205 protein-coding genes, 6 tRNA genes and 3 pseudogenes (1 of these 214 only partly in view) are annotated in these 199184 nt (G+C 70.5%); 87 read left to right on the top strand and 127 right to left on the bottom strand.

Going from position 1 to position 199184, the window contains the following annotated elements:
- Both ACQUST_RS13075 and ACQUST_RS13070 read left to right on the top strand, forming a co-directional pair.
- Nucleotides 1-374 (top strand): annotated as a pseudogene (locus ACQUST_RS13075) (cytochrome bc complex cytochrome b subunit); the annotation flags it as partial.
- Nucleotides 375-601: 227 nt separating this feature from the next.
- On the top strand, nucleotides 602-1759 hold the full coding sequence (locus ACQUST_RS13070) for an ATP-binding protein (RefSeq protein WP_435129331.1): 1158 nt from the start codon (nucleotides 602-604) through the stop codon (nucleotides 1757-1759).
- A gap of 68 nt (nucleotides 1760-1827) precedes the next feature.
- Here ACQUST_RS13070 and ACQUST_RS13065 read toward each other — a convergent pair whose 3' ends face one another.
- Nucleotides 1828-2175, bottom strand: a complete 348-nt coding sequence (locus ACQUST_RS13065) for a hypothetical protein (protein ID WP_435129329.1) — start codon at nucleotides 2173-2175, stop codon at nucleotides 1828-1830.
- 272 nt (nucleotides 2176-2447) lie between these two features.
- On the opposite strand from ACQUST_RS13065, the gene ACQUST_RS13060 reads away from it, so the two are divergent.
- Nucleotides 2448-2849, top strand: coding sequence for a DUF2267 domain-containing protein (locus ACQUST_RS13060; protein ID WP_435129326.1), 402 nt, complete (start codon nucleotides 2448-2450; stop codon nucleotides 2847-2849).
- Nucleotides 2850-2982: 133 nt separating this feature from the next.
- On the opposite strand, the gene ACQUST_RS13055 is transcribed toward ACQUST_RS13060, so the two are convergent.
- From ACQUST_RS13055 to ACQUST_RS13030, 6 genes are all read right to left on the bottom strand, one after another.
- Nucleotides 2983-3057 (bottom strand) — tRNA-Glu (locus tag ACQUST_RS13055).
- Nucleotides 3058-3206: 149 nt separating this feature from the next.
- A complete protein-coding gene (locus ACQUST_RS13050; RefSeq protein WP_435129323.1) occupies nucleotides 3207-4640 on the bottom strand; it encodes a hypothetical protein in 1434 nt (477 codons plus the stop codon).
- Nucleotides 4637-5434, bottom strand: a complete 798-nt coding sequence (locus ACQUST_RS13045) for an ABC transporter ATP-binding protein (RefSeq protein ID WP_435129320.1) — start codon at nucleotides 5432-5434, stop codon at nucleotides 4637-4639. Before ACQUST_RS13045 ends, ACQUST_RS13050 begins: the two co-directional genes overlap by 4 nt.
- A gap of 78 nt (nucleotides 5435-5512) precedes the next feature.
- Entirely contained in the window at nucleotides 5513-6661 is a 1149-nt protein-coding gene (locus tag ACQUST_RS13040; protein WP_435129317.1) for an amidohydrolase family protein, read from the bottom strand.
- A gap of 102 nt (nucleotides 6662-6763) precedes the next feature.
- Nucleotides 6764-7093 carry a hypothetical protein gene (locus tag ACQUST_RS13035; RefSeq protein ID WP_435129314.1) on the bottom strand — a complete coding sequence of 110 codons (330 nt, stop codon included), beginning with the start codon at nucleotides 7091-7093 and terminating at the stop codon, nucleotides 6764-6766.
- 126 nt (nucleotides 7094-7219) lie between these two features.
- A complete protein-coding gene (locus ACQUST_RS13030; protein WP_435129311.1) occupies nucleotides 7220-8536 on the bottom strand; it encodes an ABC transporter substrate-binding protein in 1317 nt (438 codons plus the stop codon).
- A gap of 218 nt (nucleotides 8537-8754) precedes the next feature.
- Between ACQUST_RS13030 and udk the strand changes: the two genes are divergently transcribed.
- Entirely contained in the window at nucleotides 8755-9447 is a 693-nt protein-coding gene (gene udk, locus ACQUST_RS13025) for a uridine kinase (protein ID WP_435129308.1), read from the top strand.
- 78 nt (nucleotides 9448-9525) lie between these two features.
- Here udk and ACQUST_RS13020 read toward each other — a convergent pair whose 3' ends face one another.
- Nucleotides 9526-9855 (bottom strand): DUF5785 family protein, encoded by a 330-nt coding sequence (locus ACQUST_RS13020; RefSeq protein WP_435129305.1) that lies wholly within the window; start codon nucleotides 9853-9855, stop codon nucleotides 9526-9528.
- Between the two features lie 87 nt (nucleotides 9856-9942).
- Between ACQUST_RS13020 and ACQUST_RS13015 the strand changes: the two genes are divergently transcribed.
- Complete coding sequence (locus ACQUST_RS13015) at nucleotides 9943-10713, top strand: helix-turn-helix domain-containing protein (RefSeq protein WP_435129302.1); 771 nt, start codon at nucleotides 9943-9945, stop codon at nucleotides 10711-10713.
- Nucleotides 10714-11043: 330 nt separating this feature from the next.
- Here ACQUST_RS13015 and ACQUST_RS13010 read toward each other — a convergent pair whose 3' ends face one another.
- Both ACQUST_RS13010 and ACQUST_RS13005 read right to left on the bottom strand, forming a co-directional pair.
- Nucleotides 11044-11466 carry a DUF3054 domain-containing protein gene (locus tag ACQUST_RS13010; protein ID WP_435129299.1) on the bottom strand — a complete coding sequence of 141 codons (423 nt, stop codon included), beginning with the start codon at nucleotides 11464-11466 and terminating at the stop codon, nucleotides 11044-11046.
- Between the two features lie 90 nt (nucleotides 11467-11556).
- A complete protein-coding gene (locus tag ACQUST_RS13005) occupies nucleotides 11557-12159 on the bottom strand; it encodes a class I SAM-dependent methyltransferase (RefSeq protein WP_435129296.1) in 603 nt (200 codons plus the stop codon).
- 66 nt (nucleotides 12160-12225) lie between these two features.
- Here ACQUST_RS13005 and ACQUST_RS13000 point away from each other — a divergent pair, with 66 nt between their 5' ends.
- The 7 genes from ACQUST_RS13000 (at nucleotide 12226) to ACQUST_RS12970 (ending at nucleotide 15966) form a co-directional block, all read left to right on the top strand.
- Nucleotides 12226-12858 carry a GNAT family N-acetyltransferase gene (locus tag ACQUST_RS13000; protein WP_435129293.1) on the top strand — a complete coding sequence of 211 codons (633 nt, stop codon included), beginning with the start codon at nucleotides 12226-12228 and terminating at the stop codon, nucleotides 12856-12858.
- A 51-nt stretch (nucleotides 12859-12909) separates the two neighbouring features.
- Nucleotides 12910-13887: a flap endonuclease-1 gene (fen, locus tag ACQUST_RS12995; RefSeq protein ID WP_435129290.1), complete on the top strand. Its 978-nt coding sequence runs from the start codon at nucleotides 12910-12912 to the stop codon at nucleotides 13885-13887.
- A gap of 63 nt (nucleotides 13888-13950) precedes the next feature.
- Nucleotides 13951-14025 (top strand) — tRNA-Glu (locus ACQUST_RS12990).
- Nucleotides 14026-14103: 78 nt separating this feature from the next.
- Nucleotides 14104-14271 carry a hypothetical protein gene (locus ACQUST_RS12985; protein WP_435129287.1) on the top strand — a complete coding sequence of 56 codons (168 nt, stop codon included), beginning with the start codon at nucleotides 14104-14106 and terminating at the stop codon, nucleotides 14269-14271.
- A 31-nt stretch (nucleotides 14272-14302) separates the two neighbouring features.
- Nucleotides 14303-14722, top strand: coding sequence for a disulfide bond formation protein B (locus ACQUST_RS12980; RefSeq protein ID WP_435129284.1), 420 nt, complete (start codon nucleotides 14303-14305; stop codon nucleotides 14720-14722).
- Between the two features lie 50 nt (nucleotides 14723-14772).
- The gene (locus ACQUST_RS12975) at nucleotides 14773-15171 is read left to right on the top strand and encodes a DUF5820 family protein (protein ID WP_435129281.1); all 399 of its coding nucleotides are present in this window, start codon (nucleotides 14773-14775) and stop codon (nucleotides 15169-15171) included.
- 342 nt (nucleotides 15172-15513) lie between these two features.
- A complete protein-coding gene (locus ACQUST_RS12970) occupies nucleotides 15514-15966 on the top strand; it encodes a UPF0179 family protein (protein WP_435129278.1) in 453 nt (150 codons plus the stop codon).
- A 43-nt stretch (nucleotides 15967-16009) separates the two neighbouring features.
- Here ACQUST_RS12970 and ACQUST_RS12965 read toward each other — a convergent pair whose 3' ends face one another.
- Nucleotides 16010-16690, bottom strand: a complete 681-nt coding sequence (locus tag ACQUST_RS12965; protein WP_435129275.1) for a hypothetical protein — start codon at nucleotides 16688-16690, stop codon at nucleotides 16010-16012.
- Nucleotides 16691-16817: 127 nt separating this feature from the next.
- Here ACQUST_RS12965 and ACQUST_RS12960 point away from each other — a divergent pair, with 127 nt between their 5' ends.
- Entirely contained in the window at nucleotides 16818-19562 is a 2745-nt protein-coding gene (locus ACQUST_RS12960; RefSeq protein WP_435129271.1) for an AAA domain-containing protein, read from the top strand.
- Here ACQUST_RS12960 and ACQUST_RS12955 read toward each other — a convergent pair.
- From ACQUST_RS12955 to ACQUST_RS12945, 3 genes are all read right to left on the bottom strand, one after another.
- The gene (locus tag ACQUST_RS12955; protein ID WP_435129268.1) at nucleotides 19559-21355 is read right to left on the bottom strand and encodes a PH domain-containing protein; all 1797 of its coding nucleotides are present in this window, start codon (nucleotides 21353-21355) and stop codon (nucleotides 19559-19561) included. The genes ACQUST_RS12960 and ACQUST_RS12955 overlap by 4 nt on opposite strands.
- Nucleotides 21352-21819 (bottom strand): PH domain-containing protein, encoded by a 468-nt coding sequence (locus tag ACQUST_RS12950; RefSeq protein WP_435129265.1) that lies wholly within the window; start codon nucleotides 21817-21819, stop codon nucleotides 21352-21354. Before ACQUST_RS12950 ends, ACQUST_RS12955 begins: the two co-directional genes overlap by 4 nt.
- A 126-nt stretch (nucleotides 21820-21945) precedes the next feature.
- The gene (locus ACQUST_RS12945) at nucleotides 21946-24720 is read right to left on the bottom strand and encodes an ATP-dependent helicase (protein ID WP_435129262.1); all 2775 of its coding nucleotides are present in this window, start codon (nucleotides 24718-24720) and stop codon (nucleotides 21946-21948) included.
- A 102-nt stretch (nucleotides 24721-24822) separates the two neighbouring features.
- Between ACQUST_RS12945 and ACQUST_RS12940 the strand changes: the two genes are divergently transcribed.
- Both ACQUST_RS12940 and ACQUST_RS12935 read left to right on the top strand, forming a co-directional pair.
- Complete coding sequence (locus ACQUST_RS12940; RefSeq protein WP_435129259.1) at nucleotides 24823-25668, top strand: MBL fold metallo-hydrolase; 846 nt, start codon at nucleotides 24823-24825, stop codon at nucleotides 25666-25668.
- 2 nt (nucleotides 25669-25670) lie between these two features.
- Nucleotides 25671-26588, top strand: a complete 918-nt coding sequence (locus ACQUST_RS12935; RefSeq protein WP_435129256.1) for a DMT family transporter — start codon at nucleotides 25671-25673, stop codon at nucleotides 26586-26588.
- A gap of 19 nt (nucleotides 26589-26607) precedes the next feature.
- On the opposite strand, the gene ACQUST_RS12930 is transcribed toward ACQUST_RS12935, so the two are convergent.
- Complete coding sequence (locus tag ACQUST_RS12930) at nucleotides 26608-27354, bottom strand: isopentenyl phosphate kinase (RefSeq protein WP_435129253.1); 747 nt, start codon at nucleotides 27352-27354, stop codon at nucleotides 26608-26610.
- Nucleotide 27355: 1 nt separating this feature from the next.
- Nucleotides 27356-28366 carry a mevalonate kinase gene (gene mvk / locus ACQUST_RS12925; RefSeq protein WP_435129250.1) on the bottom strand — a complete coding sequence of 337 codons (1011 nt, stop codon included), beginning with the start codon at nucleotides 28364-28366 and terminating at the stop codon, nucleotides 27356-27358.
- 553 nt (nucleotides 28367-28919) lie between these two features.
- Between mvk and ACQUST_RS12920 the strand changes: the two genes are divergently transcribed.
- Nucleotides 28920-29267 carry a hypothetical protein gene (locus ACQUST_RS12920; RefSeq protein WP_435129247.1) on the top strand — a complete coding sequence of 116 codons (348 nt, stop codon included), beginning with the start codon at nucleotides 28920-28922 and terminating at the stop codon, nucleotides 29265-29267.
- Nucleotides 29268-29416: 149 nt separating this feature from the next.
- Here ACQUST_RS12920 and rpsB read toward each other — a convergent pair whose 3' ends face one another.
- The 15 genes from rpsB to ACQUST_RS12845 form a co-directional block, all read right to left on the bottom strand.
- Nucleotides 29417-30205 (bottom strand): 30S ribosomal protein S2, encoded by a 789-nt coding sequence (rpsB, locus tag ACQUST_RS12915; protein ID WP_435129244.1) that lies wholly within the window; start codon nucleotides 30203-30205, stop codon nucleotides 29417-29419.
- Nucleotides 30202-31413 (bottom strand): phosphopyruvate hydratase, encoded by a 1212-nt coding sequence (eno, locus tag ACQUST_RS12910; RefSeq protein WP_435129241.1) that lies wholly within the window; start codon nucleotides 31411-31413, stop codon nucleotides 30202-30204. Before eno ends, rpsB begins: the two co-directional genes overlap by 4 nt.
- On the bottom strand, nucleotides 31410-31592 hold the full coding sequence (locus ACQUST_RS12905; RefSeq protein WP_435129238.1) for a DNA-directed RNA polymerase subunit K: 183 nt from the start codon (nucleotides 31590-31592) through the stop codon (nucleotides 31410-31412). The genes eno and ACQUST_RS12905 overlap by 4 nt, the downstream gene beginning before the upstream one ends.
- A complete protein-coding gene (locus ACQUST_RS12900; protein WP_222607868.1) occupies nucleotides 31592-31786 on the bottom strand; it encodes a DNA-directed RNA polymerase subunit N in 195 nt (64 codons plus the stop codon). Before ACQUST_RS12900 ends, ACQUST_RS12905 begins: the two co-directional genes overlap by 1 nt.
- 12 nt (nucleotides 31787-31798) lie before the next feature.
- The gene (locus tag ACQUST_RS12895; protein ID WP_435129235.1) at nucleotides 31799-32197 is read right to left on the bottom strand and encodes a 30S ribosomal protein S9; all 399 of its coding nucleotides are present in this window, start codon (nucleotides 32195-32197) and stop codon (nucleotides 31799-31801) included.
- Nucleotides 32191-32628 (bottom strand): 50S ribosomal protein L13, encoded by a 438-nt coding sequence (locus tag ACQUST_RS12890; RefSeq protein WP_435129232.1) that lies wholly within the window; start codon nucleotides 32626-32628, stop codon nucleotides 32191-32193. Before ACQUST_RS12890 ends, ACQUST_RS12895 begins: the two co-directional genes overlap by 7 nt.
- Entirely contained in the window at nucleotides 32625-32981 is a 357-nt protein-coding gene (locus ACQUST_RS12885) for a 50S ribosomal protein L18e (protein ID WP_435129229.1), read from the bottom strand. Before ACQUST_RS12885 ends, ACQUST_RS12890 begins: the two co-directional genes overlap by 4 nt.
- Nucleotides 32982-33046: 65 nt before the next feature.
- A tRNA-Leu gene (locus ACQUST_RS12880) sits at nucleotides 33047-33131 on the bottom strand.
- A 139-nt stretch (nucleotides 33132-33270) separates the two neighbouring features.
- Nucleotides 33271-34023 (bottom strand): DNA-directed RNA polymerase subunit D, encoded by a 753-nt coding sequence (locus ACQUST_RS12875; protein ID WP_435129226.1) that lies wholly within the window; start codon nucleotides 34021-34023, stop codon nucleotides 33271-33273.
- 3 nt (nucleotides 34024-34026) lie between these two features.
- Entirely contained in the window at nucleotides 34027-34431 is a 405-nt protein-coding gene (locus tag ACQUST_RS12870; protein ID WP_435129223.1) for a 30S ribosomal protein S11, read from the bottom strand.
- A complete protein-coding gene (locus tag ACQUST_RS12865) occupies nucleotides 34432-34956 on the bottom strand; it encodes a 30S ribosomal protein S4 (RefSeq protein WP_435129220.1) in 525 nt (174 codons plus the stop codon).
- The gene (locus tag ACQUST_RS12860; protein WP_435129217.1) at nucleotides 34953-35471 is read right to left on the bottom strand and encodes a 30S ribosomal protein S13; all 519 of its coding nucleotides are present in this window, start codon (nucleotides 35469-35471) and stop codon (nucleotides 34953-34955) included. Before ACQUST_RS12860 ends, ACQUST_RS12865 begins: the two co-directional genes overlap by 4 nt.
- Nucleotides 35472-35491: 20 nt before the next feature.
- A tRNA-Ser gene (locus tag ACQUST_RS12855) sits at nucleotides 35492-35575 on the bottom strand.
- A gap of 325 nt (nucleotides 35576-35900) precedes the next feature.
- Complete coding sequence (locus ACQUST_RS12850; protein WP_435129214.1) at nucleotides 35901-37373, bottom strand: CoA-acylating methylmalonate-semialdehyde dehydrogenase; 1473 nt, start codon at nucleotides 37371-37373, stop codon at nucleotides 35901-35903.
- Between the two features lie 187 nt (nucleotides 37374-37560).
- Nucleotides 37561-39399, bottom strand: coding sequence for a glutamate--tRNA ligase (locus ACQUST_RS12845; protein WP_435129361.1), 1839 nt, complete (start codon nucleotides 39397-39399; stop codon nucleotides 37561-37563).
- Nucleotides 39400-39641: 242 nt separating this feature from the next.
- On the opposite strand from ACQUST_RS12845, the gene ACQUST_RS12840 reads away from it, so the two are divergent.
- Entirely contained in the window at nucleotides 39642-40088 is a 447-nt protein-coding gene (locus ACQUST_RS12840; RefSeq protein WP_435129211.1) for a MaoC family dehydratase, read from the top strand.
- On the opposite strand, the gene ACQUST_RS12835 is transcribed toward ACQUST_RS12840, so the two are convergent.
- The gene (locus ACQUST_RS12835; RefSeq protein WP_435129208.1) at nucleotides 40089-40817 is read right to left on the bottom strand and encodes an RNA methyltransferase; all 729 of its coding nucleotides are present in this window, start codon (nucleotides 40815-40817) and stop codon (nucleotides 40089-40091) included.
- Nucleotides 40814-41401 (bottom strand): hypothetical protein, encoded by a 588-nt coding sequence (locus tag ACQUST_RS12830; RefSeq protein WP_435129205.1) that lies wholly within the window; start codon nucleotides 41399-41401, stop codon nucleotides 40814-40816. The genes ACQUST_RS12835 and ACQUST_RS12830 overlap by 4 nt, the downstream gene beginning before the upstream one ends.
- A 139-nt stretch (nucleotides 41402-41540) precedes the next feature.
- Between ACQUST_RS12830 and ACQUST_RS12825 the strand changes: the two genes are divergently transcribed.
- The 3 genes from ACQUST_RS12825 to ACQUST_RS12815 all read left to right on the top strand — a co-directional run bounded on the left by ACQUST_RS12825 (nucleotide 41541) and on the right by ACQUST_RS12815 (nucleotide 44255).
- The gene (locus ACQUST_RS12825) at nucleotides 41541-42698 is read left to right on the top strand and encodes a dihydropteroate synthase (RefSeq protein ID WP_435129201.1); all 1158 of its coding nucleotides are present in this window, start codon (nucleotides 41541-41543) and stop codon (nucleotides 42696-42698) included.
- Between the two features lie 147 nt (nucleotides 42699-42845).
- The gene (locus ACQUST_RS12820; RefSeq protein WP_435129199.1) at nucleotides 42846-43526 is read left to right on the top strand and encodes a 6-hydroxymethylpterin diphosphokinase MptE-like protein; all 681 of its coding nucleotides are present in this window, start codon (nucleotides 42846-42848) and stop codon (nucleotides 43524-43526) included.
- Between the two features lie 105 nt (nucleotides 43527-43631).
- On the top strand, nucleotides 43632-44255 hold the full coding sequence (locus ACQUST_RS12815) for a proteasome subunit beta (RefSeq protein WP_435129196.1): 624 nt from the start codon (nucleotides 43632-43634) through the stop codon (nucleotides 44253-44255).
- On the opposite strand, the gene ACQUST_RS12810 is transcribed toward ACQUST_RS12815, so the two are convergent.
- Nucleotides 44225-45271 (bottom strand): DUF7351 domain-containing protein, encoded by a 1047-nt coding sequence (locus tag ACQUST_RS12810; protein ID WP_435129193.1) that lies wholly within the window; start codon nucleotides 45269-45271, stop codon nucleotides 44225-44227. The genes ACQUST_RS12815 and ACQUST_RS12810 overlap by 31 nt on opposite strands.
- Nucleotides 45268-46266 carry a TIGR04024 family LLM class F420-dependent oxidoreductase gene (locus ACQUST_RS12805; RefSeq protein ID WP_435129190.1) on the bottom strand — a complete coding sequence of 333 codons (999 nt, stop codon included), beginning with the start codon at nucleotides 46264-46266 and terminating at the stop codon, nucleotides 45268-45270. The genes ACQUST_RS12810 and ACQUST_RS12805 overlap by 4 nt, the downstream gene beginning before the upstream one ends.
- Before the next feature lie 129 nt (nucleotides 46267-46395).
- Here ACQUST_RS12805 and ACQUST_RS12800 point away from each other — a divergent pair, with 129 nt between their 5' ends.
- From ACQUST_RS12800 to ACQUST_RS12790, 3 genes are all read left to right on the top strand, one after another.
- Nucleotides 46396-47973 carry a cryptochrome/photolyase family protein gene (locus ACQUST_RS12800; RefSeq protein ID WP_435129187.1) on the top strand — a complete coding sequence of 526 codons (1578 nt, stop codon included), beginning with the start codon at nucleotides 46396-46398 and terminating at the stop codon, nucleotides 47971-47973.
- Nucleotides 47974-48029: 56 nt separating this feature from the next.
- Entirely contained in the window at nucleotides 48030-48773 is a 744-nt protein-coding gene (locus ACQUST_RS12795) for a sporulation protein (RefSeq protein ID WP_435129185.1), read from the top strand.
- Nucleotides 48774-48868: 95 nt separating this feature from the next.
- Complete coding sequence (locus tag ACQUST_RS12790; RefSeq protein WP_435129182.1) at nucleotides 48869-49474, top strand: DJ-1/PfpI family protein; 606 nt, start codon at nucleotides 48869-48871, stop codon at nucleotides 49472-49474.
- A 27-nt stretch (nucleotides 49475-49501) separates the two neighbouring features.
- On the opposite strand, the gene ACQUST_RS12785 is transcribed toward ACQUST_RS12790, so the two are convergent.
- The 5 genes from ACQUST_RS12785 to ACQUST_RS12765 form a co-directional block, all read right to left on the bottom strand.
- Nucleotides 49502-50365 carry an ATPase gene (locus ACQUST_RS12785; RefSeq protein ID WP_435129179.1) on the bottom strand — a complete coding sequence of 288 codons (864 nt, stop codon included), beginning with the start codon at nucleotides 50363-50365 and terminating at the stop codon, nucleotides 49502-49504.
- Nucleotides 50362-50712 carry a DUF5827 family protein gene (locus ACQUST_RS12780; RefSeq protein WP_435129177.1) on the bottom strand — a complete coding sequence of 117 codons (351 nt, stop codon included), beginning with the start codon at nucleotides 50710-50712 and terminating at the stop codon, nucleotides 50362-50364. The genes ACQUST_RS12785 and ACQUST_RS12780 overlap by 4 nt, the downstream gene beginning before the upstream one ends.
- 108 nt (nucleotides 50713-50820) lie before the next feature.
- Nucleotides 50821-51282, bottom strand: a complete 462-nt coding sequence (locus ACQUST_RS12775; RefSeq protein ID WP_435129174.1) for a cupin domain-containing protein — start codon at nucleotides 51280-51282, stop codon at nucleotides 50821-50823.
- Between the two features lie 154 nt (nucleotides 51283-51436).
- Complete coding sequence (gene sod, locus ACQUST_RS12770; RefSeq protein ID WP_435124777.1) at nucleotides 51437-52039, bottom strand: superoxide dismutase; 603 nt, start codon at nucleotides 52037-52039, stop codon at nucleotides 51437-51439.
- Nucleotides 52040-52135: 96 nt separating this feature from the next.
- On the bottom strand, nucleotides 52136-52759 hold the full coding sequence (locus tag ACQUST_RS12765) for an MBL fold metallo-hydrolase (protein WP_435129171.1): 624 nt from the start codon (nucleotides 52757-52759) through the stop codon (nucleotides 52136-52138).
- A gap of 128 nt (nucleotides 52760-52887) precedes the next feature.
- Here ACQUST_RS12765 and thyA point away from each other — a divergent pair, with 128 nt between their 5' ends.
- Together thyA and ACQUST_RS12755 are read left to right on the top strand one after the other, a co-directional pair.
- Nucleotides 52888-53889 carry a thymidylate synthase gene (gene thyA, locus ACQUST_RS12760; protein WP_435129168.1) on the top strand — a complete coding sequence of 334 codons (1002 nt, stop codon included), beginning with the start codon at nucleotides 52888-52890 and terminating at the stop codon, nucleotides 53887-53889.
- A gap of 2 nt (nucleotides 53890-53891) precedes the next feature.
- The gene (locus ACQUST_RS12755) at nucleotides 53892-54380 is read left to right on the top strand and encodes a dihydrofolate reductase (RefSeq protein WP_435129166.1); all 489 of its coding nucleotides are present in this window, start codon (nucleotides 53892-53894) and stop codon (nucleotides 54378-54380) included.
- A gap of 48 nt (nucleotides 54381-54428) precedes the next feature.
- On the opposite strand, the gene ACQUST_RS12750 is transcribed toward ACQUST_RS12755, so the two are convergent.
- The gene (locus ACQUST_RS12750) at nucleotides 54429-54755 is read right to left on the bottom strand and encodes a hypothetical protein (protein ID WP_435129164.1); all 327 of its coding nucleotides are present in this window, start codon (nucleotides 54753-54755) and stop codon (nucleotides 54429-54431) included.
- A gap of 168 nt (nucleotides 54756-54923) precedes the next feature.
- Here ACQUST_RS12750 and ACQUST_RS12745 point away from each other — a divergent pair.
- The 3 genes and pseudogenes from ACQUST_RS12745 to ACQUST_RS12735 form a co-directional block, all read left to right on the top strand.
- A pseudogene (locus ACQUST_RS12745) lies at nucleotides 54924-55109 on the top strand (HVO_2922 family protein); the annotation flags it as partial.
- A 125-nt stretch (nucleotides 55110-55234) separates the two neighbouring features.
- Nucleotides 55235-55981: an archaeal proteasome endopeptidase complex subunit alpha gene (gene psmA / locus ACQUST_RS12740; RefSeq protein ID WP_435129162.1), complete on the top strand. Its 747-nt coding sequence runs from the start codon at nucleotides 55235-55237 to the stop codon at nucleotides 55979-55981.
- A gap of 254 nt (nucleotides 55982-56235) precedes the next feature.
- Nucleotides 56236-57045 (top strand): MOSC domain-containing protein, encoded by an 810-nt coding sequence (locus ACQUST_RS12735; protein WP_435129159.1) that lies wholly within the window; start codon nucleotides 56236-56238, stop codon nucleotides 57043-57045.
- Nucleotides 57046-57049: 4 nt separating this feature from the next.
- On the opposite strand, the gene ACQUST_RS12730 is transcribed toward ACQUST_RS12735, so the two are convergent.
- From ACQUST_RS12730 to ACQUST_RS12710, 5 genes are read right to left on the bottom strand one after another with little or no spacing between them, the layout of a single operon-like run.
- A complete protein-coding gene (locus ACQUST_RS12730; RefSeq protein ID WP_435129157.1) occupies nucleotides 57050-57325 on the bottom strand; it encodes a hypothetical protein in 276 nt (91 codons plus the stop codon).
- A gap of 1 nt (nucleotide 57326) precedes the next feature.
- Nucleotides 57327-57599 (bottom strand): BolA family protein, encoded by a 273-nt coding sequence (locus ACQUST_RS12725; RefSeq protein ID WP_435129358.1) that lies wholly within the window; start codon nucleotides 57597-57599, stop codon nucleotides 57327-57329.
- Nucleotides 57600-57652: 53 nt separating this feature from the next.
- Nucleotides 57653-58285, bottom strand: a complete 633-nt coding sequence (locus tag ACQUST_RS12720; RefSeq protein ID WP_435129155.1) for a DUF7504 family protein — start codon at nucleotides 58283-58285, stop codon at nucleotides 57653-57655.
- Nucleotides 58275-58616, bottom strand: coding sequence for a hypothetical protein (locus ACQUST_RS12715; protein ID WP_435129152.1), 342 nt, complete (start codon nucleotides 58614-58616; stop codon nucleotides 58275-58277). Before ACQUST_RS12715 ends, ACQUST_RS12720 begins: the two co-directional genes overlap by 11 nt.
- A complete protein-coding gene (locus ACQUST_RS12710; protein WP_435129150.1) occupies nucleotides 58613-58897 on the bottom strand; it encodes a hypothetical protein in 285 nt (94 codons plus the stop codon). Before ACQUST_RS12710 ends, ACQUST_RS12715 begins: the two co-directional genes overlap by 4 nt.
- Nucleotides 58898-59039: 142 nt before the next feature.
- On the opposite strand from ACQUST_RS12710, the gene dgoD reads away from it, so the two are divergent.
- Both dgoD and ACQUST_RS12700 read left to right on the top strand, forming a co-directional pair.
- A complete protein-coding gene (gene dgoD / locus ACQUST_RS12705) occupies nucleotides 59040-60188 on the top strand; it encodes a galactonate dehydratase (protein WP_435129147.1) in 1149 nt (382 codons plus the stop codon).
- A gap of 217 nt (nucleotides 60189-60405) precedes the next feature.
- Nucleotides 60406-60669 carry a hypothetical protein gene (locus ACQUST_RS12700; protein WP_435129145.1) on the top strand — a complete coding sequence of 88 codons (264 nt, stop codon included), beginning with the start codon at nucleotides 60406-60408 and terminating at the stop codon, nucleotides 60667-60669.
- A 96-nt stretch (nucleotides 60670-60765) separates the two neighbouring features.
- Here ACQUST_RS12700 and ACQUST_RS12695 read toward each other — a convergent pair whose 3' ends face one another.
- Nucleotides 60766-62739: a 3-hydroxyacyl-CoA dehydrogenase/enoyl-CoA hydratase family protein gene (locus tag ACQUST_RS12695; RefSeq protein WP_435129142.1), complete on the bottom strand. Its 1974-nt coding sequence runs from the start codon at nucleotides 62737-62739 to the stop codon at nucleotides 60766-60768.
- Between the two features lie 198 nt (nucleotides 62740-62937).
- On the opposite strand from ACQUST_RS12695, the gene ACQUST_RS12690 reads away from it, so the two are divergent.
- Complete coding sequence (locus ACQUST_RS12690) at nucleotides 62938-63516, top strand: DNA-3-methyladenine glycosylase family protein (protein WP_435129140.1); 579 nt, start codon at nucleotides 62938-62940, stop codon at nucleotides 63514-63516.
- Nucleotides 63517-63599: 83 nt separating this feature from the next.
- Here ACQUST_RS12690 and ACQUST_RS12685 read toward each other — a convergent pair whose 3' ends face one another.
- From ACQUST_RS12685 to ACQUST_RS12670, 4 genes are all read right to left on the bottom strand, one after another.
- The gene (locus tag ACQUST_RS12685; protein WP_435129137.1) at nucleotides 63600-64193 is read right to left on the bottom strand and encodes an archaellin/type IV pilin N-terminal domain-containing protein; all 594 of its coding nucleotides are present in this window, start codon (nucleotides 64191-64193) and stop codon (nucleotides 63600-63602) included.
- A gap of 228 nt (nucleotides 64194-64421) precedes the next feature.
- Nucleotides 64422-64622, bottom strand: a complete 201-nt coding sequence (locus ACQUST_RS12680) for a DUF5786 family protein (RefSeq protein ID WP_435129134.1) — start codon at nucleotides 64620-64622, stop codon at nucleotides 64422-64424.
- A gap of 64 nt (nucleotides 64623-64686) precedes the next feature.
- Nucleotides 64687-65349, bottom strand: coding sequence for a DUF4396 domain-containing protein (locus ACQUST_RS12675; RefSeq protein WP_435129132.1), 663 nt, complete (start codon nucleotides 65347-65349; stop codon nucleotides 64687-64689).
- 81 nt (nucleotides 65350-65430) lie between these two features.
- Nucleotides 65431-66786 (bottom strand): RimK family alpha-L-glutamate ligase, encoded by a 1356-nt coding sequence (locus ACQUST_RS12670; protein ID WP_435129129.1) that lies wholly within the window; start codon nucleotides 66784-66786, stop codon nucleotides 65431-65433.
- A gap of 161 nt (nucleotides 66787-66947) precedes the next feature.
- On the opposite strand from ACQUST_RS12670, the gene ACQUST_RS12665 reads away from it, so the two are divergent.
- The 6 genes from ACQUST_RS12665 to ACQUST_RS12640 all read left to right on the top strand — a co-directional run bounded on the left by ACQUST_RS12665 (nucleotide 66948) and on the right by ACQUST_RS12640 (nucleotide 72224).
- Entirely contained in the window at nucleotides 66948-67973 is a 1026-nt protein-coding gene (locus ACQUST_RS12665) for a succinylglutamate desuccinylase/aspartoacylase family protein (RefSeq protein WP_435129126.1), read from the top strand.
- Nucleotides 67974-68127: 154 nt separating this feature from the next.
- On the top strand, nucleotides 68128-68550 hold the full coding sequence (gene sdhC / locus ACQUST_RS12660) for a succinate dehydrogenase, cytochrome b556 subunit (RefSeq protein WP_435129124.1): 423 nt from the start codon (nucleotides 68128-68130) through the stop codon (nucleotides 68548-68550).
- Nucleotide 68551: 1 nt separating this feature from the next.
- Entirely contained in the window at nucleotides 68552-68923 is a 372-nt protein-coding gene (locus ACQUST_RS12655; RefSeq protein WP_435129121.1) for a succinate dehydrogenase, read from the top strand.
- Nucleotides 68924-68926: 3 nt separating this feature from the next.
- Nucleotides 68927-69811 carry a succinate dehydrogenase iron-sulfur subunit gene (gene sdhB / locus ACQUST_RS12650; RefSeq protein WP_435129118.1) on the top strand — a complete coding sequence of 295 codons (885 nt, stop codon included), beginning with the start codon at nucleotides 68927-68929 and terminating at the stop codon, nucleotides 69809-69811.
- Nucleotides 69812-69881: 70 nt separating this feature from the next.
- Nucleotides 69882-71723, top strand: a complete 1842-nt coding sequence (locus tag ACQUST_RS12645; RefSeq protein WP_435129116.1) for an FAD-binding protein — start codon at nucleotides 69882-69884, stop codon at nucleotides 71721-71723.
- A 243-nt stretch (nucleotides 71724-71966) separates the two neighbouring features.
- Nucleotides 71967-72224 carry a TrmB family transcriptional regulator gene (locus ACQUST_RS12640; protein ID WP_435129113.1) on the top strand — a complete coding sequence of 86 codons (258 nt, stop codon included), beginning with the start codon at nucleotides 71967-71969 and terminating at the stop codon, nucleotides 72222-72224.
- A 77-nt stretch (nucleotides 72225-72301) separates the two neighbouring features.
- Here ACQUST_RS12640 and ACQUST_RS12635 read toward each other — a convergent pair whose 3' ends face one another.
- The 4 genes from ACQUST_RS12635 to ACQUST_RS12620 form a co-directional block, all read right to left on the bottom strand.
- Entirely contained in the window at nucleotides 72302-73078 is a 777-nt protein-coding gene (locus ACQUST_RS12635; protein WP_435129110.1) for an ABC transporter ATP-binding protein, read from the bottom strand.
- The gene (locus ACQUST_RS12630) at nucleotides 73075-73923 is read right to left on the bottom strand and encodes an ABC transporter ATP-binding protein (RefSeq protein WP_435129107.1); all 849 of its coding nucleotides are present in this window, start codon (nucleotides 73921-73923) and stop codon (nucleotides 73075-73077) included. The genes ACQUST_RS12635 and ACQUST_RS12630 overlap by 4 nt, the downstream gene beginning before the upstream one ends.
- The gene (locus tag ACQUST_RS12625) at nucleotides 73920-75350 is read right to left on the bottom strand and encodes a branched-chain amino acid ABC transporter permease (RefSeq protein ID WP_435129355.1); all 1431 of its coding nucleotides are present in this window, start codon (nucleotides 75348-75350) and stop codon (nucleotides 73920-73922) included. The genes ACQUST_RS12630 and ACQUST_RS12625 overlap by 4 nt, the downstream gene beginning before the upstream one ends.
- A gap of 269 nt (nucleotides 75351-75619) precedes the next feature.
- Entirely contained in the window at nucleotides 75620-76726 is a 1107-nt protein-coding gene (locus ACQUST_RS12620; protein ID WP_435129104.1) for a branched-chain amino acid ABC transporter permease, read from the bottom strand.
- A 156-nt stretch (nucleotides 76727-76882) separates the two neighbouring features.
- Here ACQUST_RS12620 and ACQUST_RS12615 point away from each other — a divergent pair, with 156 nt between their 5' ends.
- The 8 genes from ACQUST_RS12615 (at nucleotide 76883) to ACQUST_RS12580 (ending at nucleotide 80321) form a co-directional block, all read left to right on the top strand.
- Entirely contained in the window at nucleotides 76883-77500 is a 618-nt protein-coding gene (locus ACQUST_RS12615) for a GNAT family N-acetyltransferase (RefSeq protein WP_435129101.1), read from the top strand.
- Between the two features lie 26 nt (nucleotides 77501-77526).
- Nucleotides 77527-77600 (top strand) — tRNA-Thr (locus ACQUST_RS12610).
- A 59-nt stretch (nucleotides 77601-77659) separates the two neighbouring features.
- Complete coding sequence (locus ACQUST_RS12605) at nucleotides 77660-77899, top strand: hypothetical protein (protein ID WP_435129098.1); 240 nt, start codon at nucleotides 77660-77662, stop codon at nucleotides 77897-77899.
- Between the two features lie 280 nt (nucleotides 77900-78179).
- Complete coding sequence (locus tag ACQUST_RS12600) at nucleotides 78180-78677, top strand: transcription elongation protein SprT (protein WP_435129095.1); 498 nt, start codon at nucleotides 78180-78182, stop codon at nucleotides 78675-78677.
- Nucleotides 78678-78763: 86 nt separating this feature from the next.
- A complete protein-coding gene (locus ACQUST_RS12595) occupies nucleotides 78764-79012 on the top strand; it encodes a hypothetical protein (protein ID WP_435129092.1) in 249 nt (82 codons plus the stop codon).
- A complete protein-coding gene (locus ACQUST_RS12590) occupies nucleotides 79009-79425 on the top strand; it encodes a CHY zinc finger protein (RefSeq protein WP_435129089.1) in 417 nt (138 codons plus the stop codon). Before ACQUST_RS12595 ends, ACQUST_RS12590 begins: the two co-directional genes overlap by 4 nt.
- Nucleotides 79426-79503: 78 nt before the next feature.
- A complete protein-coding gene (gene msrA, locus ACQUST_RS12585) occupies nucleotides 79504-80061 on the top strand; it encodes a peptide-methionine (S)-S-oxide reductase MsrA (protein ID WP_435129086.1) in 558 nt (185 codons plus the stop codon).
- A 104-nt stretch (nucleotides 80062-80165) separates the two neighbouring features.
- The gene (locus tag ACQUST_RS12580; protein ID WP_435129083.1) at nucleotides 80166-80321 is read left to right on the top strand and encodes a DUF7563 family protein; all 156 of its coding nucleotides are present in this window, start codon (nucleotides 80166-80168) and stop codon (nucleotides 80319-80321) included.
- An 84-nt stretch (nucleotides 80322-80405) separates the two neighbouring features.
- Here ACQUST_RS12580 and ACQUST_RS12575 read toward each other — a convergent pair whose 3' ends face one another.
- The 5 genes from ACQUST_RS12575 to ACQUST_RS12555 form a co-directional block, all read right to left on the bottom strand.
- Nucleotides 80406-81536, bottom strand: coding sequence for an ABC transporter ATP-binding protein (locus ACQUST_RS12575; protein ID WP_435129080.1), 1131 nt, complete (start codon nucleotides 81534-81536; stop codon nucleotides 80406-80408).
- A gap of 2 nt (nucleotides 81537-81538) precedes the next feature.
- Nucleotides 81539-82450 carry a carbohydrate ABC transporter permease gene (locus tag ACQUST_RS12570; protein WP_435129077.1) on the bottom strand — a complete coding sequence of 304 codons (912 nt, stop codon included), beginning with the start codon at nucleotides 82448-82450 and terminating at the stop codon, nucleotides 81539-81541.
- The gene (locus ACQUST_RS12565; protein WP_435129074.1) at nucleotides 82447-83445 is read right to left on the bottom strand and encodes a carbohydrate ABC transporter permease; all 999 of its coding nucleotides are present in this window, start codon (nucleotides 83443-83445) and stop codon (nucleotides 82447-82449) included. The genes ACQUST_RS12570 and ACQUST_RS12565 overlap by 4 nt, the downstream gene beginning before the upstream one ends.
- Before the next feature lie 22 nt (nucleotides 83446-83467).
- A complete protein-coding gene (locus ACQUST_RS12560) occupies nucleotides 83468-84751 on the bottom strand; it encodes an ABC transporter substrate-binding protein (RefSeq protein WP_435129071.1) in 1284 nt (427 codons plus the stop codon).
- A gap of 221 nt (nucleotides 84752-84972) precedes the next feature.
- Nucleotides 84973-87315 carry a DEAD/DEAH box helicase gene (locus tag ACQUST_RS12555; protein WP_435129068.1) on the bottom strand — a complete coding sequence of 781 codons (2343 nt, stop codon included), beginning with the start codon at nucleotides 87313-87315 and terminating at the stop codon, nucleotides 84973-84975.
- A gap of 139 nt (nucleotides 87316-87454) precedes the next feature.
- Here ACQUST_RS12555 and ACQUST_RS12550 point away from each other — a divergent pair, with 139 nt between their 5' ends.
- The 7 genes from ACQUST_RS12550 to ACQUST_RS12520 all read left to right on the top strand — a co-directional run bounded on the left by ACQUST_RS12550 (nucleotide 87455) and on the right by ACQUST_RS12520 (nucleotide 97275).
- Nucleotides 87455-88747 carry a DUF7405 family protein gene (locus ACQUST_RS12550; RefSeq protein WP_435129065.1) on the top strand — a complete coding sequence of 431 codons (1293 nt, stop codon included), beginning with the start codon at nucleotides 87455-87457 and terminating at the stop codon, nucleotides 88745-88747.
- A 76-nt stretch (nucleotides 88748-88823) separates the two neighbouring features.
- On the top strand, nucleotides 88824-89945 hold the full coding sequence (locus ACQUST_RS12545) for an iron transporter (RefSeq protein ID WP_435129062.1): 1122 nt from the start codon (nucleotides 88824-88826) through the stop codon (nucleotides 89943-89945).
- A 122-nt stretch (nucleotides 89946-90067) separates the two neighbouring features.
- Complete coding sequence (locus ACQUST_RS12540) at nucleotides 90068-91189, top strand: hypothetical protein (RefSeq protein WP_435129059.1); 1122 nt, start codon at nucleotides 90068-90070, stop codon at nucleotides 91187-91189.
- A gap of 56 nt (nucleotides 91190-91245) precedes the next feature.
- A complete protein-coding gene (locus ACQUST_RS12535) occupies nucleotides 91246-92271 on the top strand; it encodes a hypothetical protein (RefSeq protein WP_435129056.1) in 1026 nt (341 codons plus the stop codon).
- Nucleotides 92272-92277: 6 nt separating this feature from the next.
- Nucleotides 92278-92913, top strand: coding sequence for a hypothetical protein (locus ACQUST_RS12530; protein WP_435129053.1), 636 nt, complete (start codon nucleotides 92278-92280; stop codon nucleotides 92911-92913).
- Complete coding sequence (locus tag ACQUST_RS12525) at nucleotides 92910-94517, top strand: ATP-binding protein (RefSeq protein ID WP_435129050.1); 1608 nt, start codon at nucleotides 92910-92912, stop codon at nucleotides 94515-94517. Before ACQUST_RS12530 ends, ACQUST_RS12525 begins: the two co-directional genes overlap by 4 nt.
- Before the next feature lies 1 nt (nucleotide 94518).
- A complete protein-coding gene (locus tag ACQUST_RS12520; protein WP_435129047.1) occupies nucleotides 94519-97275 on the top strand; it encodes a hypothetical protein in 2757 nt (918 codons plus the stop codon).
- Nucleotides 97276-97542: 267 nt separating this feature from the next.
- Here ACQUST_RS12520 and ACQUST_RS12515 read toward each other — a convergent pair whose 3' ends face one another.
- From ACQUST_RS12515 to ACQUST_RS12460, 12 genes are all read right to left on the bottom strand, one after another.
- Nucleotides 97543-100278: a hypothetical protein gene (locus tag ACQUST_RS12515; RefSeq protein WP_435129045.1), complete on the bottom strand. Its 2736-nt coding sequence runs from the start codon at nucleotides 100276-100278 to the stop codon at nucleotides 97543-97545.
- Entirely contained in the window at nucleotides 100275-101285 is a 1011-nt protein-coding gene (locus ACQUST_RS12510) for a hypothetical protein (protein WP_435129042.1), read from the bottom strand. The genes ACQUST_RS12515 and ACQUST_RS12510 overlap by 4 nt, the downstream gene beginning before the upstream one ends.
- A 1-nt stretch (nucleotide 101286) precedes the next feature.
- Nucleotides 101287-104253 carry a carboxypeptidase regulatory-like domain-containing protein gene (locus ACQUST_RS12505; RefSeq protein ID WP_435129039.1) on the bottom strand — a complete coding sequence of 989 codons (2967 nt, stop codon included), beginning with the start codon at nucleotides 104251-104253 and terminating at the stop codon, nucleotides 101287-101289.
- 7 nt (nucleotides 104254-104260) lie between these two features.
- Entirely contained in the window at nucleotides 104261-105472 is a 1212-nt protein-coding gene (locus tag ACQUST_RS12500) for a hypothetical protein (protein ID WP_435129036.1), read from the bottom strand.
- Nucleotides 105472-107556 (bottom strand): hypothetical protein, encoded by a 2085-nt coding sequence (locus ACQUST_RS12495; protein ID WP_435129033.1) that lies wholly within the window; start codon nucleotides 107554-107556, stop codon nucleotides 105472-105474. The genes ACQUST_RS12500 and ACQUST_RS12495 overlap by 1 nt, the downstream gene beginning before the upstream one ends.
- Nucleotides 107553-108554, bottom strand: a complete 1002-nt coding sequence (locus ACQUST_RS12490) for a hypothetical protein (protein ID WP_435129030.1) — start codon at nucleotides 108552-108554, stop codon at nucleotides 107553-107555. Before ACQUST_RS12490 ends, ACQUST_RS12495 begins: the two co-directional genes overlap by 4 nt.
- 31 nt (nucleotides 108555-108585) lie before the next feature.
- Nucleotides 108586-108840 (bottom strand): hypothetical protein, encoded by a 255-nt coding sequence (locus tag ACQUST_RS12485; RefSeq protein WP_435129027.1) that lies wholly within the window; start codon nucleotides 108838-108840, stop codon nucleotides 108586-108588.
- Nucleotides 108841-108881: 41 nt separating this feature from the next.
- The gene (locus tag ACQUST_RS12480; RefSeq protein WP_435129024.1) at nucleotides 108882-110045 is read right to left on the bottom strand and encodes a cell division protein FtsZ; all 1164 of its coding nucleotides are present in this window, start codon (nucleotides 110043-110045) and stop codon (nucleotides 108882-108884) included.
- An 81-nt stretch (nucleotides 110046-110126) separates the two neighbouring features.
- The gene (locus ACQUST_RS12475) at nucleotides 110127-111647 is read right to left on the bottom strand and encodes a hypothetical protein (protein WP_435129021.1); all 1521 of its coding nucleotides are present in this window, start codon (nucleotides 111645-111647) and stop codon (nucleotides 110127-110129) included.
- A gap of 2 nt (nucleotides 111648-111649) precedes the next feature.
- Nucleotides 111650-113305: a cell division protein FtsZ gene (locus tag ACQUST_RS12470; RefSeq protein WP_435129018.1), complete on the bottom strand. Its 1656-nt coding sequence runs from the start codon at nucleotides 113303-113305 to the stop codon at nucleotides 111650-111652.
- A gap of 26 nt (nucleotides 113306-113331) precedes the next feature.
- Nucleotides 113332-115287, bottom strand: coding sequence for a hypothetical protein (locus tag ACQUST_RS12465; protein ID WP_435129015.1), 1956 nt, complete (start codon nucleotides 115285-115287; stop codon nucleotides 113332-113334).
- Between the two features lie 201 nt (nucleotides 115288-115488).
- Nucleotides 115489-116145, bottom strand: coding sequence for a class I SAM-dependent methyltransferase (locus tag ACQUST_RS12460; RefSeq protein WP_435129012.1), 657 nt, complete (start codon nucleotides 116143-116145; stop codon nucleotides 115489-115491).
- A 337-nt stretch (nucleotides 116146-116482) separates the two neighbouring features.
- Between ACQUST_RS12460 and ACQUST_RS12455 the strand changes: the two genes are divergently transcribed.
- From ACQUST_RS12455 to ACQUST_RS12435, 5 genes are all read left to right on the top strand, one after another.
- A complete protein-coding gene (locus ACQUST_RS12455) occupies nucleotides 116483-118249 on the top strand; it encodes a nitrite/sulfite reductase (RefSeq protein ID WP_435129009.1) in 1767 nt (588 codons plus the stop codon).
- Nucleotides 118242-118472 (top strand): hypothetical protein, encoded by a 231-nt coding sequence (locus tag ACQUST_RS12450; RefSeq protein ID WP_435129006.1) that lies wholly within the window; start codon nucleotides 118242-118244, stop codon nucleotides 118470-118472. The genes ACQUST_RS12455 and ACQUST_RS12450 overlap by 8 nt, the downstream gene beginning before the upstream one ends.
- Nucleotides 118469-120685, top strand: coding sequence for an assimilatory nitrate reductase NasA (nasA, locus tag ACQUST_RS12445; RefSeq protein ID WP_435129003.1), 2217 nt, complete (start codon nucleotides 118469-118471; stop codon nucleotides 120683-120685). Before ACQUST_RS12450 ends, nasA begins: the two co-directional genes overlap by 4 nt.
- A gap of 600 nt (nucleotides 120686-121285) precedes the next feature.
- Nucleotides 121286-121705 (top strand): hypothetical protein, encoded by a 420-nt coding sequence (locus tag ACQUST_RS12440; protein ID WP_435129000.1) that lies wholly within the window; start codon nucleotides 121286-121288, stop codon nucleotides 121703-121705.
- Between the two features lie 69 nt (nucleotides 121706-121774).
- Nucleotides 121775-122983 carry a pyridoxal phosphate-dependent aminotransferase gene (locus ACQUST_RS12435; protein WP_435128997.1) on the top strand — a complete coding sequence of 403 codons (1209 nt, stop codon included), beginning with the start codon at nucleotides 121775-121777 and terminating at the stop codon, nucleotides 122981-122983.
- Between the two features lie 45 nt (nucleotides 122984-123028).
- On the opposite strand, the gene ACQUST_RS12430 is transcribed toward ACQUST_RS12435, so the two are convergent.
- A complete protein-coding gene (locus ACQUST_RS12430) occupies nucleotides 123029-123247 on the bottom strand; it encodes a hypothetical protein (protein ID WP_435128994.1) in 219 nt (72 codons plus the stop codon).
- A 214-nt stretch (nucleotides 123248-123461) separates the two neighbouring features.
- Entirely contained in the window at nucleotides 123462-124766 is a 1305-nt protein-coding gene (aceB, locus tag ACQUST_RS12425; protein ID WP_435128991.1) for a malate synthase AceB, read from the bottom strand.
- 207 nt (nucleotides 124767-124973) lie between these two features.
- On the opposite strand from aceB, the gene ACQUST_RS12420 reads away from it, so the two are divergent.
- Nucleotides 124974-128063: an FAD-binding and (Fe-S)-binding domain-containing protein gene (locus ACQUST_RS12420; protein ID WP_435128988.1), complete on the top strand. Its 3090-nt coding sequence runs from the start codon at nucleotides 124974-124976 to the stop codon at nucleotides 128061-128063.
- Between the two features lie 15 nt (nucleotides 128064-128078).
- Here the strand turns inward: ACQUST_RS12420 and ACQUST_RS12415 are convergent, their stop codons facing one another.
- The 4 genes from ACQUST_RS12415 to moaA form a co-directional block, all read right to left on the bottom strand.
- Nucleotides 128079-128972 carry an aldo/keto reductase gene (locus tag ACQUST_RS12415; RefSeq protein ID WP_435128985.1) on the bottom strand — a complete coding sequence of 298 codons (894 nt, stop codon included), beginning with the start codon at nucleotides 128970-128972 and terminating at the stop codon, nucleotides 128079-128081.
- 195 nt (nucleotides 128973-129167) lie between these two features.
- Nucleotides 129168-130208 (bottom strand): aspartate-semialdehyde dehydrogenase, encoded by a 1041-nt coding sequence (gene asd / locus ACQUST_RS12410; protein WP_435128982.1) that lies wholly within the window; start codon nucleotides 130206-130208, stop codon nucleotides 129168-129170.
- Nucleotides 130209-130469: 261 nt separating this feature from the next.
- Nucleotides 130470-131636 carry a cystathionine gamma-synthase gene (locus ACQUST_RS12405; protein WP_435128979.1) on the bottom strand — a complete coding sequence of 389 codons (1167 nt, stop codon included), beginning with the start codon at nucleotides 131634-131636 and terminating at the stop codon, nucleotides 130470-130472.
- Nucleotides 131637-131750: 114 nt separating this feature from the next.
- Complete coding sequence (moaA, locus tag ACQUST_RS12400; RefSeq protein ID WP_435128976.1) at nucleotides 131751-132719, bottom strand: GTP 3',8-cyclase MoaA; 969 nt, start codon at nucleotides 132717-132719, stop codon at nucleotides 131751-131753.
- A gap of 178 nt (nucleotides 132720-132897) precedes the next feature.
- Between moaA and ACQUST_RS12395 the strand changes: the two genes are divergently transcribed.
- Nucleotides 132898-133977: a P-loop NTPase gene (locus tag ACQUST_RS12395; RefSeq protein WP_435128973.1), complete on the top strand. Its 1080-nt coding sequence runs from the start codon at nucleotides 132898-132900 to the stop codon at nucleotides 133975-133977.
- A 41-nt stretch (nucleotides 133978-134018) separates the two neighbouring features.
- Here ACQUST_RS12395 and ACQUST_RS12390 read toward each other — a convergent pair whose 3' ends face one another.
- Nucleotides 134019-134399, bottom strand: coding sequence for a hypothetical protein (locus tag ACQUST_RS12390; RefSeq protein ID WP_435128970.1), 381 nt, complete (start codon nucleotides 134397-134399; stop codon nucleotides 134019-134021).
- Between the two features lie 142 nt (nucleotides 134400-134541).
- Between ACQUST_RS12390 and ACQUST_RS12385 the strand changes: the two genes are divergently transcribed.
- The gene (locus ACQUST_RS12385) at nucleotides 134542-134934 is read left to right on the top strand and encodes a hypothetical protein (RefSeq protein ID WP_435128967.1); all 393 of its coding nucleotides are present in this window, start codon (nucleotides 134542-134544) and stop codon (nucleotides 134932-134934) included.
- Between the two features lie 377 nt (nucleotides 134935-135311).
- Here ACQUST_RS12385 and ACQUST_RS12380 read toward each other — a convergent pair whose 3' ends face one another.
- Nucleotides 135312-137570 carry a CDC48 family AAA ATPase gene (locus ACQUST_RS12380; RefSeq protein ID WP_435128964.1) on the bottom strand — a complete coding sequence of 753 codons (2259 nt, stop codon included), beginning with the start codon at nucleotides 137568-137570 and terminating at the stop codon, nucleotides 135312-135314.
- Complete coding sequence (locus ACQUST_RS12375) at nucleotides 137567-137815, bottom strand: DUF7127 family protein (RefSeq protein WP_435128961.1); 249 nt, start codon at nucleotides 137813-137815, stop codon at nucleotides 137567-137569. Before ACQUST_RS12375 ends, ACQUST_RS12380 begins: the two co-directional genes overlap by 4 nt.
- Before the next feature lie 154 nt (nucleotides 137816-137969).
- On the opposite strand from ACQUST_RS12375, the gene ACQUST_RS12370 reads away from it, so the two are divergent.
- Nucleotides 137970-138740 (top strand): alpha/beta fold hydrolase, encoded by a 771-nt coding sequence (locus ACQUST_RS12370; protein WP_435128958.1) that lies wholly within the window; start codon nucleotides 137970-137972, stop codon nucleotides 138738-138740.
- Nucleotides 138741-138949: 209 nt separating this feature from the next.
- Here the strand turns inward: ACQUST_RS12370 and panB are convergent, their stop codons facing one another.
- Nucleotides 138950-139759, bottom strand: coding sequence for a 3-methyl-2-oxobutanoate hydroxymethyltransferase (gene panB / locus ACQUST_RS12365; RefSeq protein ID WP_435128956.1), 810 nt, complete (start codon nucleotides 139757-139759; stop codon nucleotides 138950-138952).
- A 91-nt stretch (nucleotides 139760-139850) separates the two neighbouring features.
- Here panB and ACQUST_RS12360 point away from each other — a divergent pair, with 91 nt between their 5' ends.
- Nucleotides 139851-140081, top strand: coding sequence for a DUF5822 domain-containing protein (locus tag ACQUST_RS12360; RefSeq protein ID WP_435128953.1), 231 nt, complete (start codon nucleotides 139851-139853; stop codon nucleotides 140079-140081).
- A gap of 27 nt (nucleotides 140082-140108) precedes the next feature.
- Here the strand turns inward: ACQUST_RS12360 and ACQUST_RS12355 are convergent, their stop codons facing one another.
- Entirely contained in the window at nucleotides 140109-140666 is a 558-nt protein-coding gene (locus ACQUST_RS12355; protein ID WP_435128950.1) for an HAD family hydrolase, read from the bottom strand.
- Nucleotides 140667-140791: 125 nt separating this feature from the next.
- Nucleotides 140792-141958: an acyl-CoA dehydrogenase family protein gene (locus ACQUST_RS12350; protein WP_435128947.1), complete on the bottom strand. Its 1167-nt coding sequence runs from the start codon at nucleotides 141956-141958 to the stop codon at nucleotides 140792-140794.
- Between the two features lie 178 nt (nucleotides 141959-142136).
- Here ACQUST_RS12350 and ACQUST_RS12345 point away from each other — a divergent pair, with 178 nt between their 5' ends.
- Entirely contained in the window at nucleotides 142137-142382 is a 246-nt protein-coding gene (locus ACQUST_RS12345; RefSeq protein ID WP_435128944.1) for a hypothetical protein, read from the top strand.
- Between the two features lie 30 nt (nucleotides 142383-142412).
- On the opposite strand, the gene ACQUST_RS12340 is transcribed toward ACQUST_RS12345, so the two are convergent.
- The gene (locus ACQUST_RS12340) at nucleotides 142413-143705 is read right to left on the bottom strand and encodes an alanine--tRNA ligase-related protein (protein ID WP_435128941.1); all 1293 of its coding nucleotides are present in this window, start codon (nucleotides 143703-143705) and stop codon (nucleotides 142413-142415) included.
- 99 nt (nucleotides 143706-143804) lie between these two features.
- Nucleotides 143805-144356 carry a helix-turn-helix domain-containing protein gene (locus ACQUST_RS12335; RefSeq protein WP_435128938.1) on the bottom strand — a complete coding sequence of 184 codons (552 nt, stop codon included), beginning with the start codon at nucleotides 144354-144356 and terminating at the stop codon, nucleotides 143805-143807.
- Nucleotides 144357-144520: 164 nt separating this feature from the next.
- Between ACQUST_RS12335 and ACQUST_RS12330 the strand changes: the two genes are divergently transcribed.
- From ACQUST_RS12330 to ACQUST_RS12320, 3 genes are read left to right on the top strand one after another with little or no spacing between them, the layout of a single operon-like run.
- Nucleotides 144521-144715 carry a hypothetical protein gene (locus ACQUST_RS12330; RefSeq protein ID WP_435128935.1) on the top strand — a complete coding sequence of 65 codons (195 nt, stop codon included), beginning with the start codon at nucleotides 144521-144523 and terminating at the stop codon, nucleotides 144713-144715.
- Nucleotide 144716: 1 nt separating this feature from the next.
- The gene (locus ACQUST_RS12325) at nucleotides 144717-145550 is read left to right on the top strand and encodes a 3-keto-5-aminohexanoate cleavage protein (protein ID WP_435128932.1); all 834 of its coding nucleotides are present in this window, start codon (nucleotides 144717-144719) and stop codon (nucleotides 145548-145550) included.
- Between the two features lie 51 nt (nucleotides 145551-145601).
- Nucleotides 145602-147005, top strand: a complete 1404-nt coding sequence (locus ACQUST_RS12320; RefSeq protein WP_435128929.1) for an amidase — start codon at nucleotides 145602-145604, stop codon at nucleotides 147003-147005.
- A gap of 27 nt (nucleotides 147006-147032) precedes the next feature.
- On the opposite strand, the gene ACQUST_RS12315 is transcribed toward ACQUST_RS12320, so the two are convergent.
- Together ACQUST_RS12315 and tmcA are read right to left on the bottom strand one after the other, a co-directional pair.
- The gene (locus ACQUST_RS12315; protein WP_435128926.1) at nucleotides 147033-147530 is read right to left on the bottom strand and encodes a DUF456 domain-containing protein; all 498 of its coding nucleotides are present in this window, start codon (nucleotides 147528-147530) and stop codon (nucleotides 147033-147035) included.
- A gap of 100 nt (nucleotides 147531-147630) precedes the next feature.
- Nucleotides 147631-150036: a tRNA(Met) cytidine acetyltransferase TmcA gene (gene tmcA, locus ACQUST_RS12310; protein WP_435128923.1), complete on the bottom strand. Its 2406-nt coding sequence runs from the start codon at nucleotides 150034-150036 to the stop codon at nucleotides 147631-147633.
- Between the two features lie 154 nt (nucleotides 150037-150190).
- On the opposite strand from tmcA, the gene ACQUST_RS12305 reads away from it, so the two are divergent.
- From ACQUST_RS12305 to ACQUST_RS12255, 11 genes and pseudogenes are all read left to right on the top strand, one after another.
- Entirely contained in the window at nucleotides 150191-150901 is a 711-nt protein-coding gene (locus tag ACQUST_RS12305; protein ID WP_435128920.1) for a cyclase family protein, read from the top strand.
- 225 nt (nucleotides 150902-151126) lie between these two features.
- Entirely contained in the window at nucleotides 151127-151489 is a 363-nt protein-coding gene (gene rpl7ae / locus ACQUST_RS12300) for a 50S ribosomal protein L7Ae (RefSeq protein WP_435128917.1), read from the top strand.
- Between the two features lie 6 nt (nucleotides 151490-151495).
- Nucleotides 151496-151720: a 30S ribosomal protein S28e gene (locus ACQUST_RS12295; RefSeq protein WP_435128914.1), complete on the top strand. Its 225-nt coding sequence runs from the start codon at nucleotides 151496-151498 to the stop codon at nucleotides 151718-151720.
- A pseudogene (locus tag ACQUST_RS12290) lies at nucleotides 151721-151882 on the top strand (50S ribosomal protein L24e); the annotation flags it as partial.
- A gap of 11 nt (nucleotides 151883-151893) precedes the next feature.
- Nucleotides 151894-152376 carry a nucleoside-diphosphate kinase gene (gene ndk / locus ACQUST_RS12285; RefSeq protein ID WP_435128912.1) on the top strand — a complete coding sequence of 161 codons (483 nt, stop codon included), beginning with the start codon at nucleotides 151894-151896 and terminating at the stop codon, nucleotides 152374-152376.
- Between the two features lie 187 nt (nucleotides 152377-152563).
- A complete protein-coding gene (gene cofD / locus ACQUST_RS12280) occupies nucleotides 152564-153556 on the top strand; it encodes a 2-phospho-L-lactate transferase (RefSeq protein ID WP_435128909.1) in 993 nt (330 codons plus the stop codon).
- The gene (locus ACQUST_RS12275) at nucleotides 153553-154365 is read left to right on the top strand and encodes a tRNA-dihydrouridine synthase (RefSeq protein WP_435128906.1); all 813 of its coding nucleotides are present in this window, start codon (nucleotides 153553-153555) and stop codon (nucleotides 154363-154365) included. The genes cofD and ACQUST_RS12275 overlap by 4 nt, the downstream gene beginning before the upstream one ends.
- Nucleotides 154362-155240 (top strand): triphosphoribosyl-dephospho-CoA synthase, encoded by an 879-nt coding sequence (locus ACQUST_RS12270; RefSeq protein ID WP_435128903.1) that lies wholly within the window; start codon nucleotides 154362-154364, stop codon nucleotides 155238-155240. Before ACQUST_RS12275 ends, ACQUST_RS12270 begins: the two co-directional genes overlap by 4 nt.
- Before the next feature lie 2 nt (nucleotides 155241-155242).
- Nucleotides 155243-155926 carry a DUF447 domain-containing protein gene (locus ACQUST_RS12265; protein ID WP_435128900.1) on the top strand — a complete coding sequence of 228 codons (684 nt, stop codon included), beginning with the start codon at nucleotides 155243-155245 and terminating at the stop codon, nucleotides 155924-155926.
- A 94-nt stretch (nucleotides 155927-156020) separates the two neighbouring features.
- Nucleotides 156021-156215 (top strand): 30S ribosomal protein S17e, encoded by a 195-nt coding sequence (locus tag ACQUST_RS12260; protein ID WP_435128897.1) that lies wholly within the window; start codon nucleotides 156021-156023, stop codon nucleotides 156213-156215.
- Between the two features lie 156 nt (nucleotides 156216-156371).
- On the top strand, nucleotides 156372-157478 hold the full coding sequence (locus ACQUST_RS12255) for a DUF63 family protein (protein ID WP_435128894.1): 1107 nt from the start codon (nucleotides 156372-156374) through the stop codon (nucleotides 157476-157478).
- Nucleotides 157479-157563: 85 nt separating this feature from the next.
- Here the strand turns inward: ACQUST_RS12255 and ACQUST_RS12250 are convergent, their stop codons facing one another.
- The 19 genes from ACQUST_RS12250 to ACQUST_RS12160 all read right to left on the bottom strand — a co-directional run bounded on the left by ACQUST_RS12250 (nucleotide 157564) and on the right by ACQUST_RS12160 (nucleotide 175714).
- A complete protein-coding gene (locus ACQUST_RS12250) occupies nucleotides 157564-157896 on the bottom strand; it encodes a DMT family transporter (protein WP_435128891.1) in 333 nt (110 codons plus the stop codon).
- Nucleotides 157897-158047: 151 nt separating this feature from the next.
- On the bottom strand, nucleotides 158048-159892 hold the full coding sequence (locus tag ACQUST_RS12245) for an acetyl-CoA carboxylase biotin carboxylase subunit (RefSeq protein ID WP_435128888.1): 1845 nt from the start codon (nucleotides 159890-159892) through the stop codon (nucleotides 158048-158050).
- Nucleotides 159893-159997: 105 nt separating this feature from the next.
- Nucleotides 159998-160375 (bottom strand): hypothetical protein, encoded by a 378-nt coding sequence (locus tag ACQUST_RS12240; RefSeq protein ID WP_435128885.1) that lies wholly within the window; start codon nucleotides 160373-160375, stop codon nucleotides 159998-160000.
- Nucleotides 160375-161919 (bottom strand): acyl-CoA carboxylase subunit beta, encoded by a 1545-nt coding sequence (locus ACQUST_RS12235; RefSeq protein ID WP_435128882.1) that lies wholly within the window; start codon nucleotides 161917-161919, stop codon nucleotides 160375-160377. Before ACQUST_RS12235 ends, ACQUST_RS12240 begins: the two co-directional genes overlap by 1 nt.
- A 142-nt stretch (nucleotides 161920-162061) precedes the next feature.
- Nucleotides 162062-162940 (bottom strand): carbohydrate kinase family protein, encoded by an 879-nt coding sequence (locus ACQUST_RS12230; protein WP_435129352.1) that lies wholly within the window; start codon nucleotides 162938-162940, stop codon nucleotides 162062-162064.
- Complete coding sequence (locus tag ACQUST_RS12225) at nucleotides 162937-163899, bottom strand: ribose 1,5-bisphosphate isomerase (protein ID WP_435128879.1); 963 nt, start codon at nucleotides 163897-163899, stop codon at nucleotides 162937-162939. Before ACQUST_RS12225 ends, ACQUST_RS12230 begins: the two co-directional genes overlap by 4 nt.
- Before the next feature lie 84 nt (nucleotides 163900-163983).
- Nucleotides 163984-165066 carry a methionine synthase gene (locus ACQUST_RS12220; RefSeq protein WP_435128876.1) on the bottom strand — a complete coding sequence of 361 codons (1083 nt, stop codon included), beginning with the start codon at nucleotides 165064-165066 and terminating at the stop codon, nucleotides 163984-163986.
- Complete coding sequence (locus tag ACQUST_RS12215; RefSeq protein WP_435128873.1) at nucleotides 165063-166079, bottom strand: 5-methyltetrahydropteroyltriglutamate--homocysteine methyltransferase; 1017 nt, start codon at nucleotides 166077-166079, stop codon at nucleotides 165063-165065. The genes ACQUST_RS12220 and ACQUST_RS12215 overlap by 4 nt, the downstream gene beginning before the upstream one ends.
- A 59-nt stretch (nucleotides 166080-166138) precedes the next feature.
- Nucleotides 166139-166804: a HemK2/MTQ2 family protein methyltransferase gene (locus ACQUST_RS12210; RefSeq protein ID WP_435128870.1), complete on the bottom strand. Its 666-nt coding sequence runs from the start codon at nucleotides 166802-166804 to the stop codon at nucleotides 166139-166141.
- Entirely contained in the window at nucleotides 166794-168044 is a 1251-nt protein-coding gene (locus tag ACQUST_RS12205) for a mechanosensitive ion channel family protein (protein ID WP_435128867.1), read from the bottom strand. The genes ACQUST_RS12210 and ACQUST_RS12205 overlap by 11 nt, the downstream gene beginning before the upstream one ends.
- On the bottom strand, nucleotides 168044-168910 hold the full coding sequence (locus ACQUST_RS12200) for a 16S ribosomal RNA methyltransferase A (protein WP_435128864.1): 867 nt from the start codon (nucleotides 168908-168910) through the stop codon (nucleotides 168044-168046). Before ACQUST_RS12200 ends, ACQUST_RS12205 begins: the two co-directional genes overlap by 1 nt.
- Before the next feature lie 131 nt (nucleotides 168911-169041).
- Nucleotides 169042-169707, bottom strand: coding sequence for a DUF655 domain-containing protein (locus ACQUST_RS12195; protein WP_435128861.1), 666 nt, complete (start codon nucleotides 169705-169707; stop codon nucleotides 169042-169044).
- Between the two features lie 46 nt (nucleotides 169708-169753).
- Nucleotides 169754-170110: an RNA polymerase Rpb4 family protein gene (locus ACQUST_RS12190; protein WP_435128859.1), complete on the bottom strand. Its 357-nt coding sequence runs from the start codon at nucleotides 170108-170110 to the stop codon at nucleotides 169754-169756.
- Nucleotides 170111-170404: a 50S ribosomal protein L21e gene (locus ACQUST_RS12185; protein ID WP_435128856.1), complete on the bottom strand. Its 294-nt coding sequence runs from the start codon at nucleotides 170402-170404 to the stop codon at nucleotides 170111-170113. It abuts the gene before it with no gap.
- An 83-nt stretch (nucleotides 170405-170487) separates the two neighbouring features.
- Nucleotides 170488-171558 (bottom strand): amidohydrolase family protein, encoded by a 1071-nt coding sequence (locus ACQUST_RS12180; protein ID WP_435128853.1) that lies wholly within the window; start codon nucleotides 171556-171558, stop codon nucleotides 170488-170490.
- A complete protein-coding gene (locus ACQUST_RS12175; protein ID WP_435128850.1) occupies nucleotides 171555-172802 on the bottom strand; it encodes an HD domain-containing protein in 1248 nt (415 codons plus the stop codon). Before ACQUST_RS12175 ends, ACQUST_RS12180 begins: the two co-directional genes overlap by 4 nt.
- A 275-nt stretch (nucleotides 172803-173077) precedes the next feature.
- Nucleotides 173078-174253, bottom strand: coding sequence for an HD domain-containing protein (locus tag ACQUST_RS12170; protein ID WP_435128847.1), 1176 nt, complete (start codon nucleotides 174251-174253; stop codon nucleotides 173078-173080).
- A 99-nt stretch (nucleotides 174254-174352) separates the two neighbouring features.
- On the bottom strand, nucleotides 174353-174802 hold the full coding sequence (locus ACQUST_RS12165; protein WP_435128844.1) for an Lrp/AsnC family transcriptional regulator: 450 nt from the start codon (nucleotides 174800-174802) through the stop codon (nucleotides 174353-174355).
- Nucleotides 174803-174901: 99 nt separating this feature from the next.
- Nucleotides 174902-175714: an inositol monophosphatase family protein gene (locus tag ACQUST_RS12160; RefSeq protein WP_435128841.1), complete on the bottom strand. Its 813-nt coding sequence runs from the start codon at nucleotides 175712-175714 to the stop codon at nucleotides 174902-174904.
- 144 nt (nucleotides 175715-175858) lie between these two features.
- Here ACQUST_RS12160 and ACQUST_RS12155 point away from each other — a divergent pair, with 144 nt between their 5' ends.
- Nucleotides 175859-176110, top strand: coding sequence for a hypothetical protein (locus tag ACQUST_RS12155; RefSeq protein ID WP_435128838.1), 252 nt, complete (start codon nucleotides 175859-175861; stop codon nucleotides 176108-176110).
- Nucleotides 176111-176293: 183 nt separating this feature from the next.
- Here ACQUST_RS12155 and ACQUST_RS12150 read toward each other — a convergent pair.
- Together ACQUST_RS12150 and ACQUST_RS12145 are read right to left on the bottom strand one after the other, a co-directional pair.
- Nucleotides 176294-176377, bottom strand: a tRNA-Leu gene (locus ACQUST_RS12150).
- Between the two features lie 114 nt (nucleotides 176378-176491).
- Entirely contained in the window at nucleotides 176492-176776 is a 285-nt protein-coding gene (locus ACQUST_RS12145) for a hypothetical protein (RefSeq protein ID WP_435128835.1), read from the bottom strand.
- A 120-nt stretch (nucleotides 176777-176896) separates the two neighbouring features.
- On the opposite strand from ACQUST_RS12145, the gene ACQUST_RS12140 reads away from it, so the two are divergent.
- Nucleotides 176897-177379, top strand: coding sequence for a DUF309 domain-containing protein (locus tag ACQUST_RS12140; RefSeq protein ID WP_435128832.1), 483 nt, complete (start codon nucleotides 176897-176899; stop codon nucleotides 177377-177379).
- Between the two features lie 139 nt (nucleotides 177380-177518).
- Nucleotides 177519-178352, top strand: a complete 834-nt coding sequence (locus ACQUST_RS12135) for a succinylglutamate desuccinylase (protein ID WP_435128829.1) — start codon at nucleotides 177519-177521, stop codon at nucleotides 178350-178352.
- A gap of 39 nt (nucleotides 178353-178391) precedes the next feature.
- On the opposite strand, the gene ACQUST_RS12130 is transcribed toward ACQUST_RS12135, so the two are convergent.
- Complete coding sequence (locus tag ACQUST_RS12130) at nucleotides 178392-178685, bottom strand: hypothetical protein (protein ID WP_435128826.1); 294 nt, start codon at nucleotides 178683-178685, stop codon at nucleotides 178392-178394.
- Nucleotides 178686-178799: 114 nt separating this feature from the next.
- On the opposite strand from ACQUST_RS12130, the gene ACQUST_RS12125 reads away from it, so the two are divergent.
- Nucleotides 178800-179870 carry a M42 family peptidase gene (locus tag ACQUST_RS12125; RefSeq protein WP_435128823.1) on the top strand — a complete coding sequence of 357 codons (1071 nt, stop codon included), beginning with the start codon at nucleotides 178800-178802 and terminating at the stop codon, nucleotides 179868-179870.
- A 129-nt stretch (nucleotides 179871-179999) separates the two neighbouring features.
- Here the strand turns inward: ACQUST_RS12125 and trmB are convergent, their stop codons facing one another.
- A complete protein-coding gene (gene trmB, locus ACQUST_RS12120) occupies nucleotides 180000-181037 on the bottom strand; it encodes an HTH-type sugar sensing transcriptional regulator TrmB (RefSeq protein WP_435128820.1) in 1038 nt (345 codons plus the stop codon).
- A 101-nt stretch (nucleotides 181038-181138) separates the two neighbouring features.
- On the bottom strand, nucleotides 181139-181888 hold the full coding sequence (locus ACQUST_RS12115) for a proteasome assembly chaperone family protein (protein ID WP_435128817.1): 750 nt from the start codon (nucleotides 181886-181888) through the stop codon (nucleotides 181139-181141).
- A gap of 104 nt (nucleotides 181889-181992) precedes the next feature.
- On the opposite strand from ACQUST_RS12115, the gene ACQUST_RS12110 reads away from it, so the two are divergent.
- On the top strand, nucleotides 181993-183084 hold the full coding sequence (locus ACQUST_RS12110) for a mechanosensitive ion channel family protein (protein WP_435128814.1): 1092 nt from the start codon (nucleotides 181993-181995) through the stop codon (nucleotides 183082-183084).
- 146 nt (nucleotides 183085-183230) lie between these two features.
- Here the strand turns inward: ACQUST_RS12110 and ACQUST_RS12105 are convergent, their stop codons facing one another.
- The 7 genes from ACQUST_RS12105 to ACQUST_RS12075 form a co-directional block, all read right to left on the bottom strand.
- On the bottom strand, nucleotides 183231-183431 hold the full coding sequence (locus ACQUST_RS12105) for a dodecin (protein ID WP_435128811.1): 201 nt from the start codon (nucleotides 183429-183431) through the stop codon (nucleotides 183231-183233).
- Nucleotides 183432-183476: 45 nt separating this feature from the next.
- Complete coding sequence (locus tag ACQUST_RS12100; RefSeq protein WP_435128808.1) at nucleotides 183477-184142, bottom strand: hypothetical protein; 666 nt, start codon at nucleotides 184140-184142, stop codon at nucleotides 183477-183479.
- Nucleotides 184139-184777 (bottom strand): hypothetical protein, encoded by a 639-nt coding sequence (locus ACQUST_RS12095; protein WP_435128805.1) that lies wholly within the window; start codon nucleotides 184775-184777, stop codon nucleotides 184139-184141. Before ACQUST_RS12095 ends, ACQUST_RS12100 begins: the two co-directional genes overlap by 4 nt.
- Before the next feature lie 46 nt (nucleotides 184778-184823).
- Nucleotides 184824-185837, bottom strand: coding sequence for a metal-dependent hydrolase (locus ACQUST_RS12090; RefSeq protein WP_435128803.1), 1014 nt, complete (start codon nucleotides 185835-185837; stop codon nucleotides 184824-184826).
- A gap of 96 nt (nucleotides 185838-185933) precedes the next feature.
- The gene (locus ACQUST_RS12085) at nucleotides 185934-186551 is read right to left on the bottom strand and encodes a mechanosensitive ion channel domain-containing protein (RefSeq protein ID WP_435128800.1); all 618 of its coding nucleotides are present in this window, start codon (nucleotides 186549-186551) and stop codon (nucleotides 185934-185936) included.
- 119 nt (nucleotides 186552-186670) lie between these two features.
- A complete protein-coding gene (locus ACQUST_RS12080) occupies nucleotides 186671-186913 on the bottom strand; it encodes a DUF5816 domain-containing protein (RefSeq protein WP_435128797.1) in 243 nt (80 codons plus the stop codon).
- A 120-nt stretch (nucleotides 186914-187033) separates the two neighbouring features.
- On the bottom strand, nucleotides 187034-187957 hold the full coding sequence (locus ACQUST_RS12075; protein ID WP_435128794.1) for a DMT family transporter: 924 nt from the start codon (nucleotides 187955-187957) through the stop codon (nucleotides 187034-187036).
- Between the two features lie 213 nt (nucleotides 187958-188170).
- Here ACQUST_RS12075 and ACQUST_RS12070 point away from each other — a divergent pair, with 213 nt between their 5' ends.
- Nucleotides 188171-188686, top strand: coding sequence for an Lrp/AsnC family transcriptional regulator (locus ACQUST_RS12070; protein WP_435128791.1), 516 nt, complete (start codon nucleotides 188171-188173; stop codon nucleotides 188684-188686).
- A gap of 77 nt (nucleotides 188687-188763) precedes the next feature.
- Here ACQUST_RS12070 and ACQUST_RS12065 read toward each other — a convergent pair whose 3' ends face one another.
- A complete protein-coding gene (locus tag ACQUST_RS12065; RefSeq protein ID WP_435128788.1) occupies nucleotides 188764-189132 on the bottom strand; it encodes a HesB/IscA family protein in 369 nt (122 codons plus the stop codon).
- A gap of 185 nt (nucleotides 189133-189317) precedes the next feature.
- Here ACQUST_RS12065 and ACQUST_RS12060 point away from each other — a divergent pair, with 185 nt between their 5' ends.
- The gene (locus ACQUST_RS12060) at nucleotides 189318-189545 is read left to right on the top strand and encodes a hypothetical protein (protein ID WP_435128785.1); all 228 of its coding nucleotides are present in this window, start codon (nucleotides 189318-189320) and stop codon (nucleotides 189543-189545) included.
- A gap of 161 nt (nucleotides 189546-189706) precedes the next feature.
- Here ACQUST_RS12060 and hisD read toward each other — a convergent pair whose 3' ends face one another.
- Nucleotides 189707-190978, bottom strand: coding sequence for a histidinol dehydrogenase (gene hisD, locus ACQUST_RS12055; RefSeq protein WP_435129349.1), 1272 nt, complete (start codon nucleotides 190976-190978; stop codon nucleotides 189707-189709).
- Between the two features lie 90 nt (nucleotides 190979-191068).
- Here hisD and ACQUST_RS12050 point away from each other — a divergent pair, with 90 nt between their 5' ends.
- A complete protein-coding gene (locus tag ACQUST_RS12050; protein WP_435128782.1) occupies nucleotides 191069-192073 on the top strand; it encodes a hypothetical protein in 1005 nt (334 codons plus the stop codon).
- A 40-nt stretch (nucleotides 192074-192113) separates the two neighbouring features.
- Here ACQUST_RS12050 and ACQUST_RS12045 read toward each other — a convergent pair whose 3' ends face one another.
- Both ACQUST_RS12045 and ACQUST_RS12040 read right to left on the bottom strand, forming a co-directional pair.
- Complete coding sequence (locus tag ACQUST_RS12045) at nucleotides 192114-192536, bottom strand: CBS domain-containing protein (RefSeq protein ID WP_435128779.1); 423 nt, start codon at nucleotides 192534-192536, stop codon at nucleotides 192114-192116.
- 96 nt (nucleotides 192537-192632) lie between these two features.
- The gene (locus tag ACQUST_RS12040; protein WP_435128776.1) at nucleotides 192633-193067 is read right to left on the bottom strand and encodes an RDD family protein; all 435 of its coding nucleotides are present in this window, start codon (nucleotides 193065-193067) and stop codon (nucleotides 192633-192635) included.
- 334 nt (nucleotides 193068-193401) lie between these two features.
- On the opposite strand from ACQUST_RS12040, the gene ACQUST_RS12035 reads away from it, so the two are divergent.
- A complete protein-coding gene (locus ACQUST_RS12035) occupies nucleotides 193402-194544 on the top strand; it encodes a glycosyltransferase family 2 protein (protein WP_435128773.1) in 1143 nt (380 codons plus the stop codon).
- Between the two features lie 34 nt (nucleotides 194545-194578).
- Here the strand turns inward: ACQUST_RS12035 and ACQUST_RS12030 are convergent, their stop codons facing one another.
- Together ACQUST_RS12030 and ACQUST_RS12025 are read right to left on the bottom strand one after the other, a co-directional pair.
- A complete protein-coding gene (locus ACQUST_RS12030; protein WP_435128770.1) occupies nucleotides 194579-195496 on the bottom strand; it encodes an NAD(P)/FAD-dependent oxidoreductase in 918 nt (305 codons plus the stop codon).
- Complete coding sequence (locus ACQUST_RS12025; protein WP_435128767.1) at nucleotides 195493-196728, bottom strand: ABC transporter substrate-binding protein; 1236 nt, start codon at nucleotides 196726-196728, stop codon at nucleotides 195493-195495. The genes ACQUST_RS12030 and ACQUST_RS12025 overlap by 4 nt, the downstream gene beginning before the upstream one ends.
- A gap of 104 nt (nucleotides 196729-196832) precedes the next feature.
- On the opposite strand from ACQUST_RS12025, the gene ACQUST_RS12020 reads away from it, so the two are divergent.
- A complete protein-coding gene (locus ACQUST_RS12020) occupies nucleotides 196833-197564 on the top strand; it encodes a sugar phosphate isomerase/epimerase family protein (RefSeq protein WP_435128764.1) in 732 nt (243 codons plus the stop codon).
- 53 nt (nucleotides 197565-197617) lie between these two features.
- Here ACQUST_RS12020 and ACQUST_RS12015 read toward each other — a convergent pair whose 3' ends face one another.
- Nucleotides 197618-198724: a Gfo/Idh/MocA family protein gene (locus ACQUST_RS12015; protein ID WP_435128761.1), complete on the bottom strand. Its 1107-nt coding sequence runs from the start codon at nucleotides 198722-198724 to the stop codon at nucleotides 197618-197620.
- A protein-coding gene (locus tag ACQUST_RS12010; protein ID WP_435128758.1) for a sugar phosphate isomerase/epimerase family protein crosses the window boundary here: on the bottom strand, nucleotides 198721-199184 show its end. Its footprint extends 502 nt past the window's final position; the window shows 464 of its 966 coding nt (coding positions 503-966); its start codon lies beyond the right edge, outside the window; its stop codon occupies nucleotides 198721-198723. Before ACQUST_RS12010 ends, ACQUST_RS12015 begins: the two co-directional genes overlap by 4 nt.

Below are 199184 nucleotides of genomic sequence, written 5' to 3'. Positions count from 1 at the left end.
GCCCGCTCAACCCCGAACTCGCCATCCTCGGCGGGAAGAAGCTGATGGCGGACCGCACGTTCGGCGTCCTCGCGAACCTCGTCGTCGTCGGCGCCATCGCCGTCGTCCCGTTCGTGAACAAGGGGAGCGCGCGCCGCCCCGTCGAGCAGCCGTTCTGGGCCGCCGTCGGCGTCGCGGGCGTCACGTTCGCCTTCACGCTGAGCGTCTACTCCGCGAAGAACCTCGTGCCGATGGACGTCCACCTGCTGTTCGACCTGACGTTCCTCGTGCCGCCGATCGCCGGCTGCGTCGCGTACGCGGCGCTGAAGACGATGCGCGAAGGCTACATGTACGACCTCAACCGGCGATACTACCGGCTGCGCCCGCCGAAGTAGTCCGGTACGTTCGGATTCGGCAGGTGCGGACTCGACTGCCCGTCGGTGGCTCCCCGGTGGGCACGCACCGTCGTCGTGGACGACGGAGTACGAGTGGCTGCAGACCGAAGCCGAATCGACGCGCGACGGTGTTTCGTCCCCGGAGACACCCGAACGAGTCGAGGGCCACTCCCGAACTGTCAGGAATACGCAGAACGGTTATGCCAGTCACCCCGTAAGCCGGAGCCATGACGGACAGCCGGTGGCTCCCGGACCCGGGGACGGTCATGGTCACTGTGGGCGTGGCGCTCGCGTTCGCGGCCGCCGTCCACCACTGGCGCGAGGTGCTCGCCTTACACCGGAGCGTCGGGCCGCTCGCCGCCGTGCTTCTGACCGCCGCTCTCGCGCTCGGCGTCGTCTACGCCGGGCGCCGGCTGTCGGCGTCCGACCTGTCGACGGACCAGCGGTGGCGCGTCTGCGCGTGGAGTCTCGGCGGGAGCGCCGTGTTCTTCGTCGTCATCGGTTCGACGCTGCTCATCCGGGTGTTCGAGGGGCGCGTCGTCACCGAACCGGAGTTCCCGCTACTCGTTTCGACGGCCGCGGGCGCGCTCGCCGGGTGTCTCGCCGGATACAACAACGTGTTAGCCTGGCAGGAAGCCGAACGGGCGGAGACCGCCAGCGAGCAGTTGGCCGACGTGAACCGGGAGCTGGAGGCGTCGAACGAGCGGCTCGAACGGTTCGCGTACGCGCTCTCGCACGACCTGCAGGAGCCGCTGCGGATGGTGTCGAGCTACCTCGAACTGCTCGACCGCCGCTACGGCGACGAACTCGACGACGACGCGCGGGAGTTCATCGACTACGCGGTCGACGGCGCGGACCGGATGCAGACGATGGTGACGAGCCTCCTGGAGTACGCCCGCGTCACCGCCGACGAGGAGCCGCTGGAACCGACCGACGCCGACGCGGTGCTCGACGGGGTGCTCGACGACCTCCGCCTGCGGACCGAGGAGACCGACGCCGAAATCACGTCGGACGACCTCCCGACCGTGAAGGCGGACGCCGAGCAGCTCGCGCAGGTGTTCAGGAACCTCGTGTCGAACGCCATCCGGCACAGCGGCGACGACCCGCCGCGGATTCAGGTCGGCGCGGAGCGAGCCGGGGACCGGTGGGAGTTCTCGGTCAGCGACGACGGCGTCGGTATTCCGCCGGAACACCACGACCGAATCTTCGAACTGTTCGAGCAGGTCGACGCCGGCGACGCGGAGTCCGGGACGGCGGGGATGGGGCTCGCGCTGTGCCAGCGCGTCGTCGAGCGCCACGGCGGCGAACTCGACGTCGAGTCGACGCCCGGGGAGGGCGCGACGTTCTCGTTCACGCTCCCCGCGGTCGACGCCGACGGCGACTGAGTCACCCCTCGACGGCTCTGGGGACGGACGGCCGAGCGGGACGGCAGCGGTCAGCGGCCGACGGCGGGCTAACGGAGCGCGACGGCGAGGTGGAACCACCACCCCGAAATCCACGTCAGGACGAGCGGGGCGAACGGCGCCGAGAGCCACGTCGCCGCGAACAGGTCGACGACGCCGATGGTGAGCAGCGTGTACGAGACGGCGTGATTCATGATCTGCGCGACTCCGCGGACGTCCGAGCGCTTCGTCTGGTACGTCACCACCAGCAGATTCAGCGGCTTCAGCGGCTCGCCGTCGGTCGGTATCGCGCCGTCGAAGTCGAGCAGCCACGGCATCGCGACGTGCACGGCACCCAGCACGACGGTGAACAGTCCGGCGACGGCGAAGCCGACCGACAGCGCGAGCGGAGGGGTCACGGGTGTCCGCAGGTCACCCGGAGCGGTCTTGAATGGCGCGGGTGACCGAGGCTGCCCGGCGGGTGTCGCCCACTTCGGCGGCCGTCGGCGACGAATCGGCGACAGCGCTTTTCAGGGACGCGGGAGTGGGCCGAGGTGACGCGATGCCCGCTGGGCATCGACCTGTGGACGACGACGAGCGACTGACGACGCGACCGGCCGCGGCCGAGCCAGCCGGCCGGTTCCGCGACGACCGTACAGCGCAGCAGACACGACCGAACTCCCCCGAAACAATGGACTACAGCGAATTCACCGGCGAAGTACAGCACCGAATCGACGTCGGAACGCAGGCGCAGGCGGTCAAGACGACCCGCGCAGTGCTCTCGTCCCTCGGCGAGCGCGTGCAGACGGACGAGGCGGCGGACCTGGCGGGGCCGCTCCCGATGGAGATCGACCGGTTCCTGACGGAGGCGGACTCCGGCCAGCGGTTCGGCTACGACGAGTTCGTGAACCGGGTCGCCGACCGCGCTGACGTCGAGGAGTCAGAGGCCGCCTACCGCGCGAAGGCGGTGACGGCGCTCGTCGCCGACCTCGACCCGGCAGGCGAAATCGAGGACGTCGAAGACGGCCTGCCCGACGAGTTCCAGGACCTCTTCGAGTTCACGTCGCTGGACGAAGACGAGACGCCCTGGTAGGGCGGCCCGCAGCCACCGTTTCGCCGCACCGGTTCTCGCGAACACGCTTTTGCCGTCGGCCGTCGCTACCCGGTCAGTCGTCCGTTCGTCGAAACCGACGGGTTCGCGAGTAGTCGAGTAGCGTCGGAAGAAGTGCTCCGGCAGGGATTCGAACCCTGGTCATCACCGTGAGAGGGTGATATGATTGGCCGGACTACACCACCAGAGCGTGCGTCGCACGTCCGTCGTGCGCATTCACGGGTAGGCGACTGCGGATTAAAACGGTGTCGTTTCGGAATCGCCGTGCGGCGTGTTGGCGAGGCGGGAAACCGCGGGTGACCGTCGGGGCGACCGCGGGGGGAGTGACGACTCAGAGCGTCAGCCGGCGGCGTAGTGGCGCGTCCACCGACGGGCGGCGTACTCGGAGAGCCACGCCCCGACGCCGCCGGCGACGACGCCCACGACCGCGACGGCGCCGAGCAGCGCCGACGACCGGCCGGCGGCGACGGCGAACCCGGCGAGCAGCACCGGGACGAGCGGCACCGCGACGCCGACGAAGAACGCGGCGAACCGCGCCGGGTCGAACAGGAACGCGTTCGGGTCGAAGCCGGCGAGCGCCACCGTCAGGCCGAAGAAGTACAGCGACAGGCCCGCCGCGAGCACCGCGCCGACGGCGGCGTCGAGGAGCGCCGTCCCGGTCGCGGCCACGGCGACGGCGTAGCCGGCCAGCGCGACCGGACCGCCGACCGCGAGGAACGCCGTGCGTTTCGCGCGGAACAGCGCGGCCACCGACACCGGGTACGCGAGGTACGACTCGACGTCGTCGAACTGGGTGAGCCAGTTGTACGACGTGAACGCCGACAGGCCGACGATGCCGCCGTAGAAGACGCCCGGCGCCGGGCGCAGCCCGGTGATGACCGCCGAGAGCGCCGCGAGGCCGGCGGCGACGCCGAGCAGAATCCCGACGGAGACCACGGGCTTCCAGAGGCCGCCGGTGCTGCGAGCGACGTCCAGCACCGACTTGGCGACGAGCCCCTGCGGGTCCGGGAGGCGGCGCTGCAGCGGCCGGAACCGGTCGTCGGCGGTCCGCGCCGGCGGCCGATACGTCGGGTCGTAGACGGCGAGCGCGGCGGCGCCGACGACGAGCGCGGCGACCGCGAGCGAGACCGCCGCCGGAACCCCGGCTCGAATCGGAACCGCGACGGCGACGACCGCGGGCAGCAGCCCGGCTCGCCACGCTGCGACTCCGGCGAGCCCTGCGGCGGCGGCGAGCCACCGGCCGCGGACGCCGCGCGTGAGGAGCGCGACGCCGCTGAACGACGACGCCAGCCCGGCCGAGAACGTCAGCGTCAACGACAGCCACAGCGCCGGCAGCGTCGACGCGGCCAGCCCCCCGGCGGCGACGAGCGGCGCGAACCCGAGCGCCATCGGCGCGAGAAACAGGCCGGCGTAGTACAGTTCGTCCTTCAGCAGGAACAGCCCGAGGAGGCGCCGGCGCGACACCGGCAGCACCCGTGCGGACGACAGCAGCAGCGTCACGTCGCCGAGGACGTGCTCCAGCATGTCGGTGCCGACGAGCCCGGCGGTCCCGGTGTACGCGCCGAAGCCGAGCACCAGCAGGTGCACCGAGACGACGAGCGTCGCCGCGTCGGTGCCGCCGAACGCCGCGCCGCCGACCGCCAGCGCCGTGAGCGCGGCGACGACGACCGGGAACGGCGCGAACCGTCGGCCGCCGAACAGTTCGGCGTGCAGCCGCCACTCCTCGCGGACCAGTTCGCGGAACACCGGCCACGTCCCGCTGCCGCGGCTCATGGGTCGCCGCCGCGGTCGCCTCCCGCGGCCGTCCGTTCGGCGCCCGCACCGCCGAGGTCGGGGACGTCGCGGGCGTCGGCGGCGCCGACGCGGTCGAGGAACACGTCGAGCAGCGAGTCGGCCGTGAACGCCTCGTCGGCCGCCGAGCGCTCGGCGACGACGCGGCCGTCGGCGACGATGCCGACGCGGTCGCAGACGTCCGCGGCGACCTCAATGTTGTGCGTCGAGACGAACACGGCGTTGCCGGCGTCGGCGTACTCGACCAGCGCCGACTTCACGGTCTCCTGAACGATCGGGTCGAGGTTCGCGAGCGGCTCGTCGATGACGACCAGCGCCGGCTCGTGGAGGAACGCCTGCGTCAGCATCACCTTCTGCTGTTGGCCCCGCGAGAGGTCGGTGTGGAGCGTGTCCAGCTTCCCGGTGAACCCGAGCCGCACGGCCCACTCCGCGGCGCGCGACTCGACCGCGTCGTCGTCGAGGCCGCGGACGCGGCCGACGAACCCGAAGTACTCGCGCGGCGTCAGGAAACTCGGCGGGGACTCCTGCTCGGGGAGCACGCCGACGCGCCGACGCACCTCGACCGGCTCGGCCGCCGGGTCGACGCCGAGCACCGACGCGGACCCGTCGTCCGGTTTCGTCTGCCCCGTCAGGACCCGTATCGTCGTCGTCTTCCCCGCGCCGTTCGGCCCGAGAAAGCCGTAGCACTCGCCGCGCTCGACGGAGACTGAGAGGCCGTCGAGCGCGCGGAGCTCCCCGTACGTCTTCACGAGGCCGTCCGCCGAAATCGCCGTCATGCCGCACGGTTCGTCGACGCCGCGGTAAAGCGTTCGGGCGGGACAAACGAAACTGCTCGGAGCGTCGAGTTCGGCCGGTCAGACGACCTGGTCGCCGCCGCTGAACACGTGGACCGGGTCCTGCCAGGCGGCGGCGTCGCTCAGCGGGTCGTCGTCGAGCACGACGAGGTCCGCCCGGTAGCCGTCTGCGACGCGGCCGACGTCGTCGAGCCCGCAGAGGTCGGCGGCGTTCACGGTCGCCGCCTCGAGCGCCTCCCGCTCGCTCATGCCGCCTTCGACCATGTACTCCATCTCGTCCGGGATGTTCTCGAAGTGGTTGAACGGCGTGCCGGCGTCCGTCCCCATCGCCACCGAGACGCCCTCGGCGGCGGTGTGGTCGAACGACGAGTCGAACGACTCGGCGGCGTCCCGCGCCTTCGCCATCGTCGACTCCGGAATGCCCGCGTCGGGGTTCTCGACGATGTTGCGGAGCGCGGCGGCGGTCGGCACCCAGTACGTCCCGGCGTCGGCCATCGCGGCGGCCGCCTCACGGTCCATGAACGTCCCGTGTTCGATGCTGGAGATGCCGGCCTCGACGGCGTTCAACAGGCCCTCTTTCCCGTGGGCGTGCGCCGCCGTCGGGACGCCCTTGGCAGCCGCGGCGTCGACGAGCGCCTCGATCTCCTCGCGAGTGAGTTCGGGCGCGCCGGTGACGGCGCCCTCGGTGAGCACGCCGCCCGTGGCCATGCACTTGACGACGTCGGCGCCGCGTTTCAGCTGTTCGCGGACCGCCTTCCGGACCTCGTCGGGGCCGTCGGCTTCCCGGCCGAACCAGTGGCCGTGCCCGCCGGTCATCACGACGTTCTCGCAGGCGGCGAGCACCCGCGGCCCCGGGATGCGGCCGTCTTCGACCGCGGCGGCGGCGTCGAGCGCCATCGACTCCGGGCCGCCGAGGTCGCGGACCGTGGTGACGCCGGCTTCGACCGCCGCGCGGAGGTTCTCCGCCGCGATGTAGGCGTGGTCGTAGCGCGACTCCGACTGCGCGGTGGCGACGTCCGGCCGGCCGTCCATCATCAGGTGGACGTGCGTGTCGACGAGCCCCGGCGCGACGAACTGCCCGGTGACGTCGGTTTCGGTGTCTCCGCGGCCGACGTCGCCGACCGCGACGATTTCGCCGGCTTCGATTGCGACGTCGGCCTCGCGGGCGCCGTCGGCGTCGACTACCGTTCCGTTTCGAAGGACGTGCATAGCCGATGCTGGTGGAGCGGCGGCGTAAAGGTCCGGGTCCCGGCGGCCCGGGCAGCACACCGGCCGCGACGCGGCCGGGCCTGAGAGACAGATATCTCTCCGTCACTCGGCCGTGAGTCGGCCGCTACGACTCCCGACCAGATACGCCGCTACCGCCGACGCGGCGACTGCGAACCCGGCGACGAGGTGGACGACCACGAGTTCGAGCGGCGACGAGACGACCGGCGACGGCTTGAGCAGCCGGAGGTACGCCCGGACGAGCGCGTCGCCGAACAGGTGCTTCGCGGCGAACCCTGAGACGGATACCGCTCCGACGCCGACGCCCACCGCGAGCGCGGCGCGCGCGGACGCACCGCTGGCCGCGTGAAGCGCCACCGCGAGCGCGACGACGGGGGCGACGAGGACGACGAAGAGGAGGTCCAGCGCAGTCACGCCTGTCGGTCTGTCGACTCGACGCATAACTCCGCCGAGTCCGTGCGGCGTCGCGGAGCGGGCGCTGCGGGTTCGGTCGGGCAGAAAAAGCGGAAGCGGGGCGTCGACTCCGGCGGCGCGGCGGCGTTACTTGCTGAAGTTGACGGTGTCGAGGGTTTCGATGTTGCCCTCGACGTCCGTGTTGAACTTGAAGTACGAGTACGTCACCGCCTTCATGTCGCCGTTCTGGTCGAAGTCCACCGCGGACGAGGCGCCCTGGTAGAAGACGGAGTCGCCGTTCGCGGCGGCGCGGAGGCCCTCCGGCAGGTTCGCCGGCGTGACCTTCAGGCCGTCGTTCGGGTTCGCGACTTTCCGCATGTTGTCACGGACCGCCGCGCCGTCGTTCGCGCCGGCCTTCGCGTTCGCCAGCAGACACACCGCGGAGGCGTCGTACGCGTGGGAGTTGAACACGCCGGGTGCCCGGCCGTACTCCTCCTGGTACAGCGTGTTGAAGGCGTCGACGCCCGGCCCGGACGCCTCCGGCGCGGTGCCGTAGACGTTCGACATGTCGTTGCCGACCTCGCCCGGCAGCGAGGAGTCCTTCAGGCCGTCGGTCACCATGATGTCGGTCTGGTCGCTGTAGTCCGCGTAGTAGTCGCGGAAGATCTGGATGCCCGACGCCGGGTAGCCGATGACGACGAGCATGTCCGGCGAGTCGCTCATCGCAGACGACAGCTCCGACGTGTAGCTCGACTTCTCCTTCGTGAACGCCACCTGCGTCTGGACGGAGCCGCCGTGGTTGTTCTCGAAGGAGGTGGCGAACGAGTCCGCGAGCGCCTGGCCGTAGTCGTTGTTGACGTACATGACCGACGCCGAGGAGTTGCCGAGGTTCTCGGAGGCGACCTGCGCCATCACCTGCCCCTGCAGCGCGTCCGACGGCGCCGTCCGGAAGATGAAGCCGTTGTCCTGGAGGTCCGTCACCGCCGGCGACGTCGACGACGGCGAGCAACCCACCATCTGGTTCGGGATGAGCACCTGCTGGGTCACCTGCAGGTTCACGCCCGACGACGCCGGCCCGGTGACGGACGGGTAGCCGGCGCTGGCGAGCGCGTTCGCCGCCTGAATCCCGGCCTGCGGGTCGGTCTGGGTGTCCTCGACGGTCTGGTCGAACTTCACCGGCATGTCGCCGGCCGCCCGGAGCTGTTTCACCGGGAGCGTGCCGCCGTCGCGGATGAGTTTCCCGAGCGACGCGAGGTCGCCGGTGATCGGCATCAGCACGGAGTGCTTGATGGTCCGCTTCGATTCGCTCGGTTCGTCCGTCGCCGTCGACGTCCCCTCGCCGGAGCCGTCGTCGGTCGGGGTCGAGCCGCCCCCGCTGTCCTGGGTGATGCAGCCTGCGAGTCCGATGGCGCTGACGCCGCCGACGCCCTTCAGGACGTCGCGACGCTGAATTTCACGTGCCATGTGGTACGGGTTAGCGTACCCGGTCTTAAACCTCACCACTGCATCTACTCTTGCGGCGTCCCCGCGACGCACGTGGCCCCGGGCGCCGCCGACTGCGATGCTGCGGCTGGCTGCGTCGCCGTGATGTTGCGGTCGCGTCGCGGTAGAGGGTAGACGTGTCGCGGTCGCGGACGCGGTCCGATGCGCTGATAGGCGCGGAGCGCGGCAGCTACGAGCAGATGACGTATCCCTCGTTCGTCGTCGGCATCGCCGGTGGGACCGGCGCGGGCAAGACGACGGTGTCGCGGCTCATCACCGAGAACGTGGAGGACTCGGTGACCCGTATCCCGCTGGACAACTACTACAAGGACCTCTCGCATCTCGACTTGGAGGAGCGCCAGCAGGTGAACTACGACCACCCCGACGCGTTCGAGTGGGAGCTGCTCCGCGAACACCTCGAAGCGCTGCTGTCGGGCCAGCGCGTCGAGATGCCGCAGTACGACTTCGAGATTCACAACCGGAAGGAGGAGACGACGCCGGTCGACCCGACCGACGTCATCGTCGTCGAGGGGATTCTGGCGCTGTACGACGACGAGATCAACGACATGCTGGACCTGCGGCTGTACGTCGAGACGGACGCCGACGTCCGCATCCTTCGGCGCATCGAACGCGACGTCGTCGACCGCGGCCGCGACCTCGAAGGCGTCATCGACCAGTACCTCTCCACGGTGAAGCCGATGCACGAGCAGTTCATCGAGCCGACGAAGAAGCACGCAGACCTCATCATCCCGGAGGGCGCGAACTCGATGGCGGTGAACCTCCTCGAAGAGAAACTGCAGAACGAAGTGAACGGCGACGGCGCCCGGACGTGGGAGCGCTCGGAACTCGAACAGCGAATCACCGAGAACCGCCGCAGCGACGCGGAGAACTAGCCGGCGCTGTCGACTCTCAGTACCTCGAACGGCTGATGACGGTCAGCCGAACAGTCCTCGTTCGCGAAACCGCGCCGGTCAGCCGCGCGTCCGCGTGAACTGGTCCGCTCCCTCGTAGGTCCACATGTCGTGGTTCCGCATCGCGGTGCCGACGCGCTTGTGGAACGCGACGATGTCGTCGAACTCCTCGTCGTCGTCGATGTGCTGGAAGATGTCGTCGACGGAGACGACGGTGTCGCTGTCCAGTCGCACCGGGTGGTCGCCGAACTCCTCGCGGTAGTCGCCCGCACGCAGCGGGAAGTCGTCCTCCTCGTCCACCTTCTTCACGAGGACTGCGTGTCCGTACTTCCGGCGGCCCTCGCTACCCTCCTCCCCGTCGGGGTCGTGCGGCCAGTCTCGGCTGCTCATCTGTGTCCCCGGGTTGTGAGGGCGGTCTGTTAGCCGTTTCGCTCTGCGGCCGCCACGCTTTCCGGTCGCTCCCCTGTCTGTCCGTCCATGGCGGTGTTCCTCGACTGTCGGCTGCCCGGCGGCGGCCTCCTGTTCCCTGACGGCCACCCGCCGCCGGGCGACGTCAGGGAGGTGACGCTCACGCTGGACCCGGTCGTTCCGGCCGCCCAGCCGCTGCCGCCGTACGCCTCCGTCGCCGCAGACGGGGGCCCTGCGGCCGCCGAGGCAGTCACCGACGCGCTCGACTCGCTGCTCCCCGCCGCGCGAGTCAGTCCGGTCGACGCGGACAGCGACGGCACGACGCTGTATCGGTTCGACTGGACCGGAGATGCGGACGCCGAGCGCGACGCGGATTCGGAGGCGGTGGCGAAGCCGGACGCGGACACAGACGCGGATGGAGACACGGACGCCGCTCGGATCGCGGAGCGCCCCGTGCTTTCGGCGCTCGCCGAGACCAACGCGGCGGTGCTGGAGGCGACGCTCGACGACTGGACGTGGTCGCTGCGCGTCCGGTTCGACGGCCCCGACGACGCCCAGCGGTTCCAGGAGTCCGCCGCCGACCGCGACGCCTCGCTGTCGGTCGAGAAGCTCGTCACGCGGGAGCGGCGGTCCGACGACGAGGTCGTCTCGTCGAAGCAGTGGGCGACGCTGCGGGAGGCGTACAGCCGCGGGTACTTCGAGACGCCGCGCGGCTGCGCGCTCCGGGACCTCGCCGACGAGTTCGACGTGTCGACACAGGCGGTCTCACAGCGGCTCCGGCGCGGCGTCGGGAACCTCGTCGTCGAACACCACGAACGGCGTCAGGGGCCGGACTCCTGACCGGGGACTTACGGGTCCTCGACCGGTCCGGGAAAAACGAGTTGACGCTCGAAGGCGGTCGCTTACCCGGATGCCGCCGGTTGATTCAGGCGCCGGCGGACGAGCAACGAGTCCGCCGGAAGCCCGCGACGCGGCGGCCCACTGACGTCGGTCGACGCAGCGGACGGTCCCCGGCCACAGGGGGCCCGTCGCTGCCCGGCTCGGGTCGACCCGGCATTCCGGGTCGCCGCCCCACAGTACCGCGGGCGCTTTTCGGCGGCGCTCCCCGACGCGGCATCTCGATGAACAGTCAGACCGAGAAGCGACAGGAACGGCTGATTCGTTCGGGGGTCAGCGGAGTTGGCCGGCGACGAACCGCCAGACGCCCAGCGACACGGAGCCGACGACGAGCATCACGACCGCGAAGGTCACGGCGACGCCGCCGCCGACCCACGGCGTGGCGCGCAGCGCGAGGCCGACGACGGCCGCCGGAATCCACGACCGGACCGCAAGCGGCACCGACGCCTTCGGTGACTCGGCGGCGCCCGCCGAGTACGCGCCGATGAGCGGTGCGCAGACGACCCAGCCGACCAGGAACGGTGCGGCGACGGCGAGGACTGTCCCGACCGTCTGCGCGCCGGCCGGCGGGAACGACGTTTCACCGTGGGTGACCGTTCCGACGTAGATGAACGCGACGATGACCAGCAGGTCTCCGACTGCGAGCGGGAGCGCCCGTCGGTCGATTCGCTGCTCCAGGAACTCGGCGGCTGCCATGTCTCACCGGTTCGCGCCGACCCGCTTAACGCTCCGGGTTCTCGACTCGCGCCGGCGCGGCTCACCGTCGGGCGGTTCGGCGACGCGCAGTCACCCGGATTCGGGCCCGTCCTCGGTCGGCTTGACGCCGGCGACGGTGTAGTCGAATCCGGGGGCGACGACGCGGCCGCGGAGGCCGGCGTCGGTGAGCGCGTCGGCGACGGCCTCGGCGGTCCGGAACGACGAGTCCATGCCGAGCAGCCGTTCGCCGGCGGCGAGCAGGCGGCCCGGCGCGGTGTCCGGGTCGAAGTCGCGGACGACGACGACGCCGCCGGGCGCGACGACGCGGGCGGCCGCTCGGAGCGCCGCGTCCGGGTCGGGGAAGTGGTGGAGCGCGTCTGCGACGACGACGGCGTCGACGCCGCGGTCAGGGACCGGGAGGCGGCCGGCGTCAGCCCGAACCGCTGGAAGCCCCCGGTCGCGGGCGCGGCGGAGCATCCCGGGCGACGCGTCGACGACGGCGGCGTCGACGCCGAGTTCGCGGAGCCGGAGCGCGACTCGGCCGGTGCCGCCGCCGAGGTCGACCGCCCGCTCGACGGGTCGGTGCGCGAACGCGAGGCCGGCGCGGAGCCGGTCGGCGCTCGCGGGCGGCATGACGGCGTCGTACAGCGGAGCGACCCGGTCGAAAAAGCGGACGTCGCCGCGGCCGAACATGGGCGGGGAGTCGCGCCGCAGCGACAAAGCCGTGGCGCTCATACGGCTCGGCGGCCGAGGTGGCGCATGGAGTATCGGCTGCTCGGCTGGCCCGCCGACGGCGTCCCGCTCCGGCTGAACCACGAGCGGTTCGCCTACGCCGGGAAGTTCGTGATGACCTCGACCGGGAAAGCCGTCGCCGCGGACCCCGACTCCCTCGACGACGACGGACGGTTCCCGGTCCCCGAGCGGCCGAAGACGGAGTACGTCGACCCGGTCGGCGCGGCGGCGTTCAACGACGACCGGACCGACGACGGGGCGCTCTGGATTCGGTACGTCACGGTCCGCGCGGACCGCCGCGGCGACGGGGTCGGCGCGGCGCTGTGCCGATTCGTCGCCGACCGCGCCGCCGACCGCGGCTACCGGACGGTCCGCATCGGCGTCAACAACGCCTACTCGTACGAGGCGCTCCACAAAGCCGGGTTCGCGTGGACCGGCCGCGACACCGGCCTCGCCGAACTGGTGCTCGAACGCCCCGCCGACGCCCCCGCGGCCGTCGACCCGGAGCGGTACCGCGCCGGCCTCTGCGAGTTCCGCGGCCGCGACGACGTCGGCGACGACGAACGCGGATTCGTCGACCGGAAACTCGGCGCCGGGCCGCCGGCGGTCGACGACGCGGACCGGCCGAGCCGACAAGGTGGCGAACCGCCGAGTCGGTGAGTCGGCGCCGACACGGGGGTTTGAAATCGCGGAGCGCCCAACGGTGACGTAATGGGAAACGCTGACCTCCGGTCGCTGGCGCACATCGAGGAGGTGTCGTTCGACGACGTCTCCGGCGTCGTTGCGGTGGACGCGCACAACTGGCTCTACCGGTACCTGACGACGACGGTGAAGTTCACGAACGAGTCCGTCTACACGACGAGCGAGGGCGAGGAGGTCGCCAACCTCGTCGGGCTCGTCCAGGGGCTGCCGAAGTTCTTCGAACACGACCTGGTTCCGGTGTTCGTCTTCGACGGCGGCGTCACCGAACTGAAGTCCGCCGAGGTCGAACAGCGCCGCGAGCGGAAGGAGGAGGCAGAAGCGAAGCGGGAGGCGGCCGAGGAGCGCGGCGACGCGGTCGAGGCGGCGCGGCTCGAAGCGCGGACGCAGCGAATCACGGACGTCATCCACGAGACGAGCCGCGAACTCCTCGGGCTGCTGGACGTCCCGGTCGTCGAGGCGCCAGCGGAGGGCGAAGCGCAGTGCGCGTACATGAACCGCGTCGGCGACGCCGACTACTCCGGCAGCGAGGACTACGACACAATGCTGTTCGGCGGGCCGCTGACGCTCCGCCAGCTCACCTCGAAGGGGAACCCCGAACTGATGGACCTGGAGGCGACGCTCGACGACCACGACATCACCTACGAGCAGCTCGTCGACATCGCGATGCTGTGCGGCACGGACTTCAACGAAGGCGTCTCCGGCGTCGGCCCGAAGACGGCGCTTGACGCCGTGAAGGAGCACGGCGACCTGTTCGCGGTGCTCGACGCTCGCGACGCGCACATCGAGCACGCCGACCGCATCCGCGACCTGTTCTTCGACCCGCCGGTCACCGACGACTACGAGTTCGACACGACGCTGACCCCAGACGTCGAGGCGGCCCGCGCGTACGTCACCGACGAGTGGGAGGTGCCGGCCGACGAGGTCGAGCGCGGCTTCGACCGAATCGACGACGCGCTGACGCAGACCGGGCTCGACGACTGGATGTGAACGCCCGACGGGGCCGCCGCGATTCGATGGGATTAACATACCCCGCCGGATACGATGAGGTACGCTCGGTTGGTGTAGTCCGGCCAATCATGTTGGCCTTTCGAGCCGACGACCAGGGTTCAAATCCCTGACCGAGCATTCTCGCGCGGACCGAACCGACAGCCCCGGCGAGCCGCGCATCCGAACCGTTTTGTCGCCGGCCGACGACGCCGAGCCATGTCGAACTGGCTGTACGAACTCGGCCTGCTGGTCCTGGTTTTCGGTGGCTTCCTCGCGACGAACAGCACCGGGCTGTTCGCCGACGTCGGGATGCTCGCCGTCGTCGCCGGGCTTCTCGCGGGACTCGTCGGCGTCGCGGCCGGCGGGCCGCCGCGGTCCCAGTAGCTTCTTGGTTCGGTGCCGGCCCAGTACGGACATGGACGGGTCGAACCGGATGCTCGCGGCCGCCGCGGCCGTCGCCGCCGTCGCGACGGCCGGAAGCCTGTACTTCAGCGAGGTGCTCGGGATGATTCCGTGTACGCTCTGTTGGTACCAGCGCATCCTGATGTATCCGCTCGTCGTCGTCATCGGCGTCGCGGCCGCGGACGGCCGCAGCGACGTGTGGCGGACGGCGCTGCCGCTGAGTTCGCTCGGCGTCGTCGTCGCCGGCTACCACACCTACATCCAGATCGCGCCGTCGACCGGCGGGACCTGCTCCGGCGCGCACGGCTGCACCGCGATTCTGTACCCGATGCTCGGCGGCCTGCTCACGATTCCGCGGCTCTCGCTCGTCGCGTTCGTCCTCGTCACGGTGCTTCTGGCGTCGCTCGCGCGGCGCGACGTCCGGTCGGCGTAGCCCGGCCGGGCAAGCGAGCGGTCTTTGTCCGTCGGCGGCCAACGGCCGGTATGAGCTTCGCGGACGCCGACCTGCCCGACGGCTGGCGCGTGTGGACCGACGACGACGACGGCCGCAGCATCCTCGTCTACCGGCCGGACGTCTTCGACTCCGAGCAGTATCCGGCGCCGTGTCTCCCGACCATCTACCTGACGAACGGCGCGCGGAACCAGCGGCCCGGCGCCGGCCAGTACCGCACCGACGAGTGGCACGTCACCCTGTTCTTGGAGCCCGAAATCGAGGCCGAGTCGACGACGTACGACGACCGCGACGCCGCCGTCGACGCCGCCGTCGACGTCGCCGCCCGGTTCGCCGCCGGCGACGTCGACTACCGCGCCGTCTACCAGGTGCCGCGCGAGGACTACTTCGCCGAACTCGACGACCTCACCGGCCGCAGCCCCGACGCCTGAATCTCGGCGACTGCTCACCTGCCCACCGCTCGACGACCGCCCATCCGGGCCTCGGGCGGGACTGAAAGGGGCCGAGCGCTCGCGGAGCGAGACCGCCCGAGCACCGCAGCGCGAGCGCAGCGAGCGCGAGGCGCGCAGTGCGGTCGCAGCCCGCGAGCGCGAGGGGGCTTTCGCGGTCGTAGTGACGCTGTTGTGTCCGTTGGCGACTCTACACCGTGACGACGGCCGTGCAACTGTTCCGGGTTCGAACCCCAACGCCGATTCCACAGTCGAGTCCTGACGAGAAGAACGTCGTCGAATCGCCCCGAAAAGCGTAACCGCGGGCCGCGGGAAGCAACGCGCATGACGACGGTCACGCTCATCGGGTCGCGGCTCGCCGAGGAGGGGACGGAGTTCGTCTACGGCGGCGAGTCGGACGCCTGCGCGGGCTGTCCGTACCGGGGGCAGTGTCTGAATCTCGCGGAGGGGCGCCGGTACGAGGTGACCGGGGTTCGCGAGAACACGCAGCTGCTCGACTGCGCGGTGCACGACGAGGGGGTGCGCGCCGTCGAGGTGGAGCCGGCGTCGGTGACGGTGAACGTCCCGTCGAAGGGCGCGTACGCCGGCAGCAAAACCAGTCTCGCCGGGCCGTGTCCGCACGTGGAGTGCCCGAGCCACGAGTACTGCGTCCCGCTCGGCGCCGATTTCGACACGGAGTACCGCATCGACGAGGTGCGCGGCGACCCGCCGCACGACGTCTGCGCGCTCGACCGCGACCTGACGATGGTCGAAATCGAGCCCGGAGCCGACGACTAATTCTGCCCGGCGGGCCGCGTGGCGCCGACGAGCCGGTGGCGTGTCAGCGCCGCGGCGTCCGCGTCCCGCTGGCGTTCGCGGAGCCGAGTTCGGTCGTGTCGAGTTCCCGCATCGGGTCCGGGAGCCGCGCGGCCGCCTCGTCGAGGTCGGCGAGCGCCTGCGCGACCGGGCCGCCGCTCGGCCCGTCGCCGTGGTTCAACAGCCGCAGGTAGCCGCGGGCGAGCGCGACGTACATCGCCGCCTCGTCGAGGTACGTGCAGCCGAGCATGTTCGCCCAGACGTGTCCCGGCCGGTTCACGGTGCGGTGGAACGCGTACGACTCGCCGAGCTGCCCCTCGACGGCGTCGACCGCGAGCCCGGACAGCGCGGCCTTCGCGGCGGTCCAGTCGTCGACGCGGTCGCCCCAGAACCGCCGGAGCCGCTCGGCGTCGTACGCCTCGTCGACGTCGAACGACTCCGCGGGCACGCCGACCGCGTCCAGCGCGTCCGCCACCGCGGCGGCGCCGGCAGCCGGGTCGCCGTCGACGCCCACGACGACCCGGAGCGTCGGCGCGTCGAACCGGCCGCTCGCGTCCCAGTACGAGTGCATCCACCGGTCGATGTCGCCGTCCGACTCGGCCGCCCGGCACGCCGGCGCGACGTAGCCGCACAGCGCCCGGTGCTTCCCGGCGAGGCCGTCGTCGACCAGGTCGAGCCAGCGAACGGCGACCGCGAAGTACTCCATCACTCGCCGTCGAACCGCCCGCGGCTAAACTCCACCGGAGCCGACGGGCCGGAGAGACGCCCTGATTGCCGCCGCGGCGGCTCGGGTACCGACACCGTTTTTCGCCCGCAGCGACCCGGATAGGGTAGTGAACGTTCGCGGACCGATTCTCGAAGTGGGCGACGTCCGGTCGGTGGACACGACGTACGGCGACCGCGAGGTGACCGAGCTCACGGTGCGGCCGAACGGCGGCGCGGACGACCCCGTGACGGTGACGCTGTGGGGGAAGTGGACGCACACCGCCGAGCACGCCGAGCCGGGGATGGAGCTGCTCGTCACGGACGCGGAACGCGACGACTACGGCGGCGACGTCGGCTACACGACGTCGAAGGGGAGTTACGTGGTGCTGGAGCCGGACTTCCTCGTCGACGTGACCGACGTCCGGTCGTGGGTGCAGTGCCCGCGGATGTACTACCTGAACAAGCTGTCCGGCGTCCCGCTGAACTACCCGGTCGTGAAGGGGACCATCGTCCACGAGGTGTTCGGCGACCTGCTGCGCGGCGTCGACCTCGAACAGTCCATCGACGACCGCGTCGCCGACGCCGGCCTCGAACTCGGGCTGCTCGGCCGGGAGCGCGACGAGGTCCGCGACGAGGTCCGCCGGAACGCCGCCGCCATCGAGGGCTGGCTGAACCAGGGGACGCTGACGCCCGAGGAGGACGACTGGCGCTCGGAGTACACGCTCATCTCGCCGACGTTCGGCGTAAAGGGCCGCGCCGACGCGCTCCGCCGCGGGATGCCGGTCGAGCTGAAGACCGGGAAGAACACGAACCGCGACCCGCGGTTCCAGGACAAGATTCAGGCGGCGTGCTACGCGCTGCTGCTCCGCGAACGCGGCGTCGACGCCGACACCGGGACGCTGCTGTACACGAAGAACACTGCGCTCGACCGGTCTGAGGCCACCGGCGACCTCTCGCCGGCGAAGGAGTTCTCGGTCGGCAAGGGGCTGCTCGACTTCGTGGTGCGCACCCGCAACGAAATCGCGGCGATGGAGTTCGACGTCTCCGTCCCGACCGGGTTCGAGGCAGACGCGACCTGCGAGTACTGCTTCGAACAGGACACCTGCATGGTCGTCTCCGGCCGCCTCGACCAGGAGTCGAAGGCCGGCCAGGTCGGGACGCCGCTCCCCGACGAGGAGCGCGACTACTTCGACCGGTTCTACCGCGCCATCGAGGCCGAACGGCGCGCGACCCACGCCGAGTACCGCAAGCTCTGGGAGCAGACGCCGGACGAACGCGCCGCCGCCGACCGCGCGCTCGTCGACCTCGACCCGGTCGACCAGACGGAACTGCCGGGCGGGAAGTGGCGGCTCACGGCTCAGAAAGACCCCGAAACCGTCTCGAAGCTCCGCGAGGGCGACGTCGCGCTCGCCTCCGACGGCGACCCGGTGTCGGGCCACGCCGAACTCGGCCGCATCCGCGAACTCGGCGAGACCGTCGTCGTCGAAACCGACGAGCCGGTCGAACTCCGACGGCTCGACGTCTACCCGTCCGAGATATCGGTCGACCGGATGCTGACCGCGCTCCACGACGCCGTCCTGAAGGGCAGCCCCGACCGGAAGGACGTCCTGTTCGGCCGGCGCGACCCCGAGTTCCGCGACGAGCACCGCGAGTACATCGGCAACAACGACGCGCAGAACCGCGCGGTGAACCGCGCCGTCAACGCCGACGACTTCGCGCTCGTCCACGGCCCGCCCGGCACCGGCAAGACGTACACCATCGCCCGCATCATCCGGGCGCTGGCGGCCCGCGGCGACCGCGTGCTGCTGTCGGCGTTCACGAACCGCGCCGTCGACAACGCCCTCGAAGCGCTCCGCGACCAGGGGTTCGACGACGTGGTGCGCGTCGGCACCGAAAACGGCGTCCGCGGCGACATGCAGGACGTCCGGCTGGTGAAACGCGGCGAGCCGAACGACCGCGCCGCGGCGCTGTCGTCCGCCCCGGTGGTCGCGGCGACGACGGCGGCTTGCGGCTCGCGGGAGCTCCGCGAGCAGTCGTTCGACGTCGCCGTCGTCGACGAGGCGTCACAGCTCACCGAGCCGTCGACGCTCGCCGCGACGAACCTCGCCGACCGGTTCGTGCTGGTCGGCGACCACCAGCAGCTCCCGCCGGTCGTCCAGGCCGACCGCGACGACGCCGGCAGCGACGCTGTCGACCCCACGGACCGCGCCGGCGACGCCGCCGCCCGCTCCGCCGGCGCCGAGGGCTCGGACGGCCGCGCCGACCTGTCGACGTCGCTGTTCCAGCGGCTCATCGAGCAGAACCCGGACGCCGGCGTGATGCTCGACCGGCAGTACCGGATGAGCCAGCGGATTCAGTCGTTCAGCTCCGCGGAGTTCTACGGCGGCGACCTACGGCCGGCGACGCCCGACGTCGCCGGGCAGACGCTCGCGGACCTCGGCGTCGACGTCGCCGACCTCCCCGCCGAACTCCGCGAGCCGGTGAGCTTCGTCGACCCGGACGGCAGCCGCGACGGCAACGCGAATCCGCGCGAGGCCGAACGGGTCGCCGAAATCGTCGACAGCTACGTCGCCGCCGGCGTCGACCCGGACGACGTCGGCGTCATCGCGCCGTTCCGCGCGCAGGTCGCCGAAATCGGCCGGCGGACCGACGTCACCGTCGACACCGTCGACCGGTTCCAGGGGTCGAGCGAGGAGGTCATCGTCGTCTCGTTCGTCGCCACCGACGACATGGAGTCGCCGATATTCGACGACTACCGCCGCGTCAACGTCGCGCTGACGCGAGCGAAGAAGGCGCTGTGTCTCGTCGGCGACGCCGACGCCCTCGCGTCCGAGCCGTTCTACGGCCGGATGCTGGAGTGGGCGCGACGCTAGCCGCCGAACTCGACCTCCGAATCGTCCGCCGCGTCGGTATCGACATCGGCGTCACCGTCGGTGTCGTCGTCAGCGTTGCCGTCGGCGTTGCTGCCGCGGTCCGCCCCGCCGCCCGAGTCGCTTCCGCGGTCTGATTCTTCCGCCTCGTCCGCCACCGCCCTGCTTCTGCGGCGGTCCCGGCGCTCGGCGAGGTCCGCGTCGAGCCGGTCGAGCAGGGATTCACGGAGCGCGTCCGCCGCGTCCGCGTCGACGTCGTGCGCCGTCGCGTCGCCGCCGAGCAGGCTCGCGGTGCTGGCGGTATCGCCGGTGACGGACGCGATTTCGAAGCGCCGCTGGAAGACGGTCCGGGTGACGAACACGGTCTGGAGCCGGTAGTACGGGACGACGCGGGTGGCGCGTCGCCAGAAGCCGCTCCGGGTGACGAACCCCTCGGGGAGTTCGTCGTGGCCGCGGTGGCGGTGTTTGAGCCGCGCCGCGACCGGCGCGAGCGCGAGGCCGACGAGCGGGGCGAACGCCGCGGTGCCGAGCGCCACCACCGGGAGGACCGCGTCGGCGACGACGACCGCCGCGGTGACGGCGAGCGTCAGCAGGACGTATCGGCCCGTGTAGCGCCGCCAGGCGCGGGTCGGCGGCCGCTCGAACGACGGCTCGCCGAACGGGTGGACGTCGCGGGCGAGTTCGTACACGCGGTCGCGGGCCGCCAGCGGCACCGTCGTCTCGGCGCCGCCCGCGCCGCCGCTCTCCGCTCCGGGGGCGTAGCCGGCCGTCTCGACGGTGAGGCTCGCGTAGCCGAGCCGGCGCATCGCGACGTTCTCGGCGACCGTGACGGTCTGGAGCTTGTCGAGCGGGACGGTGCCGCTGTACCGGCCGAGCAGGCCGCGCTCGTACCGGAGTTCGTCGCCGACGCGCTCCAGCCGGAAGTCGTAGTACCGAATCATGGTGAGCGCCGCGCTGGCGACCCACGTCGTCGCCGCGACCAGCGCGACACCGGTGACGACGGTGACGCCGAGCACGACCGGCGACAGCGTCGGAATCTCCGCCGTCCCCGGCTCCACCGGGAGGCCGACCGCCCGCAGCAGCGACTGGAGCAGGCCGACGAACACGTCGTCGAACACGCCGGCGCCGAGGAACGGCGCCGCGAGCGCGCCGGGCCGGAACGACACGGCGCTCAACACCAGCAGCTCCCGGGTCGACAGCTCGTACAGCGTCTCCCGCCTCCGTCCCTCGGACTCGGCGCCCGCTCCGCCGCCCGCGGCACCGCCTCCGAGCGGCTCGGAGTCCCGCTCCGCTGCGGCGCCGCGGTCGCTCCGCCGGCCGTCGCGGTCGCGGCTGGCGCGGATGCCGACCTGCTCGCGGAGCCACTCGGCGTCGTCGGCGCCGACGGCGTTCAGCGTCGCCTCGGTGCTGCCGCCGCCCGCCGTCTCGAACTTCACGGTCGCCAGTCCGAGCACGCGCTGGACGACCGACCGGGAGACGTCGACGTTCTGGATGCGTCGCAGCGGAATCTCGCGTTCCTGCCGGCTGACGACGCCGGAGTTGACGACGAGGTGCGTCTCGCCGAGCCGGTACTCGAACCGGAACCAGCGCGCGACCGCCCACCCCGCGCCGGCGAGGACGCCGAGCGGCCCGAGGACGAACACCAGCGAAATCGGGAAGTCCGCGACGCCCGACAGCATCGCCCCGACGAAGAAGCCGAACGAGCCGACCTGGACGGCGCTGCTGACCGCCCACGTCGCCCCGGAGAGCGGGTGCAGCCGGCTGAATCCGTCGTCGGCGTCTGCGGCTCCGGTCATACGGCGTCGAACTCGCTCTCGGTCGCGAGGTCGCGGAGCCGTTCGCGGAGGTCGGCGGCGCGCTCCGGCGTGAGCCCCGGAACCGTGATGTCGGCGCCGCGGGTCCCGGCCGTGTAGACGACGACCGACGCGAGGCCGACGGCGCGCTCGACCGGGCCGCGGCGCGTGTCGACGTGCTGAACGCGGACGAACGGCACCGACGTGTCCGTCCGCGTCAGGACGCCGCGGACGAGGTACAGCGAGTCGTCGCGGACCTCGAAGCGCCACACGCGGTAGCGAAGCACGGCGAGCGCGACGCCGCCGACGGCGACGACGACCGCGAGTACGGCCAGCGTCGCGGGGAGCCACGGCGGAACCGGGAGGTCGAGTCGGCCGACGACCGCCGCCGCGACGCCGACGACCGCGGCGGCGACGACGGCGCCGACAGCCCAGACGAGCCTGACGCGGGGATGAAGCGTCTCCATACGGCCCGGTGTTACTCGGAGGACAAAACCGTGCGGGGTCGCGGCCTCGGCCGATCCGTGCTGTGTCGCGGTCCCGGACGTTTCGTGCAGGGTCGCGGTCCCGGCCGTTCCGTATTGGGTCGCCGCTCAGTCGTCCGAGTCCGCCTCGGTCAGCGGCTCCGCGTCGACGTCGTCGTCGAGGGCGTCGTGGACGCGGCTGTGGAACTCCTGGAGCACCGCGGACTCGTCGTCGGCGAGCACGACGTCGCTGGCGAGCAGCGTCGCCAGCCCGAACGCCCGCGGGGACGGCGACTCCACGTCGCGCTGGACGACCTCGACGTCGCCGGCCTGCACCCCGCGGAGGACCTCGCGGATGCCGGCGACGTTCAGTTTGTCCTCGGTGAGTTCCCGGTACGTCTCCTCCATCACGGCGAACTCGTCGAGGCCCTGCGCGAACGACAGCAGCATCTCCGAGGACACCTGCTGTTGGGCGGCGGACTTCTCGTGTCCCTTGTAGCGTTTCAGTATCATCAGCGACCGCGTGGCGTTGATGCGGAAGTAGCGTTTCAGCAGGTCCGTGCCGTCGAGGGCGGCGCGCAGCTCGGCGGCGACGGCGTCCGGGTCGAGGTCGCGGATGACGCCGGCGACGTCGACTTTCCGGTTCAGCGGCATCGTCACGGTGAAGCCGTTGTCAGCGACGGCGACGTTCACGTTCGCGGTGGCGCGCTGCGCGCAGCGGTACGCGACGAGCCGCGACAGGCCGTCGTTGAACTGCCGGCCGTAGTTGCTGTGGACGTAGTAGCGCCGCTGGTACTCCTCGCGGTCCCGCTCCGCCTCGACGACGAGCCGCGTCGGCGTCGACACCGAGTCCGCGCCGGCGTACCGGCGCTGCTCGTCGTACATCCGCGTGATGGCGCGCACCGAGTTCTCGTCGAGCGGGAAGCGCCGGAGCCAGCGCCGCGCGGCCGCGGTGCCGCCGTCGTCCAGCCGCTCCAGGAGGTCGCGCTGGAACGCCAGCACCTTCCGGCCGAGGTCGTAGCTCAGCGGGAGGCGCTCCGAGTACCACGACGGCACCGTCGGCCGGTCGGCGCTGTGGTCGACGTACACCTTCGACCCGCGGCGGTACCGGTACTCGTAGGTGGCGCCGCCGAGCTGGAAGACGTCGCCGGCGTCGAGCGTGTCGAGGTAGTCCTCGTCCAGCTGGCCCACCCAGTCGTCGGTGCCGCGGAGCAGCACGTCGCAGGTGAACGAGTCCGGGATGGTGCCGAGGTTCGTCATGTAGATGACGCGGGCGAGCCGGCCGCGCTTCCCGACGAGCGGCTCGCCGACCGGGAACTCCTCGTAGTGGTGCTCGCCGCTCGGCGGGTCGTTGGTGTCGCGCCAGATCTTCGCGTAGACGCTGCGGTCCTCCATGCCGGCGTAGCCGGCAGTCAGGTACTGCATCAGCCGCTCCCAGTCGTCGTCGCCGTAGTTCCGGTACGGGTACGCCGACCGGAGCGTCTCCAGGACGTCCGCCTCCCGCCGGACGGCGTTGATGGCCATGCCGTAGACGTGCTGGGCGGCGACGTCGTGGGCGTTCTCCGGGACGAACACGCGGTCGACGAACCCGCGTTCCGTCTGGTCGAGCATCACGGCGCACTCGACGAGTTCGTCGCGGTCGAGCGCGACGACGCGGCCCTCGACGGTTTCGCCGAGCTGGTGGCCGGCGCGGCCGACGCGCTGGAGCAGCGACGCCACCGACTTCGGCGACCCGACCTGTACGACGAGGTCGAGGTGCGGCATGTCGATGCCGAGTTCCAGCGACGTCGAGGAGGTGACGACGTCGACGTCGCCGGACTTCAGTTTCTCCTCGACGTCCTCGCGGGTCTCCTTCGACATGGAGCCGTGGTGACAGCCCGAGTTCGACTCGTCGTAGGCGTCGTACCGGTCGCGAAGCGTCGCGAGCACGCGCTCGGCGCCAGACCGGGTGTTCGTGAACACGAGCGTGTTCTCGTGCGACTGCACGAGTTCGTGGAGCCGGTCGTGGAACCGCTCGCGGACGACGCCGCGCGGCGTCGCGATGAGGTCGTCCGTCGGGCACTCCAGCCGCAGGTCGAACTCGCGGACGAACCGGGTGTCGACCAGTTCGTACTCGCGGGGCTCGCGGCCGCCGTCGCCGTCCGGGACGGTGCCGACGAGGAACTCCGCCATCGCGTCGAGCGGCTCGACGGTCGCCGAACACCCGATGCGGGTCGGCGACCGCTCACAGAGCCGTTCGAGCCGTTCGAGCGACACGGACAGGTGGGTGCCGCGTTTGTTCGCGGCGAGCGAGTGAATCTCGTCGACGACGACGTACTCGACGCTCCGGAGCTTCTCGCGGAACTTCGGGGAGTTCAGCAGGATGGCGAGCGTCTCCGGCGTCGTGTTCAGGATGTGCGGCGTCTCCTCCAGCATCCGCTGGCGCTCGTAGTCGCCGGTGTCGCCGTGCCGAATCGCCTGCCGCAGGTCCGTGTCGTGGCCGCGGTCGGCGAGCCGCTCCGCGATGCCGTCGAGCGGCGCTTCGAGGTTCCGCGCGATGTCGTTCGCGAGCGACTTCAGCGGCGAGACGTACAGGCAGTACACTTCGTTGTCGAGGCCGTCGCCGTCGCGTTCGCGCCGGAACAGGTCGTTCAGGATCGCGGTGAAGCTCGCGAGCGTTTTCCCGGAGCCGGTCGGCGCGCACACGAGGCTGTTCGTGCCGTCGTCGATGAGCGGGATAGCCTCCCGCTGGGGCGGCGTGAAGAAGCCGCCGTTCGCCGGGACGTACTCGCCGAACTGCTCGACCCACCACTCGCGGACCGCCGGCTCCAGCCGGCGCAGGACGTCCTCGTCGGCGATGTCGACCGAGTCCGGGTCGAAGCCGTACTGCCCGTCCCCGGCGGCGAGCAGTTCCCGACCAGTCATTGTCCGAGGCAGGGCGCGAACAGGTAAGTGGGTTGTGTCGCCGGCGGCGGCGGTCGGCGGTGGAATCGTCACCCATTTCGGCGGCGGCCGCGGAGCCGCTGTATGCGCGTCACGTTTCTCGGAACCGGGTCGGCGATGCCGGTCGCCGACCGGGTGCAGACCGGGCTGCTGGTCGAAGCGGCGCCCGGCGACCGCGCCCCGCTGCTCGTCGACTGCGGCGCCGGCGTCCTCCACCGGCTCAGCCAGACCGACCCCGGCTACGAGGCGGCGTCGACGGTGCTTCTCACCCACCACCACCTCGACCACGTCGCCGACCTGCTCCCGCTGGTGAAAGCGCGGTGGCTCGCCGGCGAAGACCACCTCGAAGTCGTCGGGCCGCCCGGCACGAAGGCGCTCGTCGACGACCTGCTCGACGTCGGCGCCTACGAGTACCTCGACGGCCGCGTCGACCTCCGGGTCCGCGAAGTCCACGACGGCGCCGACTTCGAGGTCGCCGGCCTCGACGTCCAAGCGAAGGAGACGCGGCACTCGAAGCGCGGGTTCGCCTACCGATTCAGCGACCGCGGCGGCGACGAGGACGGCCCCGGCGGGACGACCGGCGATGAGTCGGGTGGGACGGCCGGCGACGAATCGGGCGGAGACGGAAGCGGCCGCGACGGCTTCGTGTTCTCCGGCGACTCCGAGGCGTTCGCCGGGCTGGCGTCGTTCGCCGACGGCGCGAAGGTGCTCGCACACGACTGCTCGTTCCCCGACGAGGTCGACGTCGACAACCACCCGACGCCGACGCAGCTCGGCGAGGCGCTCGCCGGCACCGACGTCGGCCGCGTCTACCTGACGCACCTGTATCCGCACACGGACGGCCGGCACGACGAGATGCTCGAGAGCGTCGGCCGGCGCTTCGACGGTGACGTCCGGTTCGCGAAGGACGGCCTGCGGTTCGAGGTCTGACGGTGCTGGCGACGCTCCGCGGCGTGAACCGCGACGTGGCCGGGTTCGTGGCGCTCTCGGCGGTCTGGGGGACCGCGTTCGTCGCGACGAAGGCGGCGCTCGACGGCTTTCCGCCCGTGTTCCTCGCGGCGCTCCGGTTCAGCCTCGCCGCCGCGCTGCTGTTCCTCGTCACCGCCGCTGCGGGGCGCAGCGTCGTCCCGCGGACCCGCGGCGACGTCGCCCCGATTCTGACGGGCGGCGCGTTCAGCATCGGCGCGCACCACGCCTTCCTGTTCACCGGGCAGGACTACGTCTCCAGCGCCGTCGCCGCGACGCTGCTCGGCCTGATTCCGGTGTTGACGCCGATGGCGACGCGGCTCGTCATGCCGTCCGAGCGCATCGACGCCACCGGCGCCGTCGGCCTGGCGGTCGGCTTCGCCGGCCTCGCGGTCATCGCCCGGCCCGACCCGTCGAACCTCGCGGTGAACACCGGCGCCCTGTACGTGTTCGGCTCCGCCATCGCGTGGGTCGTCGGCGCCGTGACGACACGGGAGGACGACGCGACGCTCGGCCCGCTCGCGCTGCAGTCGTGGATGGCGCTCACCGGCGCCGTCATGCTGCACGTCACCGCGGCGGCGCTCGGTCAGGGGATGGCGGACGTCACGGCCGGGCCGGCGGGCTACGGCTGGCTCGTGTACCTCGCCGTCGTCCCGGGCGCCGGCGGCTTCCTGCTGTACTTCCGGCTGCTCGACCGGCTCGGCCCGATTCAGACCGGGCTGCTGGAGTACGCGGTGCCGCCGTTCGCGGCGCTGTTCGGCTTTCTCGTGCTCGAAGAGACGCTGGCGCCGACGACCGTCGGCGGCTTCGCGCTCATCTTCGTCGCGTTCGTGCTGGTGAAACGCGACGCGGTCCGCGCCGCGCTGCGCCGACGGCTCGACTGACCCGGGGCGGCGAGCGCGGCTACTCGATTCTGGTACCGACGTCGTCGCCGGCGAGGAAGTCCGCGAGCGCGTCCGGACCGAACACGTACGACGGCGCGCCGAGCGCGAGGAGTTCGCGGACCTTCGCCGCCATCCCGCCGGTCACGTCGGTGGAGTCGCTCGCGCCGAGCGCGTCGGCGGCGTCCTCGAACGCCCGGATTTCGGGGATGACGTCGCCGTCGACGTCGAGGACGCCCGGGACGGTCGAGCAGAGCCCGACGCGGTCGGCGGCGAACCGGCGGGCGAGGTGCGTGACGAGTTCGTCGCCGGAGACGACCGTGACGCCCTCGCCGGCGTGGACGACGCCGTCGCCGTGGAGCACCGGCACGAACCCCTCGTCGAGCATCGTCGCGACCTGGTCGGTCGGCATCGACAGCGCGGCGTCGGCGTCGCGGCTCGCCGCCGAGAGCGGATGCACCGGGAGCGCCGGGACGTCGCGGTCGTGGAGCCGAGACAGCACGAACCGGTTCAGCGTCTTCACGGCGCCGTGGACCGCCATCACTTCGCCGGCGTCGCGGCTGCCGGTGTCGGTGGTGACGCCGTGTTCGTCCGCGTGGTGGTGGCCGAAGCTGCCGCCGCCGTGGACGACGACGAGGTCGTCGACGGCGCCGTCGGCGAGCGCCGCCGCAATCGCGTCCGCGGCCGCGGCGAGCGCCTCGCCGTCGAGCGTCTCCGGGCGGTCCTTGTCGGTGATGACGGAGCCGCCGAGTTTGAGGACGGTGACCATCTCAGGCCTCCTCCACGCGGACGCCGTCGGTCGCGAGTTCCGCCCGGAAGGCGTCCTCACAGCCCCGCGTGAACTCGAGCGCCGTCTTCGTCTCCGGCGACGGGTCGAGCGCGACGATGCAGCCCCCGCCGCCGGCGCCGGTGAGTTTCGCGCCGTACGCGCCGGCGTCGCGGCCCGCCCACACCATGTCGTCGAGCGACCGCGAGGAGACGCCGAGCGCGGCGAGCAGCCCGTGGTTGAAGTCCATGAGGTCGCCGAGCGCCGCGAGGAACGCCTCGTCGGGCGTCTCGGGCGCGTCGCGGAGCAGTTCGGTTCCCTCCCGCGTGATGTCGCCGATGGCGGCGACGGTGTCGGCGGCGAAGTCGTACTCGTCGCGGAGCGCGCGGACGCCGGCGACCAGTTTCCCGGTGTCGCCGGCGCCGCCGTCGTAGCCGATAACGAGCGGGAGGTTCGGCGCGTCGATGCGGCGCCGGTCGTCGCCCTCGACGCGGACGGCGCCGCCCATCGCCGAGCAGTAGGTGTCGGCGCGCGACGCCTGGCCGTCCTGCACGTCGTACTCGGCGCGATAGGCGCGGTCCGCGACGTCCTCGGCGGCGAGTTCGGTGCCGAGCGACCGGGTCGCCGCGTCGATGGCGGCGACGGTGACGGCGGCCGACGAGCCGAGGCCGGCGCCGAGCGGGATGTCGGATTCGATGGTGACGTCGAAGCCGGCGTCGGGCGCGTCCGCGGCGTCGCGGGCCTGTGCGACCGCTTCGTCGATATAGCCCATCGCGGCTTCGAGCAGCGGCGTCGGGACGTCGACGTCCGGCCGGTCGTCGGTGGAGCCGCCCCAGGTGACGGTGAAGCCGTCGAGCGACAGGTCCGCGGCGTCGACCTGCACCTTCCGGTCGTCGCGCGGTTCGACGGTGACGCGAGCGCGGCGTTCGACGGCGCACGGCACCGCCGGTTCGCCGTACACGACGGCGTGCTCGCCGAAGAGGTACACCTTCCCCGGCGCGCTGCAGGTGGTCATACGGCCCGTTCAGCGTCGCGGGGTAACAGATGTTCCGACTCGGCGCGGACCGTCGGCGTCCGATACGCTCCAGTTCTTCTCCGCGATACACGCGGCGAAAGTTTTATGCACAATTCGGTCTCTGCGGCTACTGTGGTGCAGTTCAGCCGTCACGCGGCTTGACCGGCTGTGCATCACGTCCCAACGCCGGCGCCGAGTCGAGGGGGAAGAGGGAACGCGTTGACGTGACGTCCCGCCGTGCAGACTCGACCGCCGGAGACACAACAGCACGGCGTGACGGCGACCGACCGCGGCCACCACCCACACCAAGTGAGTGCACGCCCGGCATTCACCCGCCCACCGCGCCCGGTCGGCCGTCCGACGCGGCGGGGAGTCGCCCGCTCCCCGCCGAGTTTTCACGTCCGATTTTCCGCGGAGCCGTACCCGTCCCGAAACGCCCCGACGAATCGGCCCGCAGTATCCCCTCCCTGGACCGCTCCAGCCGACAGGACCAGTATCAAATTCGATACTCAACTCGGTGGAATTATGCTGGTCACCGATGCAGATCCGACCGATGAGTTCGACGACCTCCCAGCGGGCCACCCGTGTGGTCGACCGTGACGCCGACGACAACCGCGTGTCGCTCACGCTCACCGGGTCGTTCGGCGCCGCAGACGTCGTCGAAGCGATGGCGCGCGCGCGGCACGTCGTCGAACGCTGCCGCCCCGGCTTCGGCGTCGTCGTCGACGTCCGCGACTGCTCGTGGGGCGACGGCGCGCTCGACGCGCTCGCCGAGTGGGAGGCCGTCCTCCGACGCGCCGGCGCCTGCGAGGTCGTCCGCGTCGGCACCGGCCGCGCCGTCGAGAACGCCGCAGTCGCCGCGTCCGACCCCGAAGCCGCCGCCCAACTGCTCTCGACGTAGCTCACGGTTCGTTCGTCGCTGCTCCGCCCGGCAGCGTCGCCGCTCCTCAAACTGCCGAACCGCTCTCCGATTCGAAGCGCAGGTCGGAGCGGCCGCTCGAAGTGTGGGTCGTCGCCGCGAAAGGAATCCAGTGAAATCGAAACGCCGACTTACAGCTCCGCCTCGAAGTCCTCGAGGGCGTAGCCGGGTTCGGCGCCGCGCCGGTCGAGCGTCTCGTTGGCGAGCAGCCAGTAGACGACCGACAGCGCGCGGCGACCCTTGTTGTTCGTCGGGATGACGAGGTCGACGTTGCTGAGCTGGTTGTTCGAGTCGCACATCGCGATGACCGGGATGCCGACCGTGATGGCCTCCTTGACGGCCTGCGCGTCACCGATCGGGTCGGTGACGACGACGACGTCCGGCTCGATGTAGCCGGCGTACTTCGGGTTCGTCAGCGTCCCCGGGATGAAGCGGCCGGTGCGGGCGCGGGCGCCGATGGCGTCCGCGAACTTCTCGGCCGGGAAGCGGCCGTACTGCCGCGAGGAGGTGACGAGCACCTGCTCGGGGTCGTAGCCGGCGAGGAAGTCCGCCGCGGTTCGGATGCGGCTGTCCGTCCGGCTCACGTCGAGCACGTACAGGCCGTCGTCGCGGACGCGGTGGATGAACCGCTCCATGTCCTTCGTCTTCTGCTGGGTCCCGATGTGGACGCCGGCGGACAGGTAGTCCTCGACCGGGATGAGGAGGTCGGCCTCCTCGTCCGGCATGACGTCCTCGTCGAAGCGCGGACCGCTCTCTTCGGCTTCCTCGTCGGCCTCGGCGTCGGTCTCCGCGACCTCCTCCTCGGCGTCGGCGGGCTGTTCCTCTGTCGTATCGGGCGCCTCCTCGGCCTCGGTCTCGGTCTCCGCGACCTCCTCCTCGGCGTCGGGCGCCTCGTCTGCGTCGTTTTCTGATTCGCTCATACGGCTTCCTCCGCGATGCGGATGAGTTCGTTCAGCTTGGCGGTGCGCTCGCCGCCCACGGTCCCCGTCTTGATGAACGAGGCATCCGTGGCGACGGCGAGGTGTGCGATGGTCGTGTCCTCCGTCTCGCCCGACCGGTGGGAGACGACCGCGTCCATCCCGTTCCGGTGGGCGAGTTCCACGGCGTCGAACGCCTCCGTCAGCGTCCCGATCTGGTTCGGCTTGATGAGGATGCTGTTGGCGGCGCCGACGTCGATGCCGCGCTCCAGCCGGTCGACGTTCGTGACGAACAGGTCGTCGCCGCAGACGAGCGTCCGGTCGCCGACCCGCTCGGTGAGGTCGGCGAAGCCGTCGTAGTCGTCCTCGTCGAGCGGGTCCTCGACGTACGCCAGGTCGTACTCGTCGACCAGGCCGGCGACGTACTCCACCTGCTCGGCCGGGCTGCGCTCCTCGTCGCCGTAGCGGTAGACGCCGGCGTCGGCGTCGTACAGCTCCGCAGCGGCGACGTCGAGCCCGAACGTGATGTCGAACCCGACCTCGTCTTCGACGCGCTCGGTCGCCTCCGCGACGATCTCGAACGCCTCGGCGTCGGAGACGGCGGGCGCCCACGCGCCCTCGTCGCCTTTCGCGGCGGCGACGCCGCGCTCGTCGAGGACGTCCCCGACGGCGCCGTGCACCTTCGCGTTCGCGAAGACGGCCTCCGAGACGGACGGCGCGCCGACCGGCGCGGCGAGGAACTCCTGGATGTGCGTCGCCTCCTTGGCGTGCTCCCCGCCGCCGACGACGTTCCCGAGCGGCGTCGGGAACGACGTGCCGGCGTCGCGGAACGAGCCGCCGAGGTGCTGGAACAGCGGCGCGCCCAGCACGTCGGCGCCCGCCTTCGCGGCCGCCATCGAGATGGCGACGGCGCTGTTCGCGCCGATTTCGGAGAAGTCGTCGGTGCCGTCGGCGGCGCGCAGCGCGGCGTCGACGTCGCGCTGATTGCCGGTGTGCACCTCGCCTTCGAGCCGCGGCACGGCGTGCTGCCGCGCGGCCGCGATGGCTTCACGCGGCGGCAGTTCGATGGCCTCGTACTCGCCGGTGGACGCCCCCGAGGGGGCCGCGGCGCGGCCGAAGCCGCCGGACTCCGTCAGCACGTCCGCTTCGACGGTCGCGTTGCCGCGGGAGTCCAGGACGCGTCGCAGCGACACCGAGGCGACGAGCGTCATTTTCCCTCCCGCCGGACGGTGAACGGCAGCACGCCGGCGTCGTACTCCTCGGCCGCGATGAGGATGGGCTCGGACTGGTCGGTGTCGATGAGCACCGGCGCGCCGTACGCGAGCTGCAGCGCTCGTGCGCCGAGGATGCGGGCCTTCTCGTACCGGTTGTACTGGGTGTTCGTGCTCATTATTGGTACGGCGAGACGACGTCGACCAGGTCGGTGTGGCTCACCATCATGCGCCGGCAGCAGTGCCGGTCCACGCCGAGTTCGTCGAGGACCGCTGCGGGGTCCTCGTCGCCCTCCTTGGCGCGCGCTTTGAACTCCTCCCAGTGTTCACCGATGACGTTACCGCACGTGAAACACCGGACGGGAATCATCATGGTCGAACCACCTCAGCGGTACGACTTCTGGTAGCGGGCACGAGCGCCGGGGCCGCCCCACTTCTTCGGTTCGCTCTGCCGTGAGTCGTTCACGAGCAGCGAGCGGTCGAACTCCATGAAGGCGTCGCGGAGCTCAGCGTCGTTGAGGTGCTGCACCAGCCCGCGGGCGATGGCCGTCCGGGCGGCGTCAGCCTGCCCGGAGAAGCCGCCGCCGGTGACGTCGACGTCGATGTCGACGTTCGAGCGGAGGTCCTCGCCGGCGATGCGGAACGGCTCCAGCATCTTCAGGCGAGCCTGCTCCGGCTCGGTCAGTTCGACGGGCTTGGAGTCGATGCGAACGCGGCCCTCGCCCTCGCGCACGGTGGCGCGGGCGACGGCCGTCTTCTTCTTGCCGGACGTGTTGGTTACCATGTGACGTTAGCCCCCAGGTCCTCGGAGATCGAGCCGAGGGAGGTGAACTTGATGTTCGACAGCCGGTCCAGCGAAGTGCCGTCGAGGACGTCGCCGTCCTCGTCGTACGGGTTGCCGACGTAGACGCGGACGTTCTCGAACGCCTCGCGGCCGCGCGGCTTCTTGTACGGCAGCATGCCCCGGATGGACCGCTTGAAGATGCGGTCCGGACGCTTCGGGTAGTACGGGCCGCGGTCGGAGCCGAGCTCCGCTCGCGTCCGGAACTTCTCGACCGTGGTGTCCTCGTTGCCGGTGATGACCGCGTGTTCGGCGTTCACCACGGCGACGCGCTCGCCGTCGAGCGCGCGCTGAGCGACCTTCGACGCGACGCGACCGACGATGCAGTCGCGTGCGTCGACGACGACGTCGGCTTCGAACTCTGCGAGGCTCATCGGATCACCCGGACGTTCGTCCCTTCGGGGTTGTTCGACAGCAGTTCTTCGAGCGCCACGGCGTCGCCCGCCTGGTCGATCTTCGTCTCGGCGGTGCCGGAGAAGTCGACGGCGGCGACGGTGACGTCTTTGCGGAGCACGCCCGAGCCGAGCACCTTGCCCGGCACGACGACGGTCTCGTCCTCGTTCGCGTACCGCTCGATGCGGCCGAGGTTGACCTCCGCGTGCGTGCGCCGCGGCTTTTCGAGCCGGTCGGCGACGTCCTGCCAGACGTTGGCATCGGACTGCCGCGCGACCGACTTCAGTTCGGCGATGAGGTTCTGAAGTCTCGGATTAGTCTTGCTACTACTCATAGTGAGCCCTCCGTAGTGGAGTGAGCCGTGACTCCGAGTCGGAGCCACGAAAGAACGGAGTGGAGTGCAGGGAGCAGGATTTGAACCTGCGGACCTCTACAGGACAGCGCCCTGAACGCTGCGCCGTTGGCCTGACTTGGCTATCCCTGCCCGCACTCCGTCGTACCGCGCCCCCGGTTAAACGGCTTTCGATACTCCACCGGGGCGACGGCGTGCGGTCTCGGCGACCGGCGCCGTCGCTCGCGGTGAAGGCGAGCGCCGTGTGAGCGGAGGCAGCGGACATTGGTGGTTATACTGCGACTTTCTCTGCCAGTTCGTCCGCGCGGTCGCGTAGCGACGCGACGGCGCGGAGCGTCAGCTCGTCGACGGGCATGGAGCCGTCGGATTCGATGTGGAAGACGAACGCGCCGGGGACGTCCGACACCTCCAGCTCCTTGCCGGGGTACCGGTTCGTCAGGTCGGCGCCGAACTCGTCGGTGTGGACGAGCTCGCCGTCTTCGGTCTCGATGACGCCGCGGAGGATGTTCGGTTCCTCCTCGTCGAATTCGTCCTTGTCGCCGACGACGTTCACGCGCTGGAGGTGCCGGTATCCGACGGCCACGCCTCCCTGCTGTTTCGCGTGTTCCTTCCCGGTGTCGAGGACGGCGTCGGCCTCGAACTCGAGGCGCTGGCCCTCCTTCAGCTCGATAATCGGGATGTTTTCGTCGGCCGGCTGGACGAGGTCGTCGGACGTCTCGAGGTCGCCGGAGTACGCCGTCGCCGGGCCCTCGACGTCGAGGGCGAGCGTGACGGTGTCGCCGATCTCGTAGTCGTCCAGCGGCGTCGTCAGCGGAACGAGTCCCAGGCGGAGCCCGACCATCTCGTCGAACATCACCGACGAGTTCTCGACGAACCGAACGGTGTCGATCGACAGGGTGGGCACTTCCGAGAGCACCGCTCGGCGCAGCCCGTTCGCGACCGCGGGCGTCAGCCCCCGGACGAGCAGGCGCGCGGAGCGGTCGTCCCGCGTGATGACCTCCACGTCGAAGTCGTCGTCAGCCATGGATTACAGGCGGTTCTTCTTCGGTGCTCGCGTCCCGTCGTGCGGGATGGGGGTGACGTCCTCGATGCGACCGATTTCGAGGCCGGCGCGAGCCAGCGCACGAATCGTCGCCTGCGCGCCCGGCCCGGGGGACTTCTGTGCGTTCCCGCCGGGGCCGCGGACGCGGACGTGGACGCCTTCGACGCCCTGTGCGAGCACCTCTTCGGCGACCTGTTCTGCCATCTGCATCGCGGCGTACGGCGACGCTTCGTCGCGGTTCTGCTTCACGACCGCACCGCCGGACGACTTCGCGATGGTCTCCGCGCCGGTCGCGTCGGTGACGGTGATGAGCGTGTTGTTGAACGATGCGAAGACGTTGGCGATGGCCCAGTGGCTCTCGCCTTCCGGTGTGTTCTCTGATTCGCTCATTTACTGACCCTCCGCGCGTTCGGGGTGAAGTTCGTCCGCGAGCGGGGACTGCTCGTCGAACGAGACGAGGTCCTCCTCCGCGGTCGGCACCTGGTAGGACGGCCGCGTGACGCGGGCGTCGCCGACGACCACGTGGCCGTGGACGATGAACTGCCGCGCCTGCTTCGGCGTGTTGCCGACGCCCTTGCGGTACGCGACGGTCTGCAGGCGGCGTTCGAGCACGTCGGTGACGTCGAGCGACAGCACTTCCGTGATGTCGTCGTGGTCGCCGAGGATGCCGTACTTGCGGAGCCGAGCGACGAACTCGGAGCCGGCCTCGCCGGCCGCCTCGACGTCGCCCTGCGCCTCGCCGATGAGGCTGCGGGCTTCGCGTCGGTAGTCGCGCAGTTCCGACTGCGCGCGCCACAGCTCCTCCTTGTTGGAGAGGCCGTAGCGGCCGAGCAGGTCGGACTCCTCGGCGATGCGTTCACCCTGGTACGGGTGGTTCGGCGTCTCGTACAGTTTGGTCGAGTTCCCGGTCGTCATTCGCCTTCACCTTCGGCTTCTTCAGCCATCTCCTCGCGGATCTCCTCGACGTTGACGCCGATGGTGCCTTCGGTGCGGCCGGTGGACTTCGTCCGCTGGCCGCGGACCTTCTGGCCGCGCTGGTGGCGGATCCCCTTGTAGGAGTTAATCATCTTCATGCGGTTGATGTCGTGGCGACGTTTCTCGTTGAGGTCGGAGCCCACCTTGTGGGCCGTCTCCCCGGTGAAGAAGTCCTTCTGCCGGTTGACCATCCACTCGGGAATGTGGTCTTCGAGGTTCTCCACGACGTCTACGACGGCGTCGATGGCGTCGTCGTCGAGGCGGCCGATCGTGGCTGTTCGGTCCACGTCGGCTGCCTCGGCGACCAGCCGTGCCGTACGCTGGCCGATACCTTTCATGTCGGTGAGGCTGCGCTCGACGGTCTTGGTCCCGTCAAGGTCCGTCTGACCGATTCGGACGAAGTACTGAAGGTCCTCGTCGTCTTCGGGCGCGTCCTCTGGTTCTTCTGCGCTCATATTGTTGGTGTGCTGGTCAGCGTTGCGGCGGGGATTCGAACCCCGGAGGCTTGCGCCACTGAGTTAGCAACCCAGCGCCTTGGGCCAGGCTTGGCTACCGCAACCTGCATTCGTATGGTCGCCCTTCCGGACTCGGGACCCGACGCCCCTACAGTGACTACACCCGGACTAACTCGGCATCGGTACTTAAACGTCACGAAGTGCGGGAACCGCCGGAGGCGCCGTGTGGCGCGGTAGCACGGCGAATCCCGTCCGTTTCCTTCCCCGCCCGCGAGCAGCGGGTCGGCCGGTTCAGCGGCGAGGCGCTAAAATCGCGGAGGCAACGCGGCAGCACCGCGGCAGCGACCCGCAGGACCGCAGAAGGACCGCGAAAGCGACGCGACAGCACCGCGAAAGCGACGCACCAGCACCGCAGCAGCGACGCGACGGTTACGCGTCCGAGTCCGGCCACCGCTCGATGTACACCGTCTCGTCCGTGTAGAACCGAATCGCGTCGTCGCCCTGCGCGTGCAGGTCGCCGAAGAAGCTGTCGTCGCGTCCGCCGAAGTGGAAGAACGCCATCGGCGCCGCGGTGCCGACGTTGACGCCGAGGTTGCCGGCGGAGACGTCGAGGCGGAACTGCCGCGCCTCGCCGCCGTCGCTGGTGAACAGCGACGCCGCGTTCCCGAACCGCGACCGGTTCACGGTCGCGACGGCGTCGTCGAAGTCGTCGGCGCGGACGAGCGCGAGCACCGGCCCGAAAATCTCGTCGCGGGCGACGGTGTCGTCCGGGTCGACGTCGCCGAACAGGGTCGGCCCGAGGTAGTTCCCCTCCGCGGGCACGTCTCGCTCCCGGCCGTCGAGTAGCAGCGTTCCGCCCTCCTCGACGCCCGTCTCGATGTACTCCAGGACGGACTCGCGGTGCGGCCCGGAGATGAGCGGCCCCATCTCGGTGCCGTCGTCGAGGCCCGCACCGACCGTCAGCTCCTCGGCGGCCGCGACGAGGCCGTCGGCGAACTCGTCGTAGACGTCGTCCTCCACCACCGCGACCGGGTTCGCGAGGCAGCGCTGCCCGGCGTTCGCGAACGCGGACGACAGCGTCTTCTCGACGGCGTAGTCGACGTCGGCGGTCGCGGAGACGACGATGTGGTTCTTCGCGCCGCCCTGCGCCTGCACGCGCTTGCCCGCGCCCGCCGCGGTCTCGTAGACGTGCTGTGCCACCGGCGTCGACCCGACGAACGACACCGCCTCCACGTCGTCGTGGGTGATGAGGTGGTTCACGGAGTCGACGCCGCCGTGGACGACGTTGACGACGCCGTCGGGGAAGCCAGCCTCCTCGACCAGTTCGGCGATGCGGACCGCCGTGAACGGGTCGCGTTCGCTCGGCTTCAGGATGAACGTGTTGCCGGTGGCGACGGCGTACGGCAGGAACCACAGCGGAATCATCGCCGGGAAGTTGAACGGCGTCACCGCGACGACCGGCCCGAGCGGCTGACGCACCGCCGTCTCGTCGATGTCGGGCGCCGCGTGCGGCAGGTGGCCCGCCTGCATCATCGTCGGCGCGCCGCAGGCCACCTCGACGTTCTCGATGCCGCGCCGAATCTCGCCCATCGCCTCCCGCTTCGTCTTCCCGTGTTCGGTCACCAGCGTCTCCGCGAGCGACTCCTGGTTCTCCTCCAGCAGCGACTTCAGCCGGAACAGCGGCTGGATGCGCTGTTCGACCGCGGTCGACCGCCACTCCTGGAACGCCGCGTCGGCCGCCGCGACCGTCTCGTCGAGCGCCGCCGCAGACGAGAACGGGACGGTGCCGACGCGCTCGTTCGTCGCCGGGTTCAACACCTCCTGGTGGTCGTCGCCGCCGGGCGCTCGCCACTCGCCGTCGACGTAGTTCCGCACGGTCTCGTCGACCGGGATAGAATCCATGAACAATGGTGAGGGTAACCCCAAAAAGAACTACCGGCGCCGAGTACGGTTCCCGCACAGCCGCGGCGGACGGTCGTCCACGAGGCCGAACCGGGTCGCCTCCGCGGTCGCCCTGTCGCCTCGGATTCAACGCCGCTCGTTCGACTCTGCACCCGCGCTCGGCGTCGTCCGAGTGCCGTCGGGCCGCTCAGGGGTGCGCGTAGTAGACGACTGTTTCGTCCGCGGCGCCGGTGTCCGCCTCCGCGTCGCCGTCGACATCGGCGTCGGCGTCCGCGGCGGTGTCGCGGTCGTACCGGACGAAGCCGACCCGCTCGAACTGGACGAGGTCGTCAGGTTCGTAGTCGGCGAAACCGGGTTCGGCGTAGCCGAGGACGTCGCCGTGGACCGTCCGCATCCGGACGGGGACGTTGTCGTCGGCGGGCACCCAGTGGACCACCGGGACGTCCTCTTCGCGGACCATCTCGATGTCGGTGCCGACCCAGCGGAGCGTGCCGTCGTCGTTGCGAACGCAGCCGTAGCCTTTCAGCCAGACGCGGTTGCCGTGAGCGGGGACGTCGCCGGCTTCCAGCAGGACGGCGTCGCCGACGGGGATGTCGCGGTCGCCGCGCTCCTCGTGGTTCGGGTGGACCGGCGGATGGCCGGCGTCGGGCCGGTCGTCGCCGGCGACGGCGAGCCGCTGCGCCGGGCCGTCGGGGGCGCGCTTAACCTCGCCGGCCACGTCGCCGCCGGGCGCGGAGACGTCGGTGTCGCGGACCAGGAAGCTCCGGTCCGTCTCCTCGTCGACGAGGTCGCGGTTGTTCGCGTACACGCTCGACATCGCGAGGTCCACGTCGCTGGTGGACAGCCCGAGTTCGACCATCGCGTCGACGATTGCCTGGCCGCGGATGCCGCGGCGCCGCACGGACTTCAGCGTCGGCGCGCGCGGGTCGTCCCAACCGGTGAGGTCGCCGGCGTCGATTCGCTTCTTGATGCTCGAGGTGCTCAGTTTGACGTCGTACTCGTCGACCTGGACGTGCCCCCAGTGGAGCACCTCGGGGTACTCCCAGCCGAAGTAGTCGTAGACGAACCGCTGGCGCTTCGCGGAGTCCTGGAGGTCGATGCCGCGGATGATGTGGGTGACGCCCGTCAGGTGGTCGTCGACGCCGGACTGGAAGTCGAGCATCGGCCACGCGCGGTAGTCGGCGGCCTCCTCCCGCGGATGCGGCGTGTCGACGACGCGGAACGCCACGAAGTCGCGCAGCGCGGGGTTCTTGTGGGTGATGTCGGTGCGGACGCGAAGCACCATCTCGCCGGCGTCGTACTCGCCGTCGACCATCTCCTCGAACTCGGCGCGGACCGTCTCGGCGTCCTTGTCCCGGTGCGGGCACGGCTCGCCGTCGGCCTTCAGTTCGCGGAACTGCTCGGCGGGGCACGAGCAGGTGTACGCGCCGCCCTCGTCGATGAGGTCGCGGGCGTAGTCGTAGTACGTCTCGACGCGGTCCGAGGCGCGCAGCACCTCGTCCGGCTCGAAGCCGAGGTAGTCGACGTCGTCGAGGATGGCGTCGTACGCGTCGAGGTCCGGGCGCTTCGTCTCCGGGTCGGTGTCGTCGAACCGGACGATGAAGTGGCCGTCGTACCGCTGCTTGTACGTCCCGATGACCGACGGCATCCGGGCGTGGCCGAGGTGCCACGGCCCGTTCGGATTCGGCGCCGCGCGCATCCGAATCTCGTCGTACTCGTCGGCGTTCGGCAGGTCTGGCAGCGCCCGCTCGTCCGCCTCGTCCTCCGCTTCGAGTTCCTCGACGAGCTCCGGGGCGAGCTCGCTGAGCCGCTCGCGCCGCTCCTGTTCGTCCATGCCGGCGACCTCCTGTACGACGGGCGCGACGACGCCCGGAATCTGGTCGCCGTGTTCGCGGAACTCGGGGTTCTCGCCCATCAGCGGCCCCATGATGGCGCCGACCTCCGGGTCGGAGCCGTGCTTGAGGGCGTTGAACAGCGCCGCCGTCTCCGCCTCGGCGCGGACCCGCTCTCGCAGCTCCTCGTCCATGTCGGTCATTACGGCCGGCTTCGCCGGCGGGGGTGAAAACGGACCCGGATTCGGCGTGCCGGCGCCGGAACGAAAGAGCCGCGGAGGGCGTGAACGGGCACACCCGGGTAGGGGCGTCCGAACGGACGGCTGTGTCGGGCTTAGACGTGTCGACGTTTCACGTGAGTTAAGCGGCCGACGGCGACGGGGCGCGGACGCGTCGGCACGGAACGTTGATGGGGCGGCGCGGCGTGCCCCGACGCATGACGACGTACTTCGAAGACGTCGCCGTCGGCGACACCTTCGAGCACGGCGACTACGAGGTGACGCGCGAGGAAATCCTGACGTTCGCCGAGCAGTACGACCCGCAGTGGTACCACACCGACCCGGAGCGCGCCGCCGAGGAGTCCCCGTACGGCGGCCTCATCGCGTCCGGGTGGCACACGGCGTCCGTCACGATGCGGCTGCTCGTCGACGGCGTGCTCGACGACGCCGCGGTCGTGGGCGCGAAAGGCGTCGACGAACTCCGGTGGCGCGTCCCGGTCCGCCCCGGCGACGTGCTCCGCATCGAGGTCGAAGTCGAGGAGGCGATTCCCGAGCGCCCCGAACGCGGCGTCGTCAGGCCGCGAATCGAGACGTACAACGGCGACGGCGACTGCGTCTTCTCGATGGTCGGGAACGTGATGTACCGCCGGCGCGACGCCGCGTAGTCACTCCTCGCGGAGGTCGCGCGTCGCCTTCCGGAACACGCCGGTGAGCGTGCTGACCTCCTTGTCCGTCGGGTGTGCGCGGCCGACCAGCCGCCGTATGAGTCGCTCGGTGCGGTCGCGCTTGTGGTCGCGGTGTTCGACCTCGCCGAGGAACGCCGAGAACTGGTCGTACAGCCGCTCGATGGTCGGCTCCGCGGCGCGTTCGCGCTCCGTGTCCGGGAGCTGCGTGTCCGCCAGAAACAGGTCGCGGAGTTCGTACAGCGTCACGGTCGCGGCCTGCCCGAGGTTCAACACCGGGTAGTCCGGGCTGGCCGGGATGGAGACGACTTCGTCGATGCGCGCCAGCTCCTCGTTGTTGAGGCCGCGGCCCTCGCGGCCGAACACGAGCGCCGTGTCGGTGTCGACCGCCGCGAGCGACTCGCGGAGTTCGGCCGGCGTCTTGAATGGGAAGCGGACGTGCCGCCTGGCGTCCTCGCCGGTGATGGCGGTGGTGCCGACGGTGTGGTACCGCTCGACGACCTCGTCGAACGTCACTTCGTCGGCGTTCGGAAGCACGTCCTCGCGGGCGTGGCCGGCGAAGCCGTACGCCTCGCCGCCCTCTTTGATCTCGGGCGGGTCGACCAGCTTCAGGTCAGTGACGCCGAAGTTCTTCATCGCCCGCGCGATGGTGCCGACGTTCCCGGGCGTCTCCGGCTCCACGACGACGACGGCGAACTCGCGGCCGCTCATGTCGGATACTCCCGGTCGAGGTCGAGGTCGAGGTCGGCGTCGTCGAGGTCGGGCGCGGAGCCGTCGGCGTCACCGGCGGCGCCGTCCGCCGAGTCGTCGAAGTCCGGCCGTTCGTCTTCGAGCAGTTCCTGCTCGCGGTCGTAGACGTCCTCCGGGTCCGGCAGGTCCGGCAGGTCGTCCGGCGCCGCTTCGACGTGGTCCATGCCGCCGTAGCCGTCCGGGGCGCGGCCGCCGTCGGCGAACCACTCGTGGAAGGCGTCACGGAACGTCTCCTCGCCGGCGACGTCGCTGCCGCCGCGCTCGCGGAACCAGTAGAGGAAGTCAGCCTCGTGGTCGTCACACAGCAGCACCTCGTCGAGCGGCTCGCCGTACACGATTTTCGCTTCGCGGCAGCGCTGTTTGTCCGCCTCCCCGTGAATCAGGTAGCAGGCGTCACACGGCTTCCCGATGACGACCTGCAGCCGGAGGAGCCGGTGCCGCGGGTCGTGCGGCACCTCCTCCAGCGGCCGCCAGTCGCCGTCGTCCGTGAACAGGTCGTCCTCGTCGAAGCGCCAGCCCCGCAGGCCGATGCTCACCTTACCCATTTGTCGGCCGTTGCGGGTGCGCGGTGATAAACGGCGCGTTCACGCCGCCCGGCTTCGGACGGCCGTCCGTCCGGCCGCTCCCCGCTGCCGGCTCGCGTGGACCGCAACACCGAAGCACGACGAACCCGACCGCGGAGCCATGCGAACAGTGGACGCCGCCGGACTGCCGATCGGCGACGAACACCCGCCCCGAATCATGGGGGTGCTGAACGTCTCGAAGGAGTCGCCGTACTCGCCGTCCGTCTTCGACGACCCGGAGGCCGCCGCGGCGTACGTCGACGAGGAACTCATCGGCGAGGGCGCCGACATCGTCGACGTCGGCCTGGAGTCGGCGAACAAGCGGTTCGAGGTGCTGTCGGCCGAGGAGGAACTGGAGCGGCTCGACACCGCGGTCGCGGCGATGGAGGCGTCGTCGGGCGACGCCGTGTTCAGCATCGAGACGCGGTACCACGAGGTCGCCGACGCGGCGCTCTCGCGCGGCTTCGACATGGTGAACGACATCTGCGGGTTCGCGGACCCGGAGATGCCGGCGGTGTGTGCGGCCCACGACGCGGCGGTCGTGAAGATGGCGTCGCCCCCGGACCTCCAACGGCCCGGCGCCGTCGAGGACGTCGACGACATCTACGACGCGCTGGCGCTGAACGGCTTCACCGACAAGACCATCGTCGACCCGGCGTTCGGCGGCTGGTCCGACGAGAAGACGCTGGAGGACGACCGGGAGACGTTCCGTCGCCTCCGGGAGTTCCGCGGCTACGGCCACCCGATTCTGGTGTCCATCAACCGGAAGAACTTCCTCCGGGAGGTCGCCGGACGCGACACGGAGGCGGCGCTGCCGGTGTCGCTGGCGGCGACGTCGATGGCCGTCGAACGCGGCGCGCACGTCGTCCGCACCCACGACGTCGCCGAGACCCGGGACGCCGCGCTCATCGGCGAGGAGTTCGCCCGCGACCGCGTCCGCCGCGACGCCGCCGGCGACGAGGGCGAAGCGGTGTCTGTTGAGGAACTGGACGTGACGACCGCCGGCGAGGCCGCGCGCCACATCGACCGGGTCGGCGGCGACCCCGCGTTGGCCGGGCAGGCGGTGACGCGCACCGTGGAGTTCTCCGGGCTCGACCCGGAGGAAATCGGGGCGCTGCGGGCCGCTGCCGCGGAGTCGTCGGCGTTCATCGTCGGCGAAGCGGCGACGGTGCTGGTGGTCGGGACGCCCGCCGGACTCCGGAATATTTCAGCGGCCGCAAGTGGCGTTAGCGACGGTCTCGATGCGGCCTTACGGGCGTTACGGGGTGTGACCGAGTGAGAAAACTTATACCATCCCGGCCGGAAGAGGCGACTGGAAGCCGGAAGGGCCCACGGGTAGGGGTACTCTGGTGCGCTTCCGGCCCAATACCGTATTACTCGGCGGATTCGACCGACCAGCCGCAGCCATGACTGCCCGGAGGCACCGATGAACTTCGCGGAGTGGGAGCCGGTGTACGAGCGGATTCTGTCCGACCTCGGGTTCGACCGCGCCGCCGACGAGGCGGTCCGGGACCGCGCCGCCGACTTCGCCGCGCCGTTCGACCTCGACAGGCTCGACTGCGCCGGTCGGAGCGTCGCGGTCTGCGGCGCGGGGCCGTCGCTGGAAGCCGAAGTTTCGGTCGCCCGCGACGCCGACCGAGTGTTCGCTGCGTCCACCGCGACCGACCGGCTCGCGGACGCCGGCGTCGACGTGGACGCGATGGTGACCGACCTGGACAAGAACCCCGAGACCGGCCGGGACCGCACCGCTCGCGGCGACATCGTCGTCGCGCACGCGCACGGAGACAACCGCGAACTCGTGGAGACGTGGCTGCCCCGATACGACGCCGACCACGCGCTTGTGACGACGCAGGCCGCGCCGGTCGACGACGTCGTGAACGTCGGCGGATTCACGGACGGCGACCGCGCCGCGTTCCTCGCGGACCACTGCGGCGCCGCCGAACTCCGATTCGCCGGGTGGGACTTCGACGACCCCGCCGTCTCCGGACTGAAAGCCCGGAAACTGCGGTGGGCGGAGCGGCTCCTCCGGTGGCTCGAACACCGACGCGGCGAACGGTTCCCGGTGCTCGACGGTCGCCGAGACGAAATCGAACGGGTCTGGGCGTAGCGTCGGCGGGTTGGAGCCGACCGAACCGACGCGGAGTTCGCTGCAGCGACGTGACTAAAACATATTTTAGCGGACACTTATCCGGCACCGGCTCCGACGGAGCGTATGGTCGAACCAGCCGATTCGACGACCGAGTTCGGAACGACAATCGTGGGGCTCGTCGCCGACGACGCCGTCGTGCTCGCCTCCGACCGGCGGGCGAGCATGGGCGGCATGGTGTCGAGCAAGCGGGCGCAGAAACTCTTCTCCGTCGCGGACCGCGCGGCGCTGGCGTTCACGGGGTCCGTCGGCGCCGCGCAGGCGCTCGTCCCGGAACTGGAGCGGGAAGTCCGGCTGTACGAGCTGCGGCGGGACGCGCGAATGTCGGTGGAGGCACTCGCCGCCCGGACCGCCGGCCTGATGCGCGAACGGCCGATGCACCTCCAGCACATCCTCGGCGGCGTCGACGACGACGGCGCGCACCTGTTCAGTTTCGACGCCGCCGGCGGCGCGCTCGCACAGCCGTTCGCCGCGGACGGCTCCGGCGGCCCGACCGCGTACGGCGTCCTCGAAGCGGGATACGACGACGGACTCGGCCGCGACGACGCGAGGTCGCTCGCCGCCGACGCCGTCGCCGCCGCCTGCGAACGTGACCTCGCCTCCGGAAACGGCCTCGCCGTCACGACCCTCACCGGCGCCGGCGACGTCGCGGTCGACACCTACGACGACCCGGACGCCGTCGCCTCCTGACCCGACGCGGCCTCCCGAGTGACGTCGACTACCGTCGGGCCGTCGCCGACCAACAGACGCAGCACTTCTCCGTCGCCGTCGCCACTCGCGTCGCCGCTCGTGTCACCGTCCACGTCGCTGTCCACGTCGCTCTCGCCGCTGTCGCCGCTGTCGTCGACGGCGTCGTCGGCGAAGCGGATGGAGACGCGGACCGCGGGCGGCGACGTCGACAGCACGGCTTCGCTCCACTCGGGACCGAGGTTCCACAGCGGCCGGTCGCCGACGGACTCGCCGTGCTCGCTGAAGAACGCCGCGACCGCCGGATGCGTGACGACGGCGAGCGACACCGGTGTCCGAATCCCGAACTGGCACTGTGAACAGCGCCCGACCAGCACCGGCCGGCGTTCGTCCCCCGGGAGCGGGTCGGGCTCCGTGAACTCGATGCGGCCGGTGGCGTCGCCGGCGCAGTCCGGGCAGACGCCGTCCGCGAGCAGCCGGAGCCGGCTGCGGTGATAGGAGTCGAACGCGGCGAGCGCCTCGTCGGCGTCGCGGTCGCGGGCGCCGCTCGGCGGGAACGGAAGCGACAGCAGTTCGGTCCCGCAGTCGGTGCAGGCGACGGCGACGTAGTTGTCCGCGACGCGGGCCGCGAGCGCCGCCGCGCCGCACACCGGGCAGTCGTCGTCGACGGGCTCCGGCTCGCGGTCGACGCGGTCGGTGTACGTGCCGGCGTCGAGCGCCCGCGTGACCTCGCGGCCGGCGTACGTCAGGTGGTAGCGCTCGGTCTCTTCGTCCTTCCGGACGTACCGGTCGACGAGCTGGCGGAGGTGGTACGCGAACCCCGCGGACGTGTCCTCGCCGCTCGCCTCGAACAGCTCCGTGAACGTCGGGGGCTCGTCGGCGGCCGCGAGCCGTCGGAGCGTCCGGAGCCGCGTCTCGTTGCCGAGCGCGCCGAAGGCGTCGTCGGCCCCCGCGGCGTCGTCGCTTCCCGGTGGCTCCGCAGGCGGCTCCGAGTCGCCGCCCGTGTCGTTGCCGCTCACGGCGCCAGCGCCGCCATCGTCTCGCGGATGTCCGCGTCCTCGGCGCCGCGCGGGAACGACACGGCGACCGCGTCGACGCCGTCGACGGCCGCGAAGGATTCGAGGCGGTCGCGGGCGGCGTCGGGGGCGCCGGCGGCGACGACGTCGTCGAGCAGGTCGTCCGTGAGCGCCGCGACTGCCGCCTCGCGGTCGCCGTCGGTCCACGAGTCGTGAATCTCGGTGGCGACGTCCTCGTAGCCCTGCCGGGCGAGCGCGTCCCGGTAGAACGTCCCCATGCCGCCGACGTAGAAGGCGACGTGCTGGCGGGCGAGCGACCGGGCGCGCTCGGCGTCTTCGAGCGCGCAGCAGGTGAGCGACAGCGTGACGCGCGCGTCGTCGACGTCGCGGTCGCCGAGGTCGGCGCCGCGCCGGAAGTCGTCGAGGCGGTCGCGGAGGCCGTCGGGCGTCAGCATCAGCGCGTGCCAGCCGTCGCCGAACCGCCCGGCGAGCTCGACCGACTTCGGCCCCATCCCGGCGACGTCGACCGGCGGCGTCGGCTCCGGCGGCCCCTGTCGAAGCCGGAAGCCGCCGAGGTCGAAGTAGTCGCCGTCGTACTCGACGGCCTCCCCGGAGAGCGCTCGCTTCGTCACCTCGACGAACTCGCGGGTGCGGCGGAGCGGCCGGTCGAAGTCGGCGCCGTGCCACCGCTCGACGACCGCGGGGCCGGACGGCCCGACGCCGAGCCGGAACCGGCCGGCGCTTGCCTCCTGTAGCGTCGCGGCGGTCTGCCCGGCGAGCGCCGGCGACCGCGAGAAGACGTTGACGATGGAGGTGCCGAGGCCGATGTCGTCGGTGCGTTCGGCGGCCAGTGCGAGCGTCGTCACGGCGTCCCGACCCCACGTCTCGGGGAGCCACGCGCGGTCGTAGCCGGCCGACTCGGCGGTCACCGCGAGGTCGACCAGGTCGTCGAGCGACGGCTGGGCGGCCACCGGGAGGGAGATGTCGCGAGCGGTCATAGCGGACGGACGTGACGGAGCGGCAAGAATCTACCCCGCGGCGGCTCCGCCCGCGCCGTCCGCCGTGCCGTTCGCCGTGCCGTCCGCCGCGCCAGTACCGTTACGTTCGAGGCGTCCAACCACGGTCACATGCGCCTGTTCTGGCACCGCCGCGACCTCCGCGGCCCGGACAACCGCGGGCTCACGGCGGCCGCCACCGGCCGCGACTACGGAAGCGACGCGGACGACCACGCCGACGCAGACCCCGGAGGCGACGCAGACGGCGAAGTCGATGTGGACCGCGACGGCGACGCGGTGCTGCCGGTGTTCGTCGTCGACGACGACCTGCTGGAGTACGCCGGCGCGCCGCGCGTCCGGTTCATGCTGGACGCGCTGTCGTCGCTCCGCGAGTGGTACCGTGCGCGCGACGCCGACCTGCTCGTGGTTCGCGGCGACCCGGCCGACGAGCTCCCGCGCGTCGCCGACGAACACGGGGCCGACGCCGTCTACTGGAACCGCGACTACTCCGGGCTGGCGCGCCGTCGCGACGACGCCGTCCGCGACGCCCTCGACGACGCCGGCGTCGCCCACCGCTGCTTCCACGACGCGGTGCTGCACGAACCGGGGAGCATCACGACGAACGACGGCGACCCGTACGCGGTGTACTCGTACTTCTGGCGGAAGTGGCGCGACCGCCCGAAGGACGACCCGGTTCCGGCGCCGGACGCCGATTCGCTCGTCGCCGCCGACGACGCCGGAGCGGTTCCGTCGATGGGCGACCTCGGCTTCTCGGAGCCGGACGCCGACGTGCAAGCCGCCGGAACGGAGGCGGCGCGCGACCGGCTCTCGGCGTTCTGCGCCGACGACATCTACCGGTACGACGACGCCCGCGACTACCCCGCCGAGCGCGCGACGTCCCGGCTGTCCGCCGACCTCAAGTGGGGGACGGTCGGGATTCGCGAGGTGTACGCGGCGACGGCCGACGCGAAAGCCGCGGTCGCCGGAGGCGACGCAGATGCCGACGCAGACGGGGACGACACAGATGCGGACGACGCGGACGGAGACGAATCCGGGGACGACGCAGACGAGCGGGCGGCGGCGGTCGAGGAGTTCCAGTCGCAGTTGGCGTGGCGGGAGTTCTACACGCAGGTGCTGTGGGCGAATCCGCGCGTCGTCGCCGAGAACTACCGCGAGTACGAACACGGCATCGAATGGCGCGCGGACGACGAGGCGCTGCAGCAGTGGAAGGACGGCGAGACGGGCTACCCGATCGTCGACGCCGGGATGCGCCAACTCCGCGAGGAGGCGCACGTGCACAACCGCGTCCGGATGGTCGTCGCGTCGTTCCTGACGAAAGACCTCAGGCTTGACTGGCGGCGCGGCTACGCGCACTTCCGCGAACTGCTCGCGGACCACGACGCCGCCAACGACTCCGGCGGCTGGCAGTGGGCCGCCTCCACCGGCACCGACGCCCAGCCGTACTTCCGCATCTTCAACCCCGCCTCGCAGTGTGAACGGTACGACCCGGACGCCGAGTACGTCCGCCAGTACGTCCCGGAGCTCCGCGGCGTCGACGCCGCCGACGTCCACGACTGGCCGACGCTCGACGCCGACGAGCGCGACCGGCTCGCCCCGGACTACCCCGACCCGGTCGTCGACCACAGCGAGGCCCGCGAGGCCGCGCTGGCGATGTTCGAGGCCGCCCGCGGCGACGACGAAGACGAGTAGGCCGCGATGCCCGGGCCGAAAGTTGATACCGGAGGCCGCCGCAGTCCCGGTTGCCTATGAAGAAGGTCCTCGCGAGCGTCGGAATCGGGAACGCGACGGTGGACACAGTGCTCGAAACGACCTCGGTGTCGCCGGGCGACACCGTGGACGCGCGCATCGAAATCGACGGCGGCGACGCCGAACAGGAGGTCGGCGCGGTCAGGCTCGAACTGGAGACGGAGTTCCTCACGGAGGACGAGGGCTACCGCGACGCCGACCTCCGGACGTACACACTCTCGGAAGGGTTCACCATCGAACCCGGCGAGGAGCGGACCATCGGGACGCAGCTCGACGTCCCGTACGAGACGCCGCTGACCGTCGGCGGCACCGAGGTCTGGGTGGAGACGGAACTCGACATCTCGATGGCGGTCGACCCCGAGGACGTCGACTACCTCGACGTGGAGCCGACGCCGCGGATGGCCGCGACGTTCGACGCCATGGAGAAACTCGGCTTCTCGCTGCACAGCGTCGAGGTGTCCGCCGACCCGTTCGACCGCTACTTCGGCTCGCGGTTCGCCCAGGAGTTCGAGTACGTCCCGGCCAGCGGCGAGTTCGCCGGCGACGTCGACGAAGTGGAGCTGCTGGTGCAGGACGGCGACGACGAACTGGACGTGTTCGTCGAGGTCGACCGGCGCGGCGGCGTGTTCACCGAACTCGCGGAGGCCGACGAGGAGCGCGCCCGGTTCAGCGTCGGCGACGGCGACGCAGACGTCGACGCGCTCGCCGAGCGGCTCCGAGACGAAATCGCCGCGCTCTCCTGACGGCAACGGAAGCGACGCGGCGACGCGGCCCGGAAGCCCCCGAACCGGGCTCCGCGCCGCGACACGACTTTGGCGTCGCGGGCCGTGGGTGAGGCATGGACATCGCCGTGCTGCTGTTCGACGGATTCGACGAACTGGACGCCGTCGCGCCGTTCGAGGTCTTCCGGAACGCGGAGGCGTTCGGCGCCCCGTTCGACACGCGGCTCGTGACGCTGGACGGCGCCGACACCGTGACCGCGAGCCACGGGATGCGCGTCGGCGCCGAGGGCGCGCTGTCCGCGCCCGGCGACGTCGACCTGCTTCTCGTCCCGGGCGGCGGCTGGAACAGCGGCCGCGACGTCGGCGTCCGCGCGGAGTACGACCGCGGCGCCATCCCGGACGCCGTCGCGGCGCACCACGACGCCGGCGCCGTCGTCGCGTCCGTCTGCACCGGCGGCATGCTGCTCGCGAAAGCCGGCGTCCTCGACGGCAGGCCGGCGACGACGCACGGGTCGGCGCTCGACGACCTCCGCGCCAGCGACGCGGACGTCCGCGATGAGCGCGTCGTCGACGACGGCGACGTCCTCACCGCCGGCGGCGTCACCTCCGGGCTCGACCTCGCGCTCCACGTCGTCGCCCGCGAAGCCGGCGCCGACGTCGCCGACCGGGTCGCCGACGAAATCGAGTACGACCGCCGGTTCGAGCCGTACGTCGCGGACTGACGCGACGCAGAGCCCGGGCGGCGAGGCTCAGTCGGCCGTCGCGGCGGCGGCCTCCCGCAGCGCGTCGTAGGCGTCGGCGTTCGCCGCGGCGACGGCGTCGGGGTCGGCGCGCTGCTCGGCGGTCAGCGCCGGAAGCCGGTGGGTGCTCACCGGGTCGACCAGTTCGGTGAGCGGCCCGACGCGCTCCTCCAGTTGGCCCTGCTGGTCGCTTCCGGCGACGGCTTCGCGGGCGACGCCCCAGCGGTCGCCGTCGTAGATGCGCGCCCGCCCCGGGTCCACCACGGCGACGGCGTCGTAGTCGACGTCGCGGAGCGGGTCGGCGATGTCGCTGTACGACTCCACGAGCGCCGCGTCCGCCGCCCGGACCGCCTCGGTCGTCCGCTCCAGCGCCGGGACGTGGAGGTCGCGCATCGCGTCGTTGAACGCGGCAACCGAGTCGACCTCGCGCGCGTCGCCGAGCGGGAGGCTGTCGCGGACGACCGACGGAATCAGGTCCGCCTCCGCCGCCGCGGCGTTCACGACCCACTCGGCGGAGTCGGCTCCGTCCTCGCCACCGCTCCCGGCTCCGACGGACACCCGGTCGACGAGGAACGTCCGCCCCTGCTCGCCGAGCATCCCGGTTCGGCCCGGAGTCGGACGCCAGAGCCGGTGAATCGGGTTCCGCGCCTCCGGAGCGACTGTCGGCGCCGCAGCGTCGACGAGTCGGGAGACGTCCTTGCCGTACAGTCTGCCGTCGTCGGTGGCGGCGCGGACGTCGTCGTGGTCGAACCAGTAGTCGTTGCCGGCGCGGGGCTTGAACGCGGCGAGCACCTCCTCGGCCGCCGCGAAGCCGACGGCGAACGTGGTTTTCCCGGCGTCGACGCGGTCGCCGCCGGCGACCAGTACCTTCACCGCTCGCCGCCCTCGTCGGCGGCCGACTCGTCGGACTCGGTGGAATCGGCGGGTTCGCCGGACTCCGCGGATTCTACGGCCGACTCTTTCAGCCCGTAAAAGCCCGGTTCCTCGTCGGTCCGGGGCTCCGCGACCACGAGGTCGTCGGCGTTCTGCATCACCCACGGAATCGCCCAGTCGAGGAGGATTTCCTCCGTCCCCTCGTCTATCTCCGCGTCCGGCTCCAGCCCCTGGAGGAGGCGGGCGATTTCGTACACCGTGTACATCGAATCGGCGGACAGCAGTTCGCTCGGCGTGTAGAAGTCACACGGGTGCAGCTCCGGGAACTCGGATTTCGGCGTGGGCATGGCGTCCGCTTCGGGCGGCCGCCGGAAAATAGGGACGGATGCGCCGCCGGCTCCGGCGGCATATCCCAACGACTGCGGCTCACTGTGGCTGCCTCCGGCCGACCGCGGCTACCCGAGGTCGGCCGGCGTTCCGCACTCCGGGCACTCGTACTGCATCCCGTCGTCGCCGGGGAGCGCGGCGAGCGCGTCGTGGCCGCACTCGCGGCACTCCAGCGGTATCCGTATCTCCGTCGAGTCGCGCGGCGCGCCGAGCGCGAACGCGACGACGTCGTCGTCTCCTTCGTTCCGGCCGGTCTGGTACTCGCCGGGCGCGAACCGGACCGCCTCGTTCGGCCCGACCGCGAACTCCTCGTCGGGCGTCTCGAACGTCGCGGTTCCCTCCACGACGACGAACACCTCCTCCTGGTCGAGGTGCGTGTGGAGGCCGCCGGAGAAGCTGTCGCCGGGGCTGAGCCGGTAGTAGTTGAGCGCGAGCCCGTCGGTGTCGAGCGGCGCCGTCAGGCCGCGGTAGTCGACGTCTCGTCCGCCGGGAACGGACGGTTCGACGTCGTCGATGTCGACGTGTTCCATGCCGGCCGATGTGTCGGCCGCGACCTAAAGCTAGCGCCGGCTACGTCCGTCCGCCGCCGAGCCGCGCGGCTCACGGGTCGGCGCCGTGCGAAAAACTGTGGAAACTGCTCGGGCCTGTCGGCCCGGTCGTCGCTGCCGGGGCGAAGCCGCCGCGTTACTCGAACAGTTCGACGGCGTGTTCGTAGCGGTCGGCGGGTTCTTCCCAGTCGACGACCTCGAAGAACGCGTCGATGAAGTCGCCGCGCGCCGGGCCGTAGTCGTGGTAGTACGAGTGCTCCCAGACGTCGAGCGCGAGAATCGGGTGGCCGCCCCAGATCGCGCCGTTGTCGTGGCCGTCCACCACGACGTTCCGCAGCTGGTTTGAGAAGCTGTCGTACACCAGCAGCGCCCAGCCCGACGCGTCCTTCGCGGCCGCCTCGAACTCCGCCTTCCACGCGTCGTACGACCCGAAGTCCTCCTGAATCGCCGCCGCGAGCGCACCCGAAGGCTCGTCGCCGCCTTCCGGGCTCATGTTCTGCCAGAACAGGTCGTGCAGAATGTGCCCCGACGAGTTGTGCGTCACGTCCCGAATCGCGCCCGCAGACGACGACACGTCCCCGGACTCACGGTTCGCCTCCAGCGTCTCCTCCGCACTGTTCCAGCCGTTCACGTACCCCTGATGGTGCGTGTCGTGATGCCACGTCAGCACCTGCTCTGAAATGTGCGGCTCCAGCGCGTCGTACTCGTACGGCAACGGATCAAGTTCGTACTCGCTCATTGTAATGTCCCTCCGAACGGCTGTTCGCCCGGGACGCTGTTAAAGGTTGAGCAGCGGTCTGCTAGCAGTTCACAGGCCTGGTTCGGGCCGACGCGGCTACCGCATCCGTGCGGCCTGTGCGGCGAGGTCGACGTCGTGCGCCGGGTCGGTCGTGACGCTCGGTCCGTGGCCGGCGTGGAGTTCGGTGACGTCGTCGCCGACGCGGTCGCGGAGCCGGTCGATGCTGTCGACGAGCAGGTCGCGGTCGCCCTCCGCCAGGTCGGTGCGGCCGAAGCCGCCGTTCTCGAAGACGAGGTCGCCGGCGAACAGCGCGCCGGTCTCGTCGCTGAACAGGCAGAGGTGATCGTCCTTGTGACCGGGCGTGTGGAGCGCCTCGAACGAAGCGGTTCCGAGCCGCACCATTTCGCCGTCGGGGAGTTCGTTGTCGACGGCCGGCTGGCTCGGGTCGAACCCCCACGTCTCCACGTCGAACGCCTCGCGGACGTCCGCGAGCGTCCCGATGTGGTCCGGGTGCGTGTGCGTCAGCACCACCGCGTCGAGGTCGTCGACGTGTTCGCGGACCGCCGCGGCGACGTCAAAGTTCGACCCGGTGTCGACGAGGACGCGGCGGCCGTGGTCGCCGTCGTCGTCCGCGGCCCCTGCCGCCTCGGAGGCCGGCCCGGAGACCAGGAAGGCGTTGCTGGTGAACGACTGGACGCCGGCGGCGAGGTTCCGAATCATGTGTCCGTCTGGGCGCCCCGGCGCCTTTCGTGTTCCCCTTCGGCGCCGCGCGGGTCGAGGTGGCACCACGGTGACAGCGCGAGCGGCGTGGCGTGAGGGTTTTTAGTGTCGCCGCGCGCGGATGGAGTATGAAGCAGTACCTCGACACCGTCGAGCGCGTTCTGCGCGACGGCTCGCACAAGCCGAACCGGACCGGTGTCGACACGATCTCGTCGTTCTCCGAGCACTACACGGTCGACCTCGCCGAGGGGTTCCCGCTGCTGACGACGAAGGACCTCTCCGGGTTCCGCTGGAACTCGCTGATCCACGAACTGCTGTGGTATCTCTCCGGTGAGGAGCACGTCCGGAATCTGCGCGAGGAGACCGGTATCTGGGACGCGTGGGCCGACGACGAGGGCCACCTCGACACCGCCTACGGCCGGTTCTGGCGGCGGTTCCCGGTGCCGGAGGAGGGGCTGACCGGCGAGACGTGGCCGGACGACGACCACCGGTGGATGAACGACGACGAACGCACCTTCGACCAGCTCCAGTACGTGCTCGACACGCTGGAGGAGAACCCGCAGTCCCGCCGCATCGTCGTGAACGCCTGGCACCCCGCGAACGCGACGGTGTCGACGCTGCCGCCGTGTCACTACACGTTCGTGTTCAACGTCCAGGGCGACCGGCTGAACCTCCACCTGACTCAGCGGTCGGGCGACGTCGCGCTCGGCGTCCCGTTCAACGTCGCCGCCTACAGCATCCTGCTGACCGCGGTCGCACAGCGAACCGGGTTCGAGCCCGGCGAGTTCGCTCACAGCATCGTCGACACCCACATCTACTGCGGCACCGGCGACCGCGGCGACTGGTACGCCGACAACCTCGACCGGCTCTCCGACCGCGTCGCCGCCGTCGACGACCGCGACGGGTTCCGCGACGTCGCCGACTGGCTGGAGTCCGAGGCGCCGCCGGAGGCCGACGGCGAGGAGGACTACGACCACGTCCCGGGGATGCTCGAACAGCTCTCGCGGGAGCCGCGCGACCGGCCGACCATCGACGTCGCCGACAAGCCCCTGGAGGAACTGACGTTCGACGACATCCGGCTGTCGGAGTACGACCCGGCGCCGGGCATCCGGTTCGCGGTCGCGGAGTAGCCGTGGACCTGGTCCTCATCGTCGCCGTCGCCGACAACGGCGTCATCGGCGCCGACGGCGACATCCCGTGGCACCTCCCGGCCGACCTCCGGCACTTCAAGGAGACGACGACCGGCCACCCGGTCATCATGGGGCGGCGCACCTACGAGTCCATCGCGCGCGACCTCGGCGGCCCGCTCCCCGGTCGGACCAACATCGTCCTGTCGCGGTCGGAGCCGGACCTCCCGGACGACGTCGTGGTCGCCGACTCCGTCGACGCCGCGGTCGACGCCGCGGAAGCGACCGGCGCCGACGCCGCCTACGTCGCCGGCGGCGGCGCGGTGTACGAACAGTTCCTCGACCGCGCCGACCGCATGGTGGTCACGGAACTGCACGACCGCTACGAGGGGGACACCTACTTCCCGGAGCCGGACTGGTCCGCGTGGCGCGAAACCGACCGCGAACGCGGCGACGACTTCGACATCGTGACGTACGAACGCCGGGAGCCGTAGCGGGGACCGCCGCCGACGCGGACGCGGATCCCGAGGCTGCGCGGTCCGTCAGTCGAACGCGTCGGCGCCGGCGTCCGCACCGGCACCGGCGTCGGCGCCGACGTCGGCCTCGGCCACGTCGTCGGCGTCGGCTCCGCCGGAATCGTCGTCGCTGGCGGCGGCGGTTCGGTCCCGTTCGACCGCGGTCCGGCCGACGGGAGAGGCGAGCGTCGAGAACGCCGAGCGCGCCGCGGCGTCGACTCGGTCGAGCGCGCTCGTCGGTTCGAAAACGAACCCCGATTCGGTCGGGACGATTCGCGACGGCGGCGTTTCCACCTGCGGCGGGTCCGCGGGCGCGTCGTCCCACGAGTCGGGCAGGTCCGCTCTCCACTGCATACGACCGACCAGACGGGGACGCACGGATAACCCCGCGAATCCGTGTCCGGAACGCGGACGCCGCGGGACACCGACGGAATCCGGCGGATCCGGAACCGTTTTTCGTCGCCGAACTCGGCTGCGGCCGCCAGGGCTTAGGTGCCTGAATACGCGTGGTGGGGTATGCCGAGCAAGGCGACGTTCGAACTGTTCGAGGACGACGGCGGCGAGTGGCGGTGGCATCTGACCCACGACAACGGGAACATCATCGCCGACTCCGGCGAAGGGTACGCCTCCAAACAGAAGGCGCGCGAAGGGCTCCAGAGCGTGAAGGAGAACGCGCCCGGCGCCGACGTCGTGGAACTGGACGACTGACCGGACGGCGCGGCGGAGCGCGGGCCGCCGGCTAAAAATCCTTTTAGGGAGGCTTTTTCCGGCGGGAGCACCTAGCCGAAGTCGATGAGTGCAACCGCGACGACACAGGCTGTCGGTGAGACCCGATGAGAGGGAACGACCAGCAGGCGTACGACCGCGGGACGTCGCTGTTCTCGCCTGACGGCCGCATCTACCAGGTCGAGTACGCGCGCGAGGCGGTTTCGCGCGGCGCGCCGTCGCTCGGCATCCGGACGGCCGACGGCGTCGTCCTGGCCGCGCAGGCGCAGGCGTCCTCCAGCCTGATGGAGTCGGAGTCCATCGAGAAGCTGCACAAGCTCGACGACCACGTCGGGACCGCGTCGGCCGGCCACGTCGCCGACGCCCGGCAGCTCATCGACTTCGCGCGCCGCATGGCGCAGGGCAACCGGCTCCGCTACCGCGAGCCGGTCGGCGTCGAGACGCTGACGAAGTACGTCACCGACCACATCCAGGAGAACACGCAGATGGGCGGCACGCGGCCGTACGGCGCCGCGCTGCTCATCGGCGGCATCGAGAACGGCGAGCCGCGGCTGTTCGGCGCCGACCCGTCCGGGACGCCCCACGAGTGGAAGGCGACCGCCATCGGCGGCTCCCGACAGGACATCCAGGACTTCCTCGAAGAGCACTGGGCGGACGACCTGGCGCTCGACGACGGCGTCGACCTCGCGCTCCGCGCGCTGCTGCAGGCCGACGACGAACTCACCGCCGCAGACCTCAGCGTCGCCACCATCACCGAGGACGGCGGCTACACGACGCTGACGGCGGACGAACTCGCCGAGCGCGTCGAGGACCTGCCGGACGACGGCGGCGACGACGCCGACGACGAGGAGTAACGACCGCGCCTGTCGCAGACGCCGGCTCCCCGGCCGCGTCCGCCGACCGAGTCCGCTGACCGCACGCCGACCGCTTCCGTTTTCGCGACCGCCACGCTGCGAGCAGCGGCGCCCGGCGAACCGAGGAACCGGGGGACCGGCGGGAACGGCGCTCCGGAACAGCACGGCCGGCGGTCGGCAGCAGCGTCGTCCTCGGCCGCCGGGCGCGACCGAACCGCACACAGTTTTACTCCCGGCCGGCTCCTGGCTCGGGTATGGACCACTCCGCCGCGGCGACGCTCGACGGCATCACGGTGTACCCGGTGAAGGCGCTGGACGGCGTCGGCGTCGACGACGCCCGAATCGGCGACGCCGGCGGCCTCGTCAGGGACCGGGAGTTCGCGGTGGTCGACGCGGACGGCGACTACGTGAACGGGAAGAACGAGCGGCGCATCCACCGCGTCAGCGCCGACTTCGACCTGGGCCGGCGGACCGTCCGGCTCGCCGCGCCGCGCGACGACGACGCGCCGGCCGCCGCCGAATTCGGCCTCGACGACGACCGCGGCGGCGTCGAGTCGTGGCTCGCGGACTTCCTGGGCTACGACGTCTCGGTCGTCGGCGAAGACCCGGCGGGGTACCCGGACGACGAGGCGGCGGACGGGCCGACCGTCGTGTCCACGGGGACGCTCGCCGAGGTGGCGTCGTGGTTCGACGGCGTCGACGCGGCCGAGATGAAGCGCCGGCTCAGACCGAACCTCGTCGTCGACGCCGCCGAGGCGTTCTGGGAGGACCGGCTGTTCGGCTCCCGCGGCGACCGCGTCCGGTTCCGCGTCGGCGACGTCGCGCTCGACGGCGTGAACCCCTGTCAGCGCTGCGTCGTCCCGACCCGCGACCCTGACACCGGGGAGGCGACGCCGGGGTTCCGCGAGCGGTTCGTCGAGCGGCGCCGGGAGACGATGCCGCCGTGGAGCGGCGGCGACTGGTTCGACCACGACTACCGGCTGATGGTGAACACCGAGGTGCCGGCGTCGTCGCGCGGCGACCGGTTCCGCGTCGGCGACGACGTCGTCATCGCCGACGAGTGACGCCCTACTCCGGGTCGTCGCCGGCCCGACCACCCTGACTGGCCCGCACGAACACCGCGGCGGCGACGAAGAGCGCCACGGTCGTCGCGGCGCCCGCGGCTGCGGGCGGAATCGGCGGCGCGTCGCCGACGGCCCGCATCGACGCGGGAACGGAGTGAACGCCGACACCGGCCGCTATCGGCGCGGCGAACGCGACGACCGAGGCCAGCAGCCGCCGGGCCGGGGCGGAGAGGTGCCGGACGAACGGCAGCGTCGCGCCCGGGCCGCGTCGCCGCGGCATCTCAGGCGTTCTGCTCTCGGTACTCCTCGTACTCCTCGGGCGTGAACGTCTTGATTTCGAGCGCGTGGACCTCCTCGGTCATCGCGTCGCCGACGGCGTCGTACACGCGCTGGTGCTGGGCGACCAGCGACTCCCCCTCGAACGCCGGCGAGACGACGACGGCGGCGAAGTGCTGGTCCTCGTGCTCCTCGTCGGGCGCGCGCGGCGTCGTCACGGTGGCGTCTGCGTCGTCGATGCCGGCTTCGATGGCGGCTTCGACGTCGGCTGCGTTCATCGTCATGGACGCACGTCGGCGACGAGCCCGGAAAAAGCGGTCGGTGCCGGCGGTCAGCGCAGGTCCGCGTAGTGGTCGAACAGGCCGGCGAACCGCGCGACGGTCCGCTCCTCGGCGGCGGCCGCGTTCAGCCCGACGACCGTCGCCGCGTCGCCGCCGCGCGCCCGGTCGAGCACCTGCGAGGTGAGCCGGTAGACGTTCGACGGGTCGGCGTACAGCAGCAGGAACTGGAGGTCCTCCCAGAGCAGCCACCCCTCGCCGGGCTTGACGTACTCCATCGCCTGTGACACCCGGACTGAGATGCCGGTGAGGTCGCTCGGGTCGACCGGCGACGACACCCACAGCGGCCCGTCGTACGACACCGGCGACCCGGTCACCGGGACGTGGCCGCACTGCCCCGGGTCGCCGCCGCGGCGCTCGATGGCGGCCTCGACGCGCCCCGGCTGGCTCGGCGAGATGACGAGCGCGTTGTCGAACGCGGCCGCCGGGACGCACCCGACCAGCGAGTCCATCGCCTCCAGCAGCACGAGCGTCGCGTCGCCGAACTCCGCCGCGAGTTCGCTCCCCGCCGCGTCGACGTCCGCGGACCCGCCGTCGCTCCGCAGCGCCGCGGCGGTCTGTTCGAACCGCGCCGCCGCAGGGACGCCGGAGTCGGGCCGGGCCGGGTCGTCGCCGTCAGTTATCATCGGTGAACCCTCCTTCGCCGGTGGAGACGGGCGGCGGGGACTCCTCGGTCAGGTCGCCGCGGTCGAGGCGGACGAACGGCTTCGCGAACAGCAGCACGCCGACGAACACCGCCAGCGCGGCCGCCAGTTCGAGCACCCTGCTGACGAACGGCGCGCCCGCAAGGTCCGCGAGGTAGGACGCGGTCAGCGTCACGAAGCCGGCAGTGAGCGACACGAACGCCTCCGTGTACGCGATGTTTCGCGCGTACCGGACCACCGGGTAGAGCAGCAGCAGGCTGACCGCGGTGAGCGCCCCGGCCTGCGCGAGCAGGACGGCCTCGTGGACGTTCACAGCGACCACCTCCCGCTGAGCAGCAGCGCCCCGCGGACCGCCGCGAGCAGCGCCGCGCCGATGGCCGCCGTCGACAGCACGAGGTGGAACACGGCCGGCGTCGCGACGCCGAGAATCATCGGGATATTCACGACGAGGTACGCGGCGAGAACCACCGGTATCGGCCGCAGTATCCCGCCGAACGGGGCGTCGCGGAAGCCGTACGCCGCGAGGACGGCCGGCGGCAGCGACGCCGCGAGCACCAGCGTCGTCAACAGCAGCAGCGTCGACTGATGCGACATGGCTCGCGCCGACGGCGGCCACCGTCGTAAACGTTCCCCGCGTTCCGGGCGGCCGGGAGCCGGAACGAAGCCGAGCCGGCGACTCGCCGGGGGTCCGCGACGACCTCGGCGGAGTTTTGGGGGAGCGCGAAGACGCCGAGGTATGGAGATCGTCGACTACGACCTGTACGCGGTTCCGCCGCGCTGGCTGTTCCTCCGCATCGAGACGAGCGACGGCACGGTCGGCTGGGGGGAGCCGGTCGTCGAGGGGCGTACGCGCAGCGTGAAGGAAGCGGTGGCTGAGCTCGTCGAGGACTACCTGCTCGGCGAGGACCCGTTGCCGGTCGCCGACCACTGGGAGCGGCTGTACCGCGGCGGCTTCTACCGCGGCGGCCCCGTCCTCATGTCCGCCATCGCCGGTATCGACCAGGCGCTGTGGGACATCAAAGGCAAGCACTTGGGCGCGCCGGTCCACGAACTGCTCGGCGGCCCGGTCCGCGACCGCGTCCGCGTCTACCAGTGGGTCGGCGGCGACCGCCCCGAGGGCGTCGCCGAGGCGGCCGAAGCGAAGGTCGACGCCGGCTTCACGGCGCTGAAGATGAACGCGACGCCGGAGCTGGAGCGCGTCGAGTCGCCGGCGACCGTCGAGCGGGCGGCCGAGCGGCTCCGCGTCGTCCGCGAGGCCGTCGGCGACGACGTCGACATCGGCGTCGACTTCCACGGCCGCGCGACCAAGACCGCCGCGAAACAGCTCGCCGCGGCGCTCGAACCGCACGACCCGTTCTTCATCGAGGAGCCGGTGCTCCCCGAACACAACGACGCGCTCGCCGACATCGCCGCCAGCACGTCGACGCCCATCGCGACCGGTGAGCGCATGTTCCACCGGACCGACTTCAAGCAGGTGTTCGAGTCGAACGCCGTCGACGTCGTCCAGCCGGACCTGAGCCACGCCGGCGGCATCACGGAGTGCCACCGCATCGCGACGATGGCGGGCGCGTACGACGTGTCGGTCGCGCCGCACTGCCCGCTCGGCCCCGTCGCGCTCGCCTCCTGCCTGCAACTCGACGCGGCGGTTCCGAACGCGCTCATCCAAGAGCAGAGCCTCGACATCCACTACAACGAGACCAGCGACGTCCTCGACTACCTCGCCGACCCGTCCGTCTTCGAGTACGAGGACGGCTTCGTCCCGGTGCCGGACGGCCCCGGGCTCGGCATCGACGTCGACGAGGACGTCCTCGCGGAGCGCGACGGCCACGACGACTGGCACAACCCGGTGTGGCGCCGCCCCGACGGCTCGGTCGCCGAGTGGTGACCCCGAGTCCGCGCCGACCCGTCCGTCCACGGCGACCTCCGCATACCGTGAAGTGACTGGCGCCGAAACCGCGAGACGAACGACCCGACCATGTCCACGCCAGCCCTCCATCAACAGCGCGACGCAGACCGGGTGAGTGCTCGTGCCGCGTGAACGACACAGAATCGCGGTTTACGGCCTCGCCGCACTCGTCTGTGGGGCACTGACAGTCCGGGCCGTGGTGCGGGGAAGTGACCTGTTTCAGGCCGTGCTGCTCGCCGCAGCGACCGCGTACCTGCTCGGCGCCGCCGCGCCCGCGGTCCACGACCGCGTGCCGCACTACGAGCGCGTCGCCGCCATTCCGCTCGGCCTGCTCGGCGTCGTCGCCGCCGCGGTCGGCGTCCCCACCGACCTCCCCGTACTGTTCATCCTCCTCGGCGCGGCGGCGGTCGTGGACCTCCGCTGGGACCCGACGGGGAACGTCCACGGCGCCGACGACTGACCGCCGGAACGCACCAGAGAAACGGCAGACACCGAAACGACCGACAACGAAACGACGGACTGCGAAAATCAGCGAGTGGGCGCGGTTACGCGCCGACTACTTGCCTTCGAACTCCGGTTCCTCGTCGGACATGAACGCCGTGACGCCCTCCATCAGGTCGTCGGTGTTCATGAGGTGGCCGAACGCCATCGCCTCGATTTCGAGGCCGGCGTCCTCGTCGGTGCGGCCCTCGTGCATCGCGCGCTTCGTGTACCGCTGGGCGATGGGCGGGCCGGCGGCGAGGTCGCGGGCGAGTTCGAGCCCGCGCTCTTGCAGTTGGTCGTTCGGCACGACCTCGTTGATGAAGCCGTACCGCTCCATCGTCTCGGCGTCGTAGCGGTCGGCGGTGAAGATTATCTCCTTCGCGCGGCCCTCGCCGACGATGTTGCTGAGCCGCTGGGTGCCGCCCCACCCGGGGAGCAGCCCGAGGTTGTGCTCGGGCTGGCCGAGTTCGGAGCGCTCGGAGGCGACGCGGAGGTCCGCGGCGGTCGCCAGTTCCATGCCGCCGCCGAGGCAGTAGCCGTCGATTGCGGCGACGACCGGGAGGTCGGACGACTCCAGTTTCCCGAACGTGGACTGGCCCTTCCGGGAGAGCTCGACGGCCGACAGCGAGTCGCTGCCGCCGACGGCCATCGACTGCACGTCGGCGCCGGCGGAGAACGCCCGGTCGCCCTCGCCGGTGACGAGGATGGACCGGACGTCGTCGTCGGATTCGAGCGCCTCCACGGCGAGCCCGAGTTCTTCCAGCATCTCCTCCGAGACCGTGTTCATGCGGTGCGGCCGGTCGAGGACGATGCGGCCGACGCGGCCGTCGCGCTCGACGCGGATCGCCTCGTACTCCACGCCGCCCTCCTCGCCGCCGCCGTCGCCGTAGAAGCCTTCATCGGCGGCGACGAGCCGCTGGAGCGTGTCGGCCGGCTCGTAGCGGGCCGCGCCCGTCTCGTCGTGGAGCGACGCCAGCGTGTCGAGCAGCACGTCGAGTCCCTCCTCGTCGGCCATCTTGGCCGGGCCGTCCGGGAAGCCGGCGCCGAGCTTGACGGCCCGGTCGATCGCCTCCGCGTCGGCGACGTCGTTGCCGACGAGCGCCGCCACCTCGTTCGCCATCACGGCCAGCAGGCGCCGCCGGACGTCCTCGCGAATCTCGTCGGAGGGGATGTCCGCGCCGCCGTTCTCGTAGTCGTAGAACCCGGCGCCGGTCTTCTTGCCGAGCTCGTCGTTGTCGACTTTCTCTTCGAGCAGCGGGCACGGCTCGTAGGCGTCGCCGAGGACGCTGTGCATGTACTCGAGGACGTGGTAGCCGACGTCGATGCCGACCTGGTCTGCGAGTTCGAAGCTCCCCATCGGCAGGCCGACGTCGTACTTCGTCGTGGAGTCGACCTCGGCGACTGTGGCGTCGCCCTCGTGGACCATCCACGCGGCCTCGTTCATCAGCGGGACCAGCACGCGGTTCACGATGAAGCCGGGCGAGTCCTTGCGGACGCGGACCGGCGTCTTCCCCATCCGCTCGGCGACGCCCTCGACCAGCGACAGCGTCTCCTCGCTGCTTGCCTCGCCGGCGATGACCTCGACGAGCTGCATCCGCACCGGCGGATTGAAAAAGTGCATCCCGCAGAACTGCTCGGGCCGGTCCGTCTCCTCGGCCAGCTCGGTGATGGACAGGCTCGACGTGTTCGACGCGAACACGGCGCGCTCCGGCGCGTGCGCTTCGACGTCGGCGTAGACGTCCTTCTTGATGTCCATCTTCTCCGGCACCGCCTCGATGACGAGGTCGGCGTCCGCGACGGCGTCCTCGACGGGGACGACCGGAGTGACGCGGTCCAGCGCGGCCTCCGCGTCGCCCTCGGAAATCTGGTCCTTCTCCGCGAGCTTTTCGAGGCTCCACTCGATCTGCTCGTAGCCGTCCTGGACGAACTCCTCGTTGATGTCGCGCATCCGGACGTCGAACCCGGCGAGCGCGGCCACTTCTGCGATTCCGTGCCCCATGTTCCCGGCGCCGAGCACGGCGACGGTTTCGACCTCTTCTGGGTCCATAGCCGGGTGGTTGGGCGGCCCCGGATTGAACGTTTCCCCTCGAACCACCCGAAACGAACCGCCCGTTCACCGGCGTTTCCGTTCACGCGCCGAAACCCGTTTCCCCCCGCGACGCCTCCGTCCGCTGATGTCAGTCCCGCCGACCACCGCACCGAGAGGCTCCCGTCACCGACCGACCGCCCCGCCGACGGGGGGAGCATGAACGACGACGTCGAGCGCGTCCTGCGCGACGACCCGGTCATGGCCGACCTCATCGACGCGCACGGACGCATCGAGTTCGCGCCCGCGGACAACGAGTTCGAGCGGCTCAGCGTCTCCATCATCAACCAGCAGCTCTCCACGGCGTCGGCGGCCGCCATCCGTGAACGGGCCTTCGACGTCGTCGGCGACGACGTGACGCCGACGGCGGTCCTGGCCGCCGACGAGGACGCGCTCCGCGACGCCGGGCTGAGCGCGACGAAAGTCGACTACCTCCGGAACGCCGCAGAGGCGTTCCGCAACCGCGACCTCACTCGCGAAGGCCTCGCCGACCTGTCCGACGAGGAGGTCGTCTCGGCGCTCACCGAAATCAAGGGCATCGGCGAGTGGTCCGCGCACATGTACCTGATTTTCACGCTCGGCCGGGAGGACGTCCTCCCGCTCGGCGACCTCGCGGTGCGCCGCGGCTTCGAGGAGCTGTACGGCGCGGAGAGCCGAAGCGAGATGCGCGACATCGCGGCGCAGTGGCGCCCCTACCGGAGCTACGGGACGCGGTACATCTGGGAAGGCTCCGACTGACTGACCGCGGCGGTCGTGCTTCGGATTCGGTCCGTGGGAAAGAAAAGCCGTCGACGCCGCGTCGACGGAGTCGTCCGGGGCCGTTAGAGTTCGACCGCGCTCTTCGAACTCAGCGACTGCGGGACCTGCACCCGGATCGTCGTCGTCGCGCCGGACATCGTGTTGATCTTCAGCGTCACCTCTTCGCCCTCAGACAGGGTACCGGTGAAGTTCCCGCTGCCGAGTTCGAAGATGAGTTTGACGCGGTCGTCCGGGTCGTTCAGGACGGGCGCGGAGTTGTCCGCGTCCTTGACCTCCGCGTAGGTGAACGAGCCGTCGGCCGCACTGCCGACGGAACTCTCCGTCAGGGTGTACGTGCCGTCCGGCCCGATCCAAGACACTGTGGCGTTCAGGAGGTCGATGTCGCCGGCGCCGGGCGCCTGAGACACCGTCACGTTCACCTTGTCGATGGTTTCGCTGCCGGTGACGTGACCGGTCGTCGAAACCGCCTGGAGGCGGTTAGAGACCTGCTGGCTGGACTGTTCGCCTGTCGCTTGCGCTTTCGACTGGAGGAACCCAGCCGTGTTGATGAGTACGCCCGCGGCGATAGCGGCGACGAGCACCATCGCGATGAACACGATGAGCGTCCCGATGCCGACTTGGCCGCGCTCTTCCTCGTCCGTAATGAATTCGAACATTTGTCGTTGTGCTCCCACCCGTTCGCAGATGCGAAGGGGGATACTCTGACGAGCAGCAAGGTGACTCATATATGTTACCTGCAGAGTATTCGAGTTGATATTCGCGCCTCGAACGGCGAGACTGCGGTGGATTGACACGAGTCGCCGAGCAGTAGAGAACAGTTTCAACGAACAGATAGTTCTCGGAAAATTTCGGGCAGAAGAAACCGAGTCGTCGGCGAGCCGCCGTTACTCGTCGTCCGCGTCGGCGTCGTCGCCCTTCATCGTCTGCAGTTGGTCGACGAGGTCGTCCGTCGAGGCGCCCGCCTCGAAGCTCGCCTCCCCATCGTGTTCGGACTCGTGTGCGTCGACCGTCGAGCCGTCGCCGGCTTCCCCGCCGTCGTTCTGTTGACGTTCCTGCTCGGACTCGTCGTAGCTCCCAAAGCCCATACCGGGTCGAGCGGACGGGCACTGATAAACCGACCGGCCTGCGTTCGCCTCGTGAGAACTCGTCTCACCCCATCTCCGCGGGGTCCCCCATGCCTTCCTTGACGCCGACGTGGATGAGCGCGAGGTTCACCGGGTAGGCGGCGACGAGCCCGACGGTGAGCGACACCACGAGGCTCGACCAGAACAGGACGTCGCCGATGGCGGCCTCACCGGCGAGCCACAGGTCGACGCCGATTGCGGTCGCCTCCATCGCGGTGATGCTCGCGGTTTCGCTGTAGACGGCGTCGCGGAACGCCGCCGGGAACGCCATCCCCTCCTCCAGGAGCGGCCCGACGGTGAGCGCCATCCCGAACGCGTACGCCGCGGTGAACGTCCCGGCGACGACCCACGTGGTTCCGAGCGACAGGACGCCGACGGTGACGACGACCCCGAGGACCTCGCCGGCGCCACACCCCGAGTAGCAGTGTGCGACCGACCGGACGCCGCGGCGCCACGGCGAGTCGTGCGGAATCTGGGTGCGGCCGGCGAACCAGTACAGCGCCAGCCCGAGCGGCCCGGAGTAGAGGACGGTGAGCGTCCACACCCACCGCATCAGCCGCGGAATCGCGGCGTTGTTCGCCGCGAGGTCGTACCGGACCGCGACGAGTGACGCGACCACCAGCACGGCCCAGACTGCGAGTGCCTGCGGGTCCGTGACGACTGCCTCCAGCGCGGATTCGAGCGACACACCGACCTGTTCGGCTCAACGTAGTTTACGGCGGCGGCCGACGCGGACGGCCGAGCGGCGCGTGTCTGCGCGGCTCGCCCGCTACTCCAGCCCTTCTTCCTCCTCTTCGTCGCGGTCCTCGGTCCGCGTCTCGTCGGCGTACCGCTGGACGTCGACGCGGTAGTGCTGGAGGATGTCGCGGCCGAGCAGCAGCGGGTAGCTCATGTGCGAGCGGTCCTCAACGCTCGCGGTCACCGTGTGCTGCTGGCCGCCGATGCCGACGACGAGGTCGACGACCGGCCGGGCCTTCCCGGACTTCATCGACCCGGACTTGACGCGCGTCATGCTCTTGATTGGGCCGGCGCCGATTTCGGCGGCGAGTTCCGTGTCGATGCTCGACCGGGTCGCGCCCGTGTCCGACTTCGCGTACGCCTGCGTCGACCCGCGGGTGCCGGCGACGACGACGTCCTCGATGTAGCCGATGATGGGCGTCTCCTTCGGCGACTCCTGAGTGGTCCGCGGCATGCAGGTCGGCGTCGCGTCGTCCAGCGTCGCGGTCAGCTCCGTCACGCGCTCGTCGTCGACGTCGCCGCCGACGTGTTCGATGGCGAGCCTCGCGATGTGCGGCGCGGGCGAGCGGCCCGTCGCCTTGAACAGCCCCTTGAAGCCGGCCGTCGGGTTCACTTCGAGGACGTACCAGCCGTCGTACCCCTGAACGAGGTCGACGCCGGCGTAGTCGAGCCCGACCGCGTCGGCGGCGCGGAGCGCCATCTCCCGCGACTCCTCGGAGAGCGAGTCGGTCGCGTCCTCGACGTCGCCGCCGAGCGCGACGTTCGTGCGCCAGTCGCCCTCCGGCGCGTAGCGGTTCATCGCGCCGACGATTTCGTCGCCGACGACGTAGACGCGGAGGTCGTGGTGGCGGACCTCGTCGCGGTCGATGAGTTCCTGCAAGAACGCCTGCCGGTTCCCGACCATCGGGTTCACCGGCTCCGTGAAGTCGACCTTCCAGGTGCCGCCGCCGTGGGTGCCGATGGCGGTCTTGTAGACGCCCTCGTCGCCGAAGCGGCCGCGGCCCTCGTTCAGTTTCCGGTTCGACAGCGCGAGCAGCGCGTCCGGGACGCGGATGCCGGCCTCCGCGAGCGCGACGGCCGACGCGAACTTGTGGACCGCGGTCAGCACCGACGACGGCTCGTTCAGCATCGGCCGCGCCGCCGCGAACGTCTGCGCCAGCCCGAGCCCCTCGGCGGGCTCTTCGGTGTTCGACAGCAGCATCCGGTTCGCGACGACGTCGACGTCAGGGTCGAGCACGACGTCGCTGTCGACCAGATTGACGCTCGTGTTCTCCTCGCGCAGCCACACCGGCTCGTGGCCGAGCGCCTCCACCGCGTTACAGATGGCCTTCGACTCCTTGCTCGTGTGCAGCGACAGAACCCCCACTCGAACCGAATCGTCCGTCATACTGTTCGGCACAGCCGGTCGCGCAAAAGAACTCCCGGTTGGTGCGGCCTCTGTGACTCGCTCCCGGGGCACAGACCGGTTCGACCCGCTCTCGCAGTCGGCTCGCCGCCGCAGTGCGGTTCACACGCACGCTTATACGCGGGGCTCTCCGAGGCTACGACATGACCGACGACGGGGCGTTCACCTACAACGGCGGGAAGGTGGAGCCGGGCGAACAGCAGAACATCAGGTACGTCGTCTCGGAGACGTACCTCGGCGACCCCGTCCGCATCCCCGTCACCATCGTCAACGGGGAACGGGACGGCCCGACCGTGTTCCTCTCGGCGGCGGCCCACGGCGACGAACTGAACGGCATCGAGGTGGTCCGCGAAGTGGCGTTCGAGTGGGACCGCTCGGACCTCGCCGGGACGCTCATCTGCATGCCGGTGTTGAACGTCCCGGCGTTCCTCGCCCAGCAGCGCTACCTCCCGGTGTACGACCGCGACCTGAACCGGTCGTTCCCGGGCGCGGCGGACTCGACGTCGTCCAAGCGGATGGCGCACACCATCTTCACGAACTTCATCGAGCCGTGCGACCTCGGCTTGGACTTCCACACGTCGACGCGCGGCCGGACGAACATGGTCCACGTCCGCGCCGACATGTCGAACCCCGAGGTCGCGCGGCTCGCGCGCGCCTTCGGCAGCAACGTCGTCATCGACAGCGAGGGCAGCAGCGGCATGCTGCGGGTCGAAGCCGCGGCGGTCGACACCCCGACGATCACGGTGGAGATGGGCGAGGCACACCGGTTCCAGCGGACCCTCATCGACGACGCACTTGACGGCGTCCGCAGCGTGTTCGGCGAGTACGGCGTCACCGACCCGGCGGCCGTGCGCTGGCCGGGGTGGCGCACCGTCATCACCGACGAAAAGGAGAAGACGTGGCTGCGCGCGGACGCCGGCGGCATGGTCGACATGCACTTCGAGAAGGGGGCGCTCGTCCACGAGGGCGACACGGTGTGTACGATAACGAACCCGTTCAAGGACGACAACACGGCGGTCGTCGCGCCGTTCACCGGGCTGCTCGTCGGCGTCCTCGAAAACCCGGTGGTCTACCCGGGGAACCCGCTGTGCCACCTCGTCGAACTCGACGAGTCGACGCGACGCGCCGTCGAACTGGAGCAGTCGCCGGTCAGCGACAACGCGACCTGAGCGGAGCGCATCGGGGCTGTCGGGCGCGGAGCGGCCGCGAGGTAAGCGTTGCCCGAACCACGGTTGATGTCGCCCGACTGCGTCGGGGCGGCGCGCGCCCGCGGGGCGATACACGTAACTACTATACTACGGGGGAACGCAGCCTCGTACACCCATGAGCCAGTCGTACGACAGAGGCCTCATCGAGGACTTCGGCCGGTGGCGGGAGTTCTCGGCGGGGATGTGGGCGTGGGTGTTCCACAAGTTCACGGGCTGGGTGCTCGTGGGCTACCTCTTCACCCACATCGCCGTCCTGAGTACCGCCATCTCCGCGGCCGGCAACGCGCAGGCCATCGCGGCGGAGAACGACGTTTACACCACAGTCATCTCGACGCTTGAGAGCCTGCTCGTCGTCCGCGTCCTCGAAGTCGGGCTGCTGGCGGTCGCCGTGTTCCACATCCTGAACGGCTGCCGCCTGCTGCTCGTCGACCTCGGCATCGGCCTCGAATCACAGGACAAGAGCTTCTACGCGTCGCTCATCCTCACCGGCGCCATCGTCGTCGCGTCGGTGCCGACGTTCGTCGAGGGGGTGCTCTGAGATGGCGGAGCGCTACTCCTCGTTCGAGAAGGGCGGGCGGCAGTGGCTCTGGCAGCGCATCACGGCGGCGTTCCTCGTCGTCGTGCTCGCGTTCCACTTCTTCCTGCTTCACTTCGTCAACCACGCCGCCGAAGTGACGTTCATGCAGAGCAGCATGCGGATGGAGAACGTCACCTACTACTCGCTGATGGTGCTGTTCCTCGTCACCGCGACGTTCCACGGCGTCAACGGCGTCTACAACGCCCTGCTGAATCAGGGTCTCTCCGGGACGAAGCGGCAGGTCGTGAAGTACGCGCTGCTCGCCGCGAGCCTCGTCGTCATCGTCCAGGGAGTCCGCACCGCGAACGCGTGGGCCGGCCTACCGACGTTCTAAACCATGAGTACGCACGTTCCAGACACCGAATCCGACACGGAGACCGCCGACGAGTCGCTCCCGTCCGCCCAGGAAGCGCGGATGCAGAAGAAAGCCGAGGCGCGCGCCGACCGCGAAGAGCGCGCCCGCCAGGACGCCGAAGCGGCCGCGTCCAGCGACGAAAGCACCTACCACCTCAAGGTGTTCCGGTACGACCCCGAGGTGGAGGGGAAGATGGAGCCGCGGTTCGACGACTTCTACGTCCCCTACGAGAAGGGGATGACGGTGCTCGACGCGCTCATCCACGCGCGCGACACCTTCGACTCGTCGCTGACGTTCCGCCACTCCTGCCGGCAGGCCATCTGCGGGTCGGACGCCATGTTCATCAACGGCTCGCAGCGGCTCGGCTGCAAGACCCAGCTGTCGGACCTCGAAGAGCCGGTCCGCGTCGAGCCGCTCCCGCACGCCGAAGTCCGGAAGGACCTCGTCGTCGACATGGAGCACTTCTACGACCAGATGGAGGCGGTCGAGCCGTACTTCCAGACGAACGAGCTGCCGGACGGCGAACTGGAAGAGCAGCGGCAGACGCGGGAGAACCGCGAGAAGGTGAAGATGTCGACGCGCTGCATCTGGTGTGGCGCCTGCATGTCCTCCTGTAACATCGCCGCCGGCACCAACGAGTACCTCGGCCCGGCGGCCATCAACAAGGCGTACCGGTTCGCGATGGACGAACGCGAAGGCGAGGACATGAAAGAACACCGGCTCAACGTCCTCGAACAGGAGAACGGCGTGTGGCGCTGTCAGACCCAGTTCTCCTGCACCGAGGTGTGCCCGAAGGACATCCCGCTCACCGAGCACATCCAGGAGCTGAAGCGGGAGGCCGTGAAGAACAACCTGAAGTTCTGGTAGCGACCCGACCCGTCCAGAGCACCCGACTCACATTCGACCGACACCCGACACGACACAACTCAACGAAACCATGCACGAACACGACGTCATCGTGGTCGGCGCCGGCGGCTCCGGGCTACGGGCCGCCATCGCCGCCCAGGAGGAAGGCGCGGACGTAGCCATCGTCTCGAAGCTCCACCCGGTGCGAAGCCACACCGGGGCGGCCGAAGGCGGCATCAACGCCGCCCTCCGCGAGGGCGACTCCTGGGAGGACCACGCGTACGACACGATGAAAGGCTCCGACTACCTCGGGGACGCCCCGGCCATCGAGACGCTGTGCCAGGACTCCCCCGAGGAGGTCATCCAGCTGGAACACTGGGGAATGGCGTTCAGCCGCGACGACGACGGCCGCGTCTCCCAGCGGCCGTTCGGCGGGCTGTCGTTCCCGCGCACCACCTACGCGGGCGCCGAAACCGGCCACCAGCTGCTGCACACCATGTACGAACAGCTCGTCAAGCGCGGCATCACCGTCTACGACGAGTGGTACGTGACGGACCTCGCCGTCTCCGACGAGGACGAACCGGAGGACCGCTCGTGTCACGGCGTCGTCGCGTACGACCTGCAGACCGGCGAGGTCTCCGGGTTCCGCGCGACCGACGGCGTCGTGCTCGCGACCGGCGGGCTCGGCCAGGTGTTCGATCACACCACGAACGCGGTGGCGAACACCGGCGACGGCGTCGCGATGGCGTACCGCGCCGGCGTCCCCATCGAGGACATGGAGTTCATCCAGTTCCACCCGACGACGCTCCCGAGCACCGGCGTGCTCATCACTGAGGGCGTCCGCGGCGAGGGCGGCATCCTCTACAACGAGGAGGGGGAGCGGTTCATGTTCGAGTACGGCTACGCCAGCAACGCCGGCGAACTCGCCTCCCGCGACGTCGTCGCACGCGCCGAACTCACCGAGGTGAACGAGGGCCGCGGCATCGACGACGAGTACGTCCACCTCGACATGCGCCACCTCGGCGAGGAGCGCATCATCGACCGGCTCGAGAACATCGTCCACCTCTCGGAGGACTTCGAGGGCGTCAATCCGCTAGACGAGCCGATGCCGGTGAAGCCCGGCCAGCACTACGCGATGGGCGGCATCGAGACCGACGAGAACGGCGCGACCTGCGTCGACGGCCTGTACGCGGTCGGCGAGTGCGCCTGCGCCTCCGTCCACGGCTCGAACCGCCTCGGCGGCAACGCGCTCCCCGAACTCATCGTGTTCGGCAAGCGCGCCGGCCGACACGCCGCGGGCGCCGACCTCGGCGACGCCGAGATCCCGACCGGAAAGCCCGACGACTACGAGCCCGGCGAAGTCGACACGCCCGTCGAACCCGGCGCCGTCGACTCGGCCGGCGACAGGACGGCCGCGGACGGCGGCGTCGCCGAGGCGGACGCGGACGGCGGCGCGGTCGTCGAACGCGCCGTCGACGACCAGCGCGACCGGATTCAGTCGCTGCTCGACGAGGAGGACGGCGTCCAGCACGCCGAGGTCCGAAGCGACGTCCAGGAGACGATGACCGCGAACGTGAACGTGTTCCGCGAGGAGGACGGGCTGAAAGAGGCGCTCGCGGACATCCGCGAGGCCCGCGAGGCGTACCAGGACGTCTACGTGAAAGACCCGTCGCGGACGTTCAACACCGAACTCATCCAGACCATCGAGACCCGGAACGTCATCGACGTCGCCGAAGCCATCACGCTCGGTGCGCTCGCCCGTGAGGAGTTCCGGGGCGCCCACTGGCGCGCGGAGTTCCAGGAGCGCCGCGACGACGAGTGGCTGAAACACACGATGCTGTCGTGGAACGACGGGACGCCGGAGCTGTGGTACCGGCCGGTCATCCTCGAAGGCGAGGAGAAGGAGTACGAACCGAAAATCCGGTCGTACTGACCGACCGAGCCGACTCACCATCGACGGGAGCGGTCGCCGCCGGTCGACGCGACCGACGCGCACCCCGGTTTCTCTCCGTCAAGAGTCGAACTCCGCGGCCGCATCGGCGCTGCGGTGGCCGCGAAACCACGCCACGCTCCTCCCGTTACTTCCGCTCGTCGCTGCGTTCGGCCGCCTCGACCCGGTTTCGACTATCGTCGTACAGTAGTTTTACGGGTGTCGAAGTACTGGGTGCGGGTACGAATGCAGGCCACGTCTCGAACCGACGCCACCCCCGCGTCGGACTCGGCAACCGAACCGACGATGGAGCAGGTCCCGGACGACCTGAACTCGCCGCGGGCGAAACTGGTGTATCTGTACCTCGCCACGCACGGCGCCGTCACCGAGGACGAACTGTGCGACGGCCTCGGCATGAAACGCATCTCGCTGTACAGCATCCTCAAAACGCTCCGCGGCGCCGACCACGTCACGAAAGACGGCGACCGCTACGTCCTGAACTGACCTGATTCTCCCCGTTCGCGTCCACCGCTCCGGCAGCGACGGCGCCGAACGGCCTCCGAGGCGGCGTTCGGCGCGGTTCAGCCGCCCAGGAAGTCCTTGCGGACCTGCTCGTCGCCGAGCAGCGCCTCGCCGGAGTCGACGTAGGCGTTCTCGCCGTTCACGAGGACGTAGCCGCGGTCGCAGCGCCGAAGCGCCTCCTTCGCGTTCTGCTCCACCATCAGGACGGCGGTGCCGTCGTCGTTGATGCGGTCGATTCGGTCGAACATCTCCTCGACGAGGTCCGGGGCGAGCCCCGCCGACGGCTCGTCGAGCAGCAGCAGGTCCGGGTCGAGCATCAGCGCGCGACCCATCGCGAGCATCTGCCGCTGCCCGCCGGACATCGTGCCGGCGCGCTGGTCCGAGCGCTCCTCGAGAATCGGGAACCGGTCGTAGACGGCGCGAATCTGGTCCTCCGGCACTTCGTCGAGGATGTACGCGCCCATCTCGAGGTTCTCCCGGACCGTGAGGCTCTCGAAGACGTTCTCGTTCTGCGGGACGTAGCCGACGCCGAGGTGGATGATTTCCTCCGGTCGGAGGCCGTGAATCTCCTCGTCGTCGAACTCGATGCTGCCGTCCATGTACGTCGTCAGCCCGAAGACGGACTTCATCACCGTCGACTTCCCGGCGCCGTTCGGCCCGACGATCGTCACGTACTCCTCGGCGGCGACGTCGAGGTCGACGTCCGAGAGAATCTGGAGGTCGCCGTAGCCGGCGTCGAGGCCGCGGACCTCCAGCAGGGAGTCGTCCGGCGTGTCGGCCTCCTCGGCGGCGGTCGCGTCGGCGCCGTCAGCCGCGGCGTCGCTTCCGTCGGTCATTCGACGTCACCTCCGAGGTACGCCTCGATGACCTGTTCGTTCTCCGTGACCGCCTCGGGCGGCCCCTCGGCGAGCACCTGCCCCTGATGCATGACGATGACGCGTTCGCAGTTGTTCATGATGACGTCCATGTCGTGTTCCACGAGCAGGAACGTGTTCCCGCGTTCGCGGAGCTCGTGGATGCGGTCGAGCAGCTTCTCTTCGAGCGTCGGGTTCACGCCGGCCAGCGGCTCGTCGAGCAGGACGAGCTCCGGGTCGGTCATGAGCGCCCGCGCCATCTCCAGCAGTTTCCGCTGGCCGCCGGAGAGGTTCCCGGCGTACTCCTCGGCGAGGTGGTCGATTTCGAAGAATTCGAGCTGCTTCCACACCTGTTCGAGCAGCTCCTCCTCCTCGCCGACGACGCGGCTGCGCAGCCCCGGCAGCACCGAGTGGAAGAACCGTTCGCCGAGCTGCCCCTGCGGCGCGAGCATCATGTTTTCGAGCACCGTCATCTCCTCCAGTTCGCGGGCGATCTGGAACGTCCGGACCAGGCCGCGGTTCGCGATGTCGTGCGTCTCGAGCCCGGTGATGTCCTCGCCCTGGAACCGGACGGCGCCGGCGGTCGGTTCGTGGACGCCGGTGATGCAGTTGAACGTCGTCGACTTCCCGGCGCCGTTCGGCCCGATGAGCCCCGTGAGCGTCCCCTCCTCGACGGAGAACGTCGCGCCGTCGACGGCCGTGATGCCGCCGAACGTCTTCCGGAGATTCTCGACCTCCAGCGGCGGCTGACCGCCCGATGCGGCGTCGCCGCCGCCGTCGGCGTCGCGCGGGTCGGCCGCCGCGTCTGCGTCCGCTGTGTCGTTCACTGCGGCTCACCTCCGTCGGTGACGGCGTCCGCGGCATCTGGGCCGTCGGAGTCGCCGTCGGCGGACCCGGGCCGCCCGAGCGGAATCGCCGCGGCCTCCTCCTTGCGGTGACCGAGCAGCCCCTCGGGGCGGCGCTGCATCAGCGCGACGAGGATGACGCCGACGAGGATGAATCGGAGCGCGGAGACGTTCGCGAGCAGGAACGACAGCATCGGCAGCACCTTCCCTTCGAACAGCGGCCCGACCGCGGCCGTGAAGTTCGCGGGCGTCCCGCCGAACTCGACGTAGTTCGTGACGACGCGGCGGACGTACGTCGGGCCCTGCCAGACGAGCGACGCGAACAGCGCGCCGCCGAGCACGCTCCCGGTGTTGGAGCCGGCGCCGCCGATGATGAGCGCGACCCAGATGTAGAACGTGATGATGGGCTTGAACGCGCCCGGGTTCGTGTACCCCTGGCTGCCCTGCCAGAGGATGCCGCCGAGCCCCATCAGCCCGCAGCCGAACATGAACGCGACGATCTTGAACCGCCGCGTGTCCTTGCCGAGCGCCTCCGCGACGGTTTCGTCCTCGCGGATGGCCTTGAGGACGCGGCCGAACGGGGAGTTGCCGACGCGGACGAGCAGCACGTAAAACAGCGCGACGAAACACGTGAGCACGAGCACGTACGCCGCGTTGACGATGACCGGCGGCTGGACGGCGAGGTCGAGCGTGAACGCCGGCAGCGGAACGACGCCGAGCCACGACGACCCCGGCGGAATCAGCCGAATCCGGAGCCCTTCGAACAGCGGGAACAGTACGGAGCCGAGCAGCGCCGGCTCGGCGGCCGGACCGAACCCTTCGTAGAACAGCAGGCGGAGCGGATTCCCGGGCATCGAGATGCCGGTCGCGCCGCCGGTCCCGGTCGTCCGCGACGTAATCGACAGCCCGCCGGCGGTGGAAAGCCACGGCACCGTGAACTGCTGGAGCGTCCGGGACTTCAGCGTGATGCGGATGATCTCCGAGAGCGCGACCGTGACGATGGCGAAGTAGTCGGCGCGGAGCCGAAGCGCGGGCAGCGCGGCGACGAGGCCGGCGAGCGACGCCATCAGCATCCCGCCGAGGATGCCGACCGGGAGCGGCAGCCCGAGTCCGGGGATGCCGGCGGCGCCCGCGTCGACCGGCGACGACAGGATGGCCATGGTGTAGACGCCGACGGCCATGAAGCCGGCGACGCCGATGTTGAACACGCCCGTGTACCCCCAGTGGAGGTTCAGCGCGAGCACCAGCATCGCGTACACCGCCGAGAAGAACAGCACCGAGCGGAGCGAACTCACGAGGCCGTTGAACGGGAGGTCGAGCGCCACGGCGAACACGAAGAAGCCGACCGCGACGTGCCCGAGGATGATGGCGAGTTTGTCGACGTCGGAGACGGCCCACCGGTCGCTCAGCCACGCGACGTACGGCTCCGCCGGCGGGGCGACGGCGGCGTACAGCGCCGCGACGACGACGCCGGCGTAGATGAAGCCGATGAGGCTGCCGCCGACCGGCAGCGACGACAGGTCGAACGACAGCACCGCGAACACGACGGCGAAGCCGACGGCGAGGTGTGCGAGCGCGGTGGCCCAGGCGGCGGCGCCGCCGGCCGCCCAGCGGTCCCGGAACCACTCGCGGTACGGGGTCCAGCCGGGGACGTCGCGGTCGTCGTCGAAGCCGACTGTCACGTCGTCGTCACCCCCGAGAACAGTCCGGACGGCTTGAACAGCAGCACGAATATCATGACGGCGAACGCGGCGACCGTCGAGAACTCGCTCGGAATCCAGACGAGCGCGAGGTTCTGTGCGAGCCCCATGACGACGCCGCCGAACATGGCGCCGTAGATGGAGCCGATGCCGCCGAGGATGACGGCGGCGAAGATGAGCAGCAGCAGAATCCAGCCGAACTGGAAGTTCATCGTGCCGCGTTCGAGCGCGATGAGGAAGCCGCCGGCGCCCGCGAGGCCGCCGCCGATGATCCAGGTGAACCGGACGACGCGCTCGGTCGGGATGCCGGTGACGCGAGCCAGGTCCTCGTTGTCGGCCATCGCGCGCATCGCTTTCCCGAGCTTGGTCCGCTGCAACAGCAGATGCACGCCGTACATCAGTCCGGCCGCGACGACGACCAGCGTGAGCTGGTGGCCGCCGAAGCCGACGACGCCGCCGGGCAGCGACAGCGTGAACTCCGGGACCGACTGCGCGTCGGTGAGCCCGCGGGTGCGGGAACTCCAGATGATGTAGATGGTGTACCGGAGCGCGAGCGCGACGCCGATGGAGGCGATGAGCAGCGAGATGCCTTCCTGGTCGCGCATCGGCTTGTAGACGACGCGGTCGATGGCGAGCGACAGCACCACCGCGACAGCGGCCGAGACGACGAGGCCGGCGACGATGGCGAGCGGCGTGTTCACGACGGAGACGCCGAGTTCGCGCGTCGAGATGGAGCCGATGAACAGCAGCGTCGCCGCGTCGAACTGGCCGAAGCCGGCGACGAGCCACGTGACCGACCAGCCGGCGAACGCGCCGGTGGTGACGTAGTCGCCGTGGCCGAAGTTCGCGAAGTTCAGAATGCTGTACGTCATCGAGAGTCCGACGCCCGCCAGTCCGATGGAGAGGCCGACGACGAGTCCCTCCCACAGGTAGGTGACGAGCTGGGCGACCGTGAGGCCGCCCGGCGTCGAGAGCTGTCTGAACACGTCGAACAGGAGCACGACCACCAGCAGCGTCGCCAGGATGGCGAACGACCGGTTCGATGCGAACTCCCGTCCGCGCGTGTACGTTTCATTGATCCCCATTGCGATACCTTCTCACAGTTCTCGGGTGGCCTGACGGAGTTAAATGTTCCCACACGAGCGGCAAAAATCCGGGGAAGCGACGGTTCACGGTGGCGTTGGCGACCTGAGAGGTGCGGGGCGAAACACCCAACCCTGCGACGCTCCTTCCCGTGAACGATGGACGGAGTCGCGGTCGAACCCGGAAGCGTCGCTGACGCGGACGCGGTCGCCGACCTCTGGGTGGAGTTGGCGCGCGGCCAGCGCGACCACGGGTCTACGCTCACCGCGGCGCCGAACCGGACCGCCGCCCGCGACGACGCCGCGCGCCACGCGGTCACCGGCGGTCTGTTCGTCGCCCGCGCCGCCGAAGCCGACCGCTCGGCCGACACCGAAGCCGACGCCGCCGGCGACGCTGACGCCGAAGGCGGCGGTGACACTGACCGCGACGACGATGCCGACGTCGGCGCCGACGACGTCGACGTCGAGGGAGCGCCGGTCGTCGTCGGGTTCGTCACGTGCGGCCCGGAGTCGGAAGGGTACGACCAGGACGTCGACTGCGGCGTCGTGGAGAACCTCTACGTGCGGCCGGCGTACCGCGGCTCCGGCGTCGGCGCCGAACTGCTCAGCCGCGCCGAGGAGTCGCTCGCCGCGGACGGCGCGGACGTCGTCACCCTCGAAGCGATGGCCGACAACGGCGGCGCGCGCCGGTTCTACGAGCGGCACGGCTACGGCGAACACCGCGTCGAGTACCGGAAACCGGTCGGCACGGAGAGCGCCGAAAACGATACCGATTAAACGGAGGACGAAGAACGATAGCCCGCGCCGGGGGAGCATGGGCGGTGCATGCACTCGACTTGTAATCGAGACTTCGCGGGTTCAAATCCCGCCCCCGGCTTGCGAACCGAGGTTCGGCCCGGCCTCCCGACCCCGGGACGGCCGGAGGTGAGCCGACCCATGGACCACGACCTCGGCAGACACGACGTCGCACAACTGTTCATCAGCGCCGCAATCGCCGCGGTCGGCGTCGGTGCCGCTGCCGTTCTCGAATCGTCCGGCGCGTGGACGCCGCGAGCCGCCGCCGTCACTGCCGCGGTCGTCGTCACCGGCGTCACCATCGGGGCGCTGGTCGTCGTCGACGTCACGAACCGTCGAAGCACCGACGCCGCGAGCGACGACGCCGACGGGAACCCCTGAAGCGACGGCGCTGACGGAGACGACTTCCGACAGGCACGACTCCTGTCGGCGACGGTTCCCTCCGCGCGTCGAGACTGCGGCAGGACGCCGGGGCGCACCGTCCGCAGCGTGGTTCGCCGGAACCGAAACGACGACGGAGGTCGGCCGGGAGCCATCCGGTATCGACTACGACGACGTCGACGACGCGGACGCGCTCGTCGCCTACAGCCGCCGCTACGCCGCCCGTGCGGCCGACGAGTACGGCGTCGACGTCGACTTCGACCGGATTCGGGAGTGGCGAGTGTCTCGTCGCGCGAAGCGGCGCGCGGCGGCCGTGAAGTACCCGCGGCTCCCGGACGCCGAGGTCGGCGTGCCGGCCGACTGGGACCGACTCGCCGATGGCTTCGACACCGACGCGTCCCGGTTCGAGGAGCCGGGCCAGTGCGACGTCGTCCTGACGTGGCGGGCGTTCGAGGCGTTCGACGCCGCCGAGTGGAACCGGACGCTCCGGCACGAACTGGTCCACGTCGAACAGGTCCAGCGGTTCGGGACGACCGGCCACGGCGCGGCGTTCCGCCGGCGGTGTGACGACGTCGACGCGACCCGTCACTGCCCGTCGTTCCACCGCGGCCGGTACCTCGTCAGGTGCCGCGGCTGCGGCGACGTCGTCGCGGACCGGTGCCGTCGGTGCCGGACGACCCGGACCGCCGCCCAGTCGGTCGCCGACCAGCGCGGCTCCGTCGCTCCGTCCCCGTGCTGTGGCGCCTACTACCGGCTCGAAGACACCCGGGCGGACTGACCCGACCGCCCGTTCGGGCCGCCACGCGACCGACGGCCGCGCCGCCACCCGAAAACGTCGAGTACCCGGCGCACCGACGGTGCCGTGTGACCGAGACGTACCTCTGTGCGTCCTGCCGCGCCGAGCAGACGCGGCCGTACCAGGTCCGGTACTTCGTCGCCGTCTGCCCGGAGTGCGGCGAGCACGCCCGGTTCGTGCACGCCGACCTCGTCGACGCCGCCGAGCAGCTCCCGGCGGCCGACCGGCCGGACGACTGGGCGGACCGCAGCCTCGACGAGCGGGTCCTCTACGCGCTCAAGGAGGGCGCGATCAGCGCCACGTCGGTGCTCCGATGACCGACGCCGACCCCGATTCAGGTGTCGAGCGCGCGGAGTCGGCGTCGCCGCTCTCTGAAGTGGTCGTCGACGGCGCGGTCGTCCGCGGCGTCGACGTGGGCCCGGAGACCCGCTGTGCGCACTGGGACGGCGCCACCGACGTCGTCGCCATCAAGTTCGCGTGCTGTGAGACGTACTACCCGTGTTTCCGGTGCCACGACGCCGCGAGCGGCGGCGACGCCGACGCGGCCGGGCACGAGACCGAACGGTGGCCCGCCGACCGGTTCGACGAACCGGCGGTGCTCTGTGGCGCCTGCGGAACGGAGCTCACGGTTCAGACCTACGTCGACGCCGACGACGCCTGCCCGAACTGCGCGGCGGCGTTCAATCCGGGCTGCGCCGCCCACTACGACCGCTACTTCGCCGTCGACTGACGACGATTGAGCGGGCCGGCGGGGAAGCGGTCTGCCGTCGGCGCGACGCTTATCCGGCCGCCGCCCGACCGTACACCCATGAGCGAATACGAGCGAGCGACGTTCGGCGGCGGCTGCTTCTGGTGTGTCGAGTCGGCGTTCAAACAGCTCCGCGGCGTCGAGTCGGTGACGTCCGGCTACGCCGGCGGCGACGCCGAAGCGCCGACGTACGAGGAGGTGTGCAGCGGGTCGACCGGGCACGCCGAGGTCGTCCAGGTCGAGTACGACCCCGACGAGATCGCGTACCCGGAGCTGCTCCGCGTGTTCTTCACGGTCCACGACCCGACGACGCTGAACCGGCAGGGGCCGGACGTCGGCAGCCAGTACCGCAGCATCGTCCTCTACCACGACGAGGACCAGCGCGCCACCGTCGAGGAGTTCGTCGACGAACTCGACGCCGAAGACGTCTACGACGACGACATCGTGACGGAGGTCGAGCCGCTGGAGACGTTCTACGAGGCGGAGGAGTACCACCAGGACTACTACGAGAAGAACCCGGCGGACCAGTACTGCCAGTTCAACGCCGACCCGAAGATTCGGAAGGTCCGCGAGCAGTTCGCTGACAAGGTGCGCACCGACACCGCTGAGGCGAACTGAGTTCTCCGCGGCGACGACGTCCGCCGGAGCGAGACGCCGTCCACGTCGCCCGAACGATGGACAGGCCACAAAACCTAAACGAATTTTCGTCGTTACAGTGACGTATGGCCGAGTGTCAGAACTGCGGGGCCTTCGTCACCGAGGAGTACGTGAAGGTGTTCGCGCCGGAGAGCATGTCCGACCCGCGGGTGTGCCCGCAGTGTACGGACAAGGTCCGGGACGGAGCGGACGTCCGCGAAGCGCGCAGCAAGCGGACCTGAGCCCCGCCGGACGCGTCGCTGCTTGCGTCGTGAATCGGAGAACCGGCGGCAGAACGGAACCGACCGGGGACCGACCGCCGGCCGTTAAACGTTCGGTTCGGTGAGTTCGAGCGACCGGTTCTTCAGCGCCTCGCCGGTCGTCGTGTCGAACAGGTGGATGGCTTGCTCGGGGAAGCGCACCGTGACTTCCTCGCCGGCCTCGACCTGCTTCATGCCGCCGACGGTGGCGACGAACGTGTCTTCGGTGTCCGCGGAGAAGCCGAGGTACACCGAGTTCTCGTTCCCCATCGGCTCGACGACGTCGATGGTCGCGGCGAAGTCGTGGTCGCCGTCGGCGTCGCCGACAAGCTCGATGTCCTCCGGCCGGATGCCGAGCGTGACGCTCGCGGCGCCGCCGATCGTCTCTTTCGTGTCGGGCGAGAGCGCGTAGGTGAAGTCGTCGCCGACGAGTTCGTCGCCGTCGACGTCGAGTTCGAAGAAGTTCATCGACGGCTCTCCGATGAAGCCCGCGACGAACTTGTTCGCCGGTTCGTGGTAGCACTCCAGCGGCGTGCCGACCTGCTGGAGTTCGCCGTCGTTCAGTACGGCGATGCGGTCACCCATCGTCATCGCCTCGGTCTGGTCGTGGGTGACGTACATCGTCGTCGTGTCCAGGTCCTCCTGGAGCCGCTGGAGTTCCGTCCGCATCTCCGAGCGGAGCTTCGCGTCGAGGTTCGACAGCGGCTCGTCCATCAGGAACACTTCGGGTTCGCGGACGATGGCGCGGCCGAGCGCCACGCGCTGCTGCTGGCCGCCCGACAGTTCGCCGGGCTTCCGTTCGAGCAGCTCCGGGATGCCGAGGAGTTCGCCGGCGCGCGTGACGCGGTCGTCGATTTCGTCCTGCGTCATGTCCGTCGACTCCTCCAGCCCGAACGACATGTTCTGCCGGACGGACATGTGCGGATACAGCGCGTACGACTGGAACACCATCGCGATGTCGCGCTCCTGGGGGCGCTGTTTCGTGATGGTCTTCCCGCCGAGGTGGATGTCGCCGGACGTCACGGTTTCGAGGCCGGCGACCATGCGGAGCGTCGTCGATTTCCCGCAGCCCGACGGGCCGACCAGCACGAGGAACTCGCCGTCCTCGATTTCGATGGTCACGTCGTCGACTGCGATGATGTCTGTACCGTCGTCGTCGAATACCTTGGTCAGGTGGTCGAGTTCAAGTTGTGCCATGGTTAGGTAGCTACCCCCTCAGCGAACTCCTCGCCGAACATGATGTACACCACGAGCGTCGGCAGGGCGGCGACGAACGCGCCGGCCATCCGAAGGCCGAAGTCGAGCCCCTGCAGCGACGCGCCCAGCCCGGCCAGTGACAGCGTCACGGGCGCCGCGGTGCTGGAGCTGGTCGCGACGATGACGAGCGCGAACAGCAGGTCGTTCCAGATCTGCGTGAACTGGTAGATGAGCACGACCGCGAACATCGGCGTCGACAGGGGGAAGACGATGCGCCGGTAGACGCGGCGGATGGTGGCGCCGTCGAGCCGCGCCGCCTCCATCATCTCGTCGCTCATCGACCGGTAGTACGACCGGAACAGCACCGTGCAGATCGGGATGCCGTACGCGATGTGCGTCACCATGAGCTCGATGAGGTCCGCGTACTCGGAGCTGACGCCGGTGGTCGCCCACACGAAACTCAGCAGCTCCGCGACGTTCACGATGGAGTACAGCCGCGAGAGCGGCACCAGCACCGCCTGGTACGGGATGAAGACGCCGGCGACGAACAGCACCAGCACCGGAATCTGGTACTTCCAGTCGACGAGCGTCAGGCCGTAGGCGGCGAAGCTCCCGAGCAGCGCCGAGAACACCGTCGCCGGGACGGCGAACAGCAGGCTGTTGAAGATGCCTTTCAGCAGGATGTCGAAGGCGGTCACGTAGTTGCTCAGCGAGAATCCGTCTCCGAGCGGTGGCAGGTACGGCGCCGTGTTCGTGACCGCCGCGTCCGTCTTGAACGACGTGACGAGTCCGGACTCGATGGGCGTCAAGAAGAACACCATGAACAGCCCGATGGCGGCGTACAGCATGACGCGGCCGGCGTCGAGGCTGTCGAGGACGGAGTCGGTGGTCGTCTCGGATGTGTCTGTGCTCATAGGTTGTCGTGTTTGTACTGGTAGGTGAGGTACGGGCCGATGATGGCCAGCGCCATCACGAACAGGATGACCGCGATGGCGGCGCCGTACGCCCAGTTCGTGTTCTGATACGCTTCACGGACCATCTTCGTCGCGAGGATGTCCGCGCCGTTCGGCGGCCGGTACCCGCCGACGAGCGAGTACAGGAAGTCGAACGCTTTCAGCGCGAACACCATCAGGACGACCGCGGCGCTGATGGTCGCGCCGCGCAGCTGCGGGATGATGACGCGCCAGTACATCCGCGCGGTCGACGCGCCGTCGACCTGCGCCGCCTCGAAGTGCGAGTCCGGGATGGCGCGGAGCGCAGCGAGATACACCACCATGGCGTAGCCGCTGAACTGCCAGACGAGCGCGAAGATGACCGCACCGAGAACGAGCTTCGGGTTCCCGATGAAGTTGTACGGCCCGAGGTTCACCAGCCCGAGCAGCCGGTTCACGATGCCGTTGTTGTAGTCGTACATCCACAGCCAGAACTGGGCCGTGACGACGAACGACAGGCTCATCGGGAGCAGGTAGACGGTCCGGACGACGTTCTCGTTGCGGATGCCGCGGTCGATGAGTATCGCGAGGAACATGCCGAGCGCGAGCGAGATGAGCGTGAACCCGAGCAGCAGGACGAACGTGTTGACGGCGGCCTGCTGAACCGTCGGGTCCGCGAACGCCCGCGTGTACATCTCGAAGTCGAGCTGGCTGTAGTCGGCGCTGCCGAACCCCTGGTAGTCCGTCAGCGAGATGAGGATGTTCCAGCCGATTGCGCCGTATACGAAAAAGCCCATCAGGAGGAAGGGCGGCAGCCAGAACGGCGCGGACTCGACGACGTCTTCGCCGAACCGGTCTTCGATTCTGGCGCGGACCCCTCGCTCCGCTGCGGCCGTTCCGCCGTCGGTCATGGCGCGTCGACCGTCGGTGAACCAGCCGGTGAGCGTTCTCTTCAGGCGTACGAAAAATTCGTGCATGGTGGGTGTGCCTGTCGTGTCCTCAGCCCTGGATGGTGGAGACGAACTTCTCGGTCGCGGCGTCGACGTTGTACGGCCCCGAGAACTCGTTGGAGATGACGCCCTTCAGGCTCGTGAGCTTCTCCGGGACGACCGCGAGGCCGTGTGCGAGCGTCGGCGGCTTCTCCTCGGCGTTCTGGAAGTCGTTCATCGTCTCCTTCAGGTACGGACCGAAGGCGTCCATCGACACGTCGGTCCGCGTCGGGATGGAGCCCTTGTACTGGTTGAACGCGACCTGGGCCTTCTTCGAGCCGACGAACCCCTCCCACGTCTTCGCCTTCTGCGGGGTCGGGTTGTTGCCGGGGTAGATGAACGAGTCGATGTGGAGCGTGTAGAGGTTCTCCGTGCCCGGGAACGTCTTGAAGCCCCAGTCCTCGTTGTAGTTGAAGTTCTCCTTGTTCCGGAAGGCGCCGGCCGCCCAGTTGCCCTGGTGGATGAACGCCGCCTCGCCGTTCATGATCTTGGCGTTCGACCCGGTGAGGCCGATGGAGGAGGCGTCCTCGCTGATGTAGTTCTGCAGGATGGTCTTCGTGGTCTTGAACGCCTCGCGGACGGCGGACTTGCCGCCCTCGCCGTTCACGACCTTCATGTAGGTGTCGTAGCCGCCGGTGGACAGCAGCACCGCGGCGACGAGCTGTAGCGTCGTCCACGGCGCCTTCATCGCGTGCGACATCGGCACCTTGTCCGTGTTCTGTTTCACCTTCTCGAGCGCGTCGATGAGCTTCGACGCGGAGGTGAGGTCGTCGGGGTTGACGCCGGCTTCCTCGACGACCGCGGAGTTGTAGAACAGGCAGTTGAGTCGGTGCGAGCCGATGGGGACTGCGCGGTACTCGCCGTTGTACTTGCACAGCTGGGCGGCCTCCTCGACGTGCGCGTCGAGCAGTCCGTCCTCCCAGACGCCCGTGATGTTGCCGAGGACGCCCTCGTACTTCACGAGGTTCTTGCCGGGCCAGCCGGCGAACGAACTCGGCGGGTTGTTGTTCGACAGGCGGTTGGAGACGACCGTGTTCAGGTTCGTGTTCCCGCCGCCGCCGATGGGCTTGAACTCGAGCGTGATGTCGCCGTGCGCCTCCTTCCACGCTTTCTGGAGGGCCTCGGCGGCTTTCGCGCCGTCGCCGCCCGTCCAGCCGTGAAGCACTTCGAGGGGTTGGTCGGAACTGCCGCCGCCGTTACCGCCGAGACAGCCGGCGAAGCCGGTCAGTCCTGCGGCACCGGCGCCCGCTGCGCCTTTGATGTACGTGCGTCGTGAAAGTCCTGTATCCTTCATGTTCGACCCTCCGTGTCAGAGGTCAACGCCCTTTTTCGAGAGCCGATACTTAACGCTTTCCGAAATTAACTCTGGCGTGAGTGAATCTGTAGTCGCCGATGTCGGCTGCGCCGCTGCTATCGGCCCTCCCCCGCGCGCGCCCGTCCAGATTGTTAGTCTCGATTTCAAATAGTCCTGTCGCTTCCTCACCCACCTCTCCGACAACCGCTGGTCCACAGCGGCTAGGCGCCCAGATTCGTTCCGCTCAGCGCCGTCAGTAGGTCGACCGCTTCGGGCTTCGACAGCGGGTCGTTCGCGTTCCCGCAGTGCGGCGACTGGACGCACGCCGGGCAGCCGCCCTCGCAGCCGCAGCCGTCGATCATCCGGGCGGTCCGCGCCATCAGCCGCTCCGCGTCGTCGAACGCCGCGCGGGTGAGGCCGACGCCGCCCGGGTAGCCGTCGTAGATGAACACGGTCGACTGGCCCGTGTACGGGTGGTGCGGCGTCGACACGCCCCCGACGTCGCCGCGGTCGCACAGCAGCGACAGCGGCAGCAGCGAAATCATGCCGTGTTCGGCGGCGTGGATGCCGCCGTTGAAGCCGTACTCGCCGCCGCGTTCGCGCATCGACGCCTCGACGTCCGCCGGCACCGTGTAGTAGAGCGCCTTCGTCCGCAGTTCGGTCTCCGGCAGGTCCACCTGTTGCGTCCCGATGGTCTCGCCGGTCCGGCCGTCCTTCCGCTCGAACCCGGTTATCTGTTCGGTCACCGTGACGTCCGCGAACCGGACCGGCGTGTCCGGCCTGGCGGCGAGCGGCTGCTCGCGGACGTCCTCGTTCACGGTGACGTCCTTTTCGGTGAGGACGCGCGTGTAGTAGTCGGCCCACGTCGGCTGAAGTTCGGCGACGTCGCGGTCCAGGTCGAGGTCCGTCACCTCGTACGTCTGCCCCTGGTGGTGGTAAATCGCGCCGGGGTGTGCGTCCCGGAGCGCGTCCGACAGCGACAGCGACGCGATGCGGTCGTTGGTGCGGGCGTCGCGGAGGTTCACCTCGCGGTCGTCGATGGTGCGGAGGCTCATCGAGTGCTGCGGGCTGCCGTCGCCGGCGTGCGTCCACCGGACGCCGTCGGCGGTGTCGCGGCGTTCGAGGACGCCGTCGGATTCGAGGTCGTCGACGACCGACGGGAACGTCTCGCCGAAGTGCCGCGCGTCGTCGCGCGAGAGCCAGTTCTCCGCGGCCGCGCTGGCGACGTGGCCGGGGAGCAGTTCGGCGTTCTCCGGGTCGCTCATGGCGCGCTCGGGGTCGCCGCCGAAGAAGTCGTCCGGGTTCGACAGCAGGTACTGGTCGAGCTGGTCTTCGCCGCCGACTATGACGACGAGCGCGGGGTCGTCGCCGCGGCCGGCGCGGCCGGCCTGCTGGAACGCCGACATCCGGGTGCCGGGGTAGCCGTCGAGGATGACGGCGTCGAGGCCGCCGACGTCGACGCCGAGTTCGAGCGCGTTCGTCGACCAGACGCCGCGGGTGTCGCCGCTGTGCAGCCCGGCCTCGATTTCGCGGCGCTTCTCGTCGGTCAGCGCCGCCTGGTACGCCTCGACGCCGGCGGCGAGGTCGTGTTCGCCGCGGTCGCGGAGCTCTGACGCGGAGTCCGTGGCGTACCGCTCTGCGGTCTGGCGCGCCCGAGTGAACACGAGCGTCTGGTAGCCGCGCTCCACGAGGTCGCAGAACAGCCGCTTCGTCTCGGTGTGACTGGACCGCCGCCGCCCGGACTGCTGGTCCGCTGTCCGCCCGGTGTACTCGGGCGGATTCCACAGCAGCCAGTGTCGCGGCCCCCGCGCCGACGTGTCCTCGTCGACGAGCCGGAACCCGGATTCGGGCTGGCCGGTGATGCGGGCGGCGTGCTCGACCGGGTTCCCGATGGTCGCCGAACAGCAGACGAACTGCGGGTCGGCGCCGTACCGCTCACAGAGCCGGTTCAGCCGCCGCAGCACCATCGCGACGTGGCTGCCGAAGACGCCGCGGTAGCTGTGCACCTCGTCGACGACGACGAGTTCGAGCGACGAGAAGAACCACTCCCACTGCTTGTACGCCCACGGGAGCAGCGCGTAGTGCAGCATGTCCGGGTTCGACAGCAGCACCGTCGGCCGCGCGTCCCGGACGTCGCGCTTCTCCGCGTCCGAGAGCCTGCCCGTGTACTGGTCGACGGAGACCCGCGAGCCGAAGCCGAGCGCGCGGGCCAGGTCGGTCAGCGTCTCCTGCTGGTCGGCGATGAGCGCGTTCTGCGGCGCGAGATACAGCGTCCGGCCGCCGTGGTCCATCGCGTTCTCGAACGCCGGCACCGTGTACGTCAGCGACTTCCCGCTCGCCGTCCGGGTCGCCAACACGGCGTCGTCGCCGCCGCGGACCGCCTCCACCGCCTCCGCTTGATGCCGGTACAGCCGGTCGGCGCCGTCCGATTCGAGCGCGTCGGCGAGCCGCGGTTCCAGGTCGACGTCTGCGAACTCCGGGTCGCGGCCGGACAGGACGCGGTGGTCCGCGATCTGCCCCTCGTAGTACGGCCGCGACCGGAGCCACTCCACCGTCTCGTCCACGCATTGCCTTGCGGGGAGCCGGCGCTTACCGGTTCCGGTCGCGGAGCCGCACGGCGCCGCACGGCGCAGCCCGGACTCACCTGCGGCGGGCGGCCCGGGAACCGACACCGCCTTTCCCTGCCAGTCCCAACGGCCGCCGATGAGTTCGCTCGACGCCTCGCTGCCGCGGCGCGCGTTCGTGAAGCGCGCGGTCGCCGTCGGCGGCGCGGCTGCGCTGTCCGCGTGTCTCGACCGCGTCGGCGACGACCCCGTTCCGACCGGCGACGGCGCGGCGGCGCACCCGGACCGACAGCACGCCTGGAACGACTACGTCCGCACCGACGACGCCGGCAACCACCTCCTCCCGAAACACCAGGTGCTGCTGTACTGCTCGCTGCCGCACGACGGGCCGCCCTCCGCCGACGAACGCGGCGTCGTCTCGGCCGCGCTCGACGCGCTGGACGACGCGTACGCGTGGAGCCACGACGCGCTGCTGCACTCGGCCGCATATTCGCCGGCGTACTTCGACCGGTTCGAGGCGTCGCTGCCGCCGTCCGTGGACCTGCCGAAGCCGGCGCGGCTCTCCGGGTTCGAGGAACCCGAGTTCGACACGCAGGACCTCCTGGTTCACCTGGCGTCCGACCGCGCCGACGTCGTCCTGGAGGCGGACGCTGCGCTCCGCGGAGAGCGGGACGTCGCGAACGGCGTCGACGTCCCTGCGCCGCTCACCGACGCCGTCTCGGTGGAGTCGCGCAGAACCGGGTTCGTCGGCGCCGGCTTGCCGCACAAGCGCGCGGACGGACTCGAAGGGGTCCCGGAGCCGAACCCGGTTCCGAAGCGGTCGCCGCTGTTCATGGGGTTCGTCGCCGGCTTCCGGAAGAACCAGGCGACCGAGGACTACGTGACGCTCCCCGACGGCCCGTTCGCCGACGGCACGACGAAGGTGGTCGCGAACTGGCGCCAACGCCTCGCCGACTGGTACGGCGAACAGGACCACCGAGAGCGCGTCATGGAGATGTTCTCGCCCGGCCACGCCGCGAACGACCTCGTGGAGGGCGTCGGCGCGAACCTCGGCGACTCCTCCGGTGTCGACCGGTTCGTCGACGACACGGTCGCTCAGGCGAAGGAGTACGGACGGGTCGGTCACGCCCAGAAGGCCGCGCGGGCGAACCGCGACGCCGACGGCGACGTGCGGCTGCTCCGCCGACACTTCGAGTCGACCGACAGCGACGTCGCAAGCCTCCACTTCCCGTCGCTGCAGCGCCGCGTCACGGCGTTCGAGGAGGTGCGCCGCGCCATGAACGGCGCCGACCTGACCGACGTGACGCCGGCCGTCCGCCAACGCGTCAACAACGGCATCCTGGAGTACATCTTCGTCCGCCGACGCGGCTACTTCCTCGTTCCACCGCGGTCGCTGCGCGCGCTCCCGACGCCGGACGGTGAGACGGAATGACCGGGTTCGCGCGTCCAGGCGGACAGCGAGAGCCGAAACCGGAACGGGCTTTCACTCCGGGGGCGAAGGTGCGCCGATGAAGCGACGCAGTTTCCTTCGCACCGGCGCCGCGACCGGACTGGCGGGGGCCGCCGCGGGCTGTCTCGGATTCAGACTCCGGGAGACGGGCGGTGCCGGCGTCCCGCCGGTGCCGTCTGACCGGCCGGACGGCGTCTACGTCCCGGGGCACGTCGAGGGGATGAAGGTCGTCGGCACCCGGACCGTCGGCGACTACTCGGTCGCGCTGCTGTACTCGTACGCCCACCGCTTCTGGAACGTCAACGGCGCCGCCGTCGAACGGACGTCCATCGGGTCGGACGACGACCTCCACCTGATGGCGGTCGTCTGGGACGCCGAGACCGGGCAGGTGCTTCCCGACACCGGCCTGTCGGTCGAGGTGACGCAGGACGGCGACCTGGTGACCCAGGAGGTCATCTACCCGATGCTGTCCCAGCCGATGGGGTTCCACTACGGCGCGAACTTCTCGCTGAACGGCGACGGCGCGTACACGGCGACGCTCTCGGTCGGCGCCGTCTCGACGCGCCGAACCGGCGCGTTCGCGGACCGGCTCGACGAACCCGCGGACATCGACGTGGAGTTCGACTACAGCGCCGCCGCGAAAGAGGAGATTCCGTTCCGGACGCTCGAACGCGGCGGCGAACCGGGCGCCGTCGACCCGATGACCCACGAGGCGCTCCCGGATTCGCGTGCGCCGGCGCGGGACGCGCTCCCCGGAACCGTCGTCGGGGCGGCGTCGAGCAACGACGCCGTGCTGGTCGCGACGGTGCTGGAATCACCGCCGAGCGGCGTCGACGCCGCCGGCGGCGACGGCGCCGGCGAGGGGTCGGCGTATCTCGCGGTTTCCGCGCGGACGCCGTACAACCGGATGCTCGTCCCGGCGATGGCTCTGGAGGCGACGCTGACCCGCGGCGGCGACGAGGTGTTCGCCGGCGACCTGACGCGGACGCTCGACCCGTCGCTGTCGTACCACTACGGCGCCGTCGTCGACGGCGCGGTCGCGGACGGCGACGAACTGACGCTGACGCCGACCGTGTGGCCGCAGACGGCCCGCCACGAGGGGTACGAAACCGCCTTCGGCGGCCTCGCCGGCGGGATGCCGCCGGTGACGATTCCGGTGTCCCGTGACGGGTCGGAGTGACGGGAGCGCGGCGCGGCGACCCGCACACCGATTCTTTCCGGCGAACGCCGCCTAAATGAGGCGGTCGGGACACGGCAGCGTGGGGTAAAGTTTAGTATAGTTACGATTCGTTTACCGTATCGATGCCGCTCCGCCCTGTCGACCGGGACGTCTTAGAGGACATCTCTCAGGATATCGCTCAGGACAACTACGGCTTCCTGTACGTCGACCGCGTCCGGGACCAGCTCAAAGACCAGTACGAGTCGCGCGAGAAGAGCAAGCTGAAAGCGCCGACGCTGTCGACCTCGGAGACGAAGGAGGCGCTCCGAGAGATGGCGGAGGACGAAAACTACAGCATCGAACGCATCCGGTCGGGCGTCTTCTACTGGGACCCGTTCGGCACCGGCACCCGAACCGGAATCACGGAGCGTCTGAAGGGCGTGTTCCGGAACCAGATGGTGGTGACGACAGAGGACCTCCGGAAGGCGTTCGACCTCGCGCACGAGGACGCGGAGTTCTTCGCGAACGGGCTGCGGCGGCAGGACCTCGTGATGCGAATCGCGGCCGGGAGCCGCGAGTACTACTCGGTCGGCCGGCGGCTGAAAGAGGAGACCGGCGAGGACGACCTGGAGGGGAAGCTGAAGCGTCGGAGCGTCCACGGGAAGATTTCGCACGACCAGCTCGAGGAGGCGATTTCGGTCGCGGCGACCTCCGACGTCATCGGCTACCTGCAGGGAGAGGGGCTCATCATCGACATGGACGGCGAGTACCTCGTCCGCGCCGCGCTCGACGAGTTCGCGAAGCAGACCGCTGACGACCTCGCCGACGACGTCGTCTCCGCGTTCGAGGACGCCGGCCACGTGATGCCGCTCCGGGAGTACGAGACGCTGCTCGAATCCGAGATCGACGTCCGGTCGAACGTGCTCGCGCACGTCCGGTCGAGCGGGGCCGACCTCTCGCAGGACGACGTCATCTCGGCGGTCCGCGAGGAGTTCGCGACCGACGACGAGCCGACCATCGAGGTGCTGGACTCGCGGAACCTGGCGGTGCACCGCGAGCCGCTGGAGGCGCAGGTGGAGTCGCACGCGACGGAGCTCACCCGTCCGGTGCTGCGGGACACGACGGCCGCGACGGCGGACTCGCTGAAATCGGAGATTCGCGACGACATCGAAGAGCTCCACGTCACGACGAGCGACGAGGGGAACGCGTACGTCCGCAAGCAGATACGCGAGCGCGCGGAGGAGCTCATCGACGAGGAGTACTGACCCGACCGAACTGACTCGAACCCGAACACACGGACCCAACCCATCTGACTTTCACAATGCAGCGATACACCGAATTCGAAGAGGACGAAGAGAACGGAACTGTCGTCGCCCGGTCGCAGGACCCGACCACATCGGCGGTCAGGTTCGAACTGGGGTTCGCCGAGTGGTCCGAAGACAGCGGGAACTGGGAGGAGCTCCTCCAGTACCTGCTCGAGGACATGCTCGGCGACGAACTGTCCATCGACGAGGACGGCAACGCCGTGATGGACGTCGAGCAGGCCGCGGCGGCGCTCGCGGACAGCCCGCACGCCACCGACGAGCAGTCCGCCCGCGCCGTCATCGACTACCTCGCAGACCGCGACATCATCACCGTCGACGGCTCCGAACTGACGGTGCTGCGGCCGCCGCACACCTACGACGAGTCCGAGATGGACCGGGCGGTGAAGATGTACAGCAACTGGGCGGCCGCTTTCGACACGCTCACCGACCGCATCAACACGGCGGTCGACCGCGTGAAGGACGCACAGGAGCGGCTGGAGTCGCGGTCGGAGGAGACGACTGACGTCACGGAGCACCTGAACGACCTGCGGACGAAGCGGGAGGAGTACCAACAGGAGATGCTGAGCATCGCCGGAGACCGCGACGTCGACGACCTGGACGAGGACGAACTCCGGCGGTTCAACCACGCCCGCGAGCAGTACTACCACTACGACAACCTCATCGAGCAGGCCGAAACCGACGAGGAGACGATTCCGGACCCGAACCCCGAGCAGATGGACCTCGGCGAGGTCATCGAGCAGCTCGAATCGACCGAGCAGTCGTTCAAGATTCAAAAGCAGAAGCTGCGAGACCGCATCCGGACCCAGCAGCTGTGGCCGACGGAGGCCGTGAACGCCTCCGAGCAGTTCACGAACGTCCTGTCCGTGATGGGGAACGTCGTCCCGAAGAAAGAGCGGATGGAGCAGGAGAGCGGCCAGGACGTCCTCGACGAAATCCGCGGCAGCTCCGAGCAGGCGAAGGAGCTGAGCGAGTCGACGCAGGCGCTCGAACAGGACGACCAGGATATCATCACCGAGTCGTAGCCACAGATGGATGCGACGTCGTGGCTCGGCTACGTGCGGACGTTCGACGCCGCGGCCGAGCGCGCGCTCGACTGGACGGAGATGCCGGAGCCGGCGGCGCTGTGGAGCGAGGTGCTGTCGCTCGACGCGGCGCTCCGGGAGTTCGGCGAAACCGTCGACGCGGCGCTGCCGCTGCCGACGCCGACAGAGACGCCGGAGTCGGGCGTCGACGCCGCGGTGCAGGACGTGCTCGCGGCTCGCCGGTCGGCGGAGTCGCCGCCGGCGGAGTCGGTGGAGACGGCGGCTGACGCCGACCGGCTCAGCCGGCACGGCGACGGCGACGACGTCACGGTGCCGCTGCCGACCCGCGGCGCGGGCGTCGCGAACTGGTACGTCGTCGTCCCGTTCGTCGGCGAGGCGTTCGACGGCGCGGCGGCGCGCTACGACCGCGTCGCGGGGCGGCTCGGACTCGTCGACTGCGACGCGTCCGCCGCGGCGTACCGCGACGTCGCCGACGCGCTGCGCGACAGCGCCCGCGTCCTGCGGTTCACGGCCGCCCGGGCGCTGTGGCTGAACCCGCCGGACGACCTCGTCGACGCGGAGTACGAGCAGATACGGGCGTTCGCGACCCGAACCATCGACGCTTACAATCCACACGCATGACTTCGCTCAATCTCACCCCGATTACGAAGGACGACCAGCCGACGTCGCACGTCACGGTCGGCCGCAGCAAAGTCGGCCCCGGCGCGGACGTCGTCAGGGTGCGGCACGCCGGCCGCGAGGCCTTCTTCCGCGTCCGCACCGAGGACGACGGCTTCGCCAGCACCATCAAGAACAAGGTGTACCTGAACAGCAACGTCGCGCGGCTGTTCGGCGGCATCGACCGCACCAGCGACTTCTACGTCGACGCCGACGTCTCGCTCGGCGCGGTGCGGAGCTGCAAGCGCGCGGAGCTGTACGCGGAGAACGCGAACGAGGAGGCGCTCGCCGACGCGCTCCGGTCGAACCAGTACCTGCTCCACCCCATCCGGGAGGTCGCCGAGTTCGGCGACGAGCAGGTGGAGTTCACGGTCGACACGCTGGAACCGGCGGCGACGACGCTCCGCGTCGACGACGACACCGAACTGGAGTTCCTCGACGAGCCGCCGGCTGCCTCGCTGGACGAGCCGCCGACCGGCACAGGCGGCGGTGACGGCGCGTCCTCCGGCGGCCCCGGTGGTCCGGGCGGTCGAGGCGGCCCCGGCGGAGGCGGCGGCCGCGGCGCCGAGGAGGACGCGACCATCGACATCACGCCGACGAACCCGCAGGTGAACTTCGAGGAGGACGTCGCGGGGCTCGAGGAGGTGAAGCGGACCGCGGAGATGGTGCTGTCGCTGTTCGAGCCGGACGTCCGCGACGAGGTGGTGTCGCGGTACGGCGAGGAGTTCGCCGACCGCGGCGGCGGCATGCTGCTGTACGGGCCGCCGGGCTGCGGGAAGACGCTGGTGTCTGAAGCCATCGCCTACGAGGCGAAGTACAACTCGACCATCGAGGACAGCTACGGCGAGGTCGTCTTCCTGCAGGTGCGCGGCAGCGACGTCGTCTCGAAGTACGCCGGCGAGTCCGAGAAGAACGTCCGCGCCGCCTTCGAGCAGGCGCACGAGGCGGCCGGCGACGGCTTCGCGGTCCTGTTTTTCGACGAGGTGGAGACGCTGATTCCGGACCGGAGCGACGACAACCTCCAGCGGCACGAGCGCGCGCTGACGAACGCGTTCCTCCAGGAGATGAACGACGTCGAGGACAACCTGCTCGTCATCGGCGCGACCAACATGCCGTTCAGCATCGACCCGGCGGCGACGCGGCGCTTCCCGATTCAGCAGTTCATCCCGCAGCCGGACGAGGACGTGATGGCGCAGGTGTGGGAGAAGTCGCTCGGCCGCATCGCGGAGAACGGCGACGTCGACGTGGAGCGGCTCGGCGAGGCGTCTGTCGGCTACACGCCCGCCGAAATCGCGGACCGCGTGCTCGGCTCCGAACTCCAGCGCGAACTCGTCGAGAGCGTCATCGACCCGGACGAGGAGGCCATCACGCCGAACACGGAGTACCTGCTGTCGAAGCTCGACGACATGGAGCCGAAGACGGTTCGGCAGTACGTCTCGTCGGTGATGAAGCAGGCGTCCGAACTGGAGGGGTACCCGGAGATGAAAGCGTACATCGAACAGCAGGCCCAGGAGATCGCGGCGGCGAACGCGCCAGGGCCGGGCGAGGCGGACGCAGGGGTCGAGTGACGTGACCGAGCAGCGCTCCTCCGCGCCGGACACGCGGTTCCTGCAGGTGGACTCGTTCGAGTTCGGCGACCCGGTGGCGGCCGCCGGCGGCGACGACGCCGTCGTGGTCGCCGACGACACCGGCGCGGTCGAGGCGGTTCGAACCGACGGCCACCAGGTGCTCACGGACGCCGACGGCGTCGACGACGTCGCGGTCGGCGGCCGCGCGTACGTCCTCGCCGGCGACGCGCTCGAGGCGTACAGCCTGGAGGGGAGCCGCGTCTGGGGCGCCGAAATCGGCGGCGCGGAGTCGGTCGACGCGGACCCGACGACCGACACCGTGTTCGTCCGGACCGGCGGCGGCGAGTTCGCCGTGTTCGACGGGCGCAGCGGCGTGGAGCACGACCGGCTCGACCAGCCGCACGCCGACGTCGCGGAGGCGCCGTCCGTCGCGGCGTACGACGGCCGGCTCGGCGTCGCCGCCTGGTCGTTCCTCACCGTCATCGACGACGACGGCGACGTGCAGACCGAGGTGTCGCTCGACGGCGCCGCAACGGCTGTCGGCCTGCTCGACGACCTCGTCGTCGTCGCGCTGAAGGACGGACGGCTCGCCGGCTACACCGACGACGGCGAGCAGCGATGGACGCTCGACGTCGACGCCGACTGGCTCGCACCGAAGGCCGCCGCGTGGCTCCCGGGCCGCGGAAACGCCGGCGTGTTCGGCGTCGACCCCGACGGGTCGCGGCTCGGCGTCGACGGCGTCAGCGGCCGCGGCACCGCCGCGTCGACGGTCGGCAGCGACCTGCTCTGTGAACTCGACGGCGCCACCGCGACGGTGTACGCGCTGACCGGCGAAACGGACGGCACCGTCTCCGTCGACGTCGTCTCCGACTCCTGTACGAAGTCGGATGGCACGGTCGCCGTCGAGTTCACGAACGACGGCGACGTGACCGTCGAGCCGGAGGTCACCGTCGACGCCGACCGGGCGACGCCGACGTCGTCGGTGCTGACGGTGACGCTCGACCCGGGCGAGACGCGTCGCCGCCGCGTCGTGCTCCGCGAGTTCGACGAGGACGCCGACAGCGTCGACGTCACGGTGGGCGTCGACGGCGAAACGACGACCGAGTCGGTCGACGTGACGGAGGCGACCGCCGCGCTCGCCGTCGAGACGGGCGCGATGCGCGTCGACCGCGGGACGCTGTCGGTCGAGGTCGACGTCGCCAACGACGGCACCGCCGCGGTCGACGGCGTCCGCGTCGGCGGCCGCGACGTCGGCACGGTCTCCGCCGGCGAGACGAAGACCGTGACCGTCGAGACGCCGCTGCCCGCCGGCGACCTCACGGTCGAGGCGGCCGGCGTCGACCCGGAGCCGGTGGAACTCGACGTCCCGACGGTTCCGACCGACATCGAGGTGGACGCCACCGGCGACGGCTTCGTCGCCGTGACGCTCCGTAACGACACGCCGGCCGACGCGACGGACGACCTCACCGTCCGGAACGCGCAGGCCGCCGACGTCGAGCACAGCCGCAGCGTCGAACTCGCCGCACACGGCGCCTACCGGCTGCTGCTCCCGGTCGTCGAAGACGGCTCCCGCGACGTCGTCGTGGAGACCTCGGGCGGCCGGCTGACGGAGCCGCTGACGCTCGAACGCAGCGACCTGCTGCCGGACCCGGCCGGGTCGAACCGCGGCTCGTCGTCGCGGGCGGTGTCGGAGTCCGCCGACAGCCTCGCGGCGCCCAAGCCCGACCCCGGCTCCGGCCCCGCGGCAGCCGGGTCGACGGGGGCGCCGGTGTCCGTCGAGCGGTCGTTCGCGTCGACGCCGCGGCGCGGCATCACGTTCGAGGAGAAACTCGTCGTCGACAACGACGGCGACCAGCCCGTCGAGTTCACGCTGTCCGCGGACGACGGCGGCTACGAGGAGACGCTGTCGGTCCGCGGACGCAGCACCGCCTACGGCCGCCGGTACCACGTCGCCTACGGCGACCGCGTCTCCGTGCCGCCGGTGCGGCTCCGCGGCGACTGGGGAACCATCGAGGAGGACGGCGCGGAGTTCGCGGTGGAGGCGAGCCCGGTCGTCCCGCTGTTGACGTGGCGCGACCGCGCGGACGGCGGCGCGACCCTGACGTACAGCCTCGAAACCGACGGCGGGAACTGGTCGTTCTCCGAACTCGTCTTCCCGGACACCGACGTGCAGGTGCCGGTCGACATCGATGCGGCGGGCGGCACCGCGACCGGCGAGGTCGACCTCCCGGTGCAGCCGGACCGCCGCGTCGTCGTCGCGAAACTCGTCGGGCAGGTCGGCGCCGACCGGCAGACGGTGCGGACGCTGTGCCCCCACGAGTCGCTCGTCGGAGACGACGACGCGAGCGCGCTGGCGGACGTCGACGTCGCGCTCCAGACGGACTCGCGGGTCGTCGACGGACGCGGCGCGCTGTTCGTCGAACTCACCAACGCCGGCGGCGACGTGAGCGGCGTCACCGTCGAGGCGTCCGGCGGGGCGGTCGACGACACGATGTACGTCCCGCAGACCGTCGAGTCGTTCGGCGCCGGCGAGTCCGTCGAACACATCGTCGACATCGACGGCGTCGACGGCGGCGACGCCGTCACGGTCACGCTGACGCTCACCGCGGACGGCGCCGACGCCGACGAACGGACCGTCACGGTCGCCGCGTCCGCAGACGGCGACGGCGACATTCCGAGCGACGCCTGGCGAATCGAAGACGACGCCGGCGGCCACGGCCGCGACCTCCCGGACCGGCTCTCCACCGCCTACCGCTGACGCACAGCGGCCGGCCGACGCAACGCGGCTACGCCGCTGCGCCGTTGACGCACCGCCGAGCGCGTCCGCCGACGCTGACCGGCGCTGACTGACGCTGACCGACGCCGATGCTCGCGGGTGGTGACGATGCGGTTCGGGCGGCTGCGACGCCGCTTTTCGGCCTCCGAAGTTCGTACTCGGCCCCGTCGCTGAGCGGTTCGCTCAAGCAGCGGCGAGTAAGTGAACGGAAAGAATGCGGTCGGGCCGTGCGGCGAGTTCCTGCCGCGGTCAGGTCTGCAGCAGGAAGTCGCCGGTGGTCGCGGCGTCCGCGTCGCGGACGTACGCGTACGTGTTCCGGCCGATGCGCACGAGCAGCAGCAGGAACGCGGCGCCGTAGACGGCGCTGGCGCCGAGCAGGCTGTACCGCGCGGCCTGGATTCGCGAACCGACAGCCGACGCCCGCTGCCGGGTGGCGGCCGCCTCGTCGGTCGCGCCGGCGCGCGCGTACGTCGACGCGGCCTCCGAGAACAGCGACTCGACGCGGTTCGTGGTCGCGTACACGCTGTCGACCCGCGCCGGGTTCAACACGAGCGGGTAGTCGGCGATGACGAGCGTGGCGTTGTCGCGGAACCCGGACCAGAGCACCTGCGCGCGGGCGCTGCTGTTGGCGGCATGCTCCACCAGCCGCAGGTACTTCTCGGAGGCGCGCTGGTACGCCTCGCGGTGCGTCTGCGCCTGCTGGCTGTTGCCGGTGTACTCGGCGAGCCGCATCAGCGCCCGGTGCGCCTGCGCGTTCCGGATGACCGACTCGTTCGCCGCCAGCACCTCCTCGTAGTGGCTGCGCTGCTTCGCCGCGGTGGCGGCGAACGCCTCGTTCGCCGCGGCGACGGCCGGCGACGCTGTCGACTGCAGCTTGTCTCCCTGAAGGTTGTTGACGTACTGGGCGAGCAGGTCGCGGGCGACGGCGGCCCGGGCGAGCGCGCGCTGCGCCTCCGAGTAGTTCCCCTGCTGGCGCGCTGTCCGTGCGCGTTCGAGCGAGTCGACGAACAGCAGCGCCGCGCGGCCGCCGGCGAGCGCCCGCGAGAGGTCGTCGCCGGCGACGGCGCCGTCGCCTTTCAGCCGCTCTTCGAGCGTCAGCAGCATCCGGTTCATCGGCTCGGTCGTGGCCGCCTGCCAGCCGCCCTGGCTCGCCGTGTCGCTGAGCGGCTGCGTGATCTGGTCGAAGCTGTACGGCTTCGGGCGGGCGACGACGGTGATCGTCTTCGTCGGGACGTTGTCCGCGGAGACGCGGAACTTCCAGCGGTACTGCTTGTACAGTTCCGCCTGCGTATCGAACCGGAGCGCGACGACGAGCGGCGACACCTGGCCGGGTTCGAGCCGGCTCGGCGGCCGTTCGACCACCGTCAGCCACTTGTTCGGCCCGGACACCTTCTGAATCTGGAGGCCGCTGATGGACTCGTAGCCGAGCTGTTCGGCGACGTCGATGCTCTGCGTCCGGTTTTCGGTCACCGTGACCTCGCCGTACTGGACGGTGCTCTGAACGCCGAGGCTCGGCTCCTGGGAAATCGTGACGCTGCGCGTGATGGTCTTGGTGCCGGCGCTCTCGGTGTCGACGGTCACCTGGACGGTGTGGGTTCCCTCCGGCGCGTCTGCGTCCGCCTCGACGACGAGCGTTGCCTCACCGGTGGACAGGCCGCCGACGGTGCTCGGGACGTTCTCGATGGACGCCGAGAGGTACTGCCCGCCGCTCTGCATCGACGCGGAGGCGCTCTGGACGTTCATCTCCAGGTCACCGGAGTTCACGATGTCGACGGTCGACTCCTCCGTGAACGTCGACACCTCCGACCGCGGCTGGTCGAACGGAACCGTCACCCGGTTCAAGCCGACGCGCTGAAGCTTCGCCGGGTGGATGACGCGCGCCGTCACGGTGACGGTCCGCGTCGGCGCGTACTCGGCGTACGGCGTGATTTCGACGTCCCACGACAGCGTGGAGTGCTGGGCTGCGCCCTCGGCGGCCCTGACCGTCACGGACGCGGTGTCGCTGCCGCCGGCGCTCGTGGAGACGGAGCCGCTGAACGAGACGGAGCCGGACTGTTCGTTGCCGACGACCTCGATGGAGACGCCGTCGATGCCGCTGTAGCCGCCGACCTCGTTCACCGTGAACTCGGTGGACTTGCTGGTGCCGACGAGGACGTCGCCGACGTTGATTTCGGAGCCGGAGACGTCGGCGACCGGCGGCTTCCTGACGTCGACGCTGATGGACGAGGAGGCGTCGCTCACAGAGTCGAGGTTGTCGGCGACGTTCATCGTGAAGCTGTGACTGCCGCTGGAGACGCTGCTGTCCGCCTCCACGCGGACCGTCACGGTCCCCTGGCTGTTCGCGGCGATGGTGTTCGGGACGTCGACGGCGGTGACGGAGAAGCCGCTCGGGACGTTCGAGAACGTCACGTCCGAGAGCACCATCACGCCCTGCCCGGTGTTCTCGACGGTGACGTCGAACTCCTGGGTCTGCGTGCTGCCGCTGCCGTCGTCGAACACGAACGTCGGGTTGCCGGCGCCGATGGAGCCGAACTGCGGGTACAGCACGTCGACGTTCACGGAGAGCTGTTCGGACGCTTCGGTGCCGGCGCCGCCGGAGACCTCGACGGTTCCGGAGTAGGTGGTGTCGTCGACGTCGCCGGTCACCGTGACCTCGTAGGTGACGCGGTAGGTGCCGCCGGAGACGACCTCCCAGGAGTTCGACGACCCGGAGCCGCCGCCGTCGGTGCGCTCCCAGCGGTCGAACTGGAACTGGACGTTGCCGCCGGCGCGCGAGAAGCCGCTCGTCGCCGTCACGGTCTGGTTCGACGACGCCGTGAACGTGAACGACAGCTCGTCGGTCCGCGTCTGGTCGGTGAGCGCGGCGTCCACCTGCACCGACGTCGACGCGGCGAGCGCCGGCGTCGCGGTGCCGAGCAGCAACAGCGCGGCGACGGCGACGGTCGCGGCGCGCGCGGCGGTCGACCGGCGGGCGTCGCAGCTCATTGGTCCGCCACCTCCACCGGCTCCCGCGGAACGACGCGTCCGACCTGCGACCCGTCGACGTCCTGCGCCCACGTCGCGACCCTGATGGCGACGAGCATCGCGACGGTGCCGAGCAGGCCCGCGTAGACGAATCCGAGCAGCGACCCGGCGAGCGCGAGCGCGAGCCGCGCCGCGGCAATCGACTCAGACAGCGAGGAGGCGCGTGCGGCGGCCTCCTGCAGCCCGTGCTTCTCGGCGAGTCGGACGGCCGTTCTCGCGTCGGCCGCGGCGGCGCGGGCGTTCTGGTACTGTCCGAACACGCCGACGCCGAGCGAGGCGACGGCGCCCGTCGGCGACGTGCACGACTCGCCGCACCGGTTCAGGAACGCCGCGGACTGGTTCATCGCGCGCAGCATCCGCTGACGGTCGGCGCGGAACGTCGCGCGCACCCGGCTCTCCTCGGCACTGACCTGCGAGTACCGGCTCGCCGCGCCGCCCGCCTTGAACGCCTGTGCGGCGGCGTCCAGGTACCTGAGCTGCGTCGACGTGTTCTCGGCGGTCCGAGCGCGTTCGTACAGCGCGTCGCCCTGCACCCGGTAGAACCGTTCGAGGCCGAGCCGGGCCAGCGTCGCGTACTGCGTTCCGCCGGCGGCCCGCAGCGCGTCGATGGCCGCCGCCGTCTCGTTGGCGAGCGCGAGGCTGTCGACGCGGCTGCCGTTCTGCGCCTCGTCGTAGGCGTCGACGAACCGCGTCAGCACCGTCAGCACCGCCTGCATCCGTTTCCGGTCGGCGTCGGTGAACGTCCCGACCTGGACTGCGGTGACGGCCTGGCTCCGCAGCACTTCGAACTCGCTGTACGTCTGAAACGCCGGTTCGTCCTCGAACCCCTGGAGCTGCTGGAGCGCCTCGTCGGCGGTCAGCGACCCGTCGGCCGCCGACGCGGTCGCCGTCGCCGGCACCGAGCCAGCGACGACCGTGGCGCAGAGACAGACGGCCAGCAGCGCCCTCGTGAGTGATGTGTCCGTCATGTTAGTACACCGTTCTGTTGAGTCTATCGAGGAGGGCAGGTTCGTCGAACAGGGACTCGACCGCGTCCGCGACGCCGACGACGACGAACACGAACGCGGCGTTCTTCACGGCGTCGGCCTCCCGCGTCTCCCTGACGTACTGCTGGAGTTCGTCCAGCAGCGCCTGGGCCGGCGAGATGACCGTCACGTCGCGGCGGGCGTCGTCGAGGAACTCGTCGAGGTCGTCGACGCGGTCCTTGAGGTCGGACCGCTGGTCGACGCGGTCCATCGCCGCGTACGACAGGAAGTCGTCGAGGCGGTAGGCGCCGCTCCACGTCACGGAGACGTCGCGGAGGTCGGCGCAGGCGCTGAACAGGTCGACGTTGTGTTTCGTGTTCATCGCGTCGTCGATGACGGAGACGACGCCGCGGCCGACCGACAGCATCCCGTCGACGCTGCGGTCCGGGTCGACGCCGCCGTCGGCGAACGCGACGCCGCGGCTCGGTACCTCCTCCACCGTGTCCGCCAGGTCGTGGATGACGCTGGCGTAGTACCGGTGGACGGCGGTGTCGAGCTGGCTCGACGGCACGAGGTCGTCGGCCTCGTCGCGGAGCGCCGCCAGTTCGTCGCGCTGCCGGTCGGAGAGCCGGAAGTCGAAGTCGACGTCGAGCGTCTCGCGCTGGGTCGCGTCCTCCGTGAGCTGCACCGTCGTCGCCGCCTCGCTGAACGCCGATGCGTCGACGCTGCCGGTGAGCCGGTATCGGCCGACCGGGAGTTCGCCGAAGTCGACGGTGCCGTCGCGGTTCTCCGGCGCGGCGCCCTGGACGTGGTCGGCGAGCCAGTCCTCGTCGGCGGTCAGCGTCACGTCGACGGCGCCGGTCCGCTCGCCGCCGACGGTCGTCGTCACCGTGAGCCCGCCGGTCTTCCCGATGAGCCGGACCTCCGACGGGAACGCGTCGAGGTCGTCCACCTCGGTCGACTCCTCCGTGAACCGGTCGTGGCTGGCGCGCACCGCCAGGTTCGACGCGGTCGGCGGCAGCTCGAACCGGGCGACGCCGTCGGCGTCGGTCGCCTCCTGCACCGTCGAGCCGTCGTAGCTCACTTCGACCGTCGCGCCGCTGATGGGGTCGCCGGTCTCGTCGACGACGGTCATCGACTTCCGCGCCGGCGGAATCGTGAGTTCGGCGCGGTCCGGGTCGACCAGTTCGACGGTCTCGGTGTCCTTCAGTCCGTTGTACGACGCCGTCAGCCGCCAGCCTTCCCGCGGCAGGTCGACGGTGTCGCTGCCGCCGTCGATTTCGAACTCGCGGGGCTGCGGCCCCGAAACGTTCCGGCCGCCCTGCCGCCCGCCGCCGGACGTCGACTCCGCGAGCAGGTGGACGGGCGCGCCGAACGGGCCGCCGGCGAAGCCGTCGCGGACGTCGACCTGAATCGTCCGGCTGCCCCCGCCGCCCGCGCCGCCGGGCTGCTCGTCGCGCAGGAACGTATCCCAGACGAGCAGCACGACGATGGCGAACAGGAGGAGGATCAGTACGACGACGAACGCTAAGTTCGGGACTCCGTAAGTTTCCCCGCCGAGGAGTCCGCCGGCCTTCGCTCCCCCGCCGCCCGCCGTTCCGTTCGTCGTGCCGTTCGTCGTCCCGTTGGTCGTGCCTGCGGTGCCGTTCGCCGTGCCGTTCTGGACGGCCGCGGCGGCGTTCGTCGCCCCGAACGGGCTGCCGCCCGCGGAGCCGAGCGCGTCGAACGACGCGTTCCCGACGGACAGGACGACCGACGCGCCGGAGTCGCCGGCGAGCGCGAGCAGGTAGCCGCTGGACCCGTTCAGCGAGACGTTGCCGAGCGACACCGTCGAGCCGTCGACGGCGACGCCGGTGAGCGTCTGGACGCCGTCGCTCGTCACCAGGAGCGCCCGGGTGACCGAGTCGACCGGGACGGCCTGTCCGGCGGCGAGCGTCGTCCCGGACCGGAGTTTCGCGTCGATGATTTCTCCGGGCTCCGTCGAGTCGTCGACGACGGTCGCGCCGTCGACGGTGACGGTGGCGTTCACGCGGTCGGCGCCGGCGACGTACTCGTTCGTGACGACGATTCGGCCGGTTTCGGCCGTCGCGTGCACCGCGTACGTCCCGGCGGGGCCGGCGGTCCGTATCGCGACCGTGTACTGCGTGTCCGCGACGAGCAGCGGCGACTCGACGACGATTTTGCTCCCGGCAACCGTCGTCGTCGGCGCGGCGAGCGACCCGAGGTCGGCGGTGACCGACCCGGTGACGGTGACGCCGCCGTCGGCGTCCGAGGCGGTCACCGACCGCGGCGGGGTGAGCAGGGCGGTGAAGGCGTCGGACCGCGGAAGCCGCAGCGTCCCGTTGTCCACCTGCGTCGCCGAGGCGGTGACGGCGGTTCCGCTCTCGGACGTCACGTTCAGAGTGACGGCGGCGGAGCCGAGCCCGACCTGCTTCGTCGTCCCGACCGTCAGCCGCCCCTTACCGTCGAACGCCGCGGAACCGCCTTCCAGCGCCACGTACCGGAGGTCGAGCGTCTCGTTGTACACCGCCGTCCCGTTCGACCGGACGACGACCGTCGCCTCCGCGAGGTTCGCGTCGGGCAGCGCGTCCGCACCGACCACGTACCGGTAGTGCGTCCCGTTGGCGTTCGCGTTCGTCGGCGTCTTCCGGTACGTCTGGAGGCGCTTCGAGCCGGCCGACACCGCGATTTCGACGCTCCGGTCGGCGACCGCCGACCGGCTGATGCGGACGCGCAGCCCGCCGCTGTCCGTCTGGCTGGCGTCCGAGCCGGCGAGCGCAGCCGTGACGGCGTCGTCCGGCGGCGACACCGCTCCTCGGGTCGTCGTGGCGGCGTTCGTCGCTGATTGGTGTGTCGCCGCCGGGGTCGTGGCCTGGGTCGTCGCCGCGGCGGCGAGCGGCGTCGCCGCGGCGCCGACGACGAGGACGGCGAGGAGCACGGCGAACACCGACCGGGTCCGGAGTGGTTTCATGCCGTCGTCACCTCGCGTTCAGCGACACGTACCGGTCGAGGTTCTCCTCCAGGTCGGCGAGGTGCGCCTCCGAAATCGCGTTCTCCGCGCCGTTCCCGAGCTGTCTGGCGACCTCGATGTTGTCCTTGTGCTCTTCGAACGCGTCGCGGGCGTGGTCGAGCAGCGGATTCAGGTCGAAGCCGCCGAGCAACAGCAGGACGTCGACGTCGTTGCCGCGGCCCTCCTTCGGCGTCAGTGTCGTCATGCCGACGGCGCCGCCGATGTCGTTCTTCCGCTTCCACGTGCTGAACGCCGACTGCACGCCGGTCTCGGTGACCTCGCCGCTCTCGATGAGATGTTCGGGGGCGCGGACGACGGCGTACGCCGCCCGCGAGGTCGAGACGTCCATCGGCACGAACGTCTGGTCCGCCGCGCGGTCGAACATCAGTTCGTACTCGATCATCTTCCCGTTCAGTCCGGTGGCGACCGCCGGCGTGAAGTGGTACGCGCCGATTTCGGACGGCTTCGCAACGTAGTCCTCCACGTCGATGACGCCGCGGGCCTCCCGGCCGGCGCTGATGAGCAGGTCGATGGCGGTGACGATTCGTTCGTTCACCGTCCCGTAGCTCCCGACGCCGTCGTCGTTGTCGAGGTGGGAGTTCGCGGCGAGCAGCACCATGTCGGCGTTCTGCGAGCCGTCGCGGTCCATCAGGAGCCGTGACAGCCCGCAGATGGCGTTGAACTGCCGCTGAGCGGGCTCGTCGTAGTACGGCCACGCGGCGAACGCGACGTTGACGAGCGTGTCGTTGTCGAGCCAGCCGGGGAGTTCGACGTCCGAGTCCTGCGATATCTGCCGAATCAGGTACGGGATGGAGCCGCTGCCGGTGCCGCCGCCGAGCGTCGTGAGGTAGACGAAGGCGTCCGAGCCGATGGTGAAGTCGTCGACGTTGTCGATGATTTTGCTGACGTCCTCGCGGGCGCACTCCTCGCCGGCGAGGAAATTGTTGCCGACGCCGCGTTTCGACCCGAACACGACGCCCGGGTCGTCGTCCAGCGCGTCCTCCAGCCCGGCGTGGTCCATCGTGTTCCGGATGTCCGCGCGGTTCGTGTTCAGAATCAGGATGCGGTCTTCGATGCCGGGGTTTTCGTTCCGTGCGAGGAACTCCGCGGCGATGCGGCCGCCGCCCTCTCCCGAGGAGATGAGCGCCCACCGGGTGAACGACCGTTCGCGCTGAGACATCAGGCTGTCACCCCCGCGTCGCCGACCGTGACGTCGGCGTCGAGTTCGCGGATGGTCGCCGCGACGAGGTCGTCAGAGGCCGGTACCGACAGGAACTTCGTCCGCATCTCGTCGAAAGTCATTGAGTCTCCGTCTGTGAGGTTGTGGTCGATGATGGTCTCCAGCCTCGACCGGAACTGGTCGTGGTCGTACACGAGCACGTCGCCGTCGTCGAGCGTCGCCGTGTGGCCCTCCTGCTCCGCCCACAGCACGAGCAGACACGGGACGTAGTCGTCGGCGATGGGCAGGTCGGTCTCCGGCGTCAGGTACTCGTCGTCGTCGAACTTCGATTCGAGCTCCGGCGCGACCGTCGGCAACTGTTCTTCGACGTCGGCTGCGTCGTCGCCGCACACCTGCTCGCGGAGGCTGCGCTCGGGCAGCGTCAGCTCCACGGACCGGTCGGCGTCGACGCGGACCGACTCGGTCGCGTCGGTGAAGCCGTCCGTCGGCGTCGACGCCGACACCGTGTACTCGCCGTACGGCACGTCGTCGAACGTCTCCGTCGCGGCGACGTACGTCGACGCGGTCGCCTCGCGGTCGACGCCGTCGCCGTCGAGCCGGAGCGTCAGGTCGTGCTCCTCGCCGGTGCTCGCGGCGAGCTGCGCGGTGAGTTCGACGCTGTACGACTCGCCGCCGCCCGCCGCGACGACCGCCGGGCCGTTGGGGTCGAACTCGACGTCGTCGGCGGCGTCGGCGTACAGTTCGAGGAACGGCTCCGCGTCGCGGACTGGGAGGTCGTCGGCGCCGACCCGGCCGCTGCTCCGGAGCCCCTCGTCGATGCGTTCGCGGACCGTCGGGTACGACTCGGCGACCGCGGCTTTCGTCTCCGCGGCCTCGACGGCGTCCGTCAGTTCGCTCGCCGCGCTCAGCCACGCCGACCGGAACTCCTCGAGCGACTCAGCGTCGTCGAGCTGCGCCGCGTAGTCGGTCGCGACCGCCGGCGGCGCCGTGTAAAACCCCATGGGGACGTCGGCGTCGCGGATGGTGTCGACGTGCCGCTCCAGGTCGGACTCCAGTTCGCGAATCATCGCGGTCGCGGCCGACCGGACGTCGGCGGCGGCGCGGTCGAGGTCGTCCGCCGCGAGCGCGGAGTCCATCGACGCCAGTTCGTCTTCGACGCGCCGGACCGTGTCGAGGTGCTCGTCGGAGACGAAGCCGTCGACGCCGACGGAGTCGATGGTGGACAGTGTGTTCTCCAGCGCCTCGCGGTCTGCGCTGAACTGCTCGCTCACCTCGCCTTCGGCGTGCTGCCGCGCGCGGCGCAGCGCCGCGAGCGCGTCGTCGTACCTGGCGGCGTCGACGAATCGCTCGGCCTCGTCGAGTTCTTCGCGGACGCGGTCGGCGTCGCCGTCGTAGTCCTCGACGGTCCGCTCGATGCGGTCGACCGCGTCGCCGAACGCGGTCGCGGCCTGCTCGCGGGCGTCCTGCAGCACCGCCTCCGCGTCGCCGTAGCCGCCGTCCGCCGGCACGTCGCGCGCGGCGACGTCGACCGGCGTGCCGTCATCGCCGAGGAAGTCCTCGGCGGCCGTCGCGGCCGCGTCACGCGAACGCTCCACGTCGTCCTCGGCGAACGACCGGAAGGCGTCGTCGCGGTCCGCCGCGAACGAGCCCACGCGGTCGGACAGCCGGTCGAACTCCTGGACGCGGTCGGGCGACCGGACCGTGAACGTCGCCGCGTCGACGTCGACGTCGACGCCGGCGTCCGCGAAGTCGTCGGCGAGCTGTTCGGCGTCCGTCTGGACGCCGTCGGGCCGCCACTGCGGGTAGTCGCTGCGGAGCTGGTTGTACGTCGTGAGCTCCGCGCGGAACGAGTCCGCGGCGCTGCGCGCGGCGTCCTGCAGGAACTCCCCTTCGGAGGTCGACGACCGCGTCACGACGCCGCGGACGTACAGCCCGATGGACGCGACGATGACGACCGGGACGCCGACGCCCAGCACGTACACGCCGAGCTGTGAGCCGAAGTAGAGGAACACGCCGAGACCGACGAGTACCGTGACGAGAACGATGCCTCCGATGCCGAGTGCGGCTTTGTACTGTCGCTTCATAGAATCACTGTGAGGAGGGAGGAGGCGACCACCGGCACCGCCGCGCCGACGATGAGCGCGACGACGCCGAGGCCGACGGGGACCGCGATCTGTTTCGGGCTGAACTGGGAGGTGCGGGAGACGCCGCGGTCGAACTCCGTCTTCGACAGTTCGCGCCGGGCGAGCCAGTAGCCGGCGCCGCCGCCGACCGCCGCGCCGACGAGCAGCGCGCCGACGGCGACGAGCCGGACGAGCCGCGCCGCGCCGCGCCGCGTCTCCTGGAGCGCCCCGAGGTACGCCTGCAGCGCCGACCGAGCGGACTTGTGCGCGTCCGCGTTCTGCCGTTCGACCGCGGCGATGACCTCGCCCGCGTCCGCGGTGTCACCGGCGCGGGTCGCCGCGAACGCGCTCTGCTGTGCGGCGGCCGCCGACGCGTTCAGCGAGACGGTTTGGAGCGTCGTCAGCGACTCGTTCGGCTTGCTCGCGCCGAACGACCCGTTCTTCGCGCGCGCCTGGAGCGTCTCCGCCGCGTCCATCACGCGGTCGTTCGCTTCGACGAACGCGGCTTCGTCCTGCACGAACTGCGTCTTCGCCGCCCCCGACGGGAAGCTGAGCGTCCGGTTGCCGACCGCGGAGTCCGCGCGGGCGCCGGTCACGACCGTGTACCGGCCGCCCGGGAGCGCGTCCTTGAATCTGAGCGCCCGGCCGAGTCGAACCGGGCCGTCCGCCGGCTGAACCGTCACGACCGCGCTCAGTCGCCGCTCTTCGGTGATCGCGAAGCCGGGGTTGTCCTGGAGTTCCCACGCGGAGTACGTCTCGGGAGTGCCGCTGTCACAGACGTAGACGGTGAGTTCGGTGCCGGGGTAGAGGCTGGCGCTCTGTGAGAGCCGGTCGCCGGTGTCGAGGTAGGCGACCACGGAGTCCTGATTGACGCCGGCGCACGGCTCCGCCACGGTGACGGCTCCGGCCGCCGGAGCGGACGCCGCGAGCGTCGCGGCGAGCACCACGGCCGCGAGCATGGCCGCTCGGCGGGGTCGGTCGCGGCTCATCTCACCGCATCCCCCGGCCGCGGTAGGCGACCGCCGCGCCCGCGATGAGGCCGCCGCCGACGCCGAGCGCGCCGCCGAACACCGCCGGCGCGACCGGGAGGCTGGCGAACCGGACCGCGGCGGCCGTCACCTCGTACTGCCGGGACGCTTCCCTCGCCAGCGCGGCGAGCGTCCGACTCGACTCCGCGCCCGCCGGAGACGACAGCAGCGTCACGGCGACCGCGAGCACCGCCGACGCCGCCAGCGCCGCCGTCACGGTGCGGAGTCCGCGTGGGCGCCGCGTCGAGCCGCCGCGCGTCAAGCCGGCACCCCCGCGGCGTGCTCCTCCGCCAACTCCTCCAGTTCGGCGATGCGGCTGATGTCCTCGCGCGCGAACGTCAGGAGCGTCGTGAACGACGCGAGGTTGCGCTCGGTCAGCGTCATCCCGATGTTCACCTCCGAGCAGTACGAGTCCAGCAGGCTCCGAATCACGGACACCTGGATCCTGTGGTCGTCGTCGGTGATGTACGGCGCCGGCGCGCGGACCTGCCCGATGGCCTTCTGGGCGTCGGCCGGCGTGAGGTCCGCGACGCTGCGTTTGCTGACCGCGAGCCGGGAGAGCGCGGCGCCGTCGACGTTCTCCCGGCCGACGAACGGCGCGACGTAGCCGAGCAGCGACCGCGTCATCGTCACCGACCGGCCGAGCGACGCGTAGCCGACGCCGCCGTCATTCAGCGTCAGCGACGTCACGACGTCCTGTAGGTCCACAACCGGCGCGTCCAGGTCGTCGTACCGGCCCGGGTCGATGCGTTCGAGAATCGGCCCCGAGATGAGGTCGACGATGGCGGAGCCGACGTAGTCGTTGTACTCGTTGAACCGGCCCTCCGCGGCGTCCTCGTAGGCCAGCCGCTGGTTGTCCACGAGCACGACGCCGTCGACGTGCTCCTCCAGCCGGTTCAGGCCGTACACCGCGTTGGCGGCCTGCCGGGTCGCGCTCGCCTCCCCGTCGTCGCTCACCTGCCCCGTCGTGTTCGGCATCACGGCGACGGCGATGACGTCTGTGGACGGGCCGCCGTACGCCTTGATGGCGTCGGCGAGGTGCGGCGCGATACCGCACCCGGTGCCGCCGCCGAGCCCGAGGAACAGGAACGCGAACGGCGGCGTCCCCTCGCCGAACCGCTCTTGGTACGCCTCGACGACGCGGTCGGTGGTCCCCTGCATCGCGTCGTCGGCCTTCTGCGGGTCGCGGCCGAACCCGCCCGTCACCTCCTCTTCGAACCCGGGCGTCGTCCCCGGGACGAGCCCTTCGGACGCGGAGACGCCGTACCACGCCTCGCGTTCGATGTTCGAGAGGTTCTGTAGGTCCCTGATGGTCGAGTTGAACACGACCGGCGTAGCGAGCTGCGCGACGCGCTCGTGGTCGAACACTGAATCGACGATGGCACACCCGGCCTGGCCGGCGCCGACGAACAGATATGGCATAGACTAATCTGTGGAGAACATTATCGATTCGCCACATAACTCTAACGTCAGGTTGTGTCTCCCAGACCGGGAAAATAAGCCTCAGCCGCGGAGCCGGCGCAGCATCACGCTGTACTCGTTCCGCTCGTACAGCCCCTCGACTCTGTCCAGGACGTCGTGGGTCGCGGCCGCGACCCCGGCCGCCCGCTCCGCGTCGCCGGCGGCGAGCGCATCCGACGCGGTCTCCTCCAGCGACTCCGTCAGCGAGAGGAAGTACACCGGGATGCTGTGGTTGTGGTCGGTCCGGGAGTCCACGTACCGTGACCTGATTTCGGCGCGCCGGTCGCCGATGCGGTCGACGTCGGCGCGCGCCGCTTCCGCGTCGGCGTCCGCGCCACCCGGGCCGCCGCCCGCTGACTCGGCCGTCGCGTCGGACGCGTCGGTCGCATCGGACGCGTCGCCTCCGCGGGCGTCGGCGTCGCGGAGCGCGGCGACCAGTTCGCGCTCGTAGAACTCCACTTCGTTGCGGACGGCGTACGGCACCACCGTGTTCGTCGCGTCCGCGCGGTCGAGCATCCCGTCGAGCTGGTCGAGGCGGTCGCGGAGCGCGGCGGCCGCGGCGTCGTCGACGCCGTCGAGCTCCGACCGGACCGCGTCGACGCGGGCGGCGACGTCCGCGGCGTCGACGTCGCCGGTCAGGCTCCGAATCGTCGCGGACTCGTTCAGCGAGTCGACCGCGGTGCGGAGCGCGCGGGCGACGTCGTCTTCGGCCCCGGTGACGAGTTCGTCGAGCAGGTCGCGGGCGGCGCTGCTCTCCGCGCGGTTCCCGCTGCGGACCCGTTCGGCCGCGCGGGACGCCGGCGTGTCGGCGCCCCCGACGTCCGCGTCGTCGGTGGCGGCGTCTGCGAGCGCCTCCACCTGGTCGGTGAGCGACGCGTCCGAGAGGTCGCGGTCCAGGTCGGCGCGACGAACCGCGCGGTCGACCGTCACCTCCAGGTCCGACAGTTCCGCGGCCGCGTCGGCCTCCGCGGCGGCGTCGGCGGCGACGGTCGCCGCCAGCGACGCCACGGCCGCCGACAGCGAGTCGTCGTTGTCGCGGAGCCGCGAGGCGACCCGTTCGGCGTCGCCGTCCGCGACGGTTCGCTCCACGGCCTCGGCGGCCTCCAGCGCGTCGACCGCGGCGGTCAGGGTTTCCCGGAGGTCCTCTCGGCTCCGCGTCGACGCCGCCGACAGCGAGTCGAGCAGGTCCGCGGCGCGCTGCCCGGACGGCCGCCGCGACCGCGTGATTTCGTCGGCGACGTCGGCGACCTGCGAGTACTCGTCGCTGCCGGCGCCCGCGACGTCGGCCGGCGCGACCGTCACCTGGCTCCGCTCGACGGCGGTGGCGAGCGCCCGCGCCTTCTTCGGCGCCGACGCGTCGGACGCGACCCGGCCGTCCGCGCCGGCGACGCCGGCCTCGCGAGCAAGCGTGTCGAGCGCCTCGCCGAGGTCGTCGAGCTGCCGGAGGACGTCGGTCTCGTTCGGCCGGGCGTCGAGCCGCGCCGCGACCTTCTCGACGTCGAAGCCGCCGTCGTCGCCGCCTAACAGCCCCATGAACACGGTCGGGAGTGGTGCGCCGGGCATCGTCACAGCATGTTGTCGCGGCCGAGACAGCTGAACAGCGATTCGACCTCGCCCCAGACCTCCCGCAGGTCCTCAGCCTGCGAGGTCTGCCCCTCGTCTTTCAGCCGCTTCGCGTGGTCGTACATGGATTCGAGCGACGGCATCCGGGGGTTCCACAGCGTCCCCCACATGAACACGTCGTCGAGATACGGGATGACGAGCTGGTTCACCTGGACGTCGACGGTTTCGACGCCGGCCGTGTTCGCGGAGTCGAGGAACTCCTCGCCGTTCAGAATCGACTGGAGCGTCCCGTCGGTGACATACGCCGACACCTCCTCCATCTTCTCCTCCGGCCCGTACACCATGAAGTTCCCGCCCCACGCCGTCGACGGGTCGAAGTCGGCGAGCCGGTTCTGCAGAATCGTGTTTCGCGCCAGCAGTTCGAGGCTGGACTCGTTGATGTCGTTCGACCGGAGGCGGCCGAGCGCCGGCGCCAGCACGACCGCGGGCCGCTCGTCGGCGTCCATGTCGTGCGGGTACTTGTCCTCGACCAGCCGGAAGCTGTCGGCGACGTCGAAGACGCTGCCCCGAATCGTCATCGTGGCGTCCTGGTCGGTGAGCTGCGGCGTCGACGACATCGTGAACGCCTCGAGGAACGCGACCAGCGGCTTGTTGAGGTCGACGTACTCCGGCGGGTTGTACCGGTCGAGGTTGTCGATGCGCGGCGTGATGTCCTTGCTCGCGAGCCGCAGGTGGTCGTTGTTGAACGGGATGAGCGCGTCCGCGGCCCGCGAGATGCGCGCCAGCCCGACGACGCCGTTCGTCTTCGCGCGGCCGCCGACCTCGGACTGCTTGCCGCCCTCCGACGGAATCACGACCGAACTCAGGATGGCCTTGTCGATGACCAGGTCGTCTTCGAGGACGTGTTCGCGAATCTTGTCGGTGATGACCGGCGTCGCGCCGCAGCCGGTGCCTTTGGTGACGCTGTGGACCATCATGATGGCCTGCGCGTCGCGGATGTCCTGCTGAGTCATGTCCCAGCGGTCGCGGAACGGGTTCGCGCCGTCGGCGAAGTCGGCCTCGGCGACCTTCGCGCCGTTGCTCCACCGGTAGCCCATGCCGCTGTAGCCGTGCTTCCCGAAGCCGATGATGGAGTTCGACAGCAGGTCGTTCCGGCTGTACTGCTTCAGTTCCTTCGCGTAGTACGTCTGTTCGAGTTCGGCGATGTTCGTGTTCAGCAGGCCGTAGCCGGCGAGGCCGCCCTCCCAGATGCGGGCGCGGTCCTCGTGGTTTCGGCTGAGCGTGTCCCGCCGCATCAACACGGCGTCGACGATGTTGTTGCCGGCGCCGCCGACGCCGACGAGGAACCACTTCCGGCCGTACATCTCGTCGTCCACGGCGCCAGCGCCGCCGCCGGCTGCCGCGCCGGCGCCGCCGGTGTCACCGATGCCGTTGCCGGCGGGCGGGCCGCCGGAGTCGCCGCCGTTCCGCCCCGAGTCGTCCGGTCCGTCGGCCTCAGGGGCGTCGTCGGCGTCGCCGAACAGGTAGGCGAACTCGTCGCCGTAGATGGCGCGGACCGACGGCTCGTCGCCGCCGTGGGCGTTCACGATGTGGTCTTCGAGGGAGTCAGCCTCCCACTGTGCGGCCGAGGCGAAACAGATCTGACATTGCTCACTCATTGCTTGGGTCGTGTGATTCGGGGGAGTTAGGTGTACTTCTCGCGGAATCGCTGATGGGTCCGTTCGAGCGCCCGCGACGCGGAGACGCCGTCCGCCGTCGTGAACTCGATGAACCCCGGCGGCTCCGGGCTCTGCAGGTCGACGGCGTCGAACAGGTCGCTCTGTCTGCTCGCGAACCGTTCGAGGTTCACCAGCACCGGCCGGGTCGCGACGGACTCGGGGAGCGCCTCGACGTTGTACTGGACGACGTCGCCGTCGTCGTCGACGTCGCGCTGGAAGTCCCGCAGCGCGTACAGCACCTCGTCGACGACCTCCTCGGGCGGCGGCACGCGCTCGCGGGACGACGGCGACGACCCCGGCGTCGACGACGTTGACGGAGACGCAGAGGCCGACGACGAAGACGACGAGGACGAATCGGTCGAGCGCGCGGAGTCGGCGTCGTCCGCGGCGTCACCGGACCCGGCGTCGGAGTCTGTCGAACGGGTCGGCGTCGACGCGGACGCCGCGGGGTAGTCGAACCGGAGTGCCCGCGCGGCGTCGTCGTACGTCACCGAGACGTCGTCGTAGCCCGCCTGAATCGCCGGGAGCAGCGTCTCGACGTACTCGTCGGCGACGCCGGACGGGACCGACACCGACTCGTGGCGGTTGTCGATGCTCGCGCGCAGCGACCCGACGAACTCGACGGCGGAGACGAGCCGTGCGGCGAGCGTCGCCGCCTCCTCGGCCCGGTCTTCCGCCTCCTCGAACCGGCAGTCGTGGAGCGCCTCCTTCGCCTCTTCGACGCCGGTTCTGACGCTGCGGACGCCGCCGGCGTCGGCGTCGCGGCCGTCCACGAACACGTCCGCGACGCGGTCGGCGAACGGGACGTCGAGCGAGTCGACCTGTGACTCCGCGGTCGACGCCTGCTGTTCGGCGCGCTCGACGGCGTCCGCGACCGCGGACTCGTGTTCGTCGACGTACGTCCGGAGGTCCGAGCGGTGCTGGTCGACGGCGTCGACGGCGGCGGCGACCTCGGCGTACGTGTCGCTCTCGTCGGCGAGCGCCACGAGTTCGTCGGCGACGTGGTCGATGTGGACGCCGCCGTCGCGGTTCGGCAGCGACACTTCGCGGAACCGCGTCGGGAGGTTCACGAGGCTGTACTCGTCGCCGTACCGCGACCGTACCGTCGTCTTCCCGAACTCCGTCCGGAGCCCGCTCGTCAGCCGCCGCGCGAACTCCTCGTCGAGTTCGTCGAGCCGGCGCTCCGCCGACAGCGACTCCAGCCGCTCCTCGATGGCGGCGCGTCGCGTCCGCGCCTCCTCGCCGTCCGTGAGCCGCTGGCACTCCGCGATGTCCGCTTCGACGTCGTCGAGCCGGTCGCGGAACGACGCGGCGCCCTCGCGGACCGCCTTCGTCCCCTCGGGCGCGACGGTTTCGAGGTCGTCGAGGCCGTCGAACCGGCTCTCGTAGCCGGCCTCGAACGTCGACCGGAGGTCGTCGAGTTCGGTCTTGAGCCGGCCGAGTTCGCCGCTGGTCTCCTCCAGTACGACGTCGTTCCAGCGGTAGCTCCGCACGGCGTACAGCTGCAGGGCGGCGGCGACGACCGGGACCGCGAAGAAGCCGGCGAGCTGCAGCGCGGGGACGTCCCGGCTCAGCAGCGGCGCGTACACGCCGAAAAAGAGCGCGAAGAACAGCACGGCCGACAGCGTCGCGGTGCCGTAGGCGGCTTCGCGGTGGTCGAACAGCAGCATCGCGACGCCCTGCGCCGCCCACGCGGCGACGATGAGCAGGAACAGCGCCATCACCAGCGCGGAGCTATCCTTGAACACGACGGCCGCCTGAAACAGCACCGGAACCGACAGAATCGGGTCGGCGACCGGTTCGAGCCCGGCGGAGCTAGTCGAGTAGCCGAAGAGCGCGAGCAGGGTCTGGACGAGTGCGACGAGCAGCGGAACCCCCGCCGCGCCCCACGCGACCGTCGACCCGTTCGGTTCGGTTGACATCCTCGACTCACACTGATACACACACCCTCAAAACAGTTGAGCATAAATTCTTAGTTACAGTACGGCAACGATATCCGGCACGGCACGCAGCGCCGAGCGGCGCGCCATCGACGCAGGCAGCTACGTTTCAGCGAGTCGTGACGAGAGAAGAAGCGCAGAGCCAGGCCGCTCCGCCGTACCGGCTCCGTCGCCGCCACGACGCTACGCGTCCGGCGCGCGAAACACCCGCAGCGTGTCTCGGCGGAGTTCCTCGGAGTGAATCTGTTCGGCGCCGACGCCCGAGAAGACGTCTCGCCAGTTCCGGTAGTACAGCGGGAGGCCGTCGTCCACGTAGTTCACCGACGGGTCGGCGTCGCTGCCGTCGTCGCGGCTGTCGCCGCTGGCCGCGTCGTCGGCCGGGGCTTCAGACTCGTTCTCGACGGTGACGATGCGCTCGGCGGCGACTCTGGCGACGTCCGCGAACGCCCACGCCGAGTCGGGGTGGAGGTGCTGGAGGGTCTCGACGGAGTAGACGACGTCGTAGCGGTCGTCGGGGGCGTCGGCGACGAACTCCTCGATGGTGCCGACGTGGAACGTCCCGTCGGCGGCGAGCGCCGGGGACGACTCCCGAAGCACGTCGATGGCGTCCCCGTTGATTTCGACGCCGTGGAGGTCGCGGTAGCCGGCGCCGTGGAGGTGCGCGAGGTGCCGGCCGGGCCCGCAGCCCAGTTCCAGCACCGCGGCGTCGCTGTCGACGTGGTCGTCGAGTATCGCTCCGAGCCGCTCGCTGGTCTCGTCCGGGCCCTTGTAGTCGTAGTACTCCGGTGAGTATTCGCCGGTGCGTCCCGCCCACTCCTTCCGGATATCGGGGGCGTCCACGTCGGCAGCGACGCCGCTCGTGCGGATAGTTGCTTCGGCACCGCCGCGACGTGACCGAGTCGACGAGCCGCATCGACGCCGGCCGCTGCGGCGCGATACAGGCCACCGGAATTCTTGGTACTCAGGAAATCCCCGCTTCTTCCGGAGAGATGCGGATATTAATTCCTTAGTTCGGCGCAATTCAGGAAGTAGCATCCAAGAAGGCTAGTTCTTTCGGCGTATTAGTGGACGTTTACACGCAGTTCTTTTCACGTGTTGTGGGTCGTGTGTACGTGAAGCACGGACCGTTTCGCCAGGAAACTGGAGAAACACGGGGCAGATACGCCGACCTACCACCATGGTACACAAAAAAGAACACTGGAAGGAGGAGCTGTACGGCGACGAGGTACGGGAGAAACTGCTGGAGTTCGCGGCCGAGGGCTGGGACTCGATTCCCGAGGAGGAGCGCGACGAGTGGTTCTCGCGGTTCAAGTTCTGGGGGGTGTTCCACCAGCGCAGCGGCCAGGAGAGCTACTTCATGCTCCGGCTCACGAACTGCGGCGGCGTGCTCGAACCGGGGCAGCTCCGCGCCATCGGCGAGGTCGCGCGCGACTACGCCACCGGCCCGGCCGACAACCCCGAGTTCGGGAACGGCTGGGTCGACTTCACGACGCGGCAGTCGGTTCAGCTCCACTGGCTGAACCTCGAAGATGTCCCGGCCGTCTGGGAGAAACTGGAGTCGGTCGGCGTCAGCACGCGCTCGGCCGGCGGCGACGCGATGCGGAACATCTCGGGCTGCCCGGTCGCCGGCGCCGACGCCGACGAGTTCGTCGAGACGCGGCCGCTGCTCGATCGGCTGCAGTCCGACCTCCGCGGCGACGACGCGCTCGCGAACATGCCGCGGAAGTTCAACATCTCCGTGACCGGCTGCCGGGAGGGCTGCGCGCAGGACTCCATCAACGACGTCGCGCTCGAACCGGCGAAGAAGCTCCGCGACGGCGACGCGGTCAAGGGGTTCAACGTCCGCGTCGGCGGTGGCCTCGGCGGCCGCGAGCCGCGCCGCGCCCGCCCGCTCGACGTGTTCGTCGACACCGACCGCGCCTACGACGTCGTCCGGGCGTTCGTCGAACTGTACCACGACGAGGGGAACCGCGAGAACCGCAGCAAGAACCGCGCCCGGTTCTTCGTCGACGACTGGGGGACCGACGACATCCGCGAGGCGCTCGCGGACCGCGTCGACTTCGACCTGGCGCACGCCGGCACCGACCTCCGCGAGGAGTACACCTACAACGCCGGCAAACACGAGAGCCACGGGAAACACGACCACGTCGGCGTCCACGAGCAGGGAGACGGCGCGTACTACGTCGGCCTGAGCGTCCCGGTCGGCCGGATGCCCGCGGAGGAAGCCATCGAACTGGCGGACCTCGCCGACGAGTACGGCTCCGGCGAGGTTCGGCTCACGCGCCGGCAGAACCCGCTCATCATGGACGTCCCGGAGGCCAAACTGGACGCGCTGCTCGACGAGCCGCTCTTGGAGACCCACAGCCCGGACCCGGACCTGTTCACCCGCGGGTCGATGGCGTGCACCGGAACGGAGTTCTGCTCGCTCGCGCTCACCGAGACGAAGACCCGGATGGCGGTGATGCTGCGGTGGCTCCGCGCGAACGTCGACGCGCCGAGCGACGTGTCCCAACTCAAGATTCACTTCTCGGGCTGCACCGCCGACTGCGGGCAGGCGATGACCGCGGACATCGGCCTGCAGGGGATGCGCGCCCGGAAGGACGGCGAGATGGTGGAGGCGATGGACGTCGGCGTCGGCGGCGGTATCGGCGCGGACCCGACGTTCATCGAGTGGGTCCGCCAGCGCGTCCCGGCCGACGAGGTCCCCGGAATGTTGCGGAACCTCGTCGAGGCGTTCGCGGCGCTCCGGGAGGACGGCCAGACGTTCCGCGAGTGGGTCGACGCGACCGGCCACGAGACCATCATCGAGCTGGCCGAGCCGGAGGAGACGACGTACGACGACCCGTGTCTCACCGACGCGAAACAGTCGTGGTACCCGTTCGCGGACGACGAGAGCCCGGCGCCGACGACGCCCGACGGCACCCCGATTCAGAGCGATGACTGACGGCGACCCGGCGACCGCGACGGCGACTAAAGCGGGAACTGACTCGGTGGTCGACGCCGCGACCGAATCACGGACGCGGCGTTCGTCCCGGACGTCGGTGGCGCCGATGGACGCCGCGCCCGAACTGATGGCTCCGGCCGCTGCGGCTGACGCCGACACTCCAGCCACGGACGGCGAATCCGCGGCCGACGACCGCGACCGGTGCGGAGGCGGTGACGCGTGACCGCCCCGGTGCCGACGACATGCATGCGCTGTGCGGTCGGCTGCGGCCACGTCCAGCGCGGCGTCGACAGCGGCTACGGCGTCGCGGCGGTCCGCGGCGACGTCTCACACCCCGTGAACAACGGCCTGGCGTGCAGCCGCGGCATCCGCGAGAGCGCCGACCCGGACGGCGAGTGGCTGACGCAGCCGCTCGTCCGCGAAGACGGAGAGCTGCTGGCGACGACGTGGGACGTCGCGCTGGCCCGCGTCGCCGAGGAGTTCCGGGCGCGGCTCGAACGCGACCCGGACTCGGTCGCGGTGCTCGGGAGCGGCCAGCAGACCAACGAGGCGGCGTACGCGCTCGGGAAGCTCGCGCGCGGCGGCTTCGGCACCCGGTACTACGACGCGAACACGACGCTGTGCATGGCGAGCGCCGTCGCCGCCTACTACGACGCCTTCGGGAGCGACGCGCCGCCGTGCACCTACGACGACATCCCAGAGGCGGAGACGCACCTCGTCTGGGGCGCGAACCCGGCGGTCGCTCACCCAGTCATGTTCCGCTGGATCGCCGAGAGCGCCGAGGCCGACGGCAGCCGGCTCGTCGTCGTCGACCCCGTCGAGTCCGAGACCGCCGAGCGCGCCGACGCCCACGTCGCCCCCGACCCCGGCGGCGACCTCGCGCTCGCGCGGGCCGTGCTCGCTCGCCTCGTCGACCGCGGCGACGTCGACCGGGAGTTCGTCGCGGCCGCCACCACCGGCTTCGCCGCGCTCACCGAACGGCTGCCCGCGGCGGAGTCGGCCGCCCGCGACGCCGGCGTCTCGATGTCCGTCGTCGACGGCCTCGTGGACGCGCTCTGCGACGACACGCTGCTGTACTGGGGGATGGGTGTGAACCAGAGCGTCCGAGGCACCGCGACCGCCGGCGCGCTCGTCGACCTCTGTCTCGCCTCCGGGAACCTCGGCGGCGGCTCCGGGCCGTTCTCGCTGACCGGGCAGGCGAACTCGATGGGCACCCGCGTCTGCTCCGCGAAGGGGACGTGGCCCGGCCACCGGTCGTTCATCGACCCGGACGAGCGCCGCGTCGTCGCGGACGCGTGGGGAGTCCCGGTCAACCGGCTCCCCGACGACGCCGGCCCCGGACCGGTCGGTCTCGTCGACGCCGTCGACGACGGCCCGGTGTCGGCCGTCTGGGCGGTCGCGACGAACCCCGTCGCCGGCCTCCCCGACGCGACCGCCGCGAAACGCCGGCTCGACGACGCCTTCCTCGTCGTCCAGGACGGCTTCCGCACCGAGACCGTCGAGCACGCAGACGTCGTGCTGCCGGCGGCGACGTGGGGTGAATCCGAGGGGACGGCGATAAACATGGAGCGAACGGTGTCGCGGGTCCGTGCGGCGACCGACCTGCCGTCGGGCGTCCGGACGGACCTCGACGTCATCACGACCGTCGCCGCGCGCGTCGTCCCGGGGCTGTTCGAGACGACGACGCCGGCGGGGCTGTTCGACGAACTCGCGGCGCTGACGGCGGGCACCCCGGCGGACCTCTCCGGCATCAGCTACGACCGGCTCGACGACGAAACCGCGGTGCGCTGGCCCGCGCCGGACGCCGCGTCGAGCACGGCGTACCGCTACGTCGACGGCGACGGCTGGTCGTTCGAGACGCCGTCCGGGGCGGCGCGGTTCTCGGCGGGCGACGGCGACCCGCTCCCGGAGCCGACCGACGACCGGTACCCGCTCACGCTGACCACCGCCCGCGAATCCGACGGCTACAACACCGGGATTCGGTCCCGTACCAGAGACGGCGGGGACGACGCGGGCGGTTCCGCGGACGCGGACGGCAGCGCGGACCGAGAGGACGGTCCGGCCGTCGACCCTGACGTGGAGACGCACGGCGTCGATGCCCCGGACTCCGTCTCCGGGACGGACGCCGGGTCGGACCACGGCCCGGTTCGCTGCCGGGTGCACCCGGAGACCGCGGAGCGGCTGAGCGACGAGGACGGGACGGCGGTGGTCGAGTCGCGGCGCGCCGCGGTTCCGGTCCGCGTCGAGGCCGACGACGCAATCCCGGAGGGGATGGTGTGGCTCCCGATTCACCACCCGCGGACGAACGAACTCACCGTGCCGGAGACCGACCCGCGGTCGGACGAGCCGAACTACAAGCAGTGTGCCGTCCGGCTCTCCGCGACGCCGACGGAGTCGGAACTGGTGACGAAGCGCGGCGCGAACGCCGACGACTGACCAACGGCTCTTCGCTCGGAGAAGCGGTGTGTTCGCCGCGCTTCGGCAGCCCCTCTGGGCGACGTGGGTGTGCGCCCGCCCCTGTGGTGACGGACGCGCGGCCGAAGCCGGCGGCACCGGAATGCGCACAGCGCGGGTGGGTGCCCGGCACTGTACCGACCCGTACAGAACCGACTGATTTCAGGGTACCGACTGTGGACAGACACGTCCGTCGTCGGTCGTCCGCCGTCGAACGTCAGCCGCCCGCTCCGGCTCCGTGACGGCTGGCGGTCGCTGTCGCCGCTTTCACCGCCTGATGCGTCCGGTCGTCGCTCTCGGTCGGCGTGACGCCTCGTCGCTCCGGAAGCCGCGGCCGAGACGCGCAGTCCCCTTCGGTCCGCGTCCGGCAGACCGGAACGTGAAACTGTGCGCGCATCCGCCGAGCCATCTCATCGCGGCTCGTCGCCATCGGCGGACGAACAGCCCGCCCCGACAAAAGCGATTGGTATGTGTTCACAAGCCGCTTCGGCGAACTGAACGCGACGAGGCGACACGGACCACTTTCACTTCCGCCGCGCGCGTGGCTCGCTTTGAAGCCCTGTCCGGCCGTCACTGGCAGTGATGCCCACGAATCCATCCGTCGCCGACCTCCGCGGACGCCTCGAATCGGCGTGGCAGTCGTTCCGGGACGAACTGTCCGCGCCCGACCAGCGGCGCTTCGACCGGCTGTTCGAGTACGTCGGCCTCCACAGCGACGCCGACACCACGGCCGACGCCCGCGACGCCGCCGGCGAAACCACCGACGCAGGCGCGGCGCATCTGTACCCCGACCGGGTCGCGAAACTGCTGTTCGCCGTCGACGTCGAACAGGAGCGCCGACTCGACGACCTCGACGACCGCGTCGCCGCCATCGAGCGCGACCTGAACCCCGACCTCCGGACGGGGGAGCGGGCCGCCGACGGCGACGAAGCGGGCGCTGGGAGCCCAGCGGCCGACTCCGACGGCGGCGAACAGGCTGACCGCGCCGGCGACGACGACTGACCGAGGGTCGACGGCGCGGCCGCGACACGGGAGGGATGCGTTTTTGCGTGGCGCGGTGAACCTCGCGGTATGTTCCCGCCGCTGGCGTACCTCGAATGGATCGACGGCCGGCCGGCCGCAGCCGACTACGACCTCGGCACGAGCGACCTTCGGCTGGCGGAGACGCCCGACGGCGCGGAGCCGGTCCCGCCGCGGCTCGCCGGACTCGACGCGCCGGCCGGCGACGCGTCGCTCGCCGCGCTCGTCGCCGACGAATACGGCGTCGCCGAAGACCGGGTCGTCGTCACGGCGGGCGCGACCCACGCGAACTTCGTCGCCGCGGCGACGGCCTACACGCTCGACGACGGCTGCGCAGCTGCCGCGGACGCCGAAGTCGGCGGAGCGGACACCGGAACCGACGACTCCGCCGGCGGCGCCCGCACCGGCCGAGACGCCGGCGGCGACGAGGACGAATCCGGGCCGCGAGCGCTCGTCGAGGCGCCGGGGTACGAGCCGCTGGTGGAACTGCCGCGGGCGCTCGGCGCGCGCGTCGAACGGTTCCGGCGGCCCGCCCCCGAGGCCGAACTCCTCCCGGACCGGGTCGAAAACGCCGTCGTCGCCGCCGGGTCCGAGGAGATCGCGCACGTCACCGTCACGAACAGGCACAACCCGACCGGGCGGCTCGAATCGCGCGACGACCTCGCGGACGTGGCGGGGGTCGTCGCCGACCACGAGGGCTACCTGCTCGTCGACGAGGTGTACGCGCCGTACACCGCCGAACCGGTCGACGGCCGCGGCTTCGGCGGCCCGACCGCGGCCGGGTTGCCGTCGACGGTCGTGACGGGGTCGCTGACGAAGTTCCACGGCCTCGGCGGACTGAAAATCGGCTGGCTCGTCGCCCCGCCGGAGTTCGCCGAGTGCGCCCGCGCCGTCGAGGCGCACGTCCCGGCGGTCGCCGAGCCCAGCGTCGCGCTCGCGAAGCGGCTGTTCGCCAACCGCGACGACCTGGTCGCGGAGTCCAGGAAGCGCTGTGTCTCGAACCACGGGCTGCTGGCGGAGTTCGTCGCCGGCCGCGACGACCTGACCGGCCCCGTCCCCGACGGCTCGCCGTTCGGGCTCCTCCGGCACGACACCGCGGACGGCGACGAGGTCGCGCGGGCGGCCTGGGACGCCGGCGTGCTCGTCGTCCCGGGGCGGTTCTTCGGCGCCCCCGACGGCGCCAGGGTGTCGCTCGGAGGCGACGCGGCGGAGTCGGAGCGGGCGCTGGCGGCGTTCGGAGCCGTCCTCGACGGACTCTGAGCCGCGGCGGCCGAAGCGGCGAGCGCGCAGTCACCGACGCGACGCTCAGTTCTCCGCGGACGCCTCGTCGCGGTCGGCGTCGTCGCTGTCGCGGTAGCCGCGGCCGAACGAGATGCCGGCGACGATGCCGAACACGCCGCCGGCCCCGATGAGGAACGCGAGCAGCGTCGACAGCGGCGACACGCCCTCGAACCCGCCGAGCGCGAACACGACGCCGAACACCGAGACGTAGCCGAACAGCGGCATCGAGACGTACCGGTCCATGCGGTCCGATTCGCGCCGACGGGCATAAGCCTACCTCGGGGTCGCAGCAGCCGGCAGGGCTGGCAGCGTCCGCAGCGCTCGTCAGTACGCGCCGTCACCGAAGATCTCGGGCACCGTTCGGCGGACGGATACGAAGCGAAGAAAACGAACGGGAAACGCGGCGAGCGCCGGGCGAGAGTCGGGTGCGATGCCGAGCGGCCGTGCGCGCCGCGTCTCAGTTCCCGACGTTCATCGCGCGCTCGACGACGTCCTCGCTGTACCGCTCTGCGAGGTCGTCGTGCTGGTCGGGGCGGTGCTCGTAGACGTCCTGGAACAGCGTAATCGGCGTCTGCGCCGCCTGGTACGTCGCCTCGTCCCACATGCGGTCCTTCTGCAGGTCGACGTCGACGCCGTCGATTTCGAGGGTCGCCGCCTGCGTCATCGCGATGGCGCCCTTCCCGGCCTCCTTGGCCGCCTCGAACTCCTCCATGGAGTCGACGATGTCGTCGAGGCTCGGCACGTACGCGGTCATGTCGAGCAGCTCCTCGCGGAGTTCGTCCTCGTCGAGTTCGCGCTCGTCGCCGCCGACGCTGAGCACGTAGCCGTCGCCGGTCTCCCGGAGCGAGAGGTCGTCGCCGTCGTACACCTGCTTGCCGTCGACAGCATCCAGTTCGACTTCGTCGCCGTCGACGTCGAGGAGCCAGCGGCCGGTCTGGGGTGGCAGCGGCGCCGTGTTCGCTTCCTTCACCTGCGCCGGCGTGAGCGACCAGATGCCGGTCATCCCCTTCGCGCGGTTCTCCTGCATCCGGGTGCGGTAGCCGTCGATGTCGCGGATGTCGTCGAACGGGCCGTCGACGGCGATGAGGCCGGCGGCGCTGGCGCCGCGGGACGTGTTGTGGCGGAGTTCGGGCCACGGCGGCAGTTCGCCGGTCGGCGTCATCGCACGCATGTCCTTCGTGTAGTCGACCTCGCCGTCCACCAGCAGGAACAGCCGTTCGAGGTTGTTCGACGGCTTCCCCATCTCCTCGCGGAGGTTCCCCATCGCGAGTTCGGCTTCGCCGCTCTCGATGATGACGGACATCGAGAGGCTTCCCTCCTCGAGTCCGTGCTCGTGTTCGACGATGGTGATGAACTCGTCGGCCTTCTTCCAGTCGTCGAGGTCGCCGACCTCCGGGATGACGAAGCCGTCGATGTGGTCGACGGCGCCGTTGTCGGGGTCAGCGATCTCCAGAATCTGCTGGAATCCGGAGTAGCGCGTCGTGGGGCTGTCGCGGTGCCAGACGACGCGCGGGTGAATCTCGCCGGGGAAGTCGGCGCCGTGTTCGGAGACGACGTCGACGATGTTCCGGACGCCCTCGTCGCGCATCGACGGCGCCGTCGCGTCCTCGTTGTCCGGCACCCAGACGTCGGGCGCCTGCATGCCGCGGAGGCCGGCCGCGCTCCGAATCATCTTCGCCGTGTCGTCTTCGCCCTGCACCGCCGTCGGCGAGGTGAAGAACGTCCGAACGAACTCGCGCTCGTAGTGTCGTTCCGTACTCATATCGGTCAGTCGCGGGTTCGGCCGGATTCATCATAAACGTTGATAATAGACGCAGTTTTCCCGCCTGTCGCCGTCCGTCGCACACCACCGATTCACTCAAGTACCGGCGGCCGGGCAGCGGGCCGGAGCGGGGCGCGCTGGAATCGGACGAGAGCGTCGATTGCGCCGCAACGAAGATTTTTACATGATTGTTCCTTGGAGACTGGTATGGCTGCCGAGGACGGAGAGACGGCACGGTGGGACACGTCGGCCGCGTCGCTCGGACACGACCGGCCGGACGTGTCGGCGTACGCGGCGCTCGCGGCCGACCTCCGCGACCGCGTCGCCGGCGAGGTTCAGTTCGACGAGTACGCGCAGGTGCTGTACGCGACGGACGGAAGCATCTACGGGGCGCGCCCGGCGGGCGTCGTCTGCCCGAAAGACACCGACGACGTCCGGGCGGCGGTCGACGTCGCCGCCGACCACGACGTCCCGGTGCTCCCGCGCGGCGCCGGGTCGTCGCTCGCCGGACAGACGGTCGGCCCCGGCTGCGTCGTCCTCGACTGCTCGCGGCACATGGACGACATCCTCGACGTCGACCCGGAGGCCCGCCGCGCGACGGTGCAGCCCGGCGTCGTCCAGGACCACCTCGACGACCGCCTCGCCGACCACGGCCTGAAGTTCGCGCCCGACCCGGCGTCGTCGGCCCGCGCCACGGTCGGCGGCGGCCTCGGCAACAACTCCACCGGCGCGCACTCGGTCCGGTACGGCATCAGCGACGCCTACACCGAGGAGCTCGACGTCGTGCTGCCCGACGGCTCGCTCATCCACACCCGCGAGGTCGTCCTCGACTCCGACGAGTGGGACGACGTCGTCGCCGGCGACGGCCGCGAAGCCGCCATCTACGAGACGGTCCGCGGCCTCGTCGAGGAACACGACGACGAAATCGAGGCGCGCTACCCGACGCTGAAACGCTCCGTCTCCGGCTACAACCTCCACAAGGTCGTCTACGAGAACGACGACGGCGACGACGTCATCAACCTCAGCAAGCTGTTCGTCGGCGCCGAAGGCACCCTCGGCGTCATCGTCTCGGCGACGCTGTCGCTCGTCACGCGCCCGGACAGCACCGCGCTGGCGCTGTACTGCTTCGACGACCTCGTCGACGCGATGCGGGCCGTCCCGGAGGCGCTGGAGTACCCGGTTTCGGCCGTGGAACTGATGGACGCCGAGGTGTTCCGGCTCGCCCGCGAGTCCGCCGAGTACGCCCAGTACGAGGAGCCGATTCCTGACGGCACCGCCGCGGCCCTGATGCTGGAGTGGGACTCCGAGACGGTCCCGCCCGCCGACCGCGACGGCGACGCGGACGACGGCGGGGACGAGCCGAGGGGCCGAGCCGACTTCGAGGCGGCCGTCGCGGACACCACGGCGCGCTTCGTCGACGACGGCGACGCCTTCGACGTGCTCGAAGCGTACTCGGAGTCGGACCAGGCCGACCTCTGGAAGCTCCGGAAGGCGGCGATTCCGCTGCTGATGAGCCTGGAGGGCGACGCGAAGCCGTACCCGTTCATCGAGGACGCGTCGGTGCCGCCGGCCGAACTGGCCGAGTACGTCCAGCAGTTCGAGGCGGTGCTCGACGACCACGACACGTCGGCGGCGTACTTCGCGCACGCCGGCGCCGGGACGCTCCACATCCGCCCGATTCTCTCGCTGAAAGACGAGCAGGGCATCGAGACGATGCACGGCATCGCCGACGACGTGACGGACCTCGTCTTGGAGCACCACGGCTCGTTCTCCGGCGAACACGGCGACGGGCTCGCCCGGACCGAGTTCAATCCGAAGATGTACGGCGAGACGCTGTGGGGCGCGTTCCAGGAGCTCAAGTCGACGTTCGACCCGGACTGGCGGCTGAACCCCGGGAAGGTGGTCTACGTCGACGAGGAGACCGCGGCGGCGCGCGGCTACCCGGAGACCGCCGCCGACACCGACATGCGCGACCACCTCCGGTACGGCGCCGACTACCAGTCCGTCGAGCCGCAGAGCGAACTGGACTTCTCCGAGGAGGGCGGCTTCTCCCACCTCGTCGAGCTGTGCAACGGCTGTGGCACCTGCCGGCAGACCCGCGGCGACGTGATGTGCCCGACGTACCGCGCCTCGAACGAGGAGATGCAGGCGACGCGCGGCCGCGCGAACATGCTGCGCGCCGCCATCTCGGGCGACCTCGACGACGGCGAACTCCACTCCGACCGGTTCCAAGAGGAGGTGCTCGGGCTCTGCGTCGGCTGTAAGGGCTGCCAGTCGGACTGCCCGACCGGCGTCGACCTCGCGAAACTGAAAGCCGAGGTGAAACACCAGCACCACGAGGAGCGCGGCGCCGGGCTCCGCGAACGGCTGTTCGCGAACATCGACGCGGCGAGCCGAGTCGGCTCCGCGCTCGCGCCGCTGTCGAACGCCGCGACGAAGATTCCCGGCGCGCGGTGGGCGATGGAGCGAGTGCTCGGCGTCGCCGCCGACCGCGACCTGCCGACGTTCACCCGCGACACGTTCCGCGACCGGTTCGAGGCGCGCGGCGGCCCGGCCGTCTCCGAAGCCGACGCCGAAGCGACGGTCGTGCTGTTCGCGGACACGTACACGAACTACAGCGCGCCCGAGGTCGGCATCGCCGCCGTCGAGGTGCTGGAGGCGGCCGACGTCCGCGTCGAACTGCTCGACGACCTCGCGCCGTCGGGCCGCGCGGCGTTCTCCGGCGGCTTCCTCGACGTCGCGCGCGACCGCGCCGAGCAGAACGTCGCGGCGCTCGCCCCGCACGTCGACGACGGCGCCGCGGTCGTGTTCGTCGAGCCGTCGGACGCCGTGATGTTCCAAGACGAGTACCGCGACCTCCTCTCGGGCGAGCGCGTCGAAGCCGTCTCGGCGGCGAGCTACGGCGTCCTCGAGTACCTCGACGCTGCGCGCGCCGACGACCGCATCGACTTCGCGGACGCCGACGAGGCGCTGGCGTACCACGGCCACTGCAACCAGAAAGCGACGAACAAAGACCACCACGCCGTCGGGGTGCTGCGCCGCGCCGGCTACGACGTCGACCCGCTCGACACCACCTGCTGCGGCATGGCCGGCAGTTTCGGCTACGAGTCCGAACACTACGAGCTCTCGAAAGCCATCGGGTCGCTGCTGTTCGACGCCGTCGACGAGAGCGACGCCCCGACCGCCACCGCGCCCGGCGCCTCCTGCCGGACGCAACTCGGCGACCGCGACGGCGCCGACGACCGGCCGGCCCACCCGGTCGAGAAACTGGCCGAGGCGCTCGAACCGACTGGCTGAGCCGCTCCGGTCGCCTCAGAACGGCGACTGGCCGCGCAGAATCCCGACCGCGGTCTTCAGCTTCGACGGCTGCCGGACCGCGAGCATCTCGGCGTCCGTCAGTTCGAAGTCGAACACCGCCATGTTCGCCTCGAGGTGTGCGTGGCTCGTCGCCTTCGGAATCGTGGCGACGTGCTCCTGCTGGAGCAGCCACCGGAGCGCCACCTGCGCCGGCGACTTCCCGTACTTCCGGCCGATGCGGGCGAGCCGGTCGTCGTGCAGCACGCCGCCCTGCGCGAGCGGGCTGTAGGCGGCGAGCAGGACGTCCTCGGACTGGCAGTAGTCGAGCAGCTCCGACTGGTCCCAGTACGGGTGGTACTGCACCTGGTCTGCGAGAATCGGCGCGTCGGCGTACTTCCGGGCGGCACGGAGCCGGTCGACGCCGAAGTTGCTGACGCCGATGTGGTCGATTTTCCCCTCCTCGCGCAGCGCCTGCATCGCGTCGAGCGTCTCCGCGGTCGACACGGACGCCGCGTCGGGCTTGATGCGGTCCGGCAGCTCCAGCCAGTCCGGGAGGACCGAGTCGACCCCCGGCACCGCGACGTCGTTCGGCCAGTGGATGTACAGCAGGTCGACCGAGTCGAGCCCCAGCCTGTCGAGGCTCTCCTCGACGCCGTCGACGACGTCGTCGTACGCGCGGTGGTCGCCGTCGAGTTTCGTGGCGACGAACAGGTCATCGCGGTCCACGTCGCGTTCGGCGATGGCGTCACCGACCTGCGCCTCGTTCCCGTACGCCTGCGCCGTGTCGATGTGGCGGTAGCCGAGATCGAGCGCGTCCGAGACGGCGCGCCGGCACTCCGGGCCCTCCATCCGCCACGTCCCCAGTCCGAGCGACGGAATCTCCACTCCCTGAACGGTGAGATACTCCATGCGTCACGGTTCGGGCGGCGACGACGAAAGGGTAGCGGCGCCGAGAGGTCGAGCGCGGCGACGAGCGATCGGGCGCGACGACGAGCGACGACGGCAGCGACGGGCGGCAACGGGCGCAACGGGCGGCAACGAGCGGCGGCGAATCAGTGCCGGCGGGGAGAACCGAAACTCAGCGAGCAGCCGGCTGCCGGGTCGTTACAGCCAGCCGTCGGCGGCGAGCAGTTCGCCGTTCAGCAGCGAGGCCCCCGCCGCGCCGCGAATCGTGTTGTGCGCGAGGCAGTTGTACTTCACGCCGTCCGGAGTGGTCTGGACGCCGCCGGCGGACACCTGCATGCCGTCGCCGCGCATCCGGTCCATCCGGGGCTGCGGCCGCTCGGGCTGGTCGTCGCCGAACACGTGGATGAGCTGGTCGGGCGAGGAGTGGAGGTCGGCGCTCGGCGCGGCGGCGAGCGCGTCGCGGACCTCGGCGGCCGACGGGTCGGCGTCGAGCTCGGCGAACACGTTCTCGAGGTGGCCGTCGAGCGTCGGAATCCGGTTGCAGGAGGCGGAGACGTCCGCCTCGTGCAGCGAGAACGACGCGCCGTCGAACTCGCCGAGCAGCTTCCGGCTCTCGGTCTCCATCTTCTCCTCTTCGCCGCCGATGTGCGGGACGGCGTTGTCGAGGATTTCCATGGACGTGACGCCGGAGTAGCCGGCGCCGGAGACGGCCTGCAGCGTCGAGACGTGGACGCGGTCGAGCCCGAACTCGTCGAGGGCGGCGAGCGTCGGCACCATCGTGATGGTGGAGCAGTTCGGGTTCTTGATGAGCGCGCCGTCCCAGCCGCGCTCGTCGCGCTGGACGTCGATGAGCCCGAGGTGGTCGGGGTTGATTTCGGGGATGGTGAGCGGGACGTCCTCGGCCATCCGGTCGTTCGAGGAGTTCGAGGAGACGACGTAGCCGGCCTCACACAGCGCCGGTTCGACGTCGGCGGCGACGCCGGAGGGGAGCGAGGAGAACAGCAGGTCCAGGTCGTCCGGGATGGCGTCGGGGTCGGTCTCCCGGACTTCGAGTTCGGCGACGTTGTCCGGAATCGGCGTGTCGACGCGCCACTTCGCGGCGTCGCGGTACGTCTTGCCCGCGCTGGCTTCGCTGGCGGTGACGCAGGCGAGGTCGAACGTCGGGTGGTCGTCGAGGAGCTGGATGAATCGCTGGCCGACGGCGCCGGTGGCGCCGAGGATGCCGACTCGGTAGGTCATTGTGTGCCACAGAGGCACACGTGCATAAGACGGTTCGGATTCGGGGGAGGGTGGCGAGGTTTGCCGCGGCCGAAGTCCGTCGGCGACGACCCGGATTCACCGACGATTCCTGACCGTTCAGCCGGAGACGCCGAGGAGTCGCCACCGTTCGGCTCGTCGCTCCGGGCGCGGTGAGACGCCGACGAGTCGCGTCCGTTCGTGTTGAGACGTGTCGGGTCCCGCAGGCGTCGAACGGGCGTCGACTGTCGGTGGCGAGCGGGATTAGAGCGCCTGGTCGAAGGCGGCGTTCAGGTCGGCTTTCATGTCGTCGATGTGTTCGACGCCGACGGAGACGCGGATGAGGCCGTCGGAGAGCCCGGCGGCGAGCCGCTCCTCGCGCGGAATCGCGGCGTGCGTCATCGCCGCCGGCTGCTCGATGAGCGACTCGACGCCGCCGAGGCTCTCGGCGAGCGTGAACACCTCGGTCTCGGAGACGACGGTGCTGGCCTCTTCGAGGCTGCCGTCGAGTTCGAACGACAGCATGCCGCCGAAGTCGTCCATCTGCTCGGCGGCGAGGTCGTGCTGCGGGTGGCTCTCCAGCCCCGGGTAGTAGACGCGGTCGACGGCGTCGTGGTCCTGGAGCCACGTCGCGAGCGCGCGGGCGTTCTCGCAGTGGCGGTCCATCCGGACGGGCAGCGTCTTGGTGCCGCGCAGCACGAGGAAGCAGTCGAACGGCGACGGCGTCGCGCCGACGGAGTTCTGGTAGAAGCCGATGTCGGCGTCGAGCGCCTCGTCGTCGGTGACGAGCGCGCCGCCGACCACGTCCGAGTGCCCGCCGAGGTACTTCGTGAGGCTGTGCGAGACGACGTCGGCGCCGAGTTCGAGCGGGCGCTGCAGGTACGGCGTCGCGAACGTGTTGTCGACGGCGCACAGCGCGCCGTACTCGTGGGCGACGTCGGCGAGCGCCGAGATGTCGTTGACGTTCAACAGCGGGTTCGTCGGCGTCTCCACCCAGAGCAGCTCCGTCGACTCCCCCATCGCGTCGCGGACCGCGTCGAGGTCCGTGGTGTCGACGAAGTCGAACGCGAGGTCGTACTGCTCGTACACCTGCGTGAAGATGCGGTGGGTGCCGCCGTAGATGTCGTCGCCGGCGACGACGTGGTCGCCGGATTCGAGGAGGTTCAACACGGTGTTGATACCGCCCATCCCGGAGGCGAACGCCCGGCCGTACTCGCCGCCTTCGAGCGCCGCGACGTTCTGCTCCATGTCCGCGCGCGTCGGATTCCCGGTGCGGCTGTACTCGTAGCCGCGGTGTTCGCCCGGCGCGTCCTGCTGGTACGTGGAGTTCGCGTAAATCGGCGTCATCAGCGCCCCCGTCTCCTCGTCGGGCTCCTGGCCCGCGTGAATCGCGTCCGTCTCGATGCGGAACTCGCGCTCGTCGTCGCTCATGGAGCCATCTCCGTCGGCCTGCTCTGTGACTCTTGCCATCGCCCGCGAGCCAGCGCCGGTGCCGCAGACAGCCGGACCGACGGGATGCAGTTCGGTTCCGGAGCCGCGGAGCCGTCAGGCGGAGATGTAGTCGTCGTTGATTTCCCACTCGCCGCGGTCGTTCTCGACGAGGTATTCGCCGTAGTACGGGACGCGGTTGTCGACGACGTCGCGGAAGGCGTCGCGGATCTCGTCGCGGGTCATCTCGCCCATCGACCGGAGGTCGTCGTTGCGGTTCAGGCAGCCTTTCAGGTAGCCCTCGTGGGTGACGCGGACGCGGCCGCAGTTCGCACAGAAGTCCGCGTTCTCGACGGGGTCGACGATTTCGACCATGCCGCCGTCGACGAAGTAGCGCTTCCGGTCGTGCATCTCGCGGCGTTCGACGCGGTCGGCGACGTCGGCGAGCCAGTCGTGGACGCGGCCGATGTCGATGTTCCACTCGGGGCGGCCGGTCAGCTCCGGCATGTACTCGATGAGCTGGAGCTGGAGGCCGTCGTTGTCCGCGACGTGTTCGACCATCCCTTCGACGTAGCCGGCGGTGTGCTCGAACACGACCATGTTGAGCTTCACCGGGTCGAGGCCGGCGTCGACGGCGCACCTGACGCCCTCCATCACCTGGTCGTACGCGCCGGACTTCGTGATTTCGGCGAACTCGTCGGGGTCGAGCGCGTCCTGGGAGACGTTGACGCGGTCGAGGCCGGCGTCGACGAGGCCCTCCGCGCGGCCCGGCAGGAAGGTGCCGTTCGTCGTCATCGACGTCTCCATCGAGTCGGGCGTCCGCGCGATGATCTCTTCGAGGTCGTCCCGAAGCATCGGCTCGCCGCCCGTGAACTTCACGGAGTCGACGCCGAACTCGGCGGCGACGTCGAGAAACCGGACGACGTCGTCCGTCCCCATCTCGTCGTCGCCCGGCTCCATCGGCCCGCGAGTGTCACCCAACCCTTCGTTGTGGCAGTAGACGCAGTCGAAGTTGCAGCGGTCGGTCAGCGAGACGCGGACCCCGGTCACCTCGCGCCCGAAGTCGTCCGAAAGCGGGGTCGCCATGCGTACTGATTCGGCCGCGCAGCCTTGAAAGTGCGGGGTGAAACCGCCGAAGCGAAACCAGAAACAGTTACGGAACTGGCTACCGTGTGAGGCTGGCTCGTTGCATCCGGCGGGCCGGTTTCGGACGCGCCGTTCGGGGTGGGAAACCCTTATTCGCGGCGCTCGCCGACGGAGACGTATGACCAGCCCCACGGAGTCTGCGGTTCGCGACCGGCTCGGAGCCGTCGAGGACCCCGACCTCGGCGACGACGTGGTGTCGCTCGGCCTCGTCAACGCCGTCGACGTCGACGACGACGAGCGCCGCATCCGCGTGTCGCTCGCGCTCGGCGCCCCCTTCTCGCCCAACGAGACGCAGCTGGCGGCAAACGTCCGGGAGGCGCTCGCCGACTTCGACTACGACGTCGACCTGTCCGCGTCGCTGCCCGCAGAGCGCAGCGCCGACGAGGAGGTGCTGCCGAACGTCACAAACATCGTCGCCGTCGCGTCCGGGAAGGGCGGCGTCGGGAAGTCCACGGTGGCGGTGAACCTCGCGGCCGGCCTGTCACAGCTCGGCGCGCGCGTCGGCCTGTTCGACGCCGACGTGTACGGCCCGAACGTCCCGCGGATGGTCGACGCCGACGAGGCGCCGAAGGCGACGGAGGACGAGACCATCGTTCCGCCCGAGCAGTACGGCATGAAGCTGATGAGCATGGCGTTCCTCGTCGGCGACGACGACCCCGTCATCTGGCGCGGCCCGATGGTCCACCAGCTCATCACGCAGCTCGTCGAGGACGTCGACTGGGGCGAACTCGACTACCTCGTGCTCGACCTGCCGCCGGGCACCGGCGACACGCAGCTCACCATCCTCCAGACGCTGCCGCTCACCGGCGCCGTCATCGCCACGACGCCGCAGGAGGTCGCGCTCGACGACGCCAACAAGGGCCTCCGGATGTTCGGCAAACACGACACGAACGTCCTCGGCATCGTCGAGAACATGAGCGGCTTCGTCTGCCCGGACTGCGGCAGCGAACACGACGTGTTCGGGAAGGGCGGCGGCAAGCAGTTCGCCGCCGACAACGACCTGCCGTTCCTCGGCGGCGTCCCGCTCGACCCGGCTGTCCGGGAGGGCGGCGACGGCGGCGCCCCCATCGTCCTCGAGGAGGGCTCCGACACCGCCGACGCGTTCCGCGTCGTCACCGAAAACGTCGCCAACAACGTCGGCGTCGTCCAGCGCCGCAAGGCGAGCCGCAACGCCGCGCGCGACCCACCGACGCAGTAGGCCGCGTCCCGCGCTCACAGTGCGTCACCCGCCGAGCGCGTCTACGGCGCGACTGTCGCTTCTCCGTACAGCGGTATCGTGACGAGCAGCAGCGCGGCGGCGGCGAGCAGCGCCGGAACGGTGACGGCGAGCCGCCGATTCTCCGCCGCCGAGTAGGTGACCACGGCGACGAGCACGAGGAGCGCGGCCTGCAGCGCGACTTCGAGATACGACGCCGCGAGTCCGAGCGTCCCGCGGAGCACGAACACCGCGAGCACCGTCGAACAGACGGTGAGTCCGCCGGCGACGAACGGAGCGCGGGAGTCCTCGCCGGACAGCGCGGCGGTGCGAGCGGTGAGGACGGCGTTGAGGAAGGATTTCGCCGCGACGACCGCGGCGACGGCGACCGGGCTCGACCAGTTCGGAAAGAGCCACTCGACCATACCTCCTCGACTCCGCAGCGACACATCAACGTTCCGCGACGACTGTTCCGAGCGGCCGAACGCCGAGCCGGCATTCACCGTTCCCGCGCCGGCGGGTTCACAGTCAGAAAGCGATTAGCCGCCGGACGCCCGAGCGTGAGGTATGACCGGCGACGCCGACGACGTCAACGACGCGGCCGACGCGACCGACGCGACCGACCCGGCTGACGGCGATGCAGCCGCCGCTGCGGACGCGGCGGACGAGGAGTCCAGTGACGACGAACTCCCGCCCGAACTGCAGGAGGACGACCAGGACTGGGCGCTGGCGCCGGACTCCGACGCCGAGTTCGACGACGACGAGACCCGGCGGCGGCTCCTCCGCGACGTCGCGGAGGACGTCCGCGGCGACTCCACCGAGTCGAAGCAGCTCTCCGCGATTCTGTACCGCGTCTCCGACCTCTACGACCCGGACGAGGACACGTCTCCCGAAGAGATATACCTGAACGTCCAGCGAATCATGCAGATCAAAGCGCAGGGCGGCCTGCAGCGGGACTAGGACGGCGGCGGGCGACCATCCGGCGCCGAATCCGGCGCCGTCGCTCCCGGCCGGTCGGCGCGGCGGCGAGGACCGCCGCCGCAACGTCACACGGTCGCCGCGTCGAACCCGCCGCGGCGTGCATTCCCCCCACAGCGCGCCGCTCTGCGCGGCGCGGCACACCCAGTGCTCCGGGTGTATGTTCGCCGTCTCTCGCCGGGAATAAAACGGCACGGGTCTCGGACGCCGCGCTTCCGCGGCGTCGTGGCTGTGAGACGCGAATCGTCGACTCGTCAAGTCGGCAGCGAAAGCAGAACGAGTGAGACAGAAAACCGCTGGACTGGATACCGCGAGACCGAAAATCGCGGCGGCAGTGTGCGCGGCCGCGGCGACGCGGATTACTGGAAGGTGCGGCCGAGTTCGGTTTCCTCGGAGGTTCCGGGCTCCGACTGGGTGAACCGTTCTTCGATCTCCTCGTACCGCTCTTTCGTCTGCTCGGTCACGGACGGCTGCACCTGGTCGAGGGCGTCCTCGAAGTGCTGCATCGTGACGCGGACGTTACCGATGGACTCGTCGACCTCCTCCGGCGAGACGGACTGGATGAACTCCCGGGAGGCGTTCATGGAGGCCTCGCGGCACACCGCTTCGATGTCGGCGCCGACGTAGCCCTCCGTCTTCCGGGCGAGCTTGTCGAGGTCGACGTCGTCGGCGAGCGGCTTGTGCTGGGTGTGGACCGCGAAGATCTTGCGGCGCGCCTCCTCGTCCGGCACCGGGACGTGGACGTGGCGGTCCAGCCGGCCCGGGCGGAGCAGCGCCGAGTCGATGAGGTCCGGCCGGTTGGTCGTCGCGATGACGACGACGTCCTCCAGCGTTTCGAGGCCGTCGAGCTCCGTCAGGAGCTGGGAGACGACGCGTTCGCCGACGCCGGAGTCGCCGGTGTTCTGTCCGCGCTCGGTCGCGATGGCGTCGATCTCATCGAAGAAGATGATTGTCGGCGCGTTCTCGCGTGCCTTGCTGAACACCTCGCGGACGCCCTTCTCGGACTCCCCGACGTACTTGTTGAGCAGCTCCGGCCCCTTCACGGAGATGAAGTTGGACTCGGACTCGTTGGCGACGGCTTTCGCGAGCAGCGTCTTCCCGGTGCCCGGCGGGCCGTACATGAGAACGCCCTTCGCGGACTCCATGTCCATGGCCTCGAACACCTCGGGGTAGTCGAGCGGCCACTGGATGGTCTCGCGGAGCCGCTCTTTCGTCTCGCCGAGGCCGCCGACGTCCTCCCAGGTGACGTCCGGGACCTCCACGAACACCTCCCGGAGCGCGGAGGGCTCGATGCCCTTCATCGCCTCTTTGACGTCCTCGTCCGTCACCTTGATGGAGTCGAGGATTTCGGCGTCGACCTCCTCCTCGTCGAGGTCGAGCTGCGGCCGGATGCGGCGCAGCGCGTTCATCCCGGCCTCCTTCGCGAGGCTCTCGAGGTCCGCGCCGACGAAGCCGTGGGTCGACTCGGCGTACGCGTCGAGGTCGACGTCGTCGGTGAGCGGCATGTTCCGCATGTGGACCTGCAGAATCTCCTTGCGGCCGTCGCGGTCCGGGACGCCGATTTCGATTTCGCGGTCGAAGCGGCCGCCGCGGCGGAGCGCCGGGTCGATGGCGTCCACGCGGTTCGTCGCGCCGATGACGACGACTTCCCCGCGCTCTTCGAGGCCGTCCATCAGCGACAGCAGCTGCGCCACGACGCGGCGCTCCACGTCGCCGCCGGCCTCCTCGCGCTTCGGCGCGATGGAGTCGAGTTCGTCCATGAAGATGATGGCCGGCGCGTTCTCGGCGGCCTCCTCGAACACCTCGCGGAGCTGCTCTTCGGACTCCCCGTAGTACTTCGACATGATTTCGGGGCCCGACAGCGTCTGAAAGTGCGCATCGATCTCGTTGGCGACGGCCTTCGCGATGAGCGTCTTCCCGGTGCCCGGCGGGCCGTGCAGCAGGACGCCTTTCGGCGGCTCGATGCCGAGGCGCTTGAACAGCTCCGGGTGGCGCATCGGCAGCTCGATCATCTCGCGGACCTGCTCCAGTTCGTCGTCGAGTCCGCCGATGTCCTCGTAGGTGACGTCCGGCGTCTCCTCGCCGCTGGCGGTGCCTTCCGTGATCTCCTCCGCCGGCTTCTCCGAGATGGTGACCTCGGTCGTGTCCGTGATGACGACCGTCCCGGACGGCGTCGTCGACGCGATTTTCAGCGGAACTGCCTGCGAGCCGCCGCCCATGAGGCCGAGACCGAGCGGGAACCGGATGGTCTGCCCCTGCGTGACGGGCTGGCCGCTGAGCTTGTCGCGGATGATGGAGCCGACGTTCCCGCGGATGCCGAACTGCTGGGGGAGCGCGATGGTGATGCTCTCCGCCGGTTCGACGTCGGCGGGCTCGACGGTGACGCGGTCGTCGATGCCGACCCCGGCTTCCTGCCGGAGCTGGCCGTCGATGCGGATGACGCCCGAGTTGTCGTCCTCCGGGTAGCCGGGCCAGACGCGCGCGATGGCGGTGGAGTCGCCGTCGATCTGGATGTAGTCACCGCCCGAGAGCCCGAGCTCTTCGGCCGCGACGCGGTCGATTGCGGCGAGGCGACGCCCCGCGTCCTTCTGCTTGAGGGGTTTGACGGTGAGCTTCATTGGTCGATGGTGATGGTGAGTACGCCGTTCGTGGTGTCAACGTTTGCGGCCGGGGCGGGGAGTTCGAACTCGAACTCGTCCTCCTCGCCGTCCCGGTCGACGACGACGATGGCCGTGCCGTCGACGGTGTCGACGGAGACGGCGTCGTCGTCGGCGTTCAGGTCGGCGGCGATGACGGTCCGGTCGTCGTAGTCGTACTGACGCACGAACCGTTCCTGCCGGCCGGATGATTGGCGCTGTGGCATATGAATCCTAACTCCAAGTAACACGCCTAACTATTTAAGCCTTTCTGCGGCTAATCGCAGTACGGCGAACGCTACCCCTGGATAAACACGTATTGCGGTTCACACCACTCGGGCACTCCCAGTAGTTAATGCGGGTCGGCACGCCACTACGGACGTGAACTCCGTGAGACACCACGGCCGGGACACCGCCTACCGGCTCTCCGACCGCGGCGGCGACGCGCCCGGCCTGCTCTGCATCCACGGGAGCGGCGGGACGAGCGCCGTGTGGAAGGCGCAGTCCAGGCTGGCGGACCGCGCTCCCGTCGCCGCAGTCGACCTGAGCGGCCACGGCGACAGCGACGACGTCGACGCCGCCGCAGGCCCCGAAGCGCTGGAGGCGTACACCGACGACGTCGTCGCCGTCGCCGACAAAACCGGGGCGTCCGTGCTCGTCGGGAACTCGCTCGGCGGCGCCGTCGCGCTGTGGACCGCCCTCGACCGCGACGTCGACCTGGACGGGTTGGTGCTCGCGGGCACCGGCGCGAAACTCGCCGTCCTCGAAGACCTGCTCACGTGGCTCGACGAGGACTTCGACCGCGCCGTCGAGTTCCTCCACGGCGACGACCGCCTGTTCGCCGACCCGGACGACCGCCAGACGGAACTGTCCGCCGCGGCGATGCGCGACGCCGGCGCGGCCGTCGTCGAACGCGACTTCAGGACCTGCCACAGCTTCGACGTCCGCGACCGCCTCGACGAAATCGGCGTCCCCGCGCTCGCCGTCGTCGGCGAACGGGACAAACTCACGCCGCCCCGCTACCACGAACACCTCGCCGACAACATCCCCGACTGCGAACTCGCCGTCATCGAAGACGCCGCTCACCTCGCGATGCTCGAACAGCCGGACGCGTTCAACGCCGCAGTCAGCGAATTCCTCGACCGGCTCTGACCGCCGCGGTTCCGCGATTCTCCCCTCCCCGGCGACCGGGTAGTTTATATCGAATAGCGCGGGCACGGTCGCCGTGACGTGACGGACGCCTCGGGGCGATTCACGGTTGCGCGGCCCACCGCCCCGAGCGACTCCGCGACGCGGACGACGCTCCACCGGGCCGCCTGCCAGCCCCGAACTCCGCCCCTGTCAGCGGCCGCTTCGCGGCCTCAGTACAGGTCTTCGACGTCCGATTCAACGTGGCTGTGTTCGTCGGCCGGGAACTCGCCGCTCTCGACTTCGTCCCGGTACGCCTCGACCGCGCGCTTCATCTCCGAGCGGACGTCGGCGAACTGCTTGGAGAACGGCGGCGAACTGTCGTCCAGCCCGAGCACGTCGGTGATGACCAGCACCTGCCCGTCCGTGTCCGGGCCGGCGCCGATGCCGATGGTCGGGATGTCGAGCGCCTCGGTCACCTGCCGCGCGAGGTTCGACGGGACGTGCTCGAGCACGAGCGAGAACGCGCCGGCCTCCTCGTGCTCCCGCGCCAATTCGACGATTCGCTCGGCCGCGTCGCGGTCGGTGCCCTGCCGCTGGTAGCCGAGTTGGTTCACGTGCTGCGGCGTCAGCCCGAGGTGCGCCATCACCGGAATCCCGAGGTCCGCGAGCCGCCGCGTCAGCTCCACGGTGTGCGGTCCGGACTCCAGTTTCACGGCGTCTGCGTCCGACTCCTTCAGGAGCCGCCCGGCGTTCTCGACGCTGTCGGCGTCGTCGACGCCGAACGACAGGAACGGCATGTCCGCGACGACGAGCGCGTCGTCGGTCGCGCGAGCGACCGCCGCGGTGCGGCTCGCCACCTCGTCGAGCGTCACCGGGAGCGTCGTCTCGTAGCCGAGCACCGCGTTCCCCATGCTGTCGCCGACGAGGATGGCGTCGATGTCCGCTTCGTCGACGATGGCGGCGGTCGGCGCGTCGTACGCCGTCAGCATCGTGATGGGCTCGGAGCCGGCCTTCTCACGGAGCGTCCGCGTCGTGGTCATGTGTGTCTGAGTGCCGGCGTCCCTGGGAGATAAATCCGGCCGGTCCGGACGAACCGACACGGCCTTTGCGTGTCGCCGGCAACCGGGTGTCGTGCCCGAACGCGTCGAGACGTCCAACCCCGACGGCGTCGACTACGGCTGGGTGATGCAGACGACGTTCGTCGTCACCATCGTGGTCGGCGCCCCCCTCGTCGCCGCGCTGTCCACGCAGGTCGCGCTGCCGACGTGGAGCGCCCGCGCGGCGTTCGCCATCCGCGTCGGCGCGGTCGTCTGGTTTCTCACCGCAGTCGGCGCGTTCCTCTACGAGAAGCGCCGGCAGTAACCCGGCGGGACGGCGCCTGGCGGTCGCTCAGACGTAGCGGAACGACACGCCGGCCCGGTTCGCGGTCAGTTCGTCCCGCTCGGAGTCGCCGACGAACACGGCGCGCTCCGGCGGGACGCCGAGGTCGCGCAGCGTCGCCAGCAGCGGCTCCGGATCCGGCTTGTACGTCCCGACCGAGTCCCGCCCGACGACGACGTCGACCGAGTCGGCGAGCCCGTGTCTGTCGAGCGCGACGCGGCAGGCGGCCTCGCAGTTCAGCGAGCAGACGCCGGTGGGCACGCCGCGCGGGAGTTCGTCGGCGTGCGAGAGTCGGTCGGCGCGCTCGGCGCCGTCGACTTCGTGCTCGCCGAGCAGCGACTCCAGTTCGCCCCTGATGCCGGCGCTGTCCGCGCGCTCCAGCAGCCCCCAGAGGTCCGCGTCGGCGACGTCGTGGCCGTGCCGTTCGAACAGCGAGACCGCGTCGCGCGCGGCGGCGTCCCAGTCGACGGCGAGCCGGACGAGCGTCCCGTCGAGGTCGTACACCACGGCGTCGAACTCGTCGTCGGCCGCCGCGTCGCCGTCAGCGGCGGCTTCGTCGCGGGTCATGCCAGCACGTCAGTTCCACACCGACAAAGACGTGTCGCGGACGGACAGCGGTCCGATGCACCGAATCTTCGGACGGATTCGGCTGGCCGGGGCGTCTCACAGTGAAGCGCCGAGTGCTCCGGCGGTCAGCCGAGCAGGTTCCGCGCGATGATTTTCTTCTGAATCTCGGAGGTTCCCTCGTAGATGGTCGTGATTTTCGCGTCGCGGTAGAACCGCTCCACGTCGAACTCGGACATGTAGCCGTAGCCGCCGTGAATCTGGACGGCCTCGTTGGTCACGTCGACGGCCGCCTCCGAGGCGAAGTACTTCGCCATCGACGCCGCGAGCCCCGGCGACTCCCCGGCGTCGGACTGCCGGGCGGCCTCGCGGACGAGGAGCCGCGACGCCTGAATCTGCGTCGCCATGTCGGCGAACTTGTGCCGGATGCTCTGGATGTCGCCGATTGGGCCGCCGAACTGTTCGCGTTCGTCGGCGTAGGCGGCGGCCTCGTCGAACGCTGCCTGCGCGAGCCCGACCGCCTGCGCCGCGATGGCGATTCGGCCGCCGGTGAGGATGCGGAACGCGGCGCCAAGTCCTTCGCCCTCCGGCGTGAGCCGGTACGGCTCCGGGACTCGGACGCCGTCGAACGTCATCTGCGTCGTGTCGGATGCGCGCAGCCCCAGTTTCTCCTCCGTCCGGCCGGCCTCGACGCCGTCGAAGTCGGCGGGGACGAGGAACTGCGTGACGGAGCCGGGGTCGTCGGCGTCGGTCTTCGCGAACACGACGTAGACGCCGGCGCGTTCGCCGTTCGTAATCCACTGCTTGTCGCCGTTCAGGACGTACTCGTCGCCGTCTCGTCTCGCGGTCGTCCGCATCTCCGCGGGGTTCGACCCGGCCTGCGGCTCCGACAGGCAGAACGCGCCGACGGGCCGGCCGTCGACCATCTCGGGCAGCCACTCGGCGCGGACGTCGTCGTCGCCGAACTCGGCGATACAGGAGGTGGCGAGACAGTGCACCGACAGCGCCGTCGCGACCGCGAGCTGTCCGTACGCGAGCTCCTCGTTCACCAGCGCGTACGTCCGCCTGTCCGCGTCGAAGCCGCCGTACTCCGCCGGCACCGTCAGCCCCGTCAGGTCGAGGTCGGCGAGGCCGTCCCACGTCTCCTCCGGGAACGTCTCCGTCTCGTCGGCCTCCCGGGCGCCGGGGCGGACCTCCTCGACGGCGAACTCCCGCACCACCTCGCGGATGGCTCGCTCCTCCTCGTCGAGCATCGACGCGGAGTGGCCGTACACGTCCGGATTCGCTTTCGCCATGCTCAGTCGTCCAGTTCCACGCGGGATAAGCGTGCCTCCACGGGGTGGTCGAAGTACCCACGAATCGACTCCGGAGCAACGGGGAGGCGTCCGTGACAGGGGTACCGGAGGTGCAGCGGGCCGAATCGGGTGAGAACGGGGAAAGCGCCTTTCCGTGGTGGCTGTGAAGGCAGACGACATGTCCGTCGAGGAAGACCACACGCTCCGCGAACGAATCTACTACCGGATTCGGCGGCGACTCCCGCCGGGCGGCGAGGACGAACTGAATCAGGTCGGCGTCGCCGTCGTGCTGCTCGTCGTCGCGCTCGCGCTGTGGGGTATCGCTGCGGCGCTCGGCTCCGCGGAGTTCGGCCCGACCATCCTCGGCTTCTTCGCGCTGATGTACTTGCTGTACGTCGGCTACGACTACCTCAACATCTCCTGAGGCGGTCGGCAGGGCCGAATCCGCGTCCGTTCAGCGGCGGAGCGCCGCGACGACGTCGGACGGGTCGGCGTCAAGCCCGCCGCCCTGCGCGAACGTCGGGCCGCCGCCTCCGCCGCCGCCGAACTCGTCCGTGAGGCCGTCGACGACGTCGCCGGCGTCCACGTCACCGTCGGTCGCGACGACCACGAACGGCGCGTCGTCGCCGCCGACCGCTGCCACGACGTCGTCGGCGGAGTCGTCGACGCGTCGCTGCGCCGCGTCGCCGACCTGGTTCGCGTCGAACCCGTCGACGACGCCGACCCGCCACGTCAGTCCGTCGCGGTCGACGGCGTCGCAGTCGGCGAGCCGAGCGGCCAGCACCTCCTCGCGGAGCGCGCCGAGTTCGTCGGCCAGGTCGTCGCGTTCGGCGCGGAGCCGCGCGGCCTCGGCTGGGACGTCGTCGACGGCGACGCCGAGTTCCCGGGCGGCGTCGAGCGCGGCGCCGTGGACCGCCGCGCGGCGCCCGATTCCGGCCGGGCCGACGGCGAACTCGACGCCCGTCATTCCTTCGCCGGGGTTCGACCGGTCGAGGAGCGTCACCGGGCCGATTTCGGCGGTGTTCGAGACGTGCGTCCCGCCGCAGGCGGCCCAGTCCCAGCCGTCGACGGAGACGACCCGGACCGTGTCTGCGTCGCTCATCACGCCCTCCTCGGTCTTCGTGTTGAACGCGACGTCGTCGCGGCCGCGCGCCTCCTCGACCGGGAGTTCCTCCCAGGTGACGTCCCGGGCGTCCCAGACCGCGCGGTTCACGAGCCGCTCCAGTTCGACGAACACGTTGTCGTCAACGTCCGTGGTCGTCGTGAAGTCGACCCGCACCTTCTCGTCTCCCGCGGTCCCGCCGGAGTCGGCGCCGGTGCCGTCATCGGTGTCGGCGTCGATGTCGGCGTCAGCGCCGTCCGAATCGCGTCGGCCGGTCGGCGCCGCCGAGATGCCGAATCCGCCGTACCCGAGGTCGTCGAGGACGCGTCGAGCCGCGCCGTAGAGGACGTGGCTCGCGGTGTGCGCCCGCATGCAGTACGTCCGGAAGTCGTCGTCCACGACGCCGACTACGTCGTCCCCGGCGTCGAACGCCGGCGGCTCGGCGAGCGTGTGGACGACGCCGCCGTCGGTCGGCTGGACGTCGACGACGAGTTCGTCGCCGAGCGTGCCGCGGTCCGCCGGCTGCCCGCCGCCCTCAGGGTAGAAGTACGTCTCCGAGAGGACGACGTCGGTTCCGTCGACCGACTCGACAGTCGCCTCGAACTCCCGAACGCCGGGGTTGTCCGGCGCGAGTGACTCGCTCATCGCCTCCCCGGTTCGCGCACGGCCGCAAAAATCGGTCGTCACCGGCAGCCCGTCCGCCGGGCCACCAACTGCTGCTTCGCCCCTACCCGGCCACCTGGTCTACTCGTCGACCAGCGTGACGTCGAGCGCCTGCTCGATTGCGCGGACGACGGAGCCGCCGACGTCGGCGCGGGCCGCACGGCCCTGCTCGACGGCGAGCACGTCGTCTTCGTCCGCGTCGATTTCGTCGGCAAGCTCCTCGACCGTCAGGCCGGCGTCCTGGCGGGCCTGTTCGGCCGTCTCGCCGTAGCCGCTGACGAGGTACGGGAGCCGGTCCTCCTCGTAGTCGGTGCCTTCCTCCTCCCAGTTCTTCGATTTGCCTTTCGAGGCGTCGAGCACCTTCGCCGTGTTCTGCGCCGCGCGCTTCCGCCGATTCGGCTCGGAGTCGTCGCGGGACGCGCCGCCCGACGAGCCGCCCTGGCCGCCCGAGCGGCCGCCGCCGGACCCGCCGCGCTTCGATTTCCGGTCGTCGTGCGGTGCGCAGTCCGAGCAGACGAGCAGGTCGGCGCCGGCGACGTTCGCCTCGCTCAGCGAGACGTCCTCGCGGCCGCACAGCTCGCACGCGCCGCCCGACCCCCCGCCGCCGCCGCTGCCGGTGGAGTACTTCGCCATACCCCTCCGTAGCAGCTACGCGGATTTAAAACCGTGTTTCGTGGCGACGCCAAGCCCGTCCGCTGCGCCGGCCGCGTCGCGCCGGGCGGCGCCAGCGGAACCGGGTCCGCCCACTGACGTGGATGCTCCCTGAACTTCATACGCGAGCGCGACGCAGGGGTCGTATGGCCTGTCCGCACCTGGAGTACCGAGACGCCGCGAACGGCAAGCAGTTCGAGGCGGCGCGCGCCTTCTGCACCGTGACCGACGAGTTCGTCCAGCCGGTTCACGCGGACGTCTGCGCCGAGCGCTACGGGCTCGACCCGGAGTCCGACTGCGGCGTGTACCGCGACCACGAGGGGCTGGAGTGGGACGAGTGAGATGACGTACCAGGAGTACCTCGACGGGAAGCCCGCAATCGTGACGGCCGCGCTCACCGGCGGCATCCAGGGGAAAGAGACGCATCCGGGGCTGCCGGAGACGCCCGACGAAATTGCTGCCGCCGCGGCGGCCTGTGAGGACGCCGGCGCCGCAATCGTCCACCTGCACGCGCGCCGCGAGAACGGCGAGCGGGCCTTCTCGACCGAGCGGTTCCAGACGGTGACCGACGCCGTCCGCGACGCCACCGACGACGTCGTCGTCCAGCACTCGACCGGCGGGACCGCCGCGCCGGCAGCGCTGCGCGCCGAACCGCTCCGCACCGACCCGGCGCCCGAGATGGCGAGCCTCGACATGGGGCCGATGAACCGCGGCCGCCGCCTCACCTCCGAGAACACGCGCGACACCATCGACGGCCTCCACGGCGAGATGCGCGACCACGGCATCAAGCCGGAACTGGAGGTGTTCAACAACGGCCACCTGAACGAGTCGTTCCGCATCCTCGACGACCTCGACGACCCGCCGTACCTGAACCTCGTCTTCGGTCCGGGGACGCTGACGCCGCCGAGCCCCGCGAACCTCCAGCGGCTTGTCGACCAACTCCCGGACGGCGCGGAGTTCAACGTCCTCGGTTTCGGCCGGCATCAGCTCCCGCTGACGACCCAGTCGCTGCTGCTCGGCGGCCACGTCCGCGTCGGCCTGGAGGACAACAGCTACTACGCGGATGGCGACCGCGCCACCAACGAGCGCCTCGTCGCCCGCGCGGTCCGCGTCGCCGAGGAACTCGGGCGGCCGGTCGCGACCCCCGACGAGGCCCGCGAACTGCTCGGACTCTGACGTGATTGTCGCCGCCAGAACGCCTTTTTGTCGCCACCCGAAGTGACGCCCATGAAGCAGGACGCGCCGGCCGACGCCGACCGCACGGCGCGACGGTTCGCCGAGCGCGCACGCGAGCTGCCCGGCGACGACACCACTCCGGCGTTCGCGGCGGTGGAGCCGACGACGCGCGCCGACCCGTACGGCGCCTTCGCCACGTCGTTCGTGTCGCCGGAGTCGTTCGACGGGCCGCTGTCGGACCTGAGCGTCGCGGTGAAGGACAACGTCGCGGTCCGCGGCGTCGCCCACGGCGTCGGCACAGCCTCGCTCGCCGTCGAGGCCGACAGGGACGCGACGGTCGTCGAACGCATCCGGGCGAGCGGCGCCGACCTGGTCGGAACGACCCGGATGGACCCGTTCGCGCTCGGCGTCACCGGCGAGTCTGGCGACGGCGGCCGGACCGTGAACCCGGCCGCCGTCGACGCGATTCCCGGCGGGTCGTCGGCGGGCTCCGCCGCCGCGGTCGCCGGCGGCCTCGTCGACGCCGCGCTCGGCACCGACACCGCCGGCTCGGTCCGCGTCCCCGCGTCGTTCTGCGGCGCCGTCGGCGTCAAGCCGACGTTCGGCCGCGTCCCGCGCACCGGCGTCGTCGACCTGGCGCCGACGCTCGACCACGTCGGCGTCGTCGGCCAGGACGTCGAAACCGCGGCTCGCCTGCTCGACCGGGTTTCGGGCCGCGACCCGCTGTTCCCGTCCGACGCGGCCGCCGAGCCGACCGCGGCCGGCGACGAACTGGAGTCGTCGGTCGACCGGCTCCGCATCGGCGTCCCTGAGTCGTTCGCGGAGGCGGCGGCCAGGCCGGTGCGCGCGGTGTTCGAGTCGGCGCTGACCGCGCTGGCCGGCCGCGACGGCGTCACGGTCGAACGGCTGTCGTTCCCCGAGCACGGCGACGCCGGCTTCGTGAATCAGCTCCACACCGTCTCCGAGTTCGCGGCGATGCTCGACGGCGCCGGGCAGCCGCTGAGCGGCGGACGGACGAAGCTGGTGCAGGCCGTGTTCGCGGCGGGGCTTGACGGCGCGGACGCCCCGGACCGGGTGCGGGAACTCGCCGCGACCGGCCGGGCGCTCAACGAAGCCGAACCCGGAGCCTACAGCGACGCGTGGGCCGCCCGGCGACGACTCGTCCGGCGCGTCGAGGCGTGTTTCGACCGGGTCGACGTGCTCGTGACGCCGACGACGCCGACGACGGCGCCGGACGTCGGAGCGGTCGGCCCCGACGCGGACCACGACGTCGGCGACCTGTTCGCGAACACGGCGCCGTTCAACTGCACCGGGAACCCGGCGGTGTCGGTGCCGTGCGGCGACTCCGCGGGCAGACCCGTCGGCGTCCAGGTCGTCGCCCCGACCGGCGCGGACGAAGAGGCGCTTCGGGCCGCGCGCGAAGTCGAGTCGGTCGTCGCTGACGGCGCCGTGTGACGCTGCGGTGTGACGCCGCGGGCCGGCTCAGTGGAGCACCAGCACGAACGCGACGAACCCGACGAGCATCGACAGCGTCAGGAAGAACTGGGCGGCCGCCGAGGCGAGCAGCCCGCCGACCGTCCACGCCGACGCGGTCATCGCCTCCTCGAACTCCTTGCCGGCGCGGAGTTCCGCGCCGAGCACGACGACGCCGGTCCCGACCACGACGCCGAGCGGGCCGAGCACGAAAAAGAGGAGCAGCGACGCTGCCGCGGCGACCAGCATCGTCGACGTGGAGGCGCCGCCGGCCTTCGACGCGAGCGCCCCGCCGAAGTGCTCCAGCAGCGCCGTGAGCACGCCGACGACGGTGAAGCCCGCGAGCAGCCACACGCTCATCTCGTCGGCGCCGCCGGGCGCGTCGCCGAACCAGTAGAGGTAGACGCCGGCGAGCGACAGCGCTCCGGCGGGCAGCATCGGCAGCACGCTCCCGGCGACGCCGGCGACGAGCAGCGCCACCGCCAGCACCGTCACGAGGTCGACCATACCGGCCGCAGGACCCCCGGCGGCTTAACACGCCGGGAACAGACGCGATTCGACGCCGCCCGATTCCATCCGGCTGACTCCGTCTCGCGTCGCCGAGCCGTCACTCGAACCAGTCTCGCTCCGCGTCGGCGACGTCGCCGCCGTGGGCGTCGACGAGCGCGTCGTAGGCGCCGCCGAGCGACCGCATGCACTCGGCCGTCGAGACGTAGCCGAGCGCGTCCCCGACGTCGTCCCACGGCTCGGCCTGCAGCACTTTCCGGACCAGCAGCCGCTCCTCGCGGCCGTCGAGTTCGGCGGCTCCCGAGCCGGCGTCGTCGCCGAGGAGGTGTGCGAGCGCGAGGCGACGGAACGGCCGCGGCGCCACGTCGTACAGCCCGGGCCCTGCGGAGGCGCCGACGACGACGCGCCACTCGTAGTCGGTGAGGTCCACGAGCGGCTCCGGGTCGGCGTCGCACGCGCGGAGCGTTCCGCGAACCACGTCGGCGTCGACGGCCGAGAGCGCGTCGCCGAGCGCGTCGCCGACGCGATCGCGGAACCACGCGGCGTGCCGGTCGAGCAGCCGCCTGCCGGCGTCGCTCGTCGGACGGAGCATGACGGCGGAGTGCTCCCCGCTGGCCTCGTTCCGCGTCGTCGACAGGTGGACGGTCCGGTAGCCGTTGCGCCGCCAGAACCGCAGCAGTTCCGGGGTCGCGCCGAACCCGGTGCCGACGTAGTCGACGCCGGTGTCGTCGCTGTCGTCGCTGCTGTCGCCGTTGCCGGCCGTGCCGAGTTCGTCGTGGACGTCGCCGAGGAGTTCGGAGCCGAGCCCGGACGACCGGACGGCGTGGTGGGTGGCGATGCGCATCACGCGGTAGCCGACCGGGTCGCCGGCGTCGGGGTCGCGGAGCTGGCTCGTCATGACGTCCGGAATCATGTTGCCGCGGACGCGCTCGCCGCGGTACATGCCGTCCATCGTCTCGCGGTCGAGGCCGCCCTCGCGCGCGAGCAGCGCGACGGAGACCACGTGGCCGTCGGCGGTCAGCGCGCGGAGCGTGAGGTTCGGCGCGTCCAGCAGCCGCGCGAGGTCGTCGGGCTCGGTCCGGTAGTGCGCCAGCACGAGCAGCCCGAACGCCTCCCGGAGCAACTGCTCGTCCGCGCGGAGTTCCGCCGGCGGAACGCGGCGGTACCGGGCGGTCGCGGGCGTGGCGTCGGCGACCGCCTCGTCGACCGCGGGCCGCGCGTCGAGCAGCAGCGCCCGGAACGCCCACGTCTCCACCGGGTCGCCGCGGCCGTACCGGATGGGCGCTTCGAGCCGCACGTCGGACACCGCGAGGTCGGCGTCGCCGAGGCGGTCGCGGAACCGCACGGAGAAGCCGCGGCCGGCGCCCTCGTAGCCGTGGACGGTGGTGACGAACGCGACGCTGCGCGCCGACAGGAACGATTCGAGGACGCTGACCGGGAGCGCCGCGGCCTCGTCGACGATGACGGCGTCCGGTCCGCCGCCGGACGAATCGGTGTCCGCTCGGGCCGCGTTCCCGTCGGCTGCGTCCCCGTCGGCACCGTCTCCGTCGGCGCCGCCTCCGGACCCACGGGTGCCGTCTCCGACTTCTTCGGCGGCCGCCGTCGGCGTCGCGAACCGGACGCAGCCGTCGTCAGCGGCGTCGATTCGGCGGCCGTCGTCGCTGACGGCGCCGAGTTCGTCGAGCGTGTCGAGGAGCGCGCGGGCCCTGTCGAACAGCGCCTCGGCGCCGGAGAACTCCGCGGCGGTCACGAGCACGTCGCGTCCGGCCGCCGCGAGGCTCCCCGCGGCGAGTCCGGCGGCGCTCGACTTGCCGCGGCCGCGGTCGGCCTCCACGACGACTGCGGCGCCGTCGCGGCGGAGCCGTTCGAGTTCCCGAACCGCGCGGGACTGGTCGCCGGTCAGGCAGGACTCGTAGGCGGCAGCCGGGAACGCGCCGTCGCGCGGCACCGTCGGCGTCGACCGCGTCGGCGGCGCCGCGGCGCCCGTCAGTCCGTCTCGGCCGAGTTCGTCGGCGTCGGCGTCGTAGACCGCGACGCCGTGGTGTTCGCGCAGCGTTTCGACGAGCCGGTCGCGGAAGTGCCCGGTGACGTCGTCGACGCCGAACGGCGGGACCGCGAGCGACTCGTCGAAGTCGTCGCGCCGGTCGGGCCAGTCGTCCAGCGGCGGCGCGAGCAGCACGTAGAGGCCACCGCCGTCGACGGCGCCGACGGACTGCCCGACCGCGTTCGCCGAGAACTCGGCGAACGCGTCGAGCACGACGGCGTCGCGGGTCGCCCCGAGCAGTTTGTGAGCGTGTTTCGGCCGGAGGCGGTGGTAGCGGAACCCTTCGCGCGTCGTCAGCAGCGTCGCCGCGTCGTCGTCGACGTCTGCGGCGTCGAGCGCGGTGTACGCGGCGTCGAGACAGCGGTCGCGGTCGCCGTGTATCACGAGCAGGCGCCGCTGGTTCGCCCGCGTGGCCTCCGCTCGGAGGGCGGCGACGGCGTCTGCGAGAGTCGACCCGGCCATCGGTGGCTCGTCGTTGCAGGGTCAGCGGCTTGGCCGTTGCGGGTTCGGGACGCAGCGCAGCGATGGGTCCGACGACCCGACAGCCCGACGGGGCGGCACGGCGCGGCGCGCGGTCGGCGCCTGGATTTACGGGGCCGGCCGGAGAAGCGGCGACGTGACGATGGAGGACCTGACGCGGCGGATCGAGTCGGGGATGTCGACGTATCCGGGCGACCCGCCGGTCGGGGTGACGCCGCACGCGACGATGGAGTCGGACGGCTACCGGGTGTCGTCGCTCCGCCTCGGCACCCACACCGGGACGCACGTCGACGCGCCGGCGCACACCGAGCCCGACGGTGCCACGCTCGACGAGTTCGAGCCGGCGGCGTTCCGGTTCGACGCGGCGCTCGTCGACGTCACCGACGTTGGCGCGCGCGAGGCGATACAGCCGTCGGCGGTTCCCTCCGAAGACGACTGCGCGGACGCCGACCTGCTGGTGTTCCGGACCGGCTGGGGCCGCCACTGGGGGACGGACCGCTACCGCGACCACCCGTTTCTCGCACCCGCGGCCGCGGAGGCCTGCGCCGACCGCGGCCTCGCCGTCGGCGTAGACACGCTGAGCCCTGACCCGACAGCCGCCGGCGCGGCGTCGCCGACGGACGAATCCCTCGAAGCCGACGGAGCGTCGACTGGAGCCAGCGGCGCGTCCGCGGAGGCCGACGGCGTCCCGGCGCACCACGCGCTGCTCGGCGCGGGGCTGCTAATCGTCGAGAACCTCCGGCTGCCGTCCACGCTCCCCGAGCAGTTCACGGTGCACGCGTACCCGCTCCGGGTGGACGCGGACGGCGCGCCGGTCCGTGCCGTCGCCGACGTCGCCGACGAGTGAGTCGTCACGGCCCGCGGAGCCGGCGGCGGGGAGACGCTCGACCGGGCGGAGGCTGCGTCGCCGTGACGTGCGTTCGGTTCACACGGCCGGGCAGTATTGAAAGCGTTTATACGGAGCCGCGGCCAACCGGTGTAGTACGACCTGTCCGGGGTCGTGACCCTCTCCGTCGGCAGGGATTTACAACGGCGGGGAAGTCGAGCCACCGGGCGGGACGGAGATACAACAATGTCAGTCTACGTCGACTACGATGTACCCGCGGACCTCGCGGAGCGAAGCCTCGAAGCGCTCGAGGTCGCCCGCGACACAGGCACCGTCAAGAAAGGCACCAACGAGACGACGAAGGCCGTCGAGCGCGGCAACGCCGAGCTCGTCTTCATCGCCGAGGACGTCGAGCCGGAGGAGATCGTGATGCACCTCCCCGAGCTCGCCGAGGAGAAGGGAATCGCCTACGTGTTCATCGAGACACAGGACGACGTCGGCCACGCCGCCGGCCTCGAAGTCGGCTCCGCCGCCGCCGCCATCACGGACGCTGGCGACGCGGAGGAGGACGTCGAGGACATCGCGGCGAAGGTCGAGGAACTCCGGTAATCGCCCATGTCGGCTGAAGAACAAGAGAGCGGCTCGACGCCCGCCGAGGTCATCGAGATCGTCGGCAAAACCGGGATGCACGGCGAGGCCATGCAGGTCAAGTGCCGCATCCAGGAGGGCGGCAATCAGGGTCGCATCATCACACGAAACGTCCTGGGTCCGGTGCGGGAGGGCGACATCCTCCAGCTCCGCGAGACGCAGCGCGACGCCGACTCCATCGGAGGACAGTAAATGCCCCAGCAACGAAACTGCGACTACTGCGGCGCCGACATCGAGCCCGGCACGGGCACGATGTTCGTCTCCACCGACGGCACAGTGACGCACTTCTGCTCCGCGAAGTGCGAGAAGAACGTCGACCTGGGCCGGGAAGCCCGCGACCTCGAGTGGACGGAGGCCGGCAGCGAATGAGCCACCACGACGAGCGCACCTTCGTGATGGTGAAGCCCGACGGCGTCCAGCGCGGCCTCATCGGCGAAGTCGTCGGCCGCCTCGAGGACAAGGGCCTGAAGCTGGTCGGCGCGAAGTTCATGCAGATCGACGAGGACCTCGCTCACGAGCACTACGGCGAGCACGAAGGCAAGCCGTTCTTCGAGGGGCTCGTCGAGTTCATCACGTCCGGCCCCGTCTTCGCGATGGTGTGGGAAGGCGCGGACGCGACCCGGCAGGTCCGCCGGCTGATGGGCGACACGGACGCGCAGGAAGCCGCGCCCGGCACCATCCGCGGCGACCTCGGCAACGACCTCGGCCACAACGTCATCCACGGCTCGGACCACGAGGACGAGGGCGCCAACGAGCGCGAAATCGACCTCTTCTTCGACGAGGACGAACTCGTCGACTGGGAGCTCGACTCCGCCTCGTGGGTGTACGAGGACGCCGGCGACCACTAACCCCGGAACGCACCCGTTCCGACTTCTTCAGTTCTTCAGCCCGACAGCGACGCCGCCCGCCGCTACCCGGAGCCACCCGGTGCCGCCGAGACGTCCGGGGGCGGCCGCGGCCCGGGTCACGACGAACCGCCCGAATCCGTCTCCGGTATCAGTAGCTTACAAACCCGGCGCCGCCGACACCACACGCATGGTCACGTTCCTCGCCGGCGGCACCGGCACGCCGAAGCTGCTCGACGGTGCCGCAGCGGTCTTCGACCCCGCCGACACGGCCGTCGTCGCGAACACCGGCGACGACGTCGAACTCGGCGGGCACCTCGTCTGCCCGGACGTCGACACGGTGCTGTTCTCCGAGGGCGGCGTGTTGAACCGGGAGCGCTGGTGGGGCATCGACGGCGACACGACGGAGACGCACGACGAACTGCACCGGCTGGCGGACGCCGCCGGATTCGACGCCGGGTCGCGGTACCTGCCGGACGACGCACAGACGGCCGGCCGCGACATCGCGCGGTGGCGCCGGTTCTCCGGCGTCGCGGAGTTCATGGAGATCGGCGACCGCGACCGCGCGGTCCACGTCACCCGGACCGGGCTGCTCGACGAGGGCCGGACGCTGACAGAGGCGACGCGGACGCTGGCGGAGGCGTTCGGCGTCGACGTCGACCTCGTGCCGATGAGCGACGACCCGGTCGCGACGCTGATTCACACGCCCGACGGGACGCTGCACTTCCAGGAGTACTGGGTGGCCGAGCGCGCCGAGCCGACCGTCGAAGACGTGGAGTTCCGGGGCGCCGACGACGCCGAGCCGTCCCCGGCGGCGCTCGACGCGCTCGACGACGAGGTGGTCGTCGGGCCGTCGAACCCGGTCACCAGCATCGGGCCGATGCTCGCCGTCCCGGGGTTCGAGGCGGCGCTTCGCGACACGACGGTGGTCGCGGTGTCGCCGTTCGTCGAGGACGACGTGTTCTCCGGGCCGGCCGCCGACCTGATGGCCGGCGTCGGCGAGGAGCCGAGCACCGCCGGCGTCGCCGACGTCTACCCGTTCGCGGACGCGTTCGTCCTCGACGACGCCGACGGCACGGACCTCGACCGGCCGGTCGTCCGCACCGACACCCGGATGGACGACGCCGCGGACGCCGAACGGGTCGCCGAAGCCTGCGCGGAGGCGCTGGAGGTGGCCGGGTGACCGACCGACGCCCGTCCGACAGGGTCGGCTCCGAGGAACGAGCCGAGTTCGGCGGCTTCGAGCCGCGGGTCGCCGCCGCCAGCCTCTCCGGCCGGTCGGACGCCGACTGGGCGCTCGCGGCGGAGCAGTTCGTCGGCGCCGCGTTCCTCGGCGGCGTCGCGCTCGACGCCGACAGCCGCGAGGCGGCGCGGGAGATGGTCGCGGACCGCGACCGCAACGAGTTCCTCCCGGACGACCCGCTCGACTGGGTCGCCGGCCAACTGGACGCGCTCGCGGACGCCGACCTGCACGCCGCCGTGAACGTCAGAAGCACGACCGTCGACCCGGTTCGGGCGGCGGGCGCGGTGTGCGCCGCTCGCGGCGCGACGCTGGAGGTGAACGCCCACTGCCGGCAGGCGGAGCTCGTCGACGCCGGCTGCGGGGAGGCGCTGCTCGCGGACACCGACAGGCTCGCCGAGTACGTCGCCGCGGCGGCAGCGACCGGCGCGACCGTGAGCGTGAAGGTGCGCGCGGAGGTCGACGGCGTGGACCTGCGGGAGACGGCGCGCCGCGTCGCCGACGCGGGCGCAGCCGTGATTCACGTCGACGCGATGGACTCGGAGGGCGTCGTCGCCGACGTGGTCGACGCCGCGCCGTCGCTGTTCGTCGTCGCGAACAACGGCGTCCGCGACGCGCGGACCGTCCGGGAGTACCTCGCGTACGGCGCCGACGCGGTGAGCGTCGGCCGGCCGAGCGACACGCCGCGCGTGCTGCGCAGCGTCCGCCGCGCGGTCGACGACTGGGCCGCCGAGGAGGGACAGGCGCGATGACCGGGGACGACTCGTCGCAGTCGCAGTCGCCGTTCGAACCGCGGCCGCGCGGCGCGGCGGCGAACGCCGAGTTGGCGCTACTGCTCGAAGTCGCCGGGACGCCGAAGCCGGGGAACGTCGACCGGCACCGCGACGCCGCCGACCTGCGGTTCGACCACTTCCTCGCGGGCGCGGTCGGCGCGCGCCCCGGACTCGAACGCGCCGCGGCGGGTGACGCACTCGGCGAGGCGTTCGAGACCGCCGTCGCGGGGATGAGCGACCAGTCCGGCGGGAACACGCAGTTCGGCTGCCTGCTGCTGTTGACGCCGCTCGCCGCGGCCGCCCGCGACGACGCGCTCTCCCCCGACGGCGTCCGCGAGGTGTGTCGGTCGACGACCGTCGACGACGCCGCCGGCTTCTACCGGGCGTTCGAGTACGTCGACGTCGCGGTCCCCGACCCGCCGGCGGACATGGACGCCCTTGACGTCAGGCGCGGCGCGGACGCGGTGCCGACGGTTCGCGAGCGCGGCCTGACGCTGTTCGACGTGCTGGAGCGCTCCGCCCCGGGCGACGCGAACGCCGCGGAGTGGGCGTCGTCGTTCCCGCGGACGTTCCGCGCCGCGGAGGCGATACTCGACGACGACGGCCCGCCGACCGACCGCGGCGCGCGGGCGTTCCTCGACCTGCTCGCGGAGCGCGAAGACACGCTCGTCCGAACCCAGCACGGCCCCGACGTCGCCCGCGAGGTGCGCGACCGCGCCGCCGACGTCGACTCGCTGGAGGAGGCCGAGGCGTGGGCCGACGAACTCGCCGAGCGCGACGTGAACCCCGGGACGACAGCGGACCTGACAGCCGCGGCGCTGTTCGTCGCGCTCGAACGCGGACTGGAGGTGTGACCGTGCGCGACGACCGGAACCCCGGCGACGGAGGCGACGTCGGAACCGACCGGAACCCCGGCGGCGACGCGCCCGACTGGCCGGTTTCGCTCCGCGGCGTCACGGAGTCCGTCGTCGCGACGCGCGGCCCGAACGGTCGGTGGAACCTCGCCGCGCTCGGCCTACACGCGCCCGAACACGACGGCCGCGACGCCGACGCGCCCGTCCGGGCGCGGACGTGGGGGCGGACGCGGACGCGGCGGAACTTCGCGGAGCGCGGCGGCGGCGTCGTCCAGTTCGTCGCGGACCCGCGGGACTTCGTCGACGCCGCGGTCACGGTGCGCGAAGAGCCCGAGCCGGTGGTCGACTCCGCGGACGCGTGGGTCCGCGTCGACGCAGAGCGCGTCGACGCCGGCGAACGCGGCGGCACCGAGTGGGTCGACTGGCACCTCCGGCCCGGCGAGGGGTCGGTGGAGCGGACCGCCGTCAGGACCGTCAATCGCGGCTTCGGCGCGGTCGTCGAGGCCACGGTCGCGGCGTCGCGGCTATCCGTGCCGGCGTACGACACCGAGGCGCTGCTCGACCGCCTCGTCTACTTCGCCGACGTCGTCGAGCGCTGCGGCGGCGCCCCCGAACGGGAGGCGTTCGCGACGCTGACGGCGGAAACCGGGTGGCGCGACCGGCTCGACGGCGACGACTCGGAGTGACTCGTCGCGGCTCCGTCCGTTCGGCCGGCTGGCCGGCGGTGGCCGTCCGGTTCGGAACGAACGCTTTTAGTTCGTCTTCGTTGAACACCACACCATGGCAATCAAACCGAAGTACGTCAAGCAGCTCGCCACCGCCCTGCTGGAGAAGTACCCGCAGTCGTTCAACGCCGACTTCGAGACGAACAAAGAGAGCGTCGAGACCCTGACGAACGTCGAGTCGAAGGGCGTCCGCAACCGCATCGCCGGCTACATCACCCGGAAGAAGGCCGGTCAGGCCGCCTCGGCGTAACGCCGCGTTTTCTGCCTCGACGTCGACGCGCCGAGCGATAGCGTCGGCCGACTCGATTGGCTCGACTCGTCGGAGGCTGACGGTGGACTGTCGGTCGGTGGGGCGGCGGCGTCCACAACCGACACCTTAACCGAGCAGCGGAACGCCTCACCCGGTATGTCGACTTCCTCGCTCGCCGACCGGGTCGCCGCGTCGCCGGCGAAAGCGTACGTGCTCGGCGTCGGCGCGGCGCTGCTCGCGCTCGTCGCCGGGTCGCTGCTGTTCCCGGAGACCGTCTACGACGGCTTCGTCTGGCACTACTTCTGGGGGCCGGTGCAGGCGGACGCGCACTCGGCGACCTGCGCGATTCGGCAGGCGGGCGACACCGTCTACCTGTACTCGCAGTCGGACTGCGCGGCCGCGGCCGAGCCGGTCGCGTACCCCGGCTACACGCTGGTCTCCGAGGTCGGCTACGTCGTCACGCTCGTCGTGGCGCTGTCGGGGGTCGTGCTGCTGCTCCGCCGGCTCGACCTGGCTCGCACCGTCGACTTCTACTACGCGCTGGTCCCGTACTTCGTGTTCGGCGGCGCGCTCCGCGTGCTGGAGGACGCCGACAACCGGATGGCGGACGTCGCGCTGTTCCCGTACCCGTGGAACACGCTGCTCATCAGCCCCATCATCTACTTCACCGTGTTCGCGCTGACGCTCGTCGCCGTGGTCGCGGCGGTGTGGGTCGCTCGCCGCGGCGTCGTCGAGGAGTACCGGCGGCCGCTGTTCTGGTTCGGCGTCCTGCTGAACGTCGGCTCCATCGGCTACCTGGCCTCGCTCGCGCTCGCCCCCGACAACCCCGTGACGTTCTACCCGCAGGTCATCACGGTGATGCTCGTCGGCACCGCCGCCGCGACCGCCGCGACCTGGTACCTCACGAAGGCGTTCGTCCCGTGGGTGCACGAGGCGACCGGGAAGGCCGGCATCGTCGTCATCGCAGCGCACGCGCTCGACGGCGTCGCCAACGTCGTCGGCCTCGAGTACATGGACGTGCTCGGCGCCGGCCAGGACCTCATCCCGAAGCATCCGGTGAACGCCTTCATCGTCGACGTCACCGGAGCGGTCTGGCCGTTCCTCCTCGTGAAACTGGTCGCCGCCGTGGCCGTCCTCGCCATCTTCGAGCAGGAACTGTTCGACGAGTCGCCGCGGTACGCCGTCCTGCTGCTCGTCGCCGTCACCGCCGTCGGGATGGGTCCCGGGACGCGCGACATGCTCCGCGCCACGTTCGGCGTCTGAGACGCATCGGCTGGGACGCTGGACGCCGCGGCGACGCTCTCAGTTCTCCCGTCACACTCCGACGGAGCCGATCGTTCTTCCCCCGTCAGTGCGCGGACATCTCGGAGACGACGTTGACGCAGTAGACGCCGGCGACGATGAGGAGAATCCCGACGACGCCCGCCGGGTCGACCTGTTCGTCGAAGAGGACGACGCCGACGGTCGCGACGCCGACGATGCCGAGCGCGGCCCACGTCCCGTAGACGACGCCGAGCGGCAGTTCTTCGAGCGTGAGCGACACCAGGTAGAACGCGGCGCCGTAGCCGACGACGACGCCGAGGCTCGGGAGCGGCTCCGAGAAGCCCTCCGACAGTTTCAGCGACGTCGTTCCGACGAGTTCGGACAGAATCGCCGCGCCGAGCAGCACGTACGGATTCATATGCGGCCCTCCTCGCGGCCCTCCGTCAATTTTCTGAATTATGCCGGGCGGCCCACCGACGGCCTCGCAGGTAGACTCCGCCGAACGGCCGAACTGCAGAACGAGAGGACGGAAGGTTCGGACGCAGGGCCGCGGTCGCGGCTCCTTCGGGCTATTCGAGGACGACGAGGACGTCGCCCATGTCGACGGAGTCGCCTTCGCCGACGAGGACCTGCGTGACGGTGCCGCCGCGGTCGGCGACGACGTCGTTCTCCATCTTCATCGCTTCGAGCACGCAGACGACGTCGCCGGCGGCGACTTCGTCGCCCTCCTCGACATCCACCGAGAGGATGGTTCCCTGCATCTCGGCCTCGACGGTTTCGCCGTCGCCCTCGACGACGACCTCCTGCTCGTCTGACTCCTCGGCGACGTCGGGGCGCTCCATGCCGCCGCTGCTGCCGCCGCCGGCCGCCTCGGGCGTCGGGATGTCGGGCGCGCCGCGCTCTTCGAGGCTGACCTCAAACCGCTTGCCGTTCACCTCGACGGTGAAGTCGCGCTCCGTCGTCTCCGCGGCTTCCTCGCCGGATTCGGCGTCGCCGGTGCCCCAGCGCTCCTGGGCGTCGGCGACGCGGCCGGCGTCCAACTCTTCGTCGAGGTACTTCGTGGTGTGGAGGCCGTCGACGAACCGGTCGTCGGTGAGCATCAGACGGTGGAACGGGACGATGGTGACGACGCCCTCGACGTCGTACTCGGCGAGCGCGCGCTTCGAGCGGGCGATGCACTCCTCGCGGTCCGCGCCCCAGACGACCAGTTTCGCGATCATCGAGTCGTAGTCCGTCACCAGGTCGTCGCCCTGCCGGAGCGCGTCGTCGAGCCGGACGCCGATGCCGCCCGGCGGGTCGTACGTCTCCAGCGAGCCGCCGGTGGCCGGCGCGAACTCGTCGGCGGCGTTCTCGGCGTTGATGCGGAACTCCATCGCGTGGCCGTCCAGTTCGACGTCGTCCTGGGAGAACTCGAGTTCCTCGCCGGCGGCGACGCGGAGCTGCTCTTTCACGATGTCGATGCCGGTGAGCTCCTCCGTCACGGTGTGTTCGACCTGGATTCGGGTGTTGACTTCGAGGAAGTAGAAGTTCGCGTCGCCGCCGAGCGGCTCGTCCGGGTCGCGCTCGGGGTTCTCCTCGACGAGGAACTCGACGGTGCCGGCGTTGTAGTAGTCGGACTCGCTGACGCCGCGCCGGGCCGCCTCGCCGATTCGCTCGCGGAGCTCCTCCGAGAGCGCAGGCGACGGCCCCTCCTCGATGACCTTCTGGTGGCGGCGCTGCAGCGAGCAGTCGCGTTCGCCGAGGTGGCGGACGTTTCCGTGGCGGTCGGCGATGATCTGGACTTCGACGTGCCGCGGCGTCTCGAGGTACCGTTCGAGGTAGACGGAGTCGTTCGAGAAGTACGCCTCGCCTTCGCGCTTCGCGGATTCGAGCTGTTCTGCGGCTTCCTCCGCTGACTCGACGACCTTCATGCCGCGGCCGCCGCCGCCGCCCTCCGCTTTGATGGCGACCGGGTAGCCGTGCTCGTCGCCGAACGCCTGCACCTCCTCGGCGGTGTCGACCGGGTCGGTGGTCCCGGGGACGATGGGGACGTCGGCCTCCTGCATCACCGTCCGCGCCTTCGTCTTCTCGCCGAGCGTCTCCATCGCGTCGGCGCTCGGCCCGACCCACGTGACGCCGTCGGTGGCCTCGACGGCCGCCGCGAACTCCGCGTTCTCCGCGAGGAAGCCGTAGCCCGGATGGATGGCGTCGGCGCCCGCCTTCTCTGCGGCCTCGATGACGGCCTCCTGGTCGAGATACGAGTCGGCGGCCCGCGCCGGCCCGACGTTGTACGCCTCGTCGGCGTACCGGACGTGCCCGGAGTGCTTGTCCGCCTCCGAGTAGACGGCGACGGTGTCGATGCCGAGTTCCGCGCAGGCCCGCATGACGCGGACCGCGATTTCGCCGCGGTTCGCGACGAGCACCTTCTCGAACATTCTTACCGACGGTTCGGGGAAGTGCCTACTCAAACCGTCGGTTCGGGTTCGTCTACTCGGAACGAAGAAACGGTTGACAGAACGGGTGCGTCGTCGCCCCGCGGCTCAGAACCGGTCGGTTCGGCCGGCGGCCGTCCAGTCGTCGGTCGGCGCGCCGTCCGGGACGCGGCCGGCGCAGCCGCCGACCGCGTCGACTCGCCCGGCGAACCGCCAGCGGTCGCCGTCCCACGTCTCCACCGCGTCGCCGGCTGCGGCCGCTGCAGCGGCGGCGGCTTCGTGGTCCCGGAGGTGCGCGCCGACCGCCGCCGCGATGGCTGCCGCCTCCGCGTCGTCGGCGTCCGCCGGGATGTCGAGCGCTGCGGCGAGGCCGTCCGCGGTGCCGTCTGGTACGGCGTCGCCTGCTGCCGTGTCGCCGTCGGCGGATGCGTCGCCGTCAACGTCGCCGTCGGCGGACGCGTCGCCGTCCGAGTCGTGCGGTGCCATCAGATCGGGATGTTGCCGTGTTTCTTGTCGGGGTTCGACTCGCGCTTCGACTTCAGCATCTCCAGGTCGGCGACGAGCCGCGGCCGGGTCTCCGTCGGCTCGATGACGGCGTCGAGGAACCCCTTGTCGGCGGCCGTGTAGGGGTTCGCGAACTCCTCGCGGTACTCCTCGATGAGTTCGTCGCGGCGCGCCTCGGGGTCGTCCGCCTCCTGCAACTGGTCGCTGTAGAGGATGTTGACGGCGCCCTGCGGCCCCATCACGGCGATTTCAGCGGTCGGCCACGCGTAGTTCACGTCGCCGCCGATGTGTTTCGACGCCATGACGTCGTAGGCGCCGCCGTACGCCTTCCGCGTGATGACGGTGAGAAGCGGCACCGTCGCCTCCGAGTAGGCGTACAGCAGCTTCGCGCCGTGCCGGATGATGCCGTCGTGCTCCTGGTCGGTGCCGGGCATGAACCCGGGGACGTCGACGAACGACACGATGGGGACGTTGAACGCGTCGCAAAAGCGGACGAACCGTGCGGCCTTCTCGCTCGCCTCGATGTCGAGCGTCCCGGCGTTGACGCGCGGCTGGTTCGCGACGACGCCGACGCTGTGGCCGTCGAGCCGCGCGAACCCGGTGACGATGTTCTTCGCGAAGCCGGCGTGCGTCTCGAAGAACGACCCTTCGTCGACGACGCTGTCGACGACGTTCGTCGCGTCGTACGGCTTCCGTGGCTCGTCGGGCACGATGGTTTCGAGCTCCTCGTCGCGGCGCTCCGGGTCGTCCCACGGGTCGACGCGCGGCGGGTCCTCGACGTTGTTCTGCGGCAGGTACGACAGCAGCCGCCGCATGTCGTCGAGCGCGTCCTCTTCGGACTCCTCGGCGAAGTGGGCGACGCCGGAGGTGGATGCGTGCGTCGTCGCGCCGCCGAGCTCCTCGAAGCTCACCTCCTCGCCCGTCACGGTCTTGATGACCTCCGGGCCGGTGATGAACATGTGGCTGGTGTCTTTCACCATGAACGTGAAGTCCGTGATGGCGGGCGAGTAGACGGCGCCGCCGGCGCAGGGGCCCATGATGGCTGACAGCTGCGGGATGACGCCGGAGGCGGCCGTGTTACGCTCGAAGATTTCGCCGAAGCCGGCGAGCGACTTCACGCCCTCCTGGATGCGGGCGCCCGCGGAGTCGTTGAGGCCGACGACCGGCGCGCCGACGTCCATCGCCTTGTCCATGACCTTGCAGACCTTCTCGGCGAACACCTCGCCGAGCGACCCGCCGAACACGGTGAAGTCGTGTGCGAACACGAACGTCTTCCGGCCGTTCACCTCGCCGTAGCCGGTGACGACGCCGTCGCCGTACAGCTGCTGTTCTTCCATCCCGAACGAGTGGGTGTCGTGCGTCCGGAACTGGTCGAACTCGTGGAACGTACCGTCGTCGAGGAAGTAGTCGATGCGCTCGCGCGCCGTCATCTTCCCCTTCTCGTGCTGGCGTTCGATGCGGTCTTCGCCGCCGCCTTTCTCCGCCTCTGCACGCTTTTCGCGCAGCTCGTCGATCCGGTCGTCCATCGTCACCGCCGACCACCTCGCGCGGACACGACTGCGTTCATTCGTTGCCGGAAACGTCCGGTCAGCCACTCCAAAAGGGTTCCGTAATCCGAAATCCGTTCGCGCCGCCGCACGACGCGGACCGGCGCCCCGCCGACCCGGCTCAGGCGGCGTCGTGGTCGGCGATGAACGCGTCGATGCGCTCCCACGTCAACTCCGCGCGCGCGCCGACTTCACAGGAGGCGATGGCGCCGCAGGCGTTCGCGACCACGATGGCGCGGTCGTGGTCGGCGCCGTCGGCGCGCGCCGCGAGGAAGCCGGAGGCGAACGCGTCACCGGCGCCGGTCGTGTCCAGCGGCTCCACGTCGAAGCCGGGGTGGCTGTACGTGCGGCCGTCGACGCGGACCTCGGCGCCGTCGGAGCCGCGCGTGACGACGAGCGTCGCGCCCTCGCGCAGCACGTCGAGGCCGTCCTCGTTCACGAGCACGGTGGCTTCGCGCTGGTTCACGAACACGGTGTCGGCGAGCGCCAGTGTCTCCGCGAAGTCCCGGTCGGCGAGCGTCCGGCCCGGCGAGAAGCTCACCGGGACGTCGGCGTCGCGGCCGCGGCTCGCGAGCCGGGCGGCGACGGCGGGCGGCTGGTTCGTCAGGTGGAGCAGGTCGAAGTCGGCGACGTCGACGGCGAGGTCGGCCGCGTCGTACGCCTCGTTGGCGCCGCGGTTCGACAGCACCATCACTTCGCCGTCGCCGTCGACGACGAGGTACTTCACGGCGGTGTCGCCGTCGGCCTCGACGAGGTGCGTCTCGACGCCGGCGCGCGCCAACTCCCGGCCGGCGAGCATCCCGGACTCGTCGTCGCCGACGGAGCCGAACAGCGAGGCGTCGTGGTTCAGCGCCGCGAGGTTCACCGCGACGTTGGCCGCGGAGCCGCCGCCGGCCTGGTGCTGCTGCTCGATGGTGACTTCGCCGTCGGGCGCCGGGAGCCGGTCGACGCGGAGGGTCACGTCCCAGTTGACGTGCCCGGCACACAGCGCCCGCATCACTCCTCCCACGGCTTCGCCGCCGACTCCCCGAACAGTTCGCGCATCAGCGTCACGATGCTCTCGGGCGGGAACTGCCCGGACTCCGTGACGATGGCGTCGACGTACCGCGGCGGCGTCACGTCGAACGCCGGGTTCTCGACGTCGATGTCGCCGATGTCGGCGCGCTCCTCGTCGCTCACCAGTTCGGACTCGTCGCGCATCTCGATTTCGACGGTGTGGCCGGTGAGCGTGTCCGGGTGGAACTTGATGGTCTGAGCCGCGACCATGATGGGCGTGCCGCGTTCGCGGGCGTTCACGGCGAGCCCGGACGTCCCGATCTTGTTGACGACGCCGCCGTCGGCGGCGATGGAGTCCGCGCCGACGAGGACGTGGTCGACCTCGTCGAGGTAGCGGCGCGCCGCCGAGTCGACGACGAGCGTCACCGGGACGCCCATCTCGCGGAGCTGCCGCGCCGTGATGTGGCCCTGGTTCCGCGGCCGCGTCTCCTTCACGATCGCCGAGACGTCCTTCCCCTGCTCGACGGCGGCTTCGACGCACGCCAGCGCGTCCGTCGAGTGGCAGTGCGTCATCACCGTGTCGCCGTCGCGGAGGCGGTTCGCGCCGACGCTCCCGAGTTCGTCCTGCGCGGTGTCGAGCCGCGTCCGGAAGGCGTCGGCCGCCTCGACGACGGAGGACTGCAGCGCCGGCACCGTGCCGCCGTCCATCCGGCCGAGCACGTACCGGAGCGCGTTCGGCAGCGACACGGCCGTCGGCCGCGTGTCGTACAGCCGCCGCCCCGCCGCGCGCATTGTCTCCCTGAACGCCGCGGTCGACTCGGCGTCCGTCTCGCGGGCCTGTTCGGCGAGCGCCTCCGCCGCCGCCGCGGCGATGGTCGCCGCGCCGCGCGTCTCCATCGTCGCGATGGCCTCGGCGGTCTCCTCCAGCGCGTCACACAGCGCCGGGTCGTCCGTGTCGGTCATGGCCTCCGAGTTGGCGGCGCCCGGCCTTGAGTGGTTTGGGTGGCGAGGCGAAGAAACCGAGCGCGAGGACGGCCGGCCGAGTCGTCAGTCGTCCGCGGGCGCGGCGTCCTCCGCGGCCGGCACGTCGATTTCGCCGGCGTCGAGTTCGGCCTCGACTTCGCGGGCGGCCTGCACGAGGTTCTCCATCTTCCCGTAGGCGGCCTCGCGGGGGAGCAGTTTCAGCCCGCAGTCGGGCGAGACGGTGAGCTTGTCCGGGCCGACCACCTTCAGCCCCTGTTCGATGTTCCGCTTGATTTCGGCGACGGACTCCACGTCGGCGACGTGGGCGTCGACGACGCCGAGCGCGAGGTCGGGCGCGAACTCGCCGTCCGCGAACACCTCGATCTGCTCGTAGCCGCCGTTGCACAGTTCGACGTCGAACTCGTCGATGGGGTAGTCGTTGATTTCCGGGTAGATGCGGGAGTAGTCGCCGTAACAGACGTGCAGGCCGATGCGGACGTCCTCCGGGATGTCGGCGACGATGCGGTCGAGACACTCGCCGACGATGGCGTGGTCGTCGGGCGTCGTCGCGAGCGCCGGCTCGTCGATCTGGATGTAGCGCGCGCCGGCGTCGACCAGTTTCTCTATCTCCTCGTTCACGAGGTCGGCGAGCGCGTACGCCAAGTCCGCGTCGGTGTCGTACGCCTCATTGAACGCCCAGCGGGCGAGCGTGTACGGCCCCGTGATGGGGACTTTGACCGGCCGGTCGGCGACGCCGGCGGTGAACTCGAACTCGTCGACCAGCCACGGCTCGTCGTAGGCGACGTCGTCGACGACGGACGGCTTGTCGAAGTAGTTGTGCCCCCACACCTTCACGGGGCCGTTGAACTCGTAGCCGTCGATGCGCTCGGCGAAGAACTCCACCATCTCCTCGCGGCGCATCTCGCCGTCGACGACGGTGTCCAGCCCGGCGCGTTCGTGTTCGTGCGTGATGACGCGGCAGGCGTCGTCGTGCGCCTCGGCGAGGTCGTCGGCGTCGAACTTTGAGTCGTCGTCCTCGGCGAGGTCGTTCGCGCGGTTCAGCCACTTCGGCTTCGGGTACGACCCGACGACGGTGGTCAAGAGGAAGTGGTCGGCGTCGTGGCCGTCCGGCCGGAACTGCTCGCGGTTCTCGGGGTTCCGGCTCACGCTTCCACCTCCGTCGTCGCGGCCAGGTGAGCGCCCTCGGCGAGCGCGTCGAGCTTCGCGAGGTGCTTGTTCACCGGCAGGTAGAACGACTCCGTGTTGTACGTCGCGTACGTCGTCTCGAACTCCTGGGCCGGAATCTGTCCGTGCGTCCACGCGACGCGCTCGGCGACCGTCTCGGCGGCTTCGACCTTCGTGTTCTGGCCGTCGACGACGCCGAGCGAGATGTCGGCTTTCGTGCCGTACTCGTTGATGCATTCGAGGTTCGCCTCGCGGTCGGCGCCGACCAGGTCGAAGCCGATGGCGTCGACGTCGGCGTCCATCAGGTGGGCGTACGGCTTCTCCTCGAACGCCTCCCAGTACGTCTGCACGACGACGTCCGCGTCGGTCGCGGCGGCGACCTCGTCGACCGCCTCGCTGGCCGGCTCCTGCAGGTCGTCGTCGGGGGCGTCGGTGACGAAGCTCGGTTCGAGCAGGAACAGCGTCTCGTGGGCCGGGAACGCGTCGATTTCGCCGGCGAGGAACTCCGCGACGGCGGCGAGGAACTCGCGGTCGTCGCCGTAGTGCTCGTCCGAGGCGAGTTCCGCGAGCGTGTACGGCCCCGGGAGGACGGCCTGCACCGGCGCGTCGTCGCCGAGCAGTTCGGCGGCGGCCGACAGTTCGTCAGCGACGTCGCCGGAGAACGTCAGGTCGTCGACGACGCGGGGGTCGCGGTAGAAGTTGTTGTTGTCGTAGTACCGGACGATGCCGCCGGTCTCGACGCTGTCGTGGACGGTCAGCGGGTGCGCGAGCATGTCGTCCCAGCGCGCCTGCCCTTCGACGATTCGGTCGAGGTCGGCGTCGCGCTGATCGGAGACGACTTCGCTGCGGACCCGGTCGTAGGCGTCGGCGACGTCGCCGGATTCGTCGCCGGAGACGAGGTCGGCTTTCTGGTGGCCCTTCAGGTCCGATAACTCCGATTTCGCCCAGTCGGGCAGCGGGAACAGCCCGAGCGTGGTCGCGACTGCGTCAGTCATCGAACTGTCGTTCGAAATGCCGACGCATAATACTTGCTAAACCAATGAATTACCTTCAGTTATTCTCTCGGCGTGAGCGCGAGCACCGACAGCGACTCGAACGGGTACGACTCCTCGACGACCGTCTCCGCGTCGAAGCCCGCGTCGACGGCGTACTCGACGACGGCGCCGAAGCCGGTGAGCGACGACACGAGCAGCAGCACGACGCCGCCCGGCCGGAGCACGCGGGCGACGTCGTCGAGGAACGGTTCGATGAGTTCACGGCCCGACTCGCCGCCCGACAGCGCCGCCTCCTGCCAGTCGTCCCACTCGGCGTCCGGGTCGGTCGGCAGGTACGGCGGATTGAACAGTACCGTGTCGACGCTGTCCGCTGCGAACGGCGCGAGCAGGTCGGCACGGACCGCCTCGACGCCCCGGTCGCGCGCCTGCTCGCACGCGTGCGGGTTCACGTCGCTTCCGACGACGCGCTCCACGTCGGCCCGGTCGCGCACCTGCGCCGCCACCCAGCCCGACCCGGTGCCGACTTCGAGCGCGACGCCGCGCGCCCGCTCCGCGCCCGCCTCCGCGAGCAGCCCCGAGTCCTCCGCCGGCGCGTACACCGGGTCGCCGAGACCCCGACGCGCCGCCAGCGCGTCCCGCGACGCGGTCGACTCGGCGTCGCCGTCGCTGCCGTGGTCGCGGTGGGCGCCGTCGCTGCCGTCGCTTCCGCCGCCGTCACTCCGCATCGGATTCCTCCGCGGGGTCGACGCCGCCGTCAGTATCCCGCGCCGACGCGTCGACCGCGTCGGCGACGCGGAGGCCGCCGGTCTGGGCGCGGCCGGACAGTTCCCGCTGCGGGAACGGGATTTTGACGCCGGCCTCGTCGAACCGCTCTTTCACCGCGGCGATGACTTTCGTCCGTGCTTTCCACATCTTCCGGGCGCTCGGGTTGCTGATGTAGAATCGGAGTCGGAGCACGACCGCGGAGTCGCCGAACTCCGCCAGCACGACGTGCGGGTCGGGCTTGTCGAGCAGCAGGTCGTGGCCCGTCATCGCCTCCTCCGCCAGTTCCATCGCGGTTTCGAGGTCGGTCGTGTAGTCGACGCCGACGTCGACGTTCACGCGGAGCCGCCCCTGCCGGCTCCGATTGATTATCTCCTCGCTCGTCACGATGTCGTTCGGTATCATCGCGTACTCGTCGTCGAACGTCCGCAGCTGCGTGTTGACGATGGTGATGTCGGTGACGATGCCCTCCTGGTCGCCGATTTCGACCCAGTCGCCGAGCTCGAACGGCCGGGAGAATAGGACGACGAACCCGGCGAGCACGGCGCCGAGCGTCTGCCGAGCGGCGAGTCCGAGCACGATGCCGGCGAACCCGGCGCCGACGAGGAGGCCGCCGATGTTGACGCCCCACATCCCGAGGACGACCAGCAGCGCGAACACGTAGACGCTAACCTGCACGACGTGGTGGGCGATCTCCTGCTGGTGTTCGGAGATGCCGCCGCGCTCCGTGCCGACCCGGTGGATTACGCGCCTGGTGAGCCGCGTCACCGAGTAGGCGCCGGCGAGAATCGTGACGGTGAAGACGGCGCGGACGACGTCTCTCCCGCCGAACTCGAACGATTCGAGCAGCGCGTTCACCTCGCCGCCGCCGCGCCACACGACGACGAAGAACACGCCGACCAGCCCCGTGAGAACCGCCGTGACGGCCGCCTGCGTTGCCTCGACCGCGGTGTCGTTGAATCGGTGCTTCATCGCCGGGCCGAGCCGGCGGACCGAGTCGCTGACGCCGACCAGCAGCGCGGCGACGAGCAGCGTCCCGAGGAACTGCGACTCCAGCGTCGGGAACAGCCGGTGGATGGCGTCCACGACGCTGGGCGGCAGAATCGGGCCGAACGGGGCGCCGCCCGCCGCGGTCGACGTCGCGGTTCCGGCTCCGGAAGACGCTGCGGTCGCCGTCTCCGTCGCCGAGCCGCCCGACTGCATTATTGGCCCTCACCCACGTCGCTGACGTCGGCGGCGACCGCCGCCAACTCGGCGAACCGCGCCGGCGACAGCTCCCCGGGCCGCTTCCGGAGCGTCTCCTCGTCCAGCGCGTCCACCACGGCGTCCGGCGACTTCAGCCCGGAGATGTGCGCCGTGTTCCGGACGGCGTTCCGGACGTTCTTGCGGCGCTGGGTGAACAGCGCCTTCACGAACCGCAGGAAGAACGCCTCGTCGTCCACCTCGTAGTCCGGGTCGCGCGGCGTACACCGGACGACGGCGCTCTCGACGCGCGGCTTCGGGTCGAACGCCTCCGGCGGCACGGTCTCGACCAGTTCGACGTCCGCGTAGTGCTGTGCCGAGACGGAGAGCCGGCCGTACTCGGACGTCCCCGGCTCAGCCACCATCCGCTCTGCGAACTCCTTCTGGAACATCAAGACGAGCGGTCGGTCGAGCGGCAGCAGCCGGAACGCAACCTCGGAGGAGACGCCGTACGGCAGATTGGACACGCACGCCGTGAACGCCGGGAGGTCGACGTCGAGCGCGTCGCCCTCGACGATTTCGAGGCGGCCGTCGGCGACCGCGTCGGCGAACTCCTCGCGGAGGAACGAGACGAGCCGCGTGTCGCGTTCGACGACCGTGACCCGGTCGGCGACGGCGAGCAGCCGGTCGGTGAGCGCGCCGGTGCCGCCGCCGATTTCGAGGACGTGCGACCGGTCCGCGTCCGCCGGGAGGTAGCCGGGGACGCGGTCGAGCACGCGGTCGTCGACGAGGAAGTGCTGGTCCTGGTCGGGGTCGCCGCCGACGCCGGCCCGCTTCCGGAGCCGGTCCGGGTCGCGGAACGACCGCGCGGACTCGGAGTCAGTCATTGGGACGTGATTCGCGGCCGCGCGCCGTAAATCCGTCTATGACTGTGCCGCGGCGTCGACGCCAGCCCGGCGCGCGTCGACGGCGGCGAAGGCGATGCAGCCGGCGAAAGTGGTGCGGTCGTCGCGGCGACTCACTCCCCGGACGAACTGTCGCCGCCGACGAACGCTCGGTACTTCAGGTCGTCCTCGCGGATCTCCTCGACGATTCGCTCCACCAGCAGCTCCTTCGGCCGGTGCAGCCCGGAGACGCGGTCTTCGAGGTCCTCGAACGACTCGAACGGGCCGCGCTTCCGCTCGTCGAGGATGTTGTTGCGGAGCTTCTTCCCGATGCCGGGGAGCAGATTCAGCCGGTGGAGCCGGAGCGTGATGGGCTGTGCGTCGTTGTAGAAGTCGACGAACCGCTGTTCGTCGCCGTCGACGATGGCTTCGACCGCGTACTCGACCTCCTGGGTCGCCGCCCGCGTCAGGTCGTCGTATTCGACCTCGCGGAACCGTTCGACGGCGTCGCGGGCGTCCGCCGGCGCGATGGCGACGCGGTCCGCGAAGCCGACGTCCGCGTCCGGTTCGAGGGTGAGTTCGTACAGCCGGAAGTCGCGTTCGCCGAGCGCGTACGCCACCGGCGACTTCTTGTTCCGCGGCCGGTTGTCGTCCGGCTTTCCGGTCGGCAGGTGGTCGAGCACGACCGCGTACCGCGGCTCGTCGCGTCCCTCCGCCTCACCGTCGCTGGCGGTCTCACCGGGCGGTTCTTCCCCGGTCGCTGCGTCGCCGGCGGTGTCAGACGTGTCAGAGTCAGTCATACCGCGAGAGTGAACGGGGACGGACTTAAAAGGTGGTCGCCGTCGGTCAGGCGTACTTCGCGACGACGTTCAGGATCTCGTCCAGTTCCTCGCCGTCGAGCGCGTACCGCTCCTGGGCGTAGACGGCGCGAAGCTCGGTCCGGTCGCGCGGAAGCAGGTCGGCGATCTTGTACGCCTGCGCCTCGTCGACCTTCTCGAGCTCCTGGAGTTCGTCGACGAGGCTCCGGGCGTCCTCCGCCGAGAGGAACGCGAACTGGTTGACGTGTTCGATGGCGCGCGCCAGTTCGTAGCGGAGCTCGCGGTCCTCGTCGGCCGCGCGCTCCGCCTCGACGTCCTCGAGGAGTTCTTTCGTCTCGGAGACGGTGAGGTACTCCTCGTCGAGCTTCTCCTTGAAGATCGTCATCTATTCCGTTTGCTCGCGGAGGTGCGCCGGCTTCGCGATGATGGTCTTCGTCTTCCCGCCGTCGGTGATTTCGACCTTGTAGGCGGCGCCCTGCTCGCCGACGACGGTGCCGGTGTGGCCGTTGAACCGCGGGTGGAACCGACCGTCGTTCACGGACGGGTCGAGCGTGAGGTGGACCTTCTGTCCCTCCTCGAACTCGGCGATGGCGCGCTGAGGCGGCGACGTACCGCGTTCTCGGGGCTTGTTCGACAGCTTTCCGCGCGTGCCTTTGAGGGGGCCGTTCGAGCTCGGCATAATCGTACGGGTGTGTTCAGCGGACGCAGGTATAAATGGTGCGTTCTTCCGTGCCGGCGTGCCACCGTGACACGCGCGGCCGGTCACAGCACGACGTCGACGACGTCGCCCTGCCCGGCGCGCCGCACGACCGCGCGGACGAAGTCCTTGACGCCGGCGAGGTTGTCCGAGTCGCCGTCGAGCACCAGCAGTTTGGCGTCGCGGCCGGGTTCGACGAGCCCGCAGTTCAGCCCGGCCACCTCGGCGCCGTTCACCGTCGCCATCCGCAGCACTTCGAGCGCGGAGGCGTCGGTGAGCTTCGCGGCGAACTCCATCTCGCGGAACATCGACGGCGAGTTCAACATCACGTTGTCGGTGCCGAGCGCGACCGTGGTCCGGTCGAGCAGTTCGCGGAGCGGCGGGACGCCGACGTCCGTGACGAGGTTCGACCGCGGGCAGACCACGACCGGGGTTCCGACGTCGGCGAGCCGGTCGAGGTGGTGCGGTTCGGGGTGGACCATGTGGACGAGGTGGTCGGGGTCGAGGTCCATCGCGGCGTCGACGTCGTACGGGTCGCGTTCGCCGGCGTGGATGCCGAACAGTTTCCCGGCGTTCCGGGTCGCGGTGCGTTCGGCGTCGAAGTCGGCGTCGCGTGCGCCGCTGGCGCCGAAGCCGTCCGCGCCGTCGTGTTCCATCGCCGCCACCGTCTCGCGTCCCAGGACGACCGACCGAATCTGGAGGCCGCCGCCGGCTTCCCGGATGAGGTCGACGCCGTCGACGCCGCCTTCGCGGAACTCGACGTGCGCCGCCGTCCCGGTCTGCTGCATGAACTCCAGCGAGCGCCGCATCGCCACGGCCTTCTCCTCGCGGCTCGCGTCGCGGAGCAGCCGGTGTTTGAGGCCGTCCGGCGGCGCGACCAGTTCGTCCAGCGACAGGCCGCGACCCGCCTCCTTCGCGATGGAGTCGCCGATGTGGGTGTGCGCGTTCACGAACGCCGGCAGCACGACGTCGTCGGAGGCGACGGGCTCCTCCTCGATGGCCTGAATCGTGCCGTCCTCCACGACGACGGTTCCCTCGACGGGTTCGAAGTCGCGGCCGACCAGTATCGTCCCCTCGTACGTCTCGGTCGCCGACTGCTCCCCGGCCGGCTCCGTGGTCTCGGCGTCGCGGCTCATGCGTTCTCCTCCGGGCTTCCGTCCTCGAACTGGTCGAGCGTGACGTGGAGCCGCTGTCTGACGTCGCTGACGAGCGCGCCGTCGATGTCGAGGCCGAGCCGCTCCGCCGCCGCGGAGCCGACCCGTTCTGTGGCGTCCGCTCTCGTGTAGACGCCGAGCCGCCACTGGCCGCGCTGGGCGGTGCGGAGCGCCGTCACGAGCGGCGACTGGTCTTCGAGCCGCCGGACTTCGCCGTTCACCAGCACCTCCGAGGTCGACTCTTTCATCTCCGGTTCGGCGGGGACGTCGATGATGACGTCCGTCGCCGGGAGGTCGCAGTCGTCGGCGATGTCCCGCTCGACCCGCCGGATTTCGTCGTGGTCGGCGCGGCGAATCGACTCCGGGACGTCGTCGTACTCCGCCCAGACGGCGCGCTTGAACAGGTCGCGGTGGTCGTACCGCCGCGCGAACTCGGCTGTCTCGTCGGTGTCTCTGAGCGCGGAGACGAGCGCCGGGTCGTCCATGCGGCGCACCGTCGTGGCGTCCACGTCGGACACGTCGATGAGCCGCTCGGTGGCCCGGCGGAGCATCGCCTTGGAGATGCGGGCGACGTGGTGGGCGTACACGGTGGGGTTCATCAGCGCCCGCGCGACGAGCAGCGACTCGGCGGTCTGGACGTTCCCCTCGGCGAGCACCAGTTCGCCGTCGGCGAAGGTGAGTTCGCGGATGAGCCGTTCGTGGTCGATTGTGCCGTACGGGACGCCGGTGTGGTGGGCGTCCCGGACCAGGTAGTCCATCCGGTCGACGTCCAGCTCGCCCGACACCAGCTGGCCGTACTGGCCGTCGCCGCCGATGAGCCCGGCGACGTTCGCCGGGTCGAGGCCGTGGTCGACGAGCACGTCGCCGACCGCCGAGTCGACGATGAGGTCGTCGACGTCGTCGTGGTACCGGCCGGTGTGTCGGTGGAGGAGCTCCTCGACGTTGTGGCTGAACGGGGCGTGGCCGACGTCGTGCAGCAGCGCCGCGGCGCGGACCCGCTCGGCCTCGCGGCCCTCGACGCCGAGGTGCTCGAGCGCGCGGTTCGCGAGGTAGTAGACGCCGAGGCTGTGCTCGAACCGGGTGTGGTTCGCGGACGGGTACACCAGTTTCACGGTGCCGAGCTGTGCGATGCGGCGGAGCCGCTGCACCTGCGGCGTGTCCAGCAGGTCGGCGGCGACGCCGTCGATGGTGATATGGTCGTGAACGGAGTCCTTGATGGTCGTCACGCCGCGGCACCTCCGGCGCGCGCGGTGGCGGCGAGACGCCGTCGGTACCCGGCGCCGTCGCGGTCGAAGCCAGTCATACCCGTCCGTTCGCCGTCATCCCGTAAAAACCGTCCGCGATTCGGCGTCGCATTCAGCGTCGCTTCGGTGTCACGTTCGACGTCGCGTTCGGCGGCCGGTCGGGGCCGTCGACGAGGCCGCTGGGTCCGAGCGCAGAGCCGGTGAGCGTGCCGAGCCGAAGAGAACGCCGAGCGGTTCCGTACCGAAGTGCTCCGTCGTCAGGGGACGTCCGCGCGGACGCCGAGCACGTCCTCGGTCGCCGCGGCGACGGCGGGGACGTGCTCCTCGGGCGCGTACACGCCCATCCGCCACTGTGCGCGCTGGGCGGCGCGCAGCCCCGAGACGAGTTCGGAGGCGTCTTCGAGCCGCTGCGGGACGCCGTTGACGACGACGCGGCTCCCGGCCTCGGTGAACGTCGGCCTGCTCGGGACGTCGACGATGACGTCCGCCGGGTCGACGCCGGCGACGTCGGCGACGTCGCGCTCGGCGTCGCGTTCGTCGGCGTGCCGGAAGTCGACGACGTCCGCGGGCGTCGCGCTGAGGTCGGCCCAGGCGGCGCGCTTGTACAGGTCGCGGTGTTCGATGCGGCGGCCGAGCGCCGGGACGCGCTCGCGGAGCGCGACGAGCAGATCGTGGTCCGCCATCCGGCTGAACTCCCGCACCGTCGGCCCGTCGTCGGCGTCGAGCAGCCGCTCGGAGGCGCGCTCCAGCATCGCGCCGGCGATGCGGGAGACGTGGTGGCGGTACACCGTCGCGTCCATCAGCGCGCGGGCGAGCAGCAGCGACTCGGCGGTCTGGACGTTCCCCTCCGCGAGCACGAGCGCTCCGTCCTGGTACTGGAGTTCGCGGACGAGCCGTTCGTGGTCGATTGTGCCGTACGGGACGCCGGTGTGGTGGGCGTCCCGGACCAGGTAGTCCATCCGGTCGACGTCAAGCTCGCCGGACACCAGCTGGCCGAGTTCGCCGTCGCCGCGGACGATGTCGGCGACTCGGCCGGGGTCGAGGCCGTGCCTGTCGAGCACCGCACCGGCGTCGGTGTCGCCGAGCAGCCCGCCGATTTCGTCGTGGTGGCGGCCGGCGCGCCGCCGGATGACCTCCTCGGTCTGGTGGCCGTACGGGCCGTGGCCGACGTCGTGCAGCAGCGCCGCGGCGCGGAGGTGTCGCGCGCGGTCGCCGTCCGGGTCGACGCCGAGGTGCTGGAGGGCGCGGCTCGCGAGGTGGTAGACGCCGAGGCTGTGCTCGAACCGGGTGTGCGACGCGGAGGGGTAGACCAGCCGGACCGTCGACAGCTGCTTGATGTGCCGGAGCCGCTGGAAGGCCCGGGTGTCGAGCAGGTCGACGGCGACCGGGTCGAGCGTGATGTAGTCGTGGACGCTGTCCTTGATGGCCTTCATGCGGAGATGGAGACAGTGCGCGCGGTCGCCGTGAAATTCTGTCGGTCGCGAGTCCTCGCGGTCGGCGGCGGACAGTCAGGCGGGCAGGAGGGGGATGGCTCAGATGGGGACGCCGGACTCCTCGTAGTCGGTGCCGAGGATGACCATGGTCTGCGAGCGGTCGAAGCCGTCGGTGGCGGCGATTTCGTTGAACATCAGTTCGCGGAGGCCGTCGGTGGACTCGGCGTACACGCGGAGCATCACGTCCCACTCGCCGGTGGTGAGGTGGACTTCGCGGACGCCGTCGATGCCGCGGAGCCGTTCGAGCGCGTCCTCCTCGTGGCCCTGTTCGACGCGGAGGCCGACGAGCGCGGAGACGCCGTAGCCGAGCTGTGCGGCGTCGACGTCCGCGTGGTAGCCCCGGATGACGCCGGCCTCTTCGAGCCGCGACACGCGGTCGTGTACCGTCGCGCTCGACATGTCGATGCGGCGCGCAATCTCGCTGAACGGGGTGCGTGCGTCCTCCTGAAGCGCCCGCAGAATCGCCCGGTCCGTCTCGTCCAGTTCCATATCTCGGAGTCGCGCGGGGCGTACTTCGACGTTGCGTTCGGCTCAATCTCCGCCCGCCGAACCGACACGTCCGGGGGCTGCCGTCGCGCGACGGCGAGGCTACCGGTCGTCGTCGCGGACCTCGTCGATGCGGCGGGCCGCGGCGAGCAGTTCGTCGTGGAGGTCGCCGTTCGAGGCGACGAGTCCGCGGTCGTCGTGCGTCCACCGGTCGCCGTCGAGGTCGGTGACGGTGCCGCCTGCCTGCCGAATCATGTGGACGCCGGCGACGGTGTCCCAGGGGTTGCAGTCGACGTTCGTGACGGCGCCTTCGAGCGACCCGTCGGCGACCATCGAGAGCGTGGCCTGCGCGCAGCCGAACCGGCGCATGTCCCCGAACCGTTCGACCAGTGTGCCTCCGGCCGTGGCGTACTCGTCGCGGCGGTCGAACCCCCACCAGATCGTCGGCGCGACCGCGGCGCGTTCCGGGTCGGCGACGTCGCTGACGGACACCGGGTCGCCGTCGCGGTACGCGCCGTCGGCGTCGGAGGTGTAGACGTCGCCGAGCGCCGGGAGGACGTTCGCGGCGGCGACCGGTTCGCCGTCGACGACGGCGGCGACGGAGGTGGCGAACACACGGATGTTCCGGACGTAGTTGTTCGTGCCGTCGATGGGGTCGATGACCCACGCGGGGCCGGAGTCCGGGACCGCCTTCAGTTCGTCCTCCTCCTCGCCGACGAACGCGTCCGTCGGATACGTCTCCCGGACGGTTTCGATGACGCGGCGCTGCGCCGACCGGTCGGCCTCCGTCACCACGTCCGTCTTTCCGCCCTTCGTCTCGACGTCGATGTCGCGTCGGAAGTGCTCCTCCGCGACCGCTGCGCCGGCGCGCGCCGCGCGTTCGACGACGGCGGCGCGGCCAGTCTCGTCGCTCATGACTCCACAGGTTCCTGCGGCCGCACCGAATATCCGTCGGTTCCGCTCCGCCCCGACAGCGGCGACCGCACTCCTCCGCCGCACGCGATTTACTCAGTTCCGACTCAGAGTGAACTTATAGGGGGCAGGGTGGTACGGTTGCGTATGCGCCCACCGGAAGCAGTCCGGCACATCGAGCACGTCATCGACGCGACAACCACGGACGGCGGCCGCCGCTGCGCCGCCGGCTACCGCGCCGCCTTCGAACGCGTCGCCGACGACGGCACCGGCGCCGACGTCGCTGAACTCGCCGCGGAACTCGGCGACGCCGTCCGCGCCGGAAGCCGCCCGACCCCGCGGAAAGCGAACCGCGTCGCCGACCGCGTCCTCGGCGTCGCCACAGACGGCGGGAACTGACCGACGGCTCGACCGTCGACTCGCAGCCTACCGCCGCGCCGACCGCGACGCGCCGTTCTGCGCTCTCTTCACCGCGTTTCTCCGTCGCGGCCGTTCGCCGGCGCAGCCGCTCGGAGTGCAGCGTCGCCGAGTAAGTTTTGCGAGGGAAGAGCGCCCCTGCGGCGTCTTCCGCACTGTTGCCAGTGCGAGGGAAGGGATTTGAACCCTTGGACCTCTACAGGAGCGGATCTTGAGTCCGCCGCCGTTTCCTGGCTTGGCTACCCTCGCACGGACCGCTCTTGTTCGGACGGACGCGGCGCCGGTCTCGGGCGGAGCCGTCGCCGCTCGTCCACGGGTGAACCGTCGCGTCGACTGCTATAAAGGTTGCACGGAAGCGGCTCCTCACCGGCCGCGGGTCGGGGCGTTCCCCGCCTGCCGAATCGACAGGTAAAGCACGACGGCGAGCGACGCGAGCAACAGCGCGAACTGGAACCGCGACGGGCCGCCGCCGCTGCCGACGAGGAACAGCAGGAAGCTGACGCCGCCGAGGTTCAACGCGAGCAGGTAGAGCAGCGCCGGCCGGTAGCCGCTGTGGAACAGCAGCCGCCGCGTCGCCGTCGAGGCGCGGACCCACGCCGCCGCGACCGCGTCGCCGACGCGGAGCACCACCGCCGAGAGGTCGACCATCGGTGTCGGACGTTGGCGCGTCGACAGATAAATCCGTCCCCGCGTCCCGCGTTCCCCGTCCGGCTGCGGTCGGCGCAGTCGGGCGACGGAGTTACGTCGACGGCTCCGCGACTGTTGGTCATGGACGACCACACCCGCGACCCGAGCGTCGCGCCGCCGCTCGGCGACCCGACCGGGTGGCGGACCCGCGAGCGAGTGTGGGAGCACGCGACGCTCCGCCGCGCGACCGAACACGGCGTCAGGCTGTTCAACAGCGGCGACTACCACGAGAGCCACGACTGCTTCGAGGACGAGTGGTACAACTACGGCAGCGGCACGGCCGAGTCAGCGTTCCTCCACGGGATGGTACAGGTGGCGGCCGGCGCGTACAAGCGCGTGGACTTCGAGGACGACGACGGGATGCGGTCGCTGTTCGAGACGGCGCTGCAGTACCTCGACGGCCTCCCGGACGACTTCTACGGCGTCGACGTCGCCGACGTCCGGGCGACGCTCGATGCGGCGCTCGACGACCCGGCCGCGGTCGACGGCTGGCGAATCAGGCTCGACGGCGAGCGCGTCGACGCCTACGACGCGGACTACGACTACGTCGAGACGCTGGAGTAGCGCAGCAGCGGGGCGAATCGGGGGGGAGCAGCGGAACGCCGGCGTAGCCGAGCGACGGAGCAGCGGAACGGTGGCGGAGCGGCCGAACTGTCGGTTCGCGGACCGTGGCCCACAAATAGTCGGCCGGCGGAGAGACGGTATGCGAGTCCACCAACTGGGCGATGGTGTCCCCGAAATCGCCGTCGTCGGCGGGATTCACGGCGACGAGCCGTGCGGGCCCGCCGCCATCGAGCGGCTCGTCGCCGAGGACCCCGACGTCGCGCGGCCGGTGAAACTCGTCGTCGCGAACGAGGAGGCGCTGGAGCGAGACACGCGGTACGTCGACGAGGACCTGAACCGGGCGTTCCCCGGGTCGAGAGACGCGGAGACGCACGAGGGTCGGCTCGCCGCCGCGCTCGCGCGCGAACTCGACGGCTGCACGACGTTCTCGCTGCACTCAACGCAGTCGTACGCGGAGCCGTTCGCGCTGTGTGACACCGTCGACGAGGTCGTCCGCGCCGTCGTCCCGTCGCTCCCGGTCGACACGCTCGTCGAGACGGACCGATTCACCGAGGGGCGGCTCATCGAGCACCCGCACACAGTCGAAGTCGAATGCGGCCTGCAGGGCTCAACGGAGGCCGCGGACAACGCCTACTGGCTCGTCCGGGCGTTCCTCACTGCCACCGAGACGCTGCCGGCGCCCGTCGCCGAGGAGGAGTCGAACGACGGGCTGGTCGGTCTCGCCGGCGACGCCGAAGAAGCCACTAACGAGGTCGACGTGTTTCGGCTGCTCGACCCGATCGCGAAGCCGCCGGCCGACCGGTACGAGGTGTTCGCGCACAACTTCGAGCGCGTCGAGGCCGGCGAGCAGTTCGCCACGGCGGACGGCGAGTCGTTCACCGCCGACGAGCCGTTCTACCCGGTGCTGCTCTCCGCGTACGGCTACGAGGACGTGTTCGGCTACGCCGCCGAGAACGTCGGGACGCTGACGTAGCGGCGCGACCCCGGTCACCGCGGCACCGCGGCACCGACGCTACTCGCCGAGGTCGCCGAGGTCGTCGACGTCGTCCAGGTCGTCGAGTTCGTCCGGGAGCGCGGCGTCGACGTCGCCCGAGAGCAGTTTCTTCGCGCCGACGGCCACGGCGACCACGACCACGACTGCGGCCAGCGCGGCGACGACCGTAGCGCCGCCGACGCCGGACGACTCATCGTCGCTCGCCGTCGGGGCCGCCCCGGTGCTCTGCTCCGTCTGTTCGTCCGTCTCAGCGCCGCTCCGAAGGCTGATTCCGTCGTGCAGGTGGAGTTCGAGGAACGTGAACTCGGACATGAGTGGAGCATCGGCTCGGCGCGGTTTATCGGTTGGGGCGGCGTCGTCCGAGTCGGCGAGCGGCGGGACGGCCGGAGTCATCGGCTTCTTCACCCGCCGCGCCGAACGGCGCGTATGGACGAGACACGCCGCGCGTTCCTCGACGACCTGCTGAACACGCCGTCGCCGTCGGGCTTCGAAGCCGCCGGGCAGCGCGTCTGGACCGACTACGTCGCGGAGTTCGCCGACTCAGTCAGCACCGACTCGTACGGCAACGCCGTCGCGGTCCACGAGGGCTCCGGCGACGGCCCCGAAATCGCGTTCGCCGGCCACGCGGACGAAATCGGATTCATCGTCCGCGACGTCACCGACGACGGCTTCCTGCGGCTCTCCCGCGTCGGCGGCTCGGACCGCACGGTCTCGAAGGGCCAGCACGTGACGGTTCACGCCGACGACGGCGACAGCCCGGTCCACGGCGTCATCGGGCAGACCGCGATTCACCTGCGCGACCCGTCCGACGAGGAGTACGAGGAGATCGCCGGCCAGTTCGTCGACGTCGGCGCGACGGACGCCGACGAGGCCGCGGACCTCGTCGAAGTCGGCGACCCGGTGACGTTCGCCTCCACCGTCTCCGACCTCCACGGCTCGCGCGTCTCGGCCCGCGGCATGGACAACCGCGTCGGGACCTGGGCGGCCGCCGAGGGGCTGCGCCGCGCCGCCGAGGCGGACGTCGACGCGACCGTCTACGCCGTCTCCACGGTCCAGGAGGAGGTCGGGCTGAAGGGCGCGCAGATGGTCGGGTTCGACCTCGACCCGGACGTCGCCGTCGCCGCGGACGTCACGCACGCCACCGACAACCCGGACATAGACAAGGAGAAGCGCGGCCCGGTCGAACTCGGCGCGGGACCGGTCGTCGGCCGCGGCTCCGCGAACCACCCGGTCGTCGTCGACCTCGCTCGGACCGCCGGCGACCACGCCGACATCGACTACCAGCTGCAGGCTGCCGGCAGCCGGACCGGGACGGACGCGGACGCCTTCTTCACCAGCCGCGGCGGCATCCCGTCGCTGAACGTCGGCATCCCGAACCGCTACATGCACACGCCGGTCGAGGTCGTCGACACCGAGGACCTCGTCGCCGTCGCCGACCTGTTCGGCGCGATGGCCGAACGGGCCTCCGAGTTCGCGCCGTTCCAAGTCGAGGTGTAGCGGCCGCGGAGAACAGCGGACTGGGACGGTGGCCACCGGACCGTAACGGTTCAGACGGTACGGCTCGAAGGCGGTGCGGCCGGGTCAGGTCCGGTCAGGTCCGGTCAGGTCCGGTCAGATGCGGCCAGGTCAGGCGCGCCGTAGTTCGATCTCCTGCCCCTCGATGTCCTCGTAGGCGGCGACGAGGCCGCCGACGGTGACGCGGTCGCCCTCACTGGTTTCGAGCGTGATGGACGCGACCTGCTCTGACGGGTCGTGTTCGTAGCTGACGACCGGTCCCTCGACGTGGACGTCGGTGCCGGTTTCGACGTCGCGGCCGGTGACGGACGCCTCGAAGTCGCCGTCGACTTCGTGGATGTCTTTGACTGCGCGACGGATGGATGCGTACGTCCGCGGGAACGGCCGGTCTTCGCCGTCGGCGACGATGACCTCGGCGGTGCTCCACAGCACCGTCCCGAAGAACCCGGAGACGAGGAAGCCGAGCGCCGAGCGGTTGAAGATGACGCCGTAGCGGTCGCGGTCGTCGCGGAGCGCGTCCTGGGTCGCGTACACCGAGTACTCGCCGTCGCCAACCGCGATGACGGGCGTCGTGATGCCGCGTCGCTCGCGGGCCTCGGTGGCGACGGCGTCGTAGTCGAACTCGGTCGGCGACGGCGCCCGCGCCGCCGGCGCGACCAGCACCTCCACGGCGACGCCGCGGCCGACCGCCTCGGTGAGTTCCTCGTTGAACCGGCGGAGCAGGTCCGGCGTGAGCGACACGGCGAGTTCGTACTCGGCGCCCTCGATGACCTCCTCCAGGTACCGGAGGATGGTGGAGCGGGACTTGACGAGCGACACCGCCTCGGTGTCGCGCGCCGGCGCCGTGTAGCGCGCCTCCAGTTCGTCCACCATCTCCGCGAGGCTCGACCGGATGCCGCCGAACGCCTCGTCCGGGTCGACCGCGACGATTTTCATCGGGCGGGACTCGCGGAGTTCCACGAGTCCGCGGTCCGAGAGGCTCCGGACGGTGTCGTACACCCGGGGCTGGGGGATGTCGGTCCGGTTCGCGATGTCGCTCGCGGTGAGTTCGCCGTTTTCGAGCACGGCGAGGTAGGCGTCGATTTCGTACTCGCCGAGGTTGAATCGCTCCCCGACGCGCTCCATCGTCGAGCGCAGGTCGTCGGCCATACCTCACGGTTTTCCCGGAGCGACAAGTCGTTTACTGAACGGCGAGTAACACGGCGTTCCGAAAAGCTGTTATAGCACGCCCCGGGCCGGTGACAGCCGGCCTACATGTACATCCGGTCGAGCGGCTGCTCCTCCGCCCGCTCGGACTCCAGTCGCTCGGCGAGGTTCTGGTAGTACTGCTGGACCTGGTCCGCGAACGACCGCAGCGGCGCGGTGTCGACGCCGAGCCCGTAGACGGATTCGAGCGAGTCGAGCAGCCGGATGGTCGCCTCGACGTCCGGCACCTGGTCGTGCACCGGCGTGACGTACACGCAGACCCCCATCGGGGAGTCCATGCCGCGGCTGACGAGCGACCCGTTCGTGCCGTCGAGGAAGCCCGCGCCCATCGGCGGCACCGGCGAGTCGTCGCCGAACCGCTTCTCGCGGTAGTCGTCGGTCGCGACGTAGAACGTCCGGTGGTCGTCCGGGCCGTGCGGCACCGGGACGCCCGAGAGCACCGCCAGTTCGTCGACGTCTGCCTCCTCGGTCCAGTCGAGAATCGCCTCCGAGAACGGCTGGGCCATCGACACCGGAACCGCGAGCTCGCCGACCAGCACCGTCACGTCGAGGTCGTCGCGGGAGTAGAGCCGCGTCGGCTGCCGGGGCCGGCCGTTCTCGAACGGCGTGATGGTCGGGAGGCCGTCCGCGCGGATGAACCCGGTCTGCTCCAGGTCGAGGTGGTCGACGAGGAAGTCGACCGCCGCCAGCCCGGCGAGCCCGTACTGCGAGAACCCCGCGATGACGGTCGCTTCGGGCTGCTCAGTCGCTTCGATCTGATAGATCGCGTCCGAATCCGGTGACAGCTCGGGCATATCCCCGGTTCGGCGGCCCCGGAGTTAGGCGTACCGACCGCCTGACCGGCCCGGTCGACTCCGGGAGGGCAACGCTTTTTCCGCGCGGTGCTGTCGGCTGCGGTATGCAATCCGGAACCGCGTCGGCAACGACGACCGCGCCGCCGCCGACCGGGTCGGGAGTGTTCGCGGGCCTCGCCGCGCTCTACCGGGACGTCCTCGCCGTGCCGGGCGTCCCCGCGGTCCTGTTCCTGCTGTGTCTCGTCGTCGGCGTCGTCGTCTCGAAGTACCTCGTCAGGCTGCTCGGACGGCCCATCGCTCAGCGGTTCGTCCGGCAGAGCGTCGCCCAGACCGTCCTCCGGGCGACCCGCATCGGCGTCGTCCTGGTGTTCGCGCTGTTTGGCCTGAACCTCGCCGGCCTCGAACTCGGCAACATCGTGCTGTCGGTGACGGTGTTCTCCGCCGTCATCGGCATCGTGCTCGCGCCCATCGTCGGCTCCATCGTCAACGGCGTGTTCGTGCTCGCCGACCAGCCGTACGAAATCGGCGACATGGTCGAGCTGGCCGACGGGACGCGCGGATTCGTCGACGACATCACGCTCCGCTACACGAAGGTGTTCACGCTCGACAACACGTTCGCGGTCATCCCGAACAGCGTCATCCGCGACAACAAGGTGACGAACTACTCCGCGGAGGACCAGCGGACCAGGCTGTCGCTGACGCTCGTCGTCACCTACGAGTCCGACATCCAGCAGGCGCGGCGGCTGATGGAGCGCGCCGCGGCCTCGTGCGAGGGCGTCATCGAGGGCGGGCCGGACATCCGCATCGGCGCGGCCCGCTACCCCGCGAAGCCGACGGCGTACATCGACAACTACGGCGACCACGGCGTGGAACTCACGCTGCGGTACTGGACTGAGTCGCCGTACAAACTGCTCACCATCCGGTCGAAGGTACAGACCGCCATCTGGGACCTCCTGGAGACGGAGGACCCGGCGGTCACCATCGCCTACCCGCACAGCCACCTCGTGTTCGACGAGACGAGCGGCACCGCGGAGGTCGCCGTCTCGGAAGGCCCGCTCGACGGCGGCGCGTCCGAAACTCCCGACGACGAGAGCAGGACGGTCGGCCCGGACCGCTCCGGCGGCGCCGCCGAGGAGAAGCGCACCGCAGGCCCCGACAGGTCCGGCGACGCCGACGCCCGCGACGGCGGCGAGTGAAGGCGGCACCTGTCCGGGCCGTGTTCCGGCCAGACGAGGCGCCTCATTTTCGGACTTCGCAGAAGAACAGAACTGGTCTGCGACGAGAGCGACGACCTCGGGGTCGTCGCGGTCGACCCGTACGTCGCCGCCGGCTCTCGGCGTCGCTACTCCTGGACTTCGAACGCGACTTCCACTTCGGCCTGGTACTCACGGCCCTCGACGGACGCGATTTCGACGCCCATCTCCGTGACTTCGGCCCAGTGGACCTTGTCGAGGGTCTCCTCGGCGCGGTCGATGGCGTCGTCCGCGGCGTCGTCGAAGCTCTCGTCGCTGCTCCCGATGAGTGTCACCTTCTTGAATACCATGACAGTCGGTAGCAGGGGCGGCCGCGGGAAAAAGGTGTTCGCGGCTCAGGCGTCGCCGCTGCGCTCGTCCAGTTTCTCGGTGAGCGCGCCGGCGACGTCCGTGAGGTGGGCGGTCCCCCAGACGGCGACGACGACGCCGCCGATGGCGTCGAACACCAGGTCGAGCATCGTGTCCGAGAGGCCGTACTGAGTGAGGACGGAGCCGCTGCCGAGGACGGACGCGAGGCCGCTGACCGCGAACTCGATGACCTCCCAGAACACGCCGAACGCCAGGACGAACAGGAGGATGAACACGAACATGAACCGCGACGGGAGGTAGACGGCGTCCGAGTGCTCGTCGACGGCGCGCGCGACGGTGTAGCCGGCGGCGGCGACGACCGACGACGACAGCGCGTGCGTCATGTGGTCCCACCACCAGACGTTCGCGTAGAAGCTGTACCGCGACCCCGGGATGCCGACGGTTCCGAGCGCGTGCAAGAAGACGGCGACCGTGATCCACAGCGTCAGCCCGGCGTCCATCGGGACGTCGTACTCGCGTTCGAGCAGCGCCGGCAGGTAGGTGACCGCCAGCGCGACCGTCGCGTTCACCGCGATACCCATGTTGCCGCGGTCGACGCCGATGAACAGGAGGCCGACGAGCGACAGTTGCAGCACGCGGGAGAGCTGTTCTTGCCGCTTTTCGGAGATGCCGAGCGCGTCTCGGACGTTCACGGCTCGGCCACCTCGACTGCGACGCGCTCTGCGGCGTTCGACCGGCGCCGGAAGTAGAACTCGAACAGGAGGCCGGCGACGACGCCGGCGACCGTGGCGGCGACGAAGTCCCACATCAGCGCGGTCTCGACGACCTCCTCCGGGCGGCCGTCGAGCAGCCAGTCGGTCCCAAGCAGGACGTCGGAGGCGTACCGCATCACGGCCCAGACGCCGGCGGCCGCCATCGTCGTCATCGTCACGAAGAACACGGCGAAACTGTGGTTCATCCGGACCGGCGTGAACACGTCCGTCTCGACGGCGACGATGAGCGCGACCGTCGCGACGGCGAGGTACGTCGTGATGCGGCCGGTGAGCGTCACGCCGGCGACGGTTTCGCCGGCGATGAGCGTCCGGCCGACCGCCGGCAGCGACGCGAGCGCGAGCACCTCCCACGGGAGCATCGCGGTCGGGTCGCGGAACGCGACCGGCGGAATCAGGGCGATGACGGCGACGGCGGCGACGAAGACGCCCCAGACGACGTCGCCGACGAGCAGTTCGCTGGTCGCGGTGAGCAGGAGGAACGCGACGACGAGCCAGCCGAGTGCGGCGTTCAGCCGCCTCGCTTCGACCACTTCTCGCAGCCCGGACGTCGACATGAACCTCGATTCGGACCCGGCACTCAAAACCGTTCTCACCGTGCAGTCAGGCGACGCCGCCGAGGTACGCGAGCAGGTACGCCGCGGCGGCGACCGTCACCGCCGCGAGCGCGGTGAACACCGTACGTTCCGGGCCGGGTCGGGCGACGCCGATGCGCCACGTCCGGGGGCGGAGCCGGACGCGGGGCGCGACGCCGACGAGGCCGACCGCGAGCACGCTGAACACGAACGGGTACGACAGGTCGAGCGTCGGCGCGGGGATGACGAGGGCGGACGCGGCGTAGCCGGCGCCGGCGACCGCGCGGGCGTCGACGCGCGGCAGCAGCCTCGCCGGGCCGCCCGCGTCGGTCGCACGGATGCGCGCCCAGACGAGCGCGGCCGCCCAGACGGTGGCGAGTTCGACGCCGAACGCGGCGAGCAGGTGGAGCGTCGGGTCCGGGCTGAGCGCGACTCGGTGCGGCACCAGTTCGACGCCGAGTGGGTAGAGCAGCCGCGGCGGCTCGCCGGTGAACAGGTCGCCGAACGGGTGCGAGAGCAGTCCGAACGCGGCGACGGCGAACGTCGCTGCGGGCGTCAGGTCGGTCCGGCCGGCGACCGCGGCGGCGAGCAGCAGCGCGGCGACGGCGAACGCGAGCATGACGGCCGCGCCGAGCGCGCCGCTGACCGCGGCCGCGACCGCGACGAGGCCGCCGAGCAGCGCGGCGCCGACCAGCCGCGCGTCGGTCCGGTCTGTGACCCAGAGCGCCGCGGCGGCCGCGACGACGGGCGCGACGACGAGCGAGTGCGTGACCGCGCGGTGGACGACGTTCCCGGTCGACCAGAACGTCGCGGCGAGCGACACCGCGTCGCCGGCGGCCGTCCCGCCAGCGCCGGTCGCGCCGGCGACACCGACGCCGCCGAGGTGGCTGGCGACGCCGACGAGCGCGTAGCCGATGTCGACGTCGGGGACGGCGGCGAACGCGGCGGCGACGACGCCCAGCGTCAGCGCCCGCTCGGAGCCCAGCCGGTGGGCGACGGCGGCGACGAGCGCGAACGCCAGGAGGGCGTGGCCGACGAACATACCGCGGAGTTACTCGTCACGAGCTATAAACTTCCTGTCGTGCGTGTCATCGACTCCCGGAGCCGCGCGTGTCGCGAGTATCCGGGTGGCAGCGGTTCACGGCGCCGAATCGGGTTCCGAGTCCGCCTCCGACGCCGGCGCCTCGGCGAGTTTCGTCCACTTCTTCTCGATTTCGCTGTTGCCGCGGACGACGGTGTCGTCGTCGACGCTGAGCCGGGTTTTCCGGAGTTCGATGGACCTGACGACGCCGGTGGTGCCGCCGATGTCGACGCGGTCGCCGGGGTTGAAGTCCGGGTCGCGGAGGAGGTAGACGCCGGCGACGGCGTCGGCTATCATGCTCGACAGCGCGTACGAGACGCCGAGCGCGAGGAAGCCGGCGGCGGTGCCGAGCGACTGCGCGATCTTGTCGAGGCCGACGATGGAGAGGAACGACAGGCCGACGCCAAACCAGAGGAAGGCGGCGACGATGGTGGTGATGAACTGTCGGTACACCGGTGATTCGCCCCCCAGCGTCCGTTCGAGCGCCCAGCGCACCGCGGTCGTCACCAGCTTCACGAGCAGCGCGGCGAGCAGCAAGAACACGACGCCGGCGATGACCTTCGGGAGCGCCGCCTCGATGTCGGCGACGAACGACCAGAGCGCGTCGCGGACGAGCCCCCCGAGGACGTCGCCGAACAGGGGAGCCGTCAGTCGGTGAGCCGAAGCCGGAAGCACGTGGGAGGCTGCTCACCGCGAACAGTTGGCTCTTTGGGGGCGCGGGCCAGCCGACGGGGGCCGTTTGGAGTCGACGCGAGTTACCTGGAGACGCCGAGCGTCGCGCGGAGTCGACGCGGTTACTCGTGGGCGGCGTCCCACTCTTCGGGCTTCCGGATGTTCTCGCACCGGTTGCAGGCGATTCGGCCCATCGTATCCATGGCGTTGTCGACGGTCTCGCAGTTCCCGCAGAAGTAGCCCCAGCGGGTCTCCGCGTCGGCGTCGGCGTAGACGTGGAAGAACGGCGCCTCGGAGCCGCGTTCGGCGGCGGCGCGGTCGACGTACAGCGAACCGGCGTCGGTGTCGAGGACTTCGAGGTTCACGTGTCATCGACGCCGTCTGCGGCCAAAAAGCTTCCCGGGTTCGCAGGTATTCCGCCCGCAGTTCCGAGTTCCCGGCGAGTCGGATGGGCGGTCAGCAGCCGCAACGCCGCGTCGGCCGGGTCAGACGCCGGCGGTGGCGCGGTCGGCGAGCCGACGGAGTTCGGCGCGCTTCACGACGGCGAAGCCGACGAGGATGCACGCGAAGCCGACGACGGTTCTGGGGGCGACGACCTCGCCGAGGACGGCCCAGGCGACGCCGGCGGCGACGAGCGGTTCGACGTAGCCGACGAGGTTCAGTTCGGTCGGGCCGACGACGTCGAGCAAGTGGAAGTAGACGAGGTAGGCGACGGCGCCGGCGAGCAGCGTCAGGTACGCGAACGCCGCGATTGACTCGGCCGTCCAGGCGACGTCGCTGACGGATTCGCCGCGGAGCCAGCCGCCGACGTGGAGGACGGCGGCGCCGCCGAGCATCGCCCAGCCCTGCGTGGTCCGGGTCGGGAGGTCGGTTGCGAGCGGGCGGCTGAGCACAGAGCCGAACGCGAACGACGCGGCGCCGGCGAGCACGAGCAGCACGCCCGCGACGTCGGTGCCGACGAATCCGGACGGACTGATGCCGGCGACGACGGCGACGCCGAGGAAGCCGAAGAGGACGCCGGCGACCCGCGTCAGGTCCAGCGACTCGCTGCGGAGGACGACCGCGGAGAAGCCGACGGTCAAGACGGGATTGAGGCCGATGAGCGTGGCGGCGACGGCGCCGCTGACGTGTTCGACGCCGAGGAACAGCAGGCCGTGGTAGCCGGCGAAGACGAACAGCGCCGCGGCGCCGACGGAGAGCCATTCGCGGCCGCGCGGCCGCCAGCGCTCCACCGTTGTCGCCGCGTAGGCGACGACGAGCAGTCCGGCGACGTCGTAGCGCAGCGCCGCGAACGACAGCGGCGGGAAGTAGTCGAGCCCCAGTTCGATCCAGACGAACGACCCGCCCCACAGCAGCGCGAGCACCGCGAACAGCGCGGCCGGAGGGAGAGTCCGCCAGTCCCAGTTCATGCCTATCCAAGATCCTTGGAGTATTTTAGAGTTCCCTTCAACTCTTCTCCGTGTGGCCGTGTCACGAACGGCTTGGGAGACACCTGACGGGATATTCCATCACGAATGTCCGGGCTGTTTGCGTCGTCGGAGAGCGGTGAGATGTGTCGGGAGTCCTTCCGTGCGCCCCGGAGCCGGTGGCTATTTGCGGTCGCCGAGTGACACGGTAGCCAGATGGACGAGCGCGACGTCACCATCCTGAAAGCCATCGCGGACCTCGAAACCGGGAGCCCGGAGCGGCTCCACGAGGAGACCGGGATTCCGGTGTCCACGATTCACTACCGGCTGAACAACCTCCGCGACGCCGGCGTCATCGAGAACGACCTGTACGACGTCGACCTCGACGCGCTGGGGCTCGGCGTCACCGTCGTCCTCGACGTGTTCACGGACTACTCAGGCACACACCACGACGTCGGGGAGAAGCTCGCCGAAATCGAGGGGGTGACGCAGGTGTACTTCACGATGGGCGAGACGGACTTCATGGTCACCGCGCACCTCTCCGGCCGCGAGATGGTCGAGCGGCTCATCACGGACTTCGAGCGAATCGACGAGGTGGAGCGGACGAACTCGACGTTCGTCGTCGAAACCGTCGCGGACGCACACAGCGCGCTCCAGAGTTACAGCCTCGACACGCTCGTCGCGGAACTCACCGACGGCGGCGCCGAGGCCGACGCGGACGACGACAGCTGACGACGACGGCCGACGCTGGCGGAGCAAAGAGCAACGCAGAACCGACTTTCCGGGCAGCCGGGGTCGATGCCGCCGCGTTACGTCCGGAACGACTCGCCGCAGCCGCACTCCGCTTCGATGTTCGGGTTCTCGACGTGGAATCCCTCCGCCTGCAGGCCGCCTTCGTAGTCCAGCGTCGAGCCGCCGATGTAGTTCAGCGACGACGGGTCGACGAACACGCGCAGCCCGTGCTGGACGACGACGCGGTCGTCCTCCTCCGGCTCCGTATCGAACCGCATCCCGTAGCTCAGCCCGGCGCAGCCGCCCTGCTGGACGAACAGCCGGAGCCCGGCGACGTCCGTGTCCATCCCTTCGCCCTCCAGAAGCGACACCGCTTCCTCGGCTGCGTCGGGCGTCACCGACACTACCGGGTCCGCGCTGCCGCCATCGGACGCGTCAGTACTCATGTGCGGATAATCCGGCTGTGTCCTCATAACCCTGACGCCGACGGAGGCTTCGACGTGTTCGACCGGGACGCAGACGGCGGCGGACCGGCCTCCGAGGACCGCGCGGCAGCGGTGTCGGCGCCACGTAGCCACCGTCCGAGTACGATTTCAACAGACCGAAATGCCGCTCCAGCCAGCCGTTCGATATGGCACGTGACTTCTCGTTCCGGAGCTTCGTGCGGGAACTCGGTTCCCGTCTCGCCGCCGCGGGCGTCGTCCTCGGGATATTCTTCGGGCTCGCCCGCCTCAAAACGGCCGACATCCCCGTGGTTTCGGCCGCGCTGGAGACGCAGTTCGTGTTCTTCGTCGCCGCATTCGGCCTCGTGGGGCTCGCGGCCGCCCTCTGGATCGGCTTCCGGCAGTACACCGAGTGAACCATCGAGCAGGCTTCGGGTCGCAAACGGACGGCTCGACGTCGCTCCGCCCGTATCGACATCGCCCGATTCGTCTCTCGACCCGCCGCTCGGGCATCGAGCAGAGTAGCACAGAGCAGCGAGCGGTAACCACCGAACGTCCGTCCGCAGCAGCCGCCCGCCTACTCGAACCGTTTCCGGACGCTCTCGGCGTGGGCGTCGAGGCCCTCGGCCTCGGCGAGCAGCGTCACGGTGTCGGCGAGGTCGGCGAGGCCGTCCTCGTCGAGTCGCTGGACGGTCGACGAGCGGAGGAAGGTGTCGACGGAGAGGCCGCCGAAGGCTTTCGCGCCGCCGTTCGTCGGCAGGACGTGGTTCGTACCGGAGGCGTAGTCGCCGGCGGCGACGGGCGTGTACGGCCCGAGGAACGCGGAGCCGACGTTGCTGACGCGGTCGAGCAGCACCTCGTCGTCGTCGGCCTGAATCGACAGGTGCTCGGGGGCGTACTCCTCGGCGAACAGTACTGCCTCGGACATCGACCGGGCGACCAGGACGCCGGAGGCGTCGGCGCCGAGGGCGGCCCGAATCGTCTCCTCGCGGTCGCGGTCGGCGGCCTGTTCGTCGACCGCCTCGGCGACCGCCGCGGCGACGTCCTCGTCGTCGGTGACGGCGACGACGGACGCGTCCGAGTCGTGTTCCGCCTGGGCGACGAGGTCGGCGGCCACCAGTTCCGGGTCGGCGGTGTCGTCGGCGAGCACGAGCAGTTCGCTCGGCCCGGCGAGGAAGTCGATTTCGACGTCGCCGCGGACCTCGGCTTTCGCCGCGGTCACCCACTTGTTGCCCGGGCCGACGATCTTCCGGACGGCGCGGACCGTCTCGGTGCCGTACGCGAGCGCCGCGACGCCCTGCGCGCCGCCGGCGGAGTAGACGGCATCGGCGCCGGCCTCGTGAATCGCGGCGAGCGTCACGGGGTCGACGTCGTCGGCCGGCGGCGTCACGACGGCGACGTGGTCGACGCCCGCCACGGTCGCCGGGACGACGCCCATGATGGCCGAGGAGGGGTAGGCGGCGGTGCCGCCGGGGACGTAGACGCCGACGCGGTCGATGGGGCGGAACCGGCGGCCGAGCGTCCGGCCGTCGCCGAACTCCTCGGTCCAGTCCGACGGGCGCTGCGCCTCGTGGAACTCCCGGACGTTCTCGATGGCGTCCCGGACGGCGGCGAGTTCGTCGTCGCCGACCTCGTCGACGGCGCGCTCGGCCTCGTCGGTGATGTCGATGTTGGCGACGTCGACGTCGTCGAACTCCTGGGAGAACCGGCGGATTGCCGCGTCGCCCTCGTCGCGAACCGTCTCCACGATTTCGCGGACGTCGCCGCGGACCGCGTCGACCCCGGCGTCCCGCTCGAAGAAGGCGCGACGTTCGCCCGTCGAGAGGTCGGCGACGTCGCGCGGTGTCAGCGTCATGGCCGACGTTCGGGCCGCGGCGCGAAAAGTCGTTCCGGTCCCGCGAGCGAGGTTTTGAAGGCCCGGGTGTGCGTCGTCGGAACCGTGCAGCCCTCCACGCAGTCACGGCAGCCCGCGCAGTCACGGCGGACAGTCCTCGCGCTCGCCGGAACCGCCGCGGTCGGCAGCCTCGCAGGCTGCCTCGACGCACTCGGCGGAGACGGCGGCGGCGACGGCGACGGCCGCGCGCTGAAACTCTCGATGGAGCACGAAGAGGGGTCGCTCCGGGATCGGTTCGTCCGCTCGCTCGACGACACCGGCTCGTCGGGAGACGAGGCGGCGTTCGCGGCGGCGCGCAACGGCACGGCGTACACGACGACGTACCACACGCCGTTCCTTACCCACGGCGACCCGGCGTACGCCGAACACGACGGCAACTACTACGAACTCGGCTCCGTCGTCGTCGACGAGTCGACGGCGACTCACCCGGTGCTCAGGCTGAAGACCGTCGGCCGGACCGACCAGCTCGACTCGGTCCCCGACCACGTCGACGCGTCGTCGCTCCCCGCGGTCGACGAGCGCGCCGTCCACGTCGCCCACATGCCGGCTCGCGCCCGCGGCAACGCGGGCGGCTACCCGCGCGAACTCGTCGACCGCGGCGGCTACGTCTACCGCGACGAGGACGCCGTCACCGACAGCAGCCTCCTCGACGGGTCGCCGCCGAGCCACGTCGCCTTCCGCGACACCATCTACGCCGTTGACGTCGCGCGCGAACGGTTCCACGAGCCGGTGTACCGCGCCGTCGTCGAACCGGTCGCCGACGACCCGGCGCAGATGGAGGAAATCCTCCGCGCCCGCCTCGTCACGGCGTCCGTCGAGCGAGAACAGCTCTCAGAAGCCGCGCGGTCCATCATGCGGGAGGCCGCCGCTGAAGGGTACGCCGAGAGCCACCCGTACTCGGACGGATACCGAGAGGTGCTGAAAGCGCTGCACCGCAGGGCCTACCTCGACGGGAACATCGAGAAGGACGCCGGCGACGACGACCCGTCGTTCCGGTACATCGAGTACGGCGGCGAGTACTACGAGTACCTGCTGCGGTTCACGACGTGACCGCGCAGGCCCGGAGGACCCACCGCTGCCCGTCGGCCTGTTACGGCGAGTAGCCGGGCGACTGCGACTCGATGACCGTCGCGACGTCTTCCAGCTCCTCGCCGACGACCGCGACCACGTCGTCGAGCGTGACGACGCCCTCGATGTCGCCGTGGTCGTCGACGACCGGGAGCCGCCGCACACCGGCTTCGGCCATCCGCTTCGGGAGGTCGACGGCTTCGGCGTCGCCTTCGATTGTCACCGGGTTCTCAGACATGACGTCGGCAGCCTCCAGTTCGTCGAGGTTCCGGCCGTTCCCGTAGGCGACGGCGACGTCGCGGTCGGTGAGGACGCCGACCGGCGACTCGTTCTCGGTGACGACGACGTCGCCGATGCCGTCTTCGGCCATCGTTTCCGCGAGCGATTCGACCGAGTCGTCCGGCGAAGCCGTTACCGGCTCGACTGCGAGGTGGTGGACCGGCATACGGGGGAGTCGTCGGTGCGAGCGCGGGAAAACGTGGTGGCCGAACGGTTCGCTCCGCCTCGTCGCCGGCGCCGGGCAGCGGCGTGGGAGTGCGGTTCAGGCGCGGACGACGACGGTTTCGGCGAGCCTGTCGAAGACGCGCTGGCGGGTGTCGCTGGCCGCCATCGACGCGAGCGCGACGAGGTAGGCGAGCCACCCCGGCATCACCACCGCCGGGAGGTTTCGGACGAACGCCTGGCCCACCGAGCAGTCGCCGCCGCGGCGGTCTACGACGCGGATGCCGACGAACTTCTTGCCGAGCGTCTGTCCGTCCCAGTACCCTTCGAGCAGGCCGCCGTACAGCGGCAGCGTGAGGATGCCGACGGCGACCGGCCCGGTGCCGCTCCCGCCGAGGAGCGCTCCGAGCGCCACCGCGACGACGAGTATCTGAACCGTCATCGCGATGACGTCGATGATCTGTGCGACGATGCGGCCGCCGACCACGTCGGTCCTGTCGCGGAGCTGTGCGGACCGCGGCTGGCTGGAGGGCATACGCCGGCGAATTCGGCGAATTCCCTGCTAAACGTTGCGGTTCGCCGCCGAACAGTCGTTCGCTTCCGGGCGTCCGGACCGACAAAATCAGCGACCGGGATGGCGGGGCTGCGCGGTCAGAGCGTGGACGGAGTGTATCGAGCACGGCATCCCTGTGGTCGAGTGGAGGTCTGGTGTGCCGTGACCTGCCGCTCCGAAAAGCAGGTCACCGACGCAGAATTCCTCGTGATCGTTCACAATATTTCTGCTGTGTAGAACCGTATTTAAACACCAGAATCGCCTTACTGGTCCCGATTCCGTCAGCGTTTAGAGCGGCGTCCGCGGAGTGACGCGTGTGCTCGTCCGACTGGTCCTCGTACTGGGAAGTCTCGTCGGGACGGTCCTCCTCGCGTACTTCGTCCTCGGGCTCCTCGGCTACCTGCTGTATCGGCCCGAGACCGCCTCGGAACCGGCCGAAAACGTCCGGTTCGTCGTCCCGACGGTCGGCGCCGACCACGTCCGCGATTCGCTGCTGGAGTGTCTCGATCACCACCGGGACCGGTTCAGCGACTACACGGTGTACTGTCTCACCGACGAGGGCGCCGACCTGGAGGCGGAACTTCGCGCGCTCGACGGCGTCGAGACGGTCGTCGTGCCGGACGACTACGACTGCGACGCGGTCGCGAAGGGCCGCGCCATCCAGTACTTCATCGACACCGTCGTCGCCGACGCCCCCGACTACTGGTACTCGTTCATCGACGACGACAACCTCGTCCGCGACGACCGCTTCCTCTACGAGATTCCGGTGCAGGAGGCCAAGGGCCGCGGCGCGATGAACGCGGTGCTCTCCCCGCGGCGCGGCGACAGCACCGTGACGTACATCATGGACCACATCCGCCTGCTCGACGACCTCACCGTGTTCCGGGCGTTCACGGGGCTGTTCGGCCGGCCGTACATCGGCTTCCACGGCGAACTGCTCACCGCCCGCGGGGACGTGCTGCTCGACGTCGGCTTCGACCGCGAAACCATCGTCGAGGACTTCGCGTTCGCCGCCGAACTCGTCCGGAACGACGTGCGGACGTGGCAGTCGCGGACCAGGGTCAGCATCCTCAGCCCGCACACGCTCGAAGCCCTGTTCGAGCAGCGCTCCCGGTGGTTCATCGGGACGTGGAACCTGCTGTGGAGCGCCTCGCCGGTCACCCGCGCGCTGACCGGACTCCGGTTCTCCTCGTGGGTGTGCGCCATCGTCGCCGGGCCGCTCGGCACGCTGCTGTGGTACTCCTCCGGCGGCGTCGCCCTCCCAGACGTCCTCGAACTCGCGCCGACGCTCGCCGGCGTCGTCTACGGCGGCACCTACCTGTACGGCGTCGGCCGCGTCGGCGGCAGCCGGTGGCCGGTGCTCGCGCTCGCGCTGCCGCTGTACGCCGTGTTCGAAGCGCTCTCCCCGATATACGCGGTGCTGTTCTCCGGGAACGAGTTCACCGTCATCGAGAAGTGAGTCGCGGCGGCGGCGGCGCGCCGCCCGGTGCGGCTCAGTCGCCGTCGACGCGGTCGAGGTACGCCCTGATTCGGTCGGTGTCGATGTGTTCGAGCAGCCGGTCGTGCGCGCGCTGCTCCCGACGGTCGATTTCGTCGTCGGAGACGTACATGTCGAGCCGGTCGTCGATTTCGCGTTCGCGGAGGCGCTCGTACTCCGCGTCGCTGACGTCGAGGTCGTCCGGCGCGGCGTCGTCGAAGTAGTCGCGCCACCGGTCGCGGTCGCCCCACTCGGGGTCGCGGGCGCGCTCGCGGCGGACCCAGTCGACCCGGTCTGCGGCGTCGTCCCAGTAGCCTTCGTCGCGCCGGGCGTCGCCGACGACGTGTCGGCCGACGAGCGCGCCGTGGCCCGCCGCCGTAATCGCCTGCGTGCTCACCGACTCGACGGGCGAGGCGACGTACAGGCCGTCGATCGGGGTTCGGCCGTCGCGGTCGGCGTAGGTCCGGTCGAAGTGCTCGTGGACCTCGCCGTCGTGCTCGTGCGATTCGAACATGGCGTCCTCGTCGCCGAGCGGCCGGAGGTAGTCGGCGTCGTACCGCGTCGCCGCGACGACGGACGCCGCCTCGACGGTTCCGCCGTCCTGCGTCTCGACGACGAAGCCCGACGGCTCGGCGTCCTCCTCCCTGTCGGCGTCCGGACGCGTGACGGACTCGACGAGGTCGTCGACGAGGTCGCAGCCGGCTTCGCGCGCGTGGTCGTGCGCGAGGTCGTAGAACGTCTCGACGTCGATGCCGCCGGGGAAGCCGAGGTAGTTTTCGAGGTGCGCACACCGGCGCAGCGAGGAGTTCCCGCGGTCGAAGACGACGGTGTCGAGCCCGTACCGCGCGGTGAACACGCCCGCCGAACAGCCCGCCGGTCCGCCGCCGACGATGACGACGTCGTAGCGGTCGGCCGCGTCGCTGTCGGCGGTCATTCCTCGGCGGACCCGGTGACCGCGGCGGCGACCTTCGTCCGGTCGAACAGCCACTCGTCTTCGGGAATCTCCGGGTACGGCTGCCCGTCGGTGTACTCCGGCCACTCGCCGAACACGTCGGGGTAGAGCTGCTTCGCCGTCATCTCCGTCTGGAACAGGTTCATGATCGGCCCCTGATACCGCATCCCCTGGGCGTACACGCGGCCGTTCTGGACCGCCGAGAGCTGCTTGCCGACCGGGTCCTTCTCGAGCTGTGAGCGGACGTCGCTCATCGCGTAGTTCGGCGTCATCCCCCAGAGGTGGAGGATGACGTCAGGGTCGGCTTCCAGCATCGCCTCGTAGCCGACCTGGCCCCAGAGCTGCCCCCAGTCCTTCTCGGCGAACGCGTCGATGGCGCCGAGCGGCCGGGTGTCCGCCAGCCAGTAGCCGGGCCGGTTCAGGTGGTACGTCCAGAAGCTGTCGCTGCTGAGCGTGACCCGGACCGCCGTCGGCCGCTCCTCCTTCGGCGGCAGGTTCGCCTCGATGGTCGAGAGCATCTCCCGCCGGACCGCCGCGAGCGCCTCGTAGCGCTGCCGTTCGCGGAACACCTGCGCCACCTTCCCGAACATGTCCCACAGCGAGTAGTACTGGTAGCTGTCGGCGTACGCCTCCGGCGGGTCGGCGTGCGTCCCGCTGTAGAAGTTCCCGAACCACGGCGCGACGGCGCTGCCGACCTCCTCGACGTCGCTCTGGCTCCAGTTGTTCTGCGTCGACGCCCACGCGGGGTCGGCGAAGTGGACGTCGCTTCCGAGGTCGAAGAGCAGCTCCTTGCTCAGCCCGTCGCTGAGCGGGTCGGTCAGGCCCTTCCAGTCGAACGAGACGCCGTCGAGGCGCTCGTAGTAGTGGTTCATCGTCGTCCCCGACATCTCGGGGACGTACACCGAGTTGACGGCGTCGCCGTGGCCGAGCGCGACGGCCATGTCGGCGTACTGCGGGAACACGGTGAAGACGTTCTCCGGCGGCGCGTCGAACGCGACGTCGCCCATCGGCGCCATCGACACCGTGTACGGCCCGGATTCCGTCGTCGATTCGGTCGTCCCCGACTCCGGGGTCGCGGTCGGTGTCTTCACGTCGTCGGTCGGCGTCGCGTCGCCGCCGCTCGTACAGCCGGCGAACAGCCCCGCCGTGAGGACCGCCCCGCCCGCTCTCAGCGCGTCTCTCCGCGTCGGCGTCGACGAGTCGTCTGCGTCCATACTATTTAGGGGCGCCTAATCACTGATAAGCCCATCGAACTTTAGGGAGCCCTTAATCGGGATCCGCGCCCGGATTTAATGGGCCCGCGGTCGACCACGCGACCATGACCGACCTCGGCTTCCAACTGCACAGCCTCCACGCGGTCGACGACTCGCTCCACGACGTCGTGCGCCGCGTCGGCGAGGCGCCGTTCGACGGCGTCGAGTTCGCCGGTCTCGACGACGCCGACCCGGCGGAGCTGGACGACACACTCGACGATGCGGGCCTCGCCGCCGCGGGCGCCCACGTCGGCCTCGACGCCCTCGAATCGGACGTGCGCGGCGTCGCCGACACGTACGCCGCGCTCGGCTGCCGCGCCATAACGGTCCCGTGGCTCGACCCGGAGCACTTCGACTCCGTGGACGCCGTCGAGGCCGCCGCCGACCGGCTCACCGCCGTCGGCGACGCGCTCGACGACCGCGGGTTCGACCTCCACTACCACAACCACGACCAGGAGTTCGTCGACCTCGACGGCGAACCGGCGCTCGACGTGCTGCTCGACGCCGTCGACGGGGTCGGCCTCGAACTCGACCTCGGCTGGGCGGGCGCCGCCGGCCACGACCCGCTCGCCGTCCTCGACGACCACGCCGACCGGGTCGACCTCGTCCACCTGAAAGACTACGACGAGACGACCGGGAAACCGACGGCGGTCGGCACGGGCGACCTGGACGTCGAGGCGGCCGTCGAACTGGTCCGCGACCACGAGTTCGACTGGCTCGTCTACGAAGCGGAAGGCCGCCCGGACACCTACGAGACGCTGGCGCACGCGACCGACGTCGTCGAACAGTACTGGTAGGCGACGCGGACCGGAGAATCGCGGAGAGTCGAGGGTTGCTCGGCGGGAGGCGGTCAGCGGTCAGCGTCGACGTCGACCCACTCCCCGCAGGCGTCGCTGCGTTCGACGGCGTCGAGCACCGCCTGAACGCGGCGCGCGTCGTCGAACGACGGCCGGAACGAGTCGTCGCCGGCGACCGCCGACAGGAACTCGTAGTTCTCGTGGACGAACGTGTGTTCCCAGCCGAGGACGTGCCCCGGCGGCCACCAGTGGTCGAGGTACGGGTCGTCCTCGTCGGTGACCAGCACGGTCTCGTAGCCGCGGGCGCCCTCCCGCATCAGTTCGAGTTCGTTCAGCCGTTCGAGCGAGAACCGGAGGCTGCCCTTCGAGCCGTGCACCTCGATGGTGTGGTCGTTCTTGTGGCCGGCGGCGACGCGGGAGGCTTCGAGCGTGCAGGTCGCGCCGTTCGCCAGCGTCGCCTGTGCGGAGTAGGCGTCGTCGACGGTGACCGGTCGCGTCTCGCCCGCCGGCGTGTCGCGCTCCTCGACGAACGTCTCCAGTCGGCCGGAGACGCCGACGACGTCGTCGACGAGGAACTGGACGAGGTCGACGGTGTGCGCGCCGAGGTCGCCGAGCGCCCCGGAGCCGGCACGCTCGGCGTCCATCCGCCACGTCCACGGCGCGTCCGCGTCGACCAGCCAGTCCTGCAGGTAGCGGCCGCGCACCTGCCGAATCTCGCCGAGCTCGCCGGCGTCGATGAGCCGCTTCGCGAGCTGAATCGCCGGGATGAACCGGTAGTTGAACCCGCAGCCCGCGACGGCGTCCGACTCCGCGGCTGCCGACGCCATCTGCTCGGCGCCGGCCTTCGTCGGCGCGAGCGGCTTCTCACACAGCACGTGGACGCCGGCGTCCAGCGCCGCGACGGACGGTTCGACGTGCAGGAAGTTCGGGCCGAGGTTGTACAGGACGTCCACGTCGTCGACGACGTCCTCCCAGTCGGTCGCCGCCCGGTCGAAGCCGAGCCGGTCGCGGGCGTCCGTCAGCGCGTCCTCGTCGCGGCCGACGACGACCGCCCGGTTCGTCTCCGGCGCCTCCGGGAAGAACATCGACAGCCGCGACAGCGCGTTCGCGTGCGCCTTCCCCATGAACCGGTAGCCGATGAAGCCGACGTCGAGCGTCACGCCCAGAACGCCTCCCCGGGCGACGTCTCGAAGACGGCGCGCTGCAGCACGTCCACCGCCTTCTCGAGTCCCTCCCGGCTGCTCGTCAGCGCGTCCTCGTGTTCGATGGAGAGCGCGCCGTCGTAGCCGACCATGCGGAGCGTCGACACGACGTCCTTCCAGTGCGCCTCGCCGTGGCCGTAGCCGACCGACCGGAACAGCCACGACCGGTCCTCGACGTCGCCGTACGGCGTCGTGTCGAGGACGCCCTTGGTCCGCGCGTTCGACTCGTACACCTTCGTGTCCTTCGCGTGGACGTGGTGGATGGCGTCGCGGTCGCCGAGGAGCCGTATCGCCTCGGGCACGTCGACGCCCTGCCAGTAGAGGTGCGACGGGTCGAAGTTCGCGCCGATGCGGTCGTTGGTGCGCTTGCGCAGTTCGAGCATGCCGTGCGGCTCGTACACCAGCATGTTCGGGTGCA

The sequence above is a fragment of the Halobaculum sp. D14 genome, assembly GCF_051195135.1.
GTDB lineage: Archaea > Halobacteriota > Halobacteria > Halobacteriales > Haloferacaceae > JBNTKA01.
The sequence above is the reverse complement of the archived record's forward strand: the minus strand, read 5'-3'. Positions and strand labels throughout refer to the sequence as shown.

What these genes read in the sequence shown, in the direction of transcription:
- ACQUST_RS12500 (WP_435129036.1), bottom strand. Translation starts at nt 105,472, where the DNA reads ATGTCTCAGCGCGAACGGTCGTTCACCCGGTGGGCGCTCATCTCCTCG.
- ACQUST_RS12890 (WP_435129232.1), bottom strand. Translation starts at nt 32,628, where the DNA reads ATGAGCCTCGCAGAGTTCGAAGCCGACGTCGTCGTCGACGCACGCGAC.
- ACQUST_RS12145 (WP_435128835.1), bottom strand. Translation starts at nt 176,776, where the DNA reads ATGGTCGACCTCTCGGCGGTGGTGCTCCGCGTCGGCGACGCGGTCGCG.
- panB (WP_435128956.1), bottom strand. Translation starts at nt 139,759, where the DNA reads ATGACCACGACGCGGACGCTCCGTGAGAAGGCCGGCTCCGAGCCCATC.
- ACQUST_RS12340 (WP_435128941.1), bottom strand. Translation starts at nt 143,705, where the DNA reads ATGAGCGAGTCACTCGCGCCGGACAACCCCGGCGTTCGGGAGTTCGAG.
- mvk (WP_435129250.1), bottom strand. Translation starts at nt 28,366, where the DNA reads ATGACCACCTGCAGCGCGCCGGGGAAGGTGTACCTCTTCGGCGAGCAC.
- udk (WP_435129308.1), top strand. Translation starts at nt 8,755, where the DNA reads ATGACGTATCCCTCGTTCGTCGTCGGCATCGCCGGTGGGACCGGCGCG.
- ACQUST_RS13005 (WP_435129296.1), bottom strand. Translation starts at nt 12,159, where the DNA reads ATGTTCGGCCGCGGCGACGTCCGCTTTTTCGACCGGGTCGCTCCGCTG.
- ACQUST_RS12405 (WP_435128979.1), bottom strand. Translation starts at nt 131,636, where the DNA reads ATGAGCGACGACGAGCGCGAGTTCCGCATCGAGACGGACGCGATTCAC.
- ndk (WP_435128912.1), top strand. Translation starts at nt 151,894, where the DNA reads ATGAGCCACCACGACGAGCGCACCTTCGTGATGGTGAAGCCCGACGGC.
- aceB (WP_435128991.1), bottom strand. Translation starts at nt 124,766, where the DNA reads ATGAGTACGGAACGACACTACGAGCGCGAGTTCGTTCGGACGTTCTTC.
- ACQUST_RS12905 (WP_435129238.1), bottom strand. Translation starts at nt 31,592, where the DNA reads ATGAGCACGAACACCCAGTACAACCGGTACGAGAAGGCCCGCATCCTC.
- ACQUST_RS12435 (WP_435128997.1), top strand. Translation starts at nt 121,775, where the DNA reads ATGTTCCCGCCGCTGGCGTACCTCGAATGGATCGACGGCCGGCCGGCC.
- moaA (WP_435128976.1), bottom strand. Translation starts at nt 132,719, where the DNA reads ATGGCGACCCCGCTTTCGGACGACTTCGGGCGCGAGGTGACCGGGGTC.
- ACQUST_RS12970 (WP_435129278.1), top strand. Translation starts at nt 15,514, where the DNA reads ATGACGACGGTCACGCTCATCGGGTCGCGGCTCGCCGAGGAGGGGACG.
- ACQUST_RS13000 (WP_435129293.1), top strand. Translation starts at nt 12,226, where the DNA reads ATGGAGTATCGGCTGCTCGGCTGGCCCGCCGACGGCGTCCCGCTCCGG.
- ACQUST_RS12800 (WP_435129187.1), top strand. Translation starts at nt 46,396, where the DNA reads ATGCGCCTGTTCTGGCACCGCCGCGACCTCCGCGGCCCGGACAACCGC.
- sod (WP_435124777.1), bottom strand. Translation starts at nt 52,039, where the DNA reads ATGAGCGAGTACGAACTTGATCCGTTGCCGTACGAGTACGACGCGCTG.
- ACQUST_RS12215 (WP_435128873.1), bottom strand. Translation starts at nt 166,079, where the DNA reads ATGACTGACGCAGTCGCGACCACGCTCGGGCTGTTCCCGCTGCCCGAC.
- sdhC (WP_435129124.1), top strand. Translation starts at nt 68,128, where the DNA reads ATGAGCCAGTCGTACGACAGAGGCCTCATCGAGGACTTCGGCCGGTGG.
- ACQUST_RS12030 (WP_435128770.1), bottom strand. Translation starts at nt 195,496, where the DNA reads ATGACCGCCGACAGCGACGCGGCCGACCGCTACGACGTCGTCATCGTC.
- ACQUST_RS12430 (WP_435128994.1), bottom strand. Translation starts at nt 123,247, where the DNA reads ATGGACCGGTACGTCTCGATGCCGCTGTTCGGCTACGTCTCGGTGTTC.
- ACQUST_RS12875 (WP_435129226.1), bottom strand. Translation starts at nt 34,023, where the DNA reads ATGGCTGACGACGACTTCGACGTGGAGGTCATCACGCGGGACGACCGC.
- ACQUST_RS12835 (WP_435129208.1), bottom strand. Translation starts at nt 40,817, where the DNA reads ATGAGCGGCCGCGAGTTCGCCGTCGTCGTCGTGGAGCCGGAGACGCCC.
- ACQUST_RS12480 (WP_435129024.1), bottom strand. Translation starts at nt 110,045, where the DNA reads ATGCCATATCTGTTCGTCGGCGCCGGCCAGGCCGGGTGTGCCATCGTC.
- ACQUST_RS12160 (WP_435128841.1), bottom strand. Translation starts at nt 175,714, where the DNA reads ATGAGCGACGAGACTGGCCGCGCCGCCGTCGTCGAACGCGCGGCGCGC.
- ACQUST_RS12840 (WP_435129211.1), top strand. Translation starts at nt 39,642, where the DNA reads ATGACGACGTACTTCGAAGACGTCGCCGTCGGCGACACCTTCGAGCAC.
- ACQUST_RS12530 (WP_435129053.1), top strand. Translation starts at nt 92,278, where the DNA reads ATGGATGCGACGTCGTGGCTCGGCTACGTGCGGACGTTCGACGCCGCG.
- ACQUST_RS12790 (WP_435129182.1), top strand. Translation starts at nt 48,869, where the DNA reads ATGGACATCGCCGTGCTGCTGTTCGACGGATTCGACGAACTGGACGCC.
- rpl7ae (WP_435128917.1), top strand. Translation starts at nt 151,127, where the DNA reads ATGTCAGTCTACGTCGACTACGATGTACCCGCGGACCTCGCGGAGCGA.
- ACQUST_RS12895 (WP_435129235.1), bottom strand. Translation starts at nt 32,197, where the DNA reads ATGGTAACCAACACGTCCGGCAAGAAGAAGACGGCCGTCGCCCGCGCC.
- ACQUST_RS12330 (WP_435128935.1), top strand. Translation starts at nt 144,521, where the DNA reads ATGGCCTGTCCGCACCTGGAGTACCGAGACGCCGCGAACGGCAAGCAG.
- ACQUST_RS12355 (WP_435128950.1), bottom strand. Translation starts at nt 140,666, where the DNA reads ATGACCCGCGACGAAGCCGCCGCTGACGGCGACGCGGCGGCCGACGAC.
- ACQUST_RS12495 (WP_435129033.1), bottom strand. Translation starts at nt 107,556, where the DNA reads ATGAAGCGACAGTACAAAGCCGCACTCGGCATCGGAGGCATCGTTCTC.
- ACQUST_RS12065 (WP_435128788.1), bottom strand. Translation starts at nt 189,132, where the DNA reads ATGAGTACTGACGCGTCCGATGGCGGCAGCGCGGACCCGGTAGTGTCG.
- ACQUST_RS12670 (WP_435129129.1), bottom strand. Translation starts at nt 66,786, where the DNA reads ATGACGGACGATTCGGTTCGAGTGGGGGTTCTGTCGCTGCACACGAGC.
- ACQUST_RS12505 (WP_435129039.1), bottom strand. Translation starts at nt 104,253, where the DNA reads ATGAAACCACTCCGGACCCGGTCGGTGTTCGCCGTGCTCCTCGCCGTC.
- psmA (WP_435129162.1), top strand. Translation starts at nt 55,235, where the DNA reads ATGAGAGGGAACGACCAGCAGGCGTACGACCGCGGGACGTCGCTGTTC.
- thyA (WP_435129168.1), top strand. Translation starts at nt 52,888, where the DNA reads ATGAAGCAGTACCTCGACACCGTCGAGCGCGTTCTGCGCGACGGCTCG.
- ACQUST_RS12985 (WP_435129287.1), top strand. Translation starts at nt 14,104, where the DNA reads ATGTCGAACTGGCTGTACGAACTCGGCCTGCTGGTCCTGGTTTTCGGT.
- ACQUST_RS12920 (WP_435129247.1), top strand. Translation starts at nt 28,920, where the DNA reads ATGAGTTCGACGACCTCCCAGCGGGCCACCCGTGTGGTCGACCGTGAC.
- ACQUST_RS12170 (WP_435128847.1), bottom strand. Translation starts at nt 174,253, where the DNA reads ATGAAGGCCATCAAGGACAGCGTCCACGACTACATCACGCTCGACCCG.
- ACQUST_RS12045 (WP_435128779.1), bottom strand. Translation starts at nt 192,536, where the DNA reads ATGCCGGTCCACCACCTCGCAGTCGAGCCGGTAACGGCTTCGCCGGAC.
- ACQUST_RS12270 (WP_435128903.1), top strand. Translation starts at nt 154,362, where the DNA reads ATGACCGGGGACGACTCGTCGCAGTCGCAGTCGCCGTTCGAACCGCGG.
- ACQUST_RS12535 (WP_435129056.1), top strand. Translation starts at nt 91,246, where the DNA reads ATGCAGCGATACACCGAATTCGAAGAGGACGAAGAGAACGGAACTGTC.
- ACQUST_RS12665 (WP_435129126.1), top strand. Translation starts at nt 66,948, where the DNA reads ATGACCGACGACGGGGCGTTCACCTACAACGGCGGGAAGGTGGAGCCG.
- cofD (WP_435128909.1), top strand. Translation starts at nt 152,564, where the DNA reads ATGGTCACGTTCCTCGCCGGCGGCACCGGCACGCCGAAGCTGCTCGAC.
- ACQUST_RS12440 (WP_435129000.1), top strand. Translation starts at nt 121,286, where the DNA reads ATGCCCACGAATCCATCCGTCGCCGACCTCCGCGGACGCCTCGAATCG.
- ACQUST_RS12325 (WP_435128932.1), top strand. Translation starts at nt 144,717, where the DNA reads ATGACGTACCAGGAGTACCTCGACGGGAAGCCCGCAATCGTGACGGCC.
- ACQUST_RS12795 (WP_435129185.1), top strand. Translation starts at nt 48,030, where the DNA reads ATGAAGAAGGTCCTCGCGAGCGTCGGAATCGGGAACGCGACGGTGGAC.
- ACQUST_RS12450 (WP_435129006.1), top strand. Translation starts at nt 118,242, where the DNA reads ATGACTGACGGCGACCCGGCGACCGCGACGGCGACTAAAGCGGGAACT.
- ACQUST_RS12470 (WP_435129018.1), bottom strand. Translation starts at nt 113,305, where the DNA reads ATGAGTGAGCAATGTCAGATCTGTTTCGCCTCGGCCGCACAGTGGGAG.
- ACQUST_RS12390 (WP_435128970.1), bottom strand. Translation starts at nt 134,399, where the DNA reads ATGGTCGAGTGGCTCTTTCCGAACTGGTCGAGCCCGGTCGCCGTCGCC.
- ACQUST_RS12020 (WP_435128764.1), top strand. Translation starts at nt 196,833, where the DNA reads ATGACCGACCTCGGCTTCCAACTGCACAGCCTCCACGCGGTCGACGAC.
- ACQUST_RS12190 (WP_435128859.1), bottom strand. Translation starts at nt 170,110, where the DNA reads ATGACGATCTTCAAGGAGAAGCTCGACGAGGAGTACCTCACCGTCTCC.
- ACQUST_RS12540 (WP_435129059.1), top strand. Translation starts at nt 90,068, where the DNA reads ATGCCGCTCCGCCCTGTCGACCGGGACGTCTTAGAGGACATCTCTCAG.
- ACQUST_RS12205 (WP_435128867.1), bottom strand. Translation starts at nt 168,044, where the DNA reads ATGCAGTCGGGCGGCTCGGCGACGGAGACGGCGACCGCAGCGTCTTCC.
- ACQUST_RS12070 (WP_435128791.1), top strand. Translation starts at nt 188,171, where the DNA reads ATGGACGAGCGCGACGTCACCATCCTGAAAGCCATCGCGGACCTCGAA.
- ACQUST_RS12335 (WP_435128938.1), bottom strand. Translation starts at nt 144,356, where the DNA reads ATGGCGAAGTACTCCACCGGCAGCGGCGGCGGCGGGGGGTCGGGCGGC.
- ACQUST_RS12320 (WP_435128929.1), top strand. Translation starts at nt 145,602, where the DNA reads ATGAAGCAGGACGCGCCGGCCGACGCCGACCGCACGGCGCGACGGTTC.
- ACQUST_RS12475 (WP_435129021.1), bottom strand. Translation starts at nt 111,647, where the DNA reads ATGCCCGGCGCACCACTCCCGACCGTGTTCATGGGGCTGTTAGGCGGC.
- ACQUST_RS12860 (WP_435129217.1), bottom strand. Translation starts at nt 35,471, where the DNA reads ATGAGCGCAGAAGAACCAGAGGACGCGCCCGAAGACGACGAGGACCTT.
- ACQUST_RS12655 (WP_435129121.1), top strand. Translation starts at nt 68,552, where the DNA reads ATGGCGGAGCGCTACTCCTCGTTCGAGAAGGGCGGGCGGCAGTGGCTC.
- ACQUST_RS12135 (WP_435128829.1), top strand. Translation starts at nt 177,519, where the DNA reads ATGCGAGTCCACCAACTGGGCGATGGTGTCCCCGAAATCGCCGTCGTC.
- ACQUST_RS12580 (WP_435129083.1), top strand. Translation starts at nt 80,166, where the DNA reads ATGGCCGAGTGTCAGAACTGCGGGGCCTTCGTCACCGAGGAGTACGTG.
- ACQUST_RS12060 (WP_435128785.1), top strand. Translation starts at nt 189,318, where the DNA reads ATGGCACGTGACTTCTCGTTCCGGAGCTTCGTGCGGGAACTCGGTTCC.
- ACQUST_RS12250 (WP_435128891.1), bottom strand. Translation starts at nt 157,896, where the DNA reads ATGAATCCGTACGTGCTGCTCGGCGCGGCGATTCTGTCCGAACTCGTC.
- ACQUST_RS12165 (WP_435128844.1), bottom strand. Translation starts at nt 174,802, where the DNA reads ATGGAACTGGACGAGACGGACCGGGCGATTCTGCGGGCGCTTCAGGAG.
- ACQUST_RS12615 (WP_435129101.1), top strand. Translation starts at nt 76,883, where the DNA reads ATGGACGGAGTCGCGGTCGAACCCGGAAGCGTCGCTGACGCGGACGCG.
- ACQUST_RS12255 (WP_435128894.1), top strand. Translation starts at nt 156,372, where the DNA reads ATGTCGACTTCCTCGCTCGCCGACCGGGTCGCCGCGTCGCCGGCGAAA.
- ACQUST_RS12525 (WP_435129050.1), top strand. Translation starts at nt 92,910, where the DNA reads ATGACTTCGCTCAATCTCACCCCGATTACGAAGGACGACCAGCCGACG.
- ACQUST_RS13070 (WP_435129331.1), top strand. Translation starts at nt 602, where the DNA reads ATGACGGACAGCCGGTGGCTCCCGGACCCGGGGACGGTCATGGTCACT.
- ACQUST_RS12965 (WP_435129275.1), bottom strand. Translation starts at nt 16,690, where the DNA reads ATGGAGTACTTCGCGGTCGCCGTTCGCTGGCTCGACCTGGTCGACGAC.
- ACQUST_RS12680 (WP_435129134.1), bottom strand. Translation starts at nt 64,622, where the DNA reads ATGGGCTTTGGGAGCTACGACGAGTCCGAGCAGGAACGTCAACAGAAC.
- ACQUST_RS13060 (WP_435129326.1), top strand. Translation starts at nt 2,448, where the DNA reads ATGGACTACAGCGAATTCACCGGCGAAGTACAGCACCGAATCGACGTC.
- ACQUST_RS12695 (WP_435129142.1), bottom strand. Translation starts at nt 62,739, where the DNA reads ATGGACCCAGAAGAGGTCGAAACCGTCGCCGTGCTCGGCGCCGGGAAC.
- ACQUST_RS12025 (WP_435128767.1), bottom strand. Translation starts at nt 196,728, where the DNA reads ATGGACGCAGACGACTCGTCGACGCCGACGCGGAGAGACGCGCTGAGA.
- ACQUST_RS12125 (WP_435128823.1), top strand. Translation starts at nt 178,800, where the DNA reads ATGGACGAGACACGCCGCGCGTTCCTCGACGACCTGCTGAACACGCCG.
- ACQUST_RS12395 (WP_435128973.1), top strand. Translation starts at nt 132,898, where the DNA reads ATGACCAGCCCCACGGAGTCTGCGGTTCGCGACCGGCTCGGAGCCGTC.
- asd (WP_435128982.1), bottom strand. Translation starts at nt 130,208, where the DNA reads ATGACCTACCGAGTCGGCATCCTCGGCGCCACCGGCGCCGTCGGCCAG.
- ACQUST_RS13040 (WP_435129317.1), bottom strand. Translation starts at nt 6,661, where the DNA reads ATGCACGTCCTTCGAAACGGAACGGTAGTCGACGCCGACGGCGCCCGC.
- ACQUST_RS12465 (WP_435129015.1), bottom strand. Translation starts at nt 115,287, where the DNA reads ATGTCAACCGAACCGAACGGGTCGACGGTCGCGTGGGGCGCGGCGGGG.
- ACQUST_RS12940 (WP_435129259.1), top strand. Translation starts at nt 24,823, where the DNA reads ATGCGCGTCACGTTTCTCGGAACCGGGTCGGCGATGCCGGTCGCCGAC.
- ACQUST_RS12095 (WP_435128805.1), bottom strand. Translation starts at nt 184,777, where the DNA reads ATGTCGACGTCCGGGCTGCGAGAAGTGGTCGAAGCGAGGCGGCTGAAC.
- ACQUST_RS12945 (WP_435129262.1), bottom strand. Translation starts at nt 24,720, where the DNA reads ATGACTGGTCGGGAACTGCTCGCCGCCGGGGACGGGCAGTACGGCTTC.
- ACQUST_RS12815 (WP_435129196.1), top strand. Translation starts at nt 43,632, where the DNA reads ATGGTCGAACCAGCCGATTCGACGACCGAGTTCGGAACGACAATCGTG.
- ACQUST_RS12635 (WP_435129110.1), bottom strand. Translation starts at nt 73,078, where the DNA reads ATGACCGACGGAAGCGACGCCGCGGCTGACGGCGCCGACGCGACCGCC.
- ACQUST_RS12155 (WP_435128838.1), top strand. Translation starts at nt 175,859, where the DNA reads ATGCGCCCACCGGAAGCAGTCCGGCACATCGAGCACGTCATCGACGCG.
- sdhB (WP_435129118.1), top strand. Translation starts at nt 68,927, where the DNA reads ATGAGTACGCACGTTCCAGACACCGAATCCGACACGGAGACCGCCGAC.
- ACQUST_RS12825 (WP_435129201.1), top strand. Translation starts at nt 41,541, where the DNA reads ATGCGAACAGTGGACGCCGCCGGACTGCCGATCGGCGACGAACACCCG.
- ACQUST_RS12490 (WP_435129030.1), bottom strand. Translation starts at nt 108,554, where the DNA reads ATGCTCGCGGCCGTGGTGCTCGCCGCGACGCTCGCGGCGTCCGCTCCG.
- ACQUST_RS12690 (WP_435129140.1), top strand. Translation starts at nt 62,938, where the DNA reads ATGAACGACGACGTCGAGCGCGTCCTGCGCGACGACCCGGTCATGGCC.
- ACQUST_RS12640 (WP_435129113.1), top strand. Translation starts at nt 71,967, where the DNA reads ATGCAGGCCACGTCTCGAACCGACGCCACCCCCGCGTCGGACTCGGCA.
- ACQUST_RS12140 (WP_435128832.1), top strand. Translation starts at nt 176,897, where the DNA reads ATGGACGACCACACCCGCGACCCGAGCGTCGCGCCGCCGCTCGGCGAC.
- ACQUST_RS12515 (WP_435129045.1), bottom strand. Translation starts at nt 100,278, where the DNA reads ATGAGCTGCGACGCCCGCCGGTCGACCGCCGCGCGCGCCGCGACCGTC.
- ACQUST_RS12185 (WP_435128856.1), bottom strand. Translation starts at nt 170,404, where the DNA reads ATGCCGAGCTCGAACGGCCCCCTCAAAGGCACGCGCGGAAAGCTGTCG.
- ACQUST_RS12260 (WP_435128897.1), top strand. Translation starts at nt 156,021, where the DNA reads ATGGCAATCAAACCGAAGTACGTCAAGCAGCTCGCCACCGCCCTGCTG.
- ACQUST_RS12240 (WP_435128885.1), bottom strand. Translation starts at nt 160,375, where the DNA reads ATGGCACCGCACGACTCGGACGGCGACGCGTCCGCCGACGGCGACGTT.
- ACQUST_RS12295 (WP_435128914.1), top strand. Translation starts at nt 151,496, where the DNA reads ATGTCGGCTGAAGAACAAGAGAGCGGCTCGACGCCCGCCGAGGTCATC.
- ACQUST_RS12750 (WP_435129164.1), bottom strand. Translation starts at nt 54,755, where the DNA reads ATGCAGTGGAGAGCGGACCTGCCCGACTCGTGGGACGACGCGCCCGCG.
- ACQUST_RS12180 (WP_435128853.1), bottom strand. Translation starts at nt 171,558, where the DNA reads ATGAGCCGCGACGCCGAGACCACGGAGCCGGCCGGGGAGCAGTCGGCG.
- ACQUST_RS12210 (WP_435128870.1), bottom strand. Translation starts at nt 166,804, where the DNA reads ATGCGGAGTGACGGCGGCGGAAGCGACGGCAGCGACGGCGCCCACCGC.
- ACQUST_RS12710 (WP_435129150.1), bottom strand. Translation starts at nt 58,897, where the DNA reads ATGTCGCATCAGTCGACGCTGCTGCTGTTGACGACGCTGGTGCTCGCG.
- ACQUST_RS12380 (WP_435128964.1), bottom strand. Translation starts at nt 137,570, where the DNA reads ATGAAGCTCACCGTCAAACCCCTCAAGCAGAAGGACGCGGGGCGTCGC.
- ACQUST_RS12385 (WP_435128967.1), top strand. Translation starts at nt 134,542, where the DNA reads ATGACCGGCGACGCCGACGACGTCAACGACGCGGCCGACGCGACCGAC.
- ACQUST_RS12865 (WP_435129220.1), bottom strand. Translation starts at nt 34,956, where the DNA reads ATGACGACCGGGAACTCGACCAAACTGTACGAGACGCCGAACCACCCG.
- ACQUST_RS12130 (WP_435128826.1), bottom strand. Translation starts at nt 178,685, where the DNA reads ATGTCCGAGTTCACGTTCCTCGAACTCCACCTGCACGACGGAATCAGC.
- ACQUST_RS12345 (WP_435128944.1), top strand. Translation starts at nt 142,137, where the DNA reads ATGTCCGTCGAGGAAGACCACACGCTCCGCGAACGAATCTACTACCGG.
- ACQUST_RS12235 (WP_435128882.1), bottom strand. Translation starts at nt 161,919, where the DNA reads ATGGACGACCGGATCGACGAGCTGCGCGAAAAGCGTGCAGAGGCGGAG.
- fen (WP_435129290.1), top strand. Translation starts at nt 12,910, where the DNA reads ATGGGAAACGCTGACCTCCGGTCGCTGGCGCACATCGAGGAGGTGTCG.
- ACQUST_RS12765 (WP_435129171.1), bottom strand. Translation starts at nt 52,759, where the DNA reads ATGATTCGGAACCTCGCCGCCGGCGTCCAGTCGTTCACCAGCAACGCC.
- ACQUST_RS12570 (WP_435129077.1), bottom strand. Translation starts at nt 82,450, where the DNA reads ATGAGCACAGACACATCCGAGACGACCACCGACTCCGTCCTCGACAGC.
- ACQUST_RS12725 (WP_435129358.1), bottom strand. Translation starts at nt 57,599, where the DNA reads ATGAACGCAGCCGACGTCGAAGCCGCCATCGAAGCCGGCATCGACGAC.
- ACQUST_RS12955 (WP_435129268.1), bottom strand. Translation starts at nt 21,355, where the DNA reads ATGACCGGAGCCGCAGACGCCGACGACGGATTCAGCCGGCTGCACCCG.
- tmcA (WP_435128923.1), bottom strand. Translation starts at nt 150,036, where the DNA reads ATGGCCGGGTCGACTCTCGCAGACGCCGTCGCCGCCCTCCGAGCGGAG.
- ACQUST_RS12980 (WP_435129284.1), top strand. Translation starts at nt 14,303, where the DNA reads ATGGACGGGTCGAACCGGATGCTCGCGGCCGCCGCGGCCGTCGCCGCC.
- ACQUST_RS13045 (WP_435129320.1), bottom strand. Translation starts at nt 5,434, where the DNA reads ATGACGGCGATTTCGGCGGACGGCCTCGTGAAGACGTACGGGGAGCTC.
- ACQUST_RS13050 (WP_435129323.1), bottom strand. Translation starts at nt 4,640, where the DNA reads ATGAGCCGCGGCAGCGGGACGTGGCCGGTGTTCCGCGAACTGGTCCGC.
- ACQUST_RS12975 (WP_435129281.1), top strand. Translation starts at nt 14,773, where the DNA reads ATGAGCTTCGCGGACGCCGACCTGCCCGACGGCTGGCGCGTGTGGACC.
- rpsB (WP_435129244.1), bottom strand. Translation starts at nt 30,205, where the DNA reads ATGAGCGAATCAGAAAACGACGCAGACGAGGCGCCCGACGCCGAGGAG.
- ACQUST_RS12605 (WP_435129098.1), top strand. Translation starts at nt 77,660, where the DNA reads ATGGACCACGACCTCGGCAGACACGACGTCGCACAACTGTTCATCAGC.
- ACQUST_RS12820 (WP_435129199.1), top strand. Translation starts at nt 42,846, where the DNA reads ATGAACTTCGCGGAGTGGGAGCCGGTGTACGAGCGGATTCTGTCCGAC.
- ACQUST_RS12040 (WP_435128776.1), bottom strand. Translation starts at nt 193,067, where the DNA reads ATGCCCTCCAGCCAGCCGCGGTCCGCACAGCTCCGCGACAGGACCGAC.
- ACQUST_RS12845 (WP_435129361.1), bottom strand. Translation starts at nt 39,399, where the DNA reads ATGGACGAGGAGCTGCGAGAGCGGGTCCGCGCCGAGGCGGAGACGGCG.
- trmB (WP_435128820.1), bottom strand. Translation starts at nt 181,037, where the DNA reads ATGGCCGACGACCTGCGCTCGACGATGGAGCGCGTCGGGGAGCGATTC.
- ACQUST_RS12870 (WP_435129223.1), bottom strand. Translation starts at nt 34,431, where the DNA reads ATGAGCGAATCAGAGAACACACCGGAAGGCGAGAGCCACTGGGCCATC.
- ACQUST_RS12455 (WP_435129009.1), top strand. Translation starts at nt 116,483, where the DNA reads ATGGTACACAAAAAAGAACACTGGAAGGAGGAGCTGTACGGCGACGAG.
- ACQUST_RS12565 (WP_435129074.1), bottom strand. Translation starts at nt 83,445, where the DNA reads ATGCACGAATTTTTCGTACGCCTGAAGAGAACGCTCACCGGCTGGTTC.
- ACQUST_RS12720 (WP_435129155.1), bottom strand. Translation starts at nt 58,285, where the DNA reads ATGATAACTGACGGCGACGACCCGGCCCGGCCCGACTCCGGCGTCCCT.
- ACQUST_RS13010 (WP_435129299.1), bottom strand. Translation starts at nt 11,466, where the DNA reads ATGGCAGCCGCCGAGTTCCTGGAGCAGCGAATCGACCGACGGGCGCTC.
- ACQUST_RS12620 (WP_435129104.1), bottom strand. Translation starts at nt 76,726, where the DNA reads ATGGGGATCAATGAAACGTACACGCGCGGACGGGAGTTCGCATCGAAC.
- ACQUST_RS12315 (WP_435128926.1), bottom strand. Translation starts at nt 147,530, where the DNA reads ATGGTCGACCTCGTGACGGTGCTGGCGGTGGCGCTGCTCGTCGCCGGC.
- ACQUST_RS12115 (WP_435128817.1), bottom strand. Translation starts at nt 181,888, where the DNA reads ATGCCCGAGCTGTCACCGGATTCGGACGCGATCTATCAGATCGAAGCG.
- ACQUST_RS12510 (WP_435129042.1), bottom strand. Translation starts at nt 101,285, where the DNA reads ATGACGGACACATCACTCACGAGGGCGCTGCTGGCCGTCTGTCTCTGC.
- ACQUST_RS12075 (WP_435128794.1), bottom strand. Translation starts at nt 187,957, where the DNA reads ATGAACTGGGACTGGCGGACTCTCCCTCCGGCCGCGCTGTTCGCGGTG.
- ACQUST_RS13015 (WP_435129302.1), top strand. Translation starts at nt 9,943, where the DNA reads ATGGCGGTGTTCCTCGACTGTCGGCTGCCCGGCGGCGGCCTCCTGTTC.
- ACQUST_RS12775 (WP_435129174.1), bottom strand. Translation starts at nt 51,282, where the DNA reads ATGGAACACGTCGACATCGACGACGTCGAACCGTCCGTTCCCGGCGGA.
- ACQUST_RS12090 (WP_435128803.1), bottom strand. Translation starts at nt 185,837, where the DNA reads ATGTTCGTCGGCCACGCCCTCCTGGCGTTCGCGCTCGTCGCCGCCGTC.
- ACQUST_RS12415 (WP_435128985.1), bottom strand. Translation starts at nt 128,972, where the DNA reads ATGGAGTATCTCACCGTTCAGGGAGTGGAGATTCCGTCGCTCGGACTG.
- ACQUST_RS13030 (WP_435129311.1), bottom strand. Translation starts at nt 8,536, where the DNA reads ATGGCACGTGAAATTCAGCGTCGCGACGTCCTGAAGGGCGTCGGCGGC.
- ACQUST_RS12900 (WP_222607868.1), bottom strand. Translation starts at nt 31,786, where the DNA reads ATGATGATTCCCGTCCGGTGTTTCACGTGCGGTAACGTCATCGGTGAA.
- ACQUST_RS12780 (WP_435129177.1), bottom strand. Translation starts at nt 50,712, where the DNA reads ATGCCCACGCCGAAATCCGAGTTCCCGGAGCTGCACCCGTGTGACTTC.
- ACQUST_RS12590 (WP_435129089.1), top strand. Translation starts at nt 79,009, where the DNA reads ATGACCGACGCCGACCCCGATTCAGGTGTCGAGCGCGCGGAGTCGGCG.
- ACQUST_RS12930 (WP_435129253.1), bottom strand. Translation starts at nt 27,354, where the DNA reads ATGGTCACCGTCCTCAAACTCGGCGGCTCCGTCATCACCGACAAGGAC.
- ACQUST_RS12350 (WP_435128947.1), bottom strand. Translation starts at nt 141,958, where the DNA reads ATGGCGAAAGCGAATCCGGACGTGTACGGCCACTCCGCGTCGATGCTC.
- ACQUST_RS12885 (WP_435129229.1), bottom strand. Translation starts at nt 32,981, where the DNA reads ATGAGTAGTAGCAAGACTAATCCGAGACTTCAGAACCTCATCGCCGAA.
- ACQUST_RS12225 (WP_435128879.1), bottom strand. Translation starts at nt 163,899, where the DNA reads ATGACCGACACGGACGACCCGGCGCTGTGTGACGCGCTGGAGGAGACC.
- msrA (WP_435129086.1), top strand. Translation starts at nt 79,504, where the DNA reads ATGAGCGAATACGAGCGAGCGACGTTCGGCGGCGGCTGCTTCTGGTGT.
- ACQUST_RS12805 (WP_435129190.1), bottom strand. Translation starts at nt 46,266, where the DNA reads ATGACCGCTCGCGACATCTCCCTCCCGGTGGCCGCCCAGCCGTCGCTC.
- dgoD (WP_435129147.1), top strand. Translation starts at nt 59,040, where the DNA reads ATGGAGATCGTCGACTACGACCTGTACGCGGTTCCGCCGCGCTGGCTG.
- ACQUST_RS12850 (WP_435129214.1), bottom strand. Translation starts at nt 37,373, where the DNA reads ATGGATTCTATCCCGGTCGACGAGACCGTGCGGAACTACGTCGACGGC.
- ACQUST_RS12375 (WP_435128961.1), bottom strand. Translation starts at nt 137,815, where the DNA reads ATGCCACAGCGCCAATCATCCGGCCGGCAGGAACGGTTCGTGCGTCAG.
- ACQUST_RS12645 (WP_435129116.1), top strand. Translation starts at nt 69,882, where the DNA reads ATGCACGAACACGACGTCATCGTGGTCGGCGCCGGCGGCTCCGGGCTA.
- ACQUST_RS12950 (WP_435129265.1), bottom strand. Translation starts at nt 21,819, where the DNA reads ATGGAGACGCTTCATCCCCGCGTCAGGCTCGTCTGGGCTGTCGGCGCC.
- ACQUST_RS12550 (WP_435129065.1), top strand. Translation starts at nt 87,455, where the DNA reads ATGAGTTCGCTCGACGCCTCGCTGCCGCGGCGCGCGTTCGTGAAGCGC.
- ACQUST_RS12685 (WP_435129137.1), bottom strand. Translation starts at nt 64,193, where the DNA reads ATGTTCGAATTCATTACGGACGAGGAAGAGCGCGGCCAAGTCGGCATC.
- ACQUST_RS12735 (WP_435129159.1), top strand. Translation starts at nt 56,236, where the DNA reads ATGGACCACTCCGCCGCGGCGACGCTCGACGGCATCACGGTGTACCCG.
- ACQUST_RS12200 (WP_435128864.1), bottom strand. Translation starts at nt 168,910, where the DNA reads ATGACTGACTCCGAGTCCGCGCGGTCGTTCCGCGACCCGGACCGGCTC.
- eno (WP_435129241.1), bottom strand. Translation starts at nt 31,413, where the DNA reads ATGACGCTCGTCGCCTCGGTGTCGCTGCGACGCGTCCTGGACTCCCGC.
- ACQUST_RS13020 (WP_435129305.1), bottom strand. Translation starts at nt 9,855, where the DNA reads ATGAGCAGCCGAGACTGGCCGCACGACCCCGACGGGGAGGAGGGTAGC.
- ACQUST_RS12105 (WP_435128811.1), bottom strand. Translation starts at nt 183,431, where the DNA reads ATGGTATTCAAGAAGGTGACACTCATCGGGAGCAGCGACGAGAGCTTC.
- ACQUST_RS12420 (WP_435128988.1), top strand. Translation starts at nt 124,974, where the DNA reads ATGGCTGCCGAGGACGGAGAGACGGCACGGTGGGACACGTCGGCCGCG.
- ACQUST_RS12195 (WP_435128861.1), bottom strand. Translation starts at nt 169,707, where the DNA reads ATGACTGACTCTGACACGTCTGACACCGCCGGCGACGCAGCGACCGGG.
- ACQUST_RS12830 (WP_435129205.1), bottom strand. Translation starts at nt 41,401, where the DNA reads ATGGGTAAGGTGAGCATCGGCCTGCGGGGCTGGCGCTTCGACGAGGAC.
- ACQUST_RS12575 (WP_435129080.1), bottom strand. Translation starts at nt 81,536, where the DNA reads ATGGCACAACTTGAACTCGACCACCTGACCAAGGTATTCGACGACGAC.
- ACQUST_RS12110 (WP_435128814.1), top strand. Translation starts at nt 181,993, where the DNA reads ATGCAATCCGGAACCGCGTCGGCAACGACGACCGCGCCGCCGCCGACC.
- ACQUST_RS12545 (WP_435129062.1), top strand. Translation starts at nt 88,824, where the DNA reads ATGAAGCGACGCAGTTTCCTTCGCACCGGCGCCGCGACCGGACTGGCG.
- ACQUST_RS12730 (WP_435129157.1), bottom strand. Translation starts at nt 57,325, where the DNA reads ATGCCGCGGCGACGCGGCCCGGGCGCGACGCTGCCGTTCGTCCGGCAC.
- ACQUST_RS12560 (WP_435129071.1), bottom strand. Translation starts at nt 84,751, where the DNA reads ATGAAGGATACAGGACTTTCACGACGCACGTACATCAAAGGCGCAGCG.
- ACQUST_RS12245 (WP_435128888.1), bottom strand. Translation starts at nt 159,892, where the DNA reads ATGTTCGAGAAGGTGCTCGTCGCGAACCGCGGCGAAATCGCGGTCCGC.